The organism is Thermocatellispora tengchongensis, assembly GCF_014202315.1.
GTDB classification, from domain to species: domain Bacteria; phylum Actinomycetota; class Actinomycetes; order Streptosporangiales; family Streptosporangiaceae; genus Thermocatellispora; species Thermocatellispora tengchongensis.
The window spans coordinates 1-175,699 of the sequence record NZ_JACHGN010000025.1 but is presented as its reverse complement, the minus strand read 5'-3'; the positions used below and the strand labels follow the sequence as shown (position 1 = coordinate 175,699).

General features: G+C 70.9%; 178 protein-coding genes, 3 tRNA genes and 4 pseudogenes. 105 read left to right on the top strand and 80 right to left on the bottom strand.

From position 1 onward, the window contains the following. Together HNP84_RS42280 and HNP84_RS42275 are read left to right on the top strand one after the other, a co-directional pair. Positions 1-86 (top strand): annotated as a pseudogene (locus HNP84_RS42280) (IS5/IS1182 family transposase); the annotation flags it as partial. A gap of 36 nt (positions 87-122) precedes the next feature. Then, positions 123-788: a hypothetical protein gene (locus tag HNP84_RS42275; RefSeq protein WP_185055711.1), complete on the top strand. Its 666-nt coding sequence runs from the start codon at positions 123-125 to the stop codon at positions 786-788. 169 nt (positions 789-957) lie between these two features. Here HNP84_RS42275 and HNP84_RS42270 read toward each other — a convergent pair whose 3' ends face one another. Further along, on the bottom strand, positions 958-1,638 hold the full coding sequence (locus HNP84_RS42270; RefSeq protein WP_185055710.1) for an HAD family hydrolase: 681 nt from the start codon (positions 1,636-1,638) through the stop codon (positions 958-960). Continuing rightward, a complete protein-coding gene (locus HNP84_RS42265) occupies positions 1,635-2,555 on the bottom strand; it encodes a hypothetical protein (protein WP_221337421.1) in 921 nt (306 codons plus the stop codon). The genes HNP84_RS42270 and HNP84_RS42265 overlap by 4 nt, the downstream gene beginning before the upstream one ends. Positions 2,556-2,889: 334 nt before the next feature. Here HNP84_RS42265 and HNP84_RS42260 point away from each other — a divergent pair, with 334 nt between their 5' ends. Further along, positions 2,890-3,234, top strand: coding sequence for a hypothetical protein (locus HNP84_RS42260; protein ID WP_185055709.1), 345 nt, complete (start codon positions 2,890-2,892; stop codon positions 3,232-3,234). A gap of 17 nt (positions 3,235-3,251) precedes the next feature. Then, the gene (locus HNP84_RS42255; protein WP_185055708.1) at positions 3,252-3,530 is read left to right on the top strand and encodes a hypothetical protein; all 279 of its coding nucleotides are present in this window, start codon (positions 3,252-3,254) and stop codon (positions 3,528-3,530) included. A gap of 49 nt (positions 3,531-3,579) precedes the next feature. Here the strand turns inward: HNP84_RS42255 and HNP84_RS42250 are convergent, their stop codons facing one another. Next, positions 3,580-3,744 (bottom strand): hypothetical protein, encoded by a 165-nt coding sequence (locus HNP84_RS42250; protein ID WP_185055707.1) that lies wholly within the window; start codon positions 3,742-3,744, stop codon positions 3,580-3,582. A gap of 81 nt (positions 3,745-3,825) precedes the next feature. Between HNP84_RS42250 and HNP84_RS42245 the strand changes: the two genes are divergently transcribed. From HNP84_RS42245 to HNP84_RS42200, 10 genes are all read left to right on the top strand, one after another. Next, positions 3,826-4,035 carry a hypothetical protein gene (locus HNP84_RS42245; protein ID WP_185055706.1) on the top strand — a complete coding sequence of 70 codons (210 nt, stop codon included), beginning with the start codon at positions 3,826-3,828 and terminating at the stop codon, positions 4,033-4,035. 269 nt (positions 4,036-4,304) lie between these two features. After that, the gene (locus HNP84_RS42240; protein ID WP_185055705.1) at positions 4,305-5,045 is read left to right on the top strand and encodes a GntR family transcriptional regulator; all 741 of its coding nucleotides are present in this window, start codon (positions 4,305-4,307) and stop codon (positions 5,043-5,045) included. A 116-nt stretch (positions 5,046-5,161) separates the two neighbouring features. Then, positions 5,162-5,572, top strand: a complete 411-nt coding sequence (locus HNP84_RS42235; protein WP_185055704.1) for a plasmid replication, integration and excision activator — start codon at positions 5,162-5,164, stop codon at positions 5,570-5,572. A gap of 32 nt (positions 5,573-5,604) precedes the next feature. Beyond that, positions 5,605-5,847: a hypothetical protein gene (locus HNP84_RS42230; protein WP_185055703.1), complete on the top strand. Its 243-nt coding sequence runs from the start codon at positions 5,605-5,607 to the stop codon at positions 5,845-5,847. Then, positions 5,844-6,158 (top strand): hypothetical protein, encoded by a 315-nt coding sequence (locus HNP84_RS42225; RefSeq protein ID WP_185055702.1) that lies wholly within the window; start codon positions 5,844-5,846, stop codon positions 6,156-6,158. Before HNP84_RS42230 ends, HNP84_RS42225 begins: the two co-directional genes overlap by 4 nt. Positions 6,159-6,240: 82 nt before the next feature. Continuing rightward, entirely contained in the window at positions 6,241-7,668 is a 1,428-nt protein-coding gene (locus HNP84_RS42220; RefSeq protein ID WP_185055701.1) for an FtsK/SpoIIIE domain-containing protein, read from the top strand. Next, positions 7,665-7,814, top strand: coding sequence for a hypothetical protein (locus tag HNP84_RS42215; RefSeq protein ID WP_185055700.1), 150 nt, complete (start codon positions 7,665-7,667; stop codon positions 7,812-7,814). The genes HNP84_RS42220 and HNP84_RS42215 overlap by 4 nt, the downstream gene beginning before the upstream one ends. Then, positions 7,811-9,394 (top strand): replication initiator, encoded by a 1,584-nt coding sequence (locus tag HNP84_RS42210; RefSeq protein ID WP_246519335.1) that lies wholly within the window; start codon positions 7,811-7,813, stop codon positions 9,392-9,394. Before HNP84_RS42215 ends, HNP84_RS42210 begins: the two co-directional genes overlap by 4 nt. Before the next feature lies 1 nt (position 9,395). Next, on the top strand, positions 9,396-9,602 hold the full coding sequence (locus HNP84_RS42205; protein WP_185055699.1) for a helix-turn-helix domain-containing protein: 207 nt from the start codon (positions 9,396-9,398) through the stop codon (positions 9,600-9,602). After that, positions 9,602-10,930 (top strand): tyrosine-type recombinase/integrase, encoded by a 1,329-nt coding sequence (locus tag HNP84_RS42200; RefSeq protein WP_185055698.1) that lies wholly within the window; start codon positions 9,602-9,604, stop codon positions 10,928-10,930. Before HNP84_RS42205 ends, HNP84_RS42200 begins: the two co-directional genes overlap by 1 nt. A 101-nt stretch (positions 10,931-11,031) precedes the next feature. Here HNP84_RS42200 and HNP84_RS42195 read toward each other — a convergent pair. After that, positions 11,032-11,105: transfer RNA gene (locus HNP84_RS42195), tRNA-Gly, on the bottom strand. An 89-nt stretch (positions 11,106-11,194) separates the two neighbouring features. On the opposite strand from HNP84_RS42195, the gene dcd reads away from it, so the two are divergent. The 3 genes from dcd to HNP84_RS42180 all read left to right on the top strand — a co-directional run bounded on the left by dcd (position 11,195) and on the right by HNP84_RS42180 (position 13,576). Continuing rightward, a complete protein-coding gene (dcd, locus tag HNP84_RS42190; RefSeq protein WP_185055697.1) occupies positions 11,195-11,770 on the top strand; it encodes a dCTP deaminase in 576 nt (191 codons plus the stop codon). Positions 11,771-11,944: 174 nt separating this feature from the next. Further along, on the top strand, positions 11,945-12,562 hold the full coding sequence (locus HNP84_RS42185) for a DUF47 domain-containing protein (RefSeq protein ID WP_185055696.1): 618 nt from the start codon (positions 11,945-11,947) through the stop codon (positions 12,560-12,562). Positions 12,563-12,577: 15 nt separating this feature from the next. Next, positions 12,578-13,576, top strand: a complete 999-nt coding sequence (locus tag HNP84_RS42180) for an inorganic phosphate transporter (RefSeq protein ID WP_185055695.1) — start codon at positions 12,578-12,580, stop codon at positions 13,574-13,576. A 21-nt stretch (positions 13,577-13,597) separates the two neighbouring features. Here HNP84_RS42180 and mshD read toward each other — a convergent pair whose 3' ends face one another. Then, complete coding sequence (mshD, locus tag HNP84_RS42175; RefSeq protein WP_185055694.1) at positions 13,598-14,551, bottom strand: mycothiol synthase; 954 nt, start codon at positions 14,549-14,551, stop codon at positions 13,598-13,600. 105 nt (positions 14,552-14,656) lie between these two features. Between mshD and HNP84_RS42170 the strand changes: the two genes are divergently transcribed. After that, positions 14,657-16,366, top strand: coding sequence for a bifunctional metallophosphatase/5'-nucleotidase (locus tag HNP84_RS42170; RefSeq protein ID WP_185055693.1), 1,710 nt, complete (start codon positions 14,657-14,659; stop codon positions 16,364-16,366). A 147-nt stretch (positions 16,367-16,513) separates the two neighbouring features. On the opposite strand, the gene HNP84_RS42165 is transcribed toward HNP84_RS42170, so the two are convergent. Then, a complete protein-coding gene (locus HNP84_RS42165; RefSeq protein ID WP_185055692.1) occupies positions 16,514-17,227 on the bottom strand; it encodes a response regulator transcription factor in 714 nt (237 codons plus the stop codon). Positions 17,228-17,434: 207 nt separating this feature from the next. On the opposite strand from HNP84_RS42165, the gene HNP84_RS42160 reads away from it, so the two are divergent. From HNP84_RS42160 to HNP84_RS42125, 9 genes are all read left to right on the top strand, one after another. After that, positions 17,435-17,686 carry a MoaD/ThiS family protein gene (locus tag HNP84_RS42160; protein ID WP_185055691.1) on the top strand — a complete coding sequence of 84 codons (252 nt, stop codon included), beginning with the start codon at positions 17,435-17,437 and terminating at the stop codon, positions 17,684-17,686. A gap of 142 nt (positions 17,687-17,828) precedes the next feature. Continuing rightward, positions 17,829-18,515: an LmeA family phospholipid-binding protein gene (locus HNP84_RS42155; RefSeq protein WP_185055690.1), complete on the top strand. Its 687-nt coding sequence runs from the start codon at positions 17,829-17,831 to the stop codon at positions 18,513-18,515. Then, positions 18,496-19,059 carry a sigma-70 family RNA polymerase sigma factor gene (locus tag HNP84_RS42150; RefSeq protein ID WP_221337419.1) on the top strand — a complete coding sequence of 188 codons (564 nt, stop codon included), beginning with the start codon at positions 18,496-18,498 and terminating at the stop codon, positions 19,057-19,059. The genes HNP84_RS42155 and HNP84_RS42150 overlap by 20 nt, the downstream gene beginning before the upstream one ends. Beyond that, positions 19,056-19,964, top strand: coding sequence for a zf-HC2 domain-containing protein (locus tag HNP84_RS42145; protein ID WP_185055688.1), 909 nt, complete (start codon positions 19,056-19,058; stop codon positions 19,962-19,964). Before HNP84_RS42150 ends, HNP84_RS42145 begins: the two co-directional genes overlap by 4 nt. 49 nt (positions 19,965-20,013) lie before the next feature. After that, positions 20,014-20,454: a TlpA family protein disulfide reductase gene (locus tag HNP84_RS42140; RefSeq protein WP_376772036.1), complete on the top strand. Its 441-nt coding sequence runs from the start codon at positions 20,014-20,016 to the stop codon at positions 20,452-20,454. 37 nt (positions 20,455-20,491) lie between these two features. Continuing rightward, complete coding sequence (locus tag HNP84_RS56940; RefSeq protein WP_376772035.1) at positions 20,492-20,611, top strand: putative leader peptide; 120 nt, start codon at positions 20,492-20,494, stop codon at positions 20,609-20,611. Positions 20,612-20,669: 58 nt separating this feature from the next. Further along, on the top strand, positions 20,670-21,071 hold the full coding sequence (locus tag HNP84_RS42135; RefSeq protein WP_185055687.1) for a DUF4395 domain-containing protein: 402 nt from the start codon (positions 20,670-20,672) through the stop codon (positions 21,069-21,071). A 12-nt stretch (positions 21,072-21,083) separates the two neighbouring features. Then, positions 21,084-21,923 (top strand): sulfurtransferase, encoded by an 840-nt coding sequence (locus tag HNP84_RS42130; RefSeq protein ID WP_185055686.1) that lies wholly within the window; start codon positions 21,084-21,086, stop codon positions 21,921-21,923. Further along, the gene (locus tag HNP84_RS42125; RefSeq protein WP_185055685.1) at positions 21,923-22,231 is read left to right on the top strand and encodes a DUF1416 domain-containing protein; all 309 of its coding nucleotides are present in this window, start codon (positions 21,923-21,925) and stop codon (positions 22,229-22,231) included. The genes HNP84_RS42130 and HNP84_RS42125 overlap by 1 nt, the downstream gene beginning before the upstream one ends. A gap of 46 nt (positions 22,232-22,277) precedes the next feature. On the opposite strand, the gene HNP84_RS42120 is transcribed toward HNP84_RS42125, so the two are convergent. Continuing rightward, a complete protein-coding gene (locus HNP84_RS42120; RefSeq protein ID WP_185055684.1) occupies positions 22,278-23,240 on the bottom strand; it encodes a GlxA family transcriptional regulator in 963 nt (320 codons plus the stop codon). A gap of 74 nt (positions 23,241-23,314) precedes the next feature. On the opposite strand from HNP84_RS42120, the gene HNP84_RS42115 reads away from it, so the two are divergent. Next, positions 23,315-24,643, top strand: a complete 1,329-nt coding sequence (locus HNP84_RS42115) for a hypothetical protein (protein WP_185055683.1) — start codon at positions 23,315-23,317, stop codon at positions 24,641-24,643. Here the strand turns inward: HNP84_RS42115 and HNP84_RS42110 are convergent. The 3 genes from HNP84_RS42110 to HNP84_RS42100 form a co-directional block, all read right to left on the bottom strand. Then, positions 24,633-25,421, bottom strand: a complete 789-nt coding sequence (locus HNP84_RS42110; protein ID WP_185055682.1) for a hypothetical protein — start codon at positions 25,419-25,421, stop codon at positions 24,633-24,635. The genes HNP84_RS42115 and HNP84_RS42110 overlap by 11 nt on opposite strands. 524 nt (positions 25,422-25,945) lie before the next feature. Beyond that, a complete protein-coding gene (locus tag HNP84_RS42105; protein WP_185055681.1) occupies positions 25,946-26,608 on the bottom strand; it encodes a hypothetical protein in 663 nt (220 codons plus the stop codon). Further along, entirely contained in the window at positions 26,605-27,270 is a 666-nt protein-coding gene (locus HNP84_RS42100; protein WP_185055680.1) for a hypothetical protein, read from the bottom strand. The genes HNP84_RS42105 and HNP84_RS42100 overlap by 4 nt, the downstream gene beginning before the upstream one ends. Positions 27,271-27,508: 238 nt before the next feature. Between HNP84_RS42100 and HNP84_RS42095 the strand changes: the two genes are divergently transcribed. From HNP84_RS42095 to HNP84_RS42080, 4 genes are all read left to right on the top strand, one after another. Next, entirely contained in the window at positions 27,509-29,449 is a 1,941-nt protein-coding gene (locus tag HNP84_RS42095) for a hypothetical protein (protein WP_312926913.1), read from the top strand. Positions 29,450-29,591: 142 nt separating this feature from the next. Beyond that, a complete protein-coding gene (locus tag HNP84_RS42090) occupies positions 29,592-32,759 on the top strand; it encodes an ATP-binding protein (protein WP_312926911.1) in 3,168 nt (1,055 codons plus the stop codon). Between the two features lie 106 nt (positions 32,760-32,865). Beyond that, on the top strand, positions 32,866-34,095 hold the full coding sequence (locus HNP84_RS42085; RefSeq protein WP_185055677.1) for a Mur ligase family protein: 1,230 nt from the start codon (positions 32,866-32,868) through the stop codon (positions 34,093-34,095). Continuing rightward, positions 34,085-34,801, top strand: coding sequence for a type 1 glutamine amidotransferase (locus HNP84_RS42080; protein WP_185055676.1), 717 nt, complete (start codon positions 34,085-34,087; stop codon positions 34,799-34,801). The genes HNP84_RS42085 and HNP84_RS42080 overlap by 11 nt, the downstream gene beginning before the upstream one ends. 6 nt (positions 34,802-34,807) lie before the next feature. Here HNP84_RS42080 and HNP84_RS42075 read toward each other — a convergent pair whose 3' ends face one another. Then, positions 34,808-35,170 (bottom strand): DsrE family protein, encoded by a 363-nt coding sequence (locus tag HNP84_RS42075; protein WP_185055675.1) that lies wholly within the window; start codon positions 35,168-35,170, stop codon positions 34,808-34,810. Positions 35,171-35,292: 122 nt separating this feature from the next. Here HNP84_RS42075 and HNP84_RS42070 point away from each other — a divergent pair, with 122 nt between their 5' ends. Both HNP84_RS42070 and HNP84_RS42065 read left to right on the top strand, forming a co-directional pair. Then, positions 35,293-35,811 (top strand): heme-binding beta-barrel domain-containing protein, encoded by a 519-nt coding sequence (locus HNP84_RS42070; RefSeq protein WP_185055674.1) that lies wholly within the window; start codon positions 35,293-35,295, stop codon positions 35,809-35,811. After that, a complete protein-coding gene (locus HNP84_RS42065; RefSeq protein ID WP_185055673.1) occupies positions 35,808-36,113 on the top strand; it encodes a DUF2470 domain-containing protein in 306 nt (101 codons plus the stop codon). The genes HNP84_RS42070 and HNP84_RS42065 overlap by 4 nt, the downstream gene beginning before the upstream one ends. 7 nt (positions 36,114-36,120) lie before the next feature. On the opposite strand, the gene HNP84_RS42060 is transcribed toward HNP84_RS42065, so the two are convergent. The 3 genes from HNP84_RS42060 to HNP84_RS42050 form a co-directional block, all read right to left on the bottom strand. Beyond that, complete coding sequence (locus tag HNP84_RS42060) at positions 36,121-37,341, bottom strand: PP2C family protein-serine/threonine phosphatase (protein WP_185055672.1); 1,221 nt, start codon at positions 37,339-37,341, stop codon at positions 36,121-36,123. Between the two features lie 362 nt (positions 37,342-37,703). Next, positions 37,704-38,039: a winged helix-turn-helix domain-containing protein gene (locus HNP84_RS42055; RefSeq protein ID WP_185055671.1), complete on the bottom strand. Its 336-nt coding sequence runs from the start codon at positions 38,037-38,039 to the stop codon at positions 37,704-37,706. Beyond that, positions 38,036-38,488, bottom strand: a complete 453-nt coding sequence (locus tag HNP84_RS42050) for a hypothetical protein (RefSeq protein ID WP_185055670.1) — start codon at positions 38,486-38,488, stop codon at positions 38,036-38,038. The genes HNP84_RS42055 and HNP84_RS42050 overlap by 4 nt, the downstream gene beginning before the upstream one ends. 423 nt (positions 38,489-38,911) lie before the next feature. Here HNP84_RS42050 and HNP84_RS42045 point away from each other — a divergent pair, with 423 nt between their 5' ends. The 4 genes from HNP84_RS42045 (at position 38,912) to ygfZ (ending at position 42,123) form a co-directional block, all read left to right on the top strand. Next, positions 38,912-39,367 (top strand): hypothetical protein, encoded by a 456-nt coding sequence (locus HNP84_RS42045; RefSeq protein WP_185055669.1) that lies wholly within the window; start codon positions 38,912-38,914, stop codon positions 39,365-39,367. Positions 39,368-39,589: 222 nt separating this feature from the next. Next, complete coding sequence (locus tag HNP84_RS42040) at positions 39,590-40,612, top strand: sigma-70 family RNA polymerase sigma factor (RefSeq protein WP_185055668.1); 1,023 nt, start codon at positions 39,590-39,592, stop codon at positions 40,610-40,612. A gap of 67 nt (positions 40,613-40,679) precedes the next feature. Beyond that, positions 40,680-41,093: a Fur family transcriptional regulator gene (locus tag HNP84_RS42035; protein ID WP_185055667.1), complete on the top strand. Its 414-nt coding sequence runs from the start codon at positions 40,680-40,682 to the stop codon at positions 41,091-41,093. A 49-nt stretch (positions 41,094-41,142) separates the two neighbouring features. Further along, the gene (gene ygfZ / locus HNP84_RS42030; RefSeq protein ID WP_185055666.1) at positions 41,143-42,123 is read left to right on the top strand and encodes a CAF17-like 4Fe-4S cluster assembly/insertion protein YgfZ; all 981 of its coding nucleotides are present in this window, start codon (positions 41,143-41,145) and stop codon (positions 42,121-42,123) included. On the opposite strand, the gene dtd is transcribed toward ygfZ, so the two are convergent. Continuing rightward, complete coding sequence (dtd, locus tag HNP84_RS42025; RefSeq protein WP_185055665.1) at positions 42,120-42,545, bottom strand: D-aminoacyl-tRNA deacylase; 426 nt, start codon at positions 42,543-42,545, stop codon at positions 42,120-42,122. The genes ygfZ and dtd overlap by 4 nt on opposite strands. 78 nt (positions 42,546-42,623) lie before the next feature. On the opposite strand from dtd, the gene HNP84_RS42020 reads away from it, so the two are divergent. Beyond that, positions 42,624-43,568, top strand: coding sequence for an asparaginase (locus HNP84_RS42020; RefSeq protein ID WP_185055664.1), 945 nt, complete (start codon positions 42,624-42,626; stop codon positions 43,566-43,568). A 25-nt stretch (positions 43,569-43,593) separates the two neighbouring features. Here the strand turns inward: HNP84_RS42020 and HNP84_RS42015 are convergent, their stop codons facing one another. Then, on the bottom strand, positions 43,594-44,448 hold the full coding sequence (locus tag HNP84_RS42015; RefSeq protein ID WP_185055663.1) for a site-specific integrase: 855 nt from the start codon (positions 44,446-44,448) through the stop codon (positions 43,594-43,596). A gap of 145 nt (positions 44,449-44,593) precedes the next feature. On the opposite strand from HNP84_RS42015, the gene HNP84_RS42010 reads away from it, so the two are divergent. Further along, positions 44,594-46,093, top strand: a complete 1,500-nt coding sequence (locus HNP84_RS42010) for an MFS transporter (RefSeq protein WP_185055662.1) — start codon at positions 44,594-44,596, stop codon at positions 46,091-46,093. Here HNP84_RS42010 and HNP84_RS42005 read toward each other — a convergent pair. Then, positions 46,052-47,692 carry a DUF2207 domain-containing protein gene (locus tag HNP84_RS42005; RefSeq protein WP_185055661.1) on the bottom strand — a complete coding sequence of 547 codons (1,641 nt, stop codon included), beginning with the start codon at positions 47,690-47,692 and terminating at the stop codon, positions 46,052-46,054. The genes HNP84_RS42010 and HNP84_RS42005 overlap by 42 nt on opposite strands. 177 nt (positions 47,693-47,869) lie before the next feature. Here HNP84_RS42005 and HNP84_RS42000 point away from each other — a divergent pair, with 177 nt between their 5' ends. Then, on the top strand, positions 47,870-48,928 hold the full coding sequence (locus HNP84_RS42000) for a neutral zinc metallopeptidase (RefSeq protein WP_185055660.1): 1,059 nt from the start codon (positions 47,870-47,872) through the stop codon (positions 48,926-48,928). Between the two features lies 1 nt (position 48,929). Here the strand turns inward: HNP84_RS42000 and HNP84_RS41995 are convergent, their stop codons facing one another. Further along, positions 48,930-49,661, bottom strand: coding sequence for an alanyl-tRNA editing protein (locus tag HNP84_RS41995; protein ID WP_185055659.1), 732 nt, complete (start codon positions 49,659-49,661; stop codon positions 48,930-48,932). A gap of 29 nt (positions 49,662-49,690) precedes the next feature. Here HNP84_RS41995 and HNP84_RS41990 point away from each other — a divergent pair, with 29 nt between their 5' ends. After that, positions 49,691-50,410, top strand: coding sequence for an SGNH/GDSL hydrolase family protein (locus HNP84_RS41990; RefSeq protein ID WP_185055658.1), 720 nt, complete (start codon positions 49,691-49,693; stop codon positions 50,408-50,410). Between the two features lie 85 nt (positions 50,411-50,495). Here the strand turns inward: HNP84_RS41990 and HNP84_RS41985 are convergent, their stop codons facing one another. From HNP84_RS41985 to HNP84_RS41955, 7 genes are all read right to left on the bottom strand, one after another. After that, the gene (locus tag HNP84_RS41985) at positions 50,496-53,009 is read right to left on the bottom strand and encodes a glycoside hydrolase family 9 protein (RefSeq protein WP_185055657.1); all 2,514 of its coding nucleotides are present in this window, start codon (positions 53,007-53,009) and stop codon (positions 50,496-50,498) included. Between the two features lie 107 nt (positions 53,010-53,116). Then, positions 53,117-56,068, bottom strand: coding sequence for a glycoside hydrolase family 48 protein (locus HNP84_RS41980; RefSeq protein ID WP_185055656.1), 2,952 nt, complete (start codon positions 56,066-56,068; stop codon positions 53,117-53,119). A gap of 252 nt (positions 56,069-56,320) precedes the next feature. Continuing rightward, a complete protein-coding gene (locus tag HNP84_RS41975) occupies positions 56,321-57,916 on the bottom strand; it encodes a cellulase family glycosylhydrolase (protein ID WP_185055655.1) in 1,596 nt (531 codons plus the stop codon). A gap of 124 nt (positions 57,917-58,040) precedes the next feature. Further along, positions 58,041-59,474, bottom strand: a complete 1,434-nt coding sequence (locus HNP84_RS41970; protein WP_312926904.1) for a serine/threonine-protein kinase — start codon at positions 59,472-59,474, stop codon at positions 58,041-58,043. Then, positions 59,461-60,465 carry a LacI family DNA-binding transcriptional regulator gene (locus HNP84_RS41965; RefSeq protein ID WP_185055653.1) on the bottom strand — a complete coding sequence of 335 codons (1,005 nt, stop codon included), beginning with the start codon at positions 60,463-60,465 and terminating at the stop codon, positions 59,461-59,463. Before HNP84_RS41965 ends, HNP84_RS41970 begins: the two co-directional genes overlap by 14 nt. 150 nt (positions 60,466-60,615) lie before the next feature. Next, on the bottom strand, positions 60,616-60,942 hold the full coding sequence (locus HNP84_RS41960; RefSeq protein ID WP_185055652.1) for a DUF2516 family protein: 327 nt from the start codon (positions 60,940-60,942) through the stop codon (positions 60,616-60,618). Positions 60,943-61,533: 591 nt separating this feature from the next. Further along, positions 61,534-61,932, bottom strand: a complete 399-nt coding sequence (locus HNP84_RS41955; protein WP_185055651.1) for an ATP-binding protein — start codon at positions 61,930-61,932, stop codon at positions 61,534-61,536. A 191-nt stretch (positions 61,933-62,123) separates the two neighbouring features. Here HNP84_RS41955 and HNP84_RS41950 point away from each other — a divergent pair, with 191 nt between their 5' ends. After that, positions 62,124-62,645, top strand: coding sequence for a UTRA domain-containing protein (locus HNP84_RS41950; RefSeq protein WP_312926902.1), 522 nt, complete (start codon positions 62,124-62,126; stop codon positions 62,643-62,645). A 13-nt stretch (positions 62,646-62,658) separates the two neighbouring features. After that, positions 62,659-63,384: a GntR family transcriptional regulator gene (locus HNP84_RS56505; protein ID WP_185055649.1), complete on the top strand. Its 726-nt coding sequence runs from the start codon at positions 62,659-62,661 to the stop codon at positions 63,382-63,384. Between the two features lie 132 nt (positions 63,385-63,516). On the opposite strand, the gene HNP84_RS54230 is transcribed toward HNP84_RS56505, so the two are convergent. Next, positions 63,517-63,837 carry an ArsR/SmtB family transcription factor gene (locus HNP84_RS54230; RefSeq protein ID WP_185055648.1) on the bottom strand — a complete coding sequence of 107 codons (321 nt, stop codon included), beginning with the start codon at positions 63,835-63,837 and terminating at the stop codon, positions 63,517-63,519. A gap of 238 nt (positions 63,838-64,075) precedes the next feature. On the opposite strand from HNP84_RS54230, the gene HNP84_RS41935 reads away from it, so the two are divergent. From HNP84_RS41935 to HNP84_RS54225, 3 genes and pseudogenes are all read left to right on the top strand, one after another. Continuing rightward, a complete protein-coding gene (locus HNP84_RS41935) occupies positions 64,076-65,323 on the top strand; it encodes an MFS transporter (protein WP_312926901.1) in 1,248 nt (415 codons plus the stop codon). A 92-nt stretch (positions 65,324-65,415) separates the two neighbouring features. Further along, a complete protein-coding gene (locus HNP84_RS41930; RefSeq protein WP_221337415.1) occupies positions 65,416-65,784 on the top strand; it encodes a VOC family protein in 369 nt (122 codons plus the stop codon). 5 nt (positions 65,785-65,789) lie between these two features. Then, a pseudogene (locus HNP84_RS54225) lies at positions 65,790-66,032 on the top strand (DUF1905 domain-containing protein); the annotation flags it as partial. Positions 66,033-66,364: 332 nt separating this feature from the next. On the opposite strand, the gene HNP84_RS41920 reads toward HNP84_RS54225, so the two are convergent. From HNP84_RS41920 to HNP84_RS41905, 4 genes are all read right to left on the bottom strand, one after another. Continuing rightward, the gene (locus HNP84_RS41920; RefSeq protein ID WP_185055646.1) at positions 66,365-66,793 is read right to left on the bottom strand and encodes a hypothetical protein; all 429 of its coding nucleotides are present in this window, start codon (positions 66,791-66,793) and stop codon (positions 66,365-66,367) included. A 3-nt stretch (positions 66,794-66,796) separates the two neighbouring features. Next, positions 66,797-67,339: a helix-turn-helix domain-containing protein gene (locus HNP84_RS55580; protein WP_185055645.1), complete on the bottom strand. Its 543-nt coding sequence runs from the start codon at positions 67,337-67,339 to the stop codon at positions 66,797-66,799. 76 nt (positions 67,340-67,415) lie between these two features. Further along, positions 67,416-68,339, bottom strand: coding sequence for a M56 family metallopeptidase (locus HNP84_RS41910; RefSeq protein ID WP_185055644.1), 924 nt, complete (start codon positions 68,337-68,339; stop codon positions 67,416-67,418). Between the two features lie 16 nt (positions 68,340-68,355). After that, positions 68,356-68,712, bottom strand: coding sequence for a BlaI/MecI/CopY family transcriptional regulator (locus HNP84_RS41905; protein WP_185055643.1), 357 nt, complete (start codon positions 68,710-68,712; stop codon positions 68,356-68,358). A 75-nt stretch (positions 68,713-68,787) separates the two neighbouring features. On the opposite strand from HNP84_RS41905, the gene HNP84_RS41900 reads away from it, so the two are divergent. Then, entirely contained in the window at positions 68,788-69,309 is a 522-nt protein-coding gene (locus tag HNP84_RS41900; protein WP_185055642.1) for an O-acetyl-ADP-ribose deacetylase, read from the top strand. Here the strand turns inward: HNP84_RS41900 and HNP84_RS41895 are convergent. The 3 genes from HNP84_RS41895 to HNP84_RS41885 are packed head-to-tail and all read right to left on the bottom strand — an operon-like array spanning position 69,290 to position 71,392. After that, positions 69,290-69,814: a GNAT family N-acetyltransferase gene (locus tag HNP84_RS41895; protein ID WP_185055641.1), complete on the bottom strand. Its 525-nt coding sequence runs from the start codon at positions 69,812-69,814 to the stop codon at positions 69,290-69,292. The two genes, HNP84_RS41900 and HNP84_RS41895, sit on opposite strands and share 20 nt — an antisense overlap. A gap of 20 nt (positions 69,815-69,834) precedes the next feature. Next, positions 69,835-70,629 (bottom strand): class I SAM-dependent methyltransferase, encoded by a 795-nt coding sequence (locus HNP84_RS41890; protein ID WP_185055640.1) that lies wholly within the window; start codon positions 70,627-70,629, stop codon positions 69,835-69,837. 16 nt (positions 70,630-70,645) lie between these two features. Then, a complete protein-coding gene (locus HNP84_RS41885) occupies positions 70,646-71,392 on the bottom strand; it encodes an SDR family oxidoreductase (RefSeq protein WP_185055639.1) in 747 nt (248 codons plus the stop codon). Between the two features lie 122 nt (positions 71,393-71,514). Between HNP84_RS41885 and mshA the strand changes: the two genes are divergently transcribed. From mshA to HNP84_RS41870, 3 genes are read left to right on the top strand one after another with little or no spacing between them, the layout of a single operon-like run. Beyond that, entirely contained in the window at positions 71,515-72,831 is a 1,317-nt protein-coding gene (mshA, locus tag HNP84_RS41880) for a D-inositol-3-phosphate glycosyltransferase (RefSeq protein ID WP_185055638.1), read from the top strand. Positions 72,832-72,850: 19 nt separating this feature from the next. Further along, on the top strand, positions 72,851-73,342 hold the full coding sequence (locus tag HNP84_RS41875; RefSeq protein WP_312926896.1) for a type III secretion system chaperone family protein: 492 nt from the start codon (positions 72,851-72,853) through the stop codon (positions 73,340-73,342). A gap of 14 nt (positions 73,343-73,356) precedes the next feature. After that, complete coding sequence (locus tag HNP84_RS41870) at positions 73,357-74,100, top strand: phosphoglyceromutase (protein WP_185055636.1); 744 nt, start codon at positions 73,357-73,359, stop codon at positions 74,098-74,100. A 22-nt stretch (positions 74,101-74,122) separates the two neighbouring features. Here HNP84_RS41870 and phoU read toward each other — a convergent pair whose 3' ends face one another. Further along, complete coding sequence (gene phoU, locus HNP84_RS41865; protein ID WP_185055635.1) at positions 74,123-74,779, bottom strand: phosphate signaling complex protein PhoU; 657 nt, start codon at positions 74,777-74,779, stop codon at positions 74,123-74,125. Positions 74,780-74,930: 151 nt separating this feature from the next. On the opposite strand from phoU, the gene HNP84_RS41860 reads away from it, so the two are divergent. Both HNP84_RS41860 and HNP84_RS41855 read left to right on the top strand, forming a co-directional pair. After that, positions 74,931-76,115: a sensor histidine kinase gene (locus HNP84_RS41860; protein WP_185055634.1), complete on the top strand. Its 1,185-nt coding sequence runs from the start codon at positions 74,931-74,933 to the stop codon at positions 76,113-76,115. Continuing rightward, the gene (locus tag HNP84_RS41855) at positions 76,112-76,801 is read left to right on the top strand and encodes a response regulator (protein ID WP_185055633.1); all 690 of its coding nucleotides are present in this window, start codon (positions 76,112-76,114) and stop codon (positions 76,799-76,801) included. Before HNP84_RS41860 ends, HNP84_RS41855 begins: the two co-directional genes overlap by 4 nt. Before the next feature lie 235 nt (positions 76,802-77,036). On the opposite strand, the gene HNP84_RS41850 is transcribed toward HNP84_RS41855, so the two are convergent. Next, the gene (locus tag HNP84_RS41850) at positions 77,037-77,717 is read right to left on the bottom strand and encodes a copper chaperone PCu(A)C domain-containing protein (protein ID WP_185055632.1); all 681 of its coding nucleotides are present in this window, start codon (positions 77,715-77,717) and stop codon (positions 77,037-77,039) included. Positions 77,718-78,250: 533 nt separating this feature from the next. On the opposite strand from HNP84_RS41850, the gene HNP84_RS41845 reads away from it, so the two are divergent. From HNP84_RS41845 to HNP84_RS41830, 4 genes are all read left to right on the top strand, one after another. Beyond that, positions 78,251-78,733, top strand: a complete 483-nt coding sequence (locus HNP84_RS41845) for a CarD family transcriptional regulator (RefSeq protein WP_185055631.1) — start codon at positions 78,251-78,253, stop codon at positions 78,731-78,733. Positions 78,734-78,750: 17 nt separating this feature from the next. Next, a complete protein-coding gene (gene ispF / locus HNP84_RS41840; protein ID WP_185055630.1) occupies positions 78,751-79,224 on the top strand; it encodes a 2-C-methyl-D-erythritol 2,4-cyclodiphosphate synthase in 474 nt (157 codons plus the stop codon). A gap of 296 nt (positions 79,225-79,520) precedes the next feature. Then, positions 79,521-79,790: a GlsB/YeaQ/YmgE family stress response membrane protein gene (locus HNP84_RS41835; RefSeq protein ID WP_185055629.1), complete on the top strand. Its 270-nt coding sequence runs from the start codon at positions 79,521-79,523 to the stop codon at positions 79,788-79,790. Between the two features lie 102 nt (positions 79,791-79,892). After that, on the top strand, positions 79,893-80,159 hold the full coding sequence (locus HNP84_RS41830) for a GlsB/YeaQ/YmgE family stress response membrane protein (RefSeq protein ID WP_185055628.1): 267 nt from the start codon (positions 79,893-79,895) through the stop codon (positions 80,157-80,159). A 761-nt stretch (positions 80,160-80,920) separates the two neighbouring features. Here the strand turns inward: HNP84_RS41830 and HNP84_RS41825 are convergent. Next, positions 80,921-82,288 (bottom strand): DUF2637 domain-containing protein, encoded by a 1,368-nt coding sequence (locus HNP84_RS41825; RefSeq protein WP_185055627.1) that lies wholly within the window; start codon positions 82,286-82,288, stop codon positions 80,921-80,923. Positions 82,289-82,508: 220 nt separating this feature from the next. On the opposite strand from HNP84_RS41825, the gene cysS reads away from it, so the two are divergent. The 3 genes from cysS to HNP84_RS41810 all read left to right on the top strand — a co-directional run bounded on the left by cysS (position 82,509) and on the right by HNP84_RS41810 (position 85,009). Beyond that, on the top strand, positions 82,509-83,906 hold the full coding sequence (cysS, locus tag HNP84_RS41820) for a cysteine--tRNA ligase (protein ID WP_185055626.1): 1,398 nt from the start codon (positions 82,509-82,511) through the stop codon (positions 83,904-83,906). A gap of 19 nt (positions 83,907-83,925) precedes the next feature. Beyond that, positions 83,926-84,873 (top strand): 23S rRNA (guanosine(2251)-2'-O)-methyltransferase RlmB, encoded by a 948-nt coding sequence (rlmB, locus tag HNP84_RS41815; RefSeq protein WP_185055625.1) that lies wholly within the window; start codon positions 83,926-83,928, stop codon positions 84,871-84,873. Between the two features lie 63 nt (positions 84,874-84,936). Continuing rightward, a tRNA-Thr gene (locus HNP84_RS41810) sits at positions 84,937-85,009 on the top strand. A 907-nt stretch (positions 85,010-85,916) separates the two neighbouring features. Here HNP84_RS41810 and HNP84_RS41805 read toward each other — a convergent pair. The 8 genes from HNP84_RS41805 to HNP84_RS41770 form a co-directional block, all read right to left on the bottom strand. After that, positions 85,917-87,173, bottom strand: a complete 1,257-nt coding sequence (locus HNP84_RS41805; RefSeq protein ID WP_185055624.1) for a site-specific integrase — start codon at positions 87,171-87,173, stop codon at positions 85,917-85,919. Next, positions 87,173-87,355: a helix-turn-helix transcriptional regulator gene (locus HNP84_RS41800; RefSeq protein WP_185055623.1), complete on the bottom strand. Its 183-nt coding sequence runs from the start codon at positions 87,353-87,355 to the stop codon at positions 87,173-87,175. The genes HNP84_RS41805 and HNP84_RS41800 overlap by 1 nt, the downstream gene beginning before the upstream one ends. Next, entirely contained in the window at positions 87,352-88,716 is a 1,365-nt protein-coding gene (locus HNP84_RS41795) for a replication initiator (RefSeq protein WP_185055622.1), read from the bottom strand. Before HNP84_RS41795 ends, HNP84_RS41800 begins: the two co-directional genes overlap by 4 nt. A gap of 208 nt (positions 88,717-88,924) precedes the next feature. Further along, complete coding sequence (locus tag HNP84_RS41790) at positions 88,925-89,086, bottom strand: hypothetical protein (protein WP_185055621.1); 162 nt, start codon at positions 89,084-89,086, stop codon at positions 88,925-88,927. Between the two features lie 12 nt (positions 89,087-89,098). After that, positions 89,099-89,419, bottom strand: coding sequence for a hypothetical protein (locus HNP84_RS41785; RefSeq protein ID WP_185055620.1), 321 nt, complete (start codon positions 89,417-89,419; stop codon positions 89,099-89,101). 19 nt (positions 89,420-89,438) lie between these two features. Further along, a complete protein-coding gene (locus HNP84_RS41780) occupies positions 89,439-90,074 on the bottom strand; it encodes a DUF2637 domain-containing protein (RefSeq protein WP_185055619.1) in 636 nt (211 codons plus the stop codon). Positions 90,075-90,092: 18 nt separating this feature from the next. Beyond that, positions 90,093-91,433, bottom strand: a complete 1,341-nt coding sequence (locus HNP84_RS41775) for an FtsK/SpoIIIE domain-containing protein (RefSeq protein WP_185055618.1) — start codon at positions 91,431-91,433, stop codon at positions 90,093-90,095. Continuing rightward, positions 91,426-91,755, bottom strand: coding sequence for an SCO3933 family regulatory protein (locus tag HNP84_RS41770; RefSeq protein WP_185055617.1), 330 nt, complete (start codon positions 91,753-91,755; stop codon positions 91,426-91,428). Before HNP84_RS41770 ends, HNP84_RS41775 begins: the two co-directional genes overlap by 8 nt. Before the next feature lie 99 nt (positions 91,756-91,854). On the opposite strand from HNP84_RS41770, the gene HNP84_RS41765 reads away from it, so the two are divergent. After that, positions 91,855-92,223, top strand: coding sequence for a GntR family transcriptional regulator (locus tag HNP84_RS41765; RefSeq protein WP_185055616.1), 369 nt, complete (start codon positions 91,855-91,857; stop codon positions 92,221-92,223). Here HNP84_RS41765 and HNP84_RS41760 read toward each other — a convergent pair. Further along, positions 92,183-92,359, bottom strand: a complete 177-nt coding sequence (locus HNP84_RS41760; protein WP_246519334.1) for a hypothetical protein — start codon at positions 92,357-92,359, stop codon at positions 92,183-92,185. The genes HNP84_RS41765 and HNP84_RS41760 overlap by 41 nt on opposite strands. A gap of 2 nt (positions 92,360-92,361) precedes the next feature. Further along, the gene (locus HNP84_RS41755) at positions 92,362-92,547 is read right to left on the bottom strand and encodes a hypothetical protein (protein WP_185055615.1); all 186 of its coding nucleotides are present in this window, start codon (positions 92,545-92,547) and stop codon (positions 92,362-92,364) included. 190 nt (positions 92,548-92,737) lie between these two features. On the opposite strand from HNP84_RS41755, the gene HNP84_RS41750 reads away from it, so the two are divergent. Together HNP84_RS41750 and HNP84_RS41745 are read left to right on the top strand one after the other, a co-directional pair. Beyond that, on the top strand, positions 92,738-93,433 hold the full coding sequence (locus tag HNP84_RS41750) for an XRE family transcriptional regulator (RefSeq protein ID WP_312926889.1): 696 nt from the start codon (positions 92,738-92,740) through the stop codon (positions 93,431-93,433). A 2-nt stretch (positions 93,434-93,435) separates the two neighbouring features. Beyond that, positions 93,436-93,912, top strand: a complete 477-nt coding sequence (locus HNP84_RS41745; RefSeq protein WP_185055613.1) for an NUDIX hydrolase — start codon at positions 93,436-93,438, stop codon at positions 93,910-93,912. On the opposite strand, the gene HNP84_RS41740 is transcribed toward HNP84_RS41745, so the two are convergent. From HNP84_RS41740 to HNP84_RS41730, 3 genes are read right to left on the bottom strand one after another with little or no spacing between them, the layout of a single operon-like run. Then, the gene (locus HNP84_RS41740; RefSeq protein WP_185055721.1) at positions 93,880-94,446 is read right to left on the bottom strand and encodes an HD domain-containing protein; all 567 of its coding nucleotides are present in this window, start codon (positions 94,444-94,446) and stop codon (positions 93,880-93,882) included. The genes HNP84_RS41745 and HNP84_RS41740 overlap by 33 nt on opposite strands. 55 nt (positions 94,447-94,501) lie before the next feature. Continuing rightward, a complete protein-coding gene (locus HNP84_RS41735) occupies positions 94,502-94,969 on the bottom strand; it encodes a GntR family transcriptional regulator (protein WP_185055612.1) in 468 nt (155 codons plus the stop codon). Continuing rightward, positions 94,953-95,306, bottom strand: coding sequence for an SH3 domain-containing protein (locus HNP84_RS41730; protein ID WP_185055611.1), 354 nt, complete (start codon positions 95,304-95,306; stop codon positions 94,953-94,955). The genes HNP84_RS41735 and HNP84_RS41730 overlap by 17 nt, the downstream gene beginning before the upstream one ends. 144 nt (positions 95,307-95,450) lie before the next feature. Between HNP84_RS41730 and HNP84_RS41725 the strand changes: the two genes are divergently transcribed. Continuing rightward, entirely contained in the window at positions 95,451-96,179 is a 729-nt protein-coding gene (locus HNP84_RS41725) for an XRE family transcriptional regulator (protein WP_185055610.1), read from the top strand. Positions 96,180-96,404: 225 nt separating this feature from the next. Here the strand turns inward: HNP84_RS41725 and HNP84_RS41720 are convergent, their stop codons facing one another. After that, entirely contained in the window at positions 96,405-99,005 is a 2,601-nt protein-coding gene (locus tag HNP84_RS41720; protein WP_185055609.1) for a tetratricopeptide repeat protein, read from the bottom strand. A gap of 615 nt (positions 99,006-99,620) precedes the next feature. Further along, a complete protein-coding gene (locus HNP84_RS41715) occupies positions 99,621-100,742 on the bottom strand; it encodes a DUF4062 domain-containing protein (RefSeq protein ID WP_185055608.1) in 1,122 nt (373 codons plus the stop codon). Positions 100,743-100,831: 89 nt separating this feature from the next. On the opposite strand from HNP84_RS41715, the gene HNP84_RS41710 reads away from it, so the two are divergent. Next, on the top strand, positions 100,832-101,284 hold the full coding sequence (locus HNP84_RS41710) for a hypothetical protein (protein WP_185055607.1): 453 nt from the start codon (positions 100,832-100,834) through the stop codon (positions 101,282-101,284). 746 nt (positions 101,285-102,030) lie between these two features. Here HNP84_RS41710 and HNP84_RS41705 read toward each other — a convergent pair. Then, the gene (locus HNP84_RS41705; protein WP_246519332.1) at positions 102,031-102,777 is read right to left on the bottom strand and encodes a TetR/AcrR family transcriptional regulator; all 747 of its coding nucleotides are present in this window, start codon (positions 102,775-102,777) and stop codon (positions 102,031-102,033) included. Positions 102,778-102,872: 95 nt separating this feature from the next. On the opposite strand from HNP84_RS41705, the gene HNP84_RS41700 reads away from it, so the two are divergent. Next, entirely contained in the window at positions 102,873-104,018 is a 1,146-nt protein-coding gene (locus HNP84_RS41700) for an FAD-dependent oxidoreductase (protein WP_185055606.1), read from the top strand. Between the two features lie 3 nt (positions 104,019-104,021). Here HNP84_RS41700 and HNP84_RS41695 read toward each other — a convergent pair whose 3' ends face one another. From HNP84_RS41695 to HNP84_RS41650, 10 genes are all read right to left on the bottom strand, one after another. Next, positions 104,022-104,891: an aldehyde dehydrogenase family protein gene (locus HNP84_RS41695; protein WP_221337412.1), complete on the bottom strand. Its 870-nt coding sequence runs from the start codon at positions 104,889-104,891 to the stop codon at positions 104,022-104,024. Next, positions 104,884-106,347 (bottom strand): aldehyde dehydrogenase family protein, encoded by a 1,464-nt coding sequence (locus tag HNP84_RS41690; protein ID WP_185055604.1) that lies wholly within the window; start codon positions 106,345-106,347, stop codon positions 104,884-104,886. The genes HNP84_RS41695 and HNP84_RS41690 overlap by 8 nt, the downstream gene beginning before the upstream one ends. Positions 106,348-106,354: 7 nt before the next feature. Further along, the gene (gene deoC, locus HNP84_RS41685) at positions 106,355-107,275 is read right to left on the bottom strand and encodes a deoxyribose-phosphate aldolase (RefSeq protein ID WP_185055603.1); all 921 of its coding nucleotides are present in this window, start codon (positions 107,273-107,275) and stop codon (positions 106,355-106,357) included. Continuing rightward, entirely contained in the window at positions 107,268-108,275 is a 1,008-nt protein-coding gene (locus HNP84_RS41680; RefSeq protein WP_221337411.1) for an ABC transporter permease, read from the bottom strand. The genes deoC and HNP84_RS41680 overlap by 8 nt, the downstream gene beginning before the upstream one ends. Next, positions 108,272-109,768 (bottom strand): sugar ABC transporter ATP-binding protein, encoded by a 1,497-nt coding sequence (locus tag HNP84_RS41675; protein ID WP_221337410.1) that lies wholly within the window; start codon positions 109,766-109,768, stop codon positions 108,272-108,274. The genes HNP84_RS41680 and HNP84_RS41675 overlap by 4 nt, the downstream gene beginning before the upstream one ends. Continuing rightward, complete coding sequence (locus HNP84_RS41670; RefSeq protein WP_185055602.1) at positions 109,765-110,736, bottom strand: sugar-binding transcriptional regulator; 972 nt, start codon at positions 110,734-110,736, stop codon at positions 109,765-109,767. Before HNP84_RS41670 ends, HNP84_RS41675 begins: the two co-directional genes overlap by 4 nt. Then, complete coding sequence (locus HNP84_RS41665) at positions 110,733-112,250, bottom strand: FGGY-family carbohydrate kinase (RefSeq protein WP_185055601.1); 1,518 nt, start codon at positions 112,248-112,250, stop codon at positions 110,733-110,735. Before HNP84_RS41665 ends, HNP84_RS41670 begins: the two co-directional genes overlap by 4 nt. Positions 112,251-112,252: 2 nt before the next feature. Next, positions 112,253-113,296 (bottom strand): galactitol-1-phosphate 5-dehydrogenase, encoded by a 1,044-nt coding sequence (locus tag HNP84_RS41660; RefSeq protein ID WP_221337409.1) that lies wholly within the window; start codon positions 113,294-113,296, stop codon positions 112,253-112,255. Positions 113,297-113,334: 38 nt separating this feature from the next. Further along, positions 113,335-114,330 carry a substrate-binding domain-containing protein gene (locus HNP84_RS41655; protein ID WP_185055600.1) on the bottom strand — a complete coding sequence of 332 codons (996 nt, stop codon included), beginning with the start codon at positions 114,328-114,330 and terminating at the stop codon, positions 113,335-113,337. A gap of 255 nt (positions 114,331-114,585) precedes the next feature. Then, the gene (locus HNP84_RS41650) at positions 114,586-115,230 is read right to left on the bottom strand and encodes a hypothetical protein (RefSeq protein WP_185055599.1); all 645 of its coding nucleotides are present in this window, start codon (positions 115,228-115,230) and stop codon (positions 114,586-114,588) included. 327 nt (positions 115,231-115,557) lie between these two features. Between HNP84_RS41650 and HNP84_RS56500 the strand changes: the two genes are divergently transcribed. After that, a complete protein-coding gene (locus tag HNP84_RS56500; protein WP_185055598.1) occupies positions 115,558-117,504 on the top strand; it encodes an ATP-binding protein in 1,947 nt (648 codons plus the stop codon). A 34-nt stretch (positions 117,505-117,538) separates the two neighbouring features. Here HNP84_RS56500 and HNP84_RS41640 read toward each other — a convergent pair whose 3' ends face one another. Beyond that, on the bottom strand, positions 117,539-118,888 hold the full coding sequence (locus tag HNP84_RS41640) for a WD40 repeat domain-containing protein (RefSeq protein ID WP_185055597.1): 1,350 nt from the start codon (positions 118,886-118,888) through the stop codon (positions 117,539-117,541). 238 nt (positions 118,889-119,126) lie between these two features. Here HNP84_RS41640 and HNP84_RS41635 point away from each other — a divergent pair, with 238 nt between their 5' ends. Next, a complete protein-coding gene (locus tag HNP84_RS41635) occupies positions 119,127-119,264 on the top strand; it encodes a hypothetical protein (RefSeq protein WP_185055596.1) in 138 nt (45 codons plus the stop codon). 39 nt (positions 119,265-119,303) lie between these two features. On the opposite strand, the gene HNP84_RS56495 is transcribed toward HNP84_RS41635, so the two are convergent. Continuing rightward, positions 119,304-119,987, bottom strand: a complete 684-nt coding sequence (locus HNP84_RS56495) for an MmyB family transcriptional regulator (protein WP_185055595.1) — start codon at positions 119,985-119,987, stop codon at positions 119,304-119,306. A 124-nt stretch (positions 119,988-120,111) separates the two neighbouring features. Between HNP84_RS56495 and HNP84_RS41625 the strand changes: the two genes are divergently transcribed. Next, entirely contained in the window at positions 120,112-120,342 is a 231-nt protein-coding gene (locus HNP84_RS41625) for a hypothetical protein (protein WP_185055594.1), read from the top strand. Between the two features lie 16 nt (positions 120,343-120,358). On the opposite strand, the gene HNP84_RS41620 is transcribed toward HNP84_RS41625, so the two are convergent. Next, positions 120,359-120,943 (bottom strand): TetR/AcrR family transcriptional regulator, encoded by a 585-nt coding sequence (locus tag HNP84_RS41620; RefSeq protein ID WP_185055593.1) that lies wholly within the window; start codon positions 120,941-120,943, stop codon positions 120,359-120,361. Between the two features lie 109 nt (positions 120,944-121,052). Between HNP84_RS41620 and HNP84_RS41615 the strand changes: the two genes are divergently transcribed. The 11 genes from HNP84_RS41615 to HNP84_RS41565 all read left to right on the top strand — a co-directional run bounded on the left by HNP84_RS41615 (position 121,053) and on the right by HNP84_RS41565 (position 133,415). Then, positions 121,053-121,925, top strand: a complete 873-nt coding sequence (locus tag HNP84_RS41615) for an NmrA/HSCARG family protein (RefSeq protein ID WP_185055592.1) — start codon at positions 121,053-121,055, stop codon at positions 121,923-121,925. 109 nt (positions 121,926-122,034) lie between these two features. Continuing rightward, complete coding sequence (locus HNP84_RS41610; protein WP_185055591.1) at positions 122,035-123,627, top strand: FAD-dependent monooxygenase; 1,593 nt, start codon at positions 122,035-122,037, stop codon at positions 123,625-123,627. Positions 123,628-123,817: 190 nt separating this feature from the next. Continuing rightward, positions 123,818-125,773 carry a glycosyltransferase family 2 protein gene (locus tag HNP84_RS41605; protein WP_185055590.1) on the top strand — a complete coding sequence of 652 codons (1,956 nt, stop codon included), beginning with the start codon at positions 123,818-123,820 and terminating at the stop codon, positions 125,771-125,773. 68 nt (positions 125,774-125,841) lie between these two features. Further along, a complete protein-coding gene (locus HNP84_RS56490; protein WP_185055589.1) occupies positions 125,842-126,894 on the top strand; it encodes an energy-coupling factor ABC transporter permease in 1,053 nt (350 codons plus the stop codon). After that, positions 126,894-127,655: a cobalt ECF transporter T component CbiQ gene (cbiQ, locus tag HNP84_RS41595; protein WP_185055588.1), complete on the top strand. Its 762-nt coding sequence runs from the start codon at positions 126,894-126,896 to the stop codon at positions 127,653-127,655. Before HNP84_RS56490 ends, cbiQ begins: the two co-directional genes overlap by 1 nt. Positions 127,656-127,877: 222 nt before the next feature. Beyond that, entirely contained in the window at positions 127,878-128,609 is a 732-nt protein-coding gene (locus tag HNP84_RS41590) for an energy-coupling factor ABC transporter ATP-binding protein (protein ID WP_221337426.1), read from the top strand. A gap of 231 nt (positions 128,610-128,840) precedes the next feature. Beyond that, complete coding sequence (locus HNP84_RS41585; protein WP_185055586.1) at positions 128,841-129,182, top strand: STAS domain-containing protein; 342 nt, start codon at positions 128,841-128,843, stop codon at positions 129,180-129,182. 654 nt (positions 129,183-129,836) lie between these two features. Next, positions 129,837-130,610, top strand: a complete 774-nt coding sequence (locus HNP84_RS41580; protein ID WP_185055585.1) for an SDR family NAD(P)-dependent oxidoreductase — start codon at positions 129,837-129,839, stop codon at positions 130,608-130,610. A gap of 25 nt (positions 130,611-130,635) precedes the next feature. After that, positions 130,636-131,400, top strand: coding sequence for a crotonase/enoyl-CoA hydratase family protein (locus tag HNP84_RS41575; protein ID WP_185055584.1), 765 nt, complete (start codon positions 130,636-130,638; stop codon positions 131,398-131,400). A gap of 139 nt (positions 131,401-131,539) precedes the next feature. Then, a complete protein-coding gene (locus HNP84_RS41570; protein ID WP_185055583.1) occupies positions 131,540-132,208 on the top strand; it encodes a rhomboid family intramembrane serine protease in 669 nt (222 codons plus the stop codon). A 28-nt stretch (positions 132,209-132,236) separates the two neighbouring features. Beyond that, positions 132,237-133,415, top strand: coding sequence for a damage-control phosphatase ARMT1 family protein (locus tag HNP84_RS41565; RefSeq protein WP_185055582.1), 1,179 nt, complete (start codon positions 132,237-132,239; stop codon positions 133,413-133,415). On the opposite strand, the gene HNP84_RS41560 is transcribed toward HNP84_RS41565, so the two are convergent. After that, complete coding sequence (locus HNP84_RS41560) at positions 133,399-133,944, bottom strand: TIGR00645 family protein (RefSeq protein WP_185055581.1); 546 nt, start codon at positions 133,942-133,944, stop codon at positions 133,399-133,401. The two genes, HNP84_RS41565 and HNP84_RS41560, sit on opposite strands and share 17 nt — an antisense overlap. Here HNP84_RS41560 and HNP84_RS56935 point away from each other — a divergent pair. After that, a pseudogene (locus tag HNP84_RS56935) lies at positions 133,840-134,606 on the top strand (DoxX family protein). The gene HNP84_RS41560 and the pseudogene HNP84_RS56935 overlap by 105 nt on opposite strands. 100 nt (positions 134,607-134,706) lie before the next feature. On the opposite strand, the gene HNP84_RS41550 reads toward HNP84_RS56935, so the two are convergent. From HNP84_RS41550 to HNP84_RS41540, 3 genes are all read right to left on the bottom strand, one after another. Next, positions 134,707-135,132 (bottom strand): cupin domain-containing protein, encoded by a 426-nt coding sequence (locus HNP84_RS41550; protein ID WP_185055580.1) that lies wholly within the window; start codon positions 135,130-135,132, stop codon positions 134,707-134,709. A 98-nt stretch (positions 135,133-135,230) separates the two neighbouring features. Beyond that, positions 135,231-136,343 (bottom strand): phosphoserine transaminase, encoded by a 1,113-nt coding sequence (gene serC, locus HNP84_RS41545; RefSeq protein WP_185055579.1) that lies wholly within the window; start codon positions 136,341-136,343, stop codon positions 135,231-135,233. A 134-nt stretch (positions 136,344-136,477) separates the two neighbouring features. Continuing rightward, positions 136,478-137,584: a citrate synthase 2 gene (locus HNP84_RS41540; RefSeq protein ID WP_185055578.1), complete on the bottom strand. Its 1,107-nt coding sequence runs from the start codon at positions 137,582-137,584 to the stop codon at positions 136,478-136,480. Between the two features lie 168 nt (positions 137,585-137,752). Here HNP84_RS41540 and pdxH point away from each other — a divergent pair, with 168 nt between their 5' ends. After that, entirely contained in the window at positions 137,753-138,412 is a 660-nt protein-coding gene (gene pdxH, locus HNP84_RS41535) for a pyridoxamine 5'-phosphate oxidase (protein ID WP_312926883.1), read from the top strand. Positions 138,413-138,510: 98 nt separating this feature from the next. Beyond that, positions 138,511-139,881: an MFS transporter gene (locus HNP84_RS41530; RefSeq protein ID WP_185055577.1), complete on the top strand. Its 1,371-nt coding sequence runs from the start codon at positions 138,511-138,513 to the stop codon at positions 139,879-139,881. On the opposite strand, the gene HNP84_RS41525 is transcribed toward HNP84_RS41530, so the two are convergent. Then, entirely contained in the window at positions 139,850-140,494 is a 645-nt protein-coding gene (locus HNP84_RS41525) for a UdgX family uracil-DNA binding protein (protein ID WP_185055576.1), read from the bottom strand. The two genes, HNP84_RS41530 and HNP84_RS41525, sit on opposite strands and share 32 nt — an antisense overlap. 144 nt (positions 140,495-140,638) lie before the next feature. Between HNP84_RS41525 and HNP84_RS41520 the strand changes: the two genes are divergently transcribed. After that, complete coding sequence (locus HNP84_RS41520; protein WP_185055575.1) at positions 140,639-141,343, top strand: iron-dependent transcriptional repressor DtxR; 705 nt, start codon at positions 140,639-140,641, stop codon at positions 141,341-141,343. Between the two features lie 117 nt (positions 141,344-141,460). Then, positions 141,461-143,683 carry an ATP-binding SpoIIE family protein phosphatase gene (locus HNP84_RS41515; protein ID WP_185055574.1) on the top strand — a complete coding sequence of 741 codons (2,223 nt, stop codon included), beginning with the start codon at positions 141,461-141,463 and terminating at the stop codon, positions 143,681-143,683. A 57-nt stretch (positions 143,684-143,740) separates the two neighbouring features. Here HNP84_RS41515 and HNP84_RS41510 read toward each other — a convergent pair whose 3' ends face one another. Continuing rightward, the gene (locus HNP84_RS41510) at positions 143,741-143,902 is read right to left on the bottom strand and encodes a hypothetical protein (RefSeq protein ID WP_185055573.1); all 162 of its coding nucleotides are present in this window, start codon (positions 143,900-143,902) and stop codon (positions 143,741-143,743) included. Positions 143,903-143,986: 84 nt separating this feature from the next. Beyond that, positions 143,987-145,132, bottom strand: coding sequence for an acyl-CoA dehydrogenase family protein (locus HNP84_RS41505; RefSeq protein ID WP_185055572.1), 1,146 nt, complete (start codon positions 145,130-145,132; stop codon positions 143,987-143,989). 222 nt (positions 145,133-145,354) lie between these two features. Between HNP84_RS41505 and HNP84_RS41500 the strand changes: the two genes are divergently transcribed. From HNP84_RS41500 to HNP84_RS41480, 5 genes are all read left to right on the top strand, one after another. After that, positions 145,355-146,731 (top strand): hypothetical protein, encoded by a 1,377-nt coding sequence (locus HNP84_RS41500; RefSeq protein ID WP_185055571.1) that lies wholly within the window; start codon positions 145,355-145,357, stop codon positions 146,729-146,731. 30 nt (positions 146,732-146,761) lie between these two features. After that, positions 146,762-147,568, top strand: a complete 807-nt coding sequence (locus tag HNP84_RS41495; protein ID WP_185055570.1) for a class F sortase — start codon at positions 146,762-146,764, stop codon at positions 147,566-147,568. Positions 147,569-147,751: 183 nt separating this feature from the next. Further along, positions 147,752-148,687 (top strand): hypothetical protein, encoded by a 936-nt coding sequence (locus tag HNP84_RS41490; RefSeq protein WP_185055569.1) that lies wholly within the window; start codon positions 147,752-147,754, stop codon positions 148,685-148,687. 12 nt (positions 148,688-148,699) lie between these two features. Further along, a complete protein-coding gene (locus tag HNP84_RS41485) occupies positions 148,700-149,593 on the top strand; it encodes a class F sortase (protein ID WP_312926881.1) in 894 nt (297 codons plus the stop codon). Positions 149,594-149,760: 167 nt separating this feature from the next. After that, positions 149,761-150,906, top strand: coding sequence for an acetyl-CoA C-acetyltransferase (locus tag HNP84_RS41480; protein ID WP_185055568.1), 1,146 nt, complete (start codon positions 149,761-149,763; stop codon positions 150,904-150,906). 123 nt (positions 150,907-151,029) lie between these two features. On the opposite strand, the gene HNP84_RS41475 is transcribed toward HNP84_RS41480, so the two are convergent. The 5 genes from HNP84_RS41475 to HNP84_RS41455 form a co-directional block, all read right to left on the bottom strand. Next, positions 151,030-151,914, bottom strand: coding sequence for a carbohydrate ABC transporter permease (locus HNP84_RS41475; RefSeq protein WP_185055567.1), 885 nt, complete (start codon positions 151,912-151,914; stop codon positions 151,030-151,032). A gap of 1 nt (position 151,915) precedes the next feature. Further along, positions 151,916-152,821, bottom strand: a complete 906-nt coding sequence (locus HNP84_RS41470; protein WP_185055566.1) for a carbohydrate ABC transporter permease — start codon at positions 152,819-152,821, stop codon at positions 151,916-151,918. A gap of 78 nt (positions 152,822-152,899) precedes the next feature. Beyond that, positions 152,900-154,165 carry an extracellular solute-binding protein gene (locus tag HNP84_RS41465; protein ID WP_312926879.1) on the bottom strand — a complete coding sequence of 422 codons (1,266 nt, stop codon included), beginning with the start codon at positions 154,163-154,165 and terminating at the stop codon, positions 152,900-152,902. 203 nt (positions 154,166-154,368) lie between these two features. After that, positions 154,369-156,300: an acyl-CoA dehydrogenase family protein gene (locus HNP84_RS41460; RefSeq protein ID WP_185055564.1), complete on the bottom strand. Its 1,932-nt coding sequence runs from the start codon at positions 156,298-156,300 to the stop codon at positions 154,369-154,371. A gap of 84 nt (positions 156,301-156,384) precedes the next feature. Further along, the gene (locus HNP84_RS41455) at positions 156,385-157,089 is read right to left on the bottom strand and encodes a class I SAM-dependent methyltransferase (protein WP_312926878.1); all 705 of its coding nucleotides are present in this window, start codon (positions 157,087-157,089) and stop codon (positions 156,385-156,387) included. Positions 157,090-157,318: 229 nt separating this feature from the next. Between HNP84_RS41455 and HNP84_RS41450 the strand changes: the two genes are divergently transcribed. From HNP84_RS41450 to HNP84_RS41435, 4 genes are all read left to right on the top strand, one after another. Beyond that, complete coding sequence (locus HNP84_RS41450) at positions 157,319-159,517, top strand: ATP-binding protein (protein ID WP_185055562.1); 2,199 nt, start codon at positions 157,319-157,321, stop codon at positions 159,515-159,517. A gap of 20 nt (positions 159,518-159,537) precedes the next feature. Beyond that, positions 159,538-161,601: an ATP-binding protein gene (locus HNP84_RS41445; protein WP_185055561.1), complete on the top strand. Its 2,064-nt coding sequence runs from the start codon at positions 159,538-159,540 to the stop codon at positions 161,599-161,601. 102 nt (positions 161,602-161,703) lie between these two features. After that, positions 161,704-162,210 (top strand): RNA polymerase sigma factor, encoded by a 507-nt coding sequence (locus HNP84_RS41440; RefSeq protein ID WP_312926877.1) that lies wholly within the window; start codon positions 161,704-161,706, stop codon positions 162,208-162,210. Further along, complete coding sequence (locus HNP84_RS41435; RefSeq protein ID WP_185055560.1) at positions 162,197-162,964, top strand: hypothetical protein; 768 nt, start codon at positions 162,197-162,199, stop codon at positions 162,962-162,964. The genes HNP84_RS41440 and HNP84_RS41435 overlap by 14 nt, the downstream gene beginning before the upstream one ends. Here HNP84_RS41435 and HNP84_RS41430 read toward each other — a convergent pair whose 3' ends face one another. Together HNP84_RS41430 and HNP84_RS41425 are read right to left on the bottom strand one after the other, a co-directional pair. Further along, positions 162,965-164,014, bottom strand: coding sequence for an adenosine deaminase (locus HNP84_RS41430; protein ID WP_185055559.1), 1,050 nt, complete (start codon positions 164,012-164,014; stop codon positions 162,965-162,967). Between the two features lie 69 nt (positions 164,015-164,083). Continuing rightward, positions 164,084-165,289, bottom strand: coding sequence for a pyridoxal phosphate-dependent aminotransferase (locus HNP84_RS41425; protein WP_185055558.1), 1,206 nt, complete (start codon positions 165,287-165,289; stop codon positions 164,084-164,086). Between the two features lie 253 nt (positions 165,290-165,542). Here HNP84_RS41425 and HNP84_RS41420 point away from each other — a divergent pair. The 8 genes from HNP84_RS41420 (at position 165,543) to rplL (ending at position 171,088) form a co-directional block, all read left to right on the top strand. Continuing rightward, positions 165,543-165,615: transfer RNA gene (locus tag HNP84_RS41420), tRNA-Trp, on the top strand. A 72-nt stretch (positions 165,616-165,687) separates the two neighbouring features. Further along, entirely contained in the window at positions 165,688-165,936 is a 249-nt protein-coding gene (secE, locus tag HNP84_RS41415) for a preprotein translocase subunit SecE (protein WP_312926874.1), read from the top strand. Positions 165,937-166,001: 65 nt separating this feature from the next. Then, positions 166,002-166,850 (top strand): transcription termination/antitermination protein NusG, encoded by an 849-nt coding sequence (gene nusG, locus HNP84_RS41410; RefSeq protein WP_185055556.1) that lies wholly within the window; start codon positions 166,002-166,004, stop codon positions 166,848-166,850. Between the two features lie 121 nt (positions 166,851-166,971). Then, complete coding sequence (gene rplK / locus HNP84_RS41405; RefSeq protein ID WP_185055555.1) at positions 166,972-167,403, top strand: 50S ribosomal protein L11; 432 nt, start codon at positions 166,972-166,974, stop codon at positions 167,401-167,403. 72 nt (positions 167,404-167,475) lie between these two features. Beyond that, positions 167,476-168,192, top strand: a complete 717-nt coding sequence (gene rplA, locus HNP84_RS41400; protein ID WP_185055554.1) for a 50S ribosomal protein L1 — start codon at positions 167,476-167,478, stop codon at positions 168,190-168,192. 768 nt (positions 168,193-168,960) lie between these two features. Next, positions 168,961-169,794, top strand: coding sequence for an SCO4651 family lipoprotein (locus tag HNP84_RS41395; RefSeq protein WP_185055553.1), 834 nt, complete (start codon positions 168,961-168,963; stop codon positions 169,792-169,794). Between the two features lie 298 nt (positions 169,795-170,092). Beyond that, entirely contained in the window at positions 170,093-170,626 is a 534-nt protein-coding gene (rplJ, locus tag HNP84_RS41390) for a 50S ribosomal protein L10 (protein ID WP_185055552.1), read from the top strand. Positions 170,627-170,695: 69 nt separating this feature from the next. Further along, the gene (rplL, locus tag HNP84_RS41385) at positions 170,696-171,088 is read left to right on the top strand and encodes a 50S ribosomal protein L7/L12 (RefSeq protein ID WP_185055551.1); all 393 of its coding nucleotides are present in this window, start codon (positions 170,696-170,698) and stop codon (positions 171,086-171,088) included. An 80-nt stretch (positions 171,089-171,168) separates the two neighbouring features. On the opposite strand, the gene HNP84_RS41380 is transcribed toward rplL, so the two are convergent. Then, positions 171,169-171,828: a Uma2 family endonuclease gene (locus HNP84_RS41380; protein WP_185055713.1), complete on the bottom strand. Its 660-nt coding sequence runs from the start codon at positions 171,826-171,828 to the stop codon at positions 171,169-171,171. 1,729 nt (positions 171,829-173,557) lie between these two features. Here HNP84_RS41380 and HNP84_RS41375 point away from each other — a divergent pair. From HNP84_RS41375 to HNP84_RS41365, 3 genes and pseudogenes are all read left to right on the top strand, one after another. Then, entirely contained in the window at positions 173,558-174,037 is a 480-nt protein-coding gene (locus tag HNP84_RS41375) for an Rv1363c family protein (protein ID WP_185055550.1), read from the top strand. Beyond that, complete coding sequence (locus HNP84_RS41370; RefSeq protein WP_312926870.1) at positions 174,034-174,594, top strand: Rv1363c family protein; 561 nt, start codon at positions 174,034-174,036, stop codon at positions 174,592-174,594. The genes HNP84_RS41375 and HNP84_RS41370 overlap by 4 nt, the downstream gene beginning before the upstream one ends. A 479-nt stretch (positions 174,595-175,073) precedes the next feature. Continuing rightward, positions 175,074-175,699: pseudogene (locus HNP84_RS41365) on the top strand (DNA-directed RNA polymerase subunit beta); the annotation flags it as partial.

Genomic DNA, 175,699 nt, shown 5'->3' with positions numbered 1-175,699 from the left:
TGCGCTGCTGCCCGCACCGCGCCACCACGATCGTGCAGGCCATCCTCGTCCTGCAGCTCATCGAAGAAGGTCGCTACTCAGGATGAAAAGTGCTCAATGATCGCCTTCAGGTGGAACCCTGAGTGATCCACAACCGTTTGCCTACTTGTCACCCCGGCAATGGCTACGGCGTAAGAGGTCGCATGGCGGCAGCAGAAGGCTTCCTCGAAGATCTGGGCCAGCTGATCATCAGCATGATCACCAGCATGATCAGCGACATCCCTGCCTGGGTTGTGCCCCTGGTGGGCTTGGGCGTGTTTCTCATGTTCGGCACTAATAAGATCGAGCGAGGCGATGTCATTGCCATCGCGGTTGCTGCACTTGGTCTTGCTGCGACGCTCTACCAAATTAAGGACGACGACGACCAGCGTCATAGCGCCTTCGCTGAAAGAATCTCCGGTGTTGCCTTTGATGTGGAGGGCGAGTCTGAGATCAAAGTGCGCAACGCCAACATGGTAGATGCCCAAGTGATTATCTTGATCCAGGCGTCGAGTGGTGATGATCATCCGAATCTTAGTGTGTGGATTCCTTCGTGTAGTGAGCTGACCGTCCGAGCAGCCACGATTCCTGGCCGCTGGATGCTCCTCGTCGAGAGGGGGAGTGATCAGTGGGTAACAGGTGCCAATGCACACAAGGCGTCATTTGATGTCTTCCGGGATTTTGGCAAAGCGGATGGCTATTGGACCTACCGCTTGTGGACGAGGGATGCAACTGGGACGATTGCTCCCGCCTCGAACTGCGGGGGATAGGAGTCTGCTTTCGGCGCGGCCCGAGAGCGGGCGCACGCGAGAACGGCCCCCAGGCCGCACGCGCAGCGTGCGGGCGGGCTCGGGCTGCGTGGCGGCGCGGAGCGCCGCCCTTGATCTATAAAAGGAGAATTCGGCAACGTTCGGTGCTCGGTGTGGGTCGCTGGGACGGCTATGGGATGAGCTGGGCCATGTCGTCGATGATGGCGTGGGCTCCGGCTTCGGCTAGGAGGTACTCCTTATCCGGGCGGTTGGCGTACCCGATGCTGGGGACTCCGGCCTTGATGGCGGCTTGGATGTCGGTGACGGAGTCGCCAATGAGGATGCAGCGGGAGGGATCGGCGTCGAGTCGCTTGATGGCCTCGGTGATGAGGTGCGAGTGCGGTTTGAGTAGGGCGGGGTCTTGGAACAAGGTCCGGGCTGAGACGGTGGCGAAGTAGTCCGACAGGCCGCGCTGGTCAAGGTAGAGCCTGATGGCGGCGTCGGAGTTGTTGCTGACCACGGCCAGTTGACAGCCGGATGTGTGGAACTGGTGGATTGCCGCGTCCGCATGAGGGGTGGGTGTGGCACGGAGTGCGGCTTGCAGTTCTAGGCCGCGTAGTCCTGCCTCAACGGTTTCGGCGACCATGGGGCCGGCGCTTGCCGCGTAGCGGAGAAGTTCCAACGGGTCGGTCTCGTACTCGATGTGCCTGGGGAGGGCGATTCCCAAAGGGCTGATGTAGTCGCGCAGGGCTGCCGCGACCTTGGGGGCGGGCAGGCCGGCGAAGATGCTGCAAATGGGGCCGTCGAAGTCGAGCAGTACGTGTGTGGCGTTGGCTAGCAGACGTTGCACGTCCGTGGGGCAGTGGGTCACCCGTTGTACTCCCGGCTGATGGTGTTCCATATCGAGTCGAACCAGAGGCGTGATTGCTTGATGTATTCGCGCCCGGCGTCGTTGTCGGTGGAGTGGTGGAACATCATGGCGTCTTTGCCCATGAGGTCGTAGATGGTGCGGCTCTCGCCGTTCACCTTCAGGTCGTACTCCGCTATCGGGTAGAAGCCGAAGAACGCGTGCTCGCCGTTGATGAGGTAGAGCTTGAACAGCGGTGCGACCTGGTGCAGGCGGATGCGTGCCGCCGCTTCCTTGACCGCTCCGCGTGCTGCCAACTCGTTGACGGAGTCGATGATGGCGGTGGCGTGGCGGCGCATGATCGTGTTGGCGCGGGCGCGGAAATCCGGGTCGTCGGTGAGGTCTTCGGCCTTGCAGGGCAGTGTCATGGGTTTGGACGTGTCGGGCAGTAGGAGCCGGATGGTGACGCTCTCGGGCTTGAGTTGCCCGTAACGGATCTTGTCCAAGGGCTCTTGGATGACGCCTTGCAGCGTCTCGCCAGAGAAGCCGGCGAAGTCGATGGACACGTGCTGACGCTCGAACGCGCGCTCCAGGTGGGGGCGCAGTCCTACCGGCGGGACTACGGCGGGCAGGGCCTCCGGCTGCTGCGGTGGACTGTGCTGAGGGCGGGCGCTGGTGATGTCCTCGGGGGCGGGGGCGAACAGGTCGTGGGCCGTCCAGCCGGGGAACATCGCTTCAAGGACGCGGCAGTGATCGGGGTAGGGCAGGCCCTTGATGGTGCCCGATAGCCAGCGGTGAAGCTGAGCGCGGCTGGGCCATGTCCGGACTAAGGCGGGATCGACTGTCTTCGCGGCCTTGTCGTATTCGCGTTGGAAAGTGCCGTATGCCTGCCAGTGGCGTTGTTGTAGCAAGACCTTCAGCAAGATCGGTCGCTCGCTCATCCTCGGCCCCTCGGCTCTGACTGGCCTGATCAGGCTACCGAGTATGACGAGAAAAGACGAGACGATGGCGAGACAAGAAGAAACACGGATGCAGTAGGCGCAACATCGCGATCACAGCGATGCGACATGGCACCTGGCCATGCTCGAAATATGGCTGAGCAGTGCGGTTCATGCGGTGGGCGGGGCTGGAAGTACGTCAGCGCGCGGCGCGCTCTCGTCGTGTCCGGCGCGAACGCCGATGGCGTCGGCGCATATCGGTTGCCGGAGAACTGCCTCACTTGTCAAGGCAGAGGAACCGTTCCGGCGGCTGCGGCTTAGGCGAATAATGGACATTTTGGAAGTCGTATTCCCCAGTCCGATACGGCCTAGGATTGCCATCACGGCTGAATACGCGGCGAAGCTGCTGCGTGTCCAGCTCGGCCGGCACGGCATCGCGGCCGATCTCCACATGGGGTGCGGCCTTGCCGTGGTTCTGGTGTCGGCGGACCTGACGGTGTGGACGAACGGCCGTTGGTTCCGCTGGCCGTCCGGGATGTGGACGTTGCAGGGGCGTCCGGTCTACGCCTTCTCACCGGTGGTCGACGTCGCCACAACGGCCGACCGCATCGCGGCTCAACGTCGGGGCGTCGCCTATCGCCCGTTCCCGTACACCTCGCCTGACGGTGGGGATGGGGTCTGATGGTGTGCTCTGCTCCCTTGGAAGCCGCGTTCCGGCTGCAACAGAGCCTTGTAGCTCGGGGGATCGCGGCCGATGTAAATGACGGCTACGGGCGCGCGGTCGTGTCGGTCTGGGCGGGCCTCACCGTGTGGACGGACGGCACGGCGTTTTGGTGGCGGAAGCGATGGAACCGCGAGCGTGAGCGCTACATCTACGCCGCGCATGCTGCCGACGATCCGGAGCGGGCCGCGCGTCGCGTCGCCTTCCGGTATGCCTACCTCCGCCGGAATGGGGGCGGCTGTGGTTGCCAGCACTGATAGGGATGCCGAACCTTCCTCGGCACCTACTCGGTTCGGCCCCGGCGATCTAGTGGAGATCAGCGGTTTCGATCAGCGCGATCCTCGTGGGTACGGCCGGTTGATCGGGAGAGTCGGGCAGGTGGTCATGGCCTTCGCTGACGCGTCCATGGTCCGGGTTGAGCTTGAGGCCGATCGGCCGTCGCGCAGGACGGTTGTCGATCTCCCTGTTCATGCCCTGGCTCGGCTGTCCCCGCCGACGCCGCCGTCTCGACGGGTGAGTGAGCGCGGGCCGCGTGCGGGTGATCGGGTCACTGTGGTCGATTTGCTGCACAGTCATGGCCGTCTACAGCCATACGCGAGCGTGCTCATCGGCGCGGCCGGGACCGTCGAACGTCTGACGGGTCGTCCGGGCTTCGTGCTGGTACGGCTGCACATCGGTGATGAGCTGATGGACGGTGCCCGTAGAGCGGTCATGCATGTCGATGATCTGCGGGTCTGCGGCGGCGGTGATTCCGCCACCTGAGCACTCCTGGGGGCGGCGGTGCCTGGCGCGGTCTGCCGCCTCCGGGAGGTCCAATTTCCCATCGAGAGGAGAACCGATGGTCTGAGTCCTCCATCAATTCGCGGACGTTGCGCCCCGCAAGAGCCCGGAACCCTGCTCTTCCCCACCAGGGTGCTCTTGCGGGGTCATGCCGTTTCCGGGGGTGCGCGAGTTGGCCGCGCAACAAGGAGGAGACAGACGAGACATCCCTCGATAGACTGCACGACAAGTCGAGTTATTGGGATGTCGTCATGTCGTCTTCGTTCGGTGAAGAGTTCGCTCCTCCGAAGTATGCGCAGATCGTACAAGCCATCCGCGCCAGGATCGCGGACGGGACCTATCCGCCGGGCTCGCTCCTGCCCTCGGAGACGCAGCTCATCCGCGAGTTCCGGGTCAGCCGGCCTACGGTCGTGCGGGCGCTTCAGGTCCTTCAGCTTCGTGGTGTGATCGACCGGGAGCACGGTAAGGGCTCCTTTGTCCGCTCCACGCCCCCGACCCCGGAGGTAGGCGCATCGCGGCCGGGCCGGGCCGTGCTCGATCGCTCGGAGGCGAACGAGGGCGGCTCCCTGGTGGAAGCGCGACAGACCCCGGCGCCGGCGCATGTGGCCGCGCTCCTGGGCGTGGCGGACAAGACGCCGGTTGCGATGCGGCGCCTCGTGTTCAGTGATGGCGAGCGCCCCTCTGAGCTGGTGACCATCTGGAGCACTCTGGAAGTCGCGGACGGGTCGGACCTGATCCTGCCTGACCTGCTCGACGTCGGTGTGCGGCACCATCTTCAAGCGGCGAAGGACATTCGGCTGGCGCATGTCGTCGAACGGCTTGCCGCACGTCACCCCAACGCCCAAGAGGCGAAGCTCCTAGGCGTGCCCAAGTCCGCGGCTGTACTCGGTTTGGTCTCCAGCGTCTTCAACGGTTCGGGGGGGCCGGTTCTGGTGGTGGAGCTGGTGCTTCCCGGCGAGTTGCACGAACTGGAGGACGCGTACTCGCTGTGATGTGACTTAGATCACAATACACACTCGGAAACTCGTATTGTCGAGTTGAGGGGTGGGGGTTATCTTCGAGACAGCTCGACAATACGAGTTGTCGACAAGATGACAGGAGTCTCAGCATGGCACTGCAAGGACCGATCCCGGTCACCTACGAGATGCTGTTCCCCTACGGCTGCTACGTCGTGGGAGAGGTCGAGCCGGTCAAGGACTTCGACGCCTCGACCAACGGCCGGTTCGTCCAGGCGCGCGACAAGCACGCGGGCGAACTCGTGTGGCAGGTCGCCGTCATGGACGCCGACCCGACGCTCAAGCCCGCGCAGAAGACGGTTTCCGTCAAGATCCTTGCCCCGCAGCAGCCGGTGCCGCCGGCCCCGATGCCGGGTCTGCCGTTCACGCCCGTCGAGTTCGACCACATCACCGTCACCCCGTACGTCAACCAGGCCGGACGCCTGGCCTACTCCATCCGGGTCCGCGAGATGCGCGCACCGCGCACCGTCAAGCACGCGGCCACCACCAAGGACGCGGCCTGATGGGGCGGCGGTGGCGGGCTCGGCCGACGAGCGTGATCACCTTAACCACCGGTCGTGAGGCACGCGCGACCAACCACCGCTACCCGTATCGGGCTCCGGTGCTGGTGCTCGACTTCGGGCCGACTTCGGTCCTGGTCACCACGTCGCCGGACGGTGAGGTGACGGCGCAGGATGTGGAGTTCGCGCGTCAGCTCGCGGGGGAGGCGTACCGGTTCGCCCGTGAGGTCGAGCGGCGGCACTCCCCGGCGGCCAATCCGCGTAGGGCTGCGGCATGAGCGATCACAAGCCGTACACCTACGTGACGGTGTCGCTCGCTCCCGACAAAGCGCCTCGCGTCAGCGTCGCCTTCCACACCCCGGATGTGGACGTACACGCATGGGTGCTGAATGGGCGGCGTCCCTGCCTCGACCTCAACACCCGTGAGGCGAACGTGTCCATCTCCACCACGGGTGGCGGCGATGGGGTCACGGAACAAGACCTGGCCCTTGCCCGCGAGATCTTCAGCGCTGCCGCCCGCTACCTGGCCGACTGCGAGCGGCTGCACTCCCAGACCTCGGCCGAGAACGCCGCAAGCGATGCGGCCTGACCTGCTCGACGGGGCCGCCGGCCCGCACCCTCCGGCGGCCCCTCCATCTCCCTGCACGTCGATCACGAGAGGCATCGCGCCCATGTTCAAGAAGCTCCCTGGTGACGAGACCCGCAAGCTCGTCTCCACCACGCCCGACACGGCTGTGGTCTTCCGCCCGGTCGTCGTCCAGACCCCCGCCATCGTCACCATCGTGATCCTCGCCTGGCGCGTCTTGGCGGGGCTCGTCCGCACGGTCATCGTGCATCCCGTCGCGGTCGCGGCGCTCGTCGTACCGGTGACGCTCACGCTCCTGTACGGCTGGCGCGTCGCGCTGATCGTCTCCACCGTGCTGGCGTCGCTGCTGATCGGCTGGTACCTCGGTGACCGGGAGTCCTTCACCTCCTGCGTTGGGTGGCGGCTGCTGGCCTTCTGGCGGCGCATCTGGATCTACCGGCGGCACTGGCAGCCGGTAATGGTCATCTCCGGCCTGGGGCGGCATCTTCGGGGCCGGGACTACCTTCCCCGGCTCGTCCGTGTCGAGTGCGACAGCTCGGCCGACCGTGTCACGGTCCGGATGCTCTCCGGTCAGGCCGTTAAGGACTGGACCGACCGGGCCGATCACCTGGCGCACGGCTTCGGCGCTCCGGCCTGCCGGGTCACGATCGCGCGGGCCGGGCGGCTGGTGCTCACCTTCCCGCGCAGTGACCCGCTCGCCACCCCTCTGCCCGCCGTGCCCGTGCCCGCTTCGGCGGACGTGGGGCCGGTTGAGATCGGGCGATGTGAGGACGGTACGCCGTGGCGACTCAAGGTCCACGGGACACACGTCCTGGTGGCCGGGGCGACCGGGGCTGGCAAGGGCTCGGTCATCTGGTCCACTGTCCGCGCCCTGTTGCCCGCCGTACGGGCCGGGCTGGTCGAGTTGTGGGCGCTGGACCCCAAGCTCATGGAACTGTCCTACGGCCGTGAGTTGTTCGGCCACCGGTACGCCGCAACGCCGGAAGAGTGTGCGGATCTGCTGGATGAGGCGGTCAGCGTCATGCAGAAGCGGGCCGCGCGGTTCGCGGGCGTGCGTCGCTCGCACGTTCCGACCGTGGATGACCCGTTCGTGCTGGTGATCGTCGATGAGGTGGCGTTCCTGACCGCCTATCAGCCGGATCGGGCGTTGCGGCAGCGGATCACGGCCGCGCTGGCCACGCTCACTACTCAGGGGCGCGCGGTAGGCGTTGGTGTCCTGGCGGCGCTCCAGGACCCGCGCAAGGAGGTCATGAACATCCGCAACCTGTTCCCCGACAAGATCGCGCTGCGGCTCGATGAGTCGGAACAGGTTGACATGGTTCTCGGCGACGGCGCGCGGGATCGGGGGGCGCACGCCGATCTGATCTCTCCTCGGCCGGAGCTGGGCGCGGGCGTCGGCTACGTCCGACTGGAGACCTCTCCCGAACCGGTACGGGTTCGCGCGGCCTACGTCTCCGATACCGACATTCGCGCCATGGTCGCCGCGCGGGCGGACTGGGGTGAGGCCGCGTGACGCTGGCGCACTTCCTCGATGGTCTACGGTGCGCCTGCTGCGGCGCGCTGAACATGCTCTGGCTGGACCCGCTGCGGGGCCTGGTCGAGTGCCGCGAGTGTGGACAGTCGGCGCTCGCCTTCCCCGAGATCGGGGAGGCGCAATGATCGTCAAGCACCTTCCGCCCGCCGCCCGTCAGGTCGTTGAGGCGGTGGCCGTACAGAACGGCGTGTGCGTCCGTCCGATCCCGCTCAAGAAGATCGACCTGACCACGGGCAAGGTCGAGAACGTTGACGTCCCATGCGGCGCGACCCTGGCGAGCAAGTGCCCGAGCTGCGCCACGCGCAACCGGCAGCTTCGCATGGTCCAATGCCGGGAGGGCTGGCACGTCGAACACGAGCCGGTGACCGTCCAAGACGAGCCGAATGCCCGACAGCGCGGCCTGGTCCAGCAGCGGGCCGACCTGCAAGCCGCCCGCGACCGGGCCGCTCGTGACGGCGCACCGACCGGTGACCTAGACGCTGTGATCGCGGATGTGGACCGCGAGATTCGGGCGGCCGGGGTGCGCGGGGTTGTGCTGCCGGATGCCAAGCCGAAGCGGTCGCGCTCGACCCGTCGGCGGCAGGACGCGCCCGACCTGCCCAAGCGGCCCCGCGAACGGCGCACGGTCGGCCGGGTCTACTCCACACCAGATGGGGCGGCCTACCGGCCGTCGTTGTTCGTCACGCTCACCCTGCCCAGTTACGGCAAGGTGCGCCCGGACGGCACGCCCGTCGATCCTGACGCCTACGACTACGTACGGGCCGCGCGGGATGCGCTGCACTTCTCCAAGCTCGTGGATCGGTTCGTGCAGAACGTCCGCCGTGTGGCGGGCTATGACGTGCAGTACTTCGCGAGTGTCGAACCACAGCGGCGGCTCGCTCCGCATCTGCACATGGCCGTACGCGGGATGCTGCCCCGCGCAGAGGTCCGGGCCGTCGTCGCGGCGACCTACCACCAGGTGTGGTGGCCGCCGGTCGGCGAACCGCGGTTCGAGGGCGAGAACCTGCCGGAGTGGTGCGACGGGGTCGGCTACGTCGATCCGACTTCGGGCGAGGTCCTTCGCACCTGGGATGAAGCGCTCGATGACCTGGGAGACGAGCCGTTGCACGTGCTGCGGTTCGGGCCGCAGATGAACGTACAGAGCGTGCTCGCCGGTACCAAGGACGCCGACACCTGCATCGGCTACATCGGCAAGTACCTGACCAAGTCGATCGCCGAGTGCCACACTCCGGCCACTGACGCGCAGCGCCGTCATGTGCGGCGGCTGGCCGATGCGCTGCGGTACGAGCCGTGTTCCCCGGCTTGCGCGAACTGGCTGCGCTATGGCGTGCAGCCCAAGAACGCCAAGCCGGGCATGCGGCCGGGCGGGTGCCGGTCCAAGGCGCACAAGTCCGAACACCTCGGCTACGCGGGCCGGCGGGTGCTGGTCTCGCGTAAGTGGTCCGGCAAGACCCTGGGCGAACATCGGCATGATCGGCGGGCCTGGGTGCTGGAAGCGCTCGGCCTGACCGACGAGCACGCCGACCCCGGCCGGTACGCCTGGCGTCCCGTACCGGCCGGTGATCCGGATCTGTTGCCGCTGGCTCATCGCCTGCTCAAGGAGATCTCCAGGCGGCAGCAATGGCGTACAGCACTGCGCCTGGCCGAAGCACGGGCGAGCGGTCAACCAGTCCAAGATCTTTCGGCAATCGGCAAGGCGGCCTGAGATGGACCCGCTGTTGACGGTCCCTGAGGCGGCCGAACTGCTGCACACCTCCGAGCGCTTCGTGCGTCGCCTGATCGCCGAACGCCGGATCGAGTTCGTGAAAGTCGGACGCCATGTCCGCATCCGTGAGTCCGCACTGATCGCCTTCGTCGTCGCGGGCACGGTCCCGCCGCTTACGACCGACAACGTCACTGGGAGGGCGGCCTGATGGCCAACAAGGACGGTCACCGACGTTTCGGCAACATCCGCAAGCGTGAGTCCGGCCGGTATCAGATCCGGTATCCCGGACCGGACGGGCGGATGCGTACCGGCACGGAGACCTACGAGCGTAAGTCCGATGCCGAACGGGCGCTGTCCCTCATCGAAGCGCAGATCATCAAGGGGGAGTGGACCGACCCCGAGCGCGGGAAGATCAAGCTCAAGGACTACGCCGAGACCTGGATAGCAGAGCGTCCGGGGCTTCGTCCTCGGACGGTCGATCTTTATCGCTGGCTGCTCAAGAAGCACATCGTGCCGTATCTCGGCAACGCGGCCGTGGCCAAGATCTCCACCGCGATGGTCCGGCAGTGGCGGGCTGATCTCCTCGGCAATGGCGTCTCGGTGAGCATGGCGGCCAAGGCGTACCGGTTGCTGCGGGCCGTGCTCATGACGGCGGCTGACGATCAGGTCATCCCGCGTAACCCGTGCCGGATTCGCGGGGCCGGCGACGAGCATGCGCAGGAACGCCCGGTGCTCACGGTGGCCCAGGTCTTCGAGCTGGCGGATCGGGTCGGCCGTCGTCCGATCGGCAACGTCCGCAAGGTCAAGAACGGGGCCTACCGGTTGCGCTTCCAACGGCATGGCGAGATGCGCACGCACCCTGAGGTCTTCGCCACGCGAGGTGAGGCGGACCGCGCGCTGTGGAAGATGGGGATGGACGGGCGGGGCGACTGCACTCACGATCGCCGGTTCCGCGCCCTGGTGCTCCTGGCGACCTTCGCAAGCCTGCGGTGGGGTGAGGTGAGCGCGTTACGCCGTGCGGACGTCGATCTCGATGCCCGGACGGTTCGCGTGCGCGTGGCCTTCGTGGAGCGGTCGAGTGGTGGACTGGTGCTCGGCCCGCCCAAGTCCAGGGCCGGGCGGCGGACGGTCGGCATCCCGCAGGCCATCGTGCCGGCGCTTCGGGAGCACATGGAGACCTACGTCAAGGACGAACCGGGGGCGCTCATGTTCCCCGGAGCCAAGGGAGGGCCGTTGCGCCGTAGCGGGTTCAACACCCGTACGCGGTGGGTGGATGTCGTCACGGAGATGGGCCTCTCCGGTCTGCACTTCCATGATCTCCGGCATACCGGCAACATGCTTGCCGCCGAGTCGGGCGTCGGGCTCAAGGATCTGATGGCGCGGATGGGGCATGACAACGTACGAGCCGCGATGATCTACCAGCACGCCGTACGCGGCGCCGATCATGTGATCACTGACGCGATCGACAAGCACATCGGCGGGCGGGACGATGAGGGTGACGACGGGACGGCTGGGGTGCTGGTGCCAACAGCATGATCAAGAGCTAATGGCCCGTTAATGGCCCACGAAGATCCACAAACCCTAGGAACGATCAAGGCCCAGGTAGGGAAACCATCCCTGACCTGGGCTTTCGTGTGTGGAGCGGGTGACGGGAATCGAACCCGCGCTGTCAGCTTGGGAAGCTGATGTTCTGCCATTGAACTACACCCGCGCGATCTGCGTCGCGAGGACTACTGTAGCGGAAAGTTGAGGGTGGTGGGCGACTAAGGGTGGACGGCGTGGACGCGGTAGGTTGCCCACGTGCTGCTTTCGGATGGGGACATTCTCGCGGAGATCGAGGCTGGGCGGGTTCGGCTGGATCCGTTCGATCCGGTGATGGTGCAGCCGTCCAGTGTGGATGTGCGGCTGGATCGGTACTTCAGGGTGTTCGAGAACCATCGGTACCCGCACATCGATCCCGCGGTGGAGCAGCCGGATCTGACGCGGCTGGTGGAGCCCGAGGGGGATGAACCGTTCATACTGCATCCGGGGGAGTTCGTGCTGGCGTCCACCTATGAGGTGATCAGCCTGCCGGACGACATCGCGTCGCGGTTGGAGGGGAAGTCGAGTCTGGGGCGGCTGGGGTTGCTGACGCATTCGACGGCGGGGTTCATCGATCCGGGGTTCGAGGGGCATGTGACGCTGGAGTTGTCGAACGTCGCGACGTTGCCGATCAAGTTGTGGCCGGGGATGAAGATCGGGCAGTTGTGTATGTTCCGGTTGAGTTCGCCGGCGCGGGAGCCGTACGGGTCGGAGAAGTATGGGTCGCGGTATCAGGGGCAGCGGGGGCCTACGCCGTCGCGGTCCTTCCTGAACTTTCACCGGACCCGGATCTGAGGAGGGTTGCGGCCGCCCGGAAGAGGGACAGGCGGGCGGTGTCAAGGATCAATCGGAGGGTAGCGACAAGAAGAAGAGTGGGTGACATGCGGGTATGTGGGCGATGAAGTTCGCATTTCCGCTGGTTGCCCGTACCCTTCTCTGCGGACCATCCCCGCACATCTGGAGTACGACGTGCGTCTGCGTCTCACGCCTCGTGAGGACAGCTACTACGACCTGTTCGCGGACTCGGCGAACAACCTCGTCACCGCGTCCCGCCTGCTGGTCGAGATCATCAGTGACGGATCCGACAGGGAGGCGCTCGCGGAGAAGATGCGCGCCTGCGAGCACGCGGGCGACGAGCGTACACACGCGATCATGAAGCGGCTCAATGAGAGCTTCGTCACCCCCTTCGACCGGGAGGACATCTACCGGCTCGCCTCCAACCTCGACGACGTCATGGACTACATGGAGGCGGCGGCGGATCTCATCGTCCTGTACCAGATCGACCACCTGCCCAAGGAGGTCATCCGGCAGGTCGAGGTGCTGGAGCGGGCGTCGGAGCTGACCGCGGAGGCGATGCCGCGGCTGCGGTCCATGCGCAACCTCAACGAGTACTGGATCGAGATCAACCGGCTGGAGAACCAGGGCGACCAGATCTACCGGCGGCTGCTCGCCAAGTTGTTCGGCGGCGAGTACGACGCGCTGAACGTCCTGAAGATGAAGGAGGTCATCGACCAGCTTGAGATGGCCGCCGACGCGTTCGAGCACGTGGCCAACACGATCGAGTCGATCGCGGTCAAGGAAAGCTAGGGTCGGGAACGCGAAGTGGAGCTCGCACTCGTCATCGGCGTGATCGTCGTGGCGCTGGTCTTCGACTACACCAACGGCTTTCACGATGCCGCGAACGCCATCGCGACGTCGGTGTCCACCCGGGCGCTGACGCCGCGGGCGGCGCTGTTCATGGCGGCGGCGATGAACTTCCTGGGCGCGCACCTGGGCCAGGAGGTCGCCCAGACGGTGGGCGGCGGCATCATCGACCCGCCCGACGGCGTGCACGGCCTGGTGATCGTCGGGTCGGGCCTCATCGGCGCGATCACCTGGAACATCATCACCTGGTACTTCGGTCTGCCCTCCTCCAGCAGCCACGCGCTCATCGGCGGTCTCGTCGGCTCGGCCCTGGCGGCTTCGGCGGTCGTCCACTGGGACGGGGTCGTCGAGAAGGTCGTGATCCCGATGATCCTGTCGCCGCTCATCGGCTTCCTCCTGGGCGCGATCATCATGATAGCGATCTTCTGGATATTCCGCCGGTCGCAACCGGCGAAGACCAACCGCGGATTCCGGTACGCCCAGACCGTCAGCGCCGCCGCCATGGCGCTGGGGCACGGTCTTCAGGACGCCCAGAAGACCATGGGGGTCATCTTCCTGGCGCTGATGGTCGGGGGACATGTCCAGCCCGGCGATGAGATCCCGCAGTGGGTGATCCTGGCCGCGGCCACCGCGATCTCCCTCGGCACGTACGCCGGCGGCTGGCGGATCATGCGTACGCTCGGCCGGCGGATCATCGCGCTCGACCCGCCGCAGGGGTTCGCGGCCGAGAGCGCGGCGGCGACGGTCCTGTACGGCGCCGCGATGGGGTTCGGGGCGCCGATCTCCACCACGCACACCATCACCAGCGCGATCATGGGCGTGGGCGCGACCAAGCGGCTGTCGGCCGTGCGGTGGGGGGTCGCGGGGAACATCGTCACGGCGTGGGTGCTGACGATCCCGGCCTCGGGGCTGGTGGCGGCCGTCGCCTACCTGTTGTTCCACCTGGTTCTGGAGTGAGTCCCCTGCCGGCTCTGGGCGTCACTCGCCGGCTCGGTACATCACGTCGGTGTCCCAGCGTGTGAAGCCGAGGCCCTGGTAGAGGCGGATCGCGGGGGTGTTGGCCTCGTCCACGTACAGCATGACCTGGGCGAGGCCGCGGTCGCGCAGGTGGTGCAGGCCGGCCAGGGTGAGGGCCTTGCCCAGGCCGGTGCCCTGCTGCGCGGGGTCCACGCCCACCACGTAGACCTCGCCCAGCGGCTCGTGGCCGTGGCCGCTGCCCTCGGCGCCGTGGACCTTGGTCCAGTGGAAGCCGAGCAGGGCCGGCTCCTGTCCGTCCGCGGCGGGCGGTTCCGGTACGGCCAGGAAGAAGCCCTCCGGGTCGAACCACGGTTCCTGTTCGCGGCGCTTGAGGTCCTCCAGGGTCCAGGCGCCCTGTTCCGGGTGATCGGCGAAGGCGCGGGCGTTCAGGGTCACCCAGGCGTCCTCGTCGGCGCCGACGCGGAACGTGCGCAGGCGTACGCCCGGCGGCAGTTCGTACGCCGGCAGCGGTGCGGCCTCGGGGCCGGTCAGGGGACGGCGCATCTGCCACAGGGAGCGTACGCGCTCGAAGCCGAGCGAGTGGGCCAGCCGTTCGGCGGCGGGGTGGCCGCCGTGGGCCCACAGGCGGAGCCGGCCCCCGGTGTGCTCCAGGACCGCGCGGGCGAGGGCGGTGCCGAGGCCGCGGCCGCGGTAGGCCGGGTGCACGACCAGTTCGCCGCTGGGGCCCTCGACGGCGTCGGTGGGATCGACGTGCGCGTACGCCGCCGGTGTGCCGTCCTCGGCGTACAGCAGGGCCGAGCGCGCCTGCTCGTCCCCGCCGTAGCGCAGATGCAGCATCGCGTGCTCGTTGACCGGCCGTACGCCGTCCGCCGCGGTCGCCGCCTCGACGATCTCCATCACCGCCGCGACCTCGGTCGCGGTCAGCCTGCCCTTGTAGTCCACGCGCGCGCTCATGAAGCGAAGCCTAGGTGTACTGGCAAAACCCGCCAGCTTCCGGGGGGTGGAATCGTAACCTGTGGCACATTTCTCAAATAGACGCGGACCCTAGTGTCGGTGAGCATGACGCCACGATTAAACAAGCGGCTCGTCCTCGCCGCTCTGGCGGCGGCCACCGGTGTCGCCGTCGCGGTCGGTCCCCCCGCAGCGGCCGGCCAGTCCGGCGCCTCGGGCACCGCCGGCAGGCCCGCCAAGACCGTCCCCGTCCGGCTCATCGCCGTCAACGACTTCCACGGCAACCTCGAACCGCCCACCGGGTCGAGCGGGCGCATCGTCGATGAGACCGGCACGACGGTGGACGCCGGCGGCGCCGCGTACATGGCGACGCACATCAAGCAGATGGCCGACGCGAACACCACGCTCGTCGCGGCCGGCGACCTGATCGGCGCGACGCCGCTGATCTCGGCCGCGTACCACGACGAGCCCACCGTCGAGCTGCTCGGCAAGCTCGGCCTGGAGGTCTCCGCCGTGGGCAACCACGAGTTCGACGAGGGCTACAAGGAGCTCCTGCGCATCATGAAGGGCGGCTGCCACCCGGTGGACGGCTGCTCGCCCGCGGGGAAGTGGCGGGGCGCCGAGTACGACTACCTGGGCGCCAACGTCCGGTTCAAGAAGGCGCCCGAGGTCCCGGCCATCGCCCCCTTCAGCGTCAAGAGGATCAACGGCGTCAAGGTGGGCTTCATCGGCCTGGTCACCGCGACCACCCCGTCGATCGTGACCGCCGAGGGCATCAAGGACCTCACCTTCGTGGAGGAGGTCGCGGCGGCGAACCGGGCGTCCAAGGCGCTCCGGGCGCTGGGGGTCAAGGCCCAGGTCGTGCTGGTGCACGAGGGCGACCAGATCAACGCGGGGCAGAGCCCGGACGCGTGCTCGGTGGTCCCGGGCGCGGGCAGCCGGATCGCCCAGGGCGTCACCCCGGAGATCGACCTGGTGATCATGGGGCACTCGCACCAGGCGTACATCTGCAAGGTCAAGGACCCGGCCGGCCAGGACCGGTACGTGACCCAGGGCTCCTCGTTCGGCCGGGTGCTGACCCAGTTCGACTTCCAGGTGGACAAGCGCACGGGTGACGTCGTCCGCTCCTCGGTGGTCGCGGACAACAGGGTCGTCACGCGCAACGTGACCCCGGACCCGGAGATCGCGGCGTTCGTGCAGACCTGGAAGGACCGCGTCGCGGAGGTCGCCAACCGTCAGATCGGCACGATCACCGCCGACATCACCCGTACGCCCGCCGCCTCCGGTGAGACGCCGCTGGGCAACCTGATCGCCGACGCGCAGCTCGAAGCGACCACGACGGGCGGCAACGCCCAGGTCGCGCTGATGAACCCGGGCGGCGTGCGCGCCGACCTGACGTTCGGGACCGACAACGGCGTCGTGACGTACGGCGAGGCGTTCACGGTGCAGCCGTTCAACAACCTGATGCAGGTGGTGACGCTCACCGGGGCGCAGCTCGACGCGCTGCTGGAGCAGCAGTACCAGGTCAACCGGGTCCTGGCGCCCTCGGCCTCGCTGACCTACACGGTCAGCGCCTCGGCGGCGGTGGGCTCCAAGGTGTCGGACATCAAGATCAACGGTACGCCGGTGACGGAGACCCAGCAGATCAGGGTGGCCGCGAACAACTTCCTGGTCGGCGGCGGCGACGGCTTCACGGTCTTCACCCAGGGGACCGACCTGTGGAGCGGGCCGCTCGACATCGACGCGTTCGTGGCGTACTTCGGGGCGCACTCGCCGGTGGCGCCCCCGGCGACGAACAGGATCACGGTCGCGCCGTGACCGGGTGACCGACGAGAACGGCGAGAACGACGAGAACGACGAGGCCGGCCCTCATCGCGGGGCCGGCCTTCTCGTCGGTGGCGCGCGCCGTGCGCCTCGTTGGTGGCGCGTCTCGTCGGTGGCTCGCCTTGTCGGTGGCGCGCCTGGTCAGTGGTGTGCGGGCTCGCGCTCGTCGGTGTTCTGGTCGCCGCGGTCGGGCACGAAGCGGTAGCCCACGTTGCGGACGGTGCCGATCAGCGACTCGTACTCCGCGCCGAGCTTGGCGCGCAGCCGGCGGACGTGCACATCGACGGTCCTGGTGCCGCCGAAGTAGTCGTAGCCCCAGACCTCCTGCAGCAACTGGGCGCGGGTGAAGACCCGGCCGGGGTGCTGCGCGAGGTACTTCAGCAGCTCGAACTCCTTGAACGTCAGGTCCAGCGCGCGGCCGCGCAGGCGGGCGGTGTAGGTCGCCTCGTCGATGGACAGGTCTCCGCTGCGGATCTCGTCGGGCACCTCCTCCGTCGCCGCCAGCGACAGCCTGCCCATGGCCATCCTCAGCCGTGCCTCCACCTCGGCCGGCCCGGCGCTGTCGAGGATGACGTCGTCGGCCCCCCATTCGGCCGTCATCGCCGCCAGGCCGCCCTCGGTGACGATCACCATGAGCGGGCAGTCGATGCCCGTCGTCCGCAGCAGCCGGCACAGGCCCTTGGCCTGGACCAGCTCACGCCGTGCGTCGACCAGCACGGCGTCCGCCGGCGGGGCGTCGATCAGCGCGGACGCCTCCGCAGGTGCGACCCGCACCGAGTGCAGCAGCAGTCCGAGCGCTGGGAGCACCTCGGCGGACGGCTCCAGGGCGTTGGTGAGCAGGAGCAGGTTGCTCACTAGGCTCCGCCTCCTTCCCGCGTCTTGACGGCGGTAGCCGTACAAACACGTAAGGACCCGGGGGCTACATCGCCCAGGTCCCGTAGTAAGTGAGGATAGCCGACGTGTGTTGCGCGTCCAGGGCGGGTCCGCCGGGTGAACAGCGCCTCACATGTTAAGAAGTGCGCACAACTGGCGGATGATGGTGTGAGGAAGGACGGATACCCCATGGGACGAGGAAAGATTCGGTACTGGGCGGCGGCGAAGGACGCGGCGGGTGTCGCGGAGGAGCCCTTCGATGCCGCCAACCTGCACGATTTAATGACGAAAGTCACACTAAATCGCGATGAACTCGCACGTGTTGTCGCACGATCGTCATTTCTCGTCAACGGCGATCCGGTCGGCAAACGACCGCACGAGAGCGTCGCCCTCCCCGACGGCGCCACCGTCGAGGTGCTGCCGCCTTTCGCCGGCGGATGATCCTTTTTCGCGGCGGCCGGTTAGCCGTGTGGCGCAGGGGAAGTGATGATCGCGCCGGAGATGCGGCGTTCGCCGGCGGCGGGGCCGTGGCGTCCGTAGGGTCGGGTGGGAAGCCCGGCGGGCCGAGGAGCGAGGGAGTGCCATGCGCAAGCTGGTCGTGTTTCTGGTCCTGGTGGTCATCCTGCTCGCCGTGCTCGACCGGGTGGCCGTCTCCGGGGCCCAGCGCGAGATCGCCCGCCAGCTCGCCGCCCAATACGACCTGTCCACCCCGCCCGCGGTCACCATCGAGGGCATCCCCTTCCTCACCCAGGCCGTGGCCGGCCGCTACCAGGAGATCGCGGTGGACCTCGGCTCGCTGACCCGCGAGGGCGTGCGCCTGTCCGACGTGGACGCCACCCTGTACGGCGTGACCGCGTCGCTCGCCGACCTGATCCAGAACCCCGCCGCCGCCGACATCAGGGCCGACCGCGTCACCGGGTCCGTCGTGATTCCGATGGAGACCATCCGCGACCGGGCGCCCGACGGGGTGGAGATCTCCGGCGACGGCGGCGAGACCCTCAAGGTGCGCAGCGAGATCACCGTGCGCGGGGTGCCGGTCCCGGTCCAGGCGGACGTGAAGGTCGAGGTCGTGGACGGCGCGATCCGGCTGTCGCCCGCGCGGGTCACGGTGGCCGGCGGCATCCCGGTGCCCGCCAACGCGAGCCGGACGCTGACGTACACGATCCCGGTCGAGAACCTGCCGCTGGACCTGAAGGTGACCGCGGTCGAGAGCGTTCCCGACGGCCTGCGGGTGACGGGCGAGGCGCGAGATGTCCCGCTCAGGCAGTGAACCGGAGGCGCGCGGCGTACGTGATGGGGATGTGAGCCCAGCCGGAACCACCGACGAACAGCTCATCAGGGCCCTTTTCGACGATCACGGAGGGCCCCTCTACGGATACGTGCTGCGACTGACCGGAGACCCGGGGCGAGCGGAGGATGTGGTGCAGGAGACGCTGCTGCGGGCGTGGCGGCATCCCGACGCGCTCGCCGGCCGGCCCGTACGCGCGTGGCTGTTCACGGTCGCGCGCAACCTCGTCGTCGATCAGCACCGGGCGCGCAGGTCGCGCCCCCCGGAGACGGGTGACGAGGCGCTGGCGGTGCTGCCGGCGGACGACGAGCTGGAGCGGGCGGTGGAGTCCTGGGCGGTCGCCGACGCGCTCGCCGCGCTGCGACCGGAGCATCGCGACGTGCTGATGGAGGTCTACTACCGGGGGAGATCGGTGAAGGAGGCGGCGCAGGCGCTCGGCATCCCGGCCGGGACCGTCAAGTCCCGCACGTACTACGCGCTGCGGGCGCTGAAACTGGCGCTGGAGGAGCGGGGGCTGGCGCCATGAGCGGCGACTGCGAGGAGACGCGCATGTCCCTCGGCGTCCACGCGCTCGGCGCGCTGGAGCCGGAGGAGGCCGTGGTCGTGGAGGCGCACCTCGCCGCGTGCGAGGCGTGCCGCGCGGAGTACGAGGAGCTGTCCGGGGTCCCGCCGTTCCTGGCGATGGTGTCCGAGCAGGACGTACGGCACGCGGCCAGCCCGCCGCACGCCGTACTGGATCGGCTGCTCAAGGCCAGGGCCGCGCGGCGGCGCCGGGCCCGGCTGGTGCTGGTGGCCGCGTCCGCGGCGGCGGCCGTCGTCATCGGCGGTGGTGTGGTCACGTCCGGGTTCGGGCTGCTCGGTGGCGGCGGCTCGGAGGGCACCACCGCCGCCGCCCCCGAGGCCGCCTCGGCGCAGGACGACGCGTCCGCCGCCGAGCTGAGGGAGGCCCCGTCCCCGGCCGCGAGCTCCGCCCCGGGGCCGCGCGATTCGTCCCCCGGCCGTGATGAGAACGGTGACGAGAACACGGTGTTCCAGGCCGAGAAGGACGACGGCCCCCAGCAGAGCGACGGCCCCCAGCAGAGCCCCGGGCAGGACGACAGCGCGGCCGACAGCGCCGCGGTGGCCCCCAACCTGGAGCTGAGCGGCGAGGACGGCGGGGTGCGCGCCGACCTGCGGGTGTTCGCCGTCGCGGGCGGCAGCGAGGTCGAGGTCGTCCTGTCCGGCGCGCCCGCGGGCACCAGGTGCAGCCTGGTCGCGGTCGGCGCCGACGGCACCAGGGACGCCGCGGCGAGCTGGCAGGTGCCCGAGGACGGGTACGCCGAGCCGGAGCCCTACCGCGGCAACACCAGCCTCGCGCCGGGGCAGATCGTCCGGTTCGAGGTGATGACGTCCGCCGGTGAGCGCCTGCTGACGATCCGGGTCCCGCGTTGAGGGCACGGCGGGGGAAGAACCGGCCGCCCGCGCTGGTTGCTGTTCAGCGATGACCGGAATGGCAGGTTGGTGGGCGCTCGCCGGCGCCCTGCTTCTCGGAACCCTGGTCGGCGTGGTACGGCTGCGCCGCGACGGCAGACTGCGGGAGTCACAGGAGGCGGGCATGCCGGGCGAGCCGATGGGCGGGTTGACGGGCGAGCTGAAGGACCGGCTGGGCGAGCGGGCCACGCTGGTGCAGTTCTCCACCGCCTTCTGCCAGCCCTGCCGCGCCACCCGGCGCGTCCTCGCCGAGGTCGCGGCCATGGTGCCCGGTGTCGCGCACGTCGAGATCGACGCCGAGTCGCGGCTCGACCTGGTACGCGAGCTGAACGTCGTGCGCACCCCGACCGTCTTCGTCCTGGACGCCTCCGGCGCGATCGTGAAACGGGCCTCCGGCACGCCGCGCAAGGCCGACGTGATCGCCGCACTCGGCGCGGCGATCGAGGGGTGATCACCTCTTGCGGACCGTCTCAAAAACCGGACGGGATGTGACAGACGGCGAGACGGGGGGTAATGTCATTACCGTGAATCCCACGACAGAGCTGCTCACCAAGCGGCGAGCGGTCGACTTCTGCCGCGTCGCCACCGCGCTCTGTCGCATTTCCTGAGGGCGATCTCGCGCGGCCCTCGCGCCGCATATTCGACACCCTTCAGGAGCATCCCGCGATGCAGATCGATCCCCGTTTCACGCGGTTCGCCGCGTCCATCACGACCGTGGTGCTCGCCGTCGTCCTGGTGACCGGCAGCGTCTGGCTGCTGGCCGCGCAGGCCGTGGTGTTCGCGCTCGGCCTCGCCGGGGTCTCGCCGTACAAGCCGTTGTTCCGGGCGCTCGTCACGAGCCCGCCCGGCGAGCTTGAGGATCCCGCCCCGCCGCGCTTCGCGCAGGGGGTGGGCCTGGTCTTCGCCATCGTGGGGCTGGTCGGGTTTATCGCGCAGATCACGCCGCTCGCGCTCGCCGCGACGGCCGCCGCCCTGTTCGCCGCCTTTCTCAACGCGGCCTTCGGCTTCTGCCTGGGCTGCGAGATGTACCTGATCATTCGCCGTATATTGCCCGCCGCTATCCGATAACCGGAGGATTCCATGAGCCGTTCCGCCGCACTGGTGGACGCAGACTGGGTCGAGGCCAACCTGGACACCCCGGGCGTGGTGCTCGTCGAGGTCGACGAGGACACCAGCGCCTACGACAAGGGCCACATCCGTGGCGCCGTGAAGATCGACTGGAAGAAGGACCTGCAGGACCCGGTTCGCCGCGACTTCGTGGACAAGGCCGGTTTCGAGGCCCTGCTTTCGGAGCGCGGCATCGCCAACGACGACACGGTCGTGCTCTACGGTGGCAACAACAACTGGTTCGCGGCCTACGCCTACTGGTACTTCAAGCTGTACGGCCACCAGAACGTGAAGCTGCTCGACGGCGGCCGCAAGAAGTGGGAGCTCGACTCCCGCGAGCTGGTCACCGAGGTCCCGCAGCGCCCCGCGACCACCTACGTCGCGCAGGAGCAGGACCACTCGATCCGCGCCTTCCGCGACGACGTCGTGGCCGCGATCGGCAAGCTCAACCTGGTCGACGTGCGCTCGCCCGACGAGTTCACCGGCAAGCTGCTCGCCCCGGCCCACCTGCCGCAGGAGCAGGCGCAGCGCGGCGGCCACGTGCCCACCGCGCGCAACATCCCGTGGTCCAAGGCCGCGAACGACGACGGCACCTTCAAGTCCGACGACGACCTGAAGAAGCTCTACAGCGAGGCCGGCGTCGACTTCGGCAAGGACACCATCGCCTACTGCCGCATCGGTGAGCGCTCCGCGCACACCTGGTTCGTGCTGCACGAGATCCTCGGGCAGCCCAACGTGAAGAACTACGACGGTTCCTGGACCGAGTACGGCTCGCTCGTGGGCGTGCCGATCGAGTTGGGGGAGGCCCGCTGATGACCACCGTTTCCAATGGGTGCGCCGCGCCCGAGCAGACCGTCGAGCTGCCCGCCGGGATCGACCTGTCCACGCAGGCCGTGATCCAGGGCGTCGTCACCGGCCCGACCGGCACCGCCTACGCGCGGCTGCTGGACGGCTCGGGTGAGTTCACCGGCGAGGTCGTGGTGTCCGACGAGGGCATCTTCCGCTTCTTCGCCGCGCCCGGCTCCTGGACCGTCCGCATCATCGCGGGCGGCGGGGTCACCAAGGACGTCCCCGTCGAGGCCAAGCTCGGCGAGGTCGCCCAGCTCCAGGTAGCCGTCTGATCGCTTACTGAAAGAAAAGGCCGGTGCTTCGGGTGCCGGCCTTTTCTCATACCTTCCTGAAGGTCCGCCGGTACGCCAGCGGCGACACCCCGACCACCGCCGACAGGTGCTGCCGCAACGAGGCGCCGGTGCCGAACCCGGCCTCGGCGGCGATCCGGTCCACCGGGAGGTCGGTCTCCTCCAGCAGGTGCCTGGCCAGCTCGACCCGTTGGCGGACCAGCCACTGGCCGGGGCTCATGCCGACCTCCTCCCGGAAGCGCCGGGTGAACGTACGCCGGCTCATCTGCGCGTGCGCGGCCAGGTCGGCGAGCTGCAGCGGCTCGCCCAGCCGCTCCAGGGCCCAGGCCCGGGTGGGCGCGGTGGAGGCCATGGACGGGCCGGGCACGGGCCGCTCGATGTACTGCGCCTGCCCGCCGTCCCGCCACGGCGGCACCACGCACGACCGCGCGACCCGGTTGGCCACCTCGCTGCCGAAGTCGCGGCGTACGAGGTGCAGGCACAGGTCCACCCCCGCGGCGACCCCGGCCGAGGTGAGCACGTCGCCGTCGTCCACGAACAGCACGTCCGGATCGACCTTGACATCGGGGAAGGTGCGCTGGAAGTGGGCGGTGTGCCACCAGTGCGTGGTCGCGGGCCGGCCGTCCAGCAGGCCCGCGGCGGCCAGGACGTACGAGGCGGTGCAGATCGACACCAGCCGCGCCCCCGGCTTCACCCGCGCCAGCGCCCCGGCGATCTCGGGCTGCAGCTCGCCCGGCCCCGGGAACTGGTACGCCCCCTGCGCCGGCGTCACGACCACGGTGTCGGCGTCGTCGATCGCGGACGCGTCGTGCTCCACCGCGATGGAGTATCCGGCGTTGGTCGGCACCGGCCGCCCGTCGGCCGTGCACACGGTCACCTCATACAGCCGTTTGCCGCTGGCGGCGTCGGTGGCGGCGTGGAAGATCCGGGTCGGGACGCCCAGCTCGAACGGATAGACCCCGGGCATGGCCAGCACGGCGACGCGATGCATGGCCCAATCCTTGCATATATCGCGATATAGGCCACAACCCGTGATCTTGTGCTCATATCGATACGATGCCCTGGATGTCTGGATCGTCTGGCCTGGCCGCCCCGCCCCGGCCTCCCGCCCCGGCACAGCGTGTCCCGTCGCCGTACGCCCTGCCGCTGTACACCCTGCGCCTGCTGGCCAGGTGCGGTGTCGCCCTGGTCGCCTGGTTCGCCGCCGGGCAGGTCGTCCGCTTCGCCCTGCTCTACCTCGGCACCGAGATCTCCCACGGCGACTACCGCCAGGCCCGCCTGGTGGCCACCATGCTCGTGTTCACCCTGGTGGTGGCCGCGAACCTGGTCGTCACCACCGGCATGCTGTACAGCATCCGCGGCGCCCTCGCCGAGATGCGCGCCCGCCGCGCCGAGAACGAGGGCGATGAACGCTTCCTGGTCGCCCTGGACCGCGTCGCCCCGGCCTTCGCCGTCATCTACCTGACCTGGGGGCTGCACGTCCAGGACGCGCGGGACTTCGTGGCCCTGGACCAACTGCACAACATCGACGCGGCGGTCACGTACGCCTTCGACGGCATCGAGTACGACATCGGCCGCGGCCTGTCGGACCTGAACTTCACCATCTCCCTGATCATCATGTTCGTGGCCTGGGTGGTCCGGATCATCTTCGAGCGGCGGTACGAGAGCGGCAACGGCCGGTTCTCCGGCGCCTTCGCCGCCTTCGCCGAGCTGTCGTTCGCGTTCTTCGGACTGACCGCCACCTTCGAGCTGATCGAGGAGCGCTCCGACTGGCTCGGGCACCGGTCGGTGGTCGCCGCGAGCGGCGAGATGATGACCCAGGCCGAGGAGAAGATCCCCGGCTGGTCGGCGTTCTGGGGCGGCCTCGGCGAGATCCGGCCGTACGTGATCGACGCGCTGGCGCTGCCGCTGATGTGGCTGGCGGTGGCCATCCTCGTCTACGGCGCCGATGTGAACGACACCCGCGCGGCCATCAGGGGCATGCGGCTCGACCGGGCGGAAGCCCGGTACGACCAGGCGCACAGCCTGACCCGAACCGCCGTCGCCAGGCTCACCATGAGCGTGCAGGAGCGCTGGATCCCGATCCTGCACGCGCTACGCCTGACCGTCCGGGGCGGAGCGCCGTTGTTCGGCATGTTCTGCCTGTCCTATGCGGGCATCCAGATCGGGATGGCCTACGCCGACCGCGCGCTCCGGCATCTCATCGGCTCGGATCGGCCGTACATCTGGCTGGTCTTCGACCACCCCGTGTCGCTGGCGATCCAGCTCGTCAGCACCCTGCTCACCATGTGCCTGCTCGGCGCCACCTTCGACATCGCCGCCACCCGGGCCCGGCTGCTGAACCCGCCCGCCCCGAACGAGGGGACGGAGGACCGCCCGGCGGTCAGCGCTTGAATCGCAGCACGTGGTCGGGGAACTCCCCGGTCGTCTTGCCGAGGTCCTCCACGGGCTGGTCGCGGCGGAAGATGCTCGGCCGCAGCCAGAGCTCGACCTCGTCGGCGACGTCCGCGGGCACCAGGCTGAGCACTGTGTACTGGTAGGGCGTGCCGATCTTGTTCTCCTCGGTGTAGAGCGGCAAGTTGTGGTCCACGATCATCGCCTTCCAGGTCCGTCCCTGCGCGTCCTGCATCTCGAAGGTCGGGTCGCCGCTGCGCAGCAGGCCCTCGTGGTCGAGCGCCACCCTGGTCGCGGTGATCTTGAGGTAGACCCGGTCCGGGCTCAACGGCTCGGGCGCCTCGCCCGGCTTGGCCCGCTCCACCTTCGCCTGCCACCTGACGTGCTTGACGGCCACCGACTGCCCCGGCTCCACGACGTGCACGATGTCGTCGCGATTCCCGCCCTCCTTGTAGACCAGGTAGCGGTCGAAGGCCGGCACGGCCAGCGCGAGCGCGAGGGCCACGACCGCGCCGATCACGAGCAGCACGGTTCTGCGCCTGCGCGGCGGCTCCTCCTGTGCGGTGTCCTCGGCCGCGCTCTGCTGAGGCTCGGCGGGCGCGGCCGGGCGCGGCAGCGGTCCCGCCGCCGGGATGGCCGGGAACGGCTGGGTCGAGCTCCCCTCGTCGTCGTCGGTACGCGGCGGAGGGAGCGGCCACACCAGCTCGTCCGGCCGTACGCCCCGCTGGCGCCCGGTCGGGATGCCCTCGGGGTACGCGGGCTGCGGCCTCCGCCACACGCCCGTGCTCTCGACCGGGGCCTGCTCCTGCGGCGCGGACGGACGCGTCCGCTGCTGCGCGCCCGGCGGCGGCCCTGGTGGCGGCCCTGGCGGTCCCGGCGGCGGCCCCGGCGGCACCGGAGGGTCCGGCCGCTGCGGATACGGCGCCGGCGGATGCGGCGGTTGCTGAGGCCGCTCCGGCATCGGCCACCCCTGCGGCGACCGCTGCTGAGGCGCGGGCTGTTGAGGCGCGGGCCGCCGAGGCGCCGGCCGTTGAGGTGCGGGCTGCTGAGGAGCGGGTGGCCGAGGCGCGGGCTGCTGAGGAGCGGGCCGCCGAGGGGCGCGGGCCGGCGGTGGCTGCGGAGCCGGAGCCGGCGGCGGGGGCGGCTGCGGAGCCCGGGGCGGGGGTGGCTGTTGCGGAGCCCGGGGCGCGCCGGAGGGCTGCTGCGGAGGGTAGGGCGCCGGCGGCTGCGGTTCCGGATGCGCCGGGGAGAAGAAGTCGTGGTCGTCACCGTGTCCCGGCGGCGGTGCCTGGCGGGGTCCGCTCATGACGAGCCCTTCTTCCCGAGTTGGCGTACGGGCTCGGCCTTGGCGACGAGATCCGCGGCGGCGGCCTCGTCGAGGCCCAGATCGACCTCGGCCTCCGGCGGGAACGCCTCCCCGACCAGGGCGCCGGTCGGCACGGTGATGACGATCCTGGCCCCCGCGATCACCTCGGGCGGCACCTCGAAGACGTACACCCCGGAGTTCCACCAGCCGGGCTGGATCCAGGTCTCCCGGAACGTGAGCTGCGCGGCCACCCGGTCGGTCGGCTCGTACACGGTGTCCTCGGCGGTCAGCAGCCGGGCGACCAGGTGGGTGGGCTGCTTCGGCACGGTGGCGCTGACCTGGACGATGAGGAAGATCCCCCTGGCCTCCGTGCGCTTGGGGTCGTCCTCCAGGATGACGTTCTCGATGGCCCGCGCGGCGCTCACCGACCGCACCCGTACCGAGAAGCGGTCCGCGGAGACCTCCTGGTTCATCTCGCCGGTGTACGTCAGCGGCGAACCCATCGCCTTCGCGTCGGGCACGTACTGCTGCACGACCACCGCGGCGGACGCGAGCACGATGCCGGCCACGGCGGACAGGATCTTGCCCGACCGTCCGGGGCGCGCGCGGCGGCCTCGCCGTGGCGGGGTCTCCCGGGAAGCGGGCGCGGTGACCGTCATGACCGCTCTCCCTGCTGCACCGGCAAGGTGACCCGCGCCGCCACCTCGGCGACGTCCTTCCCGTTGACCCGCTTGGTCGCCAGGGACCAGTCCTCGACCTTGGAGGGGAACCTGCCCATCAACTCGAAGGTGCCCATGTCGAGCACGATCCGATCGGGCACCTCGGTGGCCTCGTCCAGCTCGTACCGGACGACCACGGGCGTGGCGACCCCGGGATGGAGCTGGGTGCTGCGCAGCTCGTCACCGGTCAGCACGGCGCCGACCCCGCCCGCCTCGGTCCTGATGGGAGGCGTGGTGCGCAGGATCGAGCCGGCGAACAGCACGCTGGACGTCGTCTCCTTCCCCGGCTGCTGCGGCGACCCGACGTAGGTCGTCCGGTCGCCCAGGTTGGTGACCTTGAACTCCAGTTCCAGGTGGCGCTGGTCCTCCGCGAACTCGTTCGCCGCCGGGGTGAAGACGTAGCGCGCCGCGACGAACTGGGTGCGGAACTGCCCCTGGTCCAGGATCGCCCCCTCGCCGAGCTGCTCCGGGGGCGGGTCGGGCACCTGGTCGAGTCCCCCCAGCAGCGCGGTGATCCCCAGCCCCGACGCCAGGAGAACGGCGATCACCGGTATGAGCACCGGACGCTTTCTTCGGCTGCCGCCGCCTGAGGGAGACGTCATAGCTAGCGATGGTAGTAGGAGATCGTGTAGGCGTTTCGGGTTATGTCCGCCTCGCCGGAGAGGGTGATCAGCGCGTGGATGATCCCGTGCTGATGGGAGGGGAGGCGTGCACCGGGGGCGGTGGGGCGGGAGGTGCGGCTGCGGTCGTCCGGATTGCGCGGAGCGGGTGTCATCGGGGGTGGGGGGTTATTACGCTGTCACGGAAGCGGCGATGATGGCCGGAGGTTCCGTGGCGGACGTGCGTCCCGAGCATGCGCAGCTCCAGGCGGACCGTATTTACCTGGGCTGGCAATATGTCCTGCTTCATCCGGATCCGGGGCCGCCGCCGAAGCGGCCGTCGCCGGGCGAGACGCCGGTCGAGGGCGTCGATCCGGAGTGGGTGCGCAGGGAGCGGATGCAGGAGGATCTGCTCAACCGGCCGGTGAAGATCTTCCGCACGTTCATGGCCGCGGTGGCGGTGCTGATCGCGGGCCTGGGCATCAGCGAGTTGCTGAGCTGGTCGTTCGCGGCCATGGGGCTGGTCGCCGCGGGCGGCGTGGCGCTCATCTGCACCTACGCCATCCACCAGGGCGACCGGGCCGTACGGTACCGGGTGCAGGAGCAGCAGGCGCGCATCGACCGGGCGCGCGAGGAGCGGGAGCGGGAGCTGTTCCGGGCGCAGGAGGAGCACGCCGAGCGCTACCGGGAGTGGCAGGAGAAGAAGGAGCGGTTCGAGCGGCAGGTCACCTGGTACGCCGTCGCCGTGCCGGACGAGATCGACCGGATCGACGTGGCCGGGGGCACGCTGGCGGGGTGGTCGGCGCTGGTCACGCTCATCGGGGCCACCCGGCTCTACAGCGGCGGGCACCTCACCGTGCTCGACCTGTCCGAGGGCGCCATCGCCAAGGACCTGATCGAGCTGGCCAGGCGCGGCGGCGACGACCCGCTGGTGTGGGTGTTACCCGTCGATCTGCCGCGGCTCGACCTGGGGGCCACGCTCAGCGCCGAGGCGTTCGCCGACGTGCTGGCGCACGTCGTCAGCGTGAGCGAGGAGACCCGGACCACCCGCGACCTGTCCTTCGACAACGCCATCCTGGAACGCGTGCTGGAGGTGCTGGGCGAGAACGCCACCATCAACCAGGTGACGGCGGCGTTACGGGCGCTGGCGCAGGTGGGCGACCCGCGCGACGACCTCAGGTACGGCCTGATCACGGCCACGCAGCTCGAACGCATCGGGACCCTGTTCGGGCGGGGCGTCAGCGACCGGGTGGTGATCGAGCGGGCCTGGGCGCTGGAGTCGCAGCTTCGCAAGCTGGAGACGCTGGGCAGCGAGGCCATGCGGCTGCCGCCCGCACGGCTGCGCGTGGTCAGCATGGACCGCCAGGCGGGGGTGTTCGGCAACCGGGTGCTCGGCACCTACGTCGCCACCGCGCTCACGCACATCCTGCGGCAGTCGCCGGCCTCCGAGCGGCCCTGGTACCACACGATCATCGTGGCGGGGGCCGACAAGCTGCGCGGCGACGTGCTCGACCGGCTGATGGACGCGTGCGAGACCTCCCGTACCGGGCTGGTGCTGACCTACCGGAGCCTCACCCCGTCCGTGCGCGAGCGGCTGGGGCGGGGGCACGCGGCGGTGGCGTTCATGCGGCTCGGCAACGCCGAGGACGCCCGGGTGGCCAGCGAGCACGTCGGCACCGAGCACCGGCTGGAGCTGGCGCAGCTCACCGAGACCATCAGCGCGGCGGTGGACGGGATCAACGGGGGCTACACCTCCACCGTCTCCCAGGCCGAGGACACCGGCGAACGCGGCGAGGAGCCCGCCCCCGACCTGACCCAGGACATCACCGAGTCCACCGAGTGGGGGCGGGCCGCCACCAAGGCGATGAGCGAGACCGAGCGGGTGCTCCAGCGCTCGCGGGAGTTCCTGGTCGAGCCGCACCAGTTGCAGCAGCTCCCCACCACATCGGTGATCGTGACCGACGCCACCGCGGGTGGGCGGCGGGTGCGGCTCGCCGACGCGAATCCGGCGATCCTCACCTTTCCCCGTACGACGCTGGGCGAGCTGGAGGACGTCAAGGACGCCGCCCTGCCGCCCCCGGCGCCGCCCGAGACCGAGACCCCGGCGGAGGTGGCGCTGGATTCGGTGCCGCCCAACCTGGGGCCGCCGCCCGCCCGGCTCGACTGGCGCAAGCGCCGGTGAAACGCCAACGCCCCCCGCGGCGCGGGCAATGAACGGGCAATGAAAAGGTCAATGAGGATGTGCGTCGCCGATCCGGCGCAGAACTGTAGGCAACTGAGGTGACCGGCTCCTGACAGAACGCGAGAGTCCAATGCAGTCAAGCGTGTCGTCCCCGGTAACGTCTCGCGCGGTCAGCGCGCTCGGCGGCGGCCCCCTGAGCGGGCCCTGGTACCGGGTGCAGGCGATCACGGCCCCGTCGCGCACGTCGTCGGCGGAGTGGGACTTCGTCACGATCCTGCCCGCGGTGCTGTCCGCCGCGCAGCGCGACCGCGCGTTCGTCATCGGGTGGCTGTCGCGCGGCTCCGGGACACCGCTGGAGCTGATCACGAACGCGGGCCCGCTGACCCCGCCGCGCCCGCCGCGCCGGGCGGCCGACGCCGGAGCCGCCGGCGCGCAGCCCGCCGGGCCGCAGCCGCTGCTGTTCCCCGGCGGCGCGCGGGGCGTGCCGATCGGCGACGAGTGGCTGCACGACCTCGCCGACCTGGTGTGGACGCCGTGCCCGGGACGGCAGGCGCCCCCGCTCGGCGGGCGGCGCGAGCCCGACCCCGACGAGATCAAGCGGCCCACGCTGTTCGAGTCCACCCTGGTCACGCTGATGTCCCGGCCGTTCGCCTGGCTGGTGGTCGCCGAGCCGACCGACCTGCTCGACGCCGAGGTCGCGCACCTGCGCACCCAGCTCAACGTGCTGCGCCAGTACGGCGACGCCTCCGAGCGCAGCCGCTTCGACGCCGAGCGGGCCGAGCGGCGGATGCAGGAGCTGGACGCGTTCCGCGAGGCCGGGCTGTGGAACGTACGCGTGCTCGCCGGGGCCGCCGGGCCGGAGGAGCTGCGCCAGATCGCCCCGGTGCTCGTGGGGTCGGTGGAGATGAGCCACCACCCGTACCGGCTGCGCAGCGCGCTGCCGGCGCGCAGCGGGGGCGAGGCGGGGTACGCGTTCGCCGACGCGCTGGGGGTCAGCGTGCAGGACCCTACCGACGGGGCGGCGGCGCCGTTCGCGGCCACGGCGGGGGCGCTGGCGGCGCTGGCGGGGCTGCCGCGCCGCGAGGTGCCGGGCGTGCGGGTGCTCGACGCGGGCTTCTTCGACGTGACCAGCGAGGCCGACGGGCGTACGCCCGAGGGCGACTCGATCGACCTGGGCGCGATCGTGGACGCCCAGGACCGCACCGTCGGCTCGTTCCGGGTGCCGCTCGCCACCTTGAACCGGCACGCGTTCGTCACCGGCGCGACCGGCTCGGGCAAGTCGCAGACCGTGCGGCACATGCTGGAGCAGCTCACCGCGTCCGGCATCCCGTGGCTGGCCATCGAGCCGGCCAAGTCCGAGTACGCCGCCATGGCCGGGCGCATCGAGCACCTGGCCCCGCTCACCGTGATCAACCCGTCCGCGCCCGACAACGTGCCGTTCAGCGTCAACCCGCTCGCGCCCGAGCCCGGCTACCCGGTGCAGGCGCACATCGACATGGTGCGGGCGCTGTTCATGGCCGCCTTCGACGCGGAGGAGCCGTTCCCGCAGATCATGTCGCTGGCGTTGCAGCGGGTCTACGAGGCCAACGGGTGGGACGTCGTCACCGGCGGCGGCATCCCGGGCGCCGCCGTACGCCCCGCGGTGCCCACCCTGGAGCAGCTCCAGGCGCACGCCATGGCCGTCATCCACGAGATCGGGTACGGCCGCGAGGTGCAGGCCGACGTCGAGGGGTTCATCCGGCTGCGGCTGCGCAGCCTGCGGGTCGGGTCGGCGGGGCGCTTCTTCGAGGGCGGCCACCCGGCCGACATCGGCGACCTGCTGCGCCGCAACGTCGTGCTGGCCATCGAGGACGTCGCCAACGACGAGGACAAGGCGTTCCTCATGGGCACGCTGATCATCCGGATCGTGGAGCACCTGCGGATGCGGGCCCGCCAGGAGCGCTCGGCGGGGTTGCAGCACGTCATCGTGATCGAGGAGGCGCACCGGCTGCTGCGCGACCGGGGCGAGGGCCGGGCCAGCACCCACGCCGTCGAGCTGCTGGCCGGCATGCTGGCGGAGATCCGGGCGTACGGCGAGGGTATCGTCGTGGCCGAGCAGATCCCCACCAAGCTGGTCTCCGACGTGGTGAAGAACACCGCGCTGAAGGTGGTGCACCGGCTGCCCGCCGAGGACGACCGGCGGCTCGTCGGCGCGGCGATGAACCTGAGCGAGGAGCAGTCGCGGCAGGTCGTCTCGCTCCAGCCTGGTACGGCGGCGGTGTTCGCCGACGGCATGGACCGGCCGCTGCGGGTGAGCGTGCCGCTGGGCGAGGACCGCGAGCGGCCCATGCTGGGCCCGGTGCCCCCGATCTGCGGGCGGCGCTCGGCGGCGTGCGGGCCCGAGTGCCGTACCGGCAAGGCGTGCACGCTGGTGGAGCTGCGCGAGGCCGACCTGCTGGCCGACGCGCCCGAGTGGGCCTGGCTGCGCATCTGGACCGACACGCTGGTGCTGGCCTTCTGCACCAACCGGCCGCTGCCGGGCGTGCCGCGGGTGCTCGCCGACGCCTGGGCCGAGCTGCCCGTACGCCGCCGTGAGTGCCTGCTCGCGACCCTGGTCGAGCGCGCGGTGGCCCGCCGCGCCTGGTCGCTGCGCACGCTGTTCGACCCCGACCTGCTCACCGAGAAGGCCGCGGCCACCGCGCTGCGGCTGCTCACCCCGGGTGAGGGCGTGCGCGAGCAGGGGGAGCGGCAGGGCCCGTCGTGGGTGATCCCGCAGATCCGCTGGCTGCACGAGGTGGACCGGCTGTTCCCGTACGGGCACCCGGCCCCCGACCTGCGCTCGCCCGCGCCGCCGATGGAGTACCGCCTGCTCGACCCCGACCCCGGCGCCGTACGCCCCCCGCGTCCGGCCGAGAGCGAGTCCAACGGCGCGGGCGGCGGCAATGGCGGCAATGGCGTCAATGGCGGCAACGGCGGCAACGGCGGCAACGGTCATCGCGGCGACGACGACGGGCGGGTGGAACTGCTCGGGCACCGCGCCAAGGCGCTGCGGCACCACCCGCTGTCGATGGAGGTGGACCGCAACCGGGCGCTGGCCTGGCGGGCGCTGCTCGGCGACGACGAGCACGAGATGGTAGACCGTGACATCATGCTGGTCGCGGTGGGGGTCGATCCGCGCGACCGGCTGCGGCACGTCGCGTACACGATGGCGGCCGGATGGCTGGAGGCCGTGCTGTCCTGGCCGGGGCGGTTCGTGTTCCCGTTCGACGCCGAGTCCGACGAGGACACCGAGATCTCCTTCGCCGAGGCCGAGCGGCAGCAGGCCGGCTGATCGCCCGTGGCGCGCGGGTGACATGCGGCTCACGCTCGGCGTTCGCAGGGGTGATCTTGCGCGGGAAGCGGTGGCCGGGGCGGCTGAGCGGATAGGATCGGGCGTCATGAGTCAGCTTCCGCTCAGGGCGCAGGTCGCCAGCGCGCTCGGCCGCACCGCGGCGACGCTGTCCCGCATGACCGGGCGAGGCGACGGATCGGTGATCGGCGGCAGGATCGGCCTGGTGGTGGAGCCCGACCTGCTGCGCCAGCTCGCGCGGGACAAAAGGCTCGTGCTGGTCAGCGCCACCAACGGCAAGACCACCACGACCCGGCTGATCACCTCCGCGCTGCACGAGCTGGGCGAGGTCGCCACCAACGCGTTCGGCGCCAACATGCCGGCCGGCCACGTCTCGGCGCTGTCACAGGCCAAGCGGGCGCCGTACGGCGTGCTCGAAGTCGACGAGAAGTACCTCCCCGAGGTGCTCGACACCACCGGCGCGAGCGTGGTGTGCCTGATGAACCTCAGCCGCGACCAGATGGACCGCGCGGCCGAGATCTGGCTGCTGGCGCAGAAGTGGCGCCGCGCGCTGGACGGCAGGCCGACCCACGTCGTGGCCAACTGCGACGACCCGCTGGTCACCTGGGGCGCCTCGACGGCCGCCCAGGTCACCTGGGTCGCGGTGGGGCAGCGCTGGAAGGAGGACTCCTGGTCCTGCCCCGAGTGCGGCGGCCCGCTCGACCGCAAGGACGTCGACTGGGCCTGCCGCGAGTGCACCTTCCACCGGCCCGAGCCGCAGTGGGTGCTCGACGGCGACTCGGTGCTCGACCCGCACGGCCGGCGTTGGCGGCTGGACCTCCAGCTCCCCGGCACCGCCAACAAGGCCAACGCGGCGATGGCGCTGGCCGTGGTGGCCTCGTTCGGGCTCTCGCCCGACCGGGCGCTGCCGCGCCTGGGCGAGGTCAAGTCGGTGGCCGGGCGCTACACCATGGTCGAGCGCGACGGCCGCCAGGCCCGGCTGCTGCTGGCCAAGAACCCCGCGGGGTGGCTGGAGGCGTTCGACGTCGCCGACCCCGCGCTGCCGATCATCCTGTCGGTGAACGCCCAGGGCCCCGACGGCCGCGACACCTCCTGGCTGTGGGACGTCGACTACCGGGTGCTCAACGGCCGGCCGGTGTTCGTCACCGGCGAGCGCCGCCTTGACCTGGCGCTGCGGCTCGACGTCGCCGGGGTGCCGTTCACGCTCGCCACCTCGTTCTCCGAGGCGCTGGCCGCCCAGCCGCCCGGCCGGGTCGATGTGATCGCCAACTACACCGCCTTCCAGCAGATCCGATCGGAGTTCGGCCGTGCAGTCTGACAGCGCCCTGCGGCTGGTCTGGATCTACCCCGACCTGCTGAGCACGTACGGCGACCAGGGCAACGTGCTGGTCCTGGAGCAGCGTGCCCGCAGCCGCGGTTTTCAGGTGGAGGTCGTGCACGTGCGCTCGGCCGACCCGGTGCCCGAGAGCGGCGACGTCTACCTCATCGGCGGCGGCGAGGACCGGCCGCAGATCCTGGGCGCCGAGCGGCTGCGCCGCGACGGCGGCCTCAACCGCGCCGTCCAGCGCGGCGCGGCGCTGCTCGCCGTCTGCGCGGGCTACCAGATCATGGGCACCACGTTCGGCGGCGAGGAGGGCCAGCCGGTCGCGGGCATCGAGCTGCTGGACATCTCCAGCGGGCGCGGCCAGGCGCGCGCGGTGGGCGAGCTGGTCGCCGAGGTCGATCCGGCGCTGGGCGTGCCCACGCTGACCGGGTTCGAGAACCACATGGGCGTGACCCGGCTCGGCCCCGGCGTGACCCCGCTGTCGCGCACGGTGGTCGGCACCGGCAACGGCGACGGCACCGAGGGCTGCTACGCCGGGCACGTGATCGGCACCTACCTGCACGGCCCGGCGCTGGCCCGCAACCCGGGCCTGGCCGACCTGCTGCTCAGCTGGGCGGTCGGCGGCCCGCTCGCGCCCATCGACGACACCTGGTACTCCCGGCTTCGCGAGGAGCGGCTGGCCGCGGTGCTGCCGCGCTAGCTCGGGTCAGTAGACGAGCGCCTGGGCGCCTTCGGCCGTCGCCTCCTCGACGAAGGCCGGGGCGCCCGCGATGCGCACCCCCTCGATCAGGTCGTCCACCGTGATGTCGCGCCGGGCGGCGCACTGGGTGCAGACCGTGACCCGGCCCGCCGACAGCACCACGTCGAGCAGCTCGTTGAGCGGGGTCGCGTGCGGCAGCGTGAACTCCTTGGCGCGGCCGGGCAGCGCGTACCACGACGACTCGCCGGTCAGCCACAGCGAGACGGGCACCCCGCTCGCCACCGCCGCCGCGGCCACGGTGAACGCCTGGTTGCAGCGCTCGGGGGCGTCGGCGCCCGCGGTCACCTTGATCACCAGTGATCGTGCCATGAAGGTACCTTATGCCCGGGGTCACGCCCGCGGCACCATGACCCACCACACGGTCAGCACTCACAGCGGTCACCGATGCCGAGCGCCGTCGCACTGTGCCGCCCGCACTACGCTGAAGCCTCATGGGCGTACCTGAACTGCATCCCCAGCTTGAGCCGATCGCGTTCCTGCTCGGCCGGTGGGAAGGCGCCGGGGTCGGCGGCTATCCGACCATGGACAGCATCCAGTTCGGCCAGGAGATCGTCTTCGGGCACAACGGCAAGCCGTTCCTGACCTACACCAGCCGCACCTGGCTGCTCAACGAGGCCGGCGACCGCGTACGGCCGCTGGCCACCGAGACGGGCTACTGGCGGGCGCTGCCCGACCGCCAGATCGAGGTCCTGCTCGCGCACCCGACCGGCATCGTCGAGGTCTACATCGGCGAGGTCGTCTTCCACAAGATCGAGCTGCGCACCGACGTCGTGGCCCGCACCGCCACGGCCAAGGAGTACTCCGCGGGCCACCGCCTGTACGGCCTGGTCAACGGCAACCTGATGTGGGCCTACGACATGGCCGCGATGGGGCAGCCGCTGCAGTCGCACATGTCGGCCGAGCTGAAGAAGGTCGCGGAGTTCACCGGCGACGAGGAGCCGGCCGCATGACCACGCCGTTCCCGCCCGACGCCGTCGACGCGATCAAGCGGCACATGAACGACGACCACGCCGACGACGCCCTGCTGATCGTGCGCGCCCTGGGCGGCCAGGCCGAGGCCACGGCGGCCCGTACGACCGGCGTGGACGCCGAGGGCATCGACTTCGCGGCCACGGTCGGCGGCCGGGAGGTGCCCGTACGCGTGCCGTGGGGCATGACGCTCACCGAGCGCGCCCAGGTGCGGCGCGAGGTCGTCCGGCTGTACCGGGAGGCGTGCGCCGTACTCGGTGTCCCCGCCCGAGGGGCTCACTGACCCGCTCTCACCACTGGGTCTCGGGCACGAGCCGGCCCTGGTGCTGCGTGCGCCACTCCACCAGCAGCACGGTCGCGTCGTCCTGCAGGTGGCCCTGCTGGTGGGCCAGGATGGCCTGGATCAGCCGGCGCAGGCTCTCGGGCGCCGACAGCCCGGCCGCCTCCTGCCGGACGATGAGGTCGATGAACCGGTCGATGCCGAACACCTCGCCCGACGGGCTCTGCGCCTCGATCACCCCGTCGGTGTGGAACAGCAGCCGGTCGCCGGGTTCGAGCTGGTAGTGGCTCGCCCCCGCGCTCAGCCCCATCCGCAGCCCCATCGGCGGCTCCGGCGAGGGCGACTCCAGCGTGGCCACGCGGTGCCCGCCGCGCAGCACCAGCGGCGGGTAGTGCCCCCGGTTCACCCAGGTGAGAGCCCCGCTCCGGGTGTCCAGATCGGCCAGGATGCCGGTGGTGAACCGGGTGTCGGTGAAGTGGTAGGCGATGGCCTCGTCGATCGCCTCGCTGGTCGCGGGCAGGTCCGCCCCCTGCCGCCGCTTGTTGCGGCACGCGCCGAGGGCGATGGTCGCGGTGAGCCCCGCCGAGATGTCGTGCCCCATGGCGTCGAAGATCGACACATGCAGCAAGTCGCCGGCGATGCCGTAGTCGAACGCGTCGCCGCCCACCTCGTACGCCGGCTCCAGCGCCGCCGCCACGACCACGTTGTCGTTGGCGAAGGTCCCCGAGGGCAGCAGGTTCCACAGCACCTCGGCCGAGAGCTGCATCGGCCGCGTACGCACCATCCGGGCGTAGGTGTCGCTGGAGTCGCGCTTGCTCACCACCAGCATGGCCATCAGCGACGCCACCCAGGACGCCCGCCGCAGATGCGTGTCGTCGTCGGCGGGCACGGTGAACCCGATCACGCCCACCCGCTCGGTGCCGTCCAGCATCGGCACCCACAGCCGCCGTGTCCCGCGCGGCCCGGCAAGCCGGACTATCTCCACATTCCTAAACGCATTCCCCGCGGGCGTGACATCGATCTGGATCCGCTTCAGCTCCGCGTCCTGCGTGTCACGCTGCCCCGGGATCGGCACGAGATACTGGTCCTGAAGGTCGGCCACGTAGATCACCGGGTCGAACAGCCCCGCCGGAGGCCCGTGCACCCCGAGGAGCCGCGGCAGATCCTCCAACGTCGCCAGATGGCTGGCGGTCAGCAGATCACCTATCGCCGGTCCCGCGCGCTCCGGCATCACACCCCCCGACGGTCCCCCACAGACCCGGGTACCCGCCGCACGCCCGCCCTACCGCCCGCATGAGGGCAGAAAAGAACCCCGGGCCTGCTCCGCCTCAGGGTGAGGCGGGCCGGATGGACCAATGGACGGGGGGAAAGCCCGCCCTCCGGCAGCCCGGGGTTCCGGTGGTGTCGTGGATTCGCCGGACGTCGCCAGACGTCCGGACGTGGTCCGGAGTCGGCGAGTCCTAGCGGACAGCCACCTCGCTAGCCCAATAATGATCAACCATTGTTTGGACCACCTCCTTTCCGCGTACCCGCAGACTATGAAACGCCTGTGACCGGGGGCAAATGATTTTCCGCGGTCTCCCCGGCGCCTCTCTACGGCCCCTCCGGTGGGCGGGCGCCGGTCCTGGCGGCCGGGGGTGCGCCGCTGACCAGTCGGCGCAGGGCCTCGACGTGGCCGTCGAAGGCCGTGCGGCCTTTTGGGGTCAGGGTGACCAGGGTGCGGCGCCGGCGGCCGGCGCCTTCCTTGCGGACCTCGGCGTACCCGGCCTCGGCGAGGGTCGAGATCTGTTTGGACAGCGCGGAGTCGGTGAGTTCGAGGCTCTCCTTGAGGAAGGAGAACTCGGCCCACTCCGTGGCCGCGAGGAGCGCCACCAGGCCCAGCCGGGTCGGCGGGTGGATCAGCTCGTCGAAGCCGGCGGGTGTGGTCATGCCGCCGTCCGGCGCAGCAAGGCCCGGTACAGCGGCTCGGTGACCGCGATGAGGACGGCGAGCAGCACGCCCACGAGGGTGAAACGCAGCGGGATGTCGATCCGGTTGACCAGCCAGATCCCGGCGAAGGCGAGGACGCCGGAGGCGAGCGCGAAGCCGCCGAGGACGGCCCAGAAGCGGCCGGTCATCTGGGACTGGTGCATGACCACCTTGCCGCGCCGGCCGGCGCGGGTGAAGCAGGTCAGGGCGGCGACCAGGGCGACGGCGAACAGGCCGAGCTGCAGTGCCGAGGGCGCGGGGAGATCCAGGGCCGCGAAGCCGGCGATCATCGCGAGCGCGCCCGCGGCGTCCCAGCCCCGGTGCCGGCCCCGGGACGCCCCGTCGAGGGCCTGGTCGCGGCGCTTGGCGATCTCGGTGAGCCTGGCCTGGGCGTCTTCGATGTGGTCCATTCGGATTCCTCCACAGTTTTTACTTGCCTGCCAGGAAAGTTAACACACTACTTTCCTGCCAGGCAAGTAAAACGGGGGCGGGCGGGACCCGTTCACAGCAGCAGGTTGATCACGATCGTGAGCAGGATCGACAGCAGGATCGATATCGCGATCATCGTCATGCAGCCCGCCGCGCCGCCGAGAGGGCGGATGTCCCAGGAGCCTTTGCGCATGTGGTTGCGGCTACCCGGCAGTGCCGCGAGCGAACGCACGGCGGCCCGGGGTCTCCGCCTTTGTGTGTAAGAGGGCACATACACCGGTTGTGTGGATTCGTACGCAGTCGCGGGCGGCGGATCTTCCTAACGTATGCGGTGCCGGGCAAGGGAGGGGCCGCACCGAAGCGGCTCGGCCCGGCGATTGCGTACCGAATACGGGGAGGACACCGTGGCCAAGATCCGTACCATCGTCGCCGGCGCCGCCGTCGCGGCGGCACTGTCCATCGGCGTGGCCGCCGCGCCCGCGCAGGCCGCCACCGGCACGCAGGCCGCCACCACCGCCGCGGCGAGCGTCACCACGCAGGACGCCTCGGCCGCCGCCTTCGGCCGCACGTTCAAGTACTGGGCCGACAGTCACGACGGGTACTTCAAGGGCTACTGGTACAAGAAGCACGGCCGTTACTACTTCGGCGGGGACCTGGTGGACGTGGACCGCGGCGACCGGGAGTACACCTACGTGTGGTTCAAGTGGTACGACCGGTTCGGCCGGTTCCACCAGGACTACTACAAGACCTTCGGCAAGATCCACTTCAAGGACTTCGTGTTCAAGAAGGACTTCGACGTCCGGGTCTGCGAGGGTGACAGCCGCTTCGACAACTGCGGGAGCTGGCACGACGTCTTCTGATCCCGTCCCGCTCCCGCCGGCGGAGGGTGGGCGGGAGCGGTGACGCGTACGCGAAGGACCCGCTGACGAGAGGGGCGCGGCGGGTCCTTCGCCGTACCGGCGAACGAGCCCCCCCTTCCACCGGTCCCGGCACGCCGAGCCTCAGGACCATCTGGCCGGTCGGTCCCGCTGATGCCCGCATCAGCCTGGCTGGGGCAGAATCGGGGCTTGTGGGGGGACATCATGCAGCGGGTTGAGGACGTCGATCGGGAGCTGGCGCGGGCGCGCGCCGGCGACGACGCCGCGTTCGAGCGGCTGGTGGCGCCGTTGCGGCGGGAGCTGCACGCGCACTGCTACCGGATGCTGGGATCGGTGTACGACGCCGACGACGCGCTGCAGGACGCGCTGCTGCGGGCCTGGCAGGGGCTCGCCGGGTTCGAGGGGCGGGGGTCGTTGCGGTCGTGGCTGTACACCGTGGCCACGCGGACCTGTCTCGACGCGATCGAGCGGCGGGGCAGGCGGGCGCTGCCGGTCGATCTCGGGCCCGCCAGCGAGCGGGCCGTGGTGGCCGACGCGCCGCTCGACGACGTGCTCTGGCTCGGGCCCTATCCGGACGCCGGGCTGGGCGCGGGCGCGCTGAGCCCGCACGCCCGTTACGAGCAGCGCGAGGCCGTCGAGCTGGCGTTCGTGGCCGCGTTGCAGCACCTGCCGGGCAACCAGCGGGCGGCGCTGCTGCTGTTCGAGGTCCTCGGCTTCTCGGCCGCCGAGATCGCCCGGATGATGGACACCTCCACGGCCTCGGTGAACAGCGCGTTGCAGCGTGCCCGGCGGATCGTGGCGGAGAAGGTGCCCTCCCGCAGCCAGCAGCGGGCGCTGAGCGAGATCGGCGACGCGCGGCTGCGGCAGGTCGTGGACGGCTACGCCGCCGCGCTGGAGCGGGGCGACGCCGACACGCTGGTGGCGCTGCTCACCGAGGACGTCACGTGGTCGATGCCGCCGCTGCCGCACTGGTACAGCGGGGTCGAGGCCGTCATGGACTTCGCCGTACGCATACCGCTGACCTCGTGCGGCTCGTGGCGGCACCGCCTCACCCACGCCAACGGGCAGCCCGCCGTGGCGAGCTACCTGCGGCGCGGCGACTCGGGGCCGTTCCCGGCCTGGTCGATCACGGTGCTGACCCTCCGCGAAGGGCGGATCGCCGGGCTGACCAGCTTCCTCGGGGCCGAGCACTTCGGGCCGTTCGGGCTGCCCGCCTCCGTGCCGTAGTCGCCGAACCCCTGCCGGCGTGTGCGCATGTGGAGCGCCCGCGCCGATACCGACTTAGACTCTCTGCATGACCGAGACGACGTGGCATGAGGAGCTACGGGCTCGCGGCTACCGCGTGACGCCGCAGCGTCAACTGGTGCTCGAAGCGGTCAAGGAGCTGGAGCACGCCACGCCGGAGGAGATCTGTGCCAAGGTGCGCGAGACCGCGCGTGGGGTGAACATCTCCACCGTCTACCGCACCCTGGAGCTCCTGGAAGAGCTGGGCATGGTCACCCACACCCATCTCGGGCACGGTGCGCCGACCTACCACCTGGCGGCCGAGGCCGATCACGTGCACCTGGTGTGCCGGGGCTGCGACGAGGTGACCGAGGTGCGGCCCGAGCTGGTGCAGGGGCTGGTGACGGCGCTGGAGCAGGAGCTGGGCTTCGACACCGACGTGCACCACCTGACCGTCTTCGGCCGCTGCCGCAACTGCCGCTGACGCCGCGCCCGTCGCGGATCGCCGCCCGCCGGTGGATACCCTTGGCGGTATGCGAAGCCCTCTGCTCGACACGCCCGGTGCGGTGGCCGCCGAGCCCCCTGACTCCGATGTCGCGGCGCACTACGGCGACCCCTTCGCCGAGCAGCGCGCGCTGCTGGCGGGGCAGGCCGTCGTCGACCGGAGCAACCGCGAGGTCGTACGGGTCTCCGGCCCCGACCGGCTGCGCTGGCTCAACGACCTCAGCTCCCAGAAGCTCGACACCCTCGCCCCCGGCGAGCCCACCCAGACCCTGATCCTCGACCCGCAGGGCCGGGTCGAGCACCACCTGACCCTCGTGGACGACGGCGAGTCGGTGTGGGCGCACGTCGAGCCCGGCACCGCCGCCGCGCTGGTGGCCTACCTCGACAAGATGCGCTTCATGCTGCGCGTCGAGGTCGCCGAGGTGACCGCCGACTACGCGGTGGTCTCGCACCGCGCCGCAGACCTGGAGCTCCCGGCCGGGTCGATCGCGATCGGCCGCGACGTGCTGCTGCCGCGCCCGGAGCTGCCCGGCCACCTCGGGCTCCGGCTCGCGGGGCTGTGGGCGTACGAGGCGCTGCGGATCGAGGACCACGAGCCGCGGGCCGGGCTCGACACCGACCACAAGACGATCCCGCACGAAGTGGGCTGGATCGGCGCCGCCGTCCACCTGAACAAGGGCTGCTACCGGGGGCAGGAGACCGTCGCCCGGGTGCACAACCTCGGCCACCCGCCGCGCCGGCTGGTCTTCCTGCACCTCGACGGCAGCGTGGACACCCTGCCGCCGCACGGCGCCCCGGTCACGCTCGACGGCGCCGAGGTCGGCACGGTCGGCAGCTCGGCCCGGCACCACGAGCTGGGGCCGATCGCGCTCGCCGTGGTCAAGCGCACGGTCCCGATCGACGCGCCGCTGCTCGCCGGCGGCGTCGCGGCGAGCCAGGAGGTCATCGTGCCGCCGGACGCCGGCCGCAACGTCACCATCGACCCCGCACTGCGGCGCAGAATCCGCTAGATCTCCAGGATCAGCGTGATCGGGCCGTCGTTGACCAGGCGGACCTTCATGTCGGCCCCGAACACGCCGGTCTCGACCCGGGCCCCCAGCTCGCGCAGCGACGTGACCACGGCCTCCACCAGGGGCTCGGCCACGGGGCCCGGGGCGGCGGCCTGCCAGGTGGGGCGGCGGCCCTTGCGCGCGTCGCCGTACAGGGTGAACTGGCTGATCACCAGCAGCGGCGCGGAGACGTCGGAGCAGGACTTCTCGCCGTGCAGGATGCGCAGCCCCCACAACTTGGCCGCCAGCTTCGCCGCCTCCGCGGCCGTGTCGCCGTGCGTGACGCCGACGAGCACCAGCAGCCCCGGCTCGTCGATCGCGCCGACCGTGGCGCCCTCCACCTCCACCGACGCGGAACTCACCCGCTGCACGACCGCTCGCATGGGCACGGATTCTGCCATGGGGAGCCCCCGAGGCCGGAATTCCGGCGTTCCCTAGACTCGGGCGCGGAAGGGGGCGAAATGGAGTCCTTGGTGGTGGAGGTCGTCAGGTCCGGCTTCGCGGAGTCGGTGCACCGGGCGCGGATGCTGGCGATCGGCGCCGACGGTACGCCGGTGCGCGCGTACGGGGCGGTGGACGCGCTCGCCTCGCCGCGCTCGTCCATGAAGCCCCTGCAGGCGATCGGCATGCTGCGTTGCGGGCTCGGCCTGGAAGGCGAACTGCTCGCCCTGGCCTGCGCCAGCCACTCCGGGGAGTCCTTCCACGTGGACGGCGCCCGCAAGATCCTGGCCGGGGCGGGCCTGGACGACGGTGCGCTGCGCTGCCCGGAGGCGCTGCCGGAGAACCCGGAGGCGGCCAGGGCCGTGCTGCGGGCCGGCGGCGAGCCCGCCCGCGTCTACATGAACTGCTCCGGCAAGCACGCCGCCATGCTCGCCACCTGCGTGGCCAACGGCTGGCCGACGGAGACCTACCGCGACCCGGCCCACCCGCTCCAGCGCGCGATCCGGGCCACGGTGGAGGAGTTGACCGGCGAGCGGGTGGCGGCGTCCGGCGTCGATGGGTGCGGCGCGCCGCTGTTCTTCGTGTCCATGGTGGGCGTGGCCCGCGCCTTCCGCACGGTGGCGCTGTCGCCGCCCGGCACGCCGGAGCGGCGGGTCTTCGACGCGATGCGCGCCCACCCGGAGTGGACCTCCGGCACCCTGCGGCCGGAGGCCGCGCTGATGCGCGCCGTCCCGGGGCTGATGGTCAAGGCGGGCGCGGAGGCGTTCGACGCCTTCGCGCTGGAGGACGGCCGTACCGGGATCGTCAAGATCGAGGACGGCGGGCAGCGGGCCCGGGTGCCGGTGACGGTCGCGGCCCTGCGCGCCCTCGGCGTCACGGCGCCGGAGCTGGACGGCCTGGCCACCTCCCCGGTCTTCGGCGGCGGCGAGCCGGTCGGCGAGATCCGGCTGCGGCCGATGGCGTAGGCGGGGGTGGCGGGCGTACGTCGTCTCATGTGGCGGGCTGTGCGGTGGCGGCGGTCCCGGCGGCCGTGCGCAGGTCGCGCAGGGTGTAGCCGCGCCCGGCCGGGTCGAGGGGCGCGGTGGCGGCGGTGAAGATCTCCGCGGCGCGGCGGTAGGACAGCCGGGCCCTGCCCGTCAGCGGGCAGCGGTCGCGGGGCGGTGTCGCGGGGCCCGCGCGGCGCTCGGTGAGCAGCAAGGGGCCGGTCGCGGCGCGGCCGACGAGCAGGAGCGGCAGCAGGCGGGCGGTCCTGGCCTGCCACCGGATGGCCTGGGCCGCCCGCCCGCGGGTGCGGCGGCGCGGCAGGTCGAGGTCGTCCACGTTCAGCGCGAGCACCCGCTCGACCGGGGCCCCGCTCTCGTACACCAGCCGCCACAGCACCTGCTCACGCAGGCCCACCGGCAGCGCGAAGATCCGCCCGATCTCGGCCGGGCCGAGCCGTGTGCCCGGACCGGGCGGCGGCGGCGTGGGCGCGCGCAGGCCGGCGGCCGGGTCGGCGGAGATCCACCCCAGCCGGTGCCACCAGGCCGTGGCCCCGCGCAGGATGGACAGCTCGCGGCCGAGCGTACGCGCGTCCACCGCCGCCGCCCGCCGCGCCAGCGCCTCCCGCAGCCGCTCCCCGGCCAGCGGGTGCTCCAGCACGGCCAGCGGCACCACCGGCGGCACGGCACTGCGCCGCGCGCGTCCAGGCGGCGGCGTGCGCCCCACCATGGGCCAGGCCCAGGTGGCCAGCGCGATCCGGTAGACCCGCCGCGACGCCGCGCTGAGCCGCAGCGTGCTCAGATAGCGCTCGATCGCCACCGCGTACTCGACCGGCGGCGGCGTGGTGGTGGCATGGTCCGCCATGACCGCTCCTTGCCGCAGTAAAAACACCTGCCTCTGGTGCTGAACTCGCAGCCCAGGGCCATTGTCGCTGTTGCAGTAAACAGACTCAAGTTGGTTGAGCCGACCCATTGCAGGGGCTCGGGGGCGGGCGGCAGGGTGGTGGGCCATGAGGCGATGGACCGACGATGAGCGACGGCCCCATCCGGATGGCGGGGCTCACAGCCGGGACGGGTCTGATGCCCGGATCGGCGCGACGGGACGGGGAGAGGACGAGCGCGGCGGCGCGGCCGTCGGTGACGTGATCGGCGGGGGCACGCTCGATGGCGGCGAGGTGAGCGGTGCGGCGGCCCGCGGCGCGACCGGCGGGGGTGGGCTGCGGGGGTGGGGGCGGGTGGTTCGGGATCGGAATCTGGGGGTGTTCTTCGGGGGGCAGGTGACCTCGCTGGTGGGGTCGGCGATGGCGGCGTTGGCGGTGGCGTTCGCGGTGCTGGAGGCCGGGGGCGGGCATCGCGAGGTGGGGTTCGTGATGGCGGCGCGGATCGTGCCCATGGTCGGGCTGATGATGGTGGCGGGGGTGGTGGCCGACCGGTTCGGGGCGCGGCGGGTGCTGGTGGCGGCCGAGGTGGTGCAGTGCCTGGTGCAGGGCGGGTTCGCGGCGGTGTTGCTGGGCGCCGACGGGCGGGTGCCGCTGTGGGCGTTCGTCGCGCTGGTCGCGGCCTGGGGCGTGGGGGAGGCGTTCGCGATACCGGCGCGGGGCGCGCTGGTGCCGCGGGTGGCCGCGTACGGGGTGCGGTACGAGGGCAAGCTGAAGGACGCCAACGCGCTGGCCGGGCTGGCGCAGTCGATCGCGACGGTGGGCGGGCCCGCGCTGGCCGGGCTGGCCGTCGCCGCGGCGGGCTCGGGGGTGGTGCTGGCGATCGACGCGGCGACGTACCTGGTGAGCGTGGTGGCGCTGGTGGCGCTGCGGCTGCCTCCGCATGCCGCGCCCCGGGAGCGGGAGCGGGGCGGGTTCCGGGAGGGGTGGGCGCAGTTCCGGTCCCGGACCTGGCTGTGGGTGACGACGCTGCACTTCACCCTGTTCAACACGCTGGTCTGGGCGCCGTACCTGGTGCTGGGGCCGGTCGTGGCCGCGCGCGAGATGGGCGGGGCGCGCGCCTGGGGAATGGTCATGGCGGTGTACGGCGCGGGCGCGGTGGCGGGCGGCCTGCTGCTGCTCGGCCGTGCCACGCCGCGCCGGCCGCTGGTCGCCGCCACGGTGGCCACCTTCGGGTGGGCGCTGCCGTCGGCGGCCCTCGCGGCCGGGCTGCCGCTGCCGGCGCTGCTCGCCGCCGCGCTGGTCGCCGGTGCCGGCCAGGCGGTGTCCGGGGCGCTCTACGCGACCGCGAACCAGCGGCACGTCCCGGCGGAGGCGCTGGCCCGGATCACCTCGCTGACCGCCGTGGGGGCGTTCGCGCTGGGCCCGCTCGGCCTGGCCGCCGCGGGCCCGGCCGCCGACCTCGCCGGTACGCGCACCGTGCTCGGCTTCGGCGCGGTGGCCCAGCTCCTCATCGGCACGGCCGTGCTCGCGGTGCCCGCCGTACGCCGCCTGCCCGCCCGGCCCGAGCCGGAGCGGACGCGGGACCCGCTACAGGGAGCGGAACTGGCGGGAGGCGGAGATCGCGCCTGACGTGGTCGTGGTGAACGTGCGCATCGACCCGGCGAACTTGGACAGGTCCCACTCGGCCGGGCCGTGGTACCAGTACAGGTTGTCCGCCGGCCGCCCGTTGCCGTTCACCGAGGCGACCACCCTGGCCCAGTGGTCCACGTTGTCGAACACCACGGCGTACGGCAGGTAGCGCGAGAACAGCTCCACCCGCTGCTCCTCCGGCACCTGGTCCACCTGGCCGGAGGCGAGGTACTGCCGGAAGCCGAGCGTGTGGGCCAGCGCGTGGGCGCCCTTGGCGGTCTTGGCGGGCATGTACTGCCCGCCGACCGCGAGCGCCGCGCCCGCGATGATGATGCCCAGCCCGATCAGCCCGTACGTCGTGAGCCAGGCGAGCCCGACCGTGGCCAGCACGCCGGCGATGGTCAGGGCGACCCCGGCGGTGGTCCACCGGGTGCGGACGGTGTCGGGGCGGCGGGCGAACCAGCCCTGGGTGACCACGTCGGAGTAGAGCGAGTCGCGCACCCGGCCCAGGGCCTCGGCGAAGGTGCCCTTGAGCGAGGACAGCAGCACCTCGTCCCGCTCGGCGAAGATCGCGTCGTACAGGGCGCGCTCGTAGGGCAGCAGCGCGTTGACCGGCGCCTGCGGCAGCTTGACCAGCATCCAGTCGGGGGCGTCGTAGGTCTGCCGGGGCTGCTCGTCGATGCGCAGGTAGCCGCGTACGGCGAGATCGACGATGGTGGCGGTCACGTCGATCACGTCGGCCTGCTCGTCGATCAGCGTGCCGATCTGGCCCGGCCGCACGCCGTCGGGCGGGGCGAAGTGGCCGTTCTCCACGGCGTTGACCAGGCCGGACTCGTGCCCGATCACCCGGGCGTCCCGGCCGCGGGTCCAGTACAGCACGCCCAGGCCGCCGAGCAGCAGCACCAGCAGCCCGGCCAGGGCGCCCACGGTCACGGCGTTGACCGTGAACGCGTTGGACAGCTCGAACCTGCGCTCCAGCACCGGCGCGCCCCGGCTGGCGTCCTTGGGGTAGCCGACGACGACGGTGAGCACCTCGCCGGGCCTCAGCCCCTGCTGCTCGAAGTCGGCGGTCACGCCGGTGTGGTCCATGGACGCGGCCGTGCAGCCGATGGCGGAGGTGAGCTGGCCGGCGAAGCAGGACAGGCTCTGGATCGCGGCGGGACCCGTCACCTTGACCGTGGCCTGCTCGACCGGGACCGACCAGGCGCCCACGGCGTACCAGCGCAGTTCCTCACCCTCGTTGATCGGGGTGACGGCGCCCTTGACGTCGTATTCCAGCATGGCCTTGCCACCCGGTTTCAGGGTGATGGTGGTGCCGTCGAGGGTGCCGTCGCCGCCGAAGCCGGAGATGGGGAAGACCCGGTCGTTGCCGTCGTCGTAGCGGGTGCGGCCCACCAGCTCCCGCGTGGGCGGGCTGCCCTCGTACACGACGGTCTCCTTGACGTGCAGCACGCCGCCCTCGCGTAGGTCGAGCTCCACGGTGTGGCTCTTCACCGTCCCGGCCGCCGTGGCCGTCGCCGGCCCGGGCAGGCACAGGGCCGCGGCCAGGCCGAGCACGGCCGCGCCGACGGCCGTGCGCCGCAAGAAAGATCCCGCCATGGCACGGGAGCCTACCGAGAAACACCCCGTCGGCCGACGTTCCCCATCAGATCTAGAAATTTCATGAATCCTCTAACCATTCAGTGAATCCGCGATCAATACCCCTCGATCGCGAAATTCCGCTAGATTCCCGCCGATACGCGGTCCATCCCAGCAACGGCCCGGAAAGGTGATCGGATGCCCCCACGTAGGCGAGACTCCTCCGCCGGCCTGCTGGCCTTCGGCGCGCTGGGCGTGCTGGCGCTGACGCTGACCGGCGTCGTGCTGGCCGCCGGGTTGGCGGGCGGCGAGAGCGCGGTCGCCCCGGCCGGCCCCGCGAACGGCCCGAAGGCGACCGGCGGCACGGCGTCCGCCGTGCCGGTGTCCACCGATCCCGCCGAGGTCTCCCCGCCCCCGCTGCGCCCGCCCGCCCGGCTGAGGTTCGGCGAGGGCGGCCGGTCGGGCGGCGTCTCCGTACGCCCGGTCGCCGCGGAGCGGTCGCTGCTGGTGGACCTGCGCTACATGCGCCGCTCGGAGACCCGGGCCAGGCTCCAGCGCAACCCCCTGTACGCCACCGGCGTGATGCGCCCCACGAGCTGCCGCGCGCCGCGCCCCTCCGCCAGGGCGGCCCACATGAACGCCTTCCTGCACGCGGTGACCGACTGCCTGGACCGGGCCTGGGCCACCAAGTTCGACCAGGCCAGGGCGGTGTTCCTGACGCCCAGGAGGGTCTACTACAGCCGGGGCGGGCGCGGGCCGTGCGGCACGTACCCGGCCGAGACCGCCGCCGCGTACTACTGCCCGTCCAACCGGGGCATGTACATCGGCCTGACCCACGTGATCGGGGCCTCGGGGCAGGTGAACCCGGCCGCCAACCACGTCGTGTACCTGGCCCTGCTCGCGCACGAGTACGGCCACCACGTGCAGAGCATGGCCGGGATCGGCGGCGCGTGGTGGTGGGAGGTCTCGGACAAGTCGCGGGCGGCCCGCGACGCCCACTCGCGCCGCAACGAGCTGCAGGCGCAGTGCCTGGCGGGCGTCTTCACCCGCAGCGTACGCGGCTCGCTCGCGGTCACCTCGGGCCTGTGGCGGCAGACCGTGCAGGGCGACTACCGGCGCGGCGACGACCAGAACGGCTACGGGCTGCGCGACCACGGCAGCGGCGCGAACTACGCCGCCTGGCTGCACCACGGCTACCGCTACGGCCGCATCGCCTACTGCAACACCTGGGTGGCCGCCGCCTCGGACGTGAGCTGACCTACTCCACCGTGATGCGCAGCCGGCGGAAGCCCTTGCCCTTGCTCTCGATCTTGGCCACCTTGATCCGGCCGATCTGCTTGGTGGAGGCGACGTGGGTGCCGCCGTCGGCCTGGCAGTCGAGCCCCACGATGTCCACGATCCGCACCATCTCCACGTTCTCGGGCACCAGGTTGGTCGCGGTGCGGATGATGTCGGGGATCTGGAACGCCTCGGCCCGCGGCAGCACCCTGACGTCGATGCGGCGGTCGGCCTCGATCTCGGCGTTGCAGGCGTCCTCGACGGCCTGCTTGAAGCCGGGCGGCACCTCGGGCAGGTTGAAGTCCATGCGCGCGGTCAGGGGCTCCATGTTGCCGCCGGTCACCAGCGCGCCGTAGTCGCGGAAGACGACGCCGCACAGCACGTGCAGCCCGGAGTGGGTGCGCATCAGCGCCGAGCGGCGCTCGTCGGCGACGGCGGCCCGCACGGTCGTGCCCACCGGTGGGATCGGGTCGCCCTCGACCGGGATCAGGTGCAGGTCGTCGTTCTTGCGCACGCCCGCGATCCGGGTCTCGACGCCCTGCCAGATGAGAACGCCCTGATCGGCGGGCTGGCCGCCCCCGCCCGGATAGAATGCCGACCGGTTGAGCACGATCCCCTCGGCAGAGGCCTCCAGCACGACGGCCTCCCAGTCGCGCAGATCCTGATCGGCGAGTTCGAGTCGTTGGGTGCGTCCGTGGGAATCGATGGTCATGTCGGCAGCCTAGAGCTCGCGAGGTGTACATGCGCGGCGGATTGCGAGCGCATCGCGCCCTGACGAGCGCGATCGGGCCCATTTTGGCGATTTGTTGTGCCATTACCGGCCTGTCCGGGTGCACGGCCGGGCCGTCCGGCACCAAGACCCCGCAGGCCGACCGGCCCGCCGCCGACCCGGGCCCCGCGCCGGTCGTGATGATCGTCGGCGACAGCTTCACCGTCGGCTCCGGGCCGGTGCCGCGCTGGGAGACCTACGCCGCGCTGGCCGCCAAGCGGCTCGGCTGGCAGCTCATCACGGCCGGGGCCGGGGGCACCGGCTTCGTCAACAAGGGCCGGGTGGGCCGCGACTTCCGCGAGTCGTTCGAGCGGGAGCTGTCCTGGCGGCCCGCCCCCGACATGGTGATCCTGTCCGGCGGGCACAACGACCGCCGGGTCACGCCCGAACGCGTGCACGACGCGGCGTCCAGGACCATCGCCGCGGTCCGCGCGACCTGGCCGCGTACCCGGATCGTGGTGGTCGGGCCGATCTGGCTGCGGCGCGCGCCCGACTGGGCGTACGACGTGCGCGACGCCATCGCGGCGGCGGCGGAGAAGTCGAAGGCGACCTTCCTCGACCCGCTCGCCCAGCCGATGGTGGCCGGGCCGGTCAAGACCTCGGTGCTGCCCGACGGCGTGCACCCCACCCACAGCGGCCACGCGCACCTGGCCAACTGGCTGGTCACCGCGCTGGGCGGCAGCGCCGACTGAAACCGGCCGAAACGGGCGGGCTGGAAATAGGGGCCGGCCGGGCGAGGGGTCCGCGACGCCCGGCCGGCGGTTCGGGGGCGGCGCCCTACCCGGTGGTGCAGGTCACGACCGGGGTGGCGCTCGCGCCGCTGGCGATCAGGCCGAACGACGCGGTGCCGCCGGGGGCGAGCGAGCCGTTCCAGGACACGTTGCGCACGCCCACGTTCGCGCCCGTCTGGGTGTGCGTGCCGTTCCACACCTGGCTGATGCTCTGGCCGCCCGGCCAGGTCCAGGTGACGGTCCAGCCGGTGATCGGCGAGGCGCCCTCGTTCTTCACGGTCACCTCCGCCTGGAAGCCGCCGCCCCAGGAGTTGGCGACCTTGTACGCCGCGCTGCACCCGCCCGCGGGGGCCGACGTGGTGGTGAACGCGGTGCTCTCGGACTCCGGCGAGCTCTTGCCGGACGCGTCCCTGGCCACCACGTGCACCGTGTAGTCAGTGTCGGGGGACAGGCCGGTGAGCGTGAACGACGTGCCGTCGGCGGTGCCCGCCAGGGTCGAGCCCCGGTAGACGTCGTAGCCGGTCACGCCCACGTCATCGGTCGAGGCCGCCCAGGTCACCCGGGCGGTCGAGCCGGTGATGTCGCTCACGGCCGGCTTGCCCGGCCTGGTGGGCGGGGACTTGTCCTCCACCGGCTCGCCGTCGCCGGGCGTCTCGCCGAAGATCCTGGTCGTGCCCGCGTACAGCGGGATGTGCTCGACCAGGACCGGGGTCGCGCCGGGGGTGGTGGCGACGCCCGCGTACGACCAGTCGTTGGACGGGTCCCAGGTGCCCGAGCTGGAGATGCGGAACTGCACCTCGCGGCGGTGCTGCGACTGCCCGGCCGGGGCGATGGCGGTGCCGGAGCAGTCGATGGTGACGTAGTAGATCTTGCCGCTGTGCAGGGTGGGGCCGGTCGGCGCCTTGCACTGCGTGTACGCCGAGCTGACGCTGATCTGGCTCGCCGTGGTCGAGCCGTCCAGGGTGAAGTAGTAGCGGAACGAGCCGTTGTTCAGCACTCGGGCCGGCCAGGCCGACTGGTTGCGCACGATGGCCTTGATCTCGGTGAACCCGGTGCCGGAGGCGTTCACGCCCGCCTCGACGAAGATCTCCGGGCCGTCCGGGGTCTCCTCTGGCGGGAAGTTCGCCAGCGGGGTGCCGCCGTACTCCTGGTACAGGCGGGCCAGCGCGCTGGTGAAGCCCGCGTTGTAGTCGGTGGCGACCTCGTTCATCACGAAGTCGTCGCGCTTGTCGGTGTAGGCGTCGTTCGGCTCGGGCGGGCCGCCGACCAGCGCGCCGTACAGGGTGTGCCGGGTCTCGGCCGGGTTGGTGATCTGGTCGGTCCAGCTTCCGTGCGCGGTGCGGTGGTGCGGGTTCTTCGGCGGGTTGGTGCCGAACCCGATCATGTAGGAGGAGTTGCGCGGGTTGTCGCCCAGCGCGTAGTTGATCTGCCGTACCGCGAAGTCGTGATATCTCGCCTTACGGGTGGCGTCGCTGATCGAGTCGCTGTGCACCAGCGCGGCGAAGGCCGTGTTCGCGGCGTACCGGAGCGAGCCCCACCGGTCCAGCACCGCCTGGCCGCCCGGCGAGTAGTTCACCCGCTGCCCGTTGACGCCGACCGTCCAGAAGTCCAGCCACCGGTTGGCGTCGTCGAGGTAGCGCTGCTTGCCGGTGAGCTTGTGCAGCAGCACGTACGCGCCGTACGACTTGTCGTCCCAGGCGACGGTCCACTTGTAGGACTTGGTGCTGGTCTGCGGTTCGTTGCCGAGGTTGTCGTAGTACGACTCGGCCTTGGTCAGGTACGCCGCCTCGCCGGTCGCCCGGTGCAGCCAGATGGCGCCCCACACCAGCTCGTCGTGGTAGCCGCTCCAGGAGTTGTAGTAGCCCCGCGCGTCGGTGATGCACTCGCTGTACTTCTGGCGCACGGTGTCGGCGAAGGTGTAGAGCTGGCGCGCGTGCGTGAGCAGCGTGTCGGCGTACTGCGGATCGGTGGGCCGGAACACCATCGACGAGGCCGCCATCGCCGCCGCCGTCTCCCCGGCCAGGTCCGACCCGCCGCAGGACGCGTCGATCTTGTACGCCGGCCGGCTCATCTGCATCGCCTCGGCCGGCCCCCACCACGCGTGGTCGGCGCCGCCGTTGCCGACCTGCCCGTAAAGGACGTTCGGCGACGGATGTGCCTTGATGAAGTAGTCGTTGACGAACCTCAGGTTGTTCAGCAGGTGCGTGAGCTGGCCGGAGGAGGAGTACGCCGAGCGGTACTCCACCGCGCCCCAGGCCAGCATCGTGGTGGAGAACGCCATCGGCAGGCCGAACTTGACGTGGTCGCCCGCGTCGTACCAGCCGCCGGTGAGGTCCAGGCCGACGTCCTTGCCGTCGTCGAGCGCCGAGTCGCCGCGCCAGCTCACCCGGTTCCAGCTCGGCAGCTTCCCCGACTGCTGCGCCTCGTAGAACCAGATCGACTTCTGCAGCGCCTCCCCGTAGTTGAACGCCGGGGCCGCGGCCTGGGCTGTGCCGGGAATCCCGGCCAGCAGCGGCAGGGCCAGCGCCGCCGCCGCCACCGCTGTGCATGCTCGTCTCATGCTCTTCCTCGAAGGTCTTCCTCGAAGGGGTCTTCCTTGGGGGGTCTTCGGTGGTGCCCAGGACGCGGCGGCAGGTCAGGGATGCCGCCGCGCCCCGGGAGATCAGATCACTCGGAGGAGGGGAACAGGCGTCCGTACTCCGCGAGCGCCACCGCCACGTCCACCTGGGCCCAGAAGCGGTGGTAGTTGAAGGTCGGCGCGGGGCCCGTGCCGTCCAGGTAGCTCTGCACCTTCGGCCAGTCCGGGTCCCTCTTGTAGAAGGACCGGATGGAGATGAAGGTGGAGTTGGAGTCGATGGTGTCGCCGTTCGGCATCTTCCCGGTCCACCCGGCGGGGATGTAGATCGGGTCGTCGAGCCGGTTGTAGTCGGCCTTCGTCTCCGGCACCGAGACGCCCTTGGCGTCCTGGTGGTTCTCCCACATGCCGTCGAGCAGCGCCTTGGCGATGTCCCTGGCCTCGGTGTCGCCCGACCTGGCCGCGTAGTACATCAGCACCTTGGCGTACGAGCCGGCCACGCCCACGTCGGTGGTGTAGTCGCGGATCGTGACGTGCAGGTTCGCGTTGGCGCCCGGGTTGGCCGGGTTCCAGGTGTCGGGCTGGCCGCTCCACACCAGCGTCGAGGGGATGCGGTACGTCCCGTCGGCGTTGATCGTGGTGTTGTCGGTGGCCCACTTGACCCACTTGTCCAGCACCACCTTGGCGTCGGTGTTGCCGGTGGCGTAGTAGAGCTCCGCCACCCGCTCCATCGTCCACGCCTGGAAGCCGAACCACTGGTTGGACGGCGGGTCGTGGTAGACGGGCTGCCAGTCGTAGGTCATGCCGTAGAACGTCGGCAGGTTCGACGGCGGGGTGGCGTAGTGGCCCTGCCAACTGTTGGTCGCGCCGCCGGCGATGGCGCCCTCGGCCGACTGCAGCCAGCGGTAGAACTCAAGCTGCCGCTTCAGGCTGGTGCTCCAGTCCTGGACCGCCGTGGTGCCCTTGGGCTTGAGCGCGTCCACGTTGGACAGCACCCAGGCCGCCATCGGGTTCTGGTAGCCGGAGTGGTTGTGGCTCGACCCGATCCGCCAGGCCCAGCCCGCCGAGCTGTCCAGCGCGCCGCCCCAGGCGTAGTACCAGCTCAGCAGGTACGACGCGCTGTCCTTGCCGGTGCCCGCCGGGCAGGAGGTGCTGGTGCAACCCTGCTTCTTGAAGTACTTGTCGTACATCGCGTAGCGCAGGTAGTCGCCCATCTTCGCGGCCTTGGACACGGTGGTCGAGATCTGCGACGCCTTGCCCTGCTCGGTGGCCCAGGTGTGCGCCCAGTACGCCACCTGCACCGCGCGGGCGTCCGCGTCGGGGGCGTTGGTGTACTTCCACTGCTTGGCGTAGGAGCTGTCGCCGGTGAACAGGTCGAGGAAGCCGTTCCTGCCGCCGTGCGCGAAGGTGTCGCAGGACGGCTGCGGCACGGTCTCGAACACCGACTCCTCGGGCCCGCGCTGGTAGGTGTTGATGTAGGCGGGCTTGGTGGTGCCGTCGCCGCAGCGGCCGAAGCCGTAGGTGTTGTCCACGTCCAGCAGCCAGTGCATGCCGTAGATGTCGCTGGTGCCGTAGGCGGTCTTCAGCTCGTTGGCGATCGGGTCCACGCCCACGGTCACGCTGGTGTCCAGCTTGGACGGGTACTGCTTGATGTCGTCCCACTCACCCGCGTACGTCGCCGGCTTGCTGGGGTTGTAGAAGCTGTTGGTCGGCTGGTCGGCGGTGGCCGGGATGATGTACCTCTCCATCGAGGCCCACGCGTCGTTGAACTTCGACCAGTCGCCGGTCACCCGTCCGTACACCGCCTCCAGCCACAGGTAGTAGCTGTAGGCCTCGGACGTGGTCTCGTGCCCGTGGTCGGGCGCCTCCACCATCAGGGTCTCGATGGAGTGGTAGGGCACGCCCTGCGGGGAGAAGTACCCGTTGGCCGGGTCCTTCAGCTTGTTGTACATCGTGAGGAAGCGCTGGGTGTACTCGCCGTCGCCGGTGCCCAGGTCGTTGTCCGCCTCGGTGGCGGTGACCTTCGCCGGGGTGTGCCCGGTCGCGGTGGCGGTGAACTCGGCGCTGCCGCCGGTCTCGTCGGCGTCCTCGGCCGCGCCGATCGTGACGTTCTGCGCGGTGTTCCAGTTGGACGAGGTGAACGTCAGCGACCCGCCGCCCTCGACGCTCAGGTCGGTGTCGCCGGAGGTCCTGGCGGTGGTCACGGTGACGTTCCCGGAGGGCTGCCGCGACAGCTTCACCCCGAACGTCGCCTCCCCGCCCTCGGCCACCGTGATCGTGGCCGGCGAGACGACCACCGCGGGCTCGGAACTCGCGCTCACCGTGATCCCGACCGGGTCGGAGGTCTTGGTCGCGCCCAGGTTGTCGGTGGCCCGCGCGCTGAGCGAGTACGACCCGGCCGCGACGTTCGTCCAGTCGAAGGTGTACGGCGCGCTGGTGTCGGTCCCCACGACGGTGGACCCGTTCAGGAACTCGACCTTGGTCACGCTCCCGTCGCTGTCGGAGGCCGTCGCCTCCATGCTCACGGTCGCCGGGGCGGTGAAGGTGGCGCCGGCATCGGGGCTGTCCAGCGAGACGGTGGGCGCCTGGTTGACCGGGTCGCCGCCGTTGCAGGCCGTGCCGTTTATGGTGAACGCCGTGGGCTTGGCGTTGGTGCCGCTGTAGGAGGCGTTGAAGCCGATGCTGGTGGACTGCCCGGTCGCCAGGTTGCCGTTCCAGTCGTAGCTCCTGGCGGTGACGTTCGCGCCCGACTGGGTCCAGGTCGCGCTCCACCCGTGGCTGATTCTCTGGTTGCCCGGGAAGGCGAACCCGAGGGTCCACCCGTTGATCGGGTCACCGTTGTTGGTGATCTTCACGGTGGCCGTGAAGCCGGTGCCCCAGTCGTTCGCCTGGTAGTCGACGGTGCACGCCACCGCCGCCTGGGCGGCGGTCGGCGCCAGGGCGGTCAACGTACCCGCGGCCAGGGCGGCGACCGCGGCCAGCGCGACGCGCCGTCTCGCCCGCGGGCGTGGGAGCGCTCCCGCTTTCAGGGGTGCTCGATACATGAGAAAGGTCCTCCGGGGGGATCTCTCGGTACGAAGTACCGAATCTGAGGGCCGATGGAGAAGGAATAGGATGGGAGCGCTCCCATCGAAATCTGGCGTCACCGTTGCGACCGTGTCAATGACGCGTTACGCCCCGATGACGCCGCCTGCGTCTTTCCGTCCCGTGCAACTGAAACTTTCAGCCCCGCCCCGGGCGGGGGCCCGCATGCGTACGGCCCCCGGCGGGGGCGGGGGCCGTACGGTGGGGAGTGCTCAGCCGCAGGTGACGGGGCCGGGGGTGGCGCTGGAGGCGCCGTTGGCGGTGAAGCCGACCGCGACCGACGCGCCCGGAGCCAGGTTCCTGGCCCAGTCGGGGCCGCGCGCGGTCCAGGTGGCGCCGCTGGTGGTCACGGTGGCGTTCCACGCGTTGACCAGGCTCACCCCCGAGGGCATGGTCCAGCTCGCCGACCAGTTGCTCCACGTGGACGTGCCGGTGTTCGTGATCGTGGCCTCGCCCTGGAAGCCGCCCTGCCAGGAGTTGACCTGCCGGTACGTCAGCGTGCACGAGGCCGTGCCGCCCGTGGGCGTCGCCGTCGCCGAGGGCGAGCCGGTGCCGGGGCCGCCGCCCACCGGCGGGATCAGGTACGGCTGCAGGATGCTCTGCTTGTTCTGGTCCACGGTCGTCCAGTCGTCCTTCACGATGCCGCCCGTGTCACCCGAGTTGGGGTTCCACGACCAGTACGTGAACGACATCCCGTTGACGCCCGTGCCGAGGTACTTCATCAGCTCCTGCAACCAGATCTTGTCCACGCCGGCCACCAGGGTGGTGCCGAACTCGCCCAGCATGATCGGCGCGACGTTCTGCTTGTACAGGTAGCCCCAGTACTTGTCCCAGATCGCGGGCATGTTGGCCGGGTAGTCCGGGTCGTCGAACCAGTCCTGGTGGTAGACCGAGGTCGCGTACTCGTGCGGGGAGTACACCAGCCGGTTGGGCACGTCGAGCCGCACCGGGAACTGCCCGGCCTTGGACAGGTTGCCGCCCCACCAGCCGCAGTCCTCGTCGTTGCTCGGGTCGCCGTCCCACACGTTGGACAGGCCACCGCTCGGGCAGCTCACGCCCTCGACGAAGATCAGCCAGTTCGGGTTCACCTCCAGGATCGCGTTCCCGGCCCGCTCGGCGGCCAGGCGCCAGTCGCGCGCCGGGTCGCCGCAGCCCCAGCACGCGCCGGTGGCGTTCGGGTTGGTGCCCTCGGCGTGCGGCTCGTTGTGCAGGTCCGCGCCGATGACCGTGGGGTTGCCGGCGTACCGCTGGGCGAGCATCCGCCAGTCGGCGATCCACGTGGACTCGGGCGTGGCCGGGACGTACCACAGCGCCGACTGCCCCGCCGAGGTGGGCCGGTGCCGGTCCAGGATGATCCGCATGCCCTTGGACCCGGCGTACTCGATCACCTTGTCCAGGATCTGCAGCGGGCTGAGCCCGATCAGGTCGGGGTTGACGAAGTCGTTGATGCCGGTGGCGGTCGCGCCCGCCTTGAGCGCGTCGTTGGAGTAGGGCACCCGGATCGTGTTGTAGCCCAGATCCGCCATCAGGTCGATCTGGGACTTCCACGGGTTGCTGGACCACAGGCCGTGGAAGGTCCGGTTGTCGGTCTCCATGCCGAACCAGTTGATTCCGGTCAGGCGCACCGTGGCGCCGGTGCTGTCCACGATCTCGTTGCCGGAGGTGCGCAGATAGCCGGTGCCGGTGCCGGCCGCCGCCCCGGCGGGAGCGGTGGCGACCGCGACCGCCACCACCGTGGCGGCCACGGCGGTCAGCAACGCGGTCAGCGCCGCCTGCCACGCGCCCAGGCGCGTACGCGGGACTTTCATGCGGGCCCTTTCGAGAGGATGCCGACGGGATGAACGTCGTGCCGCATGCTTCGGCGGGCCCCTCGCGAGCGTCAACGCCAGGCCGGGCCGTACGCGGCCCGACCTGGCGTGATCACTGAAACTTTCAGGTCCGCGACGGGGCGCGCACGGCGTCCTCGATCATGGACAGGCGGACCTCCAGCGCCTGGCGTACGGAGTGGGGGAGCAGTCCCTCGCGGTCGCGGTCGCGCACCTTCGTACGCAGCCCGTCCAGCGCGCCCGCCGGGTCGCCGGAGAGCAGGTTGCCCGCCACCTGCACCAGGTCCACCGCCACGTGCCGCTCGATCAGCCGGTTCGCCTCGGCGGTGTCCACGGTCGCGGTGAAGGCGTCCACGGCCTCGCGCAGCGTCACCCTGGTGATGCGCGCCACCTCGGCGCCGGCGCTGTGCTCCGCCGTCGGCTCCGCCACGGGCTCCGACGTGGCCCGGTACGCCTTCGTGGCGGGCGTCGGGGTCGGGAACGGCGTCGGCTCCGTACGCGGCGCCGGCACGAACAGCGGCGACGCGGCCGCCTCGCTCGGCTCGGGCGGCGCCGCCGCGTCCGTCCAGCCCACCACGCCCAGCGCCGCGGCGACCGTCATCGCCACCGACAGCGTGACCGCGACCCCGCGCGGCATGCCCACGGTGACCGGGCCGCCCGGCGGCGCGGCGGCCTGGGTCAGCACGTCCGCGAGCCGCTGCATCTTCGGCCGCCGGGCCGGATCGGCGTCCAGGCAGCGCCGGCACAGCGCCGCGATGTCGTGCGGCAGCCCCGGCGCGTACGGCATCGGGGGCGGGCCGCTGCGGTCGGCCTTCTCGATCTCCTCCCAGGTCGTCTCCGGATAGGGCGTGTGGCCGGTCAGCATCGCGAACAGCAGCACGCCCAGCGAGTACACGTCCACGGCCGGGTCGTTCGGCGCCCCCGTCAGCCGCTCCGGCGCGACGTACGGCGGGGTGCCGTAGTCGGCCACGCGGTCGGAGACCGGCTCGCCCACGAACGCGGCGATGCCGAAGTCGAGCAGCTTCGCCCCGTCGGGCGTGAGCAGCACGTTCTCCGCCGTCACGTCGCGGTGCACGACGCCGCGCTCGTGCGCGGCGGCCAGCACCGTCGCCACGCGCGCCGCGATGCCCACCGCCTCCCGCCACGGCAGCGGCCCCTCCGCGATCCGCTCCGCCAGCGGGGTGCCGTCGAGCAGGCGCATCACCACATACGCGGCCATGCGCCCGTCCGACGTCACGGTCTCGCCGTAGTCGTAGACCTCGATCGCGTCCGGATGGATGAGGCGCGCGGTGGCGCGCGCCTCACGGCGGATCAGCTCCCGCTCGGCGTGGTCGGCCCCGAGCGGCCCGTCGAGCACCTTCACCGCGACCATCCGGTGCAGCGACTGGTCGAACGCGCGCCAGATCGCGCTCATGCCCCCGCTGGCGATCTGTTCGAGCAGGCGGTACCGGCGGGTGAGAACGTCTCCTTCGTGCAGGCCCCTTGGTTCGTCGTGCCATCCCCGTGGTTCGTGATATCCCCCCGGTTCAAGCGGAATCACGGATCACCAGCTCTGTGGGCAGAATCGGGTTGTTGGCAGGAGTCTCGCCCGTCGCGGTGGCCATCAGCAGCAGGCGTACGGCGACGGAGGTGAGCTCCTCGATCGGCTGCCTGATCGTGGTCAGCGGCGGGTTGGTGTGGCGGGCGATGGGGGCGTCGTCGTACCCGATCACGGCCACGTCGTCGGGCACGCGGCGGCCCGCCCGCTTGAGTGTCTGGATCGCGGCGGCGGCCATGGTGTCCGACCCGGCGAACACCGCGTCGAGGTGCGGTATCCGGCCGAGCAGCCACTGCATGGCGTGCCCGCCCGAGGCGTGGGTGAAGTCGCCGTACGCCACCGGCACGTTCGTCATCCCGGCCTTGGCGAGCGTTTGCAGGAAGCCCTCCAGCCGGTCGCACGCGCCCGGCAGGCCCGGTGGCCCGCCGATGGCGGCGATGGCCCTGCGCCCGGCGAGCAGCAGATGCTCGGCGGCCTGGCGCCCGCCGTCGCGGTTGTCCATGTCCACGTACGGCATCTCCAGGCCGTCGGGCAGCCGGCCGATGCTGCGGATCGGCACGCCGGAGGCGGCGAGCGTCACCATCAGCGGATGCCGTTCGCGGGCCCCGATGAGCAGGATGCCGTCCACTGTTCCCGCGACCAGCGGTGGCGCGGTGATCGTGGACGTGTTGGGCGTTGCCGTCATGATCATCATAGGCACGCCGTGCCCGGCCAGGGTGTCGTCCGCCGCGGCGAGCAGCCGGGCGTAGAACGGCTCGGTGAACAGGCGTTGGGGTGACTCGCAGACCACGGCCGCGATGAGCTGATCGCTGCGCCGGGCCGACACTCCTCGCGGGGCTCGCCGCCGTACGTACCCCAGGCGGGACATCGCGTCATGTACCTGACGGCGGGTGGAGGTGCTCACCCGCACCGATCCCGTGAGTACGCGTGACGCCGTTGCTGGGGAAACGCCGGCTGCGGCGGCGACCTGAGCGAGGGTGGGCAGATCGTCCATTGTCTCCTCCGCACCGATTACGCGCGCAGGTGGGAGCGCTCCCAGAAACGTATCATTGTTTCGTAAGTGTCAACAGATGTTTCCGAAAAATCACCACGTGATCCGTCAAATCGGTCAGCACATAACTGTTTCCGCAGGTGACAGTGGCGATTACCAGGGACCGTAGGGACCGGAGTTGCCGCCCTTACCGATCTCCTTCACCGCCGGCCGCACGTCGGCCAGGTAGATGCCTGACGCGATGACCGAGGCGATCGTGAAGATTCCGATCACCGAAAGATACTGCACGGCCGCGGCGAAGGAGAAGAGCACCGCGAACCCCAGAATGATCGTCCACAGCTTCTTGGTCTGCTTCCCGGTCACCGCGAAGGCGCGCGCCGGAGTGCGGAGCGCGTGCACGAACGCGAACGCCGACATGGCGAACGCCCCGATGGCGAGCAGCCAGAAGATCAGGTCCAGCGCAGAATGGATGCCCAGCATCGCCGCTCCTATCACCAAGACTCAAGCACCCCCACCCTAACCGCCAACCGCGCCCCACGCGCCCCCCAGAAGCCGAACCGAAACCCCGTGAAGCCATGCCAACACCCGCGTGTCCTCGCGCGGCCGCGCATCGGTGCGGGCGGCTGACCCACCCGCCACCCCCCGCCCTACCGGGCGGGCCCCTCAACACCGCCGTGGCCGAGGTCCCGCCGCACCCTCAGGACCGCCTTCCGCGCCGCGGCGATCGGCGTATGGCAGCGCCGAACCCCCGCCCCGTTGCCCACGACAGTGCGCTACTGCCCTGTCGTCCGCGACACAGCCCCCACCCGCGACACAGCCCCCCATCCGCGACACAGCGCCCCCGCGCGTGGCGGATCCACTCCGCCACTCGTGGCGGTCCGCCCCGCCACCCGCGATACAGCGCCCCACCGCCTGTGACGGACCCACCTCACCACCTGCGGACAGACCGCTCTTCTCGGAAGCCCGTGACGGGCCGGACAGATGGCCTTGCATACCGCACGCGCGGACTGCCCATGTCTGCCGGTGACGCGGACTCGCCGCCATCCCGGGTGTCCGTACGTGCTCCCGGGCTCAAGTCCTCACAGCGGCCCATACCGTCCTCTTGTTGTCCACCGAGTAGTGGCCCCACCGGTCCGCCAGCGCGGCGACCAGGGCCAGTCCGTAGCCGGACTCCGACAGTTCCACCCGCCGCCTGACGAGAGGGCGGGTGCTGGAGCCGTCGTCGGTGACCTTCACCCCGGCGAAGGCCGTACCGTCGCAGCCGGCCCCTTCGATGACCCGCACGCTCACCCGGCCGCCCGGAAGCCTGGAGAAGGAGTGGCGTACGGAGTTGGCGACCAGTTCCGAGGCGATGAGGGCGAGATCGTCGAGACGGGGATGGGCGGCGAGCGCCGTCGAGACGAAGGCGCGGCAGGCGTGTGGCGCTGATGGCGTGCCGTCCAGGACGCACGTGCTCACGGTCACCGGCATGACGACCACCTCTCGGGAGGCGCGGCCCGCTTCGCGCGTGCCGCGCGGGGTAGGGAGACGGCCGCAACCATACTGCGATTTCGATAAAGCAGTAAGGGATTCGAGGAATCGCTCTTGATCGCAACCATGCTGCTTGTCCGGTAAGGTGGCGTTTGCGGTGAGGGGGAAGCATGGATGGTCAGGGCAGGTGGGTGAGCGTTTCCACGGCGTACGTGCGTCCCCGGCGGGCGGGGCGGCAGGAGGCGTGGGCCGAGGAGGCGGCAGCGCAGGGGAAGGCCGGTACGCAGGAACTCCGCGAGGTGGGCGAGGTCGCGCCACCCGCAGAGGTGGCGGGTGCCCTGGGGGTGGCCGCGGGCGAAAGCGTCGTCGTGCGGCGGCGCGTGATCCTGCTCGACGGGCACCCGGTCGAGCTGGCGGACTCGTACTATCCGGGATGGATAGCGCGCGGGACACCGCTGGCGGAGTACAGGAAGATCCGCGGTGGCGCGATCACGTTGCTCGGCGAACTCGGCCACGCGCCGCGCCACGTGGAGGAGGACGTCTCAGCTCGCCCTGCCACCGACGAGGAGCGCCGGCTCCTGCGCCTCCGCGAGCATGAGTACGTACTGGTCCTGTTCCGCCTCATGACGGCGGACGACGGCACACCGATAGAGGCGAGCGTGATGACCATGAACACCGAGAGCCGGCACCTGCGCTACGCGCTCGACCTGTGATCCGGAGACCGAAGTGGCCAGGCACACGGATGGGCGGCCCCGGCACCAGCAGATAGCGGCCGAGCTCAGGGCGCAGATCATGTCGGGACGGTTGACACCGGGAACGCGGCTCCCCTCGACTCCGCAGCTCGCCGAGCGTCATGCGGCGGCGGGGGCCACCGTCCAGCGCGCTCTGTCCCTGTTGAAGGACGAGGGATTCGTCTACGGCCACCCGGGCAAGGGCGTCTACGTCCGCGACAGGGCGCCCGTCGTGGTCGAGGCCGCCGCATACTTGGCTCCCTCACCGCGCGGGTACGCGTACCGGCTGCTCGACGTGGCCGAATGCGAGCCTCCTGCCGACATCGCCCGCGCGCTTGAGCTGGACGAGGGCGGAAGGGCGATCCTGCGGCGGCGCCTGCTGCTCAGCGACGGCGATCCGCTGGAACTGTCGTGGTCGTACTACCCTCTGGAGATCGCCCAGGGGAGTCCGCTCACCCGCCGCGCCAAGATCCCCGGCGGTGCCCCTCAGGCCCTGGCCGATCTCGGGTTCCCGCAACGGGAGTTCGAGGACCGGATCTCGGTCCGGCAGCCGACCACGGAGGAGCAGGAAGGGCTGGAACTGCCGGACGACGTGCCGATTCTGCGTCAGTTCCGGGTGGTGTACTCCGACAGCCGGCGTCCGGTGGAGGCGTCGATCCTGATCAAGGGAGGACATCTCCACGAGCTGAGGTACCGGCAGCCCATCGCCGAAACTCCCTGACTGCCCCGCTGTCCTTCCGGGCCGGCCCATGCGCCGACGCGCGGCGCCGCTACGTGCGTCCCCGGCAGGTGGGGCAGCGGGAGGCGGGGTCGAGGAGGCGGCCAGGCGGCGGTGCCGTACGTGCTTGTTCGGCTAGTCCGCGGTCGCGCGGAGGACGGCGTCCAGCAGGCCCGGGAAGCGGTCGTCCAGATCCTCTCTGCGCAGGCTCACGTACCGATGCCGGCCCTCCGGGACGTTGCGGATCACACCGGCCTCGCGGAGGGTCTTCAGGTGGTGCGACAGCGTCGACTTCGGCACCTTTCCCTCGGTGGGGTGGCACGCCGACACCTCCAGCGGGGCCTGCGCGAGCCGCCGTACGAGGGCCAGCCGCGAGGGGTCGCTGAGCGCGAACAGCACGTCGGTCAGCACCAGGCTCGCGGCGTCGGGGTGCGGTAGGTCCCGGGCTCCAGGCACGGTTCGATAATAGTTGAACTCTCGGGTGGCGTCGTCGTACGGTATTTCGGTTCGAAAATGTTGGAACCGTGACGCTGGGAGTGCCGTGATGACGACATCGGGGGGCTGTGCTTCGTCGGCGAACACCCTGGACGCGGACCCGGGCGCGCCGGGCCGCGCACCCGGACGGGGGGACGGCGAGGCCGGAGGCGGACCCGGAGGGGCCGAGACGGTTGCCGGGACGGGGACGGTCGGGAGGGTGGCGCGGGGCCGGGTCTCGCGCGGGGCCGGGTTCTGGTTGCTCGCCGGGGCTCTGGTGGCGTTCATGGCCGCCGCGAGCGCCCCCTCGCCGCTGTACGTGGTCTACCAGCAGCGCTGGGGCTTTTCGGCGGCCATGCTGACCACCGTGTTCGCGGTCTACGCCGTCGCGCTGCTGATCGCGCTGCTCACCGTCGGCGGGCTGTCCGACCACGTCGGCCGGCGGCCCGTGCTGATCGCGGCCCTGCTGGCCGAGGCGGGCGCCATGGTCGCGTTCCTGACGGCGGACGGCGTAGGGGCGCTGCTGCTGGCCAGGGTGGTGCAGGGCCTGGCCACCGGGGCGGCGACGGGCGCGATCAGCGCCGGTCTGGTGGACCTGCAGCCCGGATCGGGCCGCGTCCGTCAACTGGGCGCGCTGGTCAACAGCGTCGCGCCGACCGGCGGTCTGGCCGCGGGAGCGCTCGGCGCCGGTCTGCTCGTGCGCTACACGGCGGCCCCGACCACCTCGGTCTTCGTCGTGCTCACGGCCGTCTTCGTGCTGCTGGCGGCCGCGATGGCGCTGCTGCCCGAGCCGGTCGCGCCCCGTCCCGGCAGGGGACGCGACGCGCTCGTCTCGCTGCGCCCACGGGTGGCGGTGCCACGGCCCGCTCGCGGCGCGTTCGCGGCGGCCGTTCCCTCCCTGGTCGCCACGTGGGCCATGGGCGGGCTCTACCTGTCGCTGGGCGGCTCGCTGACCGCGGGCGTGCTGCGCGTCCCCGACCGCCTGGTCGGCGGGCTCGTCGTCACCGCGCTCACCGCCGCCGGGGCCGTGGCGTGCCTGGTCGTACGCGACCTGCCGGCGAGGCGGGTCATGACGGGCGGGTCGCTGGTGCTCGCCGCCGGCACCGGCCTGACCCTGGCGGCGCTCGCCGCCGGGTCCACGCCGCTGTTCTTCGCCGCGACGGTCGTCGCGGGCTGCGGGTTCGGCAGCGCCTTCCTCGGCGCGTTCCGCTCGCTCGCGGCCCTGGCGGGCCCCGCCGAGCGGGCCGGGATGTTCGCGTCCGTCTACGTCGTCAGCTACCTCGCCTTCAGCGTGCCCGCGGTCGCCGCGGGGTTCGCGGTGCCGTCGCTCGGCCTGGGCGTCACGGCCACCGTGTACGGCTGCGTGGTCGTCGTCCTGGCCCTCCTCACGGCGGTCTCCGGCCTCGTCCGCGACCGTACGCCCCGCGCGGAGAGCGCCGATCGGCCTGTCTCCAAGGCCGGTGCGTGACGGAGCCTGCCGGGACTGGGCGGACGCCTGTCCAGAACCGGGGTGGGCCGTTCGTCCTTCATGTGAGACCTCGAAGAGGGCAGGAGGACGAAATGGGTGTCAGTCGTATCACCGGGATCAGGACCGTTGGCGTTCCCGTTACCGATCAGGATCGCGCCGTCGCGTTCTACGCCGGGACACTGGGGCTCGCCAAGACGCTGGACGCGCCGGTCGAGCGGCTCGGCGGGCGGTGGATCGAGGTGGCGGCGCCGGGGGCGGCCACGACCATCGCGCTGGTTCCCGCGCGGGAGGCCGGGGTCGAGACCGGGATCAGGCTGACCACGGGGGACGCCGCGCTGCTGCGGGAGGAGCCGGCGGCGCGCGGCGTGGACGTGGGCGAGCTGCTGCGGTGGGAGGGTCCCGCCGATGTTCGCCTTGCGCGACCCCGACGGGAACGGCCTGGAGATCACGGAGAGCGGTGAGTGAGATGAGCGCGCTGGACAAGGAGTTCACCGCGACGCTGGTGAAAAGCCCGGCGAAGGGCGGGCACACGTACGTCGTGTGGCCGGAGTCGGTGGCGTTCTTCGGGACGCGGGGGCTGGTCAAGGTGCGGGGGAGCATCGACGGGCACCCGTTCCGCGGCTCGTTCATGGCGATGGGCGACGGCACCCATAAGCTGCCGGTCAAGGCCGAGGTCCGCAGGGCGATCGGCAAGGAGGCGGGGGACACCGTGACGGTGCTCTTGCAGGAGAACGGCCGGGGAGGACCCATGCCGCTCTACATCGCCCTCATCTACACCGCCGAGGTGGACTGGAGCCGGCCGGAGTACGCCGACGGGCTACGGGAGTACGCCGCGTTCGAGGAGGCGCACCGGGCCGTGCTGCGGGGCGGCCACGCGCTCTACCCGACCGCGACCGCGACGACCGTGCGCGTGCCCGGCGGCAAGGGCGGGCGGCCGATCGTGGGCGACGGCCCGTACGCCGAGACCAAGGAGGCCCTGACCGGTTTCTACGACGGAAAGGCCCGCCCCCGGGTGGGGACGGGCCGGTGTCGCCGGGGCCGTCAGGCCTTGGCGGGCGCCTTGCGGGTGGCGGGCTTGCGGGCCGGGGCCGGGGCCGGCTTGTCGGCCTCGGACTCCTCGGAGTACTGCTCCAGCTCCAGGGCGGCGTCGCCGCTCACCCGGCTGACGACCCGGCGGCCGCGGGTGGCGAAGTCCTCGTAGATGGCCGTGGCCCGGGTGTTGAGGGCGTCGGCGTACTCCTTGGCCTTCTCCGGGAGCTCGCGGGCGTAGCCCTCGGCCTTGGCGGCGTACTCGCGGGCCTTGACCGGCAGCTCCCTGGCCTGCTCGCGCAGCTCACCGCGCTGCGCGGTCAGCCGCTCCAGGGCGGCGGGCAGCTCGCGCAGCTTCTCGACCGCGTAGTCGCCCGCGCCGGCCACGGCGTAGAACGGCTTGGACTCGGTGAGCTTCTTTACCTCGGTGGCAATCGTCATGGGTTAACCTTCCTTGGTTTCCGGTGTGGCGTTGCCGTTGCCGGAGGCGGCTCCGTTGGTCGCCGTGAAGGGCTCGAATGCGGCGATCGAGGTCTCCTCTGGCAGCGGCTCTCCGTCGTCCTGCGATGGGGTCGCGCCGCTCCCCTCGGGCCTCGGCTCGGGGCGCGCTTTCTGGGAGGTCTGCGTGCCCTCGGCCGGGGCCCCGGCGCGGTTCTCCTTGCGGAACGACTCATAGATATCGATCAGCACCTGCCGCTGTCTCTCGGTGAGGAACGTGTCGGCGCGAATGGCGGTCAGCACATCGCTGTCCTGCTCGCGATCCTCGATCAGGCCGGCCTGCACGTAGAGCGCCTGAGCGGAGATCTGCAGCCCCTTGGCGATCTGGTTCAGGATCTCCGCGCTCGGCTTGCGCAGCCCTCGCTCGATCTGGCTCAGGTAGGGGTTGGAGACCCCCGCCGCCTGCGCGAGCTGCCGTAGCGAGATCTTCGCCTGCTGGCGCTGCTCACGGATGTATTCGCCGATCGAGCCGACCTTCGGTAGTGCCATGCCTCCAGTATGTGCCCCCGTGCTTGCAATTGCAAACGCGGCGGCTAACTGGAGCTAGCGGTCGGCGGTGAGACGGTCAGTGCGGCAGCAGCCACAGCAGCGGCGTACTGGTGATCAGGGCGGCGCTGAGGCTCAGGGCGGCGGCCGTCACGGCGCGCGGGAGCGCGGGGCGAGGGGTCACCAGGCGCTCCACGCGGAGCATCACCGTGGCGGCGGGGCCGGTGGCGCCCATGGTGCCGGTCGGGGTCGGGATCGCGCCGGCGGTGCCGAACCGCAGCAGGGCCGTGGCCAGACGGCGGGGCGAGCAGAAGCGGCGGGCCCGGTCGTCGGCGGCCATCTCGATCAGCAGGCCGACGGCGTCCTGCGCGTCGCGGACGATCTGGGACCACGGCAGCGCGCGGCGCAGGGCGGCGAACGGGAGCAGCACCAGGTCGTGGCGCTCGCGTACGTGGGCGGTCTCGTGCGCCAGGAGGGCGGCCAGCTCGTCGGGGGAGAGCAGCTTCAGGGTGCCGGCGCTGATCACGACCTGGGAGCGCAGGCCGGGCACGCAGTACGCCGCCGCGCCCGGGTGGTCGAGCACGCGCACGCCCGGCACGCCGGGGTCGTCGCGGGCGATCAGGGCCAGCATCTCGCGGTGCCTGCGCCGGGCGCGCAGGGTCTGGAACCCCGCCGTGACCAGGACGCCGACGAGCACGGCCAGCAGCGACAGCCCGGCGATCAGGGCGAGCACGTGGGGCATGTCGTAGGCCCCCGGCGGGCCGTAGCCGCCGCTGGCCGCCGAGTACGCGAACGCGGCCAGCCCGCCGACGATGCCGCGGTCGTACGGCTGCAGCGCGTACGACAGCAGGGCGCCGGTGCTGGCAAGGCCCCAGGTGACGCCGAGCGCCTGCCAGAGCAGGATCGCCGTGCGCGGCGCGCGATAGGCCCAGCGGGCGGTGGTGAACCGCCACGCGCCGGCCACGCAGGCCAGGGCGAGAAGCCCCAGGGCCGCCGCCGTCACGGAACGGCCTCCTTGCTCACTCGTCCTCCAGCTCCGTGAGCGCCTTGCGCAGGATCTCGGCCTCGGGGCCCGAGACGGCCTGCGCGAAGCGGGTCAGCGCGGCCGAGCGGTCGCCGGTGAGGTCGAGCGCCTCCAGCATGAGCTCGGCGACGTAGGCGTCGCGGCTCGCCGCCGGCTGGTAGCGCCACGCCCGGCCGTCTCGCGTGCGCGCCAGGAAGCCCTTGCGGGTCAGCCGGTCGAGCACGGTCATGACCGTGGTGGGTGCGAGGTCTCTGTCGGCGATGTGCCTGCCCACCTCGCGGGCCGTCATGGGCGTGTTGTGCGCCCAGAGGATGTCCATGATGCTGCGTTCGAGCTCGCCCAGACCCTTCACGCCCTCCACGATAGCGCGGCCACCACGGAATGTAGTACTACGTGTTGTCGAGTTCACGTGTGGTAGTCCGGTCGTATGGCCGAAATCTCGCTGGTGCTGGGCGACATCACCGAACAGCGCGTCGATGCCGTCGTCAACGCCGCCAACTCCTCGCTCATGGGCGGCGGCGGGGTGGACGGCGCGATCCACCGCAAGGGCGGGCCGGAGATCCTGGCCGAGTGCCGCGAGCTGCGCGCCTCGCGCTACGCCGGCGGCCTGCCCACCGGGCAGGCGGTCGCGACCACGGCGGGCCGGCTGCCGGCCCGCTGGGTGATCCACACGGTCGGGCCCGTGTACGCGCGTTCGGAGGACCGCTCGCACCTGCTGGCCTCCTGCTATCGAGAGTCGTTGCGCGTCGCCGACGAGCTGGGCGCGAAGAGCGTGGCCTTCCCCGCCATCTCCACCGGCATCTACGGCTGGCCGCTGGACGACGGCGCGCGCATCGCCGTCGAGACGGTGCGCGAGACGCCGGCCGAGGTGGCCGAGATCCGCTTCGTGCTGTTCGATACCACAGCGTACGCCCATTTCGGACGCGCGCTCAGCGGGTCAACATCTTGACCAGATAGATCTCCTCGCGGTCGTCGCCCGGCCCCACGCGGATCGCGCCGGGGATCCTGCCCACCTCCCGGTAGCCCATGCGGGCGTAGAAGGCGTCCACGCCGGTGCCGCCCCGGCAGACCAGGTGCAGCGCCTCGGCGCCCTGCTCGCGGGCCACGTCCTCGGCGGCGCGCATCAGCGCGGCCCCGTACCCCTTGCCCTGGTGCTTGGGGTGCACCATCACCCGGACCACCCAGCGCCAGTGGGCGCGCAGCGCCGAGCCGTTGTCGGCGAGCACCAGCCAGCAGGCGGGCGCGCCGTCCTCGTCGAAGCCGGCGAGGAGGTGGTCCGGGCCGCCGGGGCCGCAGCGGGCGAACGTCCGCTCGGCCGTCGGGCGTACGTCGTCGGCCGTCACCGGCGGCACGAAGCCCACCGCGCCGCCCGCGTTGGTCGCCTCCGCCCAGCAGTCGATCAGGTCGGCCACGAGCCGCGGGGTCAGGTCGGGATCTGTGACGAATCGGAGCACGTCCGCCAACGATATGCGGCTCAGCGCGATGGGCTGACGGCGGCCCAGGGGATGGTCAACTCGCCCTGGCGCCAGCGGGCGCGCCCGCCGAGCGGGGGATGGGCCGCGACCGGCCACTTCTCCGCGACCGTCTGCACGGTGGCCAGCCAGCGCTGGCGTACGCCGTAGGCGGAGTACGGCGCGTGCGCCGCCCACGCGCGGTCGAGATCTCGCAGCAGCGCGTGGATCGGCTCGCCGGGGACGTTGCGGTGGATCAAGGTCTTGGGCAGCCGCTCGGCCAGGTCGGAGGGGCGTCCGAAGCCGGTGAAGCGGGCCGACAGGGTCAGCGTGCGCGGGCCCGAGGCGTCCAGCGCCACCCAGGACGCCCGGTGGCCGATCTCGGAGCAGGTGCCCTCCACGATCGCGCCGGCCGGGTCGATGCGGGAGCGCATCAGCGCCCACGCCTGCCACGCCTCCTCCTCGCCGTACTGGCGCAGCACGTTGAAGGCCCGCACCAGCACCGGGCGGCGCTCCACCGGCAGTTCGAAGCCGCCGAGCGCGAAGCTCAGCCCCGGCCGCTGGAACGGCAGCGCCGCCGCCACCCGCGCCGGGTCGATCTCGATGCCGGTCACCTCCACGTCCGGCCGGACCCGGCGCAGCCGGGTGAACAGCTCCAGGGTGGTGACGTGCGAGGCGCCGTAGCCCAGGTCCACCACCAGGGGGCGGCGGGCGGCGGCCAGCAGCCGGGCGTACACGGCCGCGATCCAGCGGTCGGCGCGGCGCAGCCGGTTGTGCCCGGTGGTCCCCCTGGTGATGCTCCCGACCGGCCGTTTCACGAGAAGTCCGGCCGTTTCACGAGAAGACGCGGTGGACCTTGTGCTGGGCCGCCTGGGCCCGGGGACGGATGATCATGCGGTCGATGTTGACGTGGGCCGGGCGGGTGACGCACCAGGCGATGGCGTCGGCCACGTCGTCGGCCGTCAGGGGGTCGGGCACGCCCGCGTACACCTTGGCCGCGGCCTCGGCGTCGCCGCGGAAGCGGGTCAGCGCGAACTCGTCGGTGCGCACCATGCCCGGGGCGATCTCCACGACCCGCACCGGCTCGCCGACCAGCTCCAGGCGGAGCGTCTCGGTCATCGCCGTCTGCCCGTGCTTGGCCGCGCAGTAGCCGCCGCCACCCTCGTACGACACCAGCCCGGCCGTCGAGGTCAGCATGACCAGCACGCCGTCGCCCGACTCGATCAGCTTGGGCAGCAGCGCCTTGGTGACCCGCAGCGAGCCCATCACGTTCACGTCGTACATGCGCTGCCAGTCGGCGGGGTCGGCCTGCGCCACGGTCTCCAGGCCGAACGCGCCGCCCGCGTTGTTGACCAGCACGTCGCACCGCTCCAGCCCGGCGGCCAGCGCGTCCACCGAGTCCTGCGCGGTCACGTCCAGGGTCACCGGGGTCACGCCCGGCACCCGCGCGGCCAGCTCGTCCAGCCGCTCGCGGCGCCGCGCCGCCGCCACGACCTGGTAGCCCTCGGCGGCCAGCCGCCGCGCCGTGGCGGCGCCGATGCCGCTGCTCGCCCCGGTCACCACCGCTGTGCGCTTCGTCACGTCCACATCGTCCCTTCATCGCCGGCTCGCCTATCTTGCCAGGCGTTTCTCGCCAGGCGTCCGGACCTGCCCCCGATGCGGGGCCGCCGCCGGAGCTGTGCTCACATATCGGGAATCACCGGATGATTTTGAAAGTTCATAACGCTCTGGAGGTGGTGTCGGTGAGGCGACGACGGGTGAGCCGGGTCGCGACGATCAGCATGCACACGTCCCCCCTGGACCAGCCGGGGACCGGGGACGCGGGCGGTATGAACGTCTACATCGTGGAATCCGCCAAGCGGCTCGCGCACCTGGGCGTCGAGGTGGAGATCTTCACCCGGCAGACCGCGCGCGACCTGCCGCCGGTGGCCGAGATCGCGCCCGGGGTGTCCGTCCGCCACGTCACGGCCGGGCCGTACGAGGAGCTGGACAAGGGCGACCTGCCCGGCCAGTTGTGCGCCTTCTTGTCCGGGGTGCTGCGTACCGAGGCGACCTACGATCCCGGGCGCTACGACGTGATCCACTCCCACTACTGGCTTTCCGGGCAGGTCGGCTGGCTGGCCAAGGAGCGCTGGGGCGTGCCGCTCGTGCACACCATGCACACCATGGCCAAGGTGAAGAACCTGCTGCTCGCCGCGGACGACAAGCCCGAGCCGAACGCCCGCGTCCTCGGCGAGGAGCAGGTCGTGGACGTCGCCGACCGCCTGGTCGCCAACACCGCCGCCGAGGCGCGCGAGCTGGTCGAGCTGTACGGCGCCGACCCCGCCCGCGTCGCGGTGGTGAACCCGGGCGTCAACCTCACCGTGTTCCAGCCCGCGTCCACCGGCGCCGCCCGGCACCGGCTCGGCCTGCCCGACGACTCCCGGGTGCTGCTGTTCGTCGGCCGGGTGCAGCCGCTCAAGGGGCCCGACGTGCTGCTGCGCGCCGCCGCCCGGATGCTGGTGGAGGACCCCGGGCTGCGCCGCAGGCTGGTCGTCGCGTGCGTGGGCGGCCCGAGCGGCAGCGGGCTGAGCCGCCCCGCCATGCTCGCCGACCTGTCGCGGGAGCTGGGCATCGCCGACATCGTGCGCTTGGTGCCGCCCGCCCCGCAGCACGAGCTGGCCGACTGGTACCGCGCCGCCGACGTGACCGTGGTCCCCTCGCACAACGAGTCCTTCGGCCTGGTCGCCCTGGAGTCCCAGGCATGCGGCACGCCGGTCGTCGCGGCCTCGGTCGGCGGCCTGCGCACGGCCGTGCGCGACGGCGTGTCCGGGCTGCTCGTGGACGGGCACGACCCCGGCGACTGGGCCCGGGTGCTGCACCGGCTGCTGCGCGAGCCGCGCCGCCTCGCCGTGCTCGCCGAGGGCGCCGTCGAGCACGCCGCGGCGTTCGGCTGGCAGGCCACCGCCTCCCGCCTGGCCGAGGTGTACGCCGGCGCGATGGCCCACCTGCACCGCACCCCCGTGGCCGTCAACTCGTGAGCGCCGTAGGGTGGGGCACGTGAGTGCCGCGGCGGATGTGGTGGAGGCGGCGCTGAAGAGCGCCGAGGTCGACTACGAGCAGCCCAGGCCGGGAGCCTTCCTGGCCCGCCTGCCCGGACAGCACAAGCTGGCCACCATGACCTGGCTCATCGTCGGCGACCGCGTGCTGCACATCGAGGCGTTCTTCTGCCGGCAGCCCGACGAGAACCACGCCGAGTTCTACCGCTGGCTGCTGACCAGGAACGGCTCCATGTACGGCGTGCGCTTCGCGCTCGACTCCGTGGGTGACGTCTACCTCGTGGGCCGGCTCCCGCTGGCGGCGGTCTCGGAGGAGGAGATCGACCGCCTGCTCGGCTGCGTGCTCACCTACTCCGACGAGTCCTTCGACAAGGCGCTCGAACTCGGCTTCGCGTCCTCGATCCGGCGCGAGTGGGACTGGCGGGTCAAACGCGGCGAGTCGCTGGCCAACCTGCGGGCTTTCGCCCGTTTCGCCGATCCGGAAAACCGCTGAGTAGGCTACGCGGCATGGCGACTTTGGTGCTGTTGCGGCATGGCGAGAGCGAGTGGAACGCGAAGGGGCTGTTCACCGGCTGGGTGGACGTCGGCCTCTCCCCCACCGGCGAGACCGAGGCGCGGCGCGGCGGGCGGCTGCTCCTCGACACGGGCCTGCGGCCCGACGTGGTGCACACCAGCCTGCTGACCCGGGCGATCCAGACTGCCAACCTCGCGCTGGAGGCCGCGGGGCTGCTCTGGCTCCCCGTACGCCGCTCGTGGCGGCTCAACGAGCGCCACTACGGCGCGCTCCAGGGCAAGAACAAGGCGCAGACGCGCGAGGAGTTCGGCGACGAGCAGTTCATGCTCTGGCGCAGGTCGTACGACGTGCCGCCGCCGCCGATCGCCGACGACGACGAGTACAGCCAGGCCGCCGACCCGCGCTACGCGCTGCTGCCCCCGGAGCTGCGCCCGCGCACCGAGTGCCTGAAGGACGTCGTGCAGCGCATGCTGCCCTACTGGTACGACTCGATCGTGCCCGACCTGTCGGCCGGCCGCACGGTGCTCGTCGTGGCCCACGGCAACTCGCTGCGCGCGCTGGTCAAGCACCTCGACGGGATCAGCGACGAAGCCATCGCCAAGCTGAACATCCCGACCGGCATCCCGCTGCGCTACGAGCTCGACGAGAACTTCACGCCGCTGGTCAAGGGCGGCGAGTACCTCGACCCCGAGGCGGCCGAGGCCGCCATCCAGGCCGTGGCCAACCAGGGCCGGTAGCCCGCGACCCCGACCGGCGGGTTCAGGACGTCAGGTCCTGGACCCGCGACCCGGTCACCAGGTAGACGACGTCACGGGCCACGCTGACGGCGTGGTCGGCGTACCGCTCGTAGTAGCGGCCGATGAGCGTGACGTCGATCGCCTGCTCCGTGCCGTACTTGGAGTCCTTGGCCAGCAGCACCCGGAACAGCCTGCGGTGCAGCTTGTCCATCGCGTCGTCGTCGTGCTCCAGCTCCAGCGCCGCCTCGGCGTCGCGCGCGGCGATGCAGCTTCCGGCCTTCGTCACCAGCCGCTCGGCGATCTGGCCCATCTCCAGGATCGTGGAGCGCAGCTCCGGCGGGATCGCGGAGTCGGGGTGGCGCAGCCGCGTGATCTTGGCCACGTGCTCGGCCAGGTCGCCCATGCGCTCCAGGTCGTTGCCCATGCGCAGCGCCGTGATCACCATGCGCAGGTCCACCGCGACCGGCTGCTGCCTGGCCATCAGCTCGAAGATCGAGGTCTCGATCTCGGCGTGGATCTGGTTGACTTCCTCATCACGGGAGATCACGCTCTCGGCGAGCTGGAGATCGGCGTCCAGCAGTGCGGTGGTCGCCCTGGAGATCGCCGACCGCACCAGCCTGGTCATCTCGACGAGACGGTCTGTGAGCGAATCCAGCTCTTCGTGAAAGGCGTCGCGCATGTCCGTTACCGTACGCGCGTCCTAATGAACGAACTCCAACCGGTAAGTGAACTTTGCGGGAAACGCCGTGGTCAACCGCTTGCCGGGAGTCGTGGCACAAGGTAACCCCACCTACCATCGTGGGTGTGAACGGGCAGGGCATGGAGGTTCCATGAGCGAACTACTGGCCAGTCTCGCGGCCCTCGCCGGGTTCGTCGTCGGAGCGCTCGCCGTGCTCGCCGTGCGCAACCACAGCGAGGGCAGGCGCGACGCCAGGCCCACCGAGGAGGCGGAGGTGAACACGCTCCCTCCGGGCGTCGCCTCCGTGCTGGCCGTGCTGCCGTCCTCGGCGGTGGTCCTGGACCGCAACGACCGCGTGCTGCGCGCCAGCTCCGCCGCGCGCGCGTTCGGGCTGGTCAAGGGCGACCACCTGATGGCGGCCGAGCTGCTGGCGCTGGCCAGGCAGGTGCGCAGGGACGGCGAGATCCGCGAGAGCGAGTTCGAGGTGGCCGGACACAAGTTCGGCCAGGAGGCCACCAGCTTCGGCGTGCGCGTGGCGCCCCTCGGCTCGCACGGCCAGGTGCTGGTGCTCGCCGAGGACCAGACCGAGCGGCGCCGGGTGGAGGCCGTGCGCCGCGACTTCGTGGCCAACGTCAGCCACGAGCTGAAGACCCCCGTCGGCGCGCTCAGCCTGCTCGCCGAGACCATCCAGGACGCGGCCGACGACCCCGAGGCCGTCACCCGCTTCGCGGGCCGCATGCAGCACGAGGCCGCGCGGCTGACCTACCTGGTGCAGGACCTGATCACCCTGTCGCGCATCCAGGGCGGCGAGCCGATCCCCACCCCCGGCCCCGTGCCCGTGGACGAGATCGTGCACGAGGCCATCGACCGCTGCAACACCAGGGCGGCGGCCAAGGACATCACCCTCGTCGCGGGCGGCACCGAGGGCCTGCGCGTGTGGGGCGACGACGACCTGCTGGTCACCGCGCTGCGCAACCTGATCGACAACGCGGTCGCCTACAGCCCCGAGCACACGCGGGTCGTGGTCAGCGCCAGGCCCGCCGGCGACTCCGTCGAGATCAGCGTCAGCGACCAGGGCATCGGCATCCCCGAGAGCGCGCAGGAGCGCATCTTCGAGCGCTTCTTCCGCGTCGACGCCGCCCGTTCGCGGGCCACCGGTGGCACCGGCCTCGGCCTCGCCATCGTCAAACACGTGTCGGTCGCCCACGGCGGCGAGGTGACCGTCTGGAGCAAGGAGGGCTCCGGGTCCACGTTCACCCTCAAGCTGCCGGCGTTCGGCGGCACGGCCTACGCAGTACCCAGCACATCCACGACCCCCATGGAGGCCGCACAGTGACCCGCGTACTCGTCGTCGAGGACGAGGAGTCGTTCTCCGACGCGCTGTCGTACATGCTGCGCAAGGAGGGGTTCGAGGTCGCGGTCGCGGCCACGGGCCCCGAGGCGCTCGACACCTTCGACCGCAACGGCGCCGATCTCGTGCTCCTCGACCTCATGCTCCCCGGTCTGCCCGGCACCGAGGTGTGCCGTTCGCTGCGCCAGCGTTCCAAGGTGCCGGTCATCATGCTGACCGCCAAGGACAGCGAGATCGACAAGGTGGTCGGCCTGGAGCTGGGGGCCGACGACTACGTCACCAAGCCGTTCTCCTCCAGGGAGCTGGTCGCCCGCATCCGCGCGGTGCTCCGCCGCCAGGGCGACGTGGAGGAGCTGGAGTCGGCGGTCCTGGCCGCCGGGCCGGTCCGCATGGACGTCGATCGCCACATCGTGGCCGTGCGCGGCAAGCAGGTCCAGCTCCCGCTGAAGGAGTTCGAGCTGCTGGAGGTGCTGCTCCGCAACGCCGGGCGGGTGCTCACCCGGGGCCAGCTCATCGACCGCGTGTGGGGCGCCGACTACGTCGGCGACACCAAGACCCTGGACGTCCACGTCAAGCGGCTGCGCGCCAAGGTCGAGTCCGACCCCAGCAGCCCCCGCTGCATCCTCACCGTGCGCGGGCTGGGCTACAAGTTCGACCCCGTGGAGGACTGACCCCCTGTACGCGGATGCGCGCACCTGGATCTCCAGGTGCGCGCATCGTCGTTTTCAGTCGTTTTCACGGACCCGCGTCGTTGTCTCTGTCTCCACGGGCCCGCGTCGTGTTCGCGGGCCCGTGGGGGCCGTCGGACCTTTCACGGACCCGTACGGGCCCTTTGCTCGCGGGTCTTTCGCGGACCCCGTACGGGCCTTTGGCGGGTCCGTGGGGGCCGTTCGGACGCGGGGACGGTCAGCCGTGCCCGGCGGCGGCCTCCGAGGCCGTCGGCGTGGCCGTGGGAGCGCCCGGAGTGGCCTCCGCGCCCGGCGTACCGGTGGGCGTCGGGGTGACGGTCGCGCCCGGGGTGGCCGTGGCGTCGGGGGCGGCCGGGGTGGCGGTCGGCGCGACCGAGGCCGGCGGGTAGGTGCTGAACTCGCGGGTGCGCGGGATCACCGGGACCGACACCGGGATCACCCCGGCGTTGCTGAACTGCAGGTTGATCGTGACGTACTCGCCGCCGGAGAGCGGCTTGGCCAGCGACTCGACGGTCACCGAGGCCGCCTGGGCCCCGCTGCTCGGCGCCTGGCCGGTGCTGACCATCTGGTTGTTCGGCAGCGTGATCGGCGAGGCGATCTTGACCGTGCCGACGCCGTCGGCCGTGGCGCCCACGAGCTGGTCGGGGTTCCGGTTGGAGTTCAGGATCGAGATGTACAGCGGCGCGGCACCGCCCTGGGGCAGCGTGGCGCCCTGCTCCGGCCCCAGGAGGAAGGCCCGGGATATGTGGATCCCCTTGGCCGCGGTCACCCGGGCCTCGGTCGGGGAGTACGGCTTGCTGAGGTTGGCGTCGAATCCGGTGGCACAACCGGCCAGGACCGGGACGGCCACGATGAACGCGGTGGCGGCGATCGCCCAGCGACGGCTGGTGCGGGTCACGGTTCGAATCTCCTTGTCGGGCGGGCCGGGCTTGCCTGCGGGCCCGCGTGTGGCACGGTAGCGGTGTCGCGCGGCAGCGCGACCGATGATGCGGAAGGTGTGGCGCGGAAGCTGCGAGGGTAGTGCAGGGGCAACTTTATCCATCGCCGTCGCCGCTCCTCGCCCGCACCCCGCGGTTGGCGGAGTGGTGGGAGGAGCCGCCGGCGCCCTTGTGCCCCGTACCCCCGATACCGTCCCGGGGAGGCGGTGAAACGGTCCCGCCGCGCCCGGATACACGATCACCTGGAACGTTCCCCGAAGCCGCGAACGATGATCGTCCGCGGTCTCCGCGGGGCCGGGTTTCCGGCTCCGGCAATGCTCCGACATGCCGCGCCAGCGCAGGTCATCCGCTATGTAATGGCCCGCGCTTCACATAGTCGAGCGTTTGTCAAGCCCTAAAATGCCGCCTTGACCTGCAGTTATGGGGATTTCACTGTTCCGGGAGCCTGTGGATGCGTGGTACCCTGGAGTACAGCGGAAGGGGTACTTGTCACATGACTTTCCAGGTCGGCGACACTGTCGTCTACCCCCACCATGGGGCTGCTCGCATCGAAGCCATCACAACCCGGACCATCAAGGGTGCGGAAAAGACCTACCTCGTACTGAAGGTTGACAAGGGCGACCTTACCGTGCAGGTGCCGGCTGAGAACGCTGAGCTCGTCGGCGTGCGCGACGTGGTCGGCCAGGAAGGCCTTGAGCGCGTCTTCGACGTCCTCCGCATGCCGCACACGGAGGAACCCACCAACTGGTCTCGTCGCTACAAGGCGAACCTGGAGAAGCTTGCGTCCGGCGACGTCAACAAGGTCGCCGAGGTCGTGCGTGACCTCTGGCGGCGCGACAAGGAGCGTGGTCTGTCCGCCGGTGAGAAGCGGATGCTGGCCAAGGCGCGCCAGATCCTGGTCAGCGAGCTGGCCCTCGCCGAGAAGACCAACGAGGACAAGGCCGAGGCCCTGCTCGACGAGGTCCTCAACTCCTGAACACGACATTGCCACGGGTGGGCGTCGGAGTCGACGTCCACCCGTTCGCATCAGCCGATGACGGCGTACGGGAGCTGTATCTCGCCGGCCTGCACTGGCCCGGCGAGACCGGCCTGTCCGGCCACTCCGACGGCGACGTGGCGGCCCACGCCGCCTGTGACGCCCTGCTCTCGGCCGCCGGGCTCGGCGACCTCGGCGCGCTGTTCGGCACCGCCGACCCGCGCTGGAAGGGCGCGTCCGGCGCCGCCCTGCTCGAGGAGACCGCCCGCCAGGTGCGCGCGGCCGGCTTCGAGATCGGCAACGTGGCGATCCAGGTGATCGGCAACCGGCCCAAGCTCGCCCCGCGCCGCGCGGAGGCCGAGAAGGCCCTTGGGGCGGCCGTGGGCGCCCCGGTGAGCGTCAGCGCCACGACCACCGACGGTCTGGGCCTGACGGGCCGTGGCGAGGGCGTGGCGGCCGTGGCGACCGCCCTGGTGATCGCCCGCGCGTGACCCCGGGTTGCTCCCGCGATCCCATCTGACTATGATCTTGACGGAATGTCCGGCCTGTGACGCAAGCATTCCGTCAAGACGGCGTCAACCTCGCGTAGAGCGCGGGCGTCTCATTATCGGGATGCCGTTCATGGTCTCCCGGCGGGCGGCGCGGATGCCCGCCGACACCGGACAGCGGGCGGGGGTCCGTCATCTGGCGCGGTACGGACCACCGCCCGCTTTTCGCGCGTTATGCCACCGAAAATGGGTATCTTCCCTGGTCGATAGACCATGTCGGCATAACGGGGGAGCTGGACATGATCGGAACCATCATCTGGGCGATTGTCATCGGAGCCGTGATCGGCGCGCTCGCCCGCCTCATCGTTCCCGGCCGCCAGAACATGAGCTGGGCCCTTACGCTCATCGTGGGCATCGTGGCCGCCCTGATCGGCACTCTCATCGCCCAGGCGTTCGGCGTCGCCACCACGGCGGGCGTGGACTGGATCGAGCTCCTCATGCAGGTGGTGCTCGCCGTCATCGGAGTCCTCATCGTGACCAGGGTCATGGCGGGCAGAGGCCGGGCATAACGCCCCTCACCTGCGTCTTCACGACTCGTCCGGTTATCGGGTAAAAATCGGGTAGCGGCACTCCCGTGAGAGTGAACGTCTCACCCTCACGGGGAGGTTGATATGACCATCGAGTCCATTCTCGGCGCCATCGTGATCGGGGCCGTCATCGGCGCAATCGGTCGCCTGCTGCTTCCCGGTAGGCAGGCGATCGGATGGATCCTCACAATCGTCGTCGGAATCGTGGCCGCACTGGTCGGCACGCTCATCGCCCAGGGGATCGGCGTTGAGACGACACCCGGTATCGACTGGATCGAGCTGGTCATGCAGGTCGTACTCGCCGTCGTGGGCGTCGGCATCGTCGCCGGCCTGAGGCGGTCGCGCGTGTAGCTCGCATCCCCCGCACAACCGGCCCCCGGGGCGACCACCGCCCGGGGGCCGACCCATGCCCACCCCATGGCGGGACGGACTGGTCCGCCCCGGGAGGGCCGGCCGGCTGGCGCCGGTGCCGGGAGCGCTCCGGAGAGGGCCGTCAGGGGCGGGTGGGGCTGGGAGGGCCGGTCTGGGGGCCCGGCGCGCCGGTCAGATCCGGAAAGGGCCGGAGAACGATCCGTGCCCGGAAGGCCGGGCCGGTGCCGGGGGAGTGCTCGAAGGCGCCCGTCAGGGCCGGGAAGGGCCGTGAAGGCCCAGCCGAGGCCGGGGTGGCCGGGGGAGACCTGTCGGGGCCGCGAGGGCACGTGACGGCCGGGAATTGCCCGAACCCCGGCCTGCCCGCCCTCCTGGTCACCGTGTGGCTCGGGGCGAAGGGCGGCTATCGCGTCCCGCGCCTCCGTGCCGGCGTCTGCTGCGGGCCGCGGCCCAGCAGACGCACGCGCCGCGCCGGGGGCCGGTGCACTACGAGGAGTGGCGCCGGGCGCCGCCGTGGGAGCGCCGGCCAGGGCGGAGAGCGCCCGTCGGCGGGGAGCGCCCGTCGGCGGGGAACGCCCGTCGGCCGGGAACGCCCGTCGAGCAGGGGGCGCCCGGCGGCTGAAGGGATGCCCTTGCCCTGAGGGCTGGGACCAGGCCCGCAGGCCGTGGTGGTCTCCGCGCCGCGGGATGCCCCCGCCCGTGGGCTGGGACACCCCTCGGAGCGCGGGGAACGCCGGTCGGTGTCAGTCGTCCTCTGCGCGGTCGTCCCGGGTGTCGTCCGCGTCCTCGGGAGGCCGCGGGGTGCTCCGCATCCGCCCGGACGGCGGCGCCTCGTGCGCCGCGGATTCATGCGCGGCGGCCTCGGCGCGGGGCGTACGGGGGGACGAGCCGGCCGGGATCGTCGGATGCGGCTCGGTCGGCACGTCCGCCTCGCCAACTTCGCCCACCTTGCCCACTTCGTCCTCCACCGCGCCTTCCGTCGCATCGGCGGCGGCGTCGCGCGCAGAGGTCGTGGCACGCGGCTGGTCGCCGAACGTGCGCAGCGGCTGGGTGTCCTGGTCCCGCTCGGAGATCTCGATACCGGCGCCCTCGCCCTCGCCGCCGCCCTCGTCGCCGGAGGCGCGCCGCGGGCCCTCAGAGCCCCAGGGAGCGTCCGTACGGACCTCCGCCACGTCCCACGTCTCCACCCGCTCGCCCAGCGGGTGAGCGGCGTCCTGGGCCGCCCCGGCGGGCTCGGGACGGGGGTGCACCAGCACGTCGCCCTTGGGCCGCCGCGGGGATTCGCGGATGATGTCGCCCCACCGCAGCTCCATGTCGGGCTGCCGCGGCGGCAGCGGGCGCGGCGCGGCGGCAACGCGCTCCTCGGCCGCCGCCGTACGCTCCTGCGGCTCCTGAGGCTCCGGCGTCCCCTGGCGCTCGAAGGACGGCACGACGGGCGCGGCCGGCGCGGCGACGGCCGGCGCGCTCACGTGCGCGGCAGGGACCGTAGTCGGCACCCCGGAGACAGCAGAGCCAGCGGGGACAGCCGGGACAGTGGAGGCGGCAGGGACGGCGGCCCCGGCCGGAGGCCCGGCGAATGGGACGATGTCATGGCCCCCCGTCGCCGGAAGCGCGCGGTCGGCGGACTCGCGCCGGGCCTGGGCGTGCTTGATCATCAGCAGCCACAGCCACAGTGCCAGTGCCAGCATCGCCCAGGGCACCGCGGCGATCAGGATCGCGGCCTGGCGCAGGTCCATCACCGCCCGCATGGCGCCCGCGACGTCCACCGCCACCGCGGCGGCGAGCAGCAGGACGAGCACGGCGCCCGCCTGGAGGCGTACCAGAACCCTGCCGGTGCGCAGCAGCAGGACGCTGATCAGCGCGACCGCGAGCAGGGCGTCGAACCCGGCCGGGTACAGGTAGGCGAGGTTCGGGTCGGCCTCGCCCCTGATGGCCAGGTCGCGGAGGTCGTCGAACGAGAGCACGCAGGCGACACCGCCCAGGGCGGCCACGCCGACCCCGGACAGGGCGATGCCGATCCGGCGCAGCGTCAGCGACGCGCCGCCGGCAGGGCGGGCGGATGCGGACGGGCGGGAGGAGAGACCTGCCGCCCCGGGGGAAGTGACGTCCATGGCCCTTCGAGCCTACAGAAGCCCTCTCACCCGATCGTGTCGCAGACTGTTACGGGCCGATCCCAATGGTGCGCCCGCGCACCAGTGAGGCATTCCGCCACGCCGCCGGGAGCGCCGGGATCGATCCCGAACCCGTGGTCGCGCGAGGTGGGCGCCGAGTCTCGATTTCAACGTGCCGCAACGCGGCTTGTGAGGCGGGGTGAGGCGTTAGCCTTGCGTCGTGAGCCTGCACATCTACGACACCAGCAAGCGGACGGTTCGCGAATTCGTTCCGGTCGAACCCGGCCGGGTCTCGATCTACCTGTGTGGGGCCACCGTGCAGGCTCCGCCGCATATCGGGCACATCCGGTCGGGGGTCAACTTCGACGTCCTGCGGCGGTGGCTTACGCGGTCCGGGTACGACGTCACCTTCTGCCGGAACGTCACCGACATCGACGACAAGATCATCAGGGTGGCCGCCGAGGAGGGCGTGCCCTGGTTCGTCGTCGCCGAGCGCAACCAGCGCGCGTTCACCTGGGCGTACCAGATGCTCGGGTGCCTGCCGCCCACGGTCGAGCCCCGCGCGACCGGCCACGTGCCGGAGATGATCGAGCTGATGAAGCGGCTGATCGAGCGCGGCCACGCGTACGCCGCGGGGGGCGACGTCTACTTCGACGTGGTCTCCTACGCCGACCGCTACGGCTCGCTGTCCAACCAGCGGCTGGAGAACATGCGCGCGGCCGGCGACACCGAGTCCGACGGCGCCAAGCGCGACCCGCGCGACTTCGCCCTGTGGAAGGGCGCCAAGCCGGGTGAGCCCACCTGGCCCACCCCGTGGGGGCCGGGGCGTCCGGGCTGGCACCTGGAGTGCTCGGCGATGGCGACCAAGTACCTCGGGCCGACCTTCGACATCCACGGCGGCGGCATCGACCTGATCTTCCCGCACCACGAGAACGAGCTGACCCAGTCGCAGGCGGCCGGCGACGGCTTCGCCCGCTACTGGATGCACAACGCCCTGCTCACGATGAGCGGCGAGAAGATGAGCAAGTCGCTGGGCAACTCGCTGCTGATCCCCGAGATGCTGAAGAAGGTCCGGCCGGTCGAGCTGCGCTACTACCTCGCCTCGCCGCACTACCGCAGCGTCATCGAGTACTCCGAGGAGGCGCTGCAGGAGGCGGCGGCGGCGTACCGGCGGATCGAGGGCTTCGTCACCCGGGCGGCCGAGGTGATCCACGACGTCGACGCGCACGCGCCGCTGCCGCAGCCGTTCGTCGACGCGCTCAACGACGACCTCGGCGTGCCCCAGGCGCTCGCCGTGGTGCACGAGGTGGTCCGCGAGGGCAACGTGGCGCTGGCCCAGGGCAACAAGGAGCAGGTCGCCCGGCTGCTCGCCGAGACGCAGAACATGCTCGACGTGCTCGGCCTCGACCCGCGCTCGGAGCAGTGGCGGTCCTCCGGCGACGACTCCGGCCTGCGCCAGATCGTCGATGCTTTGGTGGCGGTGGCCCTGGAGCAGCGGCAGGCGGCGCGCGCCCGCAAGGACTACACCGCCGCCGACGCGATCCGCGACCAGCTCGCCGCCGCCGGCATCATCGTCGAGGACACCCCCAAGGGGCCGCGGTGGGAAGTGGCCCGCTGAAGCCCTTAGGCTGATGCCCATGGCTGCAGGGGGTAGTAAGGGGTCCGGACGCCCCGCGAAGAAGAAGAGTCCGACCAAGGGCACCGGCGGTCACCGCCGCCGGGGCCTGGAGGGCAAGGGCGCGACCCCTCCTGCCCACATGCGGCACTGGTACAAGGAGCGGCAGGCCGGCGCCCGTCCCCAGCAGACGGGCACGGCCACGGCCGCCAGGCGCCCGCGCCGCGACGACGCCCCCGAGGTGATCGGCGGACGCAACCCGGTGGTCGAGGCCCTGCGCGCGGGCGTCCCCGCCAACGCCCTGTACGTCGCGCAGCGGATCGACAACGACGACCGGGTCCGCGAGGCCATCAAACTGGCCGCCGAGCGGGGAATCGCCCTCCTGGAGGTCACCCGCGACAAGCTCGACCGCCTGACCGAGGCCACCGTCCACCAGGGCCTGGCGCTCCAGCTCCCGCCGTACGAGTACGCCCACCCCGACGACCTGGTGACCGCGGCCAGAGACGCCGCCGAGATCCCCCTGATCGTCGCCCTCGACGGCGTGACCGACCCGCGCAACCTCGGCGCCATCGCCCGCAGCGCCACCGCCTTCGGCGCCCACGGCCTCCTGGTCCCCTCCCGCCGCTCGGCCGGCGTGACGGCCGGCGCCTGGAAGACCTCCGCCGGCACCCTGGCCACCCTGCCCGTCGCCCGCGCCGCCAACCTGACCGCCGCCCTACGCGAATACCGCGAGGCGGGCCTGTTCGTCATCGGCCTGGACGGCGACGCGTCCACAGACCTCGCCGACGCCACCGTCATCACCGAACCCCTGGTGGTCGTGGTCGGCTCCGAGGGCAAGGGCCTGTCCCGCCTGGTCCGCGACACCTGCGACCAGATCGTCCGCATCCCCATGCGCGCCGCCGCCGAATCCCTCAACGCCGGCGTAGCCGCAGGCATCGCCCTCTACGAAATCTCCCGCCGCCGCACCTAGCCTGAACGGCCCGCTAACTCGGGGTGACGATGAACGCCCCGCCCGACTACACTGTTAGCCCCCGCCGACGTAGCTCAATCGGCAGAGCAGCTGTCTTGTAAACAGCAGGTCAGGGGTTCGATTCCCCTCGTCGGCTCCCAGGTGAAAGGCCCTTCCCGGTGATCGGGAGGGGCCTTTTGGATCTTGTACAGCAGCAAAGTACAGCAACGGGACGCAGTGGCTGCTTGTCGAAGAGGGTGATGCCGCGTCTCTTGAGCCACGCCGGGTTGGGTGCGACGCCAAGTCCCGCCCTCTGCGTTCATGGCGCGGGCGTTGACCTACAGGGTCAGTCTGCCCTGTAGCTCGCCGTTCTTGCCGCCACTGCTATTCCGCTCAATCCCTGGTTCAACAGCAGAATTTGGAGTACTCACCACAGGGCCTGAGGAGTAGATTGCAGCGCTGTGGCACCCAAGCACCTGAAGTTACTGTATGCACTGACCGTAACTGTTGCGATTCTCGTGATCGTGGTGACGGTCCAGGCCATTATGCTACGTCAGCACTCTGCCTCGATGGTTGCCCTCCAAGAGCAGAAGGCCATTCCTGGACCTTCCGGACCGCCAGGACCGCCGGGGCCTCGAGGTCCGCGAGGCCCACGAGGGCCCGCCGCTTCGCCCACATCGCAACCTGCGGCTCAGGGGTCGGTACGGCAGCGATCAGGGCCGCGGCGATCATCAGAAACCTCTCGGCGGACTCTCTATGAGGCCCAGGCATACTGCCAGAAGCTGACAGACCAGGCGTATCCACCGCCGACCGGCGATCCGCTAGAGGCGCAAACCGATATAGGAGAAATATATGCATCTGGGATGCGTATCAAGTTCTACGATGAGTGCATGGCGGATCAGGGGTATCCCCAAGCATGACGCCGACCGCTCATTGCGGCTGATTGAGGTCGCCCGCTCACCTGGGGGCATTTTTCAGACAGGCCATAATTCCGTACCGCGTACAGGTCTTAAAGACAGTGGGTTCCTCGGCCGGCCTTTTAGTGTGCTTCCATGGCTTACCGTTCATTCATCCGGCTCGGGGATCCGGCCGCGGCCGAGACGTTCGCCGAGTCGACGGAGAGCCTTGCGGGTCTCCTCGGTGGAGACTTCGCTGTAGACGTTCATGGTGACGGAGATCTGGCTGTGGCGGAGGATCTGCATGGCCACGCGCGGGTGGACGTCGAGGGCGACGAGGAGCGAGGCGCAGGTCTTGCGGGTGGCGTGGACGTTGATCTCGCGGACGCCGGCCTTGTGGCAGGCGGCCTTGAAGCTGCGGACGAAGTTCGACGGCTCGATGGGCTTGCCGCTGGCCGTGGTGAAGACGAGGCCAGTGTCCTGCCAGCCATCTCCGGCCTTCTCGCGGGTTGCTTCGTGGGCTGTATGCCGGTCTCGGAGCGCGGCGGCGGCGATGGAGGGCAGGGGGAGCGTCGCATCGGAGTCGTGCGTCTTGGTCTGGCGGTGAAGCAGGCGGTTGCGGACCCGCTGGATCTGCCAGCCGATCGCCATCTCCTCGGCGTCGAGGTCGACGTCCGCCCAGCGGAGGCCGAGCGCTTCACCAAGGCGCAGGCCGAGAACGAGGACCAGGACGTAGGCCGCGTACATCGGATCACGCCGGTCGTGTGCCGACTCCAGGAACCGGCGGGCCTCCTCGACGGTCCACGGCTTGATCTTCTTCCGTCGCGGGAGTGGAATCTTGACGTTCGCCGCCACGTTGCGGGAGATGATCTCCTCGCGGACGGCGTTCTCCAGGGCGGACCGCAGCGTCATGTGGGCGTTGCGGATCGTGCCGCCAGAGGGCTGCTGCTTGCAGCACTTCCCGACCGCGCAGCAGTGGCGCCGCTTCTTCGGATCGCTGTGCTTCTCGGGTCGCTTGGCATCCTTGCCTTGCATGCAGCACTGGCAGGCCGTACGGATCTTGTTCAGCCAGCCCTGAACGTCGCGGACCGTCAGCTTGTCCAGCCGCTTCTTGCCGAGCTCCGGTGTGATGTAGAGCCGGACGAACATCTCGTAGAGGGCGGCGGTCTTGGGGGCGAGGTTGGGCTCCACGACCTCGCGCAGCCAGCGCTCCAGGTAGGCGGCGACGGTCTCCGACTTGGTGACCACGGGCCCCTTGCGCGCCTGCTCGTGGAGCTTGAGCCACTTCTCGTGGGTCTCCTCGCGCGTCTTGCCGTACGCCCACTTGCGGGTCTTGGTGCCGTCCGGCGTGGTGACCCAGACATAAGCCGCGTAGCCGTTCCGATACGGGAAGATCGAGCCCTCGTTGTTCGCTCGCTTGGGCATCAGGCGACCTCCTCGCAGAGCCGGGTCACATAGGCGTCGAGAGCGTCGGCCGGGATACGGCGGCAGCGTTCGCTGACGAGGATCGAGGTGATCTGGCCGGAGCGGATGAGGTTGTAGAGGGTCCAGCGGCTGACCTTGAGACGGGCCATCGCTTCGGGCACGGTGAGGAGTTCGGCGCTCATACGGGCCTCCTCAGCGGTGTGCCGGTCAGAGCGGCGGCGAGGAGCTGGTCTCCGGCAGAGTGGCCCTTGCCCGCGTAGGTCCATTCGCTGATGACGAGAACGGTGTCCTCGTCGAAGAGCGGGAGGCGGCCAAGGGTGATCTCGCGGGCGTGGGTTTCGCGGGCGGCGCGAAGGTCGCCGAGGGTGGGGCCGTAGTGACGGGAGCGAGTGGAGAAGTGGCCGCGGAAGCCGAGCATGTGCGCCCACTCGGTGAGCCGCAGGTCGGCCAGCTCCTCGATGGCGCCCAGGCGAAGACATTCGCGGATCAGCCGCTTGGCGTGGTCGCGCAGGTTGTAGGCGTCAAGGTTGTCGAGCGGGTTGATGCGGCGATCCAAGGTGCCGACGCATTCGGCGGCCTTGGTGGCGTACTTGGCGATGTAGCCGGCGACGGCCTGCTCGGTGAGGTCGCCGTGCAGGGTGATGGGGCGGATGTCGAGCTGGCTGCCCCACTTGAGCAGGCGGGCGGGCTGGTCGTCGTAGGCGGGGACCAGGGCGCTGACGACGCGGGCGGCGTGCCGTACGGCCTGCTCCAGCGTTTCGGCGGTGGCCCAGGCCGGGGGCGGCAGGTCAGGGCCGCCGGGGCCGTCCAGGCGCAGGACGGCGTGGAGGTGGACGACGCCGCGCCGCTGGTATTCGGCGACCTTGGCGAAGGACACGGTCAGGTGGTGCGGGAGGTCCTTGAGCGTCAGGCCGCCGAGCTTGGCCAGGTGGCGGCGCAGGGAGTCGGCGAAGCGTTTCCACAGGGTGGGGGCGAGCGCGTTGAACAGCACCGAGCCGGTGTAGTCATAGCAGTCCGGGCACAGCGGTTCGCCCAGGCGAGGGTCGTCTTTGCTGTGGCGTTCGGTGCAGGACAGGGCGCGGCCGTGCGGACAAGTAGGCGCGTTGCGATGGGCGTGGCAGGGCAGCGTCTTGCCGTTCTGATCGCGGCGGGTGTGGACGGCGCCGAACGATGGGGCGGTCAGGGTGACGAACAGCGTCGGGTGCGTGGTGACCGTCTCGGGGATGCCCTTGCCGCCGACCAGGCCGGCGCGGATGAGGTGGTAGGTGTCGGCGCGGTAGACCTCGGCGCAGGCAGGGCAGCGGGAGGCACGACGGGTCTTGCAGGGCAGGCGCAGGACGCCGTTGGGTTCGGTGCGGGTGGTGTAGCGGTGGAGCAGGGCGCCGGTGGCGGCGTCGTAGTGTTCGACCTTGCCGCGCAGGTGGATGGGCTGGCGGCAGCCGCCGGTGCGGTGGATCTGGGCGGCCCACCGGTCGAAGTCGGGGGCGTTGAGCCGAGAGATCAGCCCAGTGAGGGCGTGCGGATTGGTGGTAGAAACGGGCATGATGGGGTCCTCCTTTCACTCGTTCGGGTGGAGGGATGGCCCCCGACCTGGCGGTTGTCTTGGCGGATGTACGGCCAGGCCGGGGGCGCCGCGCGTTAGGCGCCGTGGTTGTCGATGCCGCTGCCGTGGCAGTCGCGGCAGGTCTGGCGGTCGTTGTCGAGGCCGGTGCCGTTGCAGGTGCAGCAGGCGAACTTGACGAGCATGGCGATCACCTCCTGTCGCGGGGTTCGGTGGTGAGGTAGATGCGCCAGTGGCGGGGCTTGGCGCGGTCGGGATAGACCCGGGAGACGTCGGAGACGGTGAAGGCCAGGCGCAGCCGGTACAGGGCGTCCACGATCTCGGCGCGGGTGCCGTCGAGTCGGATTCGCATGATCGGTTCCTCCTATTCGGGGTCGATGCAGCCGCTATAGGTGTTCTCGGCGGCGTAGCGGGCGCGGGCGGCGGCCATGATCGCAACGGCCTTGTACTCAACCGGGCCGAAGCGGATGGAGGTGCTGTAGTGGCCGTGCGGGATCTCCTCCATGTTGATCATTGAGCCGAGCTGGGCGGCGATCTGGTCGATCTCGTTGCGGAGCGCCGTGTCGTCGGTGTGCCTGGCGAAGTGGTGGATGGTGAGGCTGTTCGCGATAGGGATCTTTGGGTTGGTCTCCAGGAAGGCGGCCAGGTCACGCAGCCCGGTGATGAGCGCGGAGCGGTCAGACATCGGTGTTCTCCCTTCTTGGTCAGGCGGTGTGCAGGGTGTGGAGCAGGTCGGCGGCGAGTTGGTTGGACACACCCAGCCGGGCGCGGAGAGCGTCGCGGGTGATGGGCGTGCCGTGCTTGGCGTGATGTTCGGCGGCGATGCGGCGGGCGTAGTCCAGCAGTGCCGGGGCGGGACCGCGCTCGCGGTCGTGAAGGTCCGGGACGGGGACGAGGTCAGCGGGTACGGCAGCGCCGACCGGTTCGGTGGCCGACGTCGGGGACGGTTCGGGACGAGGCGCGGTCGCGCGGCGTTCCAACATCGACACGGCGATGAGGAACGCGCCCGCCGGGGTCGCGGCGGTGATCCAGCCCCACACGGTCGGCGCGGCTTGGGCCAGGTTGGCGGCCAGGGACAGGACGACGCCGCCAGCCAGGACGAGCACCGGCCACGAGACGAGGCCGCGCCGTACCCGCCCGGTCATCTTGTCCCGCTGCCGCTCCCGGGCCGCCATGACACAGGTCAGATCGATGCAGACGGCCACCGCCCAGGACATCCAACCGGTCTGGCCGTGCTCGGCGGCCGTGTCGCGGATGTGGGTGAAGGATCCGGCACCCGCGATGACGGCCAGGACCGCGACCGGTCCGGTGTCCAGCAGCCAGCAGGCCAAACGTCGCATCGTTCCCCTCCTCTCGGCTCAGGCGTCCAGCAGTTCGGGCAGGTCGGCGTCGGTGCCGGTCAGGTGGGCGGTGATCTCGTCCCAGGACGGGGCGAGGTGGGCGTACGTGCGGGCGGCGTGTTCGGCGGTGGCCTCGCTGACGTAGAAGGAGCGGGCGCGGTACCACTGGCCGTCTTGACCGGCGACGATCGCGACGCCGGGCGTTTCGGCGGGGATGGCGCGGGCGGAGACGAGCGCGGTCGGGTCGAGGTCGCCGAGGGTCATGGTGGCGGTTTCGGGGTCGTTGACCCGGTGGCAGATGCGGCCGGAGCACTGGGCGCGCAGGGCGGTGACGCCGGGGCCGAGGTCGGAGCCGATGCGCTGGCCGCAGCAGAACAGGTAGATGCCGAAGGCCCGGCCGAGCTGGGCCACCCGCAGCAGCGCCGTGGAGGTGCGGGCGATCTCGTCTTTCTCGCTCTTGTCGGCCATCAGGTACAGCTCGGCCAGCTCATCGACCAGGACCACGATCGGGACCGGCCGCAGCGCGGGCGGGAGTTGCCAGATGTTGCGGGCGCCGGCCTGGCGGCACACTCCCATGCGGTCGACCATGAGGGCGACCAGGTCATCGAGCAGCGTCAGCGACTCGGCCCGCGAGGTGGCCAGGGCAGACAGCCGCGGGCTGTAGGGGGTGAACTCCACGCCGCCCTTGAGGTCGAAGCCCACCAGCGCCACCGGCTGCGGCGCCAGGCCGACGATGAGCGCGTTGGCCAGGTTGGACTTGCCGCTCTGTGTCGCGCCCGCATTCAGCCAGTGCGGCACAGTGCGGAAGTCGATGATCCACGGCTTGCCGGTCTCCAGCCGCCCGACAGTGACCCTCAGCAACTCCGGCGACGGCGGGAAGTGGTCGACCTTGACCAGCGGGTCGCGGATGGTCGCCTGAAGCACCACCCGCCCCGGCCGGGGGGAGGAGACCCGGACTGCGTGCACGCCCCAGGAGTGCGCGAGGCGTTCGGCCGCGTCGGCGTAGTCGCCCGGCGTTTGGCCCTCCAGCGTGTGCAGGGTGACGCGCCAGCCGTACCGGGTCGGCAGCGGCAGCCACATAAACGGCTTGGTGTCGACGGCGACCCGCTGGAAACGGCGCTTGACGCGGACGATGCCGGTGGAGGCGATCGCGCCCGGGACGGTGGTGAACCACCAGCGTTGCCGCTTCTTGGTCAGCCCGCAGCCCAGCGCCACGCGCCGCCAGGAGGCGCGCACCGAGACGGCGGTGATCGGGTAGCCGACCAGGTACCAGAAGGACGGGTAGTGCCAGCGGCGCCAGGCCCACAGCCCGGCCGCCGTGGCGGCCAGGACTGCGGACCAGACGGAGGCGTCAGACATCGGCCGCCTCCCGCGCCGGGAGCAGGGCGGAGGCGCGGTAGGAGATGCCCCACCGGCCGGCCATCTCCCAGACGTAGCCGAGCAGGCCGACCGGGCTGAGCTGGTCGCCGGCCTTGACGGGTGGTTCCCCGGTGGTGGCGATCTTGACGAGTTCGATCCGGCCGAACTCGTCCTCCACGCTGGCGGTGACCTCGTAGACGGTGTTGCCGTTCTTGTCGGTCTTGATCTCGCCGGTGTCGCGGTTGAGGACGCGCGGGGCCGGGGCCTTGACGCAGGTGATCGTGAGCTTGGACGTGTCGACAGGGATCGGGACGGTACGCATAGGTGATGACCTCCTTATTCGTCGTAGCCAACATAGTTAACTTAGTTACCTCAGTTGTCAACGTTGGCGTGGCTGTCTTGGTGTGGTGAGATTGGGCCGATGGTCAAGCACACCGGGCGACCCGCCTACCTCCAGATCGCCGACGATCTGCGCGCCCAGATCCGCGGCGGCGCCCTCGCGCCCGGCGACCCGCTGCCGTCCACCGCCCAGCTCGCCGAGCAGTACGACGCCTCACTCAGCGTGGTGAAGATGGCCGTGGGCATCCTGCGCAACGAGGGCCTGGTCGTCGGCCAGCAGGGCAAGGGTGTCTTCGTGCGTGACCAGGCCGAGGCAGCCCCCGCCGCCGACCTGGCCGGTGAGGTGGCCGAGCTGCGCTCCGCCGTGCAAGAGCTGGCGGTACGGCTGGCGAAGGTCGAAGAGCAGTTGGCTACGTCCACGACACGCCCCGGCTCACGTAGCAGCCGGTGACCCGGCGCGCCAGACCGTCTCGCAGCTGCCCGCCCCGGCTCATCGCCCGGTCGTTGCGGTGGATGCTCACCACCAGGGCCACGAAGCCGACCAGAACGGTGAGGGCGAGGACGGCGGCGACAATCAGCGGGATCATGGTCAGACCTCCCGAGCCCTGCCGCGGATGCGCGGGCCGCGCGGAGGGCGCCGGGTCTCACGACGCCGCTTGCCGTTCTGCCGCTTGAGGTAGAGCTCGCGGGACCGGCACTTGCGGCAGCGGGTCTGTCCCTTGCCGAGCCGTGCGCCGCACTCGCACGCGGGGGCCGGGTAGATCTCGTTCGTCATGGTGATCGTCTCCTCTCGGTCCGGGATTTCGTGCTGGCGAACCGAGAATGCGACGCAGAGTCAGGACGAGATCACTACACGACGGGACATGTTCAAGACGTCCGGCCTACGATGGTCAAGTCCCCGGACGTCCCTGTGGGCAGGTGAGATGGCGAACGAGCGGCTACGCGCGGCCTTGTTGGAGAAGGGCGTGAGCATCGCCGAACTGGCCGAGGCGATTGAGGTCGATCCCAAGACCGTCGAGCGGTGGATCACCCAGGGCCGGCAGCCGTACCGAAGACACCGGTTTGCCACGGCGTCCTTCCTCGGCGTGGACGAGACGTACCTGTGGCCGCAGGCTCTGAGCCGGGAGCAGGTCATCGCCGCATCCGAGAGCGAAGTCGTGACGATCTATCCCCACCGATGGATCATGCCGAGGGACACCTGGGGACGTCTGTTCAGCGAGGCGACGCAGAACATCGACATCCTCGTCTACGTCGGGATGTTCCTGGCCGAAGACGCCGGCATCATCCGCCTGCTGAAGGACAAGGCCGCCGCCGGGGTACGGCTGCGCGTCCTCCTGGGCGATCCCGAGTCACCGGTCGTGATCCAGCGCAGCGCCGATGAGGGAATCGGCGAGCAGGCCATCGCCGCGAAGATCAGAAACGTGATGGCCCTGTACGCGCCGCTGAGCGAGGTCGGCGAGTTCCGGATGCACGGGACGGTGCTGTACAACTCCATCTACCGGGCTGATGACCAGGTGCTCGTCAACACGCACGTGTACGGTGAGCTGGCCGCCAACGCCCCGGTCCTTCATCTGAGACGAGTGGCCGGCGGCGACATGGTCACCACCTACCTCAGCAGCTTCGAGAAGGTGTGGGCCGGAGCGCGGCCGATACAGTTCTGACCATGGCCACGCGGATCGACTTCCACGACGACCCGAACGCGCCTGCGCCCAACAGCATGGTGCCCTCGGTCAACGCCCTGGTCACCAACGAGGCCGGGGACGTGCTGATGATCCGCCGCACCGACAACGACAACTGGGCGCTCCCGGGCGGCGCCATCGATCTGGGCGAGTCCGCCCCCCAGGCGGCGATCCGCGAAACCCTGGAGGAGACGGGGATCCAGTGTGAGATCACCGGGTTGGTCGGCATCTACACCGACCCTCGGCATGTGATCCTCTACACGTCCAACGGCGAGGCCCGCCAGGAGTTCTCCATCGTCCTGACCGCGCGTGCTGTCGGCGGCGAGCTGACGCCGAGCACCGAGTCGCGCGAGGTCCGCTGGGTTCCCCGGGACGAGGTCCTGTCGCTGACGATGGACCGCGCTATGCGGATGCGGATCGAGCACTACCTAGCCGGTACCGGCCTGCCGTACATCGGATAGAGCGGCTTCCACCGCGCGCACGGCGGCCATGATGCGCGGTGTCGACACGGTCATGGACCGGCTCACCAGGTGATCGGGGCCGTAGCGGGCATGGATCTCCGCCAGGCGTTCGGTCGCGGTGAGGCGCTGACCGTCGGGGCCGGTGGTGATGTCGCAGTAGGTCAGCGCGTCCATCAGGTCAGGACGCTCCTCGCCGAACTCGGTCGTCAGGGCGTCGAACAGGTTCCGGTTGCGTGCTTCGTTGACCGCGCAGGTGTGATGGGCGACCAGGCGGCACAGGCGAGCGTCCGCCTTGACGACGTCGCGCAGGTAGCGTGCGCCATCCAGCGGGTGGAACCCCGTGTCGACCAGGCCGGGCGCATACCCGATGTCGTGCAGATAGGCCGCGGCGATCAGGATGTCGGCGTCGTCCCCGAGGATCGGAGCCAGGCTTTCGGCCTGCGCGGCGACGCCTTGGACGTGCGCCCACCGGCGCGGCAGGGTCGTCTCCAGCAGGTCTCTGGCGAGGTCACGCGCCCATTCAGCTTGTCCCATGCTGTCCACGATTGCGTGCCGTACCGGCGCGGATCCAGGGGCAGGCATGGACGTCTCAGGACGTCTCATCCCAACACCGCACGAACCGGCCGCGTCCGTGCTCGGCCACGATCAGGCCCTCCCCCTGGAGTACGGCGAGCGCCTGCCGCACGGTGTTGCGCGAGGCGGCATAGCGCTCCCGGAGTTCGGCCTCGCTCGGCACGGCCGCGCCGGGCGCGATCTCGCCTACTTCGATCTGGGCGCGCAGATCGTCGGCGATCTGCCGGTACCGGTACGGCGTGGCCTCACCGCCGGCCACGATCCGTCCCTTGGCGGGGATGGTGACGATCAGCCCCTCGCCTTCCAGGACGGCCAGGCCGCGCCGGGCGGTGTTGCGGGCGATGCCGAACTCGGCGCACAGCTCCGCCTCGGACGGCAGGACGCTTCCGGGCGGGTAGACGCCCTCGGTGATCCGCCTGCGCAGCCGGTCGGCGATCTGGGAGTAAACCCGCCAGCCGGTCACGATCTCACGGACGGTACGCATCGACGATCTTGCTCAGGTCGATGCCGAGTTCGCCTTGCTCGCCCTCGCGCCAGCCGTCGCGTGCCGCTTGGGTGATGCGGTCGGCCGCGTCTGGGAGGCGCAGGAACGACACCCGCTCGTCGTGCTGGTCTCCCCAGTAGAACCAGCAGAACGGCAGATGTACGAAGATCCGGCGGGACCGGCATCGGCTGTCGGTGACGTCCAGCGCGGGACGTCCGTCCTCGGTCACGATGAGGACCGCCGGAACGTCCCGGGCGGTGAGCTCCTTGCGCAGGTTGGTCAACAGGGCCTGCTGATAGGCCCGCTGCTGCTCGCGGACGACCTGACTGCTCCGCATGTGCATGCTCCTTGACCCTCGGAAGTGTGGCGTGTGTTCGAGAGTCGCTTTTTGCTGTCGGCCGGAACACCGCAACTAAGGGACGTCTAGGGACGTCTCATGTTAACGTCACTGGCGGGGCCGGTTTCCCGAGAGGAGCACGCGGTGAACGACAACCTCCGGTACGCGCTGGCCGCCGCCCGGCTGCACCCTAACGACGTCGCCGCCGCCTTGGCCGTCGACCCCAAGACGGTGCACCGCTGGCTCAAGGGCCGCGTGCCGTATCCGCGACACCGGTGGGCGGTGGCGGACCTTCTCCAGGTGGACGAGGCGGACCTGTGGCCGGAGGTCGCGCGACGGCACCGGTCCTACAGCGACGAAGTGCAGGCCGTGTATCCGCATCGCTGGGCCGTCCCGCACGCCGTCTGGCGCGACCTGTTCCAGAGCGCGACCACCGAAATCGGCATCCTTGCCTACAGCGCGCTCTTCCTGGCCGAAGACGCCGGCCTGCTCCGCATCCTCACCAGCCGCGCCCGCGCAGGCGTCAAACTCCGCATCCTCCTCGGCGACCCCGACAGCACCGAGGTAGCCACCCGAGGCACGGAGGAACACATCGGATCGGAGGTCATGGCCGCCAGGATCACCAACGCCCTCGCGCTCTACCAACCTCTCTGCGACGAACCGGGGGTCGAGGTCCGGCTACACGGGACGGTGCTCTACAACTCTATCTACCGGGCGGACGACCAGTTCCTCGTCAACGTCCATGCCTACGGCGTTCCAGCCGCTCACGCTCCCGTCATGCATCTCCGGAGAGCCGAGGACGACGGCACCGTGGTCACCTACCTGCACAGCTTCGAGCGCGTCTGGGCCAGCGCCAAGCCGTACTGGCCATAGCCGAAGCGATCACAAGCCGATCGTGAAAGCAACTTCTCTACACGTCATCAAGGCCGTGCCGCCTGCGGCGGCCTGCCGCGTGTCGGGCGGTCGCTGGCCGCGCTGCGGCTCTCCGGCCGGTCGCGGCCACCGCCGCCCACACACTAAAAGCGAGCGCAGTGCTGACTCGGCAGATAGGCCTCTCGCCGCTCATGCCGTTCTAGCGAATAGAACCGTTACTGCATGTCAACCAGATGAGTGAAGTTCACGACGAATCTCCTCTAGCGCTGATGCCGCGTCAGTGTAGCCAGCGTCCTCGTAAGCTGCTGCGGATAGCGAAAAGTAACGATCAGCGGCAGCAAGGTCACCCAAAACTCGGGCCAAATGACCGTATTCCATCAGGGCCTCGCCCTCCAGGCGTTTGTCCGCCAGTTCTTGAGCTGCGGTTAGGGCGCTTCTCAAGAAAGGCTTTGCCTCAGAGATATTCCCCTTTCGAGCGAGGGCGCGACCGAGGCCCAGTTCCGCACACGCCTCTCCATGGCGATCGTATGCTTTCTTGTAGAACATCATCCCTAGCTTGAAGGCCTGGACAGCATCGGTGAGATGTCCTATTGCAGTAAGAGCAAGTCCCAGGTTGGTGTAGCCGGATCCTGTGTTCCCGTGGTCTCGCGACGCATGATGAAAAGGGAGTGCTTGCTGGAGTGTTTGCACTGCTAAGTCGTTGCGGCCGGCTTCGCGATAAGCCATGCCGAGATTGGTCAACGCAGCTGCAATACCATGATCTTCGCCCACGGCGAAAGCATAGCTGACTGCCTGCTGCAGAGTGGGGATAGCTGCCGCAGGTCCTTCTAAGCCGCGCTGGACGGCGCTAAGACTAATCAAGGGACCTGCCACAAGCTTTCTATAGCCACGACGTTCCGCAATCGCCACCGCTTTAAGAAGCTTTTGTCTAGCCTCGGCGAGCCGGTTCGCTGCAGTCAGTGCGAGACCGAGATTGTTCAAGGCCCGGCATTGGCGTTCCACATCTTTCAGCTGCTTCGCGGCGTCTAGTGCTCGCTCTCCAACGTAGACAGCCCGATCAGCTTGACGCGTTCTACCTAGGTATTCGACTAGATTCATCGCTATCAAATAAGCATTTTCAGTTCCATCTTCTCCGAGAGCGAAGCCCCGCTCAATGAGCTCAGTTAGAGTGCTTAATTCCTGGCCAAACCACGAAATAGCGTCCTGTGCATTGGCGAAAGCTTTGGCCCTATGCTCCTCTCCTCTGTCCGGACGTAGTTGCCAGTTGGCGTTCTGGACATGTTCAACAAACAGATCCATGAGAGAGGCAGTGGCAGCACTCCTCTTCTCCGGAGATACGTCCTCCAGCTGCTCTTCCGCGAAGGCGTAAACGAGGTCGTGCATGCGCCATCTCTCAGGCGCTCCAGCCGGCTCGATGAGAAGGGTTTCTGCTAGCCTACGGAGGTTTTGGCGGGCAGTCCTCTGGTCGGACTGCCATACCGTGGCCGCCGAACTCAAAGCGAATTCGGGACTGGGTATTATGGCGAGGGATGTAAAATCGTGCCGACGATCTTGCGGAAGTCGTGCATATGAGGTTATGAGTGCGGCTCGTACTGCCAGATCCCCGTGCTGAAGAACATCGAGTGCTGAACGTCGTTCCGCAAGCTCTGCATTGAGGTCAGCTATCGACAGGTGCGGGTCTTCGGCAAGAATACCGGCTGATATTCTTAGTGCGAGTGGTAGGTTGCCGCACAAATTCGATAGCCTGATGACTTCAGGATCGGTGGTATTGACAGTCCGCTTGGCCGAAGTGGCCTCAAGCGCACCTTCCAGTAGAGTCGCAGATTCCGTAGGTGCGAGCTCTGGAATTAGCAGATGATAAGCATCGACGAAGTAGCTGAGCTTTTCTCGTGAAGTAACTAGCGCTTTGTGAGGAGGCGATGATGGGATGAGGTCGACTACTTGGGAAGGGTCGGCAACATTGTCGAACACGACAAGAACGGGCTTATTTGTCTCAGCAAGCATATGCAAGGTTAAATGATATAGCGCCGCTTGCTCGCCATGGCGGTCTGGAATATCTGCTGAGTCCAACCCAAGCGCCATCAGCAAAGTGCGATAAGCGTCACGCGCTTGGCCCCTTCGCGAGGATGTTGCGAAGCCGTGCATATCGATGAAAATTACACCGCCGGGAAAGGCGTTAATGGCGTCAGCTGCGCTGACCTGTGCCAAGGCCGTCTTTCCCGTTCCGGCGATGCCAGAAATTATGGCGCAGGTGTAAGCATCTTCGTGTAGAAAGTCGTGAAGGATTTGACGTGCTTCCATCCGACCGACAAATCTTTGGTTGTTTGATGAAGCTGCTTGTAGGCGCCTCGCAATCAATGGCCGACTAGCTCTATGCCAGTTAGCGCAAAACTCTATCGCGTGAGAGATGAAGTTGCTGGCATTAGTCCGAGTCAATTGCCGTTCAGGGACTCTCGCTACCTTAATCGCGCTGCTCAACGTTTCGGTAGCTAGATACTCGCTGATGTTTACCCAGTATGCGACTTCCTCGTCGACGTCGTAGACCACCCCAAAAATGGGTACGTTGCAATTCTTCCAAAACTCCAGATGGTCGCCAACCGGGATTCGATATCCGTCGCTCCGTTTATAGCTCGGACCGCTCTTAACCTGAATGAGAATCAAATCTCCGGTGCGGGAGTCGTTTTCGACGAGGTTGACATACAAATCCTCTCCGAAATCATTGGAGGACGATGTCTCCTGCACAATTTGATTTATCGAATCTAGGGTCGTTCGCACATAATTTACGCCAGCACGTTCCGTAGCACGCGTCGCCTTGACGTTCCCCATGGCCACCTCCGCTGGCGCGAGCTCAAACTAACTGCAATGGTCTGATCGCCTACTATGAGACAGATCTTGAGCCCGCCTCTGCGAAAGCCTATGTGATCGAGGCCCGGCAGGTAAGCTCTATCTCCGGGCGGGTTCCCGTTGTCTGAAGCGGGCTGAGGCCGTGACGATCGCGGACTTCGGCCCTCGCCGTATGGGCTGGGGCGATCGCCGGCAAGGCCCTCCTCCGTCGGGCCTTGCCACCGGGTGACCATGGCTGGGGTGACAGCAGCACTGACAGCAACGTCCCCGCCCACCGACGCACCCACGCCACCGTCACCCGAGCAGGATGATTGTTCCGCCTGAAAAGCGGAAGGTCATGCTGCCACGGGGCTTCCATTCCTGATGGTTGTCGCGAGCATATTCCCGATCTGGTCGGGTGGGCCAGATATCCCAGCCCTGGGCCCTGCGGTACGGGTCGCTTGCCATCGGGTAAGCAGGTTCTCGGTACACGGAGCGCGCTAACCCAGCGCCACGATTGGCATGGCAAACCTGCCGTGAGTGGCCCAGTACTTGAGGAGGCCGGAGAACGAGGTTCACCAGGTGGAGCGGTCTGCTGAATCAAGGGACTACAAATGATTACGTCCGTAGCCGACCAAACAGTGCTCGGGAGAGGTCGCTGCCGACTTCGTGAGCTCCATTCTCCAAAGCTGCCAGGCTGATGGACTCGTCCGGTTCAGTGCGGTACATGCCAGCCGAACGGCCAAAGCCCAACGGCTGGGCACGGGTCCGCAAGCGATGCGGATCAAAGGTATCGACGCTGATGAGTCCGTCCGACGGCACGCCGGCTGCCACGACGACATGTCCTTGTTGGATAATGCCCAACGCTCCTATAAATCGCAGCATCTCAGCGAGCTGCTTCGGTAGCGCTTCGGGATCCAGAATTGAGCCCATCTGGTCTCTGGGGAGGGTTGATCGAACGGAGACCTGCCCCGTCTTATACAGACGAACTTCTCTGATCTCCCCTTTTTGGGGTTTGTCCCATGCGCGATGCTGATTGCTCTCGATACTGACAGCCGCGTGATCCTGGGATCTGAAAAGGTGGAGCGCCTGGCCACTCTCGATGTATTCGGTCCCGCGGACCCGACTCACTAGCGAATCAGTGAATCGGTCCATCTCGCGGGCCGAGTACCCAGGGTAATCCATTGGTAGCACGTGTAGTTCGAGTAGAGAGTCTTGACTGCTACCAAATGAATGTACTCTGTCGTCATCTGCGATCCAGATGAGGGGAGGCTTCTGGGTCAATCTTCTGAATTCTAGGGGAGATGGTTTTGAATCCAGCTCGCGCAAGCCTTTGACGACCTTGGTCTGAAGCTCCACGCTGTTGGAGAAGGAGTCCCGAAACACGCCTGTCGCATAAGCCTCCACGATGCGCGTGAATTTGTGCTGGTCGGGCTCGAATATCACCCCGGTCTTACGGTAGACCAGCCGTGGCGTCCCCAGACGTTGTGCGTGCACCCATTCGTCATGCGTGGCCGACTGTCCAGTTTCCGGGAACACGTGACCATAGTTGGGACCCAAAATGAACAGACAGACATCTGCGGACTCCAGAGCCGCCAGGCATGCCTCTCTGCTCGGAGTGGTCTGGGCTGAGAAGTCTTCGAAGCGCACTGGCGTATGGCCCAGCGCGGTGATCAAACCGGGGAGGGAGTCGCGCTCTTCCTCCAAGCCTTTCCGTGTGCTGCTGATAAAGACTCTCACGATACGATGTCTCCACCGGTCGAGGTTCACTTGCGAACCAGGGCGGTCCGTGCAGCACATGGTATCCGGATGCAGGTGGGGCGGAGTCAATGGCCGAGATCTCGGATGAAGCGATACGCGCCTACTGGAAGGAACATCGGGAGCAGCTACGCCAGTGTGAGACTCAGCGTTCGACGCTTAGCAACCTTCTGATCGTCATCACAGCAGCCTTGAGCGCTCTGATCGTTCAGCAGCGCTTCTCGCTGTACGTTTTGCCCTTGTGTGTCTTTATCTCGATGACTGGCCTGTACGGCGCTGTCGCTGTCTCGAAGTACTACGAGAGGGCTTCCTACCACCTGTCTCAGGCGCGTGCTTTGACCAAAGACCTTGCGGAGCGTGGGGTACTGGGCACTGATGAGAGGTTGGTGAAGGCACGCGCTGATCACTACCGTGCCTTCCCCCGGATGCATCGCATCCGCCTTCATCGGCTGTGGGTGGTCTTGCACTTCGCCATCGGGCTCTACGGGCTGTCACTGCTGTTGATATGTGCCGTCATGGCATGATCGGCGATCTCTGCCACGCGGCTTTCGGTGCTCGGGGTCGCCGGGTCGCGTCCATGCCACCTTCCCCAAGCCCTTTATAACGCTCCCGATCAGGCGAGTAGGATGCCTACTCCGCCTGAAAAGCGGAAGGCCAGCTTGCCGCGCGGCTTCCAGTCCTCGGGCCTTGGCGGCCCTGCGGTTCGGGTCCGCTTGCCACCGGGCTCCCCGGCTACAGCTCTGTTCGCCCAGACCAGGGCCGTTGCTGTACAGCACAGAAGTACAGCAACGCAGGCACACAACCCCGCACCCGGGCGATCACCTCCATACGTCTGACCAGGGCGGCGAGGCTCTGGTCTCAGCTCCGTGCCTAGCTTGTAAACAGCAGGTCAGGGGTTCGATTCCCCTCGTCGGCTCTTGATTTGGGAGCGGGGGCGCGCGCTTGGTCCGGGCGAAGAGCGCGGCCCCTCGCTTCGCTCGGGACTGTGACAGTGGGGCTCCCCCCACACCCCGGCGAGGGAGAACCCTCGCGCTCCCCCCGGGGCCGGGGTCCGTCCGATCCGTCCCGGCCCGCTCCACTGCCGCGCCGTTCAGCGGCATTTGCCAGTGGACCAGCACACATCGTGCATGGCCGTACCTCGGTGAGCGCAGCCCAGCGCGCCGCCGACACCGGGCGCGCCGAGATGGCCGCTGCCGGGCGAACTCGGCCCCCTGCCCCCGCTGGCACAGCCTGGCCGAGCGGTACGACCGCGCGTGACCGGCCCGTAGGCTCAGCTCTCCGGGCTCACCCGGGACGCGATCCCGTCGAGTACGCACTCCAGCCCGGACGCGAAGGCGGTGGCGGGGTCGGGTGGGAAGTCGTCCGCCTGGATGGCTCGCTCAAGGGCGGGGTAGCGGCCGGTGGCGAGCATTCGGGTGAGGTAGGGGCCGGAGGCGCGCTGCCATTGGGTCTTGTCCATGCCGGAGGCGCGCTCGGCGCGTAGTTCGGTGATCTCGCGCCGTACCGCGCCGATCACGTAGGCGGTCACGGTGCCGCCGGCGTGGAGCGCGGCGTCCAGGCTGGTGAGGCCCGGTGCGCGGTGCAGGGCGGCGAATGAGGCGTCGAGGAAGGCCAGCGCGTTGGGGCCGAGGTTGGGGCGGCTGCCCAGCAGGTCGGCGAACCACTCGTGGCGCAGGGCGGCGCTCCGGGTGCGGTGGGCGAGGTCGCGTAGCGCCGCCCGCCAGTCCTCCGCGGCCGGTCCGGGGGCCATGATCTCGCCGTATACCTCGTCCACCATGAGGTCCAGCAGCTCCTGCTTGGTGGACAGGTAGCCGTACAGCCGCATCGGCCCGGCGTTCAGGGCGGCGGCGACCTTGCGCAGGGACACCGCGTCGAGCCCTTCGGCGTCGGCCAGGTCGATGGCCGCGCGGACGATCCGCTCGCGGCTCAGCGGGCTCGGCGCGGGGCGGCTGGGCGGCTCGGGCCGTTCCCAGATGAGCATCGGCTCGCCGTCGCCCGAGTCGTGTCGTGCTCTCATCGCGCCTCGCATCTAGTGGTCCGCTGTGCGGGTTCACACTACAGCGTCCGGGGCGATACAGGCGTATTTTGGCGATACGGTGTATTGTCCCCGCTATGAGAACTCCTCGAATCGCTGTCGCCGGAGCTGGGCCGGGCGGGCTGACCCTTGCCCGCGTCCTGCAGACGCACGGCCTTCCCGTCACCGTCTTCGAGATCGAGACCGCGCCCGGCGCCCGTGAACAGGGCGGCACGCTCGACATGCACGCCGGCGTCGGCCAGCTCGCCCTGGCCAAGGCGGGGCTGCTGGACCGGTTCCGGGTGCTGTCCCGGCCCGAGGGGCAGGAGCAGCGCACCCTCGATGAGTCCGCGGCCCTCCTGCGGCACCGGCTGCCCGCCCCCGGGGAGGAGACCAAGCCGGAGATCGACCGGGGCGTGCTGCGCGAGCTCCTGATCGAGTCGCTGGCCCCGGGCACCGTGCAGTGGGGCCGTGGGGTGGACGCGGCGACACCGCTGCCCGACGGCACCTGCCGCCTGTCGTTCCGTGACGGCTCCGCCGCGGAGTTCGACCTGGTCGTCGGGGCCGATGGCGCCTGGTCGCGGGTCCGTCCGGCCGTGTCGCCCGGCACGCCCGAGTACACCGGAGTGACCTACGTGGAGACCGTCTTCGAGGACGCCGACGCCCGCCACCCCGCTGTCGCCGAACTCGTCGGCGACGGCGGCATGGCGGCGTACGGCCGGGACCGGGCCCTGATCGCGCAGCGCAACGGCAACGGCCGCATCCGTGTCTACGCCGCCTTCCGCGGGCCGCGGGACTGGGACGTACGCGCCGGTGTGGACCTCGGTGACGGCGCGGCGACGCGGGCGTACCTGCTGGGCCTGTTCGACGGCTGGGACGAGCGACTGCGCGACCTGCTGCGCGGCAACGACGGCCCGTTCGTCAACCGGCCCCTGTTCGCCCTGCCCGTCCCGCACCGATGGGAGCACGTCCCCGGGGTCACGCTGCTGGGCGACGCGGCCCACCTGATGCCGCCGCTCGGCGTCGGGGCCAACCTGGCCATGTTGGAGGGCGCCGAGCTGGCCGAGGCGGTCGCCGCCGGGCCGGACCTCGACGCCGCGGTGCGCGCCTACGAGCGGGTCATGCTGCCCCGTGCGGAGCGGGCCGCGCGCTTCTGCGCCGACGGCCTCGCCATGCTCATCTCGCCCGACGGCGTCGAGGGCGCGTTGCGCCTTTACGAGCGGCTGGCCGAGGCGCGGCGATGAGGTTCAGGTGCCGGTGGGGTGCCAGACGGTCTTGATCTCCAGGAACGGGCGCATGCGGGCGGTGCCGGGGTCGGGGTCGGTCCAGTCGGCGGGGCCTGGGCGCAGTACGCGTTTGAGGGTGCCGGCCGCGGACTCCTCCAGGGCCCGGGACAGGTCGCCGGCGCCGGTCAGGTCCAGGGCGTTGACGTCGGCGTGGGCGGCCAGGGGCGGGGCCAGTTCGGTGAGGTGGCCGGTGAGGATGTTCGCCACGCCGGGCGGGAGGTCGGAGGTGGCCAGGGCCTCGGCGAGGGTGATCGCGGGGAGTGGGGCGTGCTCGTCGGCCAGCACGACCGCGGTGTTGCCGGTGGTGATCACCGGGGCAAGCACCGAGACCAGGCCCAGCAGGGGCGAGCCCGCGGGGGCCAGCACGCCCACCACGCCGGTCGGCTCGGGTTCGGACAGGTTGAGGTACGGGCCGGAGACCGGGTTGGCCCCGCCCAGGACGTGGGTGATCTTGTCGGCCCAGCCGGCGTAGTAGACCCAGCGGTCGATCGCGGCCGAGACGACCGCATCGGCCCGGGGCCGGCCGATGCCCTCGGCGGCCATGACCTCCGCGGCGAACTGGGCGCGGCGGCCCTCCATCATCTCGGCGACGCGGTAGAGGATCTGCCCCCGGTTGTAGGCGGTGCGCCCTGACCAGCCGGGGAACGCCTTGCGGGCCGCCACCACGGCGTCGCGCACGTCCTTGCGGGAGGCACGGGCCGCGTTGGCGAGGTGGGTGCCTCGGGAGGATGTCACGGGATAGGACCTGCCTGACTCCGAGCGCGGGAACGCGCCCCCGATGTAGAGCTTGTACGTTCTGCGCACCGCGATGCGCGCGGGGGTGTCAGCCAAGGTACGCCTCCAGGCCGTGGCGGCCGCCCTCGCGGCCGTAACCGGATTCCTTGTAGCCGCCGAACGGGCTGGCCGGGTCGAACTGGTTGAAGGTGTTGCACCACACGACACCGGCGCGCAGCCGGGCCGCGGTCCACAGCATCCGCGAGCCCTTCTCGGTCCACACCCCGGCCGACAGTCCGTACGGGGTGTTGTTGGCCTTGGTCACGGCCTCCTCGGGGGTGCGGAAGGTGAGCACGGACAGGACCGGCCCGAAGATCTCCTCGCGGGCGATCCGGTGGGACTGGGCCACGCCGGTGAAGACGGTGGGCGGGTACCAGTAGCCGCGCTCGGGGATCGCGCAGGCGGGCGACCAGGGCTCGGCACCCTCGTTCGCCCCCGCTTCGGCGAGCTCGCGGATCCTGGCGAGCTGGGCGGCGGAGTTGATCGCGCCGATGTCGGTGTTCTTGTCCAGCGGGTCGCCCAGGCGCAGCCGCTCGATCCGGGCGCGGAGCCTGGGCAGCAGCTCCTCGGCCAGCGACTCCTGCACCAGCAGGCGGGAGCCGGCGCAGCACACGTGGCCCTGGTTGAAGAAGATGCCGGTGACGATGCCCTCGACGGCCTGGTCGAGCGGGGCGTCGTCGTAGACGATGTTGGCGCCCTTGCCGCCCAGCTCCAGGGTGAGCCGCCTGCCGGTGCCCGCCACCGCGCGGGCGATCTCCCTGCCGACCTCGGTGGAGCCGGTGAAAGCGATCTTGTCCGCCTCGGGGTGCGCGACCACGGCGCGGCCGGTGTCGCCGGCGCCGGTCACGATGTTCACCACGCCCGGTGGCAGGTCGGCCTCCTGGCAGATCTCCGCGAAGACGAGCGCGGTGAGCGGGGTGGTCTCGGCGGGCTTGAGCACGACCGTGTTACCGCAGGCCAGCGCGGGGGCGATCTTCCAGGCGAGCATCAGCAGCGGGAAGTTCCACGGGATGACCTGCGCGACCACGCCCAGCGGCCGGGGCGAAGGCCCGAGCCCGGCGTGGGCCAGCTTGTCGGCCCATCCGGCGTGGTAGAAGAAGTGGGCCGCGGCCAGGGGCACGTCCACGTCCCTGGTCTCCTTGATCGGCTTGCCGTTGTCCAGCGACTCCAGCACCGCCAGCTCGCGGGCGCGTTCCTGGATGATCCGCGCGATCCGGAACAGGTACTTGCCGCGCTCGGCCCCGGGCAGCCGCGACCACACCCCCTCGTACGCCCTGCGCGCCGCGGTGAACGCGCGGTCCACGTCGGCCTCGCCCGCCGCGGCGACCTCGGCGAGAGGCTGCTCGTCGGCCGGGTTGACCGTGACGATCCGCTCCTCGCTCTTGGCCTCGGTGAACTCGCCGTCGATGAACAGGTCGTACGACGGGCGGATCGCCACGATCGACCGCGCCTCGGGCGCGGGGGCGTACTCCAGGGGGCCGTCGTCCAAGGGTCCGTACTCCAAGGTGGTCATGGTCCTTCTAGTCGAGGGTGTAGTAGTCGGGGCCGCCGTAGTGGCCGGTGGCGAGCTTGGCGCGCTGCATGAGCAGGTCGTTGAGCAGGGTGGAGGCGCCCAGCCTGAAGTGGGCCGGCGACAGCCAGTCGGGCCCGGCCACCTCGTTGACCAGGACCAGGTAGCGGATCGCGTCCTTGGTGGTGCGGATGCCGCCGGCGGGCTTGACCCCCGCCTGCCGCCCGGTGAGGGCGCGGTAGTCGCGCACCGCCTCCAGCATGATCAGCGTGATCGGCGGCGTGGCGGCGGGCGTGACCTTGCCGGTGGAGGTCTTGATGAAGTCCGCGCCGGCGTGCAGCGCCAGCCAGGACGCCCGGCGTACGTTGTCGTAGCAGGCCAGCTCGCCGGTCTCCAGGATCACCTTCAGGTGCGCCTCGCCGCACGCCTCCTTCACCGCGGCGATCTCCTCGAAGACCTTGCCGTAGTCGCCGGCGAGGAACGCGCCGCGGTCGATGACCATGTCGATCTCGGTGGCGCCGGCGGCGACGGCGGCGCGGGTGTCGGCCAGCTTCACCTCCAGCGGCGTACGCCCGGCGGGGAATCCGGTGGCGACCGAGGCCACCGCCACCTCGGTCCCGGCCAGGGCCTGGGCCGCCACGGCGGCCATGTCGGGGTAGACGCAGACCGCGGCGACCGGTGGCGCGGTGGGGTCGGCCGGGTCGGGGCGCACGGCCTTGGCGGCCATGGCGCGCACCTTGCCCGGCGTGTCGGCGCCCTCCAGCGTGGTCAGGTCCACCATCCGGATGGCCAGGTCGATGGCGCGGGCCTTGGCCGTGGTCTTGACCGACCGGGTGGCGAGGTCGGCGGCCCGGCGGCGTACGCCGACCTCGTCCACCCCGGGCAGTCCGTGCAGATAGGCCCGCAGCGAGCCAGGGACGGTGTCAGGCACGCGCGCCCCGCCTTTCGATGAGCATGTTGAGGATCAGGGCGACCAGCAGGATCAGGCCGGTCACCACCATCTGGAAGAAGGAGCCGAGGCCGAGCAGGTTGCACAGGTTGCGCAGCACCGACAGCAGCAGCACCGCCACGAACGTGCCGAACACGCCGCCACGGCCACCGAACAGGTTCGTGCCGCCGAGCACCACCGCGGCGATCGCGTCCAGCTCCAGGCCGCTGAAGGCGGTCGGCTGGCCCACGGTCAGCCGGGAGGTGAGCAGCACCCCGGCCAGCGCGGCCAGCGCGCCCGACACCGCGAACACCGTCGTGATCACCGCGCGCACCGGGAGCCCGGACAGGCGCGCGGCCTCCTTGTTGCTGCCGACGGCGTAGACGTACTCGCCGAAGGTCGTGCCGCGCAGCACCAGCGCCGCCAGGATCGTGATCGCCACGAACACGATCCCGACGATCGGCACATAGCCAATGAAGCCACCGCCGAGGAGCTGGAACGCCTCCGAGCCGCCGCCGTCGGCCGGCTTGCCGTCGGTGAGCAGGTACGTCAGGCCGCGGATGGCGGTGAGCCCGGCCAATGTGGTCATGAACGATGGCAGCCCCAGGTACGCCGACAGCCCGCCCATGATCGCGCCGAACACCGCGCCCACCGCGATGCTGATCGCGATCGCGGGCAGGACCGGCATTCCGGAGCCCATCAGCAGCGCCACGGTCATCCCGCCGAACGCGGCCACGCTGCCCACCGACAGGTCGATCCCCGCGGTGAGCACCACCATGGTCATGCCGATGGCGACGATCCCGGTGAGCGCCGACTGCTGCAGCAGGTTGGCGATGTTGCGCCCGGTGAGGAACTGCGGCGCCAGCAGGCTGGCCACGACGCACAGCGCGAGGAAGACCAGCAGCAGGTTGGACTTGACGATCAGGTCGGTGCCCCGGCGGGACCTGCCGCCGCCGGCCTCCTTGACCGCCGCGGTCATGGCGGATCCGATCGAAGTGGTCATGGCGTCGCTCCTGTGATGACGGTGTGCGCGATCACGCTTTCGGGGCTGACCCTGGGGTCGAAGCCCGCCACGTTGCGGCCCTCGTACAGGACCTGGATGCGGTCGGCGTTGGCGGTCAGCTCGTTCAGCTCGCTGCTGGCCAGCAGCACCGCCACGCCCTGGCCGGCGAGGTGGCGCACCTGCCGGTACAGGTCGGCCTTGGCGCCGACGTCGAGGCCGCGCGTGGGCTCGTCCAGCAGCAGCACCCGGATACGGCCGCGGGTGATCCACTTGGCCAGCACGACCTTCTGCTGGTTGCCGCCCGACAACTGCCCCACGAGCTGGCCGGGTCCGGCCGACTTGACGCCGAGGGCGGTGAGCGCGTCCGCGGTGATCCTGCGGCCGGTACGGCCGGGCATCAGCCACGGGGGCCTGCCGAGCGCGGCGATCGCGGCGTTGCGGCTCACCGACAGGCCCAGCATGAGCCCCTGCTCCTTGCGGCTCTCGGGCACCAGGGCCAGCCCGGCCCGCACCGCGGCGGCGGGGCTGCCCGGACGCAGCGGCACGCCGTCCAGCCGGGCGGTGACCTGCGCCTTGATGTCCCCGAACAGCGCGCGCAGCAGCGTCGTACGCCCCGCGCCGCCGAGCCCGGCCAGGCCGACGATCTCACCGGGCCGCACCTCGATGCCGCGTACGTCGAGCAGGCCGGGGACGTGCACCCGCTCCACGCTCAGCCGCGGCTCGCCCTCGGGCGCCGGGTGGGCGGTGGGCCGCACCAGCTCCTTGGCCTCGCCGATCATGGCGGCGACGAGCTCGCCGGGGCCGGTCGAGGACAGGTCGAACACCCCCGCCGTACGCCCGTCGCGCAGCACCGTGGCCCGGTGCCCGATCTCCATCACCTCCTCCATCCGGTGCGAGATGAAGATCACCGATCGGCCTTCCGCGGTGAGGGACCTGATCACCTCGAAGACCCTGGCCAGCTCGCTCTCGCCCAGGGTGGCGGAGGGCTCGTCCATGACGATCACGCGCGCGTCGGCGGTGAGCGCCTTGGCGATGGCGGTGAGCTGCCGCGCCGCGATGGGCAGCTCCCTGACCGGCGTCGTCACGGGGAAGTTCGCGCCGACCCGGTCCAGGGCCTCGCGGGCGAGCCCGGCCCGGCGCGCGCGGCGGACGAAGGGGCCCAGGCGGGGCGCCCGGCCGAGCAGCAGGTTCTGCGCCACGGTGAGGTCGGGCAGCAGGTCGAGTTCCTGGTAGATCACCGCGATGCCGGCGGCGAGGCCGGCGTGCGGGGTGGCGGGCCGGTACGGCTCGCCGTCGAGCAGGATCGTGCCCTCGTCCGGCTGGTAGGAGCCGGCGAGGATCTTCATCAGCGTGCTCTTGCCCGCGCCGTTCTCGCCGAGCAGGCAGTGCACCTCTCCGGCGCGCACGCTCAGGTCCACGCCGTCCAGGGCGACGGTGCCGGGGAAGCGCTTGACGATCCCCGACATGTGCAGCCGCTCCGTGGTGTCGCTCACATGCCCTCCTTGGCCGGGGTGCCCAGCAGGTACGCCGCGCTCGGCTCGTCGGTGATCAGCACGTCGCAGACGTGGCTCACCACGACGGCCCGGCACACCTCGTGCTTGGCCTCGCCGCTGACCAGCGCGACCGTGGTGGCGGCGGCCGAGCGCAGCACGTCCAGGGACAGCCCGAGCGTGCGTCCGTCCAGGTCGGCGTCCACGATCCGGCCGCGCGCGTCCACGAAGCGGCCGAGCACGTCGCCGACGGCCCCGGCCGCCGCCAGCCTGGCGATGTCGCCGGCGTCGATCTGGCCGGAGTCCACCAGCACCGAGTCGCTGCTCATGCCGCCCGGACTGAACAGGAACAGGTCGGCGCGGGCGGCCAGGGCCAGTACGTCGGCGACGGCGCGGTCGTTCTCCAGCACGGCACGGGTGCTGCTCTGCTCCAGGATCGCCGGGGCGGGCAGCAGGGTGGCGGTGCCGCCGCCGTGGTGCGCGATGACGTTGGCCATGCTGTGCGCCGTGGTCGGCTGCCGCGAGCGGCTGTGCGCGCCGTTGATCTGCACCACGTTGACGCCCTTGGCCCAGCCGGGCCTGAGCCCGCCGGCCAGCCGGTCGAGCGTGCGCCCCCAGGAGACGCCGATCAGCCGGGGCGACGGGCGCATCGCCATCAGGTACTCCGCGCCCGCCATGGCCACCCGTTCGCGCAGGTGCTCGGGGTCGGTGGAGGAGCCCGCCGCCACCACGATCGCGGCGCGCAGGCCGAAGCGCTCCACCAGCGAGCGCTCCATCTGCGGCACCCGGAACTTGGGGTGGACCACCTGGATGCGCACGATCCCGGCTTCACGGGCCTCGGCCAGCATCCGGCCCACCTTCCACCGGGTGAGGTGGAGGACGCGGGCGATCTGCTCCTGGGTCTGGCCGTCCTCGTAGTAGCGGACGGCGACCTGGTAGAGCTGGTCGTCGTAGTCGGCGGGGACGCTCATGAGCCCCCCTCCAGGCGGTCCGGCGCGGTGAGGCGGTGCGCGACGGGCGTGGTGGCGGCGGTGGCCGCGAGGTAGTCGGCGTAGCCGTGCCGATAGGCGCCCGCGTGCGCCGCCTGCGGTTCCACGACGCGCAGGCGGGGCGCGTACTCGGCCGCGGCCTCGTCCAGGGTGGCGTGCCGGCCCGCGCCCACCGAGGCGATCACCGAGCAGGCGCGCAGCGTCAGGTTGTCCTCGCCCGCCAGGCTGATCGGCCGGCCGAGCACGTCGGCCGTGGTCTGCAGCCACAGCTCGTTGTGCCGGATGCCGCCGGAGACGAAGATCTCCTCCACGGCGACGCCGCCCTCGGTGAAGGAGTCGATGACCTGGCGGGTGCCGTACGCCACGCCCTCGACGGCCGCCCGGTAGACCTGCTCCGGGGTGCTGGCCAGGGTCAGCCCGAGCACCGCGCCGCGCAGCCGCGGGTCACGCAGCGGCGTGCGGTTGCCCATGAAGTAGTCCAGGACGATCAGTCCGTGCTCGACCGGCGGCAGCGCCGCCGCGGCCTTGATCAGCCCGCCGATCTCGGCCCGGGTCCGCCCCATGAGCCGTTCCCCCGCCCAGGCCAGCACCGAGCCCGCGCTGACCTGACCGCCCTCGACCAGCCAGTGGCCGGTGCGCAGCGCGTCCGGGTACGGTCCCCACACGGTGGCCGGGAAGACCGGCTCGGCGATCTCGGTGACGAAGGCGTTGGAGGTGCCGCACACGATCGACACCCGGCCCTCGCGGGCGCCGCCGAGGGCCAGCAGCGACAGGTGGGCGTCGATGCCGCCCGAGGCCACCACGGCCGGGCCGGTCAGGCCCAGCTCGGCGCGGGCGGCGGCGCAGACCTGCGCGATCGGGTCGCCCACCGGCACGATCTCGGCGGGCACCTTGGCGCCGAGGTCGCCGACGCCGAGCAGTTCGTACAGGTCGTGCGGGTGGCCCGCGCCGCGCGGGTCGTAATTGCTCTTGCAGACCGCGTTCATCCGCGAGCCGGCCCACCGCCCGGTGAGCCGCCACACGACGTAGTCGACCGCCTCCACGATCCGCGCGGCCTCGCGGTAGACGCCGGGCTCGTTGCGGGCCAGCCACATGGCCTTGGGCACCAGCCACTCCACCGCGTCGCCGCGGCCGGAGTAGCGCAGCACCGGGTGCTCGACCCGCGCCGTCAGCGCCGACTCGGCGCTGGCCCTGGCGTCCATCCACAGCAGGGCCGGGCGCAGCGGGCGGCCGTGCCGGTCGAGCACGGCGACGGTGGAGGCGGTGGTCGCCACCCCCACCCCGGCGACCTGCGGGTTCCCGGCCTCCTCCAGCGCCGCGCGTACGGCGTTGACGCTCGCCCGCCACCAGTCGTCCGGGTTCTGCTCGGCCCAGCCCGGCCGGGGGAACGAGGTGGGGTAGGAGTCCTCGCCTGCCCCGGCACACGTGCCGTCCGGGTGGTAGACCGCGGCGCGGGCGCCTTCCGTGCCCAGATCCAGGGCGAGGAACGCGCTCATCGTCACCCCTCGTTCGGCAGGAACAGGACCTTGGCGCTGAAGATGGACCGCGAGCCGAGGCCGGCCATGGTCTCGGGCAGCGCGTCCAGCCCGAGCTCGTGCGTGATCATGAACTTCCAGGCGAGGTCGCCCGAGGCCATCGCCTTGGCCGCCACCCGCCACTCTTCGCCGGGGAAGGGCGCGGAGAAGGAGTTCCAGGCACCGTGCAGGGTCACCTCACGGCGGAGGAAGGAGCTGAAGGTGGGCTTGGGCAGCACCACGGGGTCGTGCGGGATGCCGATGAACACCGCCTCCCCGTGCCGCGCGGCCAGGGCCACGGCCTGGTCGATGGTGGCCGGCACACCGGCCGACTCCACGACCACGTCGTATCCCTCTCCCGCCACGTCGGCGGCGGCCTCGGCGCCGGTCGCGGTGTGCGTGGCGCCGGCCTCGACGGCCATGGCCGCCTTCCGCTCGTCCAGCTCGATCGCCAGTACCTCCGACGCCCCCGCGAGCCGCGCCCACTGCACCGCGAACAGCCCGATCGGCCCCGCGCCGACCACGGCGACGCGGTGGCCCGGACGCAGCCGGGTGCGCCACAGCGCGTGCAGCGCGATCGCCGCCGGGTCGAGCATGGCCGCGGCCCTGGGGTCCAGGGTGGCCGGCAGCACCATCAGGTTCTCGGCCGGCACGGTCACGTACTGCGCGTACGCCCCGTCGCGCCGGCTGCCGAAGTACCCATAGTCCTTGCACAGGCTGAACTTGCCCTGGCTGCAGGGCGCGCAGCGGTGGCACGGGATCAGCGGCGGAACGCTGACCAGGTCGCCCTCCTGCGCGCCCTGCGTGCCCTCGCCCAGCCGTACGACGTGGCCGGAGAACTCGTGCCCGCAGATGATCGGGAAGCGGTAGGCACCGGTGCGCAGCATGCGCGGGATGTCCGATCCGCACACGCCGCACGCCGCGACGCGGACCAGCGCCTCGCCCGGCCCGGGTTCCGGCACGGGCACCTGCTCGACCCGGATGTCCCCGGGAGCGTGGAGCACTGCGGCCTGCATGGTTTCCGGCATCTCTCTCTTTCCTCTGGTGCTGGGTTGTGTGGGTGGGACTACTGCAGGGCCTGAGCGAACTCGCCCGTCCCGCCGCTGTAGTCACCGGCGTTGGCGGTGTCGATCAGTGCGGTGCCCGCGTCCACGTACGCCGGGACCTTCTCGCCGCCGCGTACCTTGAGCACGGTGTCCACGGCCGTGGCGCCCAGGGAGATGGGGTCGTTGAGCGCGGTGGCGACGTACTGCCCGCCTCCGGCGATCTGCTTGACCGCCTCCATGAGGCCGTCCACGCCGGTGACCAGGACCTTGTCCTTGCCGTTCTCCTTGAGGACCTGGAGCGCTCCAAGGGCCATGTCGTCGTTGTGCGCGTAGACGGCGGCAACGTCGGGGTGGACCTGCAGCAGGTCCTGCATCGCGGTGACGGCCTTGGCGCGCACGTAGTCGGAGTACGGCCCCTCGACGATCTTGATCTTGGGGTTGGCGGCGACGGCCGCGTGGAACCCGGCGCTGCGGTCGCGCGCCACGGCCCCGCCCGCGTCCCCGCGGATCTCGATGACCGTGCCGCCCTTCTCGCCGAGCTTCTCGCTCAGCGCCTTGCCGACGAGCTCGCCCATCGCCTTGTTGTCCCGCCCGACGTGCGAGACCGCGCCGTCCGGCACGGGCCGGTCCACGGTCACCACCGGGATCCCGGCGGCCTTGGCGGCGGCCAGTCCCGGCTGCACGCCCTGCGGGTCCACCGGGTTGATCAGCAGGACGTCCACCTGACGGGTGATGAGGTCCTGGATGTCGTTGTTCTGCTTGGTGACGTCACCGTCCGCGTCGGCGAAGTACAGCTCGGCGCCCGCCTTCTTGGCCGCCGCCTCCGCCCCCTCGCGCAACTGCACGTAGAAGGGGGACTGCTGGGTCGCCTGACTGAAGCCGATGGCGACCGGACCGGTCGCCTTCTCACTGGCGCCGGCGGTGGAGCCGCCGGGCGTGGCCGACACCGAGCATGCGGACAGCGCGGTGATGGCGAGGAGGAGCGCGGGCATGGTGAAGAGCCGCAATCCACGCATATGGGCCTCCGGGGTGTGATTTAGGTAACGCACGCTAAATCACGGGTTAACCGGACAGCAACACATGAGCCGGATTTTGCTCACATGAGCACGCGCCGCCGAGCGTAGCCTCTGGCCTGCGGAAACACCCCGCACGCCCACGACCGCGTGCTCGCGCCGAGCATCCGGGGCCCGTACGCCCGCCCCCCATTGCCTGCCCTCGCATCCGGTCCTGCCCCGCATGGTGGCGGTCATCACGGCAGGCCGCCGGCCATCTCAGGACATCTCGTGCGGGCCGTCCGCGGCCACGGAGGACGCTGTTTGAGAGCGAGCCGACTGGGCGATGCCGCCGCGGGTCACGACACCGAGCAACGCGATGCCGAGGCCCAGGGCGAGGACGGTGAGCACGCCCTCGGGCCAGTAGATGTGGCTGCCCAGCCAGAACACCGAGGCGATGATCAGGATCGTGCCGCCGGGAGCCACGCGGCGTGGGCCGTGGCGGGCGGCCAGGGCCGTGGTCGTGGCCACCGCGGCGAGCAGGAAGCCCGCCGAGCCGATCAGGCCGAGTGCTCCGCCGACGACGTCGATGGCCGTACCGGCGCGGGACAGGGTCGTGAGGTCGCCGGTGTTGGCCACGAGTGTGCCGTAGGCGATTCCGGCGATGGCGTCGAGGCTGGTGTAGAAGATCGCGTAGATGTAGGAGCCCACTCGTGCGGCCGTGGCCCAGGGGCCCTTGTGTCCGCGCAGGAGGAGCAGCAGGGGGGCCGCCAGCAGCGGGAACACCGGCAGGAGCAGCAGATGCAGGGTGATCCAGCGTCCGGCGGTGTCCTGGGTCAGGTGGTGGGGGTGCCAGAAGCCGGCCACGGCGAGCACCGCGGGAACGAGCGTCAAGGCGGCGGTGCGAAGGACTACGGGTTTCACGAAAGGTCCACCTCCGGGCCTTGAAGCTAGGCGCGCGGGGGCCGGTGGCGAAGGGTGCCGGCCTCCGCGTTCATGCCGGTGGCAGGCCGGAGAAAGTGTGCGGTCAGCCACAGGAAACCGGGCGCCGGAACCGGCATGCTGCGAAGGCGTGACCGGCGATCGAGCGATGGTGGGGGAGCCCCGGGCGCGTGGGCGCGGCCGGGGTGTGGCGGCGATACCGTGGCCCTGGACGCGTATTCACAGGCCGGAGGGGGTGCAGGCGGTCATCGGCAGCGACGCCGGGTTCGCGCCGCTCGTTCCCGCGGCGCGCCCGTGGTGACGCCTCGCGTGAACGGCAAGCGGCTCCTCGCCGGTGTGATCGCCGTGACGGCCGTGTCGGGCACGGTGGCCGGTGCGGTGCTGGAGACCGGCCTTCCCGTCCCGGCGTCCCAGTGGGTGTTCTCGGTGCTCGGGGCGTTGCTGCCGGGCCTCGGCTGGCTGATCGCCACCCGCCGGCCGGCCAACCCGTACGGCTGGCTGGTGCTCGCGACGGCGCTGTGCTTCGGCGTCGGCGGGCTGGGGGTGGGCGCTCTGCTGTACTACGCCCGGACCGGCTACGACGGGCCCGGTCTGGGCGTCGCCGTGGCGACGGCGGCGCTGTTCGGCGTGCACTACGGGATGGTGTGGTTCTTCGTCCCGTTGCTGTTCCCCGACGGCCGGTTGCCGTCGCCGAGGTGGCGGCCGTTCGCCTGGGCGGGCGGCGCGTGCATCGCCGTTCAGGCGTTCGGTGTGCTGTTCACCCCGGGCCTGGTGGACGAGGAAGTGCCCGTGCCGAATCCGCTCGCGTTGCCCGGCGTCGCCGGGTCGGTGGCCGTGGGAGCGGCCACGGCGGGGGTGCTGCTGACGCCCGTCCTCGCGGTGGGGGCGCTCAGCGCGCTGATCGTGCGGTGGCGCAGGGCGTCGCGGGCGGAGCGGCGCCAGTTGCGGTGGATGACGGCGGGACTCCTGCTGCACGTGGCCGGCTTCCTGCTCGTCCTCGGCATCGATCATCGGCTCGTCGCGCCGGGCCTGAGCTGGCTCGCCCTGCTGTCCGTGCTCGGCGCGGTGCCCGCGGCCATCGGCGTGGCGGTCGTGCGGTACAACCTGCTCGACATCCGCGTGGTGGTTCGCGGATCGCTGGCGTACGGCCTGCTGTGGGCCGCCATCGCCCTGCTCTACGCCGGTGTCGCGACCGCTCTGGGCGTCGTCGCGGGCGAGCGGCTGCCGGTCGAGGTCGCGATCACCCTGACCGTCCTGGTGACGCTGGTGTTCCAGCCGGTACGGGCGCGGCTGGAGGCGCTCGCCGACCGGCTCGTGTTCGGCGTACGTCCCATGGCGGCGCAGGTGCTGACGGAGATGAGCGCGGCGCTGGACTCCATGACGGAGTCGAGCAGCCAGCTCCAGCATCTCGCGCACGTCGCCCGCTCCGCCCTCGGCACGCGGTGGATCGCGGTGCGGCTGGACGACGGCACGGAGGCGAAGGCGGGCGCCGTCACGGGCTCGCCGGAGCGTACCGTCCCGATCAGGAACGAGGGACGCGACGTGGGCACGCTGTCGTGCGGCCCCAAGATCGAGGGCGAGCTGACCGAGCGGGACGACGCCCTGCTCGCCGCCATGGCGGCCCAAGCGGGCCTGGCCCTGCGCGCCACGCGCCTCGCCGCCCGCCTGGTGCACGCCCAGGAGACCGAGCGCCGCCGGATCGAGCGGAACATCCACGACGGCGTGCAACAACAGCTCGTCGCCCTCATCGCGGGGCTCGAACTGGCCAGGGCCGCGCCGCGCGCCGAGACCCTGGAACGGCTCCGCGAGCAGGCGCGGGCCACCCTCGAAGACCTCAGAGAGCTGGCCGCGGGCATCCACCCGACGGTGCTCACCCAGGGCGGCCTGGTGGAGGCGGTGGAGGAACGCTGCGACCGCCTCCCGATCGACGCCGAGGTCAGCGTGGACGACGATCTGCGCATGCAGCGCTTCCCCGACGACATCGAGGGCGCGGCCTACTTCACCATCGGCGAGGCCCTGGCCAACACGCTCAAGCACGCCTCCGCCTCGCGCGTCGAGGTACGGCTGGCGCGGCAGGACGGCTGCCTGCTCCTTGAGGTGGCCGACGACGGCAGGGGGTTCGACCCCGCGGCCGTGACCCAGCGCGGGCTCGGCTCGCTGGCCGACCGGCTCAGCGCCCTGGGCGGCCACCTCGAAGTCGACAGCGACCCGGCGAAGGGGACCAGGGTGAACGCCTGGATACCGGTAGATGCCTGATCCGGCCTTTCGATCCCGTGGTGCGCCGGCCGGCTCAGGCGTCGCCCGGGTCGTCGTCATGCAGGTGCAGGGCGTCGTGGGCGCCGCGCGCGGCCTTCAGTTGGGCGTGCAGGTAGTCGATGCGCCGGTACAGCACGCGGTGGTCGGGTGGCCGCGTGCTCCGCCACAGCCGCACCTTTCTGTCGGCGCCCGCGGTGGCGAGCAGATGGCCGTGCGGGTGGAAGGCGACGGCGCGTACGGGACCGATGTGGCCGGTCAGCGGCGGTCCCGCCTGCTCCCCGGAGTCGAGGCGCCACAACCTGATCGTTCCCTCATCGCCGGCGCTGGCCACCAGGTCGGCCCCCGGGTGGAAGGCCACCGACCGGACGGGGCCGATGTGGCCGAGCAACGGGTCGCCCACGGCCCGTTTCGCGATGGGGTCCCACAGTCTCACCGTTTCGTCGTCGCCGGCGCTGGCCAGCAGGCGTCCGTCCGGGTGGAAGGCGACCGCGATGACGGCGCCGTTGTGGCCCGCGAGCGCTTCCTGCGCCAACGTTCGTGAGCCGATGTCGCGTAATTGCACGATGCCGTCGTCGCTGCCGTTGGCCATCAGGCGACCGTCATTGCTGAAGGCGAGGGCCCAGTGGCCGGCCAGAGATCGCCGCAACGGTTCCCGCGACCTGACGTCCCACAGCCGTACGGTCCCGTCCAGGTCGCCGCTGGCGAGAACGCGCCCGTCCGGGTGGAAGGCCACCGACCAGACACTGCTGGTGTGGCCCCGCAGCGGCTCTCCCACCGCTCGCCCGGAGTCGGCGTCCCACAGCCGGATGCTCTTGTCGCTGCCGGCGCTGGCCAGCAGGCGTCCGTCCGGGTGGAAGGCCACCGCTTGGACGACGCCCTCGTGGCCTCGCAGCGGCTCCCGCACGGGCTCTCCCGTGGTGGCGTCCCACAACCGCACCGTTCCGTCGCCGCCGGCGCTCGCCACCGTATGCCCGTCCGGATGGAAGACCAGCGACCAGATGGGACCGGAGTGACCCGCCGGCGGTTCGCCCACCGGCTGGTACAGCTCCCGCCCCGGATCGAGGGCCGGCCCCTGGTGATCCTCCGCCTGGATCACGGGCCCGGCCTGGGGAGAGGGCGCAGGCCGCAGGTTGCGGGCGTCCACCCACAGTGTCTTGAACTCCGCGACGTCGCCGTGCAGGGCCTCGACGACGAGCTCCAGGTAGCCCCACCGCGGCAGTCTGTCGCAGCGGATCACCGCGTACGCGGTGGTGTGGCTCATCGCGCCCGTCTGCTTGGCCAGCATCCGCAGGCTGGGCTCGCCCGCGTGCAGATACAGCTCTCGCAGACGCCTGCGCAGGACGGCCAGCGCGTCCTCACCCGGCAGCGGGCTTCGCGAAGTCATGGTGCTCTCAGCATCGCGGAGCGTCAGAAAATGTAAAGCCCTGTACGCGGACTCGCCCTGCCTGCATGTCGTCACCCGGGACGCCGCGTGTCAGCGTCTGTCAACCGATGTCCGGATTCATCGGATGAGGTAAGACCTTGGAGCACGTCGTCAACGGCGCCTGGGCAGGCCACATCCTGGTCTCGCGTCCCTACGAGATCAGTGGAGAGGGAGCGCGGAACTCGTGAAGGGGAAGCTCATGACCGTGTTGTCCCATGCCCTTGTCGCGGTGAGCGCTGTGCTGCTGACCACCCCCGCCGTGATCTACATGTTCTCGGCCGACCCGGGCCGCCGATCGCGGGCGCTGCGCCTGCTGCGCCTGCTGCTGCGCCGCTAGCGCCGGCCGTGCCGGGGCCCGGCCGGGCCGTCGTCCCGGTCACCGTTGGGCGGCCGGGCGGATGATCAGTTCGTTGACGTCCACGTCGGCGGGCTGGGAGATGGCGTAGGAGATGGCCGCGGCGATGGCGTCGGCCGGGATGGACTCCGCCCGGTAGGTCCGCATCGCCTCCTTCGCGCCGGGCTCGGTGATGGTGTCGGCGAGTTCCGACTCCACGACGCCGGGGGAGACGGTGGTGACCCGGATGCCGGGGTCGAGGAACACCAGCCTGACCAGGTCTCCGCTGTACGCGTGCCCGTCGAACAGCGCCTTGCCGAGGTCGTTGTGCGCGAGCACGGTCAGGCGGCGGCCCAGGACCACCGCGGGGGTCTGCGGCCAGGCGGCCATCATGCGCAGCAGGTTCGGGCTGACCCGTTCCCGGCGCGGACGGGGACGCCGCGCGCCGGAGGCCGGCCGCGCCAGCTCGTGCAGGTACGCGGTCGCGTCCTCCTCCAGCGCCAGCGCCCGGGCCAGCGCCTGCACCACCTGGGCCGACGGGTGCCGCTCGCGCCCCTGCTCCAGCCGCACGTAGTAGTGCGTGCTGACCCCGGCCAGCCGGGCGACCTCCTCCCGCCGCAGCCCCGCGACCCGGCGCGAACCTCCGGGCGGCAGCCCGGCATCCTCGGGCCGCACCAGCTCACGGCGTGCGCGCAGGAACCGGCCGAGCGCGTTGTCTCTGTCCACGCCTTCGAGGCTAGGCCGGAAACACCGCCGGCAGGGCCGCCGAAGGTGGCCGTGCCACTACCACCCACGACCCCGGCGGGCGCTGGACGCGGCGGTTCGCGCGCTGGGGGAGCGCGGCTGGGAGGTGGACCCCGGCCTTCGCCGGCCTCCTGTCTGGCTGGAGTCGGCCGAGTGGGAGGGGACGCGGCTGTCCGCGCAGACGCTGGACGCCTACGAGGTGCCGGCCTCGGAGGGGTTCAACGAGCGGCTCGACGCCGCGAACGCGAGGTTGTTCGCCGAGCTGCGGGCACGGGCCGGGGCGGAGGCGTTCGTGGTCGTGGAGGCGTTCCGGGGGGCGTTCGACCTCTGGTCGTGATCGTACGGCCGGCGGCTCAGGCGCCCTCGGCGGTGCCCGGCGTCGTCATGCCGGTCATCGCGAGGGTCAGCAGGCGGGTGGGGAGGGCGGTGCCGGCGGAGTGCTCCGCCGACCACGCGATGCCCGCGCAGAGCGCCAGCACCTCGTTGATCGTCACGTCGGGGCGTACGGAGCCGGCCTGCTGCGCCCGGGTGAGCAGGGCCTCGCCGGCGGCGCGCATGGCGACGCAGGAGGCGTGCAGGTCGGAGGTGTCGTCGCTCAGGGCGGACATGACGGACTCCGGCAGGCCGCGGTACGTCGCGGAGCCGAGGGTCAGCGCGGTGAGCCACTCCAGGAGCGCGTCCGTGGGATCGGGGGCGGTGAGCAGGGCGTGCGCCCGGTCGCGCAGGTGCTCGAACCGGTGTGACAGCAGCGCCTCGACCAGTGCCTCGCGGGTCGGGAAGTGGCGGTAGAGGGTGCCGATGCCGACTCCGGCCCGGCGGGCGACGTCGCGCAGGGACGCGTCCACCCCGTGCTCGGCGAAGGCGGCCCTCGCCGCTTCGAGCAGCAGGTCGTAGTTGCGGCGCGCGTCGGCGCGCATGGGCGCTGTGGTGTCCGGCATCGAACGCATCATCCCATGTGCTCGGTCTCCGTTGACAGCCGGAGCGGTGCTCCGATTATTATCGAGGCACGCGCGGAGCGGTGCTCCGGTTTCACGGGAAGGTGTCGGCATGGAACAGGTGATCCTGGTCACGGGCGCTACGGGGCAGCAGGGCGGGGCGACGGCGCGCTGGCTGCTGGAGGACGGGTGGCGGGTGCGCGTGCTGGCGCGCGACCCCGGGCGCGCCGCGGTCGAGGAGCTGGCGGAGGCGGGGGCCGAGGTCGTGGCGGGCGACATGGCGGATCGGGCGTCCCTGGACGCGGCGGTGGCGGGGGCCTACGGCGTGTTCAGCGTGCAGCCGGCGGCCGGTCGGCCGGAGCGCGGCGAGGACGAGGTGCGGATGGGCGTCAACGTGGCCGAGGCGGCGCACGCGGCGGGCGTACGGCATCTCGTGTACGCCTCCGTCGGCGGCGCCGAGCGCGGCACCGGCATCCCGCACTGGGAGACCAAGTGGCGCATCGAGCAGCGCATCCGGGAGCTGGGCCTGACCGCGACGATCCTGCGGCCCGTCATGTTCATGGAGAACCACGCCCACCCGACGTACGGCGCGCTGGGGGCGGCGCCGCTGGTGCGGACCATCCCGCCGCACGCCACGGTGCAGCTCATCGCGGTACGCGACATCGGCGTGTTCGCCGCGCTGGCCTTCGCCGACCCGGAGCGGTTCGCGGGCCAGGCCCTGGAGATCGCGGGCGACGAGCTGCCCCGGGACGAGCTGGTGGCGGCCATGGCGGAGGCGCTGGGCCGCGAGGTCCCGGTCGAGCCGCTGGGCGACGAGGCGCTCAGGGACGCGGGCGTGGACGAGACGGCCGTGCGCCGCTCCCGGTCCTTCGGCGGCTGGCAGGCCGACATCCCGGCGCTGCGGGCGCTGCACCCGGGGTTGCTGGACTTCCGGGGCTGGCTGGCCGCCGAGGGCCGGGAGCTGCTGCGGCGCGCCTTCGGGTGAAGCCGCGTCCTCGTGCACCCGGCGTCCCCATCGGGCCGCGGTGGCCGGTTTCTCGTTACCTGTCCGGCGGCCCCTTCTTATTCATCAAATGATGAATTAGGCTGGCGTCATGACCGACGTACTGGTGGTCGGTGCTGGGCCGACCGGACTCACGATGGCCGCCGAGCTGCGGCGGCACGGCCTCACTCCGCGGCTGATCGACCGCGCTCCCGCGCCCGCCACGACGTCCCGGGCGCTCGTCGTCCAGCCGCGGACGCTGGAGATCTTCGACGACATGGGCGTCGCCGGCGACGCGCTGGAGCGCGGGCGCGTCGTGGACGGGTTCACGGGCGTCTTCCCGGGACGCGAGCCGGTCCGGCTCCGCTTCGGCGTCGATGTGTCGAATTCGGACGAGCTGGACACGGCCTATCCGCAGCCGCTGATGCTGTCGCAGGACCACACCGAGGCGCTGCTCGCCGAGCATCTGGAGCGGCTGGAGGTGACGATCGAGCGCGGGGTGGCGCTGGAGGCGTACCGCGAGGTGGGGGACGGGGTTGTGGCCACCCTCCGCCACGCCGGCGGCCGCGTGGAGGAGGCCGGGGCCCGGTGGATCATCGGGTGCGACGGGGCGCACAGTGCCGTGCGTGAAGGGGCCGGGATTCCCTTCGACGGCGTGACCTACCACGACGAGTTCATCATGGCCGACGCCCGGCTGGAGTGGGAGCTGCCCGACGGCCAGCTCTACGTCTTCCCCGGCAACGGCATATTGGCGGCCTGGTCGATGCCGGGAGCCCGACGCTTCCGGGTGTTCGGGAACGTGCCGCCCGGTGAGGGGGATCCGAGCCTCGCCGACTTCCAGCGGCTGCTCGACGAGCGCCTTCCCGTCCCCGCGAAGATCGTCGAAGCGTCGTGGGTGTCGCGCTATCGGCTCCACCGCCGGGGCGTGCCGCGCTACCGGGCCGGGCACGCCTTCCTGGCCGGTGACGCCGCGCACATCCACAGCCCCGTCGGCGCCCAGGGCATGAACACCGGCATCCAGGACGCCTACAACCTGGCCTGGAAGCTGGCGCTGGTGGCGGCCGGCGCCACCGAGGACCTGCTCGACACCTACGACGCCGAGCGTCATCCCGTCGGCGCGGCGCTGCTGCGCACCACGGACCGGGCGTTCGGCGTGGTTCTATCCGAATCCCACCTGGCACACCTCGTGCGCGGGCACGTGGCCCCGCACCTCATGCCCGCCCTGCTGAACCGGCCGAGGTTCCAGAAGCTGGTGCTCGGCGTGATCTCCCAGCTCAAGATCGGATACCCGAAGAGCCCGCTGTCCCGCGAGTCGGGCCGCTGGGACGGCGGTCCCCGGCCGGGCGCCCGCGCCTGGGACGGCCCCGTACGGGCGGACGGCGTGCAGCGGCTGCACGAGGCGCTGCGCGGGCCCCGGCACGTGGCCCTGATCTTCGCCGCGGACTCACCCGCCGAGCCGCTCCTGCGCTCGGCCAAGGAACTGGAGAACCGGTACGGTTCGCGACTCGCCGCCCGAGTCGTCCGAGTGATCGGCAAGGGCGGCGCGGGCGGCCTGGCCGACCCGGACGGCGTGCTGCACCGGCGCTACGACGCCGAGGCCGGGACCGTCTACGTCGTCCGGCCCGACGGCCACGTCGGCTACCGGGGGCGAGACCTGGAGGGAGCCGAGGCCGACCTGGCCGCCCGCCTGGCCGGAGTGGCTTGAGCCTCACCTCCGGGTGAGAACGCCGACCACCGCCAGGGCGAGCAGGCGGCCGGGGCGGGCGCCCGTCTTCGGGTCATGCCTCGGACGGTAGGAGGGGACGCGGCCGAAGCGGGGCCTCGTTCACCTGGCGTTCCGGCTATGCCCGGGGATCGGCCGCGCGGCCCATCGTGCCGTCACATACTGAAGTGTGATGGACACACACGGTCATCATCCCGTCTCCGTCCGCACGGCCGAGCGGCATGGCGTCCCCCACCCGCGCCCCGTGCCGGTCCGGGCGCGGGTGCTGCGCGACATCGACGTCAGCGTGATCGTGCCCGCGCGCGACTGCGGGCCGTGGCTCGACCGCTGCCTGACCTCGCTGCTGGTGCAGCGGGTGGCCAAGGAGGTCCTGGTGGTGGACGACGCGTCCACCGACGGCAGCGCGAGCCTGCTCCGCCTGTACGCCGAGCACCACCCCGGGGTGGTCCGGGTCGTCACCATGGACCGCCCGGTGGGGGCGGGGCGGGCGCGCAACATCGCGCTCGACCGCGCCCGCGGCCGGTACGTCTTCTTCTGCGACGCCGATGACTACCTGGGGCCCGAGGCGCTGCCGCGGATGCTCGCGATGGCCGACCGCAACGGCTCCGACATCGTGCTCGGCAAGATCGTCGGGCACGGCCGCCGGGCCCCGACGACGATGTTCCACGCCAACGCCGACCGGGTGCCGTTGCGCGACAGCGCCGTCTACAACAGCCTGTGCTGCTTCAAGCTGTTCCGGCGCGAGATGCTGGAGCACCACCGCATCCGGTTCGACGAGGAGCTGCGGGTGGGCGAGGACATCGTGTTCACCGCCCACGCCTACTGCCACGCCGAGGTGATCTCGGTGGTGGCCGACTACGACTGCTACCACCTGATCGACCGCCCCGACGGCAGCAGCGTCATGCAGGATCCCGGCAGCCGCGACCCGGTCGCCTGGCTGCGCATGATCCGGCGGCCCATGGAGCTGATGACCCGGCACGTGCCGCCGGGGCCGCTCCGCGACCACCTGCTGCGCCGTCATTTCAAGCTCGACGCCCTGGCCCAGCTCGGCGCGCCGTTCCTGGCCGCCGATCCGGCCCGGCGCGAGCAGATCGCGGCCGAGGTCGGCGAGCTGTGCGCGCGGTGGCTGACCGAGGGCGTGCGCGAGCGGCTGGACGAGGTCAACCGGCAGCGGCTCGACGCGCTGCACGACATCGACCGGCTGGTCCGCCTGGCCCGGGTCGAGGCCGCGTCCGTACGATGCGCGCTCACCGGCCTGTGGTGGGACGCCGAGGGCCGCCTCGTCGTGCGCGGCACGGCCTCGCTCGCCGGCGCCGGCTCCGACGACGGGGCCTGGCTCGACCCGGCCGCGTGCGCGGTCTCGCTGGTGCTGCGGCAGAAGGGCGATCCCGTCCCCGCCCGCGTCTACCCGGCCGAATCGGGCGGCACGCGGTTCACCGTGGCCTTCGACCCAGGCGAGCTGCCGTCCGGGGTGTGGCACGCGTACGTCGCGGTCGCCTGCGAGGGCGTGACCCGGCAGGCCAGGCTCGGCGCCGAGCGCGACCACGAGGCGACCGCGCCGGTGCCCCGGCTGTGCGGCGGACCGGCCGTGCTGCCCTTCTACACCCGCTCCCACGGCAACCTGAGCCTGGACGTCGGCGGTCACGTCGTCGCGGTGCGCTGCGCGGCCCGGCTCGACGCGGTGCGCTGGCGGTGGGGCCGTCGGCTGGTCCTCGACGGGCGGATCTCGCTGGACGGCGACGGGCCGCCGGCCCCCGAGTCGGTGCGCGCGATGGTGTGGCGGGAGCGGCGCGGCGGCGACGAACGGGCCGCTCCGGTGGCGGCGCGGGCCGGCGGGGCGTTCCGGGCCGTGCAGCCCTTCGGCCGGTTTGGGCCCGGCATCTGGGACGCCTACCTGGAGCTGGATCTCGGCGGCCCGCCGCTGCGGTTCCGGGTGGAGGCCGCGGGCGTGGCCGACGACCTGCCGCCGCCGCGGGCCTGGTGGCGCGGCACCCGCAGGTGGTCCGTCCGTCCGTACCCGACGGCGGGCAAGGGGCGGCTCAGCGCCGTCGTGCGCGTGACGCCGGTGCGCGGGGTCCACCGCGTACGCGGCCTCGCCCGCCGGTTGTTACGACGCTTGAGTGGTTAATGCCACTATGTTGCAACTACATGCGCGTGGCCTAAGGTTGGGGGAGATATCCCACTTCGGAGGCTGTTGTGCACGTTCCCGATGGCTTCTTCAACGTCGCCGTATCCGTCTCCGCAGGTGCCGTGGCCGCGGCCGGTGTCGCCGTGTGCCTGCGCGGGGCCCGGCGCGAGCTGGACGACCGCACGGCCCCCATGGCCGGGCTGGTCTCGGCGTTCATCTTCGCCGTGCAGATGCTGAACTTCCCCGTGGCCCTCGGCACCAGCGGCCACCTGCTCGGCGGCGCCCTCGCGGCGGTGCTCGTCGGGCCGTACACAGCCGTGTTGTGCCTGGCCGTGGTGCTGCTCGTGCAGGGATTCTTCTTCGCCGACGGCGGGCTGACCGCGCTCGGGGTGAACATCACGCTGATGGGCATCGTCACGGTGGTCGTCGGGTGGGCGGTCTTCCGGGCGCTGACCCGGATTCTGGGCGGCGGGCGCGGCGCGGTGGTGGCCTCCTCGGCGGTGGCCGCGCTGCTGTCGGTGCCCGCCTCGGCGCTGGTGTTCACGCTGCTGTTCTGGCTCGGCGGCAACGCCCCGATCGAGGTGGGCGCGGTGGCCGCGGCGATGGGCGGCGTACACGTGCTGATCGGCATCGGCGAGGCGCTGATCACCGGCGCGACCGTGAGCGCGGTGCTGGCCGTGCGTCCCGACCTGGTGTACGGCGCGCGCGGGCTGGCCGGCCCGCTGCTGCTGCGCGCCGCCGACGGCACCACCTCCGAGGTCGCGCCCGCGGCGGCGGCCCCGGCCCGCACGGGCGCGGCGCGGCCCGGCGGGTTCCTGCTCGCGGGCATCGTCGTCACCGCGCTGCTGGCCGGGATCGCCAGCTTCTACGCCTCCTCCTCGCCCGACGGCCTCGAACGCGTCGCGGAGGACAAGGGCTTCGGCGCCGTGGCCACCGACCACGCGCTGGGCGAGCAGCCGCTGGCCGACTACGGCGAGTCCGGCGGCATCCCGGTCGGCGTGGCCGGGCTGATCGGGGTCGGGGTGACGCTCGCGGTCGGCGGCGGCCTGTTCTTCGCCGTACGCCGCCGCGGCCGGCGCCTGGCCGAGGGCGCGCGCGGTGAGGAGCGGGTGGACGCCTGATGGGCGCGGGCCACCACCACCGCATCCACCGGCCGGGCGACTCGCCCGTCCACCGGCTGCCGCCCCAGTGCAAGCTGCTGGCGGCGGCGGCCTTCGCGGTGGTCGTGGTGGCCACGCCGCGCGAGTACGTCGCGGCCTTCGCCGTGTACGCGGCGCTGCTGGCCGTGGTCGCGGCCGTGGCCCGGGTACCCCCCGGGTTCGTGCTGCGCCGCATGGTGATCGAGGTGCCGTTCGTGGTGTTCGCGGTGGCGCTGCCGATCGTCGGCCTGGGCGAGCGGGTGGAGGTCGCCGGGCTGTCGCTGAGCGTCGAGGGCCTGTGGGCGGGCTGGAACATCCTGGCCAAGGCGACGCTCGGCGTGGTCGCCAGCGTCCTGCTCGCCGCCACGACCGAGCCGCGCATGCTGCTGCTGGGCGCGCAGCGGCTGCGGGTGCCCCCGCTGCTGGTGCAGATCGCGATGTTCATGCTGCGCTACATGGACGTGGTCCTGGACGAGATGCGGCGCATGCGGGTGGCCCGGGAGTCGCGCGGGTTCGTCGCGCGCGACGTCCGGCACATCCCGGTCGTGGCGCGCTCGGCGGGGGCGCTGTTCATCCGCTCGTACGAGCGGGGGGAGCGGGTGCATCTGGCGATGCTGAGCCGGGGGTATGCCGGGTCGATGCCGATAATTCAGGATTTGTCGGCATCGAGGGGACAATGGGGTGTCGCCGGGCTTCTGCCGGGCTTGGCGCTGCTTGTCCTGGGGCTGTGGTACGTGATGTGAGATGGGGGCGCCGTGAGCCGTACAGAGCCGGACGCATCGCCGCTTTCGGTCGCGGCGGGTGAGCCCGAGGCGCCGCCGTCGCCAGTGGAACCTGGAGCGCCGCCTCCGGCAGCGGAACCCGGGGCGCCGCCTCCGGCAGCGGAACCCGGGGCCCCGCCTACAGCCCCGGGGGCCGGGGCGTCGTATTCGGCCCCGGGGGCCGGGGCGGGGGCGCCGCCGTCGCTGGAGGTCGCCCGGCTCGCGTACGCCTACCCCGACGGCACGCAGGCGCTCTACGGCGTGGACCTGCGGATCGAGCGCGGCGAGCGGGTCGCGCTGCTCGGCCCCAACGGCGCCGGCAAGACGACCCTGGTCATGCACCTCAACGGCATCCTGACCGCCGGGCACGGCACCGTGACGGTCGCCGGGCTGCCCGTGCGCGGCGACACGCTCAAGGAGATCAGGCGCCGCGTGGGCCTGGTCTTCCAGGACCCGGACGACCAGTTGTTCATGCCCACCGTCCGCGAGGACGTCGCCTTCGGCCCGGCCAACCTCGGCGTACGCGGCGCGGAGCTGGAGCGCCGGGTGCACGACGCGCTGGAGCGGGTCGGCATGCTCGACGCGCTCGACCGGCCGCCGCACCACCTGTCCTTCGGGCAGCGGCGCCGGGTGGCGGTGGCCACGGTGCTGGCCATGGAGCCGGAGATCCTGGTCCTGGACGAGCCGTCCTCCAACCTCGACCCCGCCTCCCGCCGCGAGCTGGCCGAGATCCTGCGCTCGCTCGACGTGACCGTGCTCATGGTCACCCACGACCTGCCGTACGCCCTGGAGCTGTGCGAACGCGCCCTGATCCTCTCGGACGGCGTGATCGCCGCCGACGGCCCGACCCGCGAGATCCTGGCCGACGAGGCCCTGCTCTCCGAGCACCGCCTGGAGCTCCCGTACGGCTTCGCGATCCCCGGTGCCCGTTCCTGAGGGATGCCTGGGCGATGTCCGCGTATGCGGCCCTCCCGGCGGCGGGGGTGGCATAGTAGAGCGGGTTGAGCAGTGGCACCTCGCCGTCCTGGTCGTCGGCGTATCCGCCGAGGTCACGGCGGGGCGTCCTCCCGGTCAGGCCGAGGTCGCCGGCGGGCCGTCCGGTGGTATCGAGAAGTAAAGTTGGGGTCGGCCTCGTCGCCGTGAGGTGTCGCCGGGGAGGATGGGCAGATGAAGTTACGGCTGGCACGGCACGCCGTCGGCGATGCCGTGGTGGTGGCGGTCGAGGGCGAGCTCGACCTCTTCACGGCCCCGTTCCTGCGTGACGAAGTGCGCGACGCGATCAAACAGGACGGCGCCCGGCTGGTGCTCGACCTGACCGCGCTGTCGTTCATGGACTCCAGCGGGCTGTCCGTGCTGATCGAGGCGTGGCGGCTGGCCACGGGCGAGGGCGGCGGAGTGAGCCTGGCGGCCCCACAGGCGCCGGTGGCGCGCATCCTGCGCACGACCGGGCTCGACCGGCGGATCAAGGTCTACCCCGACGTCAACACCGCCGTGGCCACCGACGTCTGAGCCGCTTCCCGGGCTGCCCCCCGGGGTATCCCTAGGCTGTCCCTGGGCTCTCCCCGGGCTCTCCCCGGGCTGCCTCCGGCCCCTCCCCGGCCCGCCTGCGGAGGCCGGTCTCCGGCCGGTCCCCGACACCGTCCCCGACCCGTCTGCGGCCTGTCTGCGACCTATCCTCGGCCGCGCCTGCGGGGGCGGGTCTCTGGCCGGTCTTCGGTGCCGTCGGCGGCCCGTCCCTGGCTCGTCTGCGGCCTGTCGCCAGCCCTGCCCACGGGGCCCGTCTGCGGCCTGTCCCCGGCCCCCGCCCGCGGGCCGGTCTCCGGCCGGTCCTCGGCGCGGTCCGCGGCCCGTCCCCGCCCCCTCTGCGGCCTGTCCCCGGCCCTGCCCGCGAGGGCCGGTCTCCGGCGGGTCTCCGGTGTCGTCGGCGGCCCGTCCCTGGCTCATCTGCGGCCTGTCTGCGGCCCGTCCTCGGCCCCACCCGCGGGCCGGTCTCTGGCCGGTCCCCGGCACCGTCCGCAGCCCGTCCCCGCCCCGCCCCTGCCCCTGCCCCTGCCCGTCCCCGCGCTGTCTGCGGACGGTTCTCGGGGCCGTGCGCGGAGCGGACGGGAGTTTTACCCCACCCCGAGTAGAACTTCATTCGGTAGGCGCGTTAAGGTCCGCATCATGGAGCTGAACGGAGCAGGAGCAATCATCTCGGGCGGCGCCAGCGGCCTCGGCGAGGCCACGGCGCGCGAGCTGGCGGCGAAGGGCGTGCTCGTCACGGTCGCCGACCTCAACGAGGAGCGCGGCAAGGCCGTCGCCGACGAGATCGGTGGCGTGTTCGTCAAGTGCGACGTGTCCGACGAGCAGCAGGTCCAGGCGGCGGTGGACACCGCGGCGGCGGCGGGCAAGCCGCTGCGCGTGATCGTCAACAGCGCGGGCATCGGCTGGGCGGCGCGCACCGTCGGCCGTGACGGAGCCCCGCACGACCTCGCGGCGTACCGGAAGGTCATCGACGTCAACCTGATCGGCACGTTCAACCTGATGCGCATCGGGGCGGCGGCCGTGGCCAAGACCGAGCCGGTGGACGAGGACGGTCAGCGCGGCGTCGTGATCAACACCGCGTCCGTCGCGGCGCTGGAGGGGCAGACCGGGCAGGTCGCCTACTCCGCGTCCAAGGGTGGCATCGTGGGCATGACCGTGCCCGCGGCCCGCGACCTGGCGGCGATCGGCGTACGGGTGAACACGATCTGCCCCGGCATCATCGACACCCCGATCTACGGCTTCGCGCCCAACGCCGAGGAGTTCAAGGCCAAGCTGGTGGCCCCGGTCGTGTTCCCGAAGCGGATGGGCCGCGCCGACGAGTTCGCCCACCTGGTGCGCTCGCTGATCGAGAACGACTACATCAACGCGGAGGTCGTCCGCTTCGACGGCGGCATCCGCTTCCAGCCCAAGTAGCCCGATCCGCGCAGGGAGGCCAGTAGTGTCTGACGAGGTACTCGTCGAGGTGGACGACGGGGTCGCGGTCATCACGATCAACCGGCCCAAGGCGAAGAACGCGGTGAACGGCGCCGTCGCGCGCGGGATCGTCGCCGCGATCGACGAGCTGGAGGAGCGCAAGGACGTCTCGGCGTACGTGCTCACCGGCGCGGGGGGCACCTTCTGCGCCGGGATGGACCTGAAGGGGTTCCTCTCCGGCGACTTCCCGGTCGTGGAGGGCAGGGGCTTCGGCGGCCTCGCGGAGGCGCCGCCGAAGAAGCCGATGGTCGCGGCCGTCGAGGGGTACGCCCTCGCCGGAGGCTTCGAGATGGCGCTGTCCTGCGACCTGATCGTGGCGTCCGAGGCGGCCACCTTCGGCCTGCCCGAGCCAAAGCGCGGGCTGGTCGCGGGCGCGGGCGGCATCATGAGGCTGCCGCGGCGCATCCCGTACCACATCGCCATGGAGATCGCGCTCACCGGCGACCACTACCCGGCCTCCCGCCTGTACGAGCTGGGCCTGGTCAACCGGATCACCCCGGCGGGCGAGGCGCTGGCCGGGGCCGTGGAGCTGGCCAGGAAGATCGCCGCCAACGCCCCGATGGCCCTCGCCGCGACCAAGCGGATCATCATCGAGTCCGCCGACTGGAGCGTCGAGGAGATGTTCAAGAAGCAGGCGCCGATCATCAACCCGGTGTTCGGCTCCAAGGACGCCATGGAGGGCGCGGCGGCCTTCGCCGAGAAGCGCGCCCCCCGGTGGAAGGGCGAGTAGCGGCACGGCGTTCCGGGCGCGTCCGTCCGTTCCCGGGGAACGGATGGGCGCGCTCGGGCGTTTTCCTGCGTACGGTAAAGGTGTGAGCGGCTTCGCCAAGGGCAGATCCCGCTCATCCTCTGTAGCGGCAGGAGAGTAGATGAGCGACTACCCCACCGGTTATCACTCGCCCGACCCGTCACGCTCCCAGCAGTGGAAGACCCGCGGCCTCGGCGTGCTGACGGGTGCCCTCGGAGCGGCGGTGATCATGGTGGTGATGCTGGCCGCCATGTGGCTGCTGGAGTTCATCGACTACGGCCTGGGCGGCGCGCTCGACTATTACGGCATCATCGCCCACAACCCCGACCACCTGTCGGGCATCCTGTTCGCGCCGTTCCTGCACGCCGGGTTCGGCCACCTGATGGCCAACTCGCTGCCCCTGCTCATCCTGGGTTTCCTGGCCGCCTTCCGCGGCCTGGGCCGCTTCGCCGCCGCCAGCCTGATCATCATCCTGGTCAGCGGCGTGGGCGTGTGGCTGTTCACCGCCGCGGGCTACATCACCGTCGGCGCGAGCGGGCTCGTCTTCGGCTACTTCGGCTTCGTCGTGGCCCGGGGCCTGTTCGACCGCAGGGTCCTGGACATCGCGGTCGGCGTGGGCGTGGCGATCACGTACTACTCGCTGCTTGAGGGCCTGCTGCCCAACCAGCCGGGCATCAGTTGGCAGGGCCACCTGTTCGGCCTCATCGGCGGCGTCGTGGCCGCGTGGGTGCTGCGCCGCAAGCGGCCGGAGGTCACGCGGCGGCCGAGCCCGTACTCGCTGGACTACTAGCCCGGCCCGCCGCGAATAATAGGCGGCGATGAGCGATATCTCCGCGCCGCCGATCACCTGTGCCGAACCGGGCTCGTTCCCGTGGGGGGTCTTCCACGAGCGCCACCCGGCCCTGATCCGCCGCATCGAGCAGGCCCTGCCGTACGGTCCCGCCGAACGCCGCGCCCTGGCCGAGCTGCTGCGCGAGTCGCGGCACGACCTGGTCGCCACGCTGCCGCCCGACGCGCCCGACCTCGCCCTGTGGCAGGTCTGGGGCAAGGAGCACTTCGGCCGTCCCTGGCCGAGCCTGCCGTTCCTGTGGTCGGAGTCCTACTTCTACCGCCGCCTGCTGGAGGCCACCGGCTACTTCACCGGCGCCTGGCAGGGCGTGGACCCCTTCGCGCCGTTCAAGCGGGCCGAGCTGGCCGGCGACGCCTTCGCCGCCGATCTGGCGGCCCTGGACGCCCGCGAGTCCCTCACCGAGGCCGAGCGCGAGCACGCCCTGCTCACCACCGCCCTGTGGGGCAACCTGGCCGACCTCGGCTTCACGATCACCGCCACCGCGTCCGGCCCCACGGGCGCCCTGGCCGCCGACGACTCGGCGGCGCTGTGGCCGCTGCTGGACGGCGGCCTGGTGCACGTGGTGGCCGACAACGCCGCCCGCGAGCTCCTGGCCGACCTGGCCCTCATCGACCACCTGCTCGCCTCCGGCCGCGCCGGCGAGGTCGGCCTCATGGTCAAGCCGCACCCGTACTACGTCTCCGACGCCACGGCCACGGACGTACTTGCCTGCCTGGCCCGCCTGACCGCGGGCTCCGGCGAGGCCGCGAGGGTCGGCGCCAGGCTCACCCAGGCGCTGCGCGACGGCCGCCTGCGCCTGTGGACCCACCCGTTCGCCTGTGCCCCCCTGCCCTACCGGGACATGCCCGACGACCTGCGCCGGGAGTTCGCGGCGGCGAAGGTCACCGTCATGAAGGGCGACCTGAACTACCGCCGCCTGGCCGGCGACCGCCACTGGCCCCCGACCACCCCCTTCGCCGAGGTCACCGGCTACTTCCCCGGCCCGGTGGCCGCCCTGCGCACCGTCAAGTCGGACGTGGTGACCGGCCTCACCCCCCAGACCGCCACCACCCTGGACGCCCAGACCCCCACCTGGCGCACCGCCGGCACCCACGCCCTCATCCAGGTCCGTACCGGCACCGGGGCCGGCTTCAGTCGGGGGTCTTGACCGGTTCGTGGGGGTAGGGGCGGGGGCTGGTGCGTTCGGCGGGGGAGGCCGTGAGGAGGCGGTCGATGACGGCCAGGCCGATCGCGGAGGCGACGAAGGCCAGGTGGATGAGGGTCTGCCACAGAAGGGTCTTCTGGTCCGAGGAGGCGGCCTTGATGAAGGACTGCAGCAGGTGGACCGAGGAGATGCCGATGATGGCGGTGGCCAGTTTGACCTTCAGGACGTTGGCGTTGACGTGGGAGAGCCATTCCGGCTCGTCGGGGTGGCCGTCCAGGTTGATCCGGGAGACGAAGGTCTCGTAACCGCCGACGATCACCATGATGAGCAGGTTGGAGATCATCACGACGTCGATCAGGCCGAGGACGGCCAGCATCACGGCCGCGTCGGGCTTGAAGTCGGCGGGCAGGGTGCCGCCGATGACGTCGTGGATGAGGTGCCACAGCTCGACCATGAACTGCCAGACGTAGATGCCCTGGGCCACGATCAGCCCCAGGTAGAGCGGCGCCTGCAGCCAGCGGCTGGCGAACATCAGATAGCCGAGGCTGCGAGCCTGGGCGCCCCCGGGCCCTCCACCTGTGCGCAACGCGAAACTCACCCCACATGTTCAAGGATCGGCAAACGACCTCCAGCGACCCTATGGCATACGGGCGGAAGATCTTGCCGGGGGCGGGGGTCTGGCCCATGCGGCACGCGCCGCGGGCCACCGGGCCCCGGCGGGGCGATCGGAGGTGGCCGGGCGCCGGAGGTGGGGCGGGATGCCGCGCATCGTGAACGCATCGCGGAGTTATCAACCGGGGCCCGCAGGATCGGTGTCACTAGAAAGCACCTGTTAGGGAGGGTCCCCGTGTCCACCACCGCCACCATCGTCACCGTCCTGGCCGCCCTCTGGGTGGGTTTCTCCGCCTTCTCCCTCCTGCGGCGAGCCGAGTGGGTCGTGAAGCCGCTGACGGACTACGGCGTCCCCCGCTCGTGGTGGACCTGGCTCGGCGCGGCCAAGGCCGCAGGGCCGCGGGCCTGCTTGCCGGGCTGTTCGTGCCGGTCATCGGCGTCCTGGCCGGGATCGGCCTGGTGCTGTACTTCGCCGGAGCCGTCGTCACCGTGCTCCGGGCGCGCTCGTACGCGACCGTCGTCTTCCCCCTGCTGTACCTGGGCCCGGTGGTCGCCGCCCTGATGCTCGGACACCTCGCCTGACGGCCACCTCCCCATCGCCGCGACCGTGGACGTCGTCTCCGGCGGGCGGCTCGTTCGGGAGGGGGCACGGCGACCGCCTGGGCGGGCGGGCGCGGGGTGCTCACGCGGCGCACGGCGGGGCCGGGGCGTCCTCGGAAAGGGCGCTGCCGGCGGGGTTGACGTAGAGGACGTCCAGGACCAGCGGGCCGGGGCCGCGGTTCTCGCCCATGTGCACGTGCTGCGGGCCGCTGGGCTCCACCAGGCTGTCGCCGGCGTGGTAGGTGCGGATGGTGACGCAGTCGGCGGCGGTGTGGGTGAGCGTGCCCACGCGCACCCGGGCGTACAGGGTGCCGCGGTGGAAGTGCCAGCCGGTGCCGCCGCCAGGGCCGATGGTGATCTCGCGGACGACGTAGTCGCGCCCGGCGTGCGTCGTCTTGGCCACGATGACGCTGCTCACGCCGGTGGGCGGCGTGGCGTGCGCGGCCTGGGGGAGGAGCAGGGCCAGCGTCAGGGCCGTCAGGGGCGCGGCGGTGCGGGCTCGGCGCATGTGCGGTGCCACCCTTGCCTCGGGGTGCGTACGGGCGCGAGGGGGTGCGTACGGGCGCCCTCGCGCGGGATCGGCCGCGCGAGGGGTCGGGACGGCGGCTACAGGCGCTCGACGATGTAGTCGACGCAGGCGGTGAGGGCCTCGACGTCGGCCGGGTCGATCGCCGGGAACATCGCGATGCGGAGCTGGTTGCGGCCCAGCTTCCGGTACGGCTCGGTGTCGACGATGCCGTTGGCGCGCAGGATCTTGGCCACGGCGGCGGCGTCCACGCTGTCGGCGAAGTCGATGGTGCCGACGACGTTGGAGCGCTGCGCCGGGTCGGCCACGAACGGGGTGGCGAAGGACGACTTCTCGGCCCAGGTGTACAGGCGCTGGGCGGAGTCGGCGCTGCGCGCGGTGGTCCAGGCCAGGCCGCCGTTGGAGTTCATCCACTCGATCTGGTCGGCCAGCAGGAACAGCGTGGCGACGGCCGGGGTGTTGTAGGTCTGGTCCTTGGCCGAGTTGTCGATCGCCGTGGGCAGGCTGAAGAACTCGGGGATGTACCGGCCGCTCGCGGCGATCTCCTCGACGCGGGCCAGCGCCTTGGGCGAGAACAGCGCGACCCACAGGCCGCCGTCGGAGGCGAAGCTCTTCTGCGGCGCGAAGTAGTAGACGTCGAACTCGCGGGCCTCGACCGGCAGGCCGCCGGCGCCGGAGGTGGCGTCGACGAGCAGCAGCGACTCGTCGTCCACGACGCGGGTGATCGGCATGGCGACGCCGGTGGAGGTCTCGTTGTGGGTCAGGGCGTAGACGTCCACGCCCTCCTCCGGCCGGGCCTGCGGGTGGGTGCCGACCTCGGAGGAGATCACGGTGGGCTCGGCCAGCCACGGGGCCTTCTTGGCCACGGTGGCGAACTTGGAGGAGAACTCGCCGAAGCTGAGGTGCTGGGACTTCTCGCGGATGAGCCCGAAGGAGGCGATGTCCCAGAAGGCGGTGGTGCCGCCGTTGCCGAGCACGACCTGGTAGCCCTCGGGCAGGCCGAACAGGCTCCCGAGGCCCTCGCGCACCCTGCGTACGAGCTCCTTGACCGGCTTCTGCCGGTGGGAGGTGCCCATCACGGCGCCCCCCGCGGAGGCGAGGGCGGCGAGCTGCTCGGGGCGGACCTTGGACGGTCCGCAGCCGAATCGGCCGTCGGCGGGTTTGATGTCTGCGGGAATCACGATGTCAGCCACTCGACCAAGAGTACTGAGCCCATCTCGTGGTTCCGCCGCAGGTCCGGATGGTGAGACGCCCGCGCGTGGCGTGCCGCGTGACATCTCCGGGCGAATCACCGCGAAGGGTCACGCGGCACGCGTGAGAAAGTTCTCTAGAACTTGCCGATGACCTCCGCCGCGCCCGGGACGTCGTCGATCGAGCGCTGGGGCGGGCCGATGTACCTCGCGCTTGGGCGGACCAGCCTGCCCGTGCGCTTCTGCTCCAGGATGTGCGCCGCCCACCCGGCCGTACGGGCGCAGGTGAACATCGAGGTGAACATGTGGGCCGGGACCTCGGCGAAGTCCAGGATGATCGCCGCCCAGAACTCCACGTTGGTGGCGAGCACCCGGTCGGGCTTGCGGGCGTGCAGCTCGGCCAGGGCCGCGTTCTCCAGCGCGGCGGCGACCTCGTACCGCGGCGCGCCCAGCTCCTTGGCCGTGCGCCGCAGCACGCGCGCCCGCGGGTCCTCGGCGCGGTAGACGCGGTGGCCGAAGCCCATCAGCCGCTCGCCGTTGTCGAGCGCCTGCTTGACGTAGGTCTCGGCGCTGCCGATGCGCTCGACCTCCTCGATCATGTGCAGCACGCGCGCCGGGGCGCCGCCGTGCAGCGGGCCGGACATCGCGCCCACGGCCCCGGAGAGGGCGGCGGCGACGTCGGCGCCGGTCGAGGCGATGACCCGGGCGGTGAACGTGGAGGCGTTCATGCCGTGCTCGGCGGCGGAGGTCCAGTAGGCGTCGATGGCCTTGACGTGCTTGGGGTCGGGCTCACCGCGCCAGCGGATCATGAACCGCTCGACGATGGTCTTGGCCTCGTCCACCCGGCGCTGCGGCACCATGGGCAGGCCCAGGCCGCGGGCGGACTGGGCGACGAAGCTCAGCGCCGTGACGCTGGCCCTGGCGAGGTCCTCGCGGGCCTGCTCGGGCGTGATGTCGTGAAGCTGGCCGAAGCCGTACGCGGGCGCGAGCATCGCCAGCGCGCTCTGCACATCGACGCGGATGTCACCGGAGTGGACGGGGATCGGGTAGGGCTCGGCCGGGGGCAGACCCGGCTGGAACTCGTTGTCCACGAGCAGGCCCCACACGTGCCCGAAGGAGACGCGGCCGACCAGCTCTTCGATGTCAACGCCCCGATACCGCAGGGCGCCTCCTTCTTTGTCCGGTTCCGCGATCTCGGTCTCGAAGGCTACGACGCCTTCGAGCCCGGGTTTGAAGTCGGACATTCTCGGCCGCCTCCCTTTCTTGAAGTCAAAGCCTTGATGTCGAGATACCGGCGGGTCTTATTCAACCCCCTGCTCGGTGATGGGTCTGCGCCGGACCCGCCGAAACGCGAAAGTCCCTGGTAGGGGCACTCGCGCAGTGGTCCAACAAGCGCGCAAGAATACCGTCCCGTGGACGCCACACCGCGCCCGCCCGCGATGGCGGGGCTACGACGTACGTACGAGGGCGAACCCCTGCTCGAAGCCGATCTCGCCAAGGACCCGGTGACCCAGTTCACCGTATGGTTCAACGAGGCGGTCGCGGCCGGAGTGCCCGAACCCAACGCCATGGTGCTCGCCACCAGCTCCTCGGGCGGCCGTCCGTCGGCCCGGACGGTCCTGCTGAAGGGCTGCTCGGACGAGGGCTTCGTCTTCTACACCAACTACGAGTCGCGCAAGGGCCGCGACCTGAGCGAGAACCCGCGCGCGTGCCTGCTGTTCCCCTGGCATCCGATCCGCCGCCAGGTGCGGGTGGAGGGCCGGGTGGTGCGCGTGTCGCGCGAGGAGACGGCCGCGTACTTCTCCTCCCGCCCGTACGGCTCGCGCATCGGGGCCTGGGCCTCGCGCCAGTCGGCGGTGGTGCCCTCGCGCGAGGCGCTGGACGCGCGCTACGAGGAGCTGGCCGCGCGCTGGCCCGACCCTGACGACGTGCCGGTGCCCGAGTTCTGGGGCGGGTACCGCGTGATCCCCATGGAGGTGGAGTTCTGGCAGGGCCAGCTCGACCGGATGCACGACCGCCTGCGCTACCGCAGGGACGGCGCGGGCTGGAAGGTGGAGCGGCTCGCCCCCTGAGCCGGGCTCATGTGCCGCGGCCCCCTGTTGATCGCCGTCCGGCGGCCCATGGTTCGCTATGAGGGGCTTCGTCCGGATGAGCACAGGGGGTACGCGCGATGCCGCAGGGGCTGTGGAGCCGGGTGGCCGTCGATCCGCGGCCCCTGCGCACGGCGGCGTTCCGGCGGCTGTGGTGGGGGCAGGGCGTCTCGTTCATCGGCTTCCAGCTCTCCTCGACCGCGGTCGCCGCGCAGATCTTCGCCATCACCTCCTCCTCGTTCTGGGTCGGCATGCTCGGCCCGGTCACGCTGGTGCCGCTGGTGATCTTCGGGCTGTGGGGCGGCGCGGTGGCCGACGCGGTGGACCGGCGGCGGCTGCTGCTGGCCGGGTCCGTGATCGCGTGGGCCGCCTCGATCGCGCTGCTGGCCCAGTCGGCCCTGCGCGTGGACAACGTGTGGCTGATGCTGGCGACGATGGCCGTGCACTCGACCGGCTTCGCGATCACCAGCCCGGTGCGCGGCGCGATCATCCCGCGCCTGGTGCCGGTCGAGGAGGTGCCCGCGGCCAACACGCTGAACTTCCTGGTCAGCAGCATGGGCGCGGTGATCGGGCCGCTGGTGGCCGGCGTGGTGCTCGCGCACGGCGGCTACACGGGGGCGTACCTGATCGACGTCGTGCTGTTCGGGGCGGGCTTCTACGCCGCGCTGCGCCTGCCCCCGCTGCCACCGCTCGGCCAGGCGGCGCCCGCCGTACGGGATGCGAAGGACGCGACGGGTGCGAAGGACGCGACGGACGCGCAGGACGCCACGGGCGCGAAGGACGCCACGGACACGACGGGCGCGACGGGCGCGACGGGCGTACCGGACGCGCCGCGGCCGGGCCTGCGGGCCGTGGTGGAGGGCCTGCGGTTCATCGCCGGGCACCCCGTCGTGCTGATGTCGTTCGTGGTGGACATCATCGCGATGGCCTTCGCGCTGCCGCGCGCCCTGTTCCCCGAGATCGTGGCCGAGCGGTTCGGCGGGTCGCCGGTGGCGTTCGGCTGGCTGACCGCGTCCATCGCGCTCGGCTCGGCGGTCGGAGGGCTCTTCTCCGGCTGGGTGGGGCGGGTCCGCAGGCAAGGGGTCGCCCTGACCGTCGTCATCGCCCTGTGGGGCCTCTCAGTGGCCGCGGCGGGCCTCGCGGGGTCGCTGTGGCTGATGGTGGCGCTGCTCGCGCTCGGCGGCGCGGCCGACCTGGTTTCGGCCGTGTGGCGGCAGACCATCCTGCAGACGTACGCGCCGGACGAGATGCGCGGCCGGCTCCAGGGCGTCTTCTACGTCGTCGTGGCGGGCGGGCCGCGGCTGGGCGACCTGCGCGCGGGGGCCACGGCCGCCGTGGTGGGCGTGGTGCCGGCGTGGGTCGGGGGCGGGCTGGCCTGCGCGGCGTTCGTGCTGGTCGCGGGGTTCGCGGTGCCCGCGTTCAGGGCCTACCGGCCCCGGCACCATCCGTGACGACCCGCGCCGCCGCCCGTACGTCGGCCAGGAACCCCTCGTACGCCGCGTCGCGGTCGGGCGCGCGCAGCACCGCCGAGGGGTGGATCGTGGCCACCACCACGGTCTCGCCGTGCGGGAGCGGCTGCCCGCGGTGGTGCGTCACCCGGAACGACGGCCCGAGCAGCGCGCGGGCGGCCGTCGCCCCCAGCACCACCGTCACGTCGGGGTGCAGCAGCGCCATCTCGGCGGTCAGCCAGGGCAGGCAGGCGTCGATCTCGGCCGCGCTCGGCTTCTGGTGGATGCGCCGCTTGCCCTTGTAGGTGAACTTGAAGTGCTTCACCGCGTTCGTCACGTACACCTCGTCGCGGTCGATGCCGGCCTCCTCCATCGCGCGGTCCAGCACCCGGCCGGCCGGTCCCACGAACGGCGCCCCCTGCCGGTCCTCCTGGTCACCCGGCTGCTCGCCGACGAACAGGTAACGCGCGTCCACCGCACCCTCGCCGAACACGGTCTGGCCGGCATCGCGGTAGAGCCCGCACCCCTGGCAGCCCGCCGCCGCACGCCGCAACTCGGGCAGGGTCCGCGAGGTGGGAAGGAATGCGGCAGCTCCCTTGTTGTCCAATTCAGCCATCGCCGGTCGTCACTCCCAACGGGGTTCTCCCCCCAACCGGGGCGCACTCCCAATAGGGTTCTGCGGACGATGGTTTCCTGCCCCCGGCGAGTGGTCTCAGTCCCCGGTCGATGGGCGTAGCATCGAGACAGGACGGGAGGAGCCTTGACCGCACACGGCCTGATCGACACCACGGAGATGTATCTCCGGACGATCTTCGAGTTGGAAGAAGAGGGGATCGTCCCTCTTCGCGCGAGAATCGCCGAGCGGCTGCAGCAGAGCGGGCCCACTGTCAGCCAGACCGTCGCGCGTATGGAGCGCGACGGCCTCGTCCGTGTCGAGGGTGACCGCCACCTCGCCATGACCGAGCTCGGCCGCACCCTCGCCATCCGCGTCATGCGCAAGCACCGCCTCGCCGAGTGCCTGCTGACCCAGGTGATCGGGCTGCCCTGGGAGGAGGTGCACATCGAGGCGTGCCGCTGGGAGCACGTGATGTCCGACTCCGTCGAGACCCGGCTGGTTACCCTGCTCGGCCACCCCACCTTCTGCCCCCACGGCAACCCCATCCCGGGCCTTGAGGAGCTGGGCGTCGGTGAGGCCGCCAAGCCCGACGAAGACCCCATGATCGCGATGTCCGACGTCGCCGGGCCGCGGGATCTTCCCGTCGTCGTGCGGCGAATTAGCGAACAAGTGCAAAGCGATCCTGCTGTGATGCTTAAACTCAAGCAAGTTGGGATACAACCCGGACGCGAGGTGACGCTCGCGGCGAGCGACGACGGTGTGCGGGTGACAGGTGACGAGCAGACGGACAACTCTCTCGCGGAGCTGCCGCGCGAAGTCGCCGCGCACGTCTTCGTCTCCAAGCGCTGACCCTCGCGCGACTGCGTTGTTTCCCGATCGGGAGTCCCCCCTCCACTCCCCGGCCATGACAGCAGGAGCGCCCGTGGTTCGCATCGCGCAACGCCACCGTCAAGAGGTGGACGCCGGATGAAGCGCTGGGGGGATCTTTCCCAGGACACCAACGATCACCTCTCGGCCGGCTCCGTGCTCGACCACGCCGAGATGGCCGTGGTCGTCACCGACCGGTTCAGCAACGTCCTGTACTGGAACCCGTTCGCCGAGACCCTGTTCGGACGGCCGGGCCGGCACGGCCCCCGCGACCAGCCCGTGCTGTCGCTGGGCATCATGGAGCGCGACCACCCGCTCTCCGTGGAGCTGGCCAAGCACGTGCTGAAGGGCGGCGTCTGGGAGGGCACGTTCGACGTCCGCCGCGGCGACGGCACCATGGTCTACGTACGCGCGCAGGCCGTCCCGCTGCGCCACCCCTCGGGCTCGGTGAGCGGCATCGTGATCACCGCGCGCGAGGCCATGCGCAGCAACGAGCGCGAGAAGGACCGCTTCGGCCTGCTCGAACGCATCGGCGAACGGCTGGCCGGCTCCCTGTACGTCGAGGAGACCCTCAAGCGCGTCGCCGAGATGCTGGTGCCGCAGTTCGCCGACCACTGCTTCATCGAGCTGATGGAGAACGACCGGCTGGTGCGGCGGGTCTCCACCCACGTGCAGGGCTGGACCCCGCCGCCCGACACCTGGCAGCCCGTCGGCGCCGAGATCCACTACCCGCCGGGCCACTACGCCGACGCCGCGCTGCGGCGCCAGGAGACCATCCTGGTCGAGGACTTCTCCCAGGTCAGCTACCCCAGCCCCAACTCGGCCAGCGCCAGGCTGTGCGGCGAGGTGGGTATGACCTCGGCGATCGTGGCGCCGCTGTGCGCCCGCGGCGAGATCCTGGGCCTGATGTACCTCGGGCTGTCCAACCTCACCGACCGGCGCAGCCCCCACTACGACGCCTTCGACCGCGACTTCGTCGGCGCCATCGCGACCAGGGTCGCGCTCGCCGTGGACAACGCGCTGCTGTTCGAGGAGGAGCGGCACACCGCCGAGTCCTTTCAAAAGCACCTGCTGCCGCGCGCGCTGCCCCAGCTCGACGGGCTGGAGATCGCGGTGCGCTACTACCCGGCCGCGCCGCTCGCCTCTCACGGCCAGGGCATCCAGACCCAGGTCGGCGGCGACTGGTACGACGTGATCCCGCTGTCGGCGGGCCGTGTCGGCATCGTGATCGGCGACGTCGAGGGCCGGGGGGCCAAGGCGGCGGCGGTCATGGGCCAGCTCCGCGCCGCGCTGCGCGCCTTCGCCCAGGACGACAAGCCGCCGGCCGACATCCTCGCCCGCCTCGACGAGTGGACCCGCATCGTGGCCACCCCCGACGACGGCGGCGACGTCAGCGTGCCCCCGATCGTGACCTGCCAGTACATGGTCTACGACGCCTGGTCGCGACAGTTGTCCTTCGCCAACGCCGGCCACGCCCCGCCGCTGCTGCTGGCCGACGGCACCTGCACCGAGCTGGACATCTCCGAGGTCGGCCAGCCGCTCGGCGTACGCGCCAAGGGCCTGCACGCCGACCTGGTCTACAAGGAGGAGACCCGCACCCTCCCGCCCGGCGCGGCGCTGCTGCTCTACACCGACGGCCTGGTCGATCGGCGGCCCACCCGCGACGCCGACGGCAACGTGCCCGACGAGGGCGGCAACCTCGGGCTGCTGTGCGAGAAGCTGGCCAAGATGGAGGAGTCCGCGGTCGAGCAGATCGCCGACACCGCCACGGTGGCCGTGCCCGGCGAGATCGACGATGACATGGCGCTGCTGGTGATCCGCTCCAGCGCGGTCGATCTCGACGTGGAGGAGCGCACCTTCCCGGCCCAGCCGATCATGGTCGGCGAGGCGCGCCGCATGGCCGCCGAGGCGTTCAAGGGCTGGGGGGTGCCCGAGGAGCGGGCCGAGCTGGCCTGCCTGCTGGTCTCCGAGGTCGTCACCAACGTCGTGCTGCACGCCGCCACCGCGAGCGTCCCCCGCCGGGAGCTGGCGATGGAGGGCCCGCCGCTGTCCTTCGAGGACTCCTGGGACTTCCCCTCGCTGGACGAGGAGGTCGCCGCCGGGGAGAAGGAGTTCACCCTGCGCCTGCGCCGGGGCCGCGAGGCCGTCTGGGTCGAGGTCTTCGACCAGGACCTCCGGCTGCCCCGCATCCGCAGCGCCGGCGAGAACGACGAGGGCGGGCGCGGCCTCTACCTCGTGGACCAGCTCGCCCGCCGCTGGGGCTCCCGCCCCACCAAGGAGGGCAAGGCGGTCTGGTTCGAGATCCCGACCAAGGGCCGCTAGACCGAGGGCCGCTGGACGAATGGCCGCTGGGCGAATGGCCGCTGGACCAAAGGCCGCTTAGCGCATCGTCTGGCCCCACACGGCGAGCATCACGATCATGAAAGTGATCATCACGCCGGCGTAGGCGAGCGGCCCGAAGCGGAGCATGCGCCGCACCCGGTTGAGCCCCCAGGCGAACAGGAACGCCAGGAACACCAGCAGGATCAGCCCGCTGTCCATCGCGCCACCGCCTCCCGTCGTCCTGCTTGCCAGTATGCGTCATCGCGGCCCGCGCCGGGGGCGGACGGCGCGGGGGGAGCCGGATCAGAACCCGAACGAGCGGCCGATGATCTCCTTCATGATCTCGGTGGTGCCGCCGTAGATCGTCTGCACCCGGCTGTCGAGCCACGCCTTGGCCACCGGGTACTCCAGCATGTAGCCGTAGCCGCCGTGCAGTTGCAGGCAGCGGTCGATGACCTTGGTCTGCAGCTCGGTGGTCCACCACTTCGCCTTGGCGGCGTCCACCGGGGTCAGCTCGCCCGCGTTGAGGGCGACCACGCACTTGTCCACGTAGTGGCGGGCGATCTCGACCTCGGTGGCCAGTTCGGCGAGCACGAAACGGGTGTTCTGGAAGCTGCCGATCGTGCGCCCGAACGCCTTGCGGTTCTTGCAGTACTCGATCGTCGTCTCCAGCACCGTCTCCGCAGCCGCGACCGCGGCCACCGCGATCGACATGCGCTCCTGGGGCAGGTTGCGCATGAGCTGGTAGAAGCCCTGGCCGTCGGCGTCGCCCAGGCGGTTGGCGACCGGCACGCGTACGTTGTCGAAGAACAGCTCGGCGGTGTCCTGCGCGTGCATGCCGACCTTCTCCAGGTTGCGGCCCCGGCTGAAGCCCTCCATGCCGCGCTCGACCACCAGCAGGGTGATGCCGCGCGCCCCGGCGTCCGGATCGGTCTTCACCACCGTCACCACCAGGTCGGAGTTGATGCCGTTGGTGATGAAGGTCTTCTGCCCGTTGACGATGTAGTGGTCGCCCTCGCGCACGGCCGTGGTCCGGACGCCCTGAAGGTCGCTGCCCGCCCCCGGCTCGGTCATCGCGATGGCCGTGATCAGCTCCCCGGAGACGAACCCGGGCAGCCACCGCCGCTTCTGCTCCTCGTCGGTCAGGTCCACCAGGTACGGCGCCACCACGTCGTTGTGCAGCGAGAACCCCGGCCCGGTCGCGCCGATCCTGGTCATCTCCTCCAAGATCACCATGTTGTAGCGGAAGTCGGTGATCCCGGAGCCGCCGTACTCCTCGGGCACCGAGAACCCGAACATGCCCAGCTCCCCGGCCCGCTTCCACACCTCGCGCGGCACGATGCCGTCCTTCTCCCACTGCGCGTGGTGCGGAGCGACCTCCCTGACCATGAACTCGCGCACGGTCTCACGGAACAGGTCGTGCTCCTCCTCGAAGAGGTCCCGCCGCATCTACTGCCTCCTTCGCCGGCTCAGACACCAGAATACGGTTCTGGTTACCGCCTGGTAGGAAGCAACATCACAAGTACGCCACAGTCGTCATAAGCGCCCCTTGTCCTATTTCGGGAGTCAGTACGATCCGACGGGGCTTTTGATCAGATGGGATCGGAGTGTGCTGTGCTTGGGTGGGGTGCTGGACTGAGGAGGGTCGCCGTCGCCTCGGCGCTAGGGCTGGTGGGCGGCGCGATCGTGCTCACCTCGGGCACTGCCGCGCGTGCGGCGACGGTCGATCTGAACGTTGATTACCGCTGCACGGGCGGCGTTGCGAAGACGGGCTCCCCTCCCGTCTTCCTCAGGACCACCGTGACGATCCCGACCACGCTGAACGTCGGCGATCCGCTCAACATCTCCTGGAGACTCGCCTACAAGAACCAGTCGCGCTTCGGCTCGCCGGCCCGGTTCGCCGAGGGCGCCAGGATCAGCATCATCGGCAACATGAAGATGACCGGCGACTGGGTCGGCATCCTCCAGCCGAAGGGTTACCTCGACCAGACCACGCCGCTGGTGAAGGGCACCCCGCTGGTCCTTCCCGAGGGCATTTCCGACTTCGCGCACCTCGACGTGCCGGGGACCGTGAAGATCACTCCCGATGTCCTCCACGTTGACTTCACTCCGCCGGTCCGCGACCTTGTGATCAACGACGATGACCCGGACGTGAAGTACAACCCCGTCGGGCTGTGGGCCGACGTGGAGGGCGAGCCGAACGACGGCGATATCTACAAGGACTACCACCAGAGCAACACGGTGGGCGACACGGCCACCCTGACGTTCACGGGCACCGGCATCGAGTACATCGGTCAGCTCGACCGTGAGGCCGGCCCGGTCGCCATCGAGCTCAACGGCAAGGCCGGCACGCCGCCCGAGGTGGACCCCTCCCTTGACGACAACGGCATGCCCCACAACTTCACGCGCAAGGGAGGCCAGACGCTCTGGCGGTTCACCGACCTGCCGTACAAGGAACACACGATCCAGATCAAGAATGTCACGGGGAAGCGGACGACGCTCGACGCGTTCAAGGTCATCACCCAGCAGTTGAGCGGGCCGCCGCCGCAGTACCGCGCGACCTGCAAGATCATCAGCAATCCGGTCTCGGTCGACATCACGATCGGCGGCGGATCGGTCCCGACGGGTACTCCGACCGGCACGCCGACCACCACGCCGACCGACGGCAACACGCCCACCCCCGACCCGACCGACACGACGCCGGGCCCGACCGGCTCCAACTCCGGCTCCCCGAGCCCGAGCAACACCAACACGGGTGGGACCGGGAACAACAACAGCAACAACGGCACCGGGACCACGGTGTTGACGACCGCCACAGCCACGGCCACCGCCAGCGCGCGGCCCACGACGACCGTGACCGCGACGCATACCGCGCAGGTGAGGGTCACGCCCATCGGTGCGGCGCAGACCGGTGAGCTGCCCGAGCGGAATCCGTCGGGGCTGACGCTGCTGCTCGCCGGCTGTGTGATGCTGGGCGGCGGGATCATGAGCGGGGTGGCGATGCGGCGGCGTAGGGCGGCCCATGCGGGCCGCGATGGCGCGAGCTGACGGTCAGGCACGGCAGGCAGGGGGAGACCAGTGGCGCATCCAGGTCCGAAGGGCGGTAGCGCACCCGAGGCCAAGAAGGGCAAGGGCGGCATCGCGGCGATGCCCGCGCTGCTCGTCGTGGGGTCGCTCGGCGGGATCGCGGCCATCATGGCCGGCCTGCTGACGTACCTGTCGCCGGCGTCCAGCGAGGAGCTGTACGCCGTGGGCGACGGCCCGGCGGGGCAGGACGGCACCGTGAACATCCAGGCGGCGGCGCAGCCGATGCTGCTACCCAGCGTGGGGCCCGGCGGCCCGGACGTGCCGCTGACCCCCGCCGAGCCGGCGGCCCCGCCGCCGCTGCCCGCGGTCAAGGTCGAGCCGCCGGTCGCGACGACCAAGAGCACCAGGCCGACCAAGATCTCGATCCCGGGCATCGGGGTCAAGGCCCCGCTGATCTCGGTCGGAGTGCAGAAGAGCGGCGAGATCGAGGTGCCGCCGCTGGAGCGGCCCAAGGTCGCCGGCTGGTACCGCCTGGGCCCGGTGCCCGGCGAGATCGGCCCGGCCGTGATCGTCGGCCACGTCAACAACAAGCAGGGCCCCGCGGTCTTCAGCCGCCTGCGCGAGGTGAAGCGCGGCGACAAGGTGCGCGTCGCCAGGAACGACGGCAAGATCCTGGAGTTCACCGTGGACGGCGTGGAGCAGGTGAGCAAGGGCACCTTCCCCACCAACCGCGTCTACAGCAACCTGAACGACGCGAGCCTGCGGCTGATCACGTGCGGCGGTGTCTACAACCCGGCCAAGCACAGCTACTCCGACAACATCATCGTTTACGCGACGTTGTCGAAGAAGTCCAAGTGACCGGGCGCCCGGGGCCGGTGTACTGATCTAGAGTGACGCCAAGGAATCTATGCCCGTTTTTGGCGTATAGGGCCAGATTCCCAGCTCGTCTTCATATGATCTGTATCGAACCGTGACCCATGACTGGGAAGCTGGTACGCCTGTCGAACCGGTCAGTCCGCGCGCGTGAAACGGAGTAGGACAGTGCTGAAGTCCAAGGCGCGACGTCGAGTCGCCCTGAAGACCGCTGCCCTGGGAGTGATAGGAGGAGGGCTGCTCCTGGGGGGCCTCCCGGCCCTGGCCGCGCCCGTCAACATCACGTACAACTGCACTCCGTCCGGTACCGCCGGCGGCACGGCGATCCCGGTCACGTTCTCGATGGAGCTGGTCGGCCCGGCGACCGCCCCCTCGCCCAGCTCGTCGGTCACGGTGACGTGGCGCATGGCGACGCCGACCGGTTCCACGTCGAGCACGCCCACGACCACCCCCACGGCCACTCCCACCGCCTCGTCCTCCTCGGTGCTGCCCGCCCCGGTCGAGATCACCGCCAACGCCGTGATCGTCGCGGAGGGCACGGTGGTGGCCAGCGGCGCGCCCGTGGGCGCGACCGGCGTCACCGCGACGCCCTCGGGCAGTGTGACCGCGACCCCCGGGGTGCAGGCGCAGAGCCCGATGCCGGTGCCCACCGCGATGACCCTGGTGATCCGCCCGACCGCGGCCGGCACGGTCGCGCTGCGCGGCGAGGGCTTCGTGCTGAGGGCGGGGTCCGGCAGCACGACCACCTACTACACCTGCCAGCCCGCGACCGCGGGCCAGGGGCCGTCGCTGAACCTGGCGGTCGGCACGAGCACCGGAACGGGCAGCCCGAGCCCTTCCAACACCTCCACCGGGACGGGCACGCCGACGCCGACGAACAGCACGCCGCGGCCGACCACCACGCGTACGGCGACCGTCACCGCCACGCCGCCCGGGGGGAACGGGCAGGTGACGCGGACTCCCGATGGGGGCGCGGCCACCGGTGGTGGCGGGGAGATGGGGCCCGATGCGCGGATGTTCCTGCTCGTCGGGTCGCTGATGGTGCTCGGGGCCGGGGTCGGCGGGTTGTTCCTGCGCCGGCGGACCGCCGCCAACCGGGGCTGAACGGGGCGGCCGGTGAGCACGCCACCGCCCCCAGGGCAGCCGCCGTATCAGCAGCCTCCGTACGGCGGGCAGCCGTACGGGGCCTACCCGCCCCAGCATCCCGTGTTCGGGGCGCCGGGGCCGGTGGTGTTCGGGCCGCCGATGCCGCAGCCGCAACCGCAGCCGCAGTGGGAGCCCGAGGAGCCTGAGGAGCCGGCCGGAACGCGCGTCCTGCGGTCGGTGCTGATCCTGGCCGCCGTGGCGGGCGTGATCACGGTGGTGGTGGGGCTGGTGTTCATGGCCGCCGACCCCGAGGGGTACGGGCTGGCCAACGGGCGCACCGAGCTGGAGTTGCAGGCCCAGCCCCCGGCCAGCGCCGACACGGGGATGTTCCAGGCCGCGCCCACGGTGCCGCCGCCGCTGCCGGCCATCCAGCCCGCGCCGCCGATGCAGCCCTCCACCCCGATCCGGCTGGTGATCAAGCGGCTGAGCGTGAACGCGCCGATCAAGTCGGTGGGGCTGGCCCGGGACGGCACGATCCAGGTGCCGCCCGCCGACAACGCGAACCTGGTCGGCTGGTACCGGCACGGCCCGACGGCGGGTGAGGCGGGGCCGTCGGTGATGCTCGGCCACAAGGACACCCGCACCCGCAGCGCGGTCTTCAGCAGGCTGGACGAGATCCGCAACGGCGACACGATCGAGGTCTACCGGCGCGACGGCACGGTGGCGGTGTTCACCGTGGGCGGGGTGGAGCAGGCGGACAAGAAGACCTTCCCCACCCAGCGCGTGTACGGGCCGCAGGCGAACGCCCAGTTGCACCTGATCACCTGCGGCGGCAGCTACAACCGCTCGACCGGCCACTACACCGACAACATCATCGTGTACGCGACGATGACCAGCAGCCATCGGGTGTCCGGTACCTCCTGACAACGGGCCTCCTGACAACGGGCCTTCTGACGACGCGCCTTCTGGCGGGGTGCCTTCGGTCGAGTGCCCTGATAAGTGCACCCTTACGGTCGCGGACGAAGGTTCTGTTGTAGTCTCATAGCGACCGAACATTGCTCGGTTTCGATGGGACGGGACCAGGAGGCACTGTGGCAGAGGCGTACATCGTCGGGGCGGTTCGCACCCCCGTCGGCAAGAAGAAGGGCGGCCTGTCCACCGTCCACCCCACTGACCTGGCGGCGCACACCCTCAAGGCGCTCATCGAGCGTACGGGAGTCGATCCCGCGGCCGTGGACGACGTCATCATGGGCTGCGTCATGCAGTTCGGCCCGCAGAGCATGGACATCGCGCGCAACGCGTGGCTGTCGGCCGGGCTGCCCGAGACGGTCGCCGGCGTCACCATCGACCGCCAGTGCGGCTCCTCGCAGCAGTCGATCCACTTCGCCGCCCAGGGCGTCATGTCGGGCACCCAGGACCTGGTGGTGGCGGCCGGTGTGGAGTCGATGAGCATCGTGCCCATGGGGTCGAGCATCAGCGCGGCCTTCGAGAAGGGCATGCCGCTGCCGTTCGGCGAGGGCTGGGCCGCCCGGTACGGCAAGCAGGAGATCTCCCAGTTCCGGGGCGCGGAGCTGATGTGCGAGAAGTGGGGCTTCACCCGCGAGGAGCTGGAGCAGTACGCCTACGAGAGCCACCAGCGCGCCGCCAAGGCCATCGCCAACGGCTACTTCAGGGACCAGATCGCGCCGATCGCCGGCGTCGAGGACGACGAGGGCCCGCGCCCCGACACAACGCTGGAGAAGATGGCCGCGCTGAAGACCCTCAAGGAGGACGGCAAGATCACCGCGGCCACGTCCAGCCAGATCTCCGACGGCTCCGGCGCGGTGCTGATCGCCTCGGAGGCGGCGGTCAAGGCGCACGGGCTCACCCCGCGCGCCCGGATCGTCACGCTGGCGCTGATGGGCGACGACCCGGTCTACATGCTGACCGCGCCGATCCCGGCCACGCGCAAGGCGTTCGAGCGCTCCGGGCTGAGCATCGACGACATCGACGTCATCGAGATCAACGAGGCGTTCGCGCCGGTCCCGCTGGCCTGGATGAAGGAGATCGGCGCCGACCACGCCAGGACCAACCCCAACGGCGGCGCCATCGCGCTCGGCCACCCGCTGGGCGGCACCGGCGCGATCCTGATGACCAAGCTGCTGCACGAGCTGGAGCGCACCGGCGGCCGGTACGGCCTGCAGACCATGTGCGAGGGCGGCGGCCAGGCGAACGTGACCATCATCGAGCGCCTGTAACGCCGGCGAGGACGTGCGGCAGGCGGGACCGGCGGGCTCCCGCTCGCCGCGCACAGCGGCGCCCCCTTCCCCGGGTCGCGGGGGAGGGGGCGCCGCTTTCGGCGGCCGGCCTGGTGGCGCGGCCTATTTGACGGCGCCGGCGGTCAGACCGCCGACGACCTTGCGCTCGATCAGCGCGAACAGGATGATCACCGGGATGGTGGCGATCACCGATCCGGCGAAGAGGTTCTGCCAGTCCACCTGGTACTGCCCGATGAAGGAGTTCAGCGCCACGGGCAGCGGCTGGTTCTCCTGGGAGGTGGTGAGCGTGAGCGCGACCACGAACTCGTTCCAGGCGGCGATGAAGGTGAAGATCAGCGCGGTCACCACGCCGGGCATGGCCAGCGGCAGCGTGACCCGGAACAGCGCGCCGCCGCGCCCCGCGCCGTCCATGAAGGCCGCCTCCTCCAGCTCGCGCGGGATCGAGGCGAAGTAGGCGTTCAGGATCCAGACCGCGAACGCCAGGTTGAACCCGGCGTTGACCAGGATCAGCGACCACACCGAGTCGACCAGCCCGAGCTGGGAGAACTCGCGGTAGATGCCGACCAGCATCGCGGTGGGCTGGAACATCTGGGTGATCAGCACCAGGATCAGGAACGCGGTGCGTCCTTTGAAGTCGTGCCTGGCCGTGTAGTACGCCGCCGGCAGCGCCACCAGCAGCACCAGGATCGTCGAGCCGGCCGCCACCTGGAGCGTCACGCCCAGGTTCTGCACCAGGCCGCCGCTCCAGAAGGTGACGAAGTTGGACCAGGCGAACGTCTCGGGCAGGTACGTGGCCTCGCGCAGCTCGTCCTGGGGCCGCAGCGCGGTGAGCACCATCACGAGGTACGGGAAGACGAACACGAACGCGATCACGTACGCGCTCGCCGCCACGATGACCTTCTTGACCGACGGCAGGGCGCGGCCGGGCGGGGTGGTGGCCTGCCGCCGGGCCGGTACGGTGCGCGGGCGGGCCTCGGTTACCGTCATCTCAGGCCACCTGCCGGTTCCAGCGCGCCACCTTCAGGAACACGGCCACGAGCACCACCACCATGCCGAAGTTCACCACCGACATCGCGGCGGACTCGCCGATGTCGGAGCCCTTGAGGATGTACATGAAGATCGTCGAGGTGGCCGTGGAGTAGCCGGGCTGCCCGTGGGTCATCACCCAGATGATCGGGAAGCTGTTGAAGACGTTCATCACGTTGATCAGCATCGCCACGGTCAGCGCGGGGCGGAGCAGCGGCAGCGTGATCGAGAAGTAGATGCGGGCCTTGGACGCGCCGTCCATGCGCGCCGCCTCGTACACGTCCGCCGGGATCGTGGCCAGGCCGGCCAGCAGCGCGTACGTCGTGAAGGGCAGCGAGACGAACACCGCGACGCCGATCAGCCACGGGAACGCGGTGGACGCCTTGCCCAGCGGGTCGGCGTCGGCGCCGCCCATCGCGTCCAGGATGCCGAGGTCGTGCAGGATCATGTTGATCAGCCCGACCTCGGGGTCGAGCATCCACTTGAAGATGATCGCGGTCATCAGCACCGACGCGGCCCACGGGGCGATCAGCGCCCACCGGGCGATGTTGCGGCCGGGGAAGCGCTGGTTGAACAGCTGGGCCAGGGCCAGCGACAGCACGACCGTGAGCCCGACGACCGCCACGACCCAGATCAGGCTGCGGATCATCACGCCGCCGAAGTCCGGCTCGGCGAACAGCTTGGTGTAGTTGTCCACGCCGTTCGCGCCGCGGACCACGCCGAACCGGCTGATCTTGAGGAACGACGACTGGATCATGACGATGACGGGCCAGACCACGACCACCGCGATGAGCACCACGGCCGGGCCGACCCAGGCCAGCGGCTCCAGGGCCCGCCCCGCCCGGGCGAGCGGGGATGTCTGCTGCATGAGGTCTCGATTCTCGGGTCAGGTCCCGCCTCCCTCCGGGACGCGCCGGTGGAGGGAGGCGGGAGGCCGGAGAGGGCGTCAGCCGGAGGTGGCCACCTTCTGGATGGCGCCGAGCACCTTGGCCGGGTCGTCGAGCGCGCCGCCGATCGTCTGCTTGATCTGCGTGTTCACCTCGGACCACTTGGGGTCCTGGAACGGGTAGAAGGTCGCGTTGGGCAGCGCGTCCAGGAACGGCTTGAGCTTCTCGTCGCTGGACAGCTTCTGGATGCCGGACTTGGTCACCGGAAGCAGCTTGTAGGTGTCGCTGAGCTTCTGCGCCGCCGAGCCGGAGTAGAAGAAGTCGAAGAACTTCTTGATCTCCTCCTGGTGGCCGTTCTTGTTGAAGGCCATGATCCAGTCCTCGACGCCGAGCGTGGTGTCGAGCGGGCCGCTCTTGCCCACGATGGGCGCGACGCCGAACTCGGTCAGGCCGCCCTTCTCGAAGATCGGGATCGACATGGGGCCGCCGTTGACCATGCCGACCTTGCCGGCGGCGAAGTCGGCCCAGACGTCCTTGCGGTTCTTGGTGCCGGGGTTGGCGGTGGTCAGGCCCGCGTCCACCAGCTCCTTCAGGTACTTGAAGGTCTCGATGTTCTGCGGGGAGTCGATGGCCCACTTGCCGGAGGCGTCCTTGTAGCCGCCGCCGTTGCCCATGAACCACAGGAACGACTCGGCCTGCGCCTCCTCGTTGCCCAGCGGCAGGCCGAAGGGCTGGGCCACGCCGGCCTTCTTCAGCTTCTCGGCGGCGGCCTTCAGCTCGTCCCAGGTCTTGGGCGGCTCGGCGATCCCGGCCTTGTCGAACAGGTTCTTGTTGTAGAACAGGCCGCGCGCGGAGGAGACGAACGGGATGCCGTAGCCGACGCCGTTCACCTTGCCGAACTCGGCGAACTTCTCCAGCAGGTCGGCCTTGGTGTTCGGCGAGAGCACCTCGTCCACCTTGTAGAGCAGGTCGTCGGCGACGAAGCCGGAGTAGTCGCCGGTCTGCAGGATGTCGGGCACCTGGCCGTTCTGCACCATGGTGGCGACCTGCTTGTCGATGTCGTTCCAGTTGATGACCTGGACGTCCACCTTGATGTTCGGGTTGGCGGCCTGGAACTCGTCCACGACGCCCTTCCAGAACTTCTCGCCGCTGTTGTCGGCGGTGGGGCCGTCGCCGTAGTCGGCGGCGACCATCTTGAGGGTGACCGGGCCGCCCTGCGCCGAGCCGCCGTCGCCGGCGGTGTCGCCGGAACCGGAGCCGCAGCCGGTCAGGACCAGCGCGGCGGCCAGCCCGAGCGTGACCGCGCCCGTAAGCCTGTTCTTCACGATTGGGTACCACCTTGGGGGAAAGACTGGTCCGTACCAGACACCGTCCGCCATAACAGAGTTCTGCGCGCAGTTGGCTCACTGTACGACGGAAGTTCCCGACTGGTCTATACCGGGCGATCTCGGTTCGGCAACGGGAGGGCGCGACGAAGCCGTGCTCACCGGTACTGGTCTATACCGGTGAGCGCGGCTTCACGTGGGGATCACATGATGGCGCGCCGCACGTTCTCCGCGCTGGACGGGCCGGTAGGGGGCTCGGCGATCCACGGGCCGGGAATCGACGGGTCCAGGATGCCGTCCTCCAGGAAGGCGTAGCGGCCGTCCATGACGTGGCGCGCCAGGCGCACGTCACGGGCGTCGGTGTTGGCCCACAGCCGCTCGAACAGCGCCTCCACGCGCAGCCTGGCCTGGTGGCAGAACGCGTCGGCCAGCTCGTACGGCCGCCGCCCCAGCTCCGCGCCCTCCTCGCGGGCCCGCACGCAGGCCGCGGTCATCGCGAACAGCTCGGCCCCGATGTCCACCAGCCGGCCCAGGAAGCCCTGCTTGTGCTCCAGCCGTCCCTGCCAGCGGGACATGCCGTAGAAGGTGGTACGGGCCAGTTTGCGGCTGGTGCGCTCGATGTAGCGCAGGTGCGCGGCGAGCGGCCCGAACTCCGCGTACGCGCCGGGGCGCTGGCCGGCGCCGACCACCAGCGTGGGCAGCCAGCGGGCGTAGAAACCGCCCGCCCTGGCCGCGGCCCTGGCCCGCTCCGCCGCCGGCGCGGCCGAGTCGATCATCTTGCCGGCGACCGACAGGTGCGCGTCCACCGCCTCCCGGGCGATCAGCAGCCGCATGATCTCGCTGCTGCCCTCGAAGATCCGGTTGATCCGCAGGTCGCGGAGCATCTGCTCGGCGGGCACCCCGCGCTCGCCGCGTGCCGCGAGCGACTCGGCGGTCTCGTAGCCGCGCCCGCCCCTGATCTGGACCAGTTCGTCGGCGACCCGGCAGGCCATCTCCGAGGCGTACAGCTTGGCCAGCGCCGCCTCGATGCGGATGTCGTTGCTCTCGTCGTCGGCCATGCGGCTGGACAGGTCCACCACGGCCTCCAGCGCGAACGCCGTGGCCGCGATGAAGGCGATCTTGCCCGCCACCGCCTCGTGCCGGCCCACCGGGCGGCCCCACTGCTCGCGCGCCACCGACCACTCGCGGGCGATCTTCAGCGCCCATTTCGCGCCGCCCGCGCACGTTGCCGGGAGCGACAGGCGGCCGGTGTTCAGCGTGGTGAGCGCGATCTTCAGGCCCTGGCCCTCGCGCCCGATCAGGTTCGCGGCCGGGACCCGCACCGCGTCGAAGCGGGTCACGCCGTTCTCGATGCCGCGCAGCCCCATGAACGCGTTGCGCCGCTCCACCGTGATCCCGGGCGAGGCCGCCTCGACCACGAACGCGGAGATCCCCCGCCCGGTCCTGGCCATCACCACCAGCAGGTCGGCGATCACGCCGTTGGTGGTCCACAGCTTGACGCCGTCCAGGACGTACTCCTCGCCCTCGCGCCTGGCCGTGGCGGCCAGCCGCGCCGGGTCGGAGCCGACGTCGGGCTCGGTGAGCAGGAACGCGGAGATCTCGCCGGCCGCGCATCTGGGCAGGAAGCGGCGCTTTTGCTCCTCGGTGCCGAACAGCTTCAGCGGCTGCGGCACCCCGATCGACTGGTGCGCCGACAGCAGCGTGGCCACGGCGGGGGAGTACGAGGCGACCAGCGACAGGGCGCGGGCGTAGTACAGGTGGCTCAGCCCGAGCCCGCCGTACTCCTCCCCGATCGTGATCCCGAACGCCCCCAGCGCGGCCAGGCCCTTGACCACCTCGTCGGGGATCTGCGACTCCCGCTCGATGCCGGCGGGATCGACCCGCTCCTCCAGGAACCGGCGCAGCGCGCCAAGGAAGTCCTCGCCCTTCTCCACGGCCTCCGGTGGCAGGGTGGGCGCCGGGTGCACCAGGTCGAGCCGGAAGTCGCCCAGGAAGAGCTGCTTGCCGAAGCTGGGCCGGGTCCACTCCTTCTCCCGGGCCTGCTCGGCGACCTCCCGCGCTCGCGCGTACTCGCGGCTCTGCGCCGCCTCGGTGCCGCCGGTGTTCGCGGGTACGCCGATCTTCTGATCCGTCATCGCCGCCTCCTACGACAGGCTGCTTGCGACGTTACGCCGGATACCTACCCGCGAGTAGCCTGCGTAGACCGGGGCCGCTCCGGCTCAGACGCGGGCGACGCAGAAGACCGTCTGGCCGAAGGGCGGCCGGATGAACCGCTCGATCAGGCGGGTCGCGGGCACGACCGTGCGGTCGTAGATCTTCACCAGGCGGGGGTCGGGGTAGCCGACGCCGCCCCGGCGCACCGCCACCCACCACGCGATGCCGCCCAGGAAGTTGATCGGCTTGAGCACCTCGACGGCCAGGCCGGCCTCGGTGACGGTCTTGCGCAGGGTGGCGGGGGTGTAGCGGGTGACGTGGCCCACCTTGCGGTCGAAGTCGCCGTAGAGCTGCATGTAGCCCGGCACCCAGATGACGATCCGCCCGCCCGGCTGGGTCACCCGCGCCAGCGAGCGCAGCGCCTCGACGTCCTCCTCGATGTGCTCCAGGACGTTCATCATCACGACCGTGTCGACCTTCTCCTCCAGCGGGATCTCGGTCGGCAGGCCGAACTGCAGCACCTGGATGTCCTCGCGGCCGGCGAACCGCTTGCCGAGCTGCTCCACGCAGTAGGGGTCGAAGTCGCTGACCACCAGCCGGTCGAGCCGCGGCAGGAACTGCTCGGCGAAGTGGCCGAGCCCCGAGCCGATCTCCAGCATCGAGCGGCCGACGTGGGGCGCGACCATGTCGAACTCGTACTGCCGGTAGTTCTTGGCCTCGTCGCCACCGAGGTGGTTCTCCAGGGCCTCGTCGCCGGCCGCCGGTTGCACTACACGGTCATACCCAGACATGCGTTTCCGTCCAGCTCGCTTCCACACAAAACCGGGCGCGCGGCCGCGGTTTACGGACCGGGCCGAGTCTAGTGCCCGCTCTGCCGGGCAGAGCGCCTTTCCGGTGCGGGCGCCGTCAAACCATGCTCACGCAGTGTAGTTGAGCCTGTTCTTCCCGTGATGTGGTGGGTAGGATTTCGAGCACCAACTCCCCCCAATCGAGGCAGACATGGAGCGAAGCTATTTACCTGCTGAGGTCACGAGCTTCGTGGGGCGGCGGGCCGAGCTCGCCGAGATCAAGCGCCTGCTGGGCGTCTCCCGCCTGGTCACGCTGACGGGCCTGGGCGGCGTGGGCAAGAGCCGGCTCGCGCTGCGCGCGGCGAGGGCGGTGCGCAGGTCCTTCCCCGGCGGCGTCCATCTGGTCGATCTGTCCGACCTGGAGGACCCCGAGCTGCTCGGCCACACCGTGTGCCAGGCGCTCGGCCTCCCCGACCGCACCGCCCGCACCCCACTCGAAGTCCTCATCGAGCACCTCCGCGACCAGCGCGCCCTGCTCCTGCTCGACGGCGTGGACCACCTGGTCTCCCCCTGCGCGCCCCTGGTGGACGCGCTGCTGCGCGCCGCGCCCCGGCTGCGCGTCCTGGTGACCAGCCGCCAGGTCCTGGACGTCCCCGGCGAGCACCTGCTCGTCGTGCCCCCGCTGCCCGTCCCCGGCCCCGACGAGCCCGCCTCGGCCGCCAGGCACGAGAGCGTGGCCCTGTTCGTGGAACGCGCCGCCGCCGCCGTGGCCGGGTTCGAGCTCACCGAGCGTAACCGCGAGGCGGTCGCGCGGCTGTGCGCGCGGCTCGACGGCATCCCGCTGGCGCTCGAACTCGCCGCCGTGCGCCTGCACGCGATGTCCGTCGAGCAGATTCTGGACCGCCTCGACGGGCGGTTCCGGCTCCTGGTCGGCGGCGGCCCCACCCGGCCGCCGCGGCACCAGACCCTGCGCACCGCGATGGGCTGGAGCCACGAGCTGTGCACCCCCGAGGAACGCCTGCTGTGGGCCCGCTTGTCGGTGTTCACCGGCTCCTTCGACCTGGACGCCGCCGAGAGCGTGTGCGCCGACGAGCGCCTGCCCGCCGCGGCGATCCTGGACGGGGTGGCGGGCCTGGTGGAGAAGTCGATCGTGATGCGCGAGGACTCCGACGGCGGCGTGCGCTACCGGCTGCTCGACACCGTCCGCGAGTACGGCGCCGAGTGGCTGCTGCTGCTCGACCCCGAGGGCGCCGCCGAGCTGCGGGCCCGCCACGTGCGCCACTTCACCGCGTTCGCCACCGCCTGCGAGGCCGCCTGGTTCGGCCCCGACCAGGAGCGGATCTTCGCCAGGACCCGCGCCGAGCACCGCAACCTGCGCGCCGCCCTGGAGTTCTGCGTGACCCGGCCCGGCCACGCCCGCGACGGCATGGGGCTGGCCGCGATCCTGTGGTTCTACTGGGTCGGCTGCGGCTACCTGGGCGAGGGCCGGCACTGGCTGGACCAGGCGCTCGCGCTCGACCCAGCCCCCAGCCCCGAGCGGGCGCGCGCCCTGTGGGCGTGCGGCTACGTCGCCGGGGTGCAGGGCGACATCGCGTACGCCACCCGGCTGCTGGAGGAGTGCCGCGAGATCGGCGATCCCCGGGTGGCGGCGCGGGCGGTGCACCGCCTCGCCTGCACCGCGTTCCTGGACGACGAGCTGGAGCGCGCCGTGCCCCTGTTCGAGGAGGCCCTGAAGCGGTACGCCCGGCTCGACGACGGGGCCCCACCACGCGGCACCGGGCCGCCCGAGCCCTTCGGCGACGTCGGCGGGCACGCCGCGGTGGCCCGCGTCGAGCTGGCCATGGTGACCGCCTTCCTGGGCCGGCGGGCGCGCTCGGCCGAGCTGTGCCGCGAGGCCCGCGCGATGTGCGAGCGGCGCGGCGAGCGCTGGGTGCGCGCCCACCTCGACTACGTCGAGTCCTACTGGGCCTGGGCCAGCGGCGACCCGGTGCGCGCGATCGGCCTGGCCAGGGCCTCCCTGGCGGCCCACCACGCCTTCCACGACGTGATCGGGGTGGTGATGGCGGTGGAGCTGATCGCGCTGTTGGTGACCGAGGGGGCCGCGGTGCCGTCGGCGTACGATCAGGCCGCGGTGCTCCAGGGCGCGGCGGCCCGGCTGTGGCAGTCGGTCGGCATGCCCTCCTTCGGCTCGCGCTACTTCAACGAGCCGCACCAGGAGTGCGCGCGGCGGGCGCGAGCGGCGATCGGCGAACGCCGCTACACCGCGATGCTGGCCCGGGGCGGCAGGCTCGGCCTGGACGCGACGGTGAGCCGGGCACTGAGCGATGAAAGCGAACTCGTCGGGGTCGGTCACCTTGACCCCGGAGCAGCGGTGAAATATGCACTAAGCGACGATACTGTTAACCCTTAGTGACAGAAAGTGTCGAATCCGTGGTTGACGGTTTTCCGTGGGACACGCGGTCGCGGCCGGGCAATCTGGCCGCCGAGACGAGCAGCTTCGTCGGGCGGGCGCGCGAGATCGAGGCGGTCAAGGCGCTGCTCGCGCAGGAGCGGCTGGTCACGCTCACCGGCGTCGCCGGCGTCGGCAAGACCCGGCTGGCGCTGAAGGTCGCCCGCCGGCTCTCCCGCGCCTTCCCCGACGGCGTCTGGGTGGCCGAGCTGTCGGCCGAGCAGAACCCCGGCCTCGTCGCCCACGACGTCGCGGCGGCGCTCGGCATGGTCGAGCAGTCCGCGCGCCCCGAGGCCGAGGTCCTGGCCGAGCACCTGGCCGGCAAGAAGGCCCTGATCGTGCTGGACACCTGCGAGCACCTCATCGACGCCTGCCGCGACCTGGCGGAGCGGGTGCTGCGCCAGGCCCCCGAGGTGCGGCTGCTCGCCACCAGCCGCCAGGCCCTGGGCGTCCCCGGCGAGCGCGTCGTCGTGGTCGGCCCGCTGCCGGTGCCCCGCTCCGGCTCCTTCAGCCCCGACGACTACTGCTCCGTCAGGCTCTTCCTGGACCGGGCCCTCGCGCTCGTGCCCGACCTCGACCCCGACCTCGAAGCCGTCGGGCGCCTGTGCCGCCGCCTCGACGGCATCCCGCTCGCCATCGAGCTGGCCGCGCGCCGCGTCCGCACCCTGTCGGTGGAGCAGATCGCCGACCGCCTCGACGACCGCTTCGCGCTGCTCACCAGCGGCAGCCGCACCCCCCTCGGCCGGCACCAGACCCTGCGCACCGCCGTGGGCTGGAGCCACGAGCTGCTGGGCGCCCGCGAGCGGCTGCTGTGGGCCCGGCTGACCGTCTTCGCCGGCTCCTTCGACGCGGCCACCGCCCAGGCCGTGTGCGCCGACGCGCAGCTCCCCGAGATCCGCCCGCCCCTCGACCGGCTGGTCCACAAGTCGATCGTGACCGAGGAGGGCGGCCGTCACCGCATGCTCGGCATGATCCGCGAGTACGGCATGGAGTGGCTGCGCCGCCTCGGCGAGGACTCCCGGCTGGCGCGCCGCCACCGCGAGCACTACCTGTTCCTCGCCCAGCGGGCCGACGAGGAGTGGTACGGCCCGGCCCAGGCCGAGTGGGCCGACTGGGCGCACACCGAGCTGCCCAACCTGCGCGCCGCGCTCGACGACGGGCTGGCCGAGCCCGCCGGCCTCGAACTCGCGGGCACCCTGTGGTTCGTCTGGGTCTGCCTCGGCCACACCCGCGAAGGCCGCTACTACCTGGACAAGGTGCTCGAAGCCCACCCGATGGCCGGCCCGGCCCGTACCAAGGCGCTGTGGGCCGCCGCCTGGGTCGCGGGTGCCCAGGGCGACCTGAGGACCGCCGAGCGGCGGGCCAGGGAGGCCCAGGCCGAGGCGCGGCGGCGCGGCGACGACACCGCCGCCGGCTACGCCACGTACGTGCTGGGGGCCATGCGGCTGCTCCGCGGCGACCTGCGGCAGGCCGACACGCTCACCCGGCAGGCCGTGGACCACTTCCAGCGCGCCGACCGCCCCGAGATCGGCCTGCCCGTCGCCGAGGCCGCCCGCGCCCTGCTGCACAACCTGCGCGGCGAGTACGAACAGGCCCTGGCCGTGCTCAAGCCGCAGCGCGAGCGGTGCACGGCCCGCGGCGAGATGTGGGCGCTATCGTACGGCGACCACATGCGCTCGCAGGCCGAGCTGGCGCTGGGCGAGGTCCAGGCCGCCGACGCCTCCGCCCGCGAGGCCCTGGACGCCAAGTGGCGCCTCGGCGACGCGGCGGGCAGCGCGATGGTGCTGGACCAGCTCGCCGCGACCGCCGTGGCCCGGCACGACCCCGAGTGCGCCGCCTACCTGCTGGGCACGGCCCGGCGGCTGTGGAACACCATCGGGCTGCCCCAGTTCGGCTCGGCCGGGCTCGCCGTGGCCCGCGCCGACACCGAACGCCGCGCCCGCGAGGTGCTGGGCGACGCGGCGTACGAGGCGGCGTACGCGGTGGGGCTGACCGTCGAGCCCCAGTCGTCGATCGACCGCATCCGCGCCCGCAAACCCCAGTAGGGTCCTGGTACCACCCTCCGCACTCCGCAGCAGGGGAGCCTCCCGACGGACGACGATGAGGCGATCGGCCGCGCGCTGGCGGGCGATCTGGCCGCCTACGACGTGCTGGTGGCGCGATACAGCACCATCGCCCACCGCACCGCCGCCATGCTCGGCGCGGGCGACGAGGCCGAGGACGTGGTGCAGGAGGCGTTCGTGAAGGCGTACCGGCACCTGGGGTCCTTCCGCCGCCAGGCCCCGTTCCGGCCCTGGCTGCTGCGCATCGTCGCCAACGAGACCCACAACCTCACCCGCGCCCGCGGGCGCCGCGCCGAGCTGGCCCTGCGCGCCGGCACAGAACTCACCCTGCGCACCGGCGGCGGGCCCGAGCCGGCCGCCCCCGACGACCCCGAGGGCGCCGCCATCGCCGGCGACCGGCGCGCCCGGCTGCTGCGCGCGGTGAACGCGCTGCCCGATCGGGAACGCCGGGCGGTGGTGTGCCGGTACTTCCTGCAGTTGTCGGAGGCGGAGACCGCCGAGGTGCTGGGCTGGCCGATCGGCTCGGTCAAGTCGCGCACCTCGCGCGGCATCGCCCGGCTGCGCGAGGAGGTGGGCCGTGACCTCGCGTGACCACGGCGACCCCGAGCGCGTGGACGGGTTCGAGGCCGAGCTGCGCGCCCTGGGGGAGGAGCTGCACGCGCCCGCGCCCGACCCCGCCGAGACGGCGCGGGCCGTACGCGCGCGGCTGGAACGCGCCCCCGCGCCCCGCCGCCACCGGTGGCAGCGGCGGTGGCGGTGGCGCTGGACCCGGCTGCGCGTGGCCGTGGCCGCGGTGGTGGCGGTCGCGGGCGTGCTGGCCGCCGCCACGCCGCAGGGCCGGGCCGTGGTCGCCCGGGTCCTGCGCGTGGCCGGGGTCGAGATCCAGGTCACGCCCTCGCCCAGCCCGGTCCCCACCGCGTCCGTACGCCTGCCGGGCGAGCGCGCCGTCTCGCTGGCCGAGGCCCGCGAGCTGGCCGCGTTCCCGGTCGCGGTGCCGCGCGAGCTGGGCGAGCCCGCCGAGGTGCGGATCGCCGACGGCGCCCGGGTGGTCTCGCTGATCTGGCCCGGCGTGCGGCTGGACCAGTACGACGGCGCCCTCGGCGTCGTGTTCCGCAAGGAGCTGGGCCCGCCGTGGCCGGAGGAGGTGGACGTCGCCGGCGTCCCGGGCTGGTGGATACCCCGCCACCACGGCCTGAGGTACGTCCCGCGCGGCGGCGGCGCGCCGGTCGAGGACACCCGCCTGGCCGGGCCCACCCTCATCTGGCAGCACGGCGGCGCCGGGCTGCGCCTGGAGGGCATCGCCGGTCTCTCCCGCGCCCTCGCGGTCGCCCGCTCCCTCGGCTGATCACTCGGCTGGTTCCGCGGGGGCGGTCAGCCAGTCGTCCACGCCCTTGAGCAGGTCCTTCTTCACCGACTCCGGCGCCGCGGAGGAGCGGATCGACTGCCGGGCCAGCTCGGCGAGCTCGGCGTCGTCGAAGCCGTAGACCTCGCGCGCCAGCTCGTACTGGCGCAGCAGCCGCGACCCGAACAGCAGCGGGTCGTCCGCGCCGAGCGCGATCGGCACCCCCGCGTCGAACAGGGCGCGCACCGGCACCTCCTCCGGCCGCTCCGCCACGCCGAGGCCCACGTTGGAGGCCGGGCACACCTCGCAGGTGATCTGCCGGTCGGCCAGCCGCTCCATCAGCCGGCGCGACTCCGCCGCCCGCACTCCGTGGCCCACCCGGTCGGCCCCCAGGTCGTCCACGCACTCGGCCACGCTCACCGGCCCCGACAGCTCGCCGCCGTGCGGCACCGACAGCAGCCCCGCCCGCTTGGCGATCCGGAACGCGCCGTCGAACTCGCGCGCCCGCCCGCGCCGCTCGTCGTTGGACAGCCCGAAGCCGACCACGCCCCGGCCCGCGTACTGGGCCGCCAGCCTGGCCAGCGTCTTGGCGTCCAGGGGATGCCGGGTCCGGTTGGCCGCCACGATCACCGCGATGCCGATGCCCTGCGCCCGCGCCGCCTGGTCGGCCGCGTCCAGCACCAGGTCCAGCGTGGCGGTGAGCCCGCCGAACCGCTGCGCGTAGCCGGACGGGTCCACCTGGATCTCCAGCCAGCCCGACCCCTCCGCGGCCTCGTCCTCGGCCGCCTCGCGCAGCAGCCGGTAGACGTCCTCGGGGCGGCGCAGCACCGAGCGGGCGATGTCGTACAGGCGCTGGAAGCGGAACCAGCCCCGCTCGTCGGTCGCGTGCAGCTTCGGCGGCCAGTCCTCGCGCAGCGCGTCGGGCAGGTGCAGCGAGTGCTCCCTGGCCAGCTCGATCAGCGTCGTGTGCCGCATCGAGCCGGTGAAGTGCAGGTGCAGGTGGGCCTTGGGGAGCCTGTCGAGTGGACGGTGTCTGTGGAAAGGACCTGGCATCTGGATATGGTGCCGCAACGACGAGGCCCCACACCGCCGAAAGACGGTGCGGGGCCCGATCGCCTGGTGCTACATGGCCTCGGCGAGCAGCTTGGCCAGGCGGCTGACGCCCTCGACCAGGTCGTCGTCGCCGAGCGCGTACGACAGGCGGAAGTAGCCCGGGGTGCCGAACGCCTCGCCGGGCACCACCGCGACCTCGGCCTCCTCCAGCACCACCTCGGCCAGCTCCACCGAGGTCTGGGGCCGCCGTCCGCGCAGCTCCTTGCCCAACAGCCCCTTGACCGACGGGTAGGCGTAGAACGCGCCCAGCGGCTCGGGGCACAGCACGCCCGGGATCTCGTTCAGCAGCCGCACGATCGTCTGCCGCCGCCGGTCGAACGCCTCGCGCATCGTGGCCACCGCCGACAGGTCGCCGCTCACCGCGGCCAGCGCGGCGGCCTGGGCGACGTTGGAGACGTTGGAGGTGGCGTGCGACTGGAGGTTGGTGGCCGCCTTGACGACGTCCTTGGGGCCGATCATCCAGCCCACCCGCCAGCCGGTCATCGCGTAGGTCTTGGCCACGCCGTTCAGGATCACGACCTGGTCGCCCAGCTCGGGGACCGCGGTGGCGATGCTGGTGAACTCGGCGCCGCCGTACACGAGGTGCTCGTAGATCTCGTCGGTGACGACCCACAGGCCGTGCTCGGCCGCCCAGCGGCCGATCGCCTCCACCTCGCCGCGCGAGTAGACCGCGCCCGTCGGGTTGGACGGCGAGACGAACAGCAGCACCTTCGTACGCTCGGTGCGCGCGGCCTCAAGCTGCTCCACAGAGGCGAGGTAGCCGGTGGTCTCGTCGGTGACCACATCGACCTGCACGCCGCCCGCGAGCTTGATCGCCTCGGGGTAGGTGGTCCAGTAGGGCGCGATGACCAGAACCTCGTCACCCGGGTCCAGCATCGTCGCGAACGCCTCGTACACCGCCTGCTTGCCGCCGTTGGTGACCAGCACCTGCGCGGCGTCCACCGTGTAGCCGGAGTCGCGGGCCGTCTTCTCCGCGATGGCCTGCTTCAGCTCCGGGAGCCCGCCGGCCGGGGTGTACTTGTGGAAGCGCGGGTTGCGGGCGGCCTCGATCGCCGCCTCGACGATGTAGTCGGGCGTCGGGAAGTCCGGCTCGCCCGCGCCGAATCCGATGACCGGGCGCCCGGCCGCCTTCATGGCCTTCGCCTTGGCGTCAACGGCGAGGGTCGCGGACTCGGAGATCGCTGAGATGCGCGCTGAGATGCGAGGTCGGGTCATACCTCCATGGTTCCAGACGCGCGGCCGTGTTCCCGCCGCATATCCAGCATCTGGACGCTTCCGGAGCGCCTCGTACGAACCCATGCGGACCCGGCTGAAGACCCCGGAATCCGGTTCGATCGTGTTTCGGTTCGACGTGAGGCCCAATCCCCCGTAGACTGCGGCATGGCCGCGCGACAGTTCCTCACTGCGCCCGGCCGGTGAGTCACTGGTTCGACTTCCGCTGATCCGGATGTAAGGTGAGTCACGACTTAGGGCACTAGCGCAATTGGTAGCGCACCGGTCTCCAAAACCGGCGGTTGGGGGTTCGAGTCCCTCGTGCCCTGCGAGAAGCGGTCCGCGCGGCAGGCGTGTAAGCGCGCCGCGTTGCGATGGACACGACGAATCGGGTGAGGACTGTGGCGATCGACACGCGCGGCGAAACCGCAGACAAGCCAAGCAGGCCGAGCGGGAAGAAGCGCACTTCTCCCGCGCTTTTCTATCGGCAGATCGTCGCGGAGCTGCGTAAGGTCATCTGGCCGACGCGTAAGGATCTCATCACCTACACCTCCGTGGTCCTCGTCTTCGTGTTGATCATGGTCGGCATCGTGTCCGCGCTAGACTTCGTGCTCACGGAGGGTGTGCTGGCGGTCTTCGGCGGTAGTTGAGCCGATAGCCGGTGGGCTCGCCCACCGGGAGCACCAGCCCATTCGACGAAAGAGAAAGAGTCACCGTGTCCGAGTTCCCACTGTCGGCCGGCGAGTCCCGCGAGGAGTGGGAGGGTGAGCCGGAGAACGCCGCGCAGGTCGCCGAGTCGCGCCCCGCGTACGGCGAGTCCGACGACGACTTCGACGACGACGGCTTCGACGAGTACGACGAGCACGAGGACTCCGGCGACTCCGAAGACGACGAGGAGTCCGAGGACGAGGCCGAGGAGCCCGCGGCGCCCGCCGTGGCCGAGCAGGCCGACACCGACACCGACACCGAGCCCGACGTCGACCCGGTCGAGGAGTTCAAGCGCCAGATGCGCGGCCTCCCGGGCGAGTGGTATGTGATCCACTCCTACGCCGGCTACGAGAACCGGGTGAAGTCCAACATCGAAAGCCGCACCGGCTCCCTCAACATGGAGGACTACATCTTCCAGGTCGAGGTGCCGACCCACACCGTGACCGAGTTCAAGAGCGGCAAGAAGGTCCCGGTCAAGGAGCGGGTGCTGCCCGGCTACGTCCTGGTGCGCATGGAGCTGTCCGACGAGTCCTGGGCCGCGGTGCGCAACACGCCCGGTGTGACCGGCTTCGTCGGCCTGTCCAACAAGCCCAGCCCGCTCAACCTCGACGAGGTCGCCAAGCTGCTGGCCCCCGAGCCGGCCGAGGAGACCAAGAAGACCACGGCCAAGGCCACGACCACCACCGTCGACTTCGAGGTGGGCGAGTCGGTCACGGTCATGGACGGCCCGTTCGCCACGCTGCCCGCCACGGTCAGCGAGATCAGCGCCGAGTCGCAGAAGCTCAAGGTGCTGGTGTCGATCTTCGGCCGCGAGACGCCGGTGGAGCTGTCGTTCAACCAGGTCTCGAAGATCTGACAGCGCGCATACACTGGTTAGTCGGTTCAGACCTCCCGCCGCCCTTCCCCCTCTCCTGGGGAGGCGGTGGGTGCTCCCATGCCCATGGGAGATCACGCGAGAAAAGGACCCGGAGTAGGACATGCCTCCAAAGAAGAAGATCGCGGCCCTGGTCAAGGTCCAGCTTCCCGCTGGCCAGGCCACGCCCGCGCCGCCGGTCGGTACCGCCCTCGGTCCCCACGGCGTCAACATCATGGACTTCGTCAAGCAGTACAACGCTGCGACCGAGGCCCAGCGGGGCAACATCATCCCCGTCGAGATCACCATCTTCGAAGACCGCAGCTTCACCTTCATCACCAAGACGCCGCCGGCGCCCGAGCTGATCAAGAAGGCCGCGGGTCTCGACAAGGGCAGCGCCAACCCGCACCGCGACAAGGTCGGCAAGCTCACCAAGGAGCAGCTCCGCCAGATCGCCGAGACCAAGATGAAGGACCTCAACGCCAACGACATCGAGGCCGCCGAGAAGATCATCGCCGGCACCGCCCGGTCGATGGGCATCACCGTCGCCGACTGAGGCGGCCACCCGACAGCAGTGGGAGGGCCGGCGCGGCCCGTACCACGACCACTCGGATCACAGGAGTGAGCAGTGAAGCGCAGCAAGGCATACCGCAACGCGGCGTCGATGATCGACCGCGAGCGTCTCTACACCCCCGCTGAGGCCGCGAAGCTGGCCAAGGAGACCTCGGTCACCAAGTTCGAGGCCACCGTCGAGGTCGCCCTCCGCCTGGGCGTGGACCCCCGCAAGGCCGACCAGATGGTGCGCGGCACCGTCAACCTCCCGCACGGCACCGGCAAGACCGCCCGGGTCCTGGTCTTCGCGACCGGTGACCGTGCCGAGGAGGCCCGCCAGGCGGGCGCCGACATCGTCGGCGCCGACGAGCTGATCGAGGAGATCTCCAAGGGCAACCGCCTGAACGAGTTCGACGCGGTCGTCGCGACCCCCGACCTCATGGGCAAGGTCGGCCGTCTCGGCCGCGTCCTCGGCCCCCGCGGCCTGATGCCGAACCCCAAGACCGGCACCGTGACCCCGGCCGTGGGCAAGGCCGTCAGCGACATCAAGGGCGGCAAGATCGAGTTCCGCGTGGACCGCCACGCGAACCTCCACTTCATCATCGGCAAGGCCTCCTTCAGCGAGCGCCAGCTCCTGGAGAACTACGCCGCCGCCCTCGACGAGGTCCTGCGTCTCAAGCCGTCCGCCGCAAAGGGCCGCTACCTCAAGAAGGTCACCTTCGCCACCTCCATGGGCCCCGGCATCCCGGTGGACCCCAACATCACCCGCTCGCTGATCGAGGCCGAGGCCTGATCAGCCCGCAGTCCCCGCGACAAGGCCCCCGCCGCTCAACCGGCGGGGGCCTTGCCGTATCCACCCGCGTGTCCCCGCACCCGCGTGTCCCCGCACCCGCGTGTCCCCGCACCCGCCTGTCTCCCCGCACCGCCGGCACCCTCCGCACCGCCGGCACCCTCCGCACCGCCGGCACCCCCGCACCCGGCGCACCCCGCACCCCGCGGCACCCCCGGCACCCCGGGGCACCCCCGGACTCCGGGCACCCTCCGCACCGCCAGCACCCTCCGCACCGCCGGCACCCCAGCACCCGGCGTACCCCGCGCACCCCGCACCCCGCACCCCCCGCACCCCGAGCACCCCCGACACCCCGGACACCCCCCGCACCCCCGCACCCCGCGCACCCCGGCACCCCCGCCCCCGCGGCACCCCGAAGACACCTCCGCACCCAAGAGGCACCCCCGCCCCCAGGGCACCCCCCGCACCCCCGCACCCCCCGCACCCCCGCACCCCCCGCACCCCCGCACCCCCCGCACCGACTTGTCTCTCCGCACCCGTCTGTCTCTCCGCACCCGTCCGTCTCCCCGCACCCCGCCTGCCTTCGCAGCAAGGAACAAACCGGTGCATATGTCGCCAGAGAAAACGAACCACGCGGTAAGGGCCGGTGATCGAGTCGCGGTCAGGGTAAACCCCGGTAAATCCCCGAGAACCGCGGCGATCTCGCGCTCCTTGACGGCCGGGCGCGTAGGGTCGGAGACACAACTGGGGGCTATGAAGGGACATATAGGAATGCGCCGGATTACTCTCGCCATCGCGGCAACGGGCACGGCCGCCGCTTTGGCTCTGACCGCCGGGTGCGGCTCGTCGTCGAGCCCTCAGCAGCTCGGCAGCGTCAAGCTCGCGGCGGCGGAGGCCCTCCAGCAGACCGCCCAGAAGGCCGAGGCGGTCAAGAGCTACACCGTGGACGCCGTGGCCGACGTCAGCGACAAGCAGCACGGCGACGGCAAGGTCCAGGGGCGGATGGTGTACCAGAACAATCCGCTCGCCGTGGACCTCACGCTCGACACGGTCGACTTCGGCGGCCGCTCCCTGCCGGGCGGTGCCCGTGCGGTGCTGCTGGGCGACACGGTCTACGTGAAGCTGGACGTCCTCAAGGACCTGGTGGGCGCCACCAAGCCGTGGGTGAAGGCGTCCATCTCCGACCTCGACGCCGACGGGCAGGCCCAGGCGAAGGACATGCTGTCCAGGATCCAGCAGTTCGACCTGGCCGGGACCACCTCGATGGTGACCGCGTCGAAGGACGTCAAGGCGGTCGGCACCGAGTCCGTCGGCGGCGTGGACACCACCCACTACAGCGGCACCTTCCCGGTGGACGCCGCGCTGGCCCAGCTCGACCCCGACAAGCGCGCGCAGGCCCAGGCCGACCTCGGTCAGATCAAGGACATGAAGTTCGACCTGTGGGCCGACGCGCAGAGCCTGCCCCGCAAGATCACGCTGAACGGCACGGCCGACGGCGGCACATTCAGCGCCACGATGCTGTTCAAGGGCTTCAACGAGCCCGTCCAGATCGCCGCCCCGCCCGCCGACCAGGTCGGCGAGCTGCCCAAGTCGACGGTGAACTAGCGGTTCGCCGAACGCGGCTTCACGGCCGGCCGGGGCACTCCCGGCCGGCCGTTTCCGCGTACGGTTCGCTTTTCCCGCCGGGTGTGGGTACTCTGAAGCTGCCGAAGACCGCCGGTCGTCGCTGGGTTCATCATGGCCCGGTGACCGAAGGATCCACTCCGCGTGGACGGCCAGTGCAGGCGTGATGTGAGTTTTCATGAGGGATGCCATGGCATCCGTGTGAGCCTCGTGCGCGCCCGCGCCGGGGCCTTTCTCATGTTCGAGTCCTTCGCCGGCGGCGCATTCTGGAAGGAGGCCCATGGCGAGGGCGGAAAAGGCGACGGCCGTCGCCGAGCTCAAGAGCGACTTCGAGGGCTCGCACGCTGCCGTTCTGACCGAGTACCGCGGTCTCACCGTCGCCCAGCTCAAGGAGCTGCGCGTTTCTCTCGGTGGGAATGCGAAGTTCGCCGTGGTGAAGAACACGCTGACCAAGATCGCGGCCAATCAGGCCGGGATCTCCGCCCTGGACGACCTGCTCTCGGGTCCGTCCGCGATCGCGTTCGTCAAGGGCGACGTGGTCGAGGCCGCCAAGGGTCTGCGTGACTTCGCCAAGGCCAATCCCCTCCTGGTCATCAAGGGCGGTGTCGTCGACGGCAAGTCGATGACCCCGGACGAGATCACCAAGCTTGCCGACCTCGAGTCGCGCGAGGTCCTCCTCGCGAAGCTGGCCGGAGCGATGAAGGCGAAGATGGGCCACGCCGCCGCCGTCTTCAACGCGCTGCCCACCAACATGGCTCAGCTCGCCGAAGCCCTGCGCGCCAAGCGCGAGGAGTCCGGCGAGAAGGCCGAGTAGGCACGGGGATTGCCGCACACACCGCGGTCCCGAATTCTTTGTTTCTAAGATTCACACGGAGGAATCACCATGGCGAAGCTCAGCACCGACGAGCTGCTCGACGCGTTCAAGGAGATGACTCTCCTTGAGCTGTCCGACTTTGTGAAGCTCTTCGAGGAGACCTTCGACGTCAAGGCCGCCGCGCCTGTCGCCGTCGCCGCCGCCCCGGCCGGCGCCGGCGGTGCCGCCGCCGCCGAGGAGGTCGAGGAGCAGGACGAGTTCGACGTCATCCTCGAGGCTGCCGGCGACAAGAAGATCCAGGTCATCAAGGAGGTTCGCGCCCTGACGAGCCTCGGCCTGAAGGAGGCCAAGGACCTGGTCGACGGCGCGCCGAAGCCGCTGCTGGAGAAGGTCAACAAGGAGACCGCGGAGAAGGCCAAGGCCGCCCTGGAGGGCGCCGGCGCCACCGTCACCGTCAAGTAAGTGACGCTCTGAGGTTCCACAGCCCCAACGAAAAGGGCGGTCCACCCTGGTGCCGGGTGGGCCGCCCTTTTCGCGGTTGACTACAGGAAAATGCCGGTGTCCAGGGCGAAGCCGATGGGCTCGGGGATTTCCAGTTTCTCGCCCATGGTCACGCTCACGGACCGGTGGTAGCGCCCTTGGCCGGGCTCGGACATCAGCGTGACCTGGCGCGGATCGACCAGCGGATCGATGATCAAGTAGCAGGGGACTCCGCCGCGCGCGTACATGACGGGCTTGATCTCGCGATCGTGCACGGCGCTGCCGACCGACACCACCTCGGCCACCAGGATCAGCCCGGAGGACAGCAACTCACGATCGCCCCAGCGAGGACAGTCGAGCGGCGCGATCACGAGGTCGGGTTCGACCGGATCTCGGGTGCCGTCGAGGCAGACGTCCACATTGCCGGGAAACGCCTCCCACTCTCGCTCGTTCAGGATGGGTAGCAGCGCGCACATCAGCCTGACCGCGTGACGCGCATGCTCGGGGGTGCCCACCGGGCTCACTATCAGTCTCCCGTCGATGATCTCGGTCCGGAGACCGGGCATGTGCGGCAGCGCGTCGAACACCTGGCGGGGCGTGCTGGGAAGATCTTCCCCGGGCTTGGGCTCGAAGTGCGCCTGCCGATACTCCGGCCGAGGCGCCGCCACCTCCGGGTGCTCCTGACTCGCCGTCTCGATGTCCGTGTCCCGTATGTCGATCATGCTCACGGCTCCGTGTCCTTCCGTATCTGTTCGGACACAGAAAGTATGCGCGCTGACACCGGCAACAGCGACTCATTCACCCCGGCCCGCCCCACCCCACCGCGTCCCAGATTCATCGCCCCGCCCCCGTCCCTTCGCCCGCGGCGCGGCCATCTGCCGCAGGCGTCAGCCGCCCCCACGCCGCATACTGCTCCACCCTCGGTCGTGTTCGGCGCGGCACACTGCCCGTCTCCGGCCCCACGGCGCGGCACCCGCCAGGGTGCCCGGGGCCCTTTGAGCGGGCGTGAGCCGTGCCCGCGCTGCGCCGGGCCTGCCGTCGGTTGCGTTGGTGCCGTGCCCCTCGCGATGCTCGCGGCCCTTCGCCGCAGGCGTGAGCCGTCCGCACGCCGCACACTGCTCCGCCCCCGGCCCGTTCGGCGTGGCACCCTGCCCCGCCTCCGGCTCAGGCGCGGCATTCGCCAGGTGCCCGGGGCCTTTGCCGCGGCGTCAGCCGCCCGCCCGCGGCACCCTGCTCGGTCCCCGGCCCGTTCGGCGCGGCACCCTGCCCAGCCTCCGGCCCACGGCGCGGCGCCCGCCAGGGGTGCCTGGGCCCCTTGCCGCAGGCGTCAGCCGTGCCCGCGCTGCGCTGTGCCCTGCCGTCGACCACGTTCGGTGCCGTGCTTGCTGGATGCCTGCGGCGACCAAGTCCTCTCGTCGGCAGTGACCGGTGACACACTTGGCCGGGTTGCCAGTGGCTCTTCGCCGCGGGCATGGGCCCCACGGGCGGCTCCCGACTTCGTTCGTGCCGCATCTGCTCGGGTATTCGCGGCCGGAGCAGGTGTCCTTCGGCGCGCGTCCCTGCCGGGCTTGGCGTCGTTCGGCGCCGCCCCGACCCTCGGGGTACCTGAGGCTCTTTGCAATCGGCATCAGTCCTGTGCGGTGCTGCACCCGCTGGAGTGCCCGTGGCCCTTGCCACGGGCGTCAGCCGCCCCGCGCGGCGCCAGGCCCGCCGTCGGCCACGTTCGGTGCCGTGCCCTTCCTGGGGCCCGCCGTCCTCGTTGCGGGCGTAGTCGCCGGCGCTTCCTGCGGCGCTTTGCTGCGGGCGTCAACCGCTGGCGGCGACCAGGGCCGTCGTCGGCGGCGTTCGGTGGCGCACTTCGCAGGGTTGCCAGCGGCTCTTCGCCGCGGCATGGGCCGCATCTGCCAGGGGTGCCCATGGCCGGAGTAGGTGTTCTCCGATGCTTGTCTGGTGTGCCGGCTTGGCTCGTCCGGCGCCGCCTCGCCCGTCTGGGCAGTCCCGGCCCTGGCCGCGTTTGGTGCCACGCCCGTCGCAGGCGGCTTCCGGCGCCGTTGGCGTCGCGCTTGCCTTGGTGGCCGTGGGGGGCGGGAGCGAGGGCCTTCGGGGGCGTGTGTGCTCGGCTGGTGGCGTCTGGGGCTGTCCTTGCCTGGCCGGGGGGTTTCGGGGCCGTCTGGCGCTCACAGGGGCTTCTCCGGCCCTCGTACGGTCTCCTGCGTACGGCGGGGGGCCGCACGCACCGCGTGCGGGGTTGGGGAATCGGGCTTACCGGGCTATGCGCCGGGTTATGATCCGGCGAGCGGCGCAGGCGATTGCGGGTCGGTTCGGGGCCGGGCCCATGTCACGGGGCCGGGTGCTCGGCGGGCCGGGGCGGCGTGGGGCGGCGGCGTTCGCGTTGGGCTCCGGCGACCGTGCGATGGGAGAGAAGCGCATGGCAGTGGCGGGCGCGGGGCCATGAGGGCCGTTGTGGTGTGCGTTCTCGCCGGGCTGGTTCTGACGCTCGGCGGCGCGGCGTACAAGCTGTGCGGGGATCTCGGGGCCGCGCGGGCGGCGGCGGAGGATCGGCGGGCGGCGGTGCGGGCGGCGGGGGTGCACGGGGTGAACCTGCTGTCGATCAGCCACACCACAGTGGATCGTGACATCGCGCGGCTGCTCGGCTCGTCCACGGGGGCGGTGCGGCGGGCGTACGAGCAGCGGTCGGCCGAGATGAAGGACACCACCGTGACGGACAAGGTGGTGCAGACCGGGGTGTTGCGGTCGGCGGGGCTGGTCTCGATCGCCGGGGCGACCGCGCAGGTGCTCGTGGTGGCCGACGTGGTGATCCGGTGGGAGGGCAGCAAGACGCCGCCGCAGGAGCGCTACTACCGCTGGAAGATGGAAGTGACCAAGGCCGGCGGCGCGTGGCTGGTGTCGAAGGTGGAGCCGATCCAGTGATCGAGGGCGAGGTGATCGAGGGGGCGCGGGCCGGGCGGCCGCGCTCGCGGGCCTTCCTGGTCGGTGTGACATTCCTCACACTTTTGGCGGTCACTCTGGGTGGCGTCGTGGCGGTGGCGTACGCGAACCTGCGGTGGCTGCGCGAGAGCGACTCGGCCGGCGCCGAGGCGATGGCGACCGCGCGGTCGGTGGCCGCCGACATGCTCTCCTACGACTACCGAACGGTGGAGGCCGACCTCGCCCGCGCGCAGGGCTACACCACCGGCGAGCTGGCCGGACACTACCGGACCCTGGCCCGGAGCCTGGCCCCCCAGGCCCGGAAGGAGCGGGCGGTGCAGCAGGCGTCGGTGGTGGCGGCGGGGATCGAGTCGGCCGAGCCCGACCGGGTGCGGGTGCTGCTGTTCGTGGACATGGCCACCAGCAAGGTCGCGCCCGGCGAGCGGGAGCCGCGGCAGCGGCGAGAGCTGAACCGGGCCAGGTTCGTGATGGTCAAACAGGACTCGCGGTGGCTGGTGGCGGAGCTGTCCACCCTGCTGGGCAGCGTTTCCGGCCAGTAGCCCGGGTACGCGGCGCGTGATCGCAGGCAGTAGGCTCGTTCACCTGGACGGCGTGTCTCCGTTACTTAATTGTTAGCAAAGAAGTGGTTTGGGAACGCTCAGGTCACGGGTACCTCTGTCGCCGGAGCGTCGATCGTCGGCAAGGGTTCGATCCTCCGCGTGACTGAGCGTTAGCCCCATCCGCTCGCGGGTATCGTCTGGGGTCCGGCGGCGCTGAGCCTTCGCGCGAAGGAACTTTCCCAGCGTGCTGGCTATTAGTTGGCCGAAATGTCGGCTCTCGGGCTTGACGTTTCGGCTCCGACGGGCGATGCTGCGGACAACGTGAAGCATGCAGCGAGAGTGGAGTGGACAGGTGTATGCCGTTCGGCTACACTGCCCCTTTGCGCTGCCCTTTGACGACCCCGCATCTCTGTCCGGTTTTGCGTTGTCGTCTGGCGTGCGTGTAGTCAGTCCGCCGCGAGCCCTCGGAAGGACATCTGTTGGCAGCCTCGCGCAACGCCTCCGCCGTACCCGCTGGTCCCCGTCGCGTGTCTTTCGCGCGCATTCAGGAGCCGCTCGAAGTTCCTGACCTTCTCGCCCTGCAGACCGAGTCCTTCGACTGGCTGCTCGGCAACGAGAAGTGGAAGGCCAGGGTCGAGGCGGCTCGCCAGGCCGGGCGCAAGGACGTTCCGGCCCAGTCCGGTCTCGAAGAGATCTTCGAGGAGATCAGTCCCATCGAGGACTTCTCCGGAACCATGTCTTTGTCGTTCCGTGACCACCGGTTCGAGCCGCCCAAGTACTCGGTCGACGAGTGCAAAGACAAAGACATGACCTTCTCCGCCCCGATGTTCGTCACGGCGGAGTTCATCAATAACACCACCGGTGAGATCAAGAGCCAGACGGTGTTCATGGGCGACTTCCCGCTCATGACCGCCAAGGGCACGTTCATCATCAACGGCACCGAGCGTGTCGTGGTCTCCCAGCTCGTCCGGTCCCCGGGCGTGTACTTCGAGCGCAACGTCGACAAGACGTCCGACAAGGACATCTACGGCTGCAAGGTGATCCCGTCGCGGGGCGCCTGGCTGGAGTTCGAGATCGACAAGCGCGACTCCGTCGGCGTGCGCAT

Bases quoted from the DNA above. Each gene is read 5' to 3' on its own strand.
- HNP84_RS42265 (WP_221337421.1), bottom strand. From the start codon at position 2,555: ATGAGCGAGCGACCGATCTTGCTGAAGGTCTTGCTACAACAACGCCAC.
- HNP84_RS42250 (WP_185055707.1), bottom strand. From the start codon at position 3,744: ATGAACAGGGAGATCGACAACCGTCCTGCGCGACGGCCGATCGGCCTC.
- HNP84_RS42240 (WP_185055705.1), top strand. From the start codon at position 4,305: ATGTCGTCTTCGTTCGGTGAAGAGTTCGCTCCTCCGAAGTATGCGCAG.
- HNP84_RS42235 (WP_185055704.1), top strand. From the start codon at position 5,162: ATGGCACTGCAAGGACCGATCCCGGTCACCTACGAGATGCTGTTCCCC.
- HNP84_RS42225 (WP_185055702.1), top strand. From the start codon at position 5,844: ATGAGCGATCACAAGCCGTACACCTACGTGACGGTGTCGCTCGCTCCC.
- HNP84_RS42220 (WP_185055701.1), top strand. From the start codon at position 6,241: ATGTTCAAGAAGCTCCCTGGTGACGAGACCCGCAAGCTCGTCTCCACC.
- HNP84_RS42210 (WP_246519335.1), top strand. From the start codon at position 7,811: ATGATCGTCAAGCACCTTCCGCCCGCCGCCCGTCAGGTCGTTGAGGCG.
- HNP84_RS42205 (WP_185055699.1), top strand. From the start codon at position 9,396: ATGGACCCGCTGTTGACGGTCCCTGAGGCGGCCGAACTGCTGCACACC.
- HNP84_RS42200 (WP_185055698.1), top strand. From the start codon at position 9,602: ATGGCCAACAAGGACGGTCACCGACGTTTCGGCAACATCCGCAAGCGT.
- mshD (WP_185055694.1), bottom strand. From the start codon at position 14,551: ATGAGCGCGCGCGTGGACTACAAGGGCAGGCTGACCGCGACCGAGGTC.
- HNP84_RS42170 (WP_185055693.1), top strand. From the start codon at position 14,657: ATGACGCCACGATTAAACAAGCGGCTCGTCCTCGCCGCTCTGGCGGCG.
- HNP84_RS42160 (WP_185055691.1), top strand. From the start codon at position 17,435: ATGGGACGAGGAAAGATTCGGTACTGGGCGGCGGCGAAGGACGCGGCG.
- HNP84_RS42155 (WP_185055690.1), top strand. From the start codon at position 17,829: ATGCGCAAGCTGGTCGTGTTTCTGGTCCTGGTGGTCATCCTGCTCGCC.
- HNP84_RS42150 (WP_221337419.1), top strand. From the start codon at position 18,496: ATGTCCCGCTCAGGCAGTGAACCGGAGGCGCGCGGCGTACGTGATGGG.
- HNP84_RS42145 (WP_185055688.1), top strand. From the start codon at position 19,056: ATGAGCGGCGACTGCGAGGAGACGCGCATGTCCCTCGGCGTCCACGCG.
- HNP84_RS42140 (WP_376772036.1), top strand. From the start codon at position 20,014: ATGACCGGAATGGCAGGTTGGTGGGCGCTCGCCGGCGCCCTGCTTCTC.
- HNP84_RS42135 (WP_185055687.1), top strand. From the start codon at position 20,670: ATGCAGATCGATCCCCGTTTCACGCGGTTCGCCGCGTCCATCACGACC.
- HNP84_RS42130 (WP_185055686.1), top strand. From the start codon at position 21,084: ATGAGCCGTTCCGCCGCACTGGTGGACGCAGACTGGGTCGAGGCCAAC.
- HNP84_RS42125 (WP_185055685.1), top strand. From the start codon at position 21,923: ATGACCACCGTTTCCAATGGGTGCGCCGCGCCCGAGCAGACCGTCGAG.
- HNP84_RS42120 (WP_185055684.1), bottom strand. From the start codon at position 23,240: ATGCATCGCGTCGCCGTGCTGGCCATGCCCGGGGTCTATCCGTTCGAG.
- HNP84_RS42115 (WP_185055683.1), top strand. From the start codon at position 23,315: ATGTCTGGATCGTCTGGCCTGGCCGCCCCGCCCCGGCCTCCCGCCCCG.
- HNP84_RS42105 (WP_185055681.1), bottom strand. From the start codon at position 26,608: ATGACGGTCACCGCGCCCGCTTCCCGGGAGACCCCGCCACGGCGAGGC.
- HNP84_RS42100 (WP_185055680.1), bottom strand. From the start codon at position 27,270: ATGACGTCTCCCTCAGGCGGCGGCAGCCGAAGAAAGCGTCCGGTGCTC.
- HNP84_RS42085 (WP_185055677.1), top strand. From the start codon at position 32,866: ATGAGTCAGCTTCCGCTCAGGGCGCAGGTCGCCAGCGCGCTCGGCCGC.
- HNP84_RS42075 (WP_185055675.1), bottom strand. From the start codon at position 35,170: ATGGCACGATCACTGGTGATCAAGGTGACCGCGGGCGCCGACGCCCCC.
- HNP84_RS42070 (WP_185055674.1), top strand. From the start codon at position 35,293: ATGGGCGTACCTGAACTGCATCCCCAGCTTGAGCCGATCGCGTTCCTG.
- HNP84_RS42065 (WP_185055673.1), top strand. From the start codon at position 35,808: ATGACCACGCCGTTCCCGCCCGACGCCGTCGACGCGATCAAGCGGCAC.
- HNP84_RS42060 (WP_185055672.1), bottom strand. From the start codon at position 37,341: ATGCCGGAGCGCGCGGGACCGGCGATAGGTGATCTGCTGACCGCCAGC.
- HNP84_RS42055 (WP_185055671.1), bottom strand. From the start codon at position 38,039: ATGACCACACCCGCCGGCTTCGACGAGCTGATCCACCCGCCGACCCGG.
- HNP84_RS42050 (WP_185055670.1), bottom strand. From the start codon at position 38,488: ATGGACCACATCGAAGACGCCCAGGCCAGGCTCACCGAGATCGCCAAG.
- HNP84_RS42040 (WP_185055668.1), top strand. From the start codon at position 39,590: ATGCAGCGGGTTGAGGACGTCGATCGGGAGCTGGCGCGGGCGCGCGCC.
- HNP84_RS42035 (WP_185055667.1), top strand. From the start codon at position 40,680: ATGACCGAGACGACGTGGCATGAGGAGCTACGGGCTCGCGGCTACCGC.
- ygfZ (WP_185055666.1), top strand. From the start codon at position 41,143: ATGCGAAGCCCTCTGCTCGACACGCCCGGTGCGGTGGCCGCCGAGCCC.
- dtd (WP_185055665.1), bottom strand. From the start codon at position 42,545: ATGCGAGCGGTCGTGCAGCGGGTGAGTTCCGCGTCGGTGGAGGTGGAG.
- HNP84_RS42020 (WP_185055664.1), top strand. From the start codon at position 42,624: ATGGAGTCCTTGGTGGTGGAGGTCGTCAGGTCCGGCTTCGCGGAGTCG.
- HNP84_RS42015 (WP_185055663.1), bottom strand. From the start codon at position 44,448: ATGGCGGACCATGCCACCACCACGCCGCCGCCGGTCGAGTACGCGGTG.
- HNP84_RS42010 (WP_185055662.1), top strand. From the start codon at position 44,594: ATGAGGCGATGGACCGACGATGAGCGACGGCCCCATCCGGATGGCGGG.
- HNP84_RS42005 (WP_185055661.1), bottom strand. From the start codon at position 47,692: ATGGCGGGATCTTTCTTGCGGCGCACGGCCGTCGGCGCGGCCGTGCTC.
- HNP84_RS42000 (WP_185055660.1), top strand. From the start codon at position 47,870: ATGCCCCCACGTAGGCGAGACTCCTCCGCCGGCCTGCTGGCCTTCGGC.
- HNP84_RS41995 (WP_185055659.1), bottom strand. From the start codon at position 49,661: ATGACCATCGATTCCCACGGACGCACCCAACGACTCGAACTCGCCGAT.
- HNP84_RS41990 (WP_185055658.1), top strand. From the start codon at position 49,691: ATGCGCGGCGGATTGCGAGCGCATCGCGCCCTGACGAGCGCGATCGGG.
- HNP84_RS41985 (WP_185055657.1), bottom strand. From the start codon at position 53,009: ATGAGACGAGCATGCACAGCGGTGGCGGCGGCGGCGCTGGCCCTGCCG.
- HNP84_RS41980 (WP_185055656.1), bottom strand. From the start codon at position 56,068: ATGTATCGAGCACCCCTGAAAGCGGGAGCGCTCCCACGCCCGCGGGCG.
- HNP84_RS41975 (WP_185055655.1), bottom strand. From the start codon at position 57,916: ATGAAAGTCCCGCGTACGCGCCTGGGCGCGTGGCAGGCGGCGCTGACC.
- HNP84_RS41965 (WP_185055653.1), bottom strand. From the start codon at position 60,465: ATGGACGATCTGCCCACCCTCGCTCAGGTCGCCGCCGCAGCCGGCGTT.
- HNP84_RS41960 (WP_185055652.1), bottom strand. From the start codon at position 60,942: ATGCTGGGCATCCATTCTGCGCTGGACCTGATCTTCTGGCTGCTCGCC.
- HNP84_RS41955 (WP_185055651.1), bottom strand. From the start codon at position 61,932: ATGCCGGTGACCGTGAGCACGTGCGTCCTGGACGGCACGCCATCAGCG.
- HNP84_RS41930 (WP_221337415.1), top strand. From the start codon at position 65,416: ATGGGTGTCAGTCGTATCACCGGGATCAGGACCGTTGGCGTTCCCGTT.
- HNP84_RS41920 (WP_185055646.1), bottom strand. From the start codon at position 66,793: ATGACGATTGCCACCGAGGTAAAGAAGCTCACCGAGTCCAAGCCGTTC.
- HNP84_RS55580 (WP_185055645.1), bottom strand. From the start codon at position 67,339: ATGGCACTACCGAAGGTCGGCTCGATCGGCGAATACATCCGTGAGCAG.
- HNP84_RS41900 (WP_185055642.1), top strand. From the start codon at position 68,788: ATGGCCGAAATCTCGCTGGTGCTGGGCGACATCACCGAACAGCGCGTC.
- mshA (WP_185055638.1), top strand. From the start codon at position 71,515: ATGATTTTGAAAGTTCATAACGCTCTGGAGGTGGTGTCGGTGAGGCGA.
- HNP84_RS41870 (WP_185055636.1), top strand. From the start codon at position 73,357: ATGGCGACTTTGGTGCTGTTGCGGCATGGCGAGAGCGAGTGGAACGCG.
- phoU (WP_185055635.1), bottom strand. From the start codon at position 74,779: ATGCGCGACGCCTTTCACGAAGAGCTGGATTCGCTCACAGACCGTCTC.
- HNP84_RS41860 (WP_185055634.1), top strand. From the start codon at position 74,931: ATGAGCGAACTACTGGCCAGTCTCGCGGCCCTCGCCGGGTTCGTCGTC.
- HNP84_RS41845 (WP_185055631.1), top strand. From the start codon at position 78,251: ATGACTTTCCAGGTCGGCGACACTGTCGTCTACCCCCACCATGGGGCT.
- HNP84_RS41835 (WP_185055629.1), top strand. From the start codon at position 79,521: ATGATCGGAACCATCATCTGGGCGATTGTCATCGGAGCCGTGATCGGC.
- HNP84_RS41830 (WP_185055628.1), top strand. From the start codon at position 79,893: ATGACCATCGAGTCCATTCTCGGCGCCATCGTGATCGGGGCCGTCATC.
- HNP84_RS41825 (WP_185055627.1), bottom strand. From the start codon at position 82,288: ATGGACGTCACTTCCCCCGGGGCGGCAGGTCTCTCCTCCCGCCCGTCC.
- rlmB (WP_185055625.1), top strand. From the start codon at position 83,926: ATGGCTGCAGGGGGTAGTAAGGGGTCCGGACGCCCCGCGAAGAAGAAG.
- HNP84_RS41805 (WP_185055624.1), bottom strand. From the start codon at position 87,173: ATGCCCAAGCGAGCGAACAACGAGGGCTCGATCTTCCCGTATCGGAAC.
- HNP84_RS41800 (WP_185055623.1), bottom strand. From the start codon at position 87,355: ATGAGCGCCGAACTCCTCACCGTGCCCGAAGCGATGGCCCGTCTCAAG.
- HNP84_RS41795 (WP_185055622.1), bottom strand. From the start codon at position 88,716: ATGCCCGTTTCTACCACCAATCCGCACGCCCTCACTGGGCTGATCTCT.
- HNP84_RS41790 (WP_185055621.1), bottom strand. From the start codon at position 89,086: ATGCGAATCCGACTCGACGGCACCCGCGCCGAGATCGTGGACGCCCTG.
- HNP84_RS41785 (WP_185055620.1), bottom strand. From the start codon at position 89,419: ATGTCTGACCGCTCCGCGCTCATCACCGGGCTGCGTGACCTGGCCGCC.
- HNP84_RS41780 (WP_185055619.1), bottom strand. From the start codon at position 90,074: ATGCGACGTTTGGCCTGCTGGCTGCTGGACACCGGACCGGTCGCGGTC.
- HNP84_RS41775 (WP_185055618.1), bottom strand. From the start codon at position 91,433: ATGTCTGACGCCTCCGTCTGGTCCGCAGTCCTGGCCGCCACGGCGGCC.
- HNP84_RS41770 (WP_185055617.1), bottom strand. From the start codon at position 91,755: ATGCGTACCGTCCCGATCCCTGTCGACACGTCCAAGCTCACGATCACC.
- HNP84_RS41765 (WP_185055616.1), top strand. From the start codon at position 91,855: ATGGTCAAGCACACCGGGCGACCCGCCTACCTCCAGATCGCCGACGAT.
- HNP84_RS41760 (WP_246519334.1), bottom strand. From the start codon at position 92,359: ATGATCCCGCTGATTGTCGCCGCCGTCCTCGCCCTCACCGTTCTGGTC.
- HNP84_RS41755 (WP_185055615.1), bottom strand. From the start codon at position 92,547: ATGACGAACGAGATCTACCCGGCCCCCGCGTGCGAGTGCGGCGCACGG.
- HNP84_RS41745 (WP_185055613.1), top strand. From the start codon at position 93,436: ATGGCCACGCGGATCGACTTCCACGACGACCCGAACGCGCCTGCGCCC.
- HNP84_RS41740 (WP_185055721.1), bottom strand. From the start codon at position 94,446: ATGGGACAAGCTGAATGGGCGCGTGACCTCGCCAGAGACCTGCTGGAG.
- HNP84_RS41735 (WP_185055612.1), bottom strand. From the start codon at position 94,969: ATGCGTACCGTCCGTGAGATCGTGACCGGCTGGCGGGTTTACTCCCAG.
- HNP84_RS41730 (WP_185055611.1), bottom strand. From the start codon at position 95,306: ATGCGGAGCAGTCAGGTCGTCCGCGAGCAGCAGCGGGCCTATCAGCAG.
- HNP84_RS41720 (WP_185055609.1), bottom strand. From the start codon at position 99,005: ATGGGGAACGTCAAGGCGACGCGTGCTACGGAACGTGCTGGCGTAAAT.
- HNP84_RS41710 (WP_185055607.1), top strand. From the start codon at position 100,832: ATGGCCGAGATCTCGGATGAAGCGATACGCGCCTACTGGAAGGAACAT.
- HNP84_RS41705 (WP_246519332.1), bottom strand. From the start codon at position 102,777: ATGAGAGCACGACACGACTCGGGCGACGGCGAGCCGATGCTCATCTGG.
- HNP84_RS41700 (WP_185055606.1), top strand. From the start codon at position 102,873: ATGAGAACTCCTCGAATCGCTGTCGCCGGAGCTGGGCCGGGCGGGCTG.
- HNP84_RS41690 (WP_185055604.1), bottom strand. From the start codon at position 106,347: ATGACCACCTTGGAGTACGGACCCTTGGACGACGGCCCCCTGGAGTAC.
- HNP84_RS41680 (WP_221337411.1), bottom strand. From the start codon at position 108,275: ATGACCACTTCGATCGGATCCGCCATGACCGCGGCGGTCAAGGAGGCC.
- HNP84_RS41670 (WP_185055602.1), bottom strand. From the start codon at position 110,736: ATGAGCGTCCCCGCCGACTACGACGACCAGCTCTACCAGGTCGCCGTC.
- HNP84_RS41665 (WP_185055601.1), bottom strand. From the start codon at position 112,250: ATGAGCGCGTTCCTCGCCCTGGATCTGGGCACGGAAGGCGCCCGCGCC.
- HNP84_RS41660 (WP_221337409.1), bottom strand. From the start codon at position 113,296: ATGCCGGAAACCATGCAGGCCGCAGTGCTCCACGCTCCCGGGGACATC.
- HNP84_RS41655 (WP_185055600.1), bottom strand. From the start codon at position 114,330: ATGCGTGGATTGCGGCTCTTCACCATGCCCGCGCTCCTCCTCGCCATC.
- HNP84_RS41640 (WP_185055597.1), bottom strand. From the start codon at position 118,888: ATGACTTCGCGAAGCCCGCTGCCGGGTGAGGACGCGCTGGCCGTCCTG.
- HNP84_RS41635 (WP_185055596.1), top strand. From the start codon at position 119,127: ATGACCGTGTTGTCCCATGCCCTTGTCGCGGTGAGCGCTGTGCTGCTG.
- HNP84_RS41620 (WP_185055593.1), bottom strand. From the start codon at position 120,943: ATGCCGGACACCACAGCGCCCATGCGCGCCGACGCGCGCCGCAACTAC.
- HNP84_RS41615 (WP_185055592.1), top strand. From the start codon at position 121,053: ATGGAACAGGTGATCCTGGTCACGGGCGCTACGGGGCAGCAGGGCGGG.
- HNP84_RS41610 (WP_185055591.1), top strand. From the start codon at position 122,035: ATGACCGACGTACTGGTGGTCGGTGCTGGGCCGACCGGACTCACGATG.
- HNP84_RS41605 (WP_185055590.1), top strand. From the start codon at position 123,818: ATGGACACACACGGTCATCATCCCGTCTCCGTCCGCACGGCCGAGCGG.
- cbiQ (WP_185055588.1), top strand. From the start codon at position 126,894: ATGGGCGCGGGCCACCACCACCGCATCCACCGGCCGGGCGACTCGCCC.
- HNP84_RS41585 (WP_185055586.1), top strand. From the start codon at position 128,841: ATGAAGTTACGGCTGGCACGGCACGCCGTCGGCGATGCCGTGGTGGTG.
- HNP84_RS41580 (WP_185055585.1), top strand. From the start codon at position 129,837: ATGGAGCTGAACGGAGCAGGAGCAATCATCTCGGGCGGCGCCAGCGGC.
- HNP84_RS41570 (WP_185055583.1), top strand. From the start codon at position 131,540: ATGAGCGACTACCCCACCGGTTATCACTCGCCCGACCCGTCACGCTCC.
- HNP84_RS41565 (WP_185055582.1), top strand. From the start codon at position 132,237: ATGAGCGATATCTCCGCGCCGCCGATCACCTGTGCCGAACCGGGCTCG.
- HNP84_RS41560 (WP_185055581.1), bottom strand. From the start codon at position 133,944: ATGTTCGCCAGCCGCTGGCTGCAGGCGCCGCTCTACCTGGGGCTGATC.
- HNP84_RS41550 (WP_185055580.1), bottom strand. From the start codon at position 135,132: ATGCGCCGAGCCCGCACCGCCGCGCCCCTGACGGCCCTGACGCTGGCC.
- HNP84_RS41540 (WP_185055578.1), bottom strand. From the start codon at position 137,584: ATGTCCGACTTCAAACCCGGGCTCGAAGGCGTCGTAGCCTTCGAGACC.
- HNP84_RS41530 (WP_185055577.1), top strand. From the start codon at position 138,511: ATGCCGCAGGGGCTGTGGAGCCGGGTGGCCGTCGATCCGCGGCCCCTG.
- HNP84_RS41525 (WP_185055576.1), bottom strand. From the start codon at position 140,494: ATGGCTGAATTGGACAACAAGGGAGCTGCCGCATTCCTTCCCACCTCG.
- HNP84_RS41515 (WP_185055574.1), top strand. From the start codon at position 141,461: ATGAAGCGCTGGGGGGATCTTTCCCAGGACACCAACGATCACCTCTCG.
- HNP84_RS41510 (WP_185055573.1), bottom strand. From the start codon at position 143,902: ATGGACAGCGGGCTGATCCTGCTGGTGTTCCTGGCGTTCCTGTTCGCC.
- HNP84_RS41505 (WP_185055572.1), bottom strand. From the start codon at position 145,132: ATGCGGCGGGACCTCTTCGAGGAGGAGCACGACCTGTTCCGTGAGACC.
- HNP84_RS41475 (WP_185055567.1), bottom strand. From the start codon at position 151,914: ATGACGGTAACCGAGGCCCGCCCGCGCACCGTACCGGCCCGGCGGCAG.
- HNP84_RS41470 (WP_185055566.1), bottom strand. From the start codon at position 152,821: ATGCAGCAGACATCCCCGCTCGCCCGGGCGGGGCGGGCCCTGGAGCCG.
- HNP84_RS41460 (WP_185055564.1), bottom strand. From the start codon at position 156,300: ATGACGGATCAGAAGATCGGCGTACCCGCGAACACCGGCGGCACCGAG.
- HNP84_RS41450 (WP_185055562.1), top strand. From the start codon at position 157,319: ATGGAGCGAAGCTATTTACCTGCTGAGGTCACGAGCTTCGTGGGGCGG.
- HNP84_RS41430 (WP_185055559.1), bottom strand. From the start codon at position 164,014: ATGCCAGGTCCTTTCCACAGACACCGTCCACTCGACAGGCTCCCCAAG.
- HNP84_RS41425 (WP_185055558.1), bottom strand. From the start codon at position 165,289: ATGACCCGACCTCGCATCTCAGCGCGCATCTCAGCGATCTCCGAGTCC.
- rplK (WP_185055555.1), top strand. From the start codon at position 166,972: ATGCCTCCAAAGAAGAAGATCGCGGCCCTGGTCAAGGTCCAGCTTCCC.
- HNP84_RS41395 (WP_185055553.1), top strand. From the start codon at position 168,961: ATGCGCCGGATTACTCTCGCCATCGCGGCAACGGGCACGGCCGCCGCT.
- rplJ (WP_185055552.1), top strand. From the start codon at position 170,093: ATGGCGAGGGCGGAAAAGGCGACGGCCGTCGCCGAGCTCAAGAGCGAC.
- rplL (WP_185055551.1), top strand. From the start codon at position 170,696: ATGGCGAAGCTCAGCACCGACGAGCTGCTCGACGCGTTCAAGGAGATG.
- HNP84_RS41380 (WP_185055713.1), bottom strand. From the start codon at position 171,828: ATGATCGACATACGGGACACGGACATCGAGACGGCGAGTCAGGAGCAC.
- HNP84_RS41375 (WP_185055550.1), top strand. From the start codon at position 173,558: ATGAGGGCCGTTGTGGTGTGCGTTCTCGCCGGGCTGGTTCTGACGCTC.